At 64.9% G+C, this 230686-nt stretch carries 174 protein-coding genes, 19 pseudogenes and 1 riboswitch (2 of these 194 cut by a window edge); of the genes and pseudogenes, 108 read left to right on the forward strand and 85 right to left on the reverse strand.

Features of this window, described 5'->3' with window-relative positions; genetic code table 11:
• A protein-coding gene (gene metK, locus AADZ78_RS10770; RefSeq protein ID WP_085252081.1) for a methionine adenosyltransferase crosses the window boundary here: on the forward strand, positions 1 to 398 show its 3' portion. It extends 814 nt beyond the left edge of the window; 398 of the gene's 1212 nt are visible here — the last part of the coding sequence; its start codon lies beyond the left edge, outside the window; it ends in the stop codon at positions 396 to 398.
• Between the two features lie 16 nt (positions 399 to 414).
• On the opposite strand, the gene AADZ78_RS10775 is transcribed toward metK, so the two are convergent.
• The 4 genes and pseudogenes from AADZ78_RS10775 to AADZ78_RS10785 form a co-directional block, all read right to left on the reverse strand.
• Positions 415 to 984 (reverse strand): pyridoxamine 5'-phosphate oxidase family protein, encoded by a 570-nt coding sequence (locus AADZ78_RS10775; protein WP_085252088.1) that lies wholly within the window; start codon positions 982 to 984, stop codon positions 415 to 417.
• 591 nt (positions 985 to 1575) lie between these two features.
• A pseudogene (locus AADZ78_RS29010) lies at positions 1576 to 1677 on the reverse strand (hypothetical protein); the annotation flags it as partial.
• A gap of 74 nt (positions 1678 to 1751) precedes the next feature.
• Complete coding sequence (locus tag AADZ78_RS10780; protein WP_085252082.1) at positions 1752 to 3695, reverse strand: PE family protein; 1944 nt, start codon at positions 3693 to 3695, stop codon at positions 1752 to 1754.
• 26 nt (positions 3696 to 3721) lie between these two features.
• A complete protein-coding gene (locus AADZ78_RS10785; protein WP_420873354.1) occupies positions 3722 to 5323 on the reverse strand; it encodes a PPE family protein in 1602 nt (533 codons plus the stop codon).
• A gap of 448 nt (positions 5324 to 5771) precedes the next feature.
• Here AADZ78_RS10785 and AADZ78_RS10790 point away from each other — a divergent pair, with 448 nt between their 5' ends.
• The 4 genes and pseudogenes from AADZ78_RS10790 (at position 5772) to AADZ78_RS10805 (ending at position 10583) form a co-directional block, all read left to right on the forward strand.
• Complete coding sequence (locus AADZ78_RS10790; protein WP_204807671.1) at positions 5772 to 7265, forward strand: PE family protein; 1494 nt, start codon at positions 5772 to 5774, stop codon at positions 7263 to 7265.
• Positions 7266 to 7326: 61 nt separating this feature from the next.
• Entirely contained in the window at positions 7327 to 8229 is a 903-nt protein-coding gene (locus tag AADZ78_RS10795; protein ID WP_239655200.1) for a LysR family transcriptional regulator, read from the forward strand.
• 111 nt (positions 8230 to 8340) lie between these two features.
• A pseudogene (locus tag AADZ78_RS10800) lies at positions 8341 to 8679 on the forward strand (ATP-binding protein); the annotation flags it as partial.
• Positions 8680 to 8996: 317 nt separating this feature from the next.
• Positions 8997 to 10583 (forward strand): PE family protein, encoded by a 1587-nt coding sequence (locus AADZ78_RS10805; RefSeq protein ID WP_204803259.1) that lies wholly within the window; start codon positions 8997 to 8999, stop codon positions 10581 to 10583.
• A gap of 155 nt (positions 10584 to 10738) precedes the next feature.
• On the opposite strand, the gene AADZ78_RS10810 is transcribed toward AADZ78_RS10805, so the two are convergent.
• Both AADZ78_RS10810 and AADZ78_RS10815 read right to left on the reverse strand, forming a co-directional pair.
• A complete protein-coding gene (locus AADZ78_RS10810; RefSeq protein WP_085252741.1) occupies positions 10739 to 12223 on the reverse strand; it encodes a flavin-containing monooxygenase in 1485 nt (494 codons plus the stop codon).
• A complete protein-coding gene (locus AADZ78_RS10815; protein WP_085252740.1) occupies positions 12220 to 13614 on the reverse strand; it encodes a cytochrome P450 in 1395 nt (464 codons plus the stop codon). Before AADZ78_RS10815 ends, AADZ78_RS10810 begins: the two co-directional genes overlap by 4 nt.
• A gap of 75 nt (positions 13615 to 13689) precedes the next feature.
• Here AADZ78_RS10815 and AADZ78_RS10820 point away from each other — a divergent pair, with 75 nt between their 5' ends.
• Positions 13690 to 14724, forward strand: coding sequence for an AraC family transcriptional regulator (locus AADZ78_RS10820; RefSeq protein ID WP_085252739.1), 1035 nt, complete (start codon positions 13690 to 13692; stop codon positions 14722 to 14724).
• Between the two features lie 4 nt (positions 14725 to 14728).
• Here AADZ78_RS10820 and AADZ78_RS10825 read toward each other — a convergent pair.
• Positions 14729 to 15153: pseudogene (locus tag AADZ78_RS10825) on the reverse strand (PE family protein); the annotation flags it as partial.
• Between the two features lie 241 nt (positions 15154 to 15394).
• On the opposite strand from AADZ78_RS10825, the gene AADZ78_RS10835 reads away from it, so the two are divergent.
• Both AADZ78_RS10835 and hepT read left to right on the forward strand, forming a co-directional pair.
• On the forward strand, positions 15395 to 15775 hold the full coding sequence (locus tag AADZ78_RS10835; protein WP_085252743.1) for a nucleotidyltransferase domain-containing protein: 381 nt from the start codon (positions 15395 to 15397) through the stop codon (positions 15773 to 15775).
• On the forward strand, positions 15765 to 16202 hold the full coding sequence (gene hepT / locus AADZ78_RS10840) for a type VII toxin-antitoxin system HepT family RNase toxin (RefSeq protein ID WP_085252738.1): 438 nt from the start codon (positions 15765 to 15767) through the stop codon (positions 16200 to 16202). The genes AADZ78_RS10835 and hepT overlap by 11 nt, the downstream gene beginning before the upstream one ends.
• Here the strand turns inward: hepT and AADZ78_RS10845 are convergent.
• The 6 genes and pseudogenes from AADZ78_RS10845 to AADZ78_RS10870 all read right to left on the reverse strand — a co-directional run bounded on the left by AADZ78_RS10845 (position 16199) and on the right by AADZ78_RS10870 (position 21250).
• Positions 16199 to 16603 (reverse strand): type II toxin-antitoxin system VapC family toxin, encoded by a 405-nt coding sequence (locus tag AADZ78_RS10845; protein WP_085252742.1) that lies wholly within the window; start codon positions 16601 to 16603, stop codon positions 16199 to 16201. The genes hepT and AADZ78_RS10845 overlap by 4 nt on opposite strands.
• Positions 16600 to 16857, reverse strand: a complete 258-nt coding sequence (locus tag AADZ78_RS10850; protein ID WP_085252737.1) for a CopG family transcriptional regulator — start codon at positions 16855 to 16857, stop codon at positions 16600 to 16602. The genes AADZ78_RS10845 and AADZ78_RS10850 overlap by 4 nt, the downstream gene beginning before the upstream one ends.
• 74 nt (positions 16858 to 16931) lie before the next feature.
• Positions 16932 to 18674 (reverse strand): PE family protein, encoded by a 1743-nt coding sequence (locus tag AADZ78_RS10855; RefSeq protein ID WP_204807669.1) that lies wholly within the window; start codon positions 18672 to 18674, stop codon positions 16932 to 16934.
• A 255-nt stretch (positions 18675 to 18929) separates the two neighbouring features.
• Positions 18930 to 19131, reverse strand: a pseudogene (locus AADZ78_RS29015) (PE family protein); the annotation flags it as partial.
• 158 nt (positions 19132 to 19289) lie between these two features.
• Positions 19290 to 20258 carry an alpha/beta hydrolase gene (locus tag AADZ78_RS10865; RefSeq protein WP_085250303.1) on the reverse strand — a complete coding sequence of 323 codons (969 nt, stop codon included), beginning with the start codon at positions 20256 to 20258 and terminating at the stop codon, positions 19290 to 19292.
• Between the two features lie 26 nt (positions 20259 to 20284).
• On the reverse strand, positions 20285 to 21250 hold the full coding sequence (locus tag AADZ78_RS10870; protein ID WP_085250302.1) for an alpha/beta hydrolase: 966 nt from the start codon (positions 21248 to 21250) through the stop codon (positions 20285 to 20287).
• On the opposite strand from AADZ78_RS10870, the gene AADZ78_RS10875 reads away from it, so the two are divergent.
• Positions 21249 to 21959, forward strand: a complete 711-nt coding sequence (locus AADZ78_RS10875; protein ID WP_085250301.1) for a lysoplasmalogenase — start codon at positions 21249 to 21251, stop codon at positions 21957 to 21959. The genes AADZ78_RS10870 and AADZ78_RS10875 overlap by 2 nt on opposite strands.
• Positions 21960 to 22196: 237 nt before the next feature.
• Positions 22197 to 24140: a primosomal protein N' gene (locus tag AADZ78_RS10880; protein ID WP_085250307.1), complete on the forward strand. Its 1944-nt coding sequence runs from the start codon at positions 22197 to 22199 to the stop codon at positions 24138 to 24140.
• A gap of 281 nt (positions 24141 to 24421) precedes the next feature.
• On the opposite strand, the gene AADZ78_RS10885 is transcribed toward AADZ78_RS10880, so the two are convergent.
• On the reverse strand, positions 24422 to 25255 hold the full coding sequence (locus AADZ78_RS10885) for a class I SAM-dependent methyltransferase (protein WP_085250300.1): 834 nt from the start codon (positions 25253 to 25255) through the stop codon (positions 24422 to 24424).
• A 171-nt stretch (positions 25256 to 25426) separates the two neighbouring features.
• Here AADZ78_RS10885 and AADZ78_RS10890 point away from each other — a divergent pair, with 171 nt between their 5' ends.
• The gene (locus AADZ78_RS10890; RefSeq protein ID WP_085250299.1) at positions 25427 to 25912 is read left to right on the forward strand and encodes a MarR family transcriptional regulator; all 486 of its coding nucleotides are present in this window, start codon (positions 25427 to 25429) and stop codon (positions 25910 to 25912) included.
• Positions 25913 to 25918: 6 nt separating this feature from the next.
• Here the strand turns inward: AADZ78_RS10890 and AADZ78_RS10895 are convergent, their stop codons facing one another.
• Positions 25919 to 26743, reverse strand: coding sequence for a class I SAM-dependent methyltransferase (locus AADZ78_RS10895; protein ID WP_085250298.1), 825 nt, complete (start codon positions 26741 to 26743; stop codon positions 25919 to 25921).
• A gap of 186 nt (positions 26744 to 26929) precedes the next feature.
• Here AADZ78_RS10895 and fmt point away from each other — a divergent pair, with 186 nt between their 5' ends.
• From fmt to ribD, 4 genes are read left to right on the forward strand one after another with little or no spacing between them, the layout of a single operon-like run.
• Positions 26930 to 27862: a methionyl-tRNA formyltransferase gene (gene fmt, locus AADZ78_RS10900; RefSeq protein ID WP_085250306.1), complete on the forward strand. Its 933-nt coding sequence runs from the start codon at positions 26930 to 26932 to the stop codon at positions 27860 to 27862.
• On the forward strand, positions 27859 to 29229 hold the full coding sequence (locus tag AADZ78_RS10905) for an RsmB/NOP family class I SAM-dependent RNA methyltransferase (RefSeq protein WP_085250297.1): 1371 nt from the start codon (positions 27859 to 27861) through the stop codon (positions 29227 to 29229). Before fmt ends, AADZ78_RS10905 begins: the two co-directional genes overlap by 4 nt.
• Before the next feature lies 1 nt (position 29230).
• Complete coding sequence (gene rpe, locus AADZ78_RS10910) at positions 29231 to 29929, forward strand: ribulose-phosphate 3-epimerase (RefSeq protein ID WP_139828675.1); 699 nt, start codon at positions 29231 to 29233, stop codon at positions 29927 to 29929.
• On the forward strand, positions 29926 to 30957 hold the full coding sequence (gene ribD / locus AADZ78_RS10915; RefSeq protein ID WP_085250296.1) for a bifunctional diaminohydroxyphosphoribosylaminopyrimidine deaminase/5-amino-6-(5-phosphoribosylamino)uracil reductase RibD: 1032 nt from the start codon (positions 29926 to 29928) through the stop codon (positions 30955 to 30957). The genes rpe and ribD overlap by 4 nt, the downstream gene beginning before the upstream one ends.
• Here ribD and AADZ78_RS10920 read toward each other — a convergent pair.
• The gene (locus AADZ78_RS10920; protein ID WP_139828677.1) at positions 30938 to 32503 is read right to left on the reverse strand and encodes an MFS transporter; all 1566 of its coding nucleotides are present in this window, start codon (positions 32501 to 32503) and stop codon (positions 30938 to 30940) included. The two genes, ribD and AADZ78_RS10920, sit on opposite strands and share 20 nt — an antisense overlap.
• Before the next feature lie 5 nt (positions 32504 to 32508).
• Positions 32509 to 33210, reverse strand: coding sequence for an LppX_LprAFG lipoprotein (locus AADZ78_RS10925; RefSeq protein ID WP_085250304.1), 702 nt, complete (start codon positions 33208 to 33210; stop codon positions 32509 to 32511).
• Between the two features lie 84 nt (positions 33211 to 33294).
• Between AADZ78_RS10925 and AADZ78_RS10930 the strand changes: the two genes are divergently transcribed.
• The 12 genes from AADZ78_RS10930 to AADZ78_RS10990 all read left to right on the forward strand — a co-directional run bounded on the left by AADZ78_RS10930 (position 33295) and on the right by AADZ78_RS10990 (position 45602).
• A complete protein-coding gene (locus AADZ78_RS10930) occupies positions 33295 to 33915 on the forward strand; it encodes a riboflavin synthase (protein ID WP_085250294.1) in 621 nt (206 codons plus the stop codon).
• Between the two features lie 61 nt (positions 33916 to 33976).
• Positions 33977 to 35254: a bifunctional 3,4-dihydroxy-2-butanone-4-phosphate synthase/GTP cyclohydrolase II gene (locus tag AADZ78_RS10935; protein WP_204803246.1), complete on the forward strand. Its 1278-nt coding sequence runs from the start codon at positions 33977 to 33979 to the stop codon at positions 35252 to 35254.
• 13 nt (positions 35255 to 35267) lie between these two features.
• Positions 35268 to 35750, forward strand: coding sequence for a 6,7-dimethyl-8-ribityllumazine synthase (ribH, locus tag AADZ78_RS10940; RefSeq protein WP_085250115.1), 483 nt, complete (start codon positions 35268 to 35270; stop codon positions 35748 to 35750).
• Entirely contained in the window at positions 35747 to 36229 is a 483-nt protein-coding gene (locus AADZ78_RS10945; protein ID WP_085250104.1) for a PH domain-containing protein, read from the forward strand. Before ribH ends, AADZ78_RS10945 begins: the two co-directional genes overlap by 4 nt.
• Entirely contained in the window at positions 36210 to 36863 is a 654-nt protein-coding gene (locus AADZ78_RS10950; RefSeq protein WP_085250105.1) for a sensor domain-containing protein, read from the forward strand. The genes AADZ78_RS10945 and AADZ78_RS10950 overlap by 20 nt, the downstream gene beginning before the upstream one ends.
• A gap of 159 nt (positions 36864 to 37022) precedes the next feature.
• Complete coding sequence (locus AADZ78_RS10955) at positions 37023 to 37499, forward strand: RICIN domain-containing protein (RefSeq protein ID WP_085250106.1); 477 nt, start codon at positions 37023 to 37025, stop codon at positions 37497 to 37499.
• 38 nt (positions 37500 to 37537) lie between these two features.
• A complete protein-coding gene (locus AADZ78_RS10960; RefSeq protein WP_085250116.1) occupies positions 37538 to 38020 on the forward strand; it encodes an RICIN domain-containing protein in 483 nt (160 codons plus the stop codon).
• Between the two features lie 1060 nt (positions 38021 to 39080).
• The gene (uvrC, locus tag AADZ78_RS10970; protein ID WP_085250107.1) at positions 39081 to 41042 is read left to right on the forward strand and encodes an excinuclease ABC subunit UvrC; all 1962 of its coding nucleotides are present in this window, start codon (positions 39081 to 39083) and stop codon (positions 41040 to 41042) included.
• Positions 41039 to 41923, forward strand: a complete 885-nt coding sequence (gene rapZ / locus AADZ78_RS10975; RefSeq protein ID WP_085250108.1) for an RNase adapter RapZ — start codon at positions 41039 to 41041, stop codon at positions 41921 to 41923. The genes uvrC and rapZ overlap by 4 nt, the downstream gene beginning before the upstream one ends.
• Positions 41920 to 42948, forward strand: coding sequence for a YvcK family protein (locus AADZ78_RS10980; protein ID WP_085250109.1), 1029 nt, complete (start codon positions 41920 to 41922; stop codon positions 42946 to 42948). Before rapZ ends, AADZ78_RS10980 begins: the two co-directional genes overlap by 4 nt.
• Positions 42945 to 43922 carry a DNA-binding protein WhiA gene (gene whiA / locus AADZ78_RS10985; RefSeq protein ID WP_085250117.1) on the forward strand — a complete coding sequence of 326 codons (978 nt, stop codon included), beginning with the start codon at positions 42945 to 42947 and terminating at the stop codon, positions 43920 to 43922. The genes AADZ78_RS10980 and whiA overlap by 4 nt, the downstream gene beginning before the upstream one ends.
• Before the next feature lie 291 nt (positions 43923 to 44213).
• Positions 44214 to 45602, forward strand: a complete 1389-nt coding sequence (locus AADZ78_RS10990) for a WS/DGAT/MGAT family O-acyltransferase (protein ID WP_085250118.1) — start codon at positions 44214 to 44216, stop codon at positions 45600 to 45602.
• A gap of 28 nt (positions 45603 to 45630) precedes the next feature.
• On the opposite strand, the gene AADZ78_RS10995 is transcribed toward AADZ78_RS10990, so the two are convergent.
• From AADZ78_RS10995 to AADZ78_RS11005, 3 genes are read right to left on the reverse strand one after another with little or no spacing between them, the layout of a single operon-like run.
• Positions 45631 to 46884: an alpha/beta hydrolase gene (locus AADZ78_RS10995; protein ID WP_085250110.1), complete on the reverse strand. Its 1254-nt coding sequence runs from the start codon at positions 46882 to 46884 to the stop codon at positions 45631 to 45633.
• Positions 46881 to 48521 carry an acyl-CoA ligase FadD12 gene (fadD12, locus tag AADZ78_RS11000; protein WP_085250111.1) on the reverse strand — a complete coding sequence of 547 codons (1641 nt, stop codon included), beginning with the start codon at positions 48519 to 48521 and terminating at the stop codon, positions 46881 to 46883. The genes AADZ78_RS10995 and fadD12 overlap by 4 nt, the downstream gene beginning before the upstream one ends.
• Before the next feature lie 3 nt (positions 48522 to 48524).
• Positions 48525 to 49334, reverse strand: coding sequence for a lysophospholipid acyltransferase family protein (locus AADZ78_RS11005; protein ID WP_085250112.1), 810 nt, complete (start codon positions 49332 to 49334; stop codon positions 48525 to 48527).
• A gap of 196 nt (positions 49335 to 49530) precedes the next feature.
• On the opposite strand from AADZ78_RS11005, the gene AADZ78_RS11010 reads away from it, so the two are divergent.
• From AADZ78_RS11010 to AADZ78_RS11020, 3 genes are all read left to right on the forward strand, one after another.
• Entirely contained in the window at positions 49531 to 50763 is a 1233-nt protein-coding gene (locus tag AADZ78_RS11010; RefSeq protein ID WP_085250119.1) for a PucR family transcriptional regulator, read from the forward strand.
• Between the two features lie 859 nt (positions 50764 to 51622).
• Positions 51623 to 53371, forward strand: a complete 1749-nt coding sequence (locus AADZ78_RS11015) for a DUF3556 domain-containing protein (RefSeq protein ID WP_085250113.1) — start codon at positions 51623 to 51625, stop codon at positions 53369 to 53371.
• The gene (locus AADZ78_RS11020) at positions 53368 to 54819 is read left to right on the forward strand and encodes a phytoene desaturase family protein (protein ID WP_085250114.1); all 1452 of its coding nucleotides are present in this window, start codon (positions 53368 to 53370) and stop codon (positions 54817 to 54819) included. The genes AADZ78_RS11015 and AADZ78_RS11020 overlap by 4 nt, the downstream gene beginning before the upstream one ends.
• Here AADZ78_RS11020 and AADZ78_RS11025 read toward each other — a convergent pair.
• Entirely contained in the window at positions 54772 to 58035 is a 3264-nt protein-coding gene (locus AADZ78_RS11025; RefSeq protein ID WP_341343637.1) for a hypothetical protein, read from the reverse strand. The two genes, AADZ78_RS11020 and AADZ78_RS11025, sit on opposite strands and share 48 nt — an antisense overlap.
• Positions 58036 to 58420: 385 nt before the next feature.
• On the opposite strand from AADZ78_RS11025, the gene gap reads away from it, so the two are divergent.
• The 3 genes from gap to tpiA are packed head-to-tail and all read left to right on the forward strand — an operon-like array spanning position 58421 to position 61475.
• A complete protein-coding gene (gene gap, locus AADZ78_RS11030; RefSeq protein WP_085252167.1) occupies positions 58421 to 59440 on the forward strand; it encodes a type I glyceraldehyde-3-phosphate dehydrogenase in 1020 nt (339 codons plus the stop codon).
• A 2-nt stretch (positions 59441 to 59442) separates the two neighbouring features.
• Positions 59443 to 60693, forward strand: coding sequence for a phosphoglycerate kinase (locus tag AADZ78_RS11035; RefSeq protein WP_085252168.1), 1251 nt, complete (start codon positions 59443 to 59445; stop codon positions 60691 to 60693).
• Positions 60690 to 61475 (forward strand): triose-phosphate isomerase, encoded by a 786-nt coding sequence (gene tpiA / locus AADZ78_RS11040; protein ID WP_085252169.1) that lies wholly within the window; start codon positions 60690 to 60692, stop codon positions 61473 to 61475. The genes AADZ78_RS11035 and tpiA overlap by 4 nt, the downstream gene beginning before the upstream one ends.
• Positions 61476 to 61485: 10 nt before the next feature.
• Here tpiA and AADZ78_RS11045 read toward each other — a convergent pair whose 3' ends face one another.
• Together AADZ78_RS11045 and secG are read right to left on the reverse strand one after the other, a co-directional pair.
• Positions 61486 to 62031 carry an AAA family ATPase gene (locus AADZ78_RS11045; RefSeq protein WP_085252170.1) on the reverse strand — a complete coding sequence of 182 codons (546 nt, stop codon included), beginning with the start codon at positions 62029 to 62031 and terminating at the stop codon, positions 61486 to 61488.
• A 73-nt stretch (positions 62032 to 62104) separates the two neighbouring features.
• Complete coding sequence (gene secG / locus AADZ78_RS11050; protein WP_085252171.1) at positions 62105 to 62338, reverse strand: preprotein translocase subunit SecG; 234 nt, start codon at positions 62336 to 62338, stop codon at positions 62105 to 62107.
• Between the two features lie 69 nt (positions 62339 to 62407).
• On the opposite strand from secG, the gene ppc reads away from it, so the two are divergent.
• Positions 62408 to 65239, forward strand: coding sequence for a phosphoenolpyruvate carboxylase (ppc, locus tag AADZ78_RS11055; RefSeq protein ID WP_085252172.1), 2832 nt, complete (start codon positions 62408 to 62410; stop codon positions 65237 to 65239).
• 13 nt (positions 65240 to 65252) lie between these two features.
• On the opposite strand, the gene AADZ78_RS11060 is transcribed toward ppc, so the two are convergent.
• Positions 65253 to 66965, reverse strand: coding sequence for a PE family protein (locus tag AADZ78_RS11060; protein WP_204903422.1), 1713 nt, complete (start codon positions 66963 to 66965; stop codon positions 65253 to 65255).
• A gap of 101 nt (positions 66966 to 67066) precedes the next feature.
• On the opposite strand from AADZ78_RS11060, the pseudogene AADZ78_RS29020 reads away from it, so the two are divergent.
• Positions 67067 to 67114 (forward strand): annotated as a pseudogene (locus AADZ78_RS29020) (hypothetical protein); the annotation flags it as partial.
• Positions 67115 to 67131: 17 nt separating this feature from the next.
• Positions 67132 to 67533: pseudogene (locus AADZ78_RS11065) on the forward strand (molybdopterin oxidoreductase); the annotation flags it as partial.
• Here the strand turns inward: AADZ78_RS11065 and AADZ78_RS11070 are convergent.
• Genes AADZ78_RS11070 through tkt form a run of 6 tightly spaced genes read right to left on the reverse strand, consistent with a single transcriptional unit; the run spans position 67530 to position 74434 of the window.
• Positions 67530 to 67943 (reverse strand): ATPase, encoded by a 414-nt coding sequence (locus AADZ78_RS11070; protein WP_085252174.1) that lies wholly within the window; start codon positions 67941 to 67943, stop codon positions 67530 to 67532. The pseudogene AADZ78_RS11065 and the gene AADZ78_RS11070 sit on opposite strands and share 4 nt — an antisense overlap.
• Before the next feature lie 17 nt (positions 67944 to 67960).
• Positions 67961 to 68704, reverse strand: coding sequence for a 6-phosphogluconolactonase (pgl, locus tag AADZ78_RS11075; RefSeq protein ID WP_085252175.1), 744 nt, complete (start codon positions 68702 to 68704; stop codon positions 67961 to 67963).
• Positions 68701 to 69612: a glucose-6-phosphate dehydrogenase assembly protein OpcA gene (gene opcA / locus AADZ78_RS11080; RefSeq protein WP_085252225.1), complete on the reverse strand. Its 912-nt coding sequence runs from the start codon at positions 69610 to 69612 to the stop codon at positions 68701 to 68703. Before opcA ends, pgl begins: the two co-directional genes overlap by 4 nt.
• A complete protein-coding gene (zwf, locus tag AADZ78_RS11085) occupies positions 69612 to 71153 on the reverse strand; it encodes a glucose-6-phosphate dehydrogenase (protein ID WP_085252176.1) in 1542 nt (513 codons plus the stop codon). Before zwf ends, opcA begins: the two co-directional genes overlap by 1 nt.
• Before the next feature lie 49 nt (positions 71154 to 71202).
• The gene (tal, locus tag AADZ78_RS11090; RefSeq protein ID WP_085252177.1) at positions 71203 to 72321 is read right to left on the reverse strand and encodes a transaldolase; all 1119 of its coding nucleotides are present in this window, start codon (positions 72319 to 72321) and stop codon (positions 71203 to 71205) included.
• 16 nt (positions 72322 to 72337) lie between these two features.
• The gene (tkt, locus tag AADZ78_RS11095) at positions 72338 to 74434 is read right to left on the reverse strand and encodes a transketolase (protein ID WP_085252178.1); all 2097 of its coding nucleotides are present in this window, start codon (positions 74432 to 74434) and stop codon (positions 72338 to 72340) included.
• A gap of 275 nt (positions 74435 to 74709) precedes the next feature.
• Here tkt and AADZ78_RS11100 point away from each other — a divergent pair, with 275 nt between their 5' ends.
• Complete coding sequence (locus AADZ78_RS11100; RefSeq protein WP_085252179.1) at positions 74710 to 75639, forward strand: heme o synthase; 930 nt, start codon at positions 74710 to 74712, stop codon at positions 75637 to 75639.
• Between the two features lie 40 nt (positions 75640 to 75679).
• Here AADZ78_RS11100 and AADZ78_RS11105 read toward each other — a convergent pair whose 3' ends face one another.
• A complete protein-coding gene (locus tag AADZ78_RS11105; RefSeq protein ID WP_139828925.1) occupies positions 75680 to 76660 on the reverse strand; it encodes a quinone oxidoreductase family protein in 981 nt (326 codons plus the stop codon).
• 19 nt (positions 76661 to 76679) lie between these two features.
• Here AADZ78_RS11105 and AADZ78_RS11110 point away from each other — a divergent pair, with 19 nt between their 5' ends.
• Positions 76680 to 77402 carry a hypothetical protein gene (locus AADZ78_RS11110; RefSeq protein WP_085252181.1) on the forward strand — a complete coding sequence of 241 codons (723 nt, stop codon included), beginning with the start codon at positions 76680 to 76682 and terminating at the stop codon, positions 77400 to 77402.
• A gap of 58 nt (positions 77403 to 77460) precedes the next feature.
• On the opposite strand, the gene AADZ78_RS11115 is transcribed toward AADZ78_RS11110, so the two are convergent.
• The 5 genes from AADZ78_RS11115 to mptB all read right to left on the reverse strand — a co-directional run bounded on the left by AADZ78_RS11115 (position 77461) and on the right by mptB (position 82756).
• Positions 77461 to 78084 (reverse strand): AMP-binding protein, encoded by a 624-nt coding sequence (locus AADZ78_RS11115; protein WP_085252182.1) that lies wholly within the window; start codon positions 78082 to 78084, stop codon positions 77461 to 77463.
• 147 nt (positions 78085 to 78231) lie between these two features.
• Positions 78232 to 79212, reverse strand: a complete 981-nt coding sequence (locus AADZ78_RS11120) for a COX15/CtaA family protein (RefSeq protein ID WP_372510613.1) — start codon at positions 79210 to 79212, stop codon at positions 78232 to 78234.
• Positions 79213 to 79320: 108 nt separating this feature from the next.
• Positions 79321 to 80031 (reverse strand): ABC transporter permease, encoded by a 711-nt coding sequence (locus AADZ78_RS11125; RefSeq protein ID WP_239656432.1) that lies wholly within the window; start codon positions 80029 to 80031, stop codon positions 79321 to 79323.
• Positions 80032 to 80108: 77 nt separating this feature from the next.
• Complete coding sequence (locus AADZ78_RS11130; protein WP_085252228.1) at positions 80109 to 81017, reverse strand: ABC transporter ATP-binding protein; 909 nt, start codon at positions 81015 to 81017, stop codon at positions 80109 to 80111.
• Positions 81018 to 81043: 26 nt separating this feature from the next.
• Entirely contained in the window at positions 81044 to 82756 is a 1713-nt protein-coding gene (gene mptB / locus AADZ78_RS11135; protein WP_085252184.1) for a polyprenol phosphomannose-dependent alpha 1,6 mannosyltransferase MptB, read from the reverse strand.
• A 17-nt stretch (positions 82757 to 82773) separates the two neighbouring features.
• Here mptB and AADZ78_RS11140 point away from each other — a divergent pair, with 17 nt between their 5' ends.
• Genes AADZ78_RS11140 through AADZ78_RS11170 form a run of 7 tightly spaced genes read left to right on the forward strand, consistent with a single transcriptional unit; the run spans position 82774 to position 90182 of the window.
• Positions 82774 to 83601 (forward strand): helix-turn-helix transcriptional regulator, encoded by an 828-nt coding sequence (locus tag AADZ78_RS11140; protein WP_085252227.1) that lies wholly within the window; start codon positions 82774 to 82776, stop codon positions 83599 to 83601.
• Positions 83598 to 86123, forward strand: a complete 2526-nt coding sequence (gene sufB / locus AADZ78_RS11145) for an intein-containing Fe-S cluster assembly protein SufB (protein WP_085252185.1) — start codon at positions 83598 to 83600, stop codon at positions 86121 to 86123. The genes AADZ78_RS11140 and sufB overlap by 4 nt, the downstream gene beginning before the upstream one ends.
• Positions 86120 to 87331, forward strand: a complete 1212-nt coding sequence (sufD, locus tag AADZ78_RS11150; protein WP_085252186.1) for a Fe-S cluster assembly protein SufD — start codon at positions 86120 to 86122, stop codon at positions 87329 to 87331. The genes sufB and sufD overlap by 4 nt, the downstream gene beginning before the upstream one ends.
• Complete coding sequence (gene sufC / locus AADZ78_RS11155) at positions 87328 to 88113, forward strand: Fe-S cluster assembly ATPase SufC (protein ID WP_085252187.1); 786 nt, start codon at positions 87328 to 87330, stop codon at positions 88111 to 88113. Before sufD ends, sufC begins: the two co-directional genes overlap by 4 nt.
• Complete coding sequence (locus AADZ78_RS11160; RefSeq protein ID WP_085252188.1) at positions 88110 to 89375, forward strand: cysteine desulfurase; 1266 nt, start codon at positions 88110 to 88112, stop codon at positions 89373 to 89375. The genes sufC and AADZ78_RS11160 overlap by 4 nt, the downstream gene beginning before the upstream one ends.
• On the forward strand, positions 89372 to 89860 hold the full coding sequence (sufU, locus tag AADZ78_RS11165) for a Fe-S cluster assembly sulfur transfer protein SufU (RefSeq protein WP_085252189.1): 489 nt from the start codon (positions 89372 to 89374) through the stop codon (positions 89858 to 89860). Before AADZ78_RS11160 ends, sufU begins: the two co-directional genes overlap by 4 nt.
• The gene (locus tag AADZ78_RS11170) at positions 89835 to 90182 is read left to right on the forward strand and encodes a metal-sulfur cluster assembly factor (RefSeq protein WP_085252190.1); all 348 of its coding nucleotides are present in this window, start codon (positions 89835 to 89837) and stop codon (positions 90180 to 90182) included. The genes sufU and AADZ78_RS11170 overlap by 26 nt, the downstream gene beginning before the upstream one ends.
• A gap of 13 nt (positions 90183 to 90195) precedes the next feature.
• On the opposite strand, the gene AADZ78_RS11175 is transcribed toward AADZ78_RS11170, so the two are convergent.
• Together AADZ78_RS11175 and AADZ78_RS11180 are read right to left on the reverse strand one after the other, a co-directional pair.
• The gene (locus tag AADZ78_RS11175; protein ID WP_085252229.1) at positions 90196 to 92025 is read right to left on the reverse strand and encodes an acyl-CoA dehydrogenase; all 1830 of its coding nucleotides are present in this window, start codon (positions 92023 to 92025) and stop codon (positions 90196 to 90198) included.
• A gap of 92 nt (positions 92026 to 92117) precedes the next feature.
• Entirely contained in the window at positions 92118 to 93212 is a 1095-nt protein-coding gene (locus AADZ78_RS11180) for a PE family protein (protein WP_085252191.1), read from the reverse strand.
• 242 nt (positions 93213 to 93454) lie between these two features.
• Here AADZ78_RS11180 and AADZ78_RS11185 point away from each other — a divergent pair, with 242 nt between their 5' ends.
• The 6 genes from AADZ78_RS11185 (at position 93455) to AADZ78_RS29025 (ending at position 99021) form a co-directional block, all read left to right on the forward strand.
• Positions 93455 to 95446: a heavy metal translocating P-type ATPase gene (locus tag AADZ78_RS11185; RefSeq protein ID WP_085252192.1), complete on the forward strand. Its 1992-nt coding sequence runs from the start codon at positions 93455 to 93457 to the stop codon at positions 95444 to 95446.
• Positions 95447 to 95487: 41 nt separating this feature from the next.
• Positions 95488 to 95850, forward strand: a complete 363-nt coding sequence (locus tag AADZ78_RS11190) for a thioredoxin family protein (protein ID WP_085252193.1) — start codon at positions 95488 to 95490, stop codon at positions 95848 to 95850.
• Positions 95851 to 95893: 43 nt separating this feature from the next.
• Positions 95894 to 96247, forward strand: coding sequence for a thioredoxin (trxA, locus tag AADZ78_RS11195; protein ID WP_085252194.1), 354 nt, complete (start codon positions 95894 to 95896; stop codon positions 96245 to 96247).
• A 15-nt stretch (positions 96248 to 96262) separates the two neighbouring features.
• Complete coding sequence (locus AADZ78_RS11200; RefSeq protein ID WP_204080568.1) at positions 96263 to 97090, forward strand: enoyl-CoA hydratase; 828 nt, start codon at positions 96263 to 96265, stop codon at positions 97088 to 97090.
• Positions 97091 to 97106: 16 nt separating this feature from the next.
• Complete coding sequence (locus AADZ78_RS11205) at positions 97107 to 98735, forward strand: ABC-F family ATP-binding cassette domain-containing protein (RefSeq protein ID WP_085252196.1); 1629 nt, start codon at positions 97107 to 97109, stop codon at positions 98733 to 98735.
• A gap of 94 nt (positions 98736 to 98829) precedes the next feature.
• Positions 98830 to 99021, forward strand: a complete 192-nt coding sequence (locus tag AADZ78_RS29025) for a helix-turn-helix domain-containing protein (protein WP_085252197.1) — start codon at positions 98830 to 98832, stop codon at positions 99019 to 99021.
• Between the two features lie 6 nt (positions 99022 to 99027).
• On the opposite strand, the gene AADZ78_RS11215 is transcribed toward AADZ78_RS29025, so the two are convergent.
• Together AADZ78_RS11215 and AADZ78_RS11220 are read right to left on the reverse strand one after the other, a co-directional pair.
• The gene (locus AADZ78_RS11215) at positions 99028 to 99591 is read right to left on the reverse strand and encodes a TetR/AcrR family transcriptional regulator (protein WP_085252198.1); all 564 of its coding nucleotides are present in this window, start codon (positions 99589 to 99591) and stop codon (positions 99028 to 99030) included.
• Positions 99592 to 99612: 21 nt separating this feature from the next.
• A complete protein-coding gene (locus AADZ78_RS11220; RefSeq protein WP_085252199.1) occupies positions 99613 to 102444 on the reverse strand; it encodes an aconitate hydratase in 2832 nt (943 codons plus the stop codon).
• 251 nt (positions 102445 to 102695) lie between these two features.
• Here AADZ78_RS11220 and AADZ78_RS11225 point away from each other — a divergent pair, with 251 nt between their 5' ends.
• The 6 genes from AADZ78_RS11225 (at position 102696) to AADZ78_RS11250 (ending at position 108846) form a co-directional block, all read left to right on the forward strand.
• The gene (locus AADZ78_RS11225) at positions 102696 to 103271 is read left to right on the forward strand and encodes a DUF6676 family protein (protein ID WP_085252200.1); all 576 of its coding nucleotides are present in this window, start codon (positions 102696 to 102698) and stop codon (positions 103269 to 103271) included.
• A 228-nt stretch (positions 103272 to 103499) separates the two neighbouring features.
• Positions 103500 to 104918 carry an NlpC/P60 family peptidoglycan endopeptidase RipA gene (gene ripA, locus AADZ78_RS11230; protein WP_085252201.1) on the forward strand — a complete coding sequence of 473 codons (1419 nt, stop codon included), beginning with the start codon at positions 103500 to 103502 and terminating at the stop codon, positions 104916 to 104918.
• Positions 104919 to 104928: 10 nt separating this feature from the next.
• Entirely contained in the window at positions 104929 to 105648 is a 720-nt protein-coding gene (gene ripB, locus AADZ78_RS11235; RefSeq protein WP_085252202.1) for an NlpC/P60 family peptidoglycan endopeptidase RipB, read from the forward strand.
• 140 nt (positions 105649 to 105788) lie between these two features.
• Positions 105789 to 106892, forward strand: coding sequence for an AAA family ATPase (locus tag AADZ78_RS11240; RefSeq protein WP_085252203.1), 1104 nt, complete (start codon positions 105789 to 105791; stop codon positions 106890 to 106892).
• A complete protein-coding gene (locus tag AADZ78_RS11245; RefSeq protein ID WP_139828927.1) occupies positions 106889 to 107842 on the forward strand; it encodes a DUF58 domain-containing protein in 954 nt (317 codons plus the stop codon). The genes AADZ78_RS11240 and AADZ78_RS11245 overlap by 4 nt, the downstream gene beginning before the upstream one ends.
• A complete protein-coding gene (locus AADZ78_RS11250) occupies positions 107839 to 108846 on the forward strand; it encodes a VWA domain-containing protein (RefSeq protein ID WP_085252204.1) in 1008 nt (335 codons plus the stop codon). The genes AADZ78_RS11245 and AADZ78_RS11250 overlap by 4 nt, the downstream gene beginning before the upstream one ends.
• 14 nt (positions 108847 to 108860) lie before the next feature.
• Here the strand turns inward: AADZ78_RS11250 and AADZ78_RS11255 are convergent.
• A pseudogene (locus tag AADZ78_RS11255) lies at positions 108861 to 109759 on the reverse strand (hypothetical protein).
• A 139-nt stretch (positions 109760 to 109898) separates the two neighbouring features.
• On the opposite strand from AADZ78_RS11255, the gene fabG1 reads away from it, so the two are divergent.
• From fabG1 to AADZ78_RS11270, 3 genes are read left to right on the forward strand one after another with little or no spacing between them, the layout of a single operon-like run.
• Positions 109899 to 110654, forward strand: a complete 756-nt coding sequence (fabG1, locus tag AADZ78_RS11260; RefSeq protein WP_085252231.1) for a 3-oxoacyl-ACP reductase FabG1 — start codon at positions 109899 to 109901, stop codon at positions 110652 to 110654.
• Between the two features lie 18 nt (positions 110655 to 110672).
• Positions 110673 to 111482: an NADH-dependent enoyl-ACP reductase InhA gene (inhA, locus tag AADZ78_RS11265; RefSeq protein ID WP_085252205.1), complete on the forward strand. Its 810-nt coding sequence runs from the start codon at positions 110673 to 110675 to the stop codon at positions 111480 to 111482.
• Positions 111483 to 111488: 6 nt separating this feature from the next.
• The gene (locus AADZ78_RS11270) at positions 111489 to 112538 is read left to right on the forward strand and encodes a ferrochelatase (protein ID WP_085252206.1); all 1050 of its coding nucleotides are present in this window, start codon (positions 111489 to 111491) and stop codon (positions 112536 to 112538) included.
• On the opposite strand, the gene AADZ78_RS11275 is transcribed toward AADZ78_RS11270, so the two are convergent.
• Positions 112521 to 113429 carry a hypothetical protein gene (locus AADZ78_RS11275; RefSeq protein ID WP_085252232.1) on the reverse strand — a complete coding sequence of 303 codons (909 nt, stop codon included), beginning with the start codon at positions 113427 to 113429 and terminating at the stop codon, positions 112521 to 112523. The genes AADZ78_RS11270 and AADZ78_RS11275 overlap by 18 nt on opposite strands.
• 57 nt (positions 113430 to 113486) lie before the next feature.
• On the opposite strand from AADZ78_RS11275, the gene AADZ78_RS11280 reads away from it, so the two are divergent.
• From AADZ78_RS11280 to AADZ78_RS11290, 3 genes are read left to right on the forward strand one after another with little or no spacing between them, the layout of a single operon-like run.
• Positions 113487 to 113921, forward strand: coding sequence for an NfeD family protein (locus AADZ78_RS11280; protein WP_085252207.1), 435 nt, complete (start codon positions 113487 to 113489; stop codon positions 113919 to 113921).
• A 21-nt stretch (positions 113922 to 113942) separates the two neighbouring features.
• Complete coding sequence (locus AADZ78_RS11285; RefSeq protein WP_085252208.1) at positions 113943 to 115088, forward strand: SPFH domain-containing protein; 1146 nt, start codon at positions 113943 to 113945, stop codon at positions 115086 to 115088.
• A gap of 9 nt (positions 115089 to 115097) precedes the next feature.
• A complete protein-coding gene (locus AADZ78_RS11290; protein WP_085252209.1) occupies positions 115098 to 115460 on the forward strand; it encodes a DoxX family protein in 363 nt (120 codons plus the stop codon).
• 1 nt (position 115461) lies between these two features.
• Here the strand turns inward: AADZ78_RS11290 and AADZ78_RS11295 are convergent, their stop codons facing one another.
• Together AADZ78_RS11295 and AADZ78_RS11300 are read right to left on the reverse strand one after the other, a co-directional pair.
• Complete coding sequence (locus AADZ78_RS11295; RefSeq protein ID WP_204903421.1) at positions 115462 to 115719, reverse strand: hypothetical protein; 258 nt, start codon at positions 115717 to 115719, stop codon at positions 115462 to 115464.
• Between the two features lie 199 nt (positions 115720 to 115918).
• A complete protein-coding gene (locus AADZ78_RS11300; RefSeq protein ID WP_139828928.1) occupies positions 115919 to 116188 on the reverse strand; it encodes a hypothetical protein in 270 nt (89 codons plus the stop codon).
• Between the two features lie 77 nt (positions 116189 to 116265).
• Between AADZ78_RS11300 and AADZ78_RS11305 the strand changes: the two genes are divergently transcribed.
• Positions 116266 to 117003, forward strand: coding sequence for a response regulator transcription factor (locus tag AADZ78_RS11305; RefSeq protein WP_085252233.1), 738 nt, complete (start codon positions 116266 to 116268; stop codon positions 117001 to 117003).
• A gap of 73 nt (positions 117004 to 117076) precedes the next feature.
• Entirely contained in the window at positions 117077 to 118585 is a 1509-nt protein-coding gene (locus tag AADZ78_RS11310; RefSeq protein ID WP_085252212.1) for a HAMP domain-containing sensor histidine kinase, read from the forward strand.
• A gap of 72 nt (positions 118586 to 118657) precedes the next feature.
• On the opposite strand, the gene AADZ78_RS11315 is transcribed toward AADZ78_RS11310, so the two are convergent.
• Positions 118658 to 119431: a TVP38/TMEM64 family protein gene (locus AADZ78_RS11315; protein WP_085252213.1), complete on the reverse strand. Its 774-nt coding sequence runs from the start codon at positions 119429 to 119431 to the stop codon at positions 118658 to 118660.
• Between the two features lie 190 nt (positions 119432 to 119621).
• Here AADZ78_RS11315 and mutA point away from each other — a divergent pair, with 190 nt between their 5' ends.
• The 4 genes from mutA to AADZ78_RS11335 all read left to right on the forward strand — a co-directional run bounded on the left by mutA (position 119622) and on the right by AADZ78_RS11335 (position 126184).
• Positions 119622 to 121481, forward strand: coding sequence for a methylmalonyl-CoA mutase small subunit (gene mutA, locus AADZ78_RS11320; RefSeq protein WP_085252214.1), 1860 nt, complete (start codon positions 119622 to 119624; stop codon positions 121479 to 121481).
• Positions 121482 to 123743, forward strand: a complete 2262-nt coding sequence (gene scpA, locus AADZ78_RS11325) for a methylmalonyl-CoA mutase (RefSeq protein ID WP_085252215.1) — start codon at positions 121482 to 121484, stop codon at positions 123741 to 123743.
• A 100-nt stretch (positions 123744 to 123843) separates the two neighbouring features.
• A complete protein-coding gene (gene meaB / locus AADZ78_RS11330; RefSeq protein ID WP_085252234.1) occupies positions 123844 to 124833 on the forward strand; it encodes a methylmalonyl Co-A mutase-associated GTPase MeaB in 990 nt (329 codons plus the stop codon).
• Positions 124834 to 124897: 64 nt separating this feature from the next.
• The gene (locus AADZ78_RS11335) at positions 124898 to 126184 is read left to right on the forward strand and encodes a serine hydrolase domain-containing protein (RefSeq protein WP_085252216.1); all 1287 of its coding nucleotides are present in this window, start codon (positions 124898 to 124900) and stop codon (positions 126182 to 126184) included.
• 8 nt (positions 126185 to 126192) lie between these two features.
• Here AADZ78_RS11335 and AADZ78_RS11340 read toward each other — a convergent pair whose 3' ends face one another.
• Positions 126193 to 126405, reverse strand: a complete 213-nt coding sequence (locus AADZ78_RS11340) for a dodecin (protein WP_085252217.1) — start codon at positions 126403 to 126405, stop codon at positions 126193 to 126195.
• 213 nt (positions 126406 to 126618) lie between these two features.
• Between AADZ78_RS11340 and AADZ78_RS11345 the strand changes: the two genes are divergently transcribed.
• The 10 genes from AADZ78_RS11345 to rffA all read left to right on the forward strand — a co-directional run bounded on the left by AADZ78_RS11345 (position 126619) and on the right by rffA (position 138836).
• Positions 126619 to 128160: a glycosyltransferase family 87 protein gene (locus AADZ78_RS11345; RefSeq protein WP_085252218.1), complete on the forward strand. Its 1542-nt coding sequence runs from the start codon at positions 126619 to 126621 to the stop codon at positions 128158 to 128160.
• 86 nt (positions 128161 to 128246) lie between these two features.
• Positions 128247 to 129584, forward strand: coding sequence for a nucleotide sugar dehydrogenase (locus tag AADZ78_RS11350; RefSeq protein ID WP_085252219.1), 1338 nt, complete (start codon positions 128247 to 128249; stop codon positions 129582 to 129584).
• Complete coding sequence (locus AADZ78_RS11355; protein ID WP_085252220.1) at positions 129581 to 130600, forward strand: NAD-dependent epimerase/dehydratase family protein; 1020 nt, start codon at positions 129581 to 129583, stop codon at positions 130598 to 130600. The genes AADZ78_RS11350 and AADZ78_RS11355 overlap by 4 nt, the downstream gene beginning before the upstream one ends.
• Before the next feature lie 29 nt (positions 130601 to 130629).
• Positions 130630 to 132120, forward strand: a complete 1491-nt coding sequence (locus AADZ78_RS11360; protein ID WP_085252221.1) for a glycosyltransferase — start codon at positions 130630 to 130632, stop codon at positions 132118 to 132120.
• A 13-nt stretch (positions 132121 to 132133) separates the two neighbouring features.
• Positions 132134 to 132757, forward strand: a complete 624-nt coding sequence (locus tag AADZ78_RS11365) for a hypothetical protein (RefSeq protein ID WP_085252222.1) — start codon at positions 132134 to 132136, stop codon at positions 132755 to 132757.
• A 170-nt stretch (positions 132758 to 132927) separates the two neighbouring features.
• On the forward strand, positions 132928 to 134766 hold the full coding sequence (locus AADZ78_RS11370; protein ID WP_239656751.1) for a hypothetical protein: 1839 nt from the start codon (positions 132928 to 132930) through the stop codon (positions 134764 to 134766).
• A gap of 638 nt (positions 134767 to 135404) precedes the next feature.
• Positions 135405 to 136100, forward strand: coding sequence for a WbqC family protein (locus tag AADZ78_RS11375; RefSeq protein ID WP_085252236.1), 696 nt, complete (start codon positions 135405 to 135407; stop codon positions 136098 to 136100).
• 146 nt (positions 136101 to 136246) lie between these two features.
• Positions 136247 to 136882, forward strand: coding sequence for a class I SAM-dependent methyltransferase (locus tag AADZ78_RS11380; RefSeq protein WP_239656750.1), 636 nt, complete (start codon positions 136247 to 136249; stop codon positions 136880 to 136882).
• Complete coding sequence (locus tag AADZ78_RS11385) at positions 136879 to 137544, forward strand: acetyltransferase (protein ID WP_085252223.1); 666 nt, start codon at positions 136879 to 136881, stop codon at positions 137542 to 137544. The genes AADZ78_RS11380 and AADZ78_RS11385 overlap by 4 nt, the downstream gene beginning before the upstream one ends.
• A 128-nt stretch (positions 137545 to 137672) precedes the next feature.
• Positions 137673 to 138836 (forward strand): dTDP-4-amino-4,6-dideoxygalactose transaminase, encoded by a 1164-nt coding sequence (gene rffA / locus AADZ78_RS11390; RefSeq protein ID WP_085252224.1) that lies wholly within the window; start codon positions 137673 to 137675, stop codon positions 138834 to 138836.
• A gap of 168 nt (positions 138837 to 139004) precedes the next feature.
• On the opposite strand, the pseudogene AADZ78_RS11395 reads toward rffA, so the two are convergent.
• The 5 genes and pseudogenes from AADZ78_RS11395 to AADZ78_RS11415 form a co-directional block, all read right to left on the reverse strand.
• Positions 139005 to 139926 (reverse strand): annotated as a pseudogene (locus AADZ78_RS11395) (IS1634 family transposase); the annotation flags it as partial.
• 143 nt (positions 139927 to 140069) lie between these two features.
• Positions 140070 to 141068, reverse strand: coding sequence for a tyrosine-type recombinase/integrase (locus AADZ78_RS11400; protein ID WP_085251883.1), 999 nt, complete (start codon positions 141066 to 141068; stop codon positions 140070 to 140072).
• Positions 141065 to 142018, reverse strand: coding sequence for a tyrosine-type recombinase/integrase (locus tag AADZ78_RS11405; RefSeq protein ID WP_204080055.1), 954 nt, complete (start codon positions 142016 to 142018; stop codon positions 141065 to 141067). The genes AADZ78_RS11400 and AADZ78_RS11405 overlap by 4 nt, the downstream gene beginning before the upstream one ends.
• A complete protein-coding gene (locus AADZ78_RS11410) occupies positions 142015 to 143007 on the reverse strand; it encodes a tyrosine-type recombinase/integrase (RefSeq protein WP_085251881.1) in 993 nt (330 codons plus the stop codon). The genes AADZ78_RS11405 and AADZ78_RS11410 overlap by 4 nt, the downstream gene beginning before the upstream one ends.
• 164 nt (positions 143008 to 143171) lie before the next feature.
• Positions 143172 to 143699: pseudogene (locus AADZ78_RS11415) on the reverse strand (IS1634 family transposase); the annotation flags it as partial.
• Positions 143700 to 143811: 112 nt separating this feature from the next.
• On the opposite strand from AADZ78_RS11415, the pseudogene AADZ78_RS11420 reads away from it, so the two are divergent.
• Positions 143812 to 144468 (forward strand): annotated as a pseudogene (locus AADZ78_RS11420) (IS1634 family transposase); the annotation flags it as partial.
• 118 nt (positions 144469 to 144586) lie between these two features.
• Here the strand turns inward: AADZ78_RS11420 and AADZ78_RS11425 are convergent.
• The 3 genes from AADZ78_RS11425 to AADZ78_RS11435 are packed head-to-tail and all read right to left on the reverse strand — an operon-like array spanning position 144587 to position 147524.
• Complete coding sequence (locus tag AADZ78_RS11425; protein ID WP_085251883.1) at positions 144587 to 145585, reverse strand: tyrosine-type recombinase/integrase; 999 nt, start codon at positions 145583 to 145585, stop codon at positions 144587 to 144589.
• Positions 145582 to 146535 carry a tyrosine-type recombinase/integrase gene (locus AADZ78_RS11430; RefSeq protein ID WP_204080055.1) on the reverse strand — a complete coding sequence of 318 codons (954 nt, stop codon included), beginning with the start codon at positions 146533 to 146535 and terminating at the stop codon, positions 145582 to 145584. The genes AADZ78_RS11425 and AADZ78_RS11430 overlap by 4 nt, the downstream gene beginning before the upstream one ends.
• The gene (locus AADZ78_RS11435; RefSeq protein ID WP_085251881.1) at positions 146532 to 147524 is read right to left on the reverse strand and encodes a tyrosine-type recombinase/integrase; all 993 of its coding nucleotides are present in this window, start codon (positions 147522 to 147524) and stop codon (positions 146532 to 146534) included. Before AADZ78_RS11435 ends, AADZ78_RS11430 begins: the two co-directional genes overlap by 4 nt.
• A gap of 189 nt (positions 147525 to 147713) precedes the next feature.
• Between AADZ78_RS11435 and AADZ78_RS11440 the strand changes: the two are divergent.
• Positions 147714 to 148703 (forward strand): annotated as a pseudogene (locus AADZ78_RS11440) (IS1634 family transposase); the annotation flags it as partial.
• A gap of 21 nt (positions 148704 to 148724) precedes the next feature.
• Here the strand turns inward: AADZ78_RS11440 and AADZ78_RS11445 are convergent.
• From AADZ78_RS11445 to AADZ78_RS11470, 6 genes and pseudogenes are all read right to left on the reverse strand, one after another.
• On the reverse strand, positions 148725 to 149969 hold the full coding sequence (locus AADZ78_RS11445) for an IS701 family transposase (RefSeq protein ID WP_085251499.1): 1245 nt from the start codon (positions 149967 to 149969) through the stop codon (positions 148725 to 148727).
• Between the two features lie 143 nt (positions 149970 to 150112).
• Positions 150113 to 150424 (reverse strand): annotated as a pseudogene (locus AADZ78_RS11450) (DUF222 domain-containing protein); the annotation flags it as partial.
• A 223-nt stretch (positions 150425 to 150647) separates the two neighbouring features.
• Complete coding sequence (locus AADZ78_RS11455; RefSeq protein WP_085252284.1) at positions 150648 to 151547, reverse strand: hypothetical protein; 900 nt, start codon at positions 151545 to 151547, stop codon at positions 150648 to 150650.
• 35 nt (positions 151548 to 151582) lie between these two features.
• Complete coding sequence (locus AADZ78_RS11460; protein ID WP_085252285.1) at positions 151583 to 152404, reverse strand: phytanoyl-CoA dioxygenase family protein; 822 nt, start codon at positions 152402 to 152404, stop codon at positions 151583 to 151585.
• Positions 152405 to 152447: 43 nt separating this feature from the next.
• Positions 152448 to 153389 (reverse strand): annotated as a pseudogene (locus tag AADZ78_RS11465) (glycosyltransferase family 2 protein); the annotation flags it as partial.
• A gap of 275 nt (positions 153390 to 153664) precedes the next feature.
• A pseudogene (locus tag AADZ78_RS11470) lies at positions 153665 to 154204 on the reverse strand (hypothetical protein); the annotation flags it as partial.
• Between the two features lie 103 nt (positions 154205 to 154307).
• Between AADZ78_RS11470 and AADZ78_RS11475 the strand changes: the two are divergent.
• Positions 154308 to 155945, forward strand: coding sequence for an IS1634 family transposase (locus AADZ78_RS11475; protein WP_085248516.1), 1638 nt, complete (start codon positions 154308 to 154310; stop codon positions 155943 to 155945).
• Positions 155946 to 155965: 20 nt separating this feature from the next.
• Here AADZ78_RS11475 and AADZ78_RS11480 read toward each other — a convergent pair whose 3' ends face one another.
• The 4 genes from AADZ78_RS11480 to AADZ78_RS11495 form a co-directional block, all read right to left on the reverse strand.
• The gene (locus AADZ78_RS11480; protein WP_204903419.1) at positions 155966 to 157216 is read right to left on the reverse strand and encodes a hypothetical protein; all 1251 of its coding nucleotides are present in this window, start codon (positions 157214 to 157216) and stop codon (positions 155966 to 155968) included.
• A gap of 367 nt (positions 157217 to 157583) precedes the next feature.
• Positions 157584 to 158480 carry a class I SAM-dependent methyltransferase gene (locus tag AADZ78_RS11485; protein ID WP_139828932.1) on the reverse strand — a complete coding sequence of 299 codons (897 nt, stop codon included), beginning with the start codon at positions 158478 to 158480 and terminating at the stop codon, positions 157584 to 157586.
• Positions 158481 to 159024: 544 nt separating this feature from the next.
• Positions 159025 to 160950: a hypothetical protein gene (locus tag AADZ78_RS11490; protein ID WP_085252273.1), complete on the reverse strand. Its 1926-nt coding sequence runs from the start codon at positions 160948 to 160950 to the stop codon at positions 159025 to 159027.
• 158 nt (positions 160951 to 161108) lie between these two features.
• Positions 161109 to 161855, reverse strand: coding sequence for a TylF/MycF/NovP-related O-methyltransferase (locus tag AADZ78_RS11495; protein ID WP_085252272.1), 747 nt, complete (start codon positions 161853 to 161855; stop codon positions 161109 to 161111).
• A gap of 268 nt (positions 161856 to 162123) precedes the next feature.
• Between AADZ78_RS11495 and AADZ78_RS11500 the strand changes: the two genes are divergently transcribed.
• From AADZ78_RS11500 to AADZ78_RS11510, 3 genes are read left to right on the forward strand one after another with little or no spacing between them, the layout of a single operon-like run.
• A complete protein-coding gene (locus tag AADZ78_RS11500) occupies positions 162124 to 163209 on the forward strand; it encodes a glycosyltransferase family 2 protein (protein ID WP_204903418.1) in 1086 nt (361 codons plus the stop codon).
• A 5-nt stretch (positions 163210 to 163214) separates the two neighbouring features.
• Positions 163215 to 163718 (forward strand): GtrA family protein, encoded by a 504-nt coding sequence (locus AADZ78_RS11505; RefSeq protein ID WP_239655193.1) that lies wholly within the window; start codon positions 163215 to 163217, stop codon positions 163716 to 163718.
• The gene (locus tag AADZ78_RS11510; RefSeq protein WP_085252269.1) at positions 163715 to 164569 is read left to right on the forward strand and encodes a glycosyltransferase family 2 protein; all 855 of its coding nucleotides are present in this window, start codon (positions 163715 to 163717) and stop codon (positions 164567 to 164569) included. The genes AADZ78_RS11505 and AADZ78_RS11510 overlap by 4 nt, the downstream gene beginning before the upstream one ends.
• Positions 164570 to 164594: 25 nt before the next feature.
• Here AADZ78_RS11510 and AADZ78_RS11515 read toward each other — a convergent pair whose 3' ends face one another.
• From AADZ78_RS11515 to AADZ78_RS11535, 5 genes and pseudogenes are all read right to left on the reverse strand, one after another.
• Complete coding sequence (locus AADZ78_RS11515) at positions 164595 to 165314, reverse strand: glycosyltransferase family 2 protein (RefSeq protein ID WP_085252268.1); 720 nt, start codon at positions 165312 to 165314, stop codon at positions 164595 to 164597.
• A 6-nt stretch (positions 165315 to 165320) separates the two neighbouring features.
• On the reverse strand, positions 165321 to 166052 hold the full coding sequence (locus AADZ78_RS11520) for an FkbM family methyltransferase (protein ID WP_085252267.1): 732 nt from the start codon (positions 166050 to 166052) through the stop codon (positions 165321 to 165323).
• 1 nt (position 166053) lies between these two features.
• On the reverse strand, positions 166054 to 167022 hold the full coding sequence (locus AADZ78_RS11525) for a GDP-L-fucose synthase family protein (RefSeq protein WP_085252266.1): 969 nt from the start codon (positions 167020 to 167022) through the stop codon (positions 166054 to 166056).
• A complete protein-coding gene (gene gmd, locus AADZ78_RS11530) occupies positions 167019 to 168041 on the reverse strand; it encodes a GDP-mannose 4,6-dehydratase (RefSeq protein WP_085252265.1) in 1023 nt (340 codons plus the stop codon). Before gmd ends, AADZ78_RS11525 begins: the two co-directional genes overlap by 4 nt.
• 155 nt (positions 168042 to 168196) lie before the next feature.
• Positions 168197 to 168402 (reverse strand): annotated as a pseudogene (locus AADZ78_RS11535) (glycosyltransferase family 2 protein); the annotation flags it as partial.
• A gap of 177 nt (positions 168403 to 168579) precedes the next feature.
• Between AADZ78_RS11535 and AADZ78_RS11540 the strand changes: the two are divergent.
• Together AADZ78_RS11540 and AADZ78_RS11545 are read left to right on the forward strand one after the other, a co-directional pair.
• Positions 168580 to 169275: pseudogene (locus AADZ78_RS11540) on the forward strand (glycosyltransferase family 2 protein); the annotation flags it as partial.
• A 209-nt stretch (positions 169276 to 169484) separates the two neighbouring features.
• Positions 169485 to 170243 carry a phthiotriol/phenolphthiotriol dimycocerosates methyltransferase gene (locus AADZ78_RS11545; RefSeq protein ID WP_085252264.1) on the forward strand — a complete coding sequence of 253 codons (759 nt, stop codon included), beginning with the start codon at positions 169485 to 169487 and terminating at the stop codon, positions 170241 to 170243.
• A 111-nt stretch (positions 170244 to 170354) separates the two neighbouring features.
• Here the strand turns inward: AADZ78_RS11545 and AADZ78_RS11550 are convergent, their stop codons facing one another.
• Genes AADZ78_RS11550 through AADZ78_RS11560 form a run of 3 tightly spaced genes read right to left on the reverse strand, consistent with a single transcriptional unit; the run spans position 170355 to position 172791 of the window.
• Positions 170355 to 171146 carry an ABC transporter permease gene (locus AADZ78_RS11550; RefSeq protein ID WP_085252263.1) on the reverse strand — a complete coding sequence of 264 codons (792 nt, stop codon included), beginning with the start codon at positions 171144 to 171146 and terminating at the stop codon, positions 170355 to 170357.
• Positions 171143 to 171886, reverse strand: a complete 744-nt coding sequence (locus tag AADZ78_RS11555) for an ABC transporter permease (protein ID WP_085252262.1) — start codon at positions 171884 to 171886, stop codon at positions 171143 to 171145. Before AADZ78_RS11555 ends, AADZ78_RS11550 begins: the two co-directional genes overlap by 4 nt.
• The gene (locus AADZ78_RS11560; protein ID WP_085252282.1) at positions 171883 to 172791 is read right to left on the reverse strand and encodes an ATP-binding cassette domain-containing protein; all 909 of its coding nucleotides are present in this window, start codon (positions 172789 to 172791) and stop codon (positions 171883 to 171885) included. Before AADZ78_RS11560 ends, AADZ78_RS11555 begins: the two co-directional genes overlap by 4 nt.
• A gap of 233 nt (positions 172792 to 173024) precedes the next feature.
• Here AADZ78_RS11560 and AADZ78_RS11565 point away from each other — a divergent pair, with 233 nt between their 5' ends.
• From AADZ78_RS11565 to AADZ78_RS11580, 4 genes are all read left to right on the forward strand, one after another.
• Positions 173025 to 173687 (forward strand): class I SAM-dependent methyltransferase, encoded by a 663-nt coding sequence (locus tag AADZ78_RS11565; RefSeq protein ID WP_085252261.1) that lies wholly within the window; start codon positions 173025 to 173027, stop codon positions 173685 to 173687.
• Positions 173688 to 173693: 6 nt separating this feature from the next.
• Positions 173694 to 174929, forward strand: a complete 1236-nt coding sequence (locus AADZ78_RS11570; protein ID WP_085252260.1) for a glycosyltransferase — start codon at positions 173694 to 173696, stop codon at positions 174927 to 174929.
• 75 nt (positions 174930 to 175004) lie between these two features.
• Complete coding sequence (locus tag AADZ78_RS11575; RefSeq protein ID WP_085252281.1) at positions 175005 to 175784, forward strand: hypothetical protein; 780 nt, start codon at positions 175005 to 175007, stop codon at positions 175782 to 175784.
• Between the two features lie 450 nt (positions 175785 to 176234).
• Positions 176235 to 177989: an AMP-binding protein gene (locus AADZ78_RS11580; RefSeq protein WP_085252280.1), complete on the forward strand. Its 1755-nt coding sequence runs from the start codon at positions 176235 to 176237 to the stop codon at positions 177987 to 177989.
• Between the two features lie 45 nt (positions 177990 to 178034).
• Here AADZ78_RS11580 and AADZ78_RS11585 read toward each other — a convergent pair whose 3' ends face one another.
• The 4 genes and pseudogenes from AADZ78_RS11585 to pks2 (AADZ78_RS11600) all read right to left on the reverse strand — a co-directional run.
• Complete coding sequence (locus AADZ78_RS11585; RefSeq protein ID WP_239656747.1) at positions 178035 to 181550, reverse strand: RND family transporter; 3516 nt, start codon at positions 181548 to 181550, stop codon at positions 178035 to 178037.
• A 40-nt stretch (positions 181551 to 181590) separates the two neighbouring features.
• The gene (locus AADZ78_RS11590; RefSeq protein WP_085252259.1) at positions 181591 to 182919 is read right to left on the reverse strand and encodes a glycosyltransferase; all 1329 of its coding nucleotides are present in this window, start codon (positions 182917 to 182919) and stop codon (positions 181591 to 181593) included.
• Positions 182920 to 182977: 58 nt separating this feature from the next.
• Positions 182978 to 184156, reverse strand: a complete 1179-nt coding sequence (locus tag AADZ78_RS11595; protein WP_239655188.1) for a condensation domain-containing protein — start codon at positions 184154 to 184156, stop codon at positions 182978 to 182980.
• Between the two features lie 320 nt (positions 184157 to 184476).
• Positions 184477 to 188637, reverse strand: a pseudogene (pks2, locus tag AADZ78_RS11600) (sulfolipid-1 biosynthesis phthioceranic/hydroxyphthioceranic acid synthase); the annotation flags it as partial.
• A 561-nt stretch (positions 188638 to 189198) separates the two neighbouring features.
• On the opposite strand from pks2 (AADZ78_RS11600), the gene AADZ78_RS11605 reads away from it, so the two are divergent.
• Together AADZ78_RS11605 and AADZ78_RS11610 are read left to right on the forward strand one after the other, a co-directional pair.
• The gene (locus AADZ78_RS11605; RefSeq protein ID WP_085252255.1) at positions 189199 to 197328 is read left to right on the forward strand and encodes a type I polyketide synthase; all 8130 of its coding nucleotides are present in this window, start codon (positions 189199 to 189201) and stop codon (positions 197326 to 197328) included.
• A gap of 150 nt (positions 197329 to 197478) precedes the next feature.
• Positions 197479 to 199242 carry an IS1634 family transposase gene (locus tag AADZ78_RS11610; RefSeq protein WP_239656896.1) on the forward strand — a complete coding sequence of 588 codons (1764 nt, stop codon included), beginning with the start codon at positions 197479 to 197481 and terminating at the stop codon, positions 199240 to 199242.
• 84 nt (positions 199243 to 199326) lie between these two features.
• Here AADZ78_RS11610 and AADZ78_RS11615 read toward each other — a convergent pair whose 3' ends face one another.
• A complete protein-coding gene (locus AADZ78_RS11615) occupies positions 199327 to 200760 on the reverse strand; it encodes a condensation domain-containing protein (protein ID WP_169726373.1) in 1434 nt (477 codons plus the stop codon).
• 69 nt (positions 200761 to 200829) lie between these two features.
• Positions 200830 to 206994 carry a sulfolipid-1 biosynthesis phthioceranic/hydroxyphthioceranic acid synthase gene (gene pks2 / locus AADZ78_RS11620; RefSeq protein ID WP_239656837.1) on the reverse strand — a complete coding sequence of 2055 codons (6165 nt, stop codon included), beginning with the start codon at positions 206992 to 206994 and terminating at the stop codon, positions 200830 to 200832.
• A gap of 401 nt (positions 206995 to 207395) precedes the next feature.
• Here pks2 (AADZ78_RS11620) and AADZ78_RS11625 point away from each other — a divergent pair, with 401 nt between their 5' ends.
• Positions 207396 to 208499 (forward strand): zinc-dependent alcohol dehydrogenase, encoded by a 1104-nt coding sequence (locus AADZ78_RS11625; RefSeq protein ID WP_085252253.1) that lies wholly within the window; start codon positions 207396 to 207398, stop codon positions 208497 to 208499.
• An 8-nt stretch (positions 208500 to 208507) separates the two neighbouring features.
• Positions 208508 to 209074 (forward strand): carboxymuconolactone decarboxylase family protein, encoded by a 567-nt coding sequence (locus AADZ78_RS11630; protein WP_085252252.1) that lies wholly within the window; start codon positions 208508 to 208510, stop codon positions 209072 to 209074.
• A gap of 85 nt (positions 209075 to 209159) precedes the next feature.
• Here the strand turns inward: AADZ78_RS11630 and AADZ78_RS11635 are convergent, their stop codons facing one another.
• Complete coding sequence (locus AADZ78_RS11635; RefSeq protein ID WP_085252251.1) at positions 209160 to 209594, reverse strand: PaaI family thioesterase; 435 nt, start codon at positions 209592 to 209594, stop codon at positions 209160 to 209162.
• A gap of 59 nt (positions 209595 to 209653) precedes the next feature.
• On the opposite strand from AADZ78_RS11635, the gene AADZ78_RS11640 reads away from it, so the two are divergent.
• The 5 genes from AADZ78_RS11640 (at position 209654) to AADZ78_RS11660 (ending at position 216620) form a co-directional block, all read left to right on the forward strand.
• Positions 209654 to 210784, forward strand: a complete 1131-nt coding sequence (locus AADZ78_RS11640) for an NAD(P)H-dependent flavin oxidoreductase (RefSeq protein ID WP_085252250.1) — start codon at positions 209654 to 209656, stop codon at positions 210782 to 210784.
• Positions 210781 to 211437 carry a TetR/AcrR family transcriptional regulator gene (locus tag AADZ78_RS11645; protein WP_085252249.1) on the forward strand — a complete coding sequence of 219 codons (657 nt, stop codon included), beginning with the start codon at positions 210781 to 210783 and terminating at the stop codon, positions 211435 to 211437. Before AADZ78_RS11640 ends, AADZ78_RS11645 begins: the two co-directional genes overlap by 4 nt.
• Positions 211438 to 211542: 105 nt before the next feature.
• Positions 211543 to 211712: riboswitch (M-box (ykoK) riboswitch) on the forward strand.
• 290 nt (positions 211713 to 212002) lie between these two features.
• Positions 212003 to 212242: an Rv1535 family protein gene (locus AADZ78_RS11650; RefSeq protein ID WP_085252276.1), complete on the forward strand. Its 240-nt coding sequence runs from the start codon at positions 212003 to 212005 to the stop codon at positions 212240 to 212242.
• A gap of 299 nt (positions 212243 to 212541) precedes the next feature.
• Positions 212542 to 215697, forward strand: a complete 3156-nt coding sequence (gene ileS, locus AADZ78_RS11655; RefSeq protein WP_085252275.1) for an isoleucine--tRNA ligase — start codon at positions 212542 to 212544, stop codon at positions 215695 to 215697.
• Positions 215698 to 215753: 56 nt separating this feature from the next.
• Positions 215754 to 216620 (forward strand): DUF559 domain-containing protein, encoded by an 867-nt coding sequence (locus tag AADZ78_RS11660; RefSeq protein ID WP_085252248.1) that lies wholly within the window; start codon positions 215754 to 215756, stop codon positions 216618 to 216620.
• A gap of 183 nt (positions 216621 to 216803) precedes the next feature.
• Here the strand turns inward: AADZ78_RS11660 and AADZ78_RS11665 are convergent, their stop codons facing one another.
• Complete coding sequence (locus AADZ78_RS11665; protein ID WP_308204474.1) at positions 216804 to 217013, reverse strand: hypothetical protein; 210 nt, start codon at positions 217011 to 217013, stop codon at positions 216804 to 216806.
• A gap of 177 nt (positions 217014 to 217190) precedes the next feature.
• On the opposite strand from AADZ78_RS11665, the gene AADZ78_RS11670 reads away from it, so the two are divergent.
• Complete coding sequence (locus AADZ78_RS11670; RefSeq protein ID WP_085252247.1) at positions 217191 to 218582, forward strand: DNA polymerase IV; 1392 nt, start codon at positions 217191 to 217193, stop codon at positions 218580 to 218582.
• Here the strand turns inward: AADZ78_RS11670 and AADZ78_RS11675 are convergent.
• Entirely contained in the window at positions 218547 to 219506 is a 960-nt protein-coding gene (locus AADZ78_RS11675; protein WP_139828933.1) for an asparaginase, read from the reverse strand. The two genes, AADZ78_RS11670 and AADZ78_RS11675, sit on opposite strands and share 36 nt — an antisense overlap.
• Positions 219507 to 219548: 42 nt before the next feature.
• Here AADZ78_RS11675 and lspA point away from each other — a divergent pair, with 42 nt between their 5' ends.
• Both lspA and AADZ78_RS11685 read left to right on the forward strand, forming a co-directional pair.
• A complete protein-coding gene (lspA, locus tag AADZ78_RS11680; RefSeq protein ID WP_085252245.1) occupies positions 219549 to 220160 on the forward strand; it encodes a signal peptidase II in 612 nt (203 codons plus the stop codon).
• Positions 220160 to 221086, forward strand: coding sequence for an RluA family pseudouridine synthase (locus AADZ78_RS11685; RefSeq protein ID WP_085252244.1), 927 nt, complete (start codon positions 220160 to 220162; stop codon positions 221084 to 221086). Before lspA ends, AADZ78_RS11685 begins: the two co-directional genes overlap by 1 nt.
• A gap of 202 nt (positions 221087 to 221288) precedes the next feature.
• Here the strand turns inward: AADZ78_RS11685 and AADZ78_RS11690 are convergent.
• Together AADZ78_RS11690 and AADZ78_RS11695 are read right to left on the reverse strand one after the other, a co-directional pair.
• Positions 221289 to 221737, reverse strand: a pseudogene (locus AADZ78_RS11690) (class I SAM-dependent methyltransferase); the annotation flags it as partial.
• Positions 221738 to 221829: 92 nt separating this feature from the next.
• The gene (locus tag AADZ78_RS11695; protein WP_085252243.1) at positions 221830 to 222477 is read right to left on the reverse strand and encodes a lysozyme inhibitor LprI family protein; all 648 of its coding nucleotides are present in this window, start codon (positions 222475 to 222477) and stop codon (positions 221830 to 221832) included.
• Positions 222478 to 222822: 345 nt separating this feature from the next.
• Here AADZ78_RS11695 and AADZ78_RS11700 point away from each other — a divergent pair, with 345 nt between their 5' ends.
• A complete protein-coding gene (locus AADZ78_RS11700) occupies positions 222823 to 223839 on the forward strand; it encodes an SDR family NAD(P)-dependent oxidoreductase (protein ID WP_085252242.1) in 1017 nt (338 codons plus the stop codon).
• Between the two features lie 4 nt (positions 223840 to 223843).
• Entirely contained in the window at positions 223844 to 224647 is an 804-nt protein-coding gene (locus AADZ78_RS11705; RefSeq protein WP_085252241.1) for an SDR family NAD(P)-dependent oxidoreductase, read from the forward strand.
• Between the two features lie 36 nt (positions 224648 to 224683).
• Here AADZ78_RS11705 and AADZ78_RS11710 read toward each other — a convergent pair whose 3' ends face one another.
• Both AADZ78_RS11710 and AADZ78_RS11715 read right to left on the reverse strand, forming a co-directional pair.
• Positions 224684 to 225871, reverse strand: coding sequence for a hypothetical protein (locus tag AADZ78_RS11710; protein WP_085252240.1), 1188 nt, complete (start codon positions 225869 to 225871; stop codon positions 224684 to 224686).
• A complete protein-coding gene (locus AADZ78_RS11715) occupies positions 225868 to 226500 on the reverse strand; it encodes a hypothetical protein (protein ID WP_239656746.1) in 633 nt (210 codons plus the stop codon). The genes AADZ78_RS11710 and AADZ78_RS11715 overlap by 4 nt, the downstream gene beginning before the upstream one ends.
• A 56-nt stretch (positions 226501 to 226556) precedes the next feature.
• Between AADZ78_RS11715 and AADZ78_RS11720 the strand changes: the two genes are divergently transcribed.
• From AADZ78_RS11720 to AADZ78_RS11730, 3 genes and pseudogenes are all read left to right on the forward strand, one after another.
• Complete coding sequence (locus AADZ78_RS11720) at positions 226557 to 226988, forward strand: type II toxin-antitoxin system Rv0910 family toxin (RefSeq protein ID WP_085252239.1); 432 nt, start codon at positions 226557 to 226559, stop codon at positions 226986 to 226988.
• A gap of 68 nt (positions 226989 to 227056) precedes the next feature.
• The gene (gene dnaE / locus AADZ78_RS11725; protein ID WP_085252238.1) at positions 227057 to 230590 is read left to right on the forward strand and encodes a DNA polymerase III subunit alpha; all 3534 of its coding nucleotides are present in this window, start codon (positions 227057 to 227059) and stop codon (positions 230588 to 230590) included.
• A 46-nt stretch (positions 230591 to 230636) separates the two neighbouring features.
• Positions 230637 to 230686, forward strand: a pseudogene (locus AADZ78_RS11730) (IS5 family transposase) (it continues 878 nt past the right edge of the window).

A 230686-nucleotide genomic window follows, 5' to 3' on the forward strand; every position in this document is an offset into this window, starting at 1 on the left:
ACGGCGGCTGGGCCCGTCACGGCGGCGGCGCCTTCTCCGGCAAGGATCCGTCCAAGGTGGACCGCTCAGCGGCGTACGCGATGCGCTGGGTGGCTAAGAACGTCGTCGCAGCCGGGCTGGCGGAGCGGGTCGAGGTTCAGGTGGCATACGCCATCGGCAAAGCGGCCCCGGTCGGCCTGTTCGTCGAGACCTTCGGCACCGAGACGGAAGACCCGGTCAAGATCGAGAAGGCCATCGGTGAGGTGTTCGATCTGCGGCCCGGCGCGATCATCCGCGACCTCAACCTGCTGCAACCCATCTACGCGCAGACGGCCGCGTACGGGCATTTCGGTCGTACCGACGTCGAACTGCCCTGGGAGAAGTTGGACAAGGTCGACGACCTCAAGCGCGCCATCTAGTTTCCGGCGGCCCGCGCTAAACACTGGGCGGTAGCGGGTGGTCGGCGTCCAAGGCGGGCAGGCCGTCGATGCTTTTCCGATTCCGCTCGACCAGGCGAACGTAAGCTTCCTCGTCCGCCTTCGTGTGATACGCGTCGAGTACCGGCCGTTCGTCGACCAGCTCGTAATACGGCACCGCGTAACCGCAGGCGTCGGCAATCCGCTCGACGTCGACGACGATGGCGGCCCGGACTCCGGGATGCAGAGTCCCGAAATACGTTCTAATGCGCTCAAATTCGGCATTGTCCGGGCGCACCGCTCGTCCGGTCCCGCTCAGCCTCAAGATCCGCGAGTTACGGGTGAATGAGCAAAACATGATGGTGATCCGGCCGTTGTCGCGCAGGTGTGCGATGGTTTCGACGCCGCTGCCGAACAGATCGAGGTAGGCGACCGTATGGTCGTCCAGCACCACGAAGGTATCCCGGTATCCCTTGGGGGAGAGGTTGACTCGGCCTCCCTGGGACGGGGCGGTCGCAACGAAGAACACGGCCTGGGCCTGGATGAACTCCCGCAGCGACTCGTCGATGCGCGAAAACTGTTTCGCCATCGTCTGAGCGTATCTGTCAGTGGACGATGCCGACTCCTGATTCTGCGCGTTGAAGAGTCCCATTACCTGATTGCCCAGATTCCCGATGCCCGAGTTAAAGGTTTCCGTGACGCCCGCAGTGATCGTGTCCGCGTTGAAGAGGCCGGAGATGAACTGTCCGGAGCTATTGGCGAAGCCTGACATGTAGGCCGGGCCGATGTAGGTGGGGCCGGTCCGGCACCGGCCAACACCGAACCGGCTGCGGCGGGTCGTCAAAGGCTGCAGTACACAGTCGAACTCGACGCACCCAGCACAGAAACTTTTTGAGGTCCTCAGTCACCAGTGGTCGACGCTGTGGCCGGTCCGCCAGCGGCGAGTGCGCGACCTGCCGGCCACCTCGGCTGATCGAATACCGCACCGTGCGCGGCCCCGTCCGAAATCACCTCGGCCGCATCGAACTCACCGACATGCCAGGTGGCGGAACACGTCTGGAGTATCGCATCGCCTTCGACACCCCAGCGTGGCTACCCGGCCGCCTGCTGGCGCCGTGCTCGACACGGCCTGGCGGCACTGGAGCCTTCCGCGGCTGCGGCGCCACATAGCCCCCAGTGACTACGCCGAGAATCGGTAGTCGTCGAGAGGGAAACGTCTACTGCGCCAATAGGCTTCGACCGTGGTAGTGGGACGCAGTGGAACGTCGCCGTTCTTGTCGGCGCCAGCTCCACCCGCTGCCCGGTGGCCGCGGCTACCGGGAGGTATTCCCGCCATCATCGCGGTACTCGACGGGTTCAGCCGATCGGCCCTGCCTGGCCGGGGCTGCCGTCGTTGCCGGCCTGCCCTGGTTTTCCGGGGAGGCCCGGAGTTCCCAGGTTGACGGAGCCGCCAGAGCCACCGCTGCCGCCAGCGCCGCCGGCTCCACCGGCGCCGCCGACGCCACCGGGACCGGCCTCGCCGGCGCCGCCCGCGGCGCCGATGAGGCCTCCCGGGCCGCCGAAACCGGCGGCCCCGCCGGCCCCACCATGACCGCCGTTCGCGCCGTTCCCGCCGCTACCGCCGTGACCGCCGGCGCCGCCTTGACCGAGGTCAAGTTCGGAAGTCGCGTCGCCTCCGGCGCCACCGCTGCCGCCGATGCCTCCGCCACCGCCGGCACCGCCGGCGCCGCCGGCACCGGCATGACCGCCGCTGCCGCCCATCCCGAAGAGTCGGCCGGCTGCGCCGCCATTTCCGCCGCGGCCGCCAGGGCCGCCGTCGCCGCCGACACCCAGGGAGCTGCCGCCGTCGCCGCCGACGCCACCGCTGCCTCCGATTCCAAATGCAGCTTGGGGAGTGTCGGCGGACCCGCCAGCGCCACCGTTGCCACCGGCCCCACCTTGGGCGCCATTGCCGCCCGCGCCGCCGGTGCCGCCGGTGCCGCCGTTGCCGCCGTTGCCGATCAAAAGCCCGCCGTTGCCTCCGCGTCCGCCGTCCCCTCCGTGACCACCCGTGTCACCAGGGATGTTGCTCGTCGCGCCCTCACCACCGCCACCACCGGCACCACCGTGAGAAATGGCCAATTGTGTGGTGGCCGCGCCGCCGCTACCACCGCTACCGCCGGCGCCACCGTTGGCGCTGCCCGCAGCTCCGTCGCCCCCATCGCCCCCAATGGCTGGGGCTGCTGATTCGTCACCCATTGATAGGCCGGCACCGCCGGCACCGCCGGCGCCGCCGTTGGCGCCATCTGGGCCAGCGGCACCACCCTGGCCTCCACTGCCGCCTTGGGCTGTGGCAGAACCGTAATTAGTGTCCGTCCAACCGTCCCCGCCGGTGCCTCCGGATTGGCCGGGCGAGCCGTCGGGGCCGGCGCCGCCGTTGATGTCGATATTCGTGCCGGCTGTGCCGACTCCGCTATTGCCTATTGGTATGGGATTGGCAGCGTCAGCTCCAGCCAGGCCGGTGCCGCCGTGTCCCCCGGCACCTCCGTGGCCGATCAGCCCAGCACTGCCGCCGGTGCCACCCGAGCCGCCAGTGCCGCCGAAGAGAGTTGCCGTCCCGGCGCCGCCGTTTCCGCCGGCACCACCGTTGCCAAACAGCAACGAGCCAGGCCCGCCGGCGCCGCCTTGCCCGCCGGCGCCGCCTTGCCCGCCGGTCCCACCATGCCCGTACAACCACCCTCCGGCCCCGCCGGCGCCGCCGGCAGCACCAGCCCCACCTTGGCCACCCCTGCCACCGCTGCCGATCAGGCCCGCGGCGCCGCCAGCGCCGCCTGGTTGCCTCGCCGCGCCAGGCGCGCCGGTGCCGCCATTGCCGAACAGCAACCCGCCGGCGCGGCCGGCTTGCCCCGGTGCCGAGCCATCGGCGCCATTGCCGATCAATGGCCGGCCCAACAAGGTCAGGGCAGGCGCATTGATCGCATTTAGTAGATCCGTCTCGATGCTCTGCAGAATGGCCTCGATGCTCCGCAGAATGGAGGAATTCGTGGCTTCGGCGTCGGCATACAACCCCGCTCCGATATTCACCATCTCCACGAATTGCCTATGCACCAGCGCCGCCTGAGTGCTCAGCCTCTGATAGAACTGGGCATGCGCAGAAAACCGTGCGGCCACCGCCTCCGACACTTCGTCGGAACCCGCAGCTGCCACTGCGGTGGTGGGCGCCGCCGCCGTCGCGTTGGCTACGCTGATCGTCGAACCGATCTCGGCTAAATCAGCGGCGGTCGAAGCCAATATCTCGGGCGCTACATAGCAAAACGACATCGTCTTCCTCGGCCTTACGTGATCGGTTATGAAACTGCTCGACTGAGGTTGAACACGCCCGATATAAGGCTGCCGGTGTTGAACAAGCCCGAGTTCAAGCCGGCAAGAAGGTTGCCCACGGTGGTGCCGGGGATACTGGTGTTTCCGATTCCCGATGTTTGGCCGTCGATGGCAGTGCCGCCGGTCGCGGTGTTGAAGAAGCCTGATATATCGGTGTTCGCGAGGGCGCCACCAGTGGCCGAGTTGAAGAAGCCGGAGATTCCGGTACCGGTATTGTTGAAGCCCGAGTTGGGCCCGGTGCCGTCGGTAGTGGCCCCGATGGTGGTATTGAGGTTGCCCGAGTTCCAGAAGCCTGTGTTTGTCTCGCCCGAGTTCCCATTGCCGGTGTTGGTTTCGCCCGAGTTCCAGAGGCCCGTGTTGTAGTCCCCTGAGTTCCCGAAGCCGGTGTTTACCGACCCCGCGTTCCCAAAGCCGGTGTTGAACGAACCCGAGTTTCCGAACCCGGAGTTTCCGGCGTCGGAGTTGCCGATGCCGATGTTGCCTGTGCCAGAATTCCCGATGCCGAGGCCGTTGAGAGTTCCTGGATTAAGTGGATTGGTGCCCGTATTGAGGATGCCAACGTTGCCTTGGCCCGAGTTGAAGAAGCCGATGTTGCCGGTGCCCGAGTTGCCGATGCCGATATTGCCGCTGCCCGAGTTCAGCAGCCCAGCGAGATTAATGCCCATCTGATTGTCGCCGGTGAGCCCGATCCCGATGTTGTTGTTGCCAGTATTGCCGAAACCGAAGTTGTTATTGCCGCTGTTGCCGGCGCCGGTGTTATTGTTGCCGGTGTTTCCGCCGCCTTGGTTTCCGTCACCAGTGTTTCCTAAGCCCCAGTTGTTGTTGCCGCCGTTGCCCAACCCCACGTTATGCCCAGGATCTGAGCTGGTGAATCCGTTACCGAGGTTCCCAAAGCCGATGTTTCCGCTACCGACGTTTCCGGCGCCGAAATTCCCGTTGCCGCTGTTCCCGCTGCCAACGTTTTGGTTGCCGGCGTTTCCGCCACCGATGTTTTGGTTGCCGTTGTTTCCGTTGCCGATGTTTTCGGTGCCGGTGTTCCCGTTGCCCAAGTTGGCGCTACCCTTGTTGCCGATGCCCAAGCTGGGCAGGTTCTGCAATGCCTGTTCCAACGGCGCCAGCTGCGCGGCCGCCGCCGATGCCCCGGCGTGATAGCCGGCCATCGCGGACACATCCGCGGCCCACATCTCCTCGTAGATGCCCTCCGCGGCCGCGATTGCCGGCGCGTTGAGCCCCAACCAATTCGACCGGACCAACTGCACAAACGCGTTGCGATTAGCCGCCACCGCCAGTGGATGCACCACAGCAGCTTTCGCCGACTCGAATACACTGGCCACCGTCCGAGCCTGACCGGCCGCCCCCTGGGTTTGGGCTGATGCCGCGCTCAAGAATCCTGCATACTGGGCCGCTGCGGCGGTCATCGCCGCCGACGCCGGGCCCTGCCACGCCTGAGTCGTCAGTTGCGAAGTCAGGGCACAAAAAGACGATGCCGCCAGCCCCAATTCCGACGCCAGGCCCCCCCATGCGGCGGCTGCTTCCAGCATTGGCCCGGAACCCGCACCGGTGTACATCCGCAGAGAATTAATTTCCGGCGCAAGCGTTGCGAAATTCACCACGGTCGACCCTCCCTGTCCGTTGTACCGGCCGCGCCGATGCGGTCGGTTTCTTGCATCGCAGCGTGGTGTAAGGACGCGACGGCGTCTAGCAGAATATTTCGAATTTGCGATTGCACCGGATGAAAGTCGAGTGGACCACGGAAAGGCGGATAGCCTACCTAAGTAAATTCGTGACAGGCGGGTTTGCTCCTACTGGACGCGGACGCGGCGATGCCACATCTTGTGGCGGCTTGGCGTTAGGCCAACCGGATGCATGCCAATGCTGCGCGGTGATCTACCCGTGCGCTGAATTTGTTGCAAGAAACCCGAATGCTGACTTGCGGTTCGAAATAGAATCTCTTTCGACCCCGTATCGTCGGCCCTTGCCGTTAGGGGTCGGGTTGATCGGCAGGAGGGCACAGCGATGTCATCGATGATGGTAAGCCCGGAGTATCTGGCGACGGCGGCCGTTGATGTTGAATCGATCGGGTCGGCGTTGCGTGCGGCCAATGCGTCGGCGGCGGCGCCGATCACAAAGGTGATGGCCGCCGGTGCTGATGAGGTGTCGGTGGCCATCGCGGCGTTCTTCGCCGCCAACGCCGAGCAATATCAGGTCCTTAGCGCGCAAGCTGCGGCATTTCATGACCGGTTTGTGCAGGCAATGAGCTTTGGCGTCGGGACCTACACCGCCGCGGAGGCGGCTAACGGTGCACCATTGCAGACCCTAAGCAGCAACGTGCTGGCTGTGCTGAACGCACGTACCGAGGCGCTGTTGGGGCGACCTTTGATCGGTGACGGCGCCAACGGGACGGCCCCGGGCGAGGCGGGCAAGCCCGGTGGATTGCTGTACGGCAATGGCGGCGACGGGGCCGCTGCCACCACGACGGGAATGTCCGGTGGTGCTGGCGGCGCTGCGGGTTTGATCGGTAACGGCGGGGCCGGCGGTGCTGGAGGCAAAGGCGCAGCGGGTGGTCGCGGCGGCGCAGGCGGCTGGCTGTACGGATCGGGCGGTGCGGGCGGTGCCGGCGGCGTTGGCGCGGACACCGTTGGTGCGACAACTGGCGGCAATGGTGGGGTTGGCGGTAATGGCGGCTTGATCGGTAATGGCGGCGATGGGGGTGCCGGCGGCAACGGCGATGAAGGTGGCGGAGTTACCCAGGACGGTGGGGTCGGAGGCGCTGGAGGTGCCGGAGGCCGCGGTGGATGGCTGATCGGCAGTGGTGGCAGCGGTGGTGATGGCGGGTATGGCGGCAGCGCATCCAACAGTGGTGGGTTCACTGGATCCGCTGCGGTCGGCGGGGCGGGCGGGGCTGGCGGGCGTGGTGGGCTGCTACACGGGGACGGGGGGGCCGGCGGCGACGGCGGCGGCGGTGGGTACGGCAACCCAAGCGGGGTTGGGCCCGGCGCGGTGGGCGGGGCAGGTGGCGCTGGTGGTGATGCGGGGCTTGACGGCGACGGCGGGGCCGGCGGAGCCGGGGGGCTGGGCGGAGATGCTATGGGTATCGATGGCGACAATATCGGGGGAGCAGGCGGCGCGGGCGGGGCTGGCGGCAATGGTGGACGCTGGCAGGGCTCCGGCGGCAGCGGCGGCGCCGGGGGCAACGGCGGCAGCGGGGTCGAAATCGGTGGCGCCGGCGGCGACGCCGGCGACGGTGGTCGCGCATCGTATGGCACCGGAGGCTCCGGCGGCGGCGGCGGCAATGGCGGTCTTGGCAACACAGCGGGCGGCGCAGGTGGACGCGGCGGCGACGGCGGAAGTTCCTGGTTGATCGGTGACGGCGGAAACGGCGGAAAGGGTGGTGCCGGCGGATTCAGCTTCCCCGCTCCCGGACCAGCGGGACCCGACGGTGCCGGCGGGAGCGGTGGACTACTAGCCGGCAAGCCCGGCATGCCAGGCGCACAAAGCGATGACGGCTAGCCGCCGGAGCGGCGGTGTACCGCTTAATCGCACAATCGGTCCCAGATGAAGGTGGTGGCTTATGGTGGAGTTCTATCAACTGCAGTACTTCCAGGCGGTAGCCGAGACCGGCACGCTGCGTGATGCCGCTGAACAGTTGGCGGTCTCTCAATCATCGGTCAGCCGAGCCATCACCATGCTCGAGTCCGAGATTGGGGTTGAACTGTTCAGCTGGCGGGGCAGGGCAAAGGAGCTCAACCGCTTCGGCAAGGCGTTCCTGCGATCGGCTCTCACTGTTCAACGAAGCCTCGAAAACGCGATTGCCGACGTCCGCCAGCTCGCGGGCGTCGATGCGGGAACTGTGGCCGTTGGTTTCCTCACCTCGCTAGGTGTGACGACTATGCCCAGACTGATCCGTCGGCATCATGATCGGTTTCCCGCAGCACGTTTCGATTTGCACCGAAATCCCGGCCGGGCACTGACGCGAGATCTCGCCGTCGGTCTCATCGATGTCTGCCTCAGCTATCCGATGGCATTTGACGAGGTGCCGGGCGTGAAGTGGCATCGTCTGTTCAACCAGCCACTCGTCGCCGTCGTCGACCAAGACCACCCACTTGCCAGCCGCAAGATGATCGGTCTAGAAGAACTCGCCGGCCAACCCTTCGTGGCCTTCGACAACCGCTACACCCTGCGACGGATCTTCGACGATGCCTGTTCGCGCCATGGCATCACTCCTACCATCGCCTTTGAAGGAACCGATATGGCAATGCTGCGCGGCCTCGTCGGATCGCGCCTGGGAGTCGGCATTTTGCCGCGAGCGGCGACGCCACCTCCGGGAGTCGTCGAGATCCCCCTCGATGACGAGGAACTGGTCAGACCGATTGCAATTGGTTGGATGGCGAATAGATATTTGCCCCCGTCGGCTGCCGCGTTCCGTGACAACGCAATAGCGTCATACGGGCTGCCCGACCGAGAATCCCACTAGGAATCTCCAGATGGACCCTGCCAGACATCGCGGAACGCAAGACCAGACACTACACCCGCCCCCTGGGGCGGCCGAAAAGGTCCATGCAAGGCGGTAGCGGCTCGCTGGACCGCCGCCGGGATCGACCGCAAGCTCATCGACGAACTGGGTACCTGCCGGTACCTCGAGTTTGCGACCACCATCTTGCTCGTCGGGCCGCCGGGCACCGGAAAGACGCATCTGTCGGTTGGATTAGCAAGGGCTGCAACTCATGCCGGGTACCGGACCTACTTCACCATTGCGGCCGATCTGACCGCACGCTGTCACCGCGCCGCGATCGAGGGACGTTGGGCCACCACGATGCGCTTCTTCGCAGGGCCGACTCTGCTCGTGATCGACGAACTCGGGTACTTACCGTTGTCTGCCGAGGCGGTCTCGGCGTTGTTTCAGGTTGTCTCCCAACGCTGCTTAGTAGAAGTTTTAAAACTCGCGGTTGTACCTGTTGAAAGACGGAAGAAGCCCAGGCGAATTCTAGAGGATAGCTAAATACCCGCTTAGCGAGGCGATTAGGCATCCGTTTGATGACCGACGCTTCGTGCCGCTTCTTTGGGTAGCACTGGCGAGTCCAAGGAATTGCATGCCGATGATGCGCCGAGGCGACCAGTCAGTTTGCATGCGCCGTAAGAAACGCGAACTTTGACTTCGAACCGGAAATACTCTGTTCTTCGATCTTGATCTTGGGGCTTCGGGTGGTTGAGTGTCGGTGCAATCTAATAGGAGGCAGCGCGATGTCGTCGGTGATGGTGATACCGGATGTTTTGGCGTCGGCGGTTATCGATGTTGAGTCGATCGGGTTGGCGTTGAGTGTTGCCAATACGTCGGCGGCGGTGCCGATCACACAGGTGGCCGCTGCCGGTGCTGATGAGGTGTCGGTGGCAATCGCGGCGTTCTTTGGGACCCATGCGCAGCAGTATCGGGTTCTGAGTGCGCAGGCTTCGGCGTTTCATGAGCGGTTTGTGGAGGCGATGAGTGCTGGGGTCGGAGCCTATAGCGCGGCGGAGGCGGCTAACGGCGCAGTGTTGCAGGCGCTGGAGCGCAACGTGCTGGCTGCGCCTAATGTGTCTACTGAGGTGCTGTTGGGGCGACCGCTGATCGGTGATGGTGCCAACGGGACGGCACCGGGAGAGGCGGGCAAGCCGGGTGGGTTGCTGTATGGCAATGGGGGCAATGGGGCGGCTGGTAGCGGTGTGGGGGTGGCTGGTGGTGCTGGTGGGGCTGCGGGTTTGATCGGCAACGGTGGGGCCGGCGGTGCTGGGGGCAACGGCGCATCGGGTGGTCGCGGGGGGGCCGGCGGCTGGCTTTACGGGTCGGGTGGTGCGGGCGGCGCCGGCGGTGTTGGCGCGGACAATCTCGGTGCGACGGCTGGTGGCAGCGGTGGGGCTGGTGGTAACGGTGGGTTGATCGGCAATGGCGGGCACGGCGGTGCCGGCGGCCTGGGCGGTGATTCCGGTGATGCGGATGGTGGGGTCGGTGGGGCGGGGGGTGCCGGCGGCCGTGGTGGGTTGCTGATCGGCGGTGGTGGCAACGGTGGTAATGCCGGGGCCGGCGGCGCCGCGACTTTCCTCTCGGGGTTTGCCGGATCCGGCGGGATGGGTGGTACGGGCGGGGCCGGGGGGTGTGGTGGGCTGCTCTTTGGGGACGGTGGGGCCGGCGGTAATGGCGGTAACGGTGGAGTGGGCAACGTAAACGGCATTGGGTCCGGTGGGGCCGGGGGTGCCGGAGGTGCCGGTGGTGATGCGGGGCTTTACGGCAGCGGCGGGGCCGGCGGAGCCGGGGCTGCGGGTGGCGACGACACGAGTGCCGACGGCGGCACCGGGGGAGCCGGCGGCGTGGGAGGAGCTGGCGGCAACGGTGGACGCTGGCAGGGCGGCGGCGGGAGCGGTGGTGCCGGGGGCAACGGCGGCACCGGTTTCGATGTCGGTGGCGCCGGTGGAGCTGGCGGTGCCGGTGGTCGTGCATCGTATAGCCGCAGCGGCGCCGGTGGTAGCGGTGGTGATGGCGGGCTTGGCAATGGAGAGGGCGGTCCAGGTGGTCGCGGCGGTGGCGGGGGAAGCTCCTGGTTGATCGGTGACGGGGGGAACGGCGGGAACGGCGGTGCCGGCGGGTTCAGCTCCGACGCAGCAGGGGCGGGTGGAGACGGTGGTGGCGGGGGAAGCTCCTGGTTGATCGGTGACGGGGGGAATGGGGGGAACGGTGGTGCCGGCGGGTCTAGCTTCAGCGCACCAGGGGCAGGTGGAGACGGTGGAGCTGGCGGCACCGGTGGATTGCTACTCGGTAAGCCCGGCACCCCCGGTGCCCGAGCCGACGGTGGCTAGAAGCTCGTGAAACGGCGTTAGGTGCATGCTGTATTGGCCGACGCCCAATGCATTTAGTCGATGTGTCACATCGAAGACCACGAGGCTGATTTAGGCATGTACTGGTTGCTCGGGCACAGATGCGTACCGGCGTTGCCATCGATCCGTTCGCCGGCCTAAGCGGTGAATCGGTAATCGTCGAGAGGGAAACGCCTACTGCGCCAATAGGCTTCGACCGTAGTGGTGGGACGCAGTGGAACGTCGCCGTTCTTGTCGAAGTAGTAGCTGTTGGCCAGCCGGCAACTGTCCTGCCAGAAGACCTGACGGTAGCGCCGGCGCATCACCTCGGCGAAATAGCGGTCGTTGGCCTTCTCGGTGACCTCGATGCGGCTGGCGCCGTCGCGCCGGGCCCGCTTCAGGCAACGGACGATGTGGTGGGTTTGCGTCTCGATGAGCGCGAAGTAGGACGACCCCACATACCCATATGGGCCGAAAACGGCGAAGAAGTTGGGATAGCCGGGAATGCTGACGCCTTCGTAGGCCTGCGTTCGATGGTCGTCCCAGAACCGGCTCAAGGACCGGCCGCCGGTTCCGATGACGGGGTAAGTGAGAACCTCGTCGGTGTCGAGCACCTTGAAGCCCGTGGCCAGCACCAGCACATCCACCTCGTGGTTGGTGCCGTCGGTGGTCGCCACCGCGGTGGGTGTGATCTTGTCGATCGGCTCGGTGACCAGCCGCACGTTGTCGCGGTTGAACGTGGCCAGGTAGGTGTTGTGGAAGCCCGGCCGCTTGCAGCCCACGGCATAGCGTGGGGTGAGTTGGTCACGCACCGCCGGATCCTTGACCTGTTGGCGCAGATAGCGCCGTCCCGCCGCGGCCATCCACCGGGCCAGCGGAAACACCTTGAAGTAGTGCGCTGCGATGGGGAAGGTCGCTTCGACGAACGCTTGGCTGAGCCAGCGCTGGACGGCTTTGCCGCCCGGAATGCGCATCATCCAGCGGACCGGCGCGGGCAAAGGCATGTCGAGCTTGGGAAAGCACCAGATTGGGGTGCGCTGAAACACGGTGAGCGCAGCGACAATTGGCGCGATCTCGGGGATGACCTGGACCGCCGAGGCGCCGGTGCCGATGACGGCGACTCGCTTGCCGGTGAGGTCCTGGCTGTGATCCCAGCGCGCGGTGTGCATGGTGATGCCGTCGAAGGAGTCGACACCGTCGATGTCGGGCAGCTTTGGCACCGTCAGCACGCCGCAGGCGTTGATCACGAACCTCGCGGTGATCTCGCCGCCGGGGTCTGTTTGCAGCCGCCATAGCCGGTTTGCTTCGTCGAATTCGGCGGCAAGGACCTTGGTGCTGAGCCGGATTCGCGACCTGATGCCGTACTTGTCGACGCAGTGTTCGGCGTACTCCTTGAGCTCGCGACCTGGTGCATAGGTTCGGGTCCACTCGGAACTCTGCTCAAACGAGAACTGATAGGAAAACGACGGAATATCCACTGCAATACCGGGATAGGTGTTCCAATACCACGTGCCGCCCACTCCGTCGCCGGCTTCGATTATCAAGTAATCGTGAAAACCCGCCTGGTCGAGTTTGATTGCCGCGCCGATCCCGGAGAATCCCGCGCCGACGATCAGGATGTGGTACTCGGGCCGGTCCGTCATCGGCGCCTCCTTCCTATGAGGTGCAGTCCGTGCTTGGGACGCAGGGTAAGCGTCGCCTCGCGTTCGACGGGGTGGTCGGGCGCTACGTCAAAGGTGAAGCGCTGACTCATGATTGCGGCCATCAGAACCATTTCCATCAGGGCGAAGCTTTGCCCGATGCAGCTGCGTCGGCCACCGCCGAACGGCAGATATGCCGACCGAGGACGGGTTTTGCCGGCGACCGGGTCAACGAACCGGTCCGGATCGAATCGTTCCGGCTCGGGCCACCAGCGGGGGTCGTGGTGGATGTGGTGGATCGGAATGACGACGGTGGTGCCGCGGCGAATGTGGTGTCTGTCGATGACGTCGTCGTCGATGGCCTCCCGGGCAATAATCCACACCGAAGAAAGGTAGCGCTGCGACTCCTGTACGCACGCGGTCGTCCACGGCAGTTGGCCCAAGTCGTCGGCGGTCGGACGGCGCATCCCCAACACCTCGTCCAGCTCGGCGAGCATCCGGTCGCGGGCATCGGAGTTGACCGCCATCAGATACCAGAACCACGACATGGCGTTCGCGGTGGTTTCATGACCGGCGAGCATGAAGGTCAGCGCCTCGTCACGGACCCGCCGACGCGGCCACGATCCGCCTTCGGCGCGCAGCAACACGTTGAGTAGGTCATTGGCGTCGGTCGGGTGGGCTCTGCGCTGATCGATTACCGAGTTGACCGCGCGGTCCAGCGTCAGCGTGATTTCTTGCATCTCCCGCAACGGCGGCGGTAGGTGCACACCCGCGTAGGTGCACCAGACCAGCGCGTCGTAGACCGGCTGCGGCATCAGGCCCCAGAGTCCAAGGCGCTCCAGCTTTTCCGCACGCCGCAGTCCGCGGGTCGCCAGATCGTTCATGCTCTGGACCAACGGCCCGAAGTCCTGGCTGAACAAGGCATTGGCGACGACACGCAAGGTGGCCTCCACCATCGTCTCGTGCATGTCGAACCGCACGCCGGCCACCAGCCCGGCGGTGACATCTGCGATCGGGTCGATCATCAGGTCGACGAGCCCGTTGAGGTGGCGCCGGGCAAAGCTCGGGTTCAGTACGCCGCGATGTCTTGCCCACGAATCGCCCTCGTCGGTGAGCAGGTTGAGACCGGCCGTGGCCCGGATCGGCCCGTATTCGTCGGACTTGACGTATTTCAGCCGCGCCTGATGCAGCACATGGTCGACGTAATCGGGATGGCTGATCGAGACGAAACGCCTTCCACCACAACGAAATCGGGCGATATCGGTGCCGCGCAGCCGACCGAGGAAGCCGTCGCCGGCGTCGAACCCGATGGTGAGTGCTTCCTTTGTCATAGTCCAGGTGCTCAGCCGTCTGGCCGGTCCCCGCAGGGGCCGCCCGGCGGTCAGAGTGGCCATGCCTCCACTGTAGGGATGACGCGGGCGGTCGGTAATGAGACTATGGGACACAGACTTGGGAATTTGGGACAGCTCATGGAGCATTTGTTGCCGCAGGCCGGGCTACGTCATCCGGTGTACGCCACCCGAGCGCTGTGCGAGGTGGCCAATGAGCGCGGGGTGTCGACCGCCGATGTGCTGAGGGGCACCTCGATCGAGCCGGCGCACCTCGACGACCCCGACGCCATGGTCAGTGCGTCCGACGAGATCGTGGCCGTGCGCAGGCTGCTAACCCGGCTTCCGAACCAGCCGGGCATCGGGATCGACGTGGGCAGCCGGTTCACGCTCACCCACTTCGGGTTGTTCGGGTTTGCCGTGATGTCGTGTGCCACCCTTCGTGAATTGCTTACCATCGCGATGCGCTACTTCGCGCTGACCACCATGCAGGTCGGCATCACGTTGTTAGAAACCGCCGAAGACTGCCTGGTCGAACTGGACGCCAGCCACCTGCCCGCCGACGTGCGGGGGTTTTTCATCGAGCGCGACGTCGCCGGAATCCTGACGACGACAACAAGTTTCACGCTGCCGGTAGCGGAGAAATATGCAGACCAGGTATCGGCGGAACTGGCGATCGACGAGGAGCTACTGCGCCCACTGCTCGAACTCGTGCCGGTCCACGACGTGGCATTCGGCCGCGCGCACAACCGACTGCACTTCCCGCGGGCGATGTTCGATGAGCCGTTGCCGCAAGCGGATCGCCACACGTTGGAGATGTGCATCGCGCAGTGTGACGTGTTGATGCAGCGCAATGAGCAACGCCAGGGCATTACTGCGCTGGTACGCACCAAGCTATTCCGGGATTCGGGGCTTTTCCCGACGCTTCCCGATGTTGCCGCCGAGCTCGACATGCATCCGCGGACGCTGCGGCGCCGACTTGCCGAGGAAGGCACCTCTTTTCGGGCCTTGCTGAACGAAGCGCGCTCGGCGGTGGCCGTCGACTTGCTGCGCAATGTGGGACTGACGGTGGAGGAAGTGTCCAGGCGCCTGGGCTACACCGAAGTCTCGACGTTCTCGCACGCGTTCAAACGCTGGTACGGCGTTGCGCCCAGCGCGTATTCGCGCCGCGGGTAGGTTGCCCGTTGCCGCCATTGCCATACAGGAGCCCGCCAGGCGCGCCGGCCTGCCCTGGCGTCGTACCGTCTGCGCCGTTGCCGATCAGCGGGCGGCCCAGCAGCGCCTGGGTGAGCGCGTTGATCGCGTTGAGCAGCTGCTGCTCGACGTTGGCCGTCTCGGCGGCCGCATAGGCACCCGATGCCGAATTGAGGGACTGCACGAACTGGGCGTGCAGCGCCGCCGCTTGGGCGCTGAGTGCTTGATAAGCCTGGCCGTGGGCACCGAACAGCGCCGCAATCGCGGCCGATACCTCATCAGCGCCGGCCGCAAGTATCCCGGTGGTGGGAAGGGCTGCGGCCGCGGTGCCGCGCTGATCGTCGACCCGATACTTGCCAGGTCCGAAGCGGCTGCCGTCACAAACTCCGGCACGGCTATCACATACGACATTTCGCACCTCCGAGTACCGGTTTGCTAATGCGGGCGGAGTGTTATGGCGATCCCGGCACTCGGCGAGGCCGAATGCCGTACCCATGGGCAGTACGTACAACGATCTCCTTGCATCGCGGCCGATTCGCCCAACGAGTTCGAATGCTCTCGGGGCGAGGGGTCCCTGTCTGGTCGTCTGCGTCGCCCCGTCGCGGGTGTCGCACTGTACGGCGATTCCGCCGACGATGAGAGAATTCCGCACATGACCGACGTTGCGACGCGGACCGCCGAGGCCGTCGAGATGCTGCAGCGTCATGGCGCCGTGTTCGCTTATTTGCATGGCAGCCGAGCGACGGGTACGGCACGACAAACGTCCGATATCGATATCGCCGCGTACTTCGGCGTGCGGCCGCCGCAAGCATTCGAGCTTCTGCTGCCGTCGGGCGTCGACCTGCTGGTGCTGGATGAAGCTCCCCTCGAGATCGCCGGCCGGGTTGCGTTGCACGGGTCGCTCCTCTTCGAGACGGATCGACAGGCCCGCGTCGTTTGGGAGGCGACGACTCGCAAGATCTACCTCGATGAACTGCCACGAATCAACCGGGCCCATCGAGAGTTTGCGGACGCGGTGCGCCGTGGTCGATGAAACCCGTATTCTCCGGCTGCTGCGTGGTATTGCCGACGATTTAGCGGTTCTGCGGCGCGAATCGGCGGCCGACCAGGCGCGCCGGGCCGACCCGATCTGGTTGCGCGGCGTCAAGTACACCTTCATCACGGCAATCGAGGCCTGCATCGATATCGGGCAGCACATCTGCTCGACGCGAGGCTGGGGACCTCCGTCTGACAACGGCGACGCACTGCAGTTACTCGGGGCTCACGGGGTTCTCACCGCTGATCTCGCGGACGCCATGCGCAAGGCCGTGGGATTTCGAAACGTCCTTGTGCACGAGTACATCCAGGTTTCCGACGACATCGTCATCGGCAGACTTGGCAACCTCGAGGATCTCGAACGATTCGTTGAGCAGGTGGCTGCATTCGTTGACACTGAGTCGCCGGGACCCCAGCAGGTTTAGTCATTCTCCCGTCGTTGCGCAGCCATTGCAAACGGTGCTCGTAACCCCGCGAACATGGGGAAATGCCGCACGTTGAGGGTCGCGAGATGCAGGCCCTGGACGTCTGCGGTAGCGGCAATGAGATAGTCGCCCAGTCCGATCCTGTTGTGGCTGCGGCGATATTGGCGCATCAAGTCTCCGGCACGGCGTGCGATGATCTCGGTCGCTGGTTCCGCGCGAAAAGATGCCAGCAGGCGCCATACTTCGCGTCGCTCGACGGTCCGCATGCCGCCGATGAGTTCGGCGATCGACACCACGCTGATCGCCAGCGGTCCGTCCTTACGAGCGTCGACAAGCCAGTCGCGGGCCGCGGCGACACCCCGCAAATGCGCGATGAGTACATCTGAGTCGACCAAGATCATGAGGTAGCGCGCCACATTTGAGCAAGGTGCTCTTCGCGGCCGCCGCGGCGGCGTGCCGGCGGGTCGAGGTCGTGAAGCACACCGAATGACTCGTTGATCGCGTTGAGGTCCGCCGTGAGATCGTCGGCACCGCTGGTAAGGGCGCGGTTCAGAAGTTGGCGGATGAGTTCGGCCCGCGACACGCCTGCTTGCTCGGCCAACCTGTCGAGGCTCGCCGTCTGCTCCTCGTCAAGGTAGATGTTGGTGCGCCTCATACACCACATCATACACCAGTATTGGTGAGGTGGAGGGGCGCCGAGGGGTGCGACGTCGCGGTTTGGCTGTGATATCAGCCGGGGATGCCGTCGGTTCCGGGGTGGCCCGGCTGGCCGAACAGCGTTCCGGCGGCGCCGCCGGCGCCGCCGTCGCCGCCGGTGCCGGGGGTTCCATTGTTGCCGGCTCCACCGGTTCCGCCGGCCCCGCCGTTGCCGCCGTTGCCGAGCAGGAGGGCGGCCGCGCCGTTGCCGCCGGTCCCGCCCGTCCCGCCGGTGCCGTCCGCTCCGGCGGTGCCGCCGTTGCCACCGGTCCCGCCCGCCCCGGCATCGCCGATCAGCCCTGCAGCACCGCCGTGACCGCCGCCTCCACCGGCACCGCCGGTGCCGAACTGGGTGAGGCCGTCGCCGCCGTTGCCGCCGGCCCCGCCGCTCCCACCGGTCCCGTACAGCCGTCCGCCGGCGCCGCCGGCCCCGCCCGCGCCGCCAACCGCGCCGTTGGTGCCATCCAGCCCAGCGCTGTGCCCGCCGGCCCCGCCGGTGCCGCCGTCGCCGATCAGCCCGGCGGAGCCGCCGGCCCCGCCGTCGCCGCCGACCCCGAGCAGGCCGGTGGCGGTCCCGCCGTCGCCGCCGGCCCCGCCGTTGCCGATGAGCCATCCGCCGGTGCCGCCGGCGCCACCCGCGGCGAAGTTGGTGCCGAAAGCGCGTCCGCCCACTCCGCCGTCCCCACCGGCGCCGCCGGTGCCGATCAGCCAGGCGTTCCCGCCGGCCCCGCCGATGCCGCCCGCTCCGCCTTGCCCACCGTCGCCACCGGCGCCGCCGTTGCCGATCAGCCCGGCCGCCCCGCCGGCACCACCCGTGCCTCCGGTATCCGGCACGGCTTTGCCGCCCCCACCCCCGCTTTGCCCGCCGGTCCCGCCGGCTCCGCCGTTGCCCCACAATCCGCGGCCGTCGCCGCCCGTGCCGCCCTGCCCACCGGCCCCCTCCCGGCTTAGGCCGTTTCCGCCATGCCCGCCGAATCCGCCGGCGCCGGCGTCGCCGTGGAGCCAGCCGCCGCCGCCTCCGGCGCCGCCGGTGCCGCCGGCCCCGCCGATGCCGGTCTTGCCTCCGCCGAACCCGCCTTGTCCGCCGTTGCCGCCGGCCCCGCCGCTGCCCCACAGCCCGGCGGCACCACCGGCACCTCCGTTTCCGCCGGTGCCGCCGGGACCGGTGCCGCCGTCGGGCACACCAACACCGCCGATTCCGCCATTCCCGCCGTTGCCCCACAGCCATCCGCCGGCCCCGCCAACCCCGCCGGCCCCGCCGGTCCCACCCAGCCCGCCGGCCCCGCCGTTGCCGATCAGCCCGGCCGCCCCGCCGGCGCCACCGGCTTGACCGGGGGCGCCGGAGCCGCCGTTGCCCCCGTTGCCGTACAAGATCCCGCCGGCCCCGCCGGCCTGCCCGGTTCCCGGCGCCCCGTCGGCGCCGTTGCCAATCAACGGGCGGCCCAGCAGCGCCATGGTCGGCGCGTTGATCGTGTCCAGCAGCTGATGCTGGACGTTAGCGGCCTCGGCGCCGGCATATGCGGCTCCCGCGTCCGTGAGGGCCCGCACGAACTGCTGGTGAAACGCGGCCGCCTGGGCACTCAGTGTCTGATAGGTCTGGGCGTGGGTGCTGAACAGCGCCGCAACCGCCGCCGATACCTCGTCAGCACCAGCCGCCAGCACACTCGTGGTGGCTGTTGCGGACGCGGCGTTGGCCGCGCTGATCGTCGAACCGATGCCAGCCAGATCCGTCGCCGCTGCGCCTAGTATTTCCGGCTGTGTAAACAAAAACGACATAGCCGTCTCCGTGATCCATTGGTTATTTGGGAATGAGCGGATTGCTGTGATGGTGCGGGATAGGCGCAAGTCAAACACGCGATATCATTCGAAATGTTATAGAAAAGTTATAGGTGATCTTGACCTTGTAAAATTGTTCGACAAAGCGCGCTGACTTTAATGTCGACTTCTTTATCAATACCGCGGCGCATCGGCGGCGACGGCTACTCGCGCAGTCACCCGCCGGTGCGCCCGATGCCGACGGGATCGATCAGTCGCGTTCACTCCGGCCGCGCCGTTGCCGCCATTGCCATACAGGATCCCGCCGGGCACGCCGGCCTGCCCGGGCGCCGTTCCGTCTGCGCCGTTGCCGATCAGCGGGCGCTCGAACAATGCCTGGGAGGGTGGCGTTCACCGCGTCGAGCAGACTGTGCTCGACGTTGGGGGCCTCGGCGGCCACATAGGCGGCCGCGCCCGCAGGCCCAGCGTGTAGGGCGGTCCCGGCACCCGGCGGTGCCGAACTGCAACGTTACGTCGGCGGGTGTCGCGTGACACGCTGATTCTGTCGGTGATGAGAGAATTCGCCCATGACCGCCGTCGCGACGCGGACCGCCGATCCCGTCGAGCGAGCTTGCGCTAAGAGTGCAGCGCTTTCTTCAAAGCCATCAGCCCGCGGTTAGTCGACTCTGCCGCGGCGGGCACCACCAGCGCGAAGTTGACGTAGCCGTGGACCATGTTCGGCTCGTTGCTCAGCTCGACCGGAACCCCGGCGGCGTTGAGCAGCTCGGCGTAGCGGGCTCCGTCATCGCGCAGCGGGTCGTGTTCGGCGGTACCGATAAAGGCCGGCGGCAGGCCGGACAGGTCAATGGCGTTAGCCGGGCACAAGGTGGCGGGGAGCGCGGTGTGGTCGTCAGTGATATCGACGTTCGGTACATACCAGCTCAGGAACGCGTCGATGACATCGCGGTCCAGGATCGGTGCGTTAGCGTTTTCGGTGAAGGACGGCAGCGATAGGTCGCCCGTAACCGACGGGTACCACAGCAGCTGGAAGGCCAGCGAGGGCCCGCTGTTATCACGGGCCAGCTGCGCCATGACCGCGGCGATATTGCCGCCCGCGGAATCACCGCCGACGGCGATCCGGCTGGGATCACCGCCCAGCTCGGTGGCGTGCTCGCCGATCCAGCGCAATGCCGCCCAGCTGTCATCGATCCCGGCCGGGAACGGATGCTCGGGAGCAAGCCGGTAATCAACGGCTACCACGATCGCGTCCGCCCCGACGGCGTGCGCCCGGGCGACGTGGTCGTGAGTATCGAGGCTGCCGAGGCACCAGCCACCGCCGTGGTAGTAGACCACGATGGGCAGGCCCTGATCCGCCGGGACTGGCGGCCAGTAGATCCGCACCGCAATGTCGGTCAAGTCGCCATATCCAACGGTCCGATCCTCGATCCTCAGCTTCGCAAGCAATTCCGGAGGTACCTTCATCGCGGCGAGCCGCTCGCGGGCGACCTCCACGCCGTCGGCCGCGGTGAAGGTCAGCGGAAACGTATCGAGCAGCATCTTCAGGATGGGATCGATGCCGGGTCGGGTAGCGGTCGGCTCGGTCATGGGCATACGGTACGCAAACCTCGGATCTAACCGTGCAGCGCAACGCGCAACGCGGCTAGTCCGCGATCTAGCGCGGCCGTGGCAGCGGGCACCACACCGGCGTAACCGACGTAGCCGTGCACCATGGTCTCGGCGTTGTGCACCTCGACGGGGACACCCGCGGCGGCCAACAGCTCGCCGTACCGGATGCCGTCGTCGCGCAACGGGTCGTGACCCGCCACGCCGATGTAGGCAGGTGGCAGGTCGGCCAGGTTCTCTGCGCGGCCCGGAGCCATCGCTGCCGGCGGGTCGGATAAGTCGACTTCGCCTGCGTACCAACGGGAGAACGCGGCGATGGCCTTGGCATCAAGGATCAGCGCGGTGGCGTTCTCGGTGAACGACGGTAGCGATTCGTCCCACATCGTGGAGGGATACCACAACAGCTGGAAGGCGATCGGTGGCGCTTTCTCGTCGCGCGCTCGCTGCGCGATCACCGCGGCAATGGTAGCGCCGGCCGAATCGCCGGCGACGGCCATCCGCGCGCTGTCGGCTCCGATCTGCCGACCGTGCTCGGCCACCCATAGCGTTGCGGCCCAAGCGTCTTCGATGGCAGCGGGGTAGGGGTGTTCGGGTGCCAGCCGGTAGTCCACCGACACGACCACCGCGTCCGCGCCGACGGCATGCTGACGGCAGGAGCCGTCGTGGGTGTCGAGATCGCCCATGACAAAGCCGCCGCCGTGGAAGTAGAGCAGCACGGGTGCGACGGCCGTGCGATCGGAACTGCTTGGCGGCCAATATATCCGGATGTCCAGAGCGCCCGCCGGCCCGGTGATTGCCCGCTCCTCGACCCGCAGCTCGGGGTGCACCGCTCGGCGCGGTAGGTTCCGTAACCGCTGGCGCACCGCGTCGATTCCATCGTCGGTTGATAGCCGAAACGGAACCGCATCCAGTACCTTCAGCAGGATGGGGTCGACATCGGGTTTCTCGGCGGCGGCGTTGTCCAAACTACGCATGCAGGTACCGTACGCACCTCGTCTAGTCGCCGGCTTCTGGGTGGCCGCCGGTTGGGCAGCACTCGCCTACGGCGTCTTCCTGACCGTGATCGCTATGCGGACGCACCCCGGAACGGAGCTGACCGGGCACTGGTTCCTGCAGCCGCCGTTCAAGGCATCGATGGCTCTGCTACTGACGATCGCCGCGGTTGCGCACCCCATCGTCCGTGAGCGTCGCTGGCTGATGCCCGCGCTACTGTTCTCGGCCGCCGGTGACTGGCTGTTGGCGATCCCGTGGTGGAGCCAGTCGTTCGTTTTCGGTCTGGGCGCATTCCTGTTGGCGCACTTATGTTTTCTAGGCGCAATGCTGCCGCACGTGGCTCCGTCGCGCCCGCGTATCGCCGCCGCCGTCACGATGCTCTTGGCGTCGTTGGCAATGTTGGTTTGGTTGTGGCCGCACCTGGAGAAGCTCACGATTCCCGTGACGGTCTATATCACCGCGATCTGCGCAATGGTGTGCACCGCGCTCTTGGCGCGGCTGCCGACAATTTGGACCGCGGTCGGCGCGGTATCTTTCGCGGCGTCGGATTCGATGATCGCAATCAGTCGATTCATTCTGGGCAACGAGGTGTTGGCGGTACCGATCTGGTGGTCTTATGCCGCGGCGGAGATCCTGATTACGGCCGGATTCTTCTTCGGTCGCGAGGGCCTAGAGCCTGCCGAGAGCTGATTGTCGGCGGCTGGCGGCGTGGTGGGCTTTGACTGTGCGTTCCGGGCGACGACCGCCGGCGTGTCGTCGCCCTGGATGCGTACTCGACGCCTTAGCTGCATGTTCGAGAAAGATGTTGTGTAGCAACATGTTCTGGTCGTGGGCTTGTTGTCATCGCCGGCTGATTGGATCGCTGTGACCCGAATCAGTACCGCCAGAACGCCCATTGAGGTCGAACCGATAGCGCGCGTGCTGCCGATGCTGTCGGTGCCGCACCTGGATCGCGACTTCGACTACCTGGTATCCGCCGAGCAGTCCGACGATGCCCAGCCCGGGGTGCGGGTGCGGGTGCGGTTCCACGGTCGGCTAGTCGACGGGTTTGTGCTGGAACGCCGCAACGACACCGACCATCACGGCAAACTGGGCTGGCTCGATCGCGTCGTGTCGCGCGAACCGGTGCTCACCACCGAAATCCGACGGCTGGTCGACGCGGTGGCGGCGCGCTACGCCGGGACCCGGCCGGACGTCCTGCGCTTGGCGGTGCCCGCGCGGCACGCGAGAGTGGAGCGGGAAACCGCCCTCCCGCCGGGCACGCCCGTCGTATCCCCGGTTGACCCGTCGGGCTGGGAGGTCTACGGCCGCGGCGGACGATTCCTGGCCGCCCTGGCGCAGGCACGCGCCGCGCGGGCCGTCTGGCAGGCCCTGCCGGGCGAGCGGTGGGCCGACCGATTCGCCGAGGCCGCGGCGCAGACCGTCCGGGCGGGGCGCACCGCCCTGGCGATCGTGCCCGATCAGCGTGATCTGGACGCGCTGGGAGAGGCCGCCGTAGCCCGCATCGGCGAGCAGCACGTGGTGGCGCTGTCGGCCGGGCTGGGGCCGGCCGCACGCTACCGGCGCTGGCTGGCGGCCCTGCGGGGCCGCGCGCGGCTGGTGATCGGTACCCGCAGCGCGGTGTTCGCGCCACTGCACGACCTGGGGCTGGTCATGGTCTGGGGAGACGGTGACGACACGCTCGCCGAGCCGCGAGCACCCTATACGCACGCCCGGGAGGTGGCGATGCTGCGCGCGCATCAGGCGCGGTGTGCGGCGCTGATCGGCGGCTACTCCCGGACCGCCGAGGCGCATGCGCTGGTGCGCACCGGTTGGGCGCACGACATCGTCGCGGCCCGGCAGGTGGTGCGCGCGCACACGCCCCGCGTGGTTGCCCTCGACGACAGCGGATACGCCGACGAGCGCGACCCGGCCGCCCGCACCGCGCGGCTGCCGTCCGTCGCGCTGCAGGCGGCCCGCTCGGCGCTGAAGGCCGGCGCGCCGGTACTGGTCCAGGTGCCGCGCCGCGGATATGTGCCGTCGCTGGCCTGCGGGCGCTGCCGCGCGATCGCCCGCTGCCGGCACTGCACCGGGCCGGTGTCGCTACAAGACCGCGGGCAGCGCACCGTGTGCCGCTGGTGCGGGCGGATGGACCCGACGCCTCGGTGCGCACGCTGCGGCTCGGATGCGGTTCGTGCGGTAGTCGTGGGGGCCCGGCGCACCGCCGAAGAGCTGGGGCGCGCCTTCCCGGGTACCGCGGTGATCACCTCGGCGGGCGACACCGTCGTGCCGGATGTCGGAGCCCGGCCGGCCGTGGTGGTGGCCACCCCGGGCGCCGAACCCCGCGCGTCCGGCGGCTACGGGGCCGCGCTGCTGCTCGACACCTGGGCGCTGCTGGGTCGGCAAGATCTCCGCGCAGCCGAGGACACCCTGTCGCGCTGGATGGCCGCGGCGGCGCTGGTGCGTTCTCGCGGTGACGGCGGCGTGGTGACGGTGGTTGCCGAATCATCCATCCCGACAGTGCAATCGCTCATCCGGTGGGATCCGGTGGGACACGCCGAAGCCGAATTGGTGGCCCGAACCGAAGTGGGCCTGCCGCCCAGTGTGCACATGGCCGCGCTGGACGGCACAGCCGAGGCGGTGACGGCGCTGCTTGATCAGGCCCGGTTGCCCGATGACGCCGAACTGCTAGGCCCGGTAGAACTGCCGTCGGGTGTCCGGCGCCCGGCGGGCACCGCCGCCGGCGCGCCGGTCACCAGGATGTTGGTGCGGGTGCGCCGCGAGCAGGGCCTGGAGTTAGCCGCGAGCCTGAGGCGCGGCGTCGGGGTGCTCAGCGCGCGCCAGACACACGATCCGGTGCGGGTGCAGATCGATCCGCTGCAGATTGGTTAGGCGACGAATCGTCCGGCGGTAACGGCGGCACGGGCGGACCCGGCGGCGGATCTGCACCAGGGGTGACGGCGGTCGCGGCGGAGACCGCGGCACCGGTGGCCAAGGCGCGGAGTTTTTCGGCTACTACTACGACGGGGCCGGCACCGTCGGCGGTAGCGGACGATCCGCCGGAAACCCAGGCAGCGGCGGCGCCGGCACACCCTCCGGCAGCCTGGGCAGCGAGGGCAACGACGGCGCCTCGGGCCCGCCCGGAAAGTACGGAGGGATCAGCTAGTGGCCGGCTAGTGGTCCCCCCGCTTGCGGGCGGTGAAAATCAGGTATTGCCACTCCATTACGCCGTCGACTAAGTATTCGCTGCACAGTGCGCTGAGTTCTCCGTCGAGCTTTGCGACGAGCTCGACGTCGTCGGCGATATTGCGGTACGCGTTGATCACCGGTCCGTAGTAGTTCTTGATGTAGTCGCGGCACTCTTCGGGAACGTTGAACCGGTCGACTTTCAGCGAGTCGCGCAGGATTCGAACATCGGTGACGTGGTCGCGAAACAGGTCGGTCACGTACTCCTCGTTTCCCCACCACACCTCCTGGGGAGCTCCCACGGGCAGGGTCGGGCGATAAGGCCTGACGGCAGAAAGCAACTGGCCGATGAATCCCTCGGGCGTCCAGCTTAGGACGCTGATCTTCCCGCCTCGCCGGCAAACTCGTGCCAGCTCGTCGGCGGTGCGCTGATGACGGGCGGCGAACATCGCTCCGATAGTCGAGAGCACCGCGTCGAATTCGCAGGCGCCAAACGGTAGGGTTTCCGCGTTGGCTTCCCGCCAGCCGAGCTCCAAGCCCGCCGCCGCCGCCCGCGCCTGGGCGCGGCGTAACAGCTCCGGTGTCAGGTCACTGGCAATGACGTGGGCGCCCCCCGCGGCGGCGGGGATCGCCAGGTTGCCGGTACCGGCGGCCACGTCGAGCACGCGATCGCCAGGTCGAATACCACTGGCGGACACCAGGATTGGGCCAAGTGGGGCCAACAACTCCTCGGCATAGGTGGTGTAGTCGCCCAGTATCCACATGGCGCGAGGCGTTGCTGCGGGGGCCTGGCGCTCGCTGATCGTTGCGTCGGTAGACATTGGATCTCCTGCTCGATGAAGTGGAGCCCAATCCCGACCATGCCCGTGGGCGATTCTATACATCGGAAATAATCGATGTCTACGATTGTGGTTGTTACACTTGCTCTGCTATCGCCCGTGAAGTGCGACAACGAAGTTGACGGCCCGGGAGACCGGGGAAGGGGGCCCGCGATGCCAGCAGAAAACGCAACGGCAGCCGACGAGTCATTGGATGCGATCACCGATTCATTGCTGACAGCATCGCGGTTGCTGGTGGCGATCTCCGCTCATTCAATCGCGCTGGTCGATGAAACCATTACTATTCCGCAGTTCCGCACCCTGGTGATTTTGGCCAATCAGGGTCCGATCAACCTGGCAACGCTGGCAACGCTACTCGGTGTCCAGCCCTCGGCGACCGGCCGGATGGTCGACCGGCTGGTCAGCGCGGGGATGATCGACCGCCTGCCGCACCCGACTTCTCGTCGCGAACTGCTCGCGGCGCTGACCAAGCGTGGACGAGAAGTCGTCGCAAAGGTCACCGCGAACCGGCGCGCCGAGATCGCTCGGATAGTGGAGCAGATGCCGACGGCGGAACGCCACGGGCTGGTGCGTGCCCTCAAGGCGTTTACCGCCGCCGGCGGCGAGCCGGACGCGCACGTCTATCTAGACGAGGTGTAGCGCTGGTCACCGCTTTTCTGCGGTGACCAGCAAGTACTCCCATTCCATGACGCCGTCGGTGAGGTATTCCGCGGCGAGTTCGACCAGTTGGGCGTCGAGTTCGGCGGCCAACACGGCGTTGTCGCCGATGTTTGCGTAGGCCTCGATCGTCGGACCGTAGTTGTTCTTGAAGTAGTCGTGGACCGCCTGCGCGGTGGCGAAACGCGTGACCTCCAGCGGTGCGCGCTCAGTGGTCACAGCGGTGACGCCATCGCCGAGCAGCCCGGTGACGTAGGCCTCACGCCCCCACAGCGCCGACGGGGGCAACGCCGCCGACATGCTCGGCCGATAGGGGCGGAGGGCGGCCAGCATCCGGCCGAAGTACCCTTCCGGGGTCCAGCTGATCACGCCGATCGTCCCGCCCGGCCGGCAAACCCGGACCAGCTCGTTGGCGGCACACTGGTGGTCCGGCGCGAACATGATGCCAATCGCCGACATCGTGATATCGAATTCGCCGTCGCCAAACGGCAGGGCTTGGGCATTGGCTTCCTGGTACGTAAGCGTCAACCCCTGCTCTGCGGCCCTGGCCTTGGACCGCTCCAACAGCTCCGGCGTGAGGTCGGTCGAAACGACGGTGGCGCCGGTCTTGGCGGCAGGAAGCGAAATGTTGCCGGAGCCGGCGGCGACGTCGAGAACCCGAAGGCCCGGCCCAATGCCTGCTGCGGCGACCAGGATTGGACCGAGCGGCGCCATTACCTCTTCTGCCATCAAGGCGTAGTCGCCCAGGGCCCACATCGCGGCGTGGGTAGCTGCGAGCGTCTTGTCCTCACGGACGGGTGTGTCGATGGTCATCGGGATCTCCTGCCAAGTAGAGGGGAAGTGGCGGTGTACTTCGACGACGTCGTCGGCTTACTAAGCGTGCCCACTGCATACAGTATGCATCAGCAATAGTGTACAGCGCTTATATTTGGGCAGGCCGGGGTTGTGGTCCGTGCCACAGTTCATGTTGGTGAGGCGCGGCTTCCTAGACTTGTGCCCGTGCGCCTCGTTTTCGCCGGCACGCCCGCTCCCGCGCTACCCGCGCTGCGTCGCCTCATCGACTCGCCTCGTCACGACGTGGTCGCGGTCCTGACCCGTCCCGACGCGGCTTCCGGTCGACGGGGCAAGCCGCAGCCGTCACCGGTGGCCCGCGAGGCGCTCGATCGCCGTATTCCGCTGCTGCGACCGCCCCGGCCGAACTCCGAGCAATTCGTTGCCGAACTGTCGGAGCTGGCACCCGAGTGCTGCGCAGTGGTGGCCTACGGAGCGCTGCTCGGCGGCTCGCTGCTGGCGGTGCCCACACACGGCTGGGTCAATCTGCACTTCTCGTTGCTGCCGGCCTGGCGCGGCGCGGCGCCGGTGCAGGCCGCGATTGCAGCGGGTGACACGATCACCGGAGCGACAACGTTTCAGATCGAGCCCAGCCTGGACTCCGGACCGGTTTATGGTGTCGTCACCGAGACGATTAAGCCATCCGATACCGCGGGCGATCTGCTTGAACGACTTGCGCTTTCGGGGGCGGCGCTGCTGTCGACCACGCTGGACGGCATCGCGGACGGGACGCTCAGGCCGCGACCGCAGGCGGCCGACGGCGTTAGCCTGGCGCCCAAAGTCACCGTGGAGCAGGCCCGGATTAAGTGGGATCTACCGGCCCCGGTTGTTGACCGGCGAATTCGAGCGGTCACGCCCAACCCGGGCGCCTGGACACTGATCGGTGACTTACGGGTCAAGATCGGACCGGTCCAGCTCGATCCCGAATCGCCAGAACCCTTGCCGCCCGGAAGAATTCACGTTGAGCGTAAGAGCGTGTGGATCGGAACCGGCTCGGATCCGGTGCGGTTGGGCCAGATTCAGCCTCCCGGAAAGAAACTTATGAATGCCGTCGACTGGGCCCGTGGCGCCCGGCTCGACCCCGCCGCGCGCGCCTCATGACCCCGACACCACAACGGCCGCGCCGCAAGCGGCTCGACCCGGCACGTCGTGCGGCGTTCGACACGCTGCGGGCGGTGAGCGAGCGCGACGCGTACGCGAACCTGGTGCTGCCCGCGCTGCTGCGCGAGCGTGGGATTACCGGTCGCGACGCTGCCTTTGCCACCGAGGTAGCCTACGGCAGCTGCCGGACCCGAGGCCTCCTGGATGCGGTCATCGGTGCCGCCGCCGCTCGTCCGCCGCAGGCCATCAATCCAGCCCTGCTCGACCTGCTCCGCCTCGGCACCTATCAGCTGCTGCGCACCCGGGTCGACGCGCACGCCGCCGTATCTACCACCGTCGAACAAGCTGGAATCGAATTCGACTCGGCGCGAGCGGGTTTCGTCAACGCCGTACTGCGGAAGATCGCCGCGCGAGACGAGCGGTCCTGGTTGGACGAGCTGGCTCCCGACCCGTCGAGCGATCCGATTGGGCATGCCGCTTTCGTGCACGCCCACCCACGCTGGATCGCCCAGGCCTTCGCCGACGCGCTGGGCGCGGCGGCCGGGGAGCTGGATGCGTTACTGGCCAGCGACGACGAACGGCCGCAGGTCCATCTGGTGGCCCGCCCCGGTGAGCTCACCGCGGCGGAGCTGGCCCAAACGGTGGACGGCACCGTCGGTCGGTATTCGCCGTATGCGGTGTACCTGTCGGGCGGCGACCCCGGACAGCTGACGCCGGTGCGCGAGGGCCGTGCCCTGGTTCAGGACGAGGGCAGCCAGTTGGTGGCCCGGGCGCTGACGCTGGCGCCGGTCGACGGCGACACCGGGCTGTGGCTGGACCTGTGCGCCGGTCCCGGCGGCAAGACCGCGCTGCTGGCCGCCCTGGCAGCCGGCTCCGGAGCCCGGGTGACCGCGGTCGAGCCGTCGGCGCACCGCGCGGACCTGGTCGTGGATAACACCCGCGGGCTGGACGTGGAGGTGCTGCGGGTTGACGGGCGGCGCAGCGCTCTCGACCCGGGGTTTGACCGGGTGCTGGTCGACGCGCCCTGCACCGGGCTGGGCGCATTGCGCCGTAGGCCGGAGGCACGCTGGCGGCGTCAGCCAGCCGATGTACCGGCGCTGGCCAAGCTGCAACGCGAGCTGCTGGCTGCCGCGATCGCCCTGACCCGGCCGGGTGGGGTAGTGCTGTATGCGACCTGCTCGCCACACCTCGCCGAAACCGTCGGGGTGGTCGCCGACGCGCTGCGCCGGCACCCGGTAGCCGTGCTGGATGCCCGGCCGCTGTTCGAGCCGGTCGCCGACGGTCTTGGCGACGGTCCCTATGTGCAACTCTGGCCGCACCGGCACGGCACCGACGCCATGTTCGCCGCCGCGCTGCGCCGCCAGTAGTGTGTCGCTCATGTCTCGCAGCACGGGGGGACCGCTGATAGCGCCGTCGATATTGGCCGCCGATTTCGCCCGGCTCGCCGACGAAGCCGCGGCGGTGAAGGGTGCCGACTGGTTGCATGTCGACGTGATGGACGGCCATTTCGTGCCGAATCTGACGATCGGCCTGCCGGTGGTGGAGAGTCTGCTGGCTGCCACCCGGATCCCGATGGATTGCCATCTGATGATCGACAACCCGGACCGGTGGGCGCCGCCGTATGCCGAAGCGGGCGCCTACAACGTCACTTTCCACGCCGAGGCCACCGACAAGCCAGTCGCGGTGGCCCGCGATATTCGCGCTGCGGGTGCCAAAGCCGGGATCAGCGTGAAGCCGGGCACTCCACTGGACCCGTACCTGGAAATCCTGCCGCACTTCGACACCCTGCTCGTCATGTCGGTGGAGCCGGGTTTTGGTGGCCAAGACTTCATTCCCGAAGTTCTCAGCAAGGTACGCACGGTGCGCAAGATGGTCGATGCGGGGGAGCTGACCATCCTGGTCGAGATCGACGGCGGGATCAACGAGGACACCATCGAGCAGGCCGCCGAGGCCGGCGTCGACTGTTTTGTCGCCGGATCGGCGGTTTACGGCGCAGCCGACCCGGCCGCCGCGGTAGAGGCATTGCGGCGACAGGCCTGTGCCGTGTCACCTCATCTGCGCTCATGAACGAGCCCCAGGGACCCCAGACGGTCAAGAGCATCGAAGAGGCTATGCGCCTCGCTATCGAGCACGCCTACCAAGTCAAGGGCACCACATATCCGAACCCGCCGGTCGGGGCCGTCATCGTGGACCAAGAGGGCCGGGTCGTCGGTGTCGGCGCCACCCAGCCGGCCGGCGGCGATCACGCCGAAGTCATTGCGCTGCGCCGAGCGGGCGGTTTGGCCGCCGGCGGAATCGCGGTGGTCACCCTCGAACCGTGCAACCACTTCGGCAAGACCCCCCCGTGCGTGAACGCCCTAATCGAGGCCAGGGTCGGAACCGTGATTTACGCCGTGAGCGACCCAAACGCCATCGCGGGCGGCGGCGCGGGCCGGCTGTCGGCGGCGGGGCTGCAGGTGCGCTCGGGCGTGCTGGCGGACGCGGTGGCGGCCGGACCGCTGCGCGAGTGGCTGCACAAGCAGCGAACCGGGCTGCCGCACGTCACGTGGAAATACGCCACTAGCGTCGACGGGCGCAGCGCCGCCGCCGACGGCTCCAGCCAGTGGATCTCCAGCGAGGCCTCTCGTCTGCACCTGCATCGCCGGCGCGCCGTGGCCGACGCGATCGTCGTCGGAACCGGCACCGTTCTGGCCGACGACCCGACCTTGACCGCCCGCTTGCCCGACGGGTCGCTGGCGCCACAGCAACCGCTGCGCGTGGTGGTGGGCATGCGTGACATACCGCCGGAATCGAAGGTTCTCAACGACGATTCGCGCACCATGCTGATCCGTACCCGCGAGCCGGTCGAGGTGCTCAAGGCGCTGTCGGACCGCACCGATGTCCTGTTGGAAGGTGGCCCCACCCTCGCCGGGGCCTTCTTGCGGGCGGGCGCGATCAACCGGATCCTGGCCTATGTCGCGCCGATTCTGCTGGGCGGCCCCATCAGCGCGGTCGACGATGTGGGGGTGTCCAACGTGGCGCACGCGTTGCGTTGGCAGTTCGACGGCGTCGAACAGGTCGGTCCGGATCTGCTGCTCAGCCTGGTGGCGCGCTAGCCGCTCGGGGCGCGACGGCCTCTTCGGCGGGGACTTCCGGTTCCTCGGCGTGTTCCTTTCGGCCACTGAGCAATAGCCCGAGCAGCGCGCCCACCACGCAGATCGCCACGGTGACCCCGAAGATCCCGCCATACATCAGCGCGAACGCCTTCTGATATTGGGCGCCGATCGCGGCCGCGCGCTCAAACAGGGTGGCGTCGGGCGGAATCTGCGCCGACAACCCTGCCAGGATCTGGTTGAACCGGTACAAACCCCAGGCGCTCAGGGCGGCGACACCGATCAACATGCCGGTCATCCGTGCCACCACCACCGACGCCGAGGCGATGCCGTGCTGCGCCGCGGGGACGACCCTTAGCGTCGCCGACGACAGTGGCCCGATCACCAGTCCCAGCCCCAGACCGGCGACCAGCAGGTCGGTGTGCATCGCCGGGAGGGTGAACAATCCGAAGATGCTGTGCTGGTCGGTCGCCAGGTCTTGCCGCCATTGTGAGATCAGCCAATAACCTCCGGCGGCGATGAGCAGGCCGACGAAGGTCACCGCGCGGTCACCCACTCGGGTGGCAATCCAGCCGCCCGTCACCGCCCCGATCGGCAATGCGATGAGGAACCACAGCAGCATTCCGGCGGCTTGGACCTGGTCTTTTCCGAGCACACCCTGGCCGAATAGCTCGACGTTCACCAGCGTCACCATCAGCGCCGCGCCGGCGCAGACGGACGAGCCAAGAGCCGCCAGAAACGGCCGGAAGTGCACGCCGGCAGGTTCGATCAGCCGGGTGCGCGAGAAGCGCTCCCATACGAAGAACGCCAGGGCGACCACAACCGCCCCGATTACCAGGGGCAACCCATAGCTCGGCAGCACTTGTTTGCCGTCCGGGTTTGGGTTGTACAGGCCGATGACCGCAAGGCCCAACGCGAGGGCAAGCAGCAAACCACCGACGATGTCGACTCTTTCCGGCTCGGCGCTGCGGTCGTGCGAGGGCAGGCTGAACTGGATCATCGCCATGGCGATCAGCGTCAGTGGGACGTTGATCCAGAAGACGTCACGCCAATCGTGCAACAACCAGACGATGAAGATGCCGTACAGCGGGCCCAGCACGCTGCCGAGCTCCTGCGCCGCGCCGATACCGCCCAGCACGCCGGCGCGGTTGCGCTGTGCCCACAAATCGGCGCCCAGCGCCAGCGTGATCGGCAGTAGTGCACCGCTGGCGACGCCCTGGATGGTTCGGCCGGCGATGAGCATATGGAAATCGCCGAAATGGCCGGCCAGGGCCGTCACCACTGAGCCCACGATGAATCCGGCCAGGCTGACCTGAAGCATCAGCTTACGGCCGAACCGGTCGGAAGCCCGGCCCAGCAGTGGCATCGCGGCGATATACCCCAGCAGGTACATCGTCACGATCCAGGTGATCCGCTGCAGCTGGTTCACCGGGATACCGACGCTGTTCATGATGTCGCGCATGATGGTGACCACGACATACGTGTCGAGGGCGCCCAGCAGTACCGCGAGGCTGCCCGCGCTGATTGCGACTCGGCGTCCTGCCCGCATGCTCATCAGCTCACCTGAGGCTTCGTGACCTGGACCTGCTCACCCCAGTTCGACAGGGTCATTTGGACCGAATTGCCGGTACCGCGCTCCATCTTGGCCTGCGCCAGTTGGTGATCGCCGGCCTCTTGAATCCAGACGGTGGCCGGTACCGGCTCCGTCGCAGCAAACGGCGGGGCAATCTGATTGACCGCCTGTGCCGTCACCTTGCCGCTGATCCGGACGGTGGTCTGCCCATTGATGGTGTCGCGCCCCTCGGCCTTGGCGTCGGTGAAGTTCGCGAGCACGTTGGCTAGGCCGTTGTCCGGGCTCAGGATCTGCGAGGGGTCGTAAATATCGGCCGCCCTACCGAAATCGCTCCACTTGTTAGGGGTGAGGGTGGCGTACAGGGTGCCGTCGACTACCACGAAGTCGGCGTCGACGTCAGCCCCACCGAGGGTGAACTTGACGTTCCCCTTCGCGGCGGTGGGGTTGGTTGTGAGATCGCCACTGAGCGTCTTCATGGAAAGTCCCGGTATGGTGCCGTTCACCGTCAACACGATGTGGGCGCTCTTGACATTCTTGGTGACGTCGGTGGACTGCTTAACCAGATTCGTCGCGTCGGGCAGCGGCCCACCGCTTGGCTTCGACTCCGATGAGCAGCTGGCAACTAGAACGGTTGCAACGCTCATGGCGGCGAGCAACGGCAAGTGGCGGCGGCGGGTTTGCATATCCTGCATCGTAGAGGGTGCCTATGACGCGACCGGTGAACGACCGGGGTGCGGGTCCGCGGTAATAGCCATTAACCTGGTGCGATGTTCACCGGAATTGTCGAGGAACTCGGAGAGGTGACCGGCCGCGAAGCCCTCACCGATGCCGCGCGCCTGATCATCCGCGGTCCCACCGTTACCTCCGATGCGGGTCACGGCGATTCGATTGCGGTTAACGGCGTATGCCTGACCGTCGTCGACGTGTTGCCCGACGGCCAATTCAGCGCCGATGTGATGGCCGAGACGCTGAATCGCTCCAATTTGGGTGAACTTCGGCCTGGCAGCAGGGTGAACCTGGAACGCGCGGCTGCTGTCAATAGCCGCCTTGGTGGGCACATCGTGCAGGGGCATGTGGACGGCACCGGTGAAATCGTGGCCCGCACACCCTCCGAGCATTGGGAGGTGGTGCGGTTCGAGATGCCCACCACGGTCGCTCGTTACGTCGTCGAGAAGGGGTCGATCACGATCGACGGGATTTCGCTGACCGTTTCGGGGCTGGGTGCCGAGCCTCGGGACTGGTTCGAGGTGTCGCTGATCCCGACGACCCGGGAACTTACGACGTTGGGTGCTGCTCCGGTGGGAACGCAGGTCAACCTCGAGGTCGACGTGATTGCCAAATATGTTGAACGGCTCATGCAAGCCTCCCGAGAAGCGTCGTCGCAATAATCGCCGCGCCAGGGTGGTTCATACTGGGTGCAGTTAGCCTGTCTCACAGCAAGGTGGCACGATGACGAGGTTTGACTCCGTCGAGCGGGCGGTTGCTGACATAGCGGCCGGCAAAGCCGTCGTCGTCGTCGATGACGAGGACCGCGAAAACGAGGGTGATCTGATTTTCGCCGCGGAGAAGGCGACACCGGAGTTGGTGGCGTTCATGGTCCGCTATACGTCGGGGTATTTGTGTGTGCCGTTGGATGGCGCGGTGTGTGACCGGCTGGGTTTGTTGCCGATGTATGCGGTCAATCAGGACAAGCACGGCACCGCTTATACGGTGACCGTGGACGCTAGAAATGGTGTGGGGACTGGGATTTCGGCTTCGGATCGGGCTACCACGATGCGGTTGTTGGCCGATCCGGCCAGTGTGGCCGATGATTTCAGCCGGCCGGGTCATGTGGTTCCGTTGCGGGCCAAGGATGGTGGGGTGTTGCGCCGGCCGGGTCATACCGAGGCGGCGGTGGATTTGGCGCGGATGGCCGGGCTGCAGCCGGCGGGGGCGATCTGTGAGATCGTCAGTCAAAAAGATGAGGGTTCGATGGCCCAGACCGATGAGTTGCGGGTCTTTGCCGATGAGCATGGTCTGGCGTTGATCACCATCGCCGATTTGATTTCGTGGCGGCGCAAGCACGAAAAGCATGTCGTGCGGGTCGCCGAGGCGCGCATCCCGACGCGGCATGGGCAGTTTCGTGCGATCGGCTATGCCAGCATTTACGAGGACGTCGAGCATGTGGCGCTGGTGCGTGGGGAGATCGCTGGGCCGCACGGCGACGGCGATGACGTGTTGGTGCGGGTGCATTCGGAGTGTTTGACCGGTGATGTGTTCGGGTCGCGGCGTTGCGATTGTGGGCCGCAGTTGGATGCGGCGTTGGCGATGGTGGCCCGCGAGGGCCGCGGGGTGGTGCTGTATATGCGGGGTCATGAGGGCCGCGGGATTGGGTTGTTGCATAAGTTGCAGGCCTATCAGCTGCAGGACGCCGGAGATGACACCGTTGATGCCAACCTCAAGCTCGGGTTGCCCGCCGATGCCCGTGATTACGGGATCGGTGCCCAGATCCTGGTTGATTTGGGGGTGCGTTCGATGCGGCTGTTGACCAATAACCCGGCCAAGCGGGTGGGGCTGGACGGGTATGGCTTGCACATCATTGAGCGGGTTCCGCTGCCGGTGCGGGCCAACGCCGACAACATTCGTTATCTGATGACCAAACGTGACCGGATGGGCCATGACCTGACGGGCCTGGACGAGTTCCACGACTCGGTGGCGCTGCCGGGTGAACTCGGTGGTGCTTTGTGAGTGGTGGTGTTTTGTGAGCGGTGGCGCGGGTGTGCCGGATTTTCCGGTGCTGGATGCCGCGGGTCTGCGGGTGGCCATTGTGGCCAGCACCTGGCATACCAAGATTTGTGACGCGCTGCTCGATGGTGCGCTGAGGGTTGCCGCGGACTCGGGTGTGGATAGTCCGACGGTGGTGCGGGTGCTGGGTGCGATCGAGATTCCGGTGGTGGTGCAGGAGGTGGCCCGCAGCCATGACGCGGTGGTGGCGTTGGGCGTGGTGATCCGTGGTGAGACACCGCATTTCGACTATGTGTGTGATGCGGTGACTCAGGGGTTGACCCGGGTGTCGTTGGATACTGCCACGCCGGTGGGCAATGGGGTGTTGACCACCAACACCGAGGAGCAGGCGCTGGATCGGGCGGGGCTTTCCACGTCGGCCGAAGACAAGGGCGCCCAAGCCACCGCGGCGGCGCTGGCCACGGCTTTGACCCTGCGCGACCTGCGCGCGCAGTCGTGAACACGCCGCCCGATTGGGATGTCGAACTCCGTCCCCGTCTGACACCGATATTCGCTTACGCTGCAGCATTTCTCATCGCGGCAGTGCACGTTGCGGTGGGATTGCTGCTCAAGGTCGGGTCCAGCGGAGTGGTCTTCCAGACCGCCGATCAGGTGGCGATGGGTGTTCTGGGGCTTGTCATTGCCGGGGCTGTGTTGTTGTTCACGCGACCGCGACTACGGGTGGGTTCCTCCGGGCTTGCGGTGCGTAACCTGTTGGGCAACAAGCTAGTTCCGTGGTCTGACGTGGTTGGCGTATCGTTTCCCGGCGGTAGCCGATGGGCGCGGATCGAATTGCCCGACGACGAGTACATCCCCGTGATGGCGATTCAGGCCGTCGACAAGGAACGCGCGGTGACGGCCATGGACACCGTGCGCTCGTTGCTAGCCCGGTATCGACCGGACCTCATATCATCATCCGATGGCAGGCCTTCGGCGTAGTTGCGCGGTGGTCGCTTTGGTCGTCACGGCGGTGACGCTGGCTGCCTGCACAGCAGTGGTACCGGGCCGGGCGGTTAGGGCCGCTGGCCGGTCGCCCACGCCGATTTCGGCGCGTGACCTGCTTCTGCACGACGGCGACCGCACTCCGCTCGGACCGGCGGCCGCGATGGAGGTGGGCGGCAATTACTTCACCAGCGCCCGTCCGCCCGAATGCTCGGCGGCTCTCCTCTTTAAGGGGTCGCCGCTGCGGCCGCCCGGCTCTTCGGACTTCGCCGAGTCGGCATACCGCGTTGACGGCCCGGCGCTGTATGCCGAATCGGTTGACGTCTACAGCAATTCGTTGAACCCACACGATGTGGTCTGGACTGGATTTCGCGCGGTATCCGGCTGCCATGGCGAAGCCATCCCAGTGAGTCCGAGCGGCGCGTTCGCGCCGATGCAGCTCAGTGAGTTCGCCATACCGGAAGATGGTGTTCTGGCGTGGACGATGACCCATCCGAATTGGACCTGTAGCTACGGCTTGGCCGTCGTCCCGCAGGTGGCTCTGTTGATATCGGCCTGCGACAGCGCGCCTGGATTCCCCGTGGCCGAATGGTCGGCGAAGAGGAAAGCGCAAATCGACGCCCGAACCTGACAAAGCGATGGGAATCCATTGGCAGCGGTAGAGGGGCTCGCGCACGCTGTGGTAAAGAATTGGGTACCCGCGGCAAATTGTCTGCGGCGGTGGTGCTCTCGGCGTTGACTGTGCCGCTTCTTTGGGGGGTGAGTTGAGCCAAGAGAGGCTGCAATTGAAATGCGTGAACCGCGGTCGATGCGCGGCGTTCGGCGGGTCCTTATCCTGGTCGGCGTACTGCTAGGTGTTGCGGCGCTCAGCGCCGGTGTAGCCAGTGCCGATGGCCCGGTCCAGTTGAAAAGCCGATTGGGCGATTATTGTCTGGACGCCCCGAGTGGGAGCTGGTTCACCGCGATTGTGATCAACCCCTGCAATGGGACCGACTTCCAGCGCTGGAATCTCACCGCTGACCGCCAGCTCGAGAGCGTGGCCTTTCCCGGCGAGTGCCTGAACGTGCCGGGGGAAAGTTGGTGGGCGCACCTCCAGCCCTGTGTCGATTGGATCTCCCAGCATTGGACTGTCCAGCCCAACGGCCAGGTCGCGAGTGAACTTGGCGGCTGCCTCGCCGTTCTCGGTGGCCCGGACCCGGGGACCTGGGTGTCCACCCGCTGGTGCAACTCCGATGCACCCGACCAACAGTGGGATAGCGCTCCGTGACCGGGCTCGCTGGGGCACTTCTCGTCAGCGGAGCTGAGATGCATGGGTCGCGGTTGATCGGCGGTGTGCGCCGGGCCCTTGTCGTAGTCGGTGCGGTATTGGGCGTCGCGCTGCTAAGCGCTGGTCCGGCGAATGCCGACGACCCGGTCCAGTTGAAGAGCCGATTAGGCGATGTTTGCCTGGACGGCCCGAGTGGGAACTTCAATGCGCCGGCCGTGATCAACCCCTGCGACGGGTCGGCAACGCAGCGTTGGAATTTCAACTCCCCCGGGGAGATCGAGAGCGTGGCCTTCCCCGGCAACTGCTTGGCAGTCGACGTACTGAGCGAGTGGCCGGTGACCCTGGTGCCCTGTAACGGTGGGCTCGGCCAGCGTTGGAGTGACCAGCCCAACGGCCAGATCTCGACCGTCCTCGCTGGCTGCCTGAATGCTGGCTTCGGCGCGCCGAACCCGGGAACTGAGGTGAACCACCTCAATTGCGGCCTCGATGGACCCGGCGAGGAGTGGGATCGCATTCCGTGACCGGACCTGCCACCCGATCCCCAACGAGCGCCGTGTTTGTAGGCGCCTTTCGAGCGCCCGCTAGCCTGGATACGCGCCAGATCCCGGGGCGGGTCGTCTACATCGGCAAGGCCAGGAGCAGCAGCGGCAGTCCGGCGTAATTTAACTCTTATTGAGGTTACTGTTTGCAATGGCGGTCGACGGGTCGGGCGAATTAGCGGATGGTTGCACTGCGTGAACCGCGACGCGGAATAGCGACCTCGTGGTGTTGTTGCGTTTTTGCCGCCAGACGTTAGACGTGGCTTGGCTCAAAGTGGTGCGCACCATAGATCGGGCACATCGCACGGTCACAACAGTCACATGTGTCGCTGCGCCCGGTGGACCACCCGATGCGCCCGGCTCCTAGCGACAACCGCCTGAGCTGCGGTGTCGTTGCCACGTTGGTGGTGGCCGCGCGGGCTTCGAGGTGGCGTTGACCTGCAGAAACCGCGCTGTCGCGCTTAGGTGGGCAGCGCTGCCATAGCCTCCGACAGAGGCCAGAGTTGCAGACGTGACTACAGAGCAATACAGACAGCCACAGCAGAACCTCGCGTCAAATTTGAATCATGGTGCGCGCCACCGCCGTTCGACGTAGCCCCGATTCGCTATCTTCGTGACCAGGTGCTCCGGAGCGACCGGCCCACCAGGAAGACTCCAGCGGCGCACTCCAGGTCTGGGTTTAGTGCAGGTTTAGTGCACAATGGAACTCCACTTCGTGCCCTCCACACCAAGCAGTGATGACCCCGAACTTCAGACATCGCCATGAGGTTGTCACACCGGCGGCCAGATAGTCGAACCAGGAGTGCAGGCCGTGATCGGTGACTTGATGTCAGGCACGTTTCCTCGGACTTCGCCGAGTCGGCGTATCAGTTCGACGGTCCGGCGCTGTACGCCGAATCAGTTGACGTCTGCGGCAATTCGTTGAACCCACACGAGCTCGGTGGCTTCGTCATTACGTAGAGGGCGTCCTGGCGTGGACGATGACCCAATCTGAATTGGACCTGTAGCTACGGCTTGGCTAGCGACCACTAGCCTGGAATACGTGCCAGATCCCGCGACGTATCGCCCCGCGCCCGGGTCCATCCCGGTCGAACCCGGCGTGTATCGATTCCGCGATCCGCACGGCCGCGTCATCTACGTCGGCAAGGCCAAGAGCCTGCGCAGCAGGCTGACGTCATACTTCGCCGACGTCGCCAGCCTGCACCCACGGACCCGCCAGATGGTGACCACGGCGGCCAAGGTCGAGTGGACGGTGGTCAACACCGAGGTCGAAGCGCTGCAGCTGGAATACAACTGGATCAAGGAGTTCGACCCGCGGTTCAATGTCCGCTACCGCGACGACAAGTCTTATCCGGTGCTGGCCGTCACCCTCAACGAGGAGTTCCCCCGGCTGATGGTCTATCGCGGCCCGCGACGCAAGGGTGTCCGGTATTTCGGGCCGTACTCGCACGCGTGGGCAATCCGCGAAACGCTGGACCTGCTCACCCGGGTGTTCCCCGCGCGAACCTGCTCAGCGGGAGTCTTCAAGCGGCACAAGCAGATAGACCGCCCCTGCCTGCTCGGGTACATCGACAAATGCTCGGCGCCGTGCGTCGGTCGGGTCAGCGCCGAGCAGCATCGCCAGATCGTGACGGACTTCTGCGACTTCCTCTCCGGCAAGACCGACCGCTTCGCTCGCGAACTGGAACAGCGGATGAACGCCGCGGCCGAGGAACTCGACTTTGAGCGGGCCGCTCGGCTCCGCGACGACCTGGCCGCGCTGAAGCGGGCCATGGAAAAGCAGGCCGTGGTGCTCGGCGACGGCACTGACGCCGACGTCGTCGCCTTCGCCGACGACGAACTGGAAGCGGCGGTGCAGGTGTTCCATGTGCGCGGCGGCCGGGTTCGTGGCCAGCGTGGCTGGATTGTCGAAAAGCCTGGAGACACTGGCGATTCCGGGGCGGAGCAGTTGGTCGAGCAGTTCCTGACGCAGTTCTACGGTGAGCAGGCCGAACTCGACGGCTCCGCCGACGAATCCGTCAACCCGGTTCCGCGCGAGGTGCTGGTGCCATGCCTGCCGTCCAATGGCGACGAACTGGCCAGCTGGCTGTCCGCCCTGCGCGGATCCCGCGTCGCGCTGCGGGTACCGCGCCGCGGGGACAAGCGGGCGCTGGCCGAAACGGTGCAGCGCAACGCGAAAGAAGCACTGCAGCAACACAAGTTGAAGCGCGCCGGCGACTTCAACGCCAGATCCGCTGCACTGCAGAATATTCAGGATGCACTGGGCCTGGCCGATGCGCCACTGCGGATCGAATGCGTTGACGTCAGCCACGTACAGGGCACCGACGTGGTGGGCTCATTGGTGGTCTTCGAGGACGGCCTGCCACGCAAGTCTGACTACCGCCACTTCGGCATCCGGGACGCGGCCGGACAGGGGCAATCCAACGATGTGGCCTCCATCGCCGAGGTCACCCGGCGCCGGTTCCTACGTCACCTGCACGACCAGAACGATCCGAATCTGCTTTCTCCGGAAGGTAAATCGCGCCGGTTCGCCTACCCGCCCAACCTGTACGTGGTCGACGGCGGCGCACCGCAAGTCAACGCGGCCAGCGCCGTGCTCGAGGATCTCGGTATCACCGATGTTGCGGTGATCGGCCTGGCCAAGCGGCTGGAAGAGGTATGGGTGCCGTCGGAGCCGGATCCAATCATCATGCCGCGCAACAGCGAGGGACTCTACCTGTTGCAGCGGGTGCGCGACGAGGCGCACCGATTCGCCATCACCTACCATCGCAGCAAGCGATCCAAGCGGATGACGGCATCGGCGCTGGACTCGGTGCCGGGCTTGGGCGAGCATCGGCGCAAAGCGTTAGTCACCCATTTCGGATCGATAGCCCGCCTCAAGGAGGCCACCGTCGACCAGATCACCGCCGTCCCCGGCATCGGCGTAGCCACGGCCACGGCCGTCCTCGAGGCACTGAGACCGGACGAGCCCGCAGCGTCTGGCGGCGCGGGAGGCACGGCATGACCAACGCCGACGCCTCGGCCGGCATCGACGTCGTACTGGTCACCGGTTTATCGGGGGCCGGGCGCGGCACGGCGGCCAAAGTGCTCGAAGACCTCGGCTGGTATGTGGCCGACAATCTGCCTCCCCAGCTGATCACCCGCATGGTGGACCTCGGGTTGGCAGCCGGATCACGCATCACCCAACTGGCGGTGGTGATGGACGTGCGGTCGCGCGGATTCACCGGCGACCTCGACTCGGTGCGCACCGAACTGGCAACTCGTAACATCACCCCCCGCGTGGTGTTCATGGAGGCCTCGGACGACATGTTGGTGCGCCGATACGAACAAAACCGCCGGAGCCATCCGCTGCAGGGCGAGCAGACCCTGGCCGAGGGCATTGCCGCCGAACGCCGGATGCTGGCTCCGGTTCGCGCCACCGCCGACCTGATCATCGACACGTCGGCGCTGTCCGTACGTGGGTTAAGGGAGAGCATCGAGCGCGCATTCGGCAACAGCGGCGGCGCGACCACTAGCGTCACGGTCGAGTCGTTCGGCTTTAAGTACGGACTGCCGATGGACGCCGACATGGTGATGGACGTTCGGTTCTTGCCGAACCCGCACTGGGTGGACGAGTTGCGGCCACTGACCGGCCAACACGCCGCCGTGCGGGACTATGTGCTCGGCCAGCCGGGCGCGGCCGAATTTCTGCAGACTTACCATCAATTGCTATCCCTGGTTGTCGACGGCTATCGCCGGGAGGGAAAGCGGTATATGACGGTCGCCATCGGCTGCACAGGTGGTAAGCATCGCAGCGTCGCGATCGCGGAGGCATTGATGGGACTGCTGCGGTCGGATCTGAAACTGGCGGTTCGGGTACTACACCGAGACCTGGGTCGCGAATGACCGGCGGCATTGTTGCGCTCGGCGGCGGACATGGCCTCTACGCGACGCTGTCGGCGGCTCGCCGGCTGACACCCTACGTCACCGCTGTGGTGACCGTCGCCGACGATGGTGGCTCGTCGGGCCGGCTACGCAGCGAACTGGACGTGGTGCCGCCCGGTGATTTGCGAATGGCCTTGGCGGCGTTGGCATCCGACAGCCCGTATGGCCGGTTGTGGGCGACGATCCTGCAACACCGATTCGGCGGCAACGGCGCGCTGGCCGGACATCCGATCGGGAACCTTATCCTGGCCGGCCTTAACGAGGTGCTCGCCGACCCGGTCGCCGCCCTCGACGAGCTCGGACGCATCCTCGGCGTCAAGGGCAGGGTGCTGCCGATGTGCCCGATTGCGCTGCAGATCGAGGCCGACGTCGCCGGCCTGGAGTCTGACCCGCGAATGTTCCGGTTGATCCGCGGTCAGGTGGCGATCGCAACCACGCCGGGAAAGGTCCGACGAGTGCGGTTGATGCCCGCCGACCCGCCGGCTACTCGCCAAGCCGTCGACGCCATCATGGCCGCCGACTTGGTGGTACTGGGACCCGGGTCCTGGTTCACCAGCGTGATCCCGCATGTGCTGGTGCCGGGTCTGGCCTCAGCGTTGCGGACCACCACGGCTCGTCGTGCCTTGGTGCTCAACCTGGTGGCCGAGCCGGGGGAGACGGCCGGTTTCTCGGTGGAGCGCCATCTGCACGTGCTGGCCCAGCACGCGCCCGGGTTCACCGTGGACGAGATCATCATTGACGCCGAACGCGTGCCGAGCGATCGGGAGCGCGAGCAGCTGCGCCGGACCGCAGCACTGCTACAGGCCGAGGTCCAGTTCGCCGACGTAGCCAGACCTGGTACACCTTTACATGACCCGGGCAAGCTGGCGGCCGTGCTGGACGGGGTGCGGGCAAGTGAGAAAGGCCCGACGGCGGCTTCGACGACGGCCACAGCTGAGATACCGATCGACGATGGACGACCGAGGGGTGACGACGCGTGGCGATGACGACCGAAGTGAAGGACGAGCTGAGCCGTCTGGTAGTCAAATCGGTCAGTGCGCGGCGCGCAGAGGTCACCTCCTTGTTGAGGTTCGCGGGCGGGCTGCACATCGTGAGCGGCCGCGTGGTCGTGGAAGCCGAGGTGGATCTGGGCAGCATCGCAAGGCGGCTGCGCAAGGACATCTTCGACCTGTACGGCTACAACGCGGTGGTGCATGTCTTGTCGGCCAGCGGGATTCGCAAGAACACCCGATACGTCTTGCGGGTCGCCAACGATGGTGAGGCGCTGGCACGTCAAACCGGACTGCTCGACATGCGTGGGCGCCCCGTGCGCGGTCTGCCGGCCCAGGTCGTCGGTGGCAGCATTGGCGACGCCGAAGCGGCGTGGCGCGGTGCCTTTTTGGCACATGGGTCATTGACCGAGCCGGGACGCTCCTCGGCATTGGAGGTCAGCTGCCCCGGCCCCGAGGCCGCACTGGCGCTGGTGGGTGCCGCGCGCCGACTCGGGGTCAGCGCGAAGGCCCGCGAGGTGCGTGGCGCCGATCGGGTCGTGGTTCGTGACGGTGAGGCGATCGGCGCGTTGCTGACCCGGATGGGGGCGCAGGACACCAGGCTGGTCTGGGAAGAACGCCGGATGCGTCGTGAGGTGCGCGCCACCGCCAACAGGCTCGCCAATTTCGACGACGCCAATCTGCGCCGCTCGGCGCGAGCCGCGGTTGCCGCGGCCGCCCGGGTGGAGCGTGCGTTGGAGATACTCGGCGAAAGCGTGCCCGAACATCTGGCGTCGGCCGGCAGGCTGCGCGTCGAACACCGGCAAGCGTCCCTGGAGGAACTCGGCCGGCTTGCCGACCCGCCGATGACGAAGGACGCTGTGGCTGGACGTATTCGGCGTTTGCTGTCGATGGCCGATCGCAAGGCGAAGGTGGAGGGGATCCCCGACACTGAATCGGCGGTGACTCCCGATCTGTTGGAAGACGCCTAACGACGATGCGCGCCGAGGCGCGTTATCGAGAACACCATCTTCAGGGTCGACGCGTCGTAGCCCCGCGGCTTGTTGTGTCCCCACACAGAGCTCGCGTGGCACCCGCTCAGCAGCAGCGTGATGATTCCCAATACCGCCGAAGCAGCAAGCATTGCAGCGCGAGTTGGCGATCCGTCCGAAACGCCCGACGAAGCCTTCGGCGAAGTCCGCACACCACGACGATAGTCACACTGGCATCGATTGTTCGTGCATAACCTGGCCCGGTGGGCAGGCGAGGGCTACGGTCATGGCATGAAGCGGCTCTCGAGCGTTGATGCGGCGTTTTGGTCAGCAGAAACAGCTGGTTGGCATATGCACGTTGGTGCACTGGCGATTTGCGATCCGAGTCACGCCCCGGACTATAGCTTTCACCGACTCCGCGAACTGATCAACGAGCGGTTGTCGGAGTTGCCGCAGTTGCGCTGGCGGGTTACCGGTGCCCCGCTGGGACTCGACCGGCCGTGGTTCGTCGAGGACCAGGAACTTGACGTCGACTTTCATGTCCGTCGCATCGGCGTTCCCGCTCCCGGTGGCCGCCGCGAGCTGGAGGAGCTTGTGGGCCGGCTGATGTCCTACAAACTGGACCGTTCCCGTCCGCTATGGGAGCTATGGGTCATCGAGGGCGTCGAGGGCGGCCGTATCGCGACTCTGACCAAAATGCATCACGCCATCGTCGACGGGGTTTCTGGCGCTGGGCTGGGCGAAATCCTTTTGGACGTCACGCCGGAACCGCGACCGCCGCAAGAGGAAAAGGTGGGATCGCTGGTCGGATTCCAGCTTCCGGGCTTGGAACGGCGCGCCATCGGCGCACTCGTCAACGTCGGAATCATGACTCCGTTTCGCATCGCCAGACTGTTGGAGCAGACCGTGCGTCAGCAGATCGCCGCGTTGGGCGTCGCCAGAAAGCCGCCGCGATACTTCGAAGCACCCAAGACGAGGTTCAATGCACCTGTGTCGCCACACCGGCGGATTAGTGGTGCCCGCGTGGAGCTGGCCCGGGCCAAGGCCGTCAAGGACGCCTTCGACGTGAAGCTCAACGACGTTGTGATGGCGCTCGTGGCCGGGGCGGCCCGCGCCTATTTGCAGAAGCGCGACGAGCTGCCGGCCAAGCCGCTGATCGCGCAGATCCCGGTCTCCACCCGTACCGACGAGACGAAAGACGAAGTGGGGAACCAAATCAGCTCGATGACCGCGTCGCTTGCCACCCACATCGAAGACCCCGCCAAACGCCTGGCGGCCATTCACGAGAGCACCCAGAGCGCCAAGGAGATGGCCAAGGCGCTGTCGGCGCATCAGATCATGGGGCTGACCGAGACCACGCCGCCGGGGCTGCTACAGCTGGCCGCCCGCGCGTACACGGCCACCGGGTTGTCGCACAATCTGGCGCCCATCAACCTGGTGGTCTCCAATGTGCCCGGTCCCCCCTTCCCGCTGTACATGGCCGGCGCCAAACTGGATTCCCTGGTGCCACTCGGGCCGCCGGTCATGGACGTGGCATTGAACGTCACCTGCTTCTCGTACCAGGACTATCTGGACTTCGGATTTGTGACCACACCCGAAGTGGCCAACGACATCGACGAGATGGCCGACGCGATCGAGCCCGCACTGATCGAACTGGAGCGCGCCGCGGAATCGCTGTAGTCGCACCCGTGACGTGGGCTTAGCCGGGCTAGTCGGCGGGTGGGCGGCTCGTCACGTAGACCCAGGACAAGAACCGGGCTACGGCCTCCGCGGTTTGATGCGCCCGCGGCGATCCGAAGATGTCAAATGCGTGTTGGGCGTTGGGCAGGTCGGTGTAGGCGACGGGCGCCTTTGACACGCTTCGCAGTTCCTCGACGAACTCCTGGGCTTCGCGGACCGGAATCAGAGAGTCGTCGTGACCGTGCAACACAAAGAACGGCGGCGCATCGGCGTGTACGTGCCGGATTGGTGACGCGTCGAGGAAGATGTCGCGATGTGTGCTGAATTCCTTTTTCACGACGAACTTTTCGAGCAGCCTGACGAACTCGGGACGGCCCGCGCCGTCGGTGGAATACCAGTCATAGCGCCCGTAGATCGGCACTGCGGCGGCCACCGAGGTGTCGGCTTCTTCGAAGCCCGGCTGAAACTTGGGATCGTTGGGAGTCAGGGCTGCCAACGCGGACAGGTGGCCACCGGCGGACCCGCCGCTGATCGCGACGAAGTTCGGGTCCCCGCCGTAGGCTGCGATGTTCTCCTTGACCCAGGACAGGGCGCGCTTGACGTCGACGATGTGGTCGGGCCAGGTGTGCAGCGGTGAAACCCGATAGTTCAGCGATACGCACACCCAACCGCGCGAAACCAGGTGGCTCATCAAGGGATACGCCTGCGGACGGCGCCACCCGATCACCCACGCGCCGCCGGGTACCTGCACCAGCACCGGCGCCTTGCCGTCGCGCGGTAGGTCGCGGCGCCGCCAGATGTCGGCCAGGTTGGCGCGCCCGTGCGGACCGTAGCGCACGATGTTGGTCTTTTCGACGTAGCGCCGGCGTGCCACGGTGGTGCGCAACGGGAGATTGCGCCGGCCGACGCGTGTCGGTTGCGTTGGCAGGGCGGTCAATCGCTTGGCGTAATCGGGCCCGAGTTGCTCGCTTAGCCCCGCTTCCAGCACCGGGCCGGGCGTGGTCACACCGCGGTAGCGGATCACCGCCAGGATGGCCCAGGACGCCGCTGTCAAGCCCAGTGCCGCCTTCCCGTTACGCCCGGCGAAGTCGCCGCGGCGGGCGCGGCGCAGCGCGTCCAGCAGCGAAACGGTGAAATAGATTCCCGGCACCTCGGAAGTCGGCCAGCCGAACCAGAACACCAGCACGGTGCTGTAGCCCTTACGTGCTATCGGCCGTAATCCGTTGGCGGCGTTAATGAATTCGACCGCCGCGCGTGCGAGCGGTCTCGGACGGATTCTCATGAGCCGCTGACCCGTGATTGCAGTTCGGCGCGCAGGATCTTGCCGGTGCTGCCTCGCGGAAGTTCGTCGAGGACGGCGATTTCGCGGGGCACCTTGTAGTTGGCAAGGTTATCCCGAACGTGTTGCTTGAGCGTCTCGGGAGTGGCCGTCGCACCCGGTTCCAGTACCACGAAAGCGGCCAACCGCTGCCCGTACTGCTCGTCGTCCACGCCGATCACCGCGGCCTCCGTCACATCGGGGTGTGCGGCCAGCGTCTTCTCCACCTCAATCGGATAGACATTCTCACCTCCGGAGACGATCATCTCGTCGTCACGGCCCACCACGAATAACCGTCCGGAGGCGTCGAGGTAACCAATGTCGCCCGACGACATGAACCCGGCCTGGAAATCTTTGGTGGTGCCCGAGGTATAGCCGTCGAATTGAGTGTCGTTGCGGACATAGATGCTGCCGACCTCGCCGACGGGCACCTCGTTGAGTTCGGAGTCCAGGATGCGGATTTCGGTTCCGTCGGCGGGCTTGCCCGCGGTGTCGGGAGCGGCGCGCAGATCGGCCGGGGTGGCGGTGGCGATCATGCCCGCCTCGGTCGCGTTGTAGTTGTTGTAGATGACGTCGCCGAACTGGTCCATGAACGCGATCACGATGTCGGGTCGCATCCGTGAACCGGAGGCGGCGGCGAACCGTAATGACCGGCCGCTGTAGCGGTTTCGCACATCGTCGGGCAGTGCCATGATGCGGTCGAACATTACTGGCACCACCGCCAGGCCCGTCGCCCGGTAGCGGTCGATGAGGTCGAGCGTGGCCTCGGGGTCGAACTTGCGCCGGGTAACCACGGTGCAAGCCAGCGACGCCGCGAGCACCAATTGCGAAAAGCCCCAGGCGTGGAACATGGGCGCCACTATCACGATGGGTTCCTCGGCTCGCCACGGCGTGCGGTCCAGGATCGCCTTGAGTGTGCCAATGCCACCGCCCCCGCCAGAGTGTTTGGCGCCCTTGGGTGTTCCGGTGGTGCCAGAGGTCAGCAGGATTACTCTTCCGTTGTGGGCCCTAGGGCCCAAACGCTCGGGTTGTTGGCCGGCGTGCGCGGCGATGAGCTTCTCGACGGTGAGGTCGTGCGGGTCGTCGGCCCACGCGACAATGCGGGTGGCCGAGGGGTTGTCGGCCAACGCGCGATCCACCGTAGCGGTGAACTCTTCGTCGTAGATGACGGTGTCGACGTTTTCCCGGGCCACCACGTCCGCCAGCGCCGGGCCGGCGAACGAGGTGTTGAGCAGCAAGATGTCAGCGCCAATTCTGTTGGCCGCCAACAGTGAATCGACAAAGCCGCGGTGATTGCGGCACATGATGCCGACGACGCGTGGCGGCCCGGCCGGCAGAGTCTGCAGCGCGACGGCCAACGCGTTACTACGCGTTTCGAGCTCACGCCAAGTCAGGGGCCCCAATTCGTCGATCAAACCCGGGCGGTCCGGGCAGCGTTGCGCCGCACCGGCGAAACCCGAAGTGAAGCCCATGCCTTCGCGGCGCATGGCGGCCGCGATCCGTACGTATCGGTCCGGTCGCATGGGCGCGATCATTCGGGCGCGCCGCAAGGTGGTGATCAGGCCGAGCGCTTGGTTGATCCGAGATTCCTGAGATGCCATGGCTTAGCCCAGAACCGGGAAACGGCGTTTGGCGGCAAGCTCGTTGAGGCCCTGCTGCATCACCGACCGTACGTGTTGGTCTACTTCGTCGATGTCGGGGTCATCGCCGAATTCCTTGGCGATGTCGATCGGCTCCAGCACCCGCGTCACGATCTTAGCGGGCAGCGGCAGATTGGGCGGGATGGCGGCGCTGAACCCGAACGGAAAGCCGAACGAGAGCGGCAGAATGTCGCTGCGTAGCAGACGCTTCAGTCCGATCCGCTCCGCCAGCCAGGTGCCACGGGACAGGTAGAGCTGCGTTTCCTGTCCGCCAATGGACACCGCGGGCACGATGGGCACGCCGGCTTCGATCGCCGTGCTGACGTATCCCTTGCGGCCGTTGAAGTCGATGACGTTTTCTGACGCTGTTGGCCGGTACGCGTCATAGTCGCCGCCGGGAAAGACGATCACCACACCACCGCTTCGCAGCGCCTTGGCCGCGTTCTCGCGGTTGGCCCGGATGTAGCCGATCCGTCTGAACAGCGGCCCGGTGACGCCCATGAAGAGGATGTCGTGGCTCAGCGTGTAGACCGGTCGGTCGTAACCGAACTTCTCGTAGAAGTCGACGGTGAAGATCGGGACATCCATTGGGAACATGCCGCCGGAGTGGTTGGCGACGACAAGTGCTCCGCCCGGTGGGAAGGAATCCAGGCCATGCACCTCAGAGCGGAAGTACGTCTTCAATACCGGGCGCATTAGACCGATCATGCGCTCGGTCAAGCCCGGATCGAATTTGCCGATGTCTTCGCCGTCTGGGCTATCGGTGTCGCTCACTTCTCTCCTTTGAGGCTGGCTTGTGGCTTCCTTGCCGCATCGAGTCCCTAGATGGTAGCGACTGGGGCTTTCGCGACAGCATCGCAGCCAGGCACAGTTAAAGGGAACGCCGCAGAAGGGACGGAAAGTGGCCCAAATCGGTATTGGGGTCGAAACTGGGGTCGGCGGCGGGCCCATTTCGGTGATCACCCGACAGATGAACATGCTCCGCGACGAGTTCATCCCTGAGCTGTTCGAATTGATGAAGGCGGAGATTCGCGGGCTGAATTACGACGGCCGGATGTTGGACCTGTGGAAGGCGAGTCTCACCGAGAGCTTCGACGCCGGCGTTGCTTTCCTGCAGCGCGGAATGCCCGATGATCACGTGCCGCAGGCCCCGGTGGCAGCGTTGATCTACGCCCGCGCGGCCGCGCAACGCGATGTTCCGTTGTCAGCCTTGGTTCGAGCGCACCGGATCGGCCATGCGCGGTTCTTGGAGGTGGCGATGGGGTTCGTATCGCTACTGGAGCCCGAACAGCGAGTGCCGACGATCAGCTTCCTGGTGAACCGCGCGAACCGCTTTATCGACGTAGTGGCCGACCAGCTGACCATTGCCTACGAGCAGGAGCACGATCGCTGGGTGCGCCGCCGCGGCGGCCTGGAACAACGGTGGGTCAGCGAGGTGCTCGCCGGTGGACCGGTTGACATTGAACGGGCCGAAAAGGCGTTGCGCTATCGGTTTGATGGTGTGCATCTCGCGGCCGTGTTGTCGGTGGATGCGGCGGTAGCCGCCCGAGACATCGTCGCGGTGTTCGATCAAGTGCGCTCCGTGGTGGCAACGGAGCTGGACGCGGTGGGGCGTACGTTGATGGTGCCAACCGACGAGCGCGAGGCTCGGCTGTGGTTTTCGGTCCGGATACCCCCCAAGGAACGGCCCCTCATCCGGTCGCGCGTGCGCACGGCGGTCAAGGCGGCAGGGATCCGGGCGCACCTGGCATTTGGTCGTGCGGAAGAAGGGGTGCGCGGGTTTCGGGCATCGCTGAAACTGGCCGAACGGGTGCAGGCGGTGGCCTTTGCCGGCGGGGACCGCCCAGGCTCTCGAGTCGTTTTCTACAGCGACCTCGCGCCACTGGCGTTGATGGCCAGCGACATGGATGAGCTGCGGCGCTTCGTCGCCGATGCGTTGGGCGCTCTGAGCGTTGACGACGAGCGCAGTCAGTGGCTGCGCGAGACACTGCGGGAGTTTTTGGCCCGAAACCGCAGTTATGTTGCCACGGCCGAGGCGATGACCCTGCACCGCAACACCATTCAGTACCGGGTGGCACAGGCGATGGAACTGTGTGGACAGAGTTTCGACGACCCAGACGCTGCGTTCAAGGTGCAGATTGCGTTGGAGGTCTGCCGGTGGATGGCCCCGGGGGTGCTATCCGCGGCTAAGCTGGGGGCTTAGCTCAACCGTGGATCCCGCTGAAGCATGTTGTGTGAGGTCCATTTCTCTTCCCCCAGTGGGGTTTTCGTTTCTTACGAGGCAAAGATTGCGGCGCGAATCCGGCAGACGCCGATCTCATAAGTATCCCCGGTTACCCGCGCTATGTGATGCGACCTTGGATGAACGCGACCCGAGCGCTGGTCGCGGACAAACGACTCGTTCGGTACGTTCGTGTTGCGCGCATAAAACCGATCTTGAGTTTCGTGGCGGGCGCATATGGCACCTTCCCGGTGCGGCGCGTTACCGTTGCCCCGTCAACACCCATATCCGCAGTTGAGAGAGACGCAATGGCCCTGGCCGCTCGGCCCACTTACCGTGGCGCACGCCATCCGCACACCCGGGCGCACACGCATCGGCACAACCGAAGGTGGCACGCGGAACAGCAGCAGGCTGAGTACTTTCTGGGGCTGCTCATGCAAAGCCGTCAACAGGCCAGCCAGCGGATAGACCACTATCGCAGTGCCATCGCCGGAGCTGAAGGCCGTGGCGACGACGAACGGGTCGCTCGCTTACGATGCCAGATGCAGGCTGATGAGCAGGAACGAATGGCTGTCGATGGGTTGATCGATAGCCTGCAGCGACGATTTCCCAGGCCCGATCCTGGCGAGGTTCTTCCGATCTCTCGGAGGGCGCGGCCTGTGGTCCGATAAGGACTGCAAGGAGTCTCGCGTGACGAGGGGTCGCGCAAGGCTGCCCGTTAGGTGCATGTCATGTCGATGACCCGCGCCCGCCGAGCCAACGTCGATAGACCACCCGACTTGTCGTTCCGAATAGATTGATACCGCCAGTTGGTTTCACCTCTATCGGGAATGAGGCCGCCATGGGATTCATGTCACCCGAACTTCCGGACGTTGACCGCGGCAGGTGGCCGACCCTGCCACGCGCAACGCGATTGCGAGTCGTGACCCGACACTGGGCCGAGCACGGCTTCGGTACGCCTTATGCGGTGTATCTGCTCTACCTGACCAAGATTGTCCTATACATCGCCGCTCCGGCCGCGATTATCTCGCTGACCCCCGGCCTGGGCGGGCTGAGTCACATCGGCGACTGGTGGACGCAACCGATCGTGTACCAGAAGGTCATCATCTTCACGCTGCTGTTCGAGATCCTGGGCCTTGGCTGCGGATCCGGACCGCTGACCGGGCGGTTTATGCCGCCGATCGGGGGAGCCCTTTATTGGTTGCGGCCCAATACAATTCGACTGCCGGCGTGGCCGGACAAGATCCCGTTCACCCGCGGCGACAACCGCACCATCGTGGACGTCGCCCTCTACGCCATCGTGTTGATCGCAGGTGTGTGGGCGCTGTTGTCACCCGGACATGGCGGCCCGGTGACCGCCGCCGGCGATGTCGGGTTGATCAACCCCGTCCTGGTGATCCCGACGATCGTCGCGCTGGCGCTGTTGGGTCTGCGTGACAAGACCATCTTCCTGGCCGCCCGCGGTGAACACTATTGGCTGAAGCTGCTCGTGTTCTTCTTCCCATTCACCGATCAGGTCGCGGCCTACAAGATCATCATGCTCTGCCTGTGGTGGGGGGCGGCGACCTCCAAGCTCAACCACCATTTCCCGTACGTCGTGGCGGTGATGACGAGCAACAACGCGCTGCTGCGGGCCAGGCTGTTCAACCCGATCAAGCACCTGCTCTACCGCGACCACGTCAACGACCTACGGCCCACCTGGCTACCCAAGGTCATGGCGCACGTAGGCGGCACCACGGCGGAATTCATCGTCCCCACGATCCTGGTGTTCGTCGCCGGCGATCAACCGTGGCGGTGGTTCCTGATCGGATTCATGGTGATATTCCACCTCAACATCCTGTCCAACCTCCCGATGGGAGTCCCGTTGGAGTGGAACGTGTTCTTCATCTTCTCGCTCTTCTATCTGTTCGGGCACTACGGCGCGATCCAGGCCGCCGATCTTCGGTCACCGCTGTTGCTCGCCATGGTGATCGCCGTGGTGGCCGTTGTGATCGCGGGAAACATTTTTCCCGAGAAGATTTCGTTCCTGCCCGCTATGCGCTACTACGCCGGCAACTGGGCCACCAGCGTGTGGTGCTTCCGCGCCGGTGCCGAGGACAAGATAGAGGCCACGATCGTGAAAAGCTCTGCGCTCGTTGTCAATCAGCTGGCCAAGCTTTACGACGCGGCGACCGCCGAAGTGATGGCCGACAAGGTCGCGGCGTTCCGGGCGATGCACACCCATGGCAGGGCGCTCAACGGCCTATTGCCGCGCGCGATCGATAACGAGGCGAACTACAAGGTGCGTGAAGGAGAAATCGTTGCCGGACCCCTGGTGGGATGGAACTTCGGCGAGGGTCATCTGCACAACGAGCAACTCCTGCAAGCGGTACAGCGGCGGTGCAACTTCGGCGAGGGCGACGTCCGAGTCATCATCCTTGAAGGCCAACCGATTCACGTCCAGAAGCAGTGGTACCGCATTGTCGACGCCAAGACGGGTTTGATCGAGGCGGGTTACGTCAACGTTGAGGACATGCTGTCGCGCCAGCCATGGCCGGAGCCCGGTGACGAGTTCCCGGTCCACGTGACGACTCAGCGCGCCGCGCGGTGACGAACGCGGTCGTCGTCGGCGGCGGGCCTAACGGCTTGGCCGCGGCCATCCACCTCGCCCGTCACGGCGTCGACGTCCAGGTGCTGGAGGCCAGCGACACGATCGGCGGGGGAGCGCGTTCGGGTGAGCTAACAGTGCCCGGAGTCATCCACGACCACTGCTCGGCGTTTCACCCGCTCGGCGTCGGTTCACCATTCTGGAAGGAGATCGACCTTCAAAGCTATGGGTTGACGTGGAAGTGGCCGGACATTGACTGCGCGCATCCGCTCGACGACGGCACCGCCGGATTGCTGTTTCACTCGATTGACCAGACGGTGGGCCGCATGGGCCCCGACGGCAAACGCTGGCGCCTCGCGTTCGGCGACCTTGCCGCTGGGTTCGACGAGCTGGCCGGCGATCTGCTGCGTCCGGTGCTCAACATTCCGCGGCATCCGATCCGGTTGGCCCGGTTCGCTCCGCGGGCGGTGTTGCCGGCCACCGCGATGGCGCGGTGGTTTCGCACCGAACAGGCACGCGCACTGTTCGGCGGGGCGGCCGCACACGTCTACACCCGGCTGGACCGGCCGCTGACCGCGTCACTTGGGTTGATGGTTCTGGCCAGCGGGCATCGGCACGGCTGGCCCGTCGCCCAGGGCGGATCGGGATCGATCACCCGGGCCCTGGCGGCCGCTTTGCAGGCGCACGGCGGAATCATCACCACCGGCATCGCCGTCATGAGCCGCCGGGACCTCCCCGACGCCGACATCGTCATGCTCGACCTCAGCCCCGCCGCAGTCCTGGCGCTCTACGGCGATGTCATGCCCGCACGGATCAAGCGGTCCTATCGGCGCTACCGCCAAGGATCGTCGGCTTTCAAGGTGGACTTCGCGATCGACGGCGACATCCCGTGGACGAATCCCGACTGCGGGCGTGCGGGCACGGTTCACCTCGGCGGGACGTTTGCCGAGATCGCGGACACCGAACGTCAACGCGCACAAGGGAAGATGGTGCAGCGTCCGTTCCTGCTCGTCGGGCAGCAGTACTTGGCCGACCCGTCGCGCTCCGCGGGCAACATCAACCCGATCTGGGCGTATGCGCATGTGCCGTTCGGGTACACCGGTGACGCGACCGCGGCCGTCACCGACCAGATAGAGCGGTTCGCCCCGGGGTTCCGCGATCGCATCATCGCAACCGTCAGCAAGTCCACCGACGAGCTACAGGATTACAACGGCAACTACATCGGTGGCGACATCATCGGCGGCGCCAACGACGGGCTGCAGGTCATCTTCCGGCCGCGGGTGGCCGTCGATCCCTATGCGATCGGTGTGCCAGGGGTCTACCTCTGTTCGCAGTCGGCGCCGCCGGGGGCCGGAATCCACGGATTGTGCGGCTACCACGCCGCCGACTCAGCGCTGCGGCGGTTACCAGTCGCCGCGTCGCGCAGGGGCCGGCGGGACCGGGGCGGTTAGCGGCACAGCGCCTAGATCGCCGTCCGGTAGTGACCATCCGGGATCCACGCAAACCATGTCCTGCGGTCCCGGGACGTGGGTCGTAGTGGCGGCCGCGCCGCCCGGGCCCGGACCCAGCGGCGGGGTGGTCACCAGTTGCGACGCACCGGATGCGATGCCAGGGATTGCCTGCGCAATCGGCGGCGGCAGGATGTCGCCAAAGGGCGAGCCGGGGCCCTCCAGCGGCGGCAGGAAGCCGAACGGGGACTCCGCCGCGGCGACGGTCCCGCCGCCCGGAAGCGGCTGGTTCGGCGGCGTGACGATGGTGGTGCCGCCGGCTGCCGCGCTGGGTGGGGCCGGGAGGGTCGGCGGGGTGGCTATCGGGACGGCGGCGGCCGCCGCCGCAGGAGGTGCCGGTGGGCCGGGTGGGGTGGCTACCGGCACGCCGGCGGCCACCGCAGCCGGAGGTGCGGGTGGACCGGGTGGAGTAGCTCCCGGGACGGCGACCGCCGCCGCCGCGGGTGGTGCCGGTGGGCCGGGTGGGGTGGCGCCGGCCGCGCCGGCGGCTGCCGCGGCGGGTGAGTTCGGCGGCCCTGGCGGGGTCGCTCCGGCCGCGGCGGCCCCGCCGCCACCCCCCGCACCACCACCACCACCTGCGCCGCCAGCCCCGGCACCCGCCCCGGCGCCTGGACCGGGCAGCGTGGTGCCGGCATCGGCAACTGCGGCGGCGGGTGGGCTCGGCGGCCCGGGTGGGGTACCGAGGCCGGACGCGTCAATAAGGGGTGCGGCCGGGGCAGGCGGTCCCGGCGGGGCGGCCTCGCCGGCGGGGACGGCAGCCGGCGCACCGGGGGCGGGTGGTCCTGGCGGAGTGGGCACGCCGCCGCCGGTGGCGGCCGCGCCATGTGGCACGGGCGGAGCGGGCGGTGTTGCTTCGGCGGCCGGGACGGCGCCCGCGGCGCCGGGAACCGGCGGCGCGGGCGGGGTGGCCTCACCGGCTGGCACTGCGCCTGCGGCCCCGGGAACGGGTGGCGCGGGCGGCGTGGCTTCCGCGGCGGCGACGGTGGCGGGCGCACCGGGCACGGGTGGTGTCGGCGCTGTGGGGACGGCGCCTCCGGCCGCAGCCGGGACACCCGGAACGGCCGGCACTGGCGGGGTGGCCTCACCGGCTGGCACGGCGGCGGCGCCTCCTGGGATGGGTGGTGTCGGCGGGGTGGCTGCACCGGCTCCGCCGGTGGCGGGGACACCGCTGACCGGCGGTCCCGGCGGAGTAGCGGTGCCGACAGCGCCGGCAGCCGGGGGAGTCGCGGCGGGCGGGCCCGGGGGAGTAGCGGCGGCTACGGTCTCGGCCGCCGGAGCACCCGGGACGGGTGGAGCTGGCGGTGTGGCGCCCCCGCCTCCGACGCCGACAGGGACGGCCGGGATCGGCGGGGTCGGCGGGATCAGCCCACCGCCTGCGCCACCGATCGGAATGGGCGGAGTCGCCGGGATCGGCGGGGTGGCCGCGCCGGCCCCGGTGCCCGTGGCGGCGGCCGGGGCGGGTGGGCCCGGTGGGGTGGCTGCGCCGGCTGGGACGGCGGCGGCGCCGGGTGGGACGGGGGGTCCGGGTGGGGTGGCGGCGCCCGCGGGGGCTCCGCCGGCGGTTGGCGGCGCGGGGGGTCCGGGTGGGGTGGCTGCGCCGGCTGGGACGGCGGCGGCGCCGGGTGGGACGGGGGGTCCGGGTGGGGTGGCGGCGCCCGCGGGGGCTCCGCCGGCGGTTGGCGGCGCGGGGGGTCCGGGTGGGGTGGCTGCGCCGGCTGGGACGGCGGCGGCGCCGGGTGGGACGGGGGGTCCGGGTGGGGTGGCGGCGCCCGCGGGGGCTCCGCCGGCGGTTGGCGGCGCGGGGGGTCCGGGTGGGGTGGCTGCGCCGGCTGGGACGGCGGCGGCGCCGGGTGGGACGGGGGGTCCGGGTGGGGTGGCGGCGCCCGCGGGGGCTCCGCCGGCGGTTGGCGGCACTGGGGGCCCTGGTGGGGTGGCTTCGCCGGCTGCCGCGCCGAGCGGTGCTGCCGGGCTCGGTGGTCCTGGAGGCGTGGCAGCACCCGCGCCGCCAGCTCCCGCACCGGGCGGGGTGGGTGGCCCTGGTGGGGTTGCCTCGCCGCCTGCCGCGCCGAGGTGAGTGCTGGTCTCGGGCGATCCGGGCCCGGTGCCCCCACCTTCACCAGCACCCGGGTGGGTGGGCGGAGAGAAGCGTTCTTCGCCCGCCGCGCCGGCGGCGGTGCCGGGGCTCGGCGGTCCGGGCGGCGTAGCGACGCCGGCGGCGTCAACGATCGGGGCGCCGGGGGTGGGTGGTCCGGGTGGGGTAGCGGCGGCTGCCGGAACTCCGGCCGCTGCGGGCGGGACGGGCGGTCCCGGCGGGGTGGCGGCGCCGACGGGCACGCCCGCCGCCGCGGGCGGGATAGGTGGTGCCGGCGGCGTAGCGCCGGCGACGGGGACTCCGGCGGCCGCCGGTGGCAGGGGTGGTCCGGGTGGGGTGGCTTCGGGAACTCCGCCGCCGATCAGGGTGCCGGGGACTGGTGGTGCGGGTGGGGTAGCGCCGGCGACGGGGACTCCGGCGGCCGCCGGTGGCAGGGGTGGTCCGGGTGGGGTGGCTTCGGGAACTCCGCCGCCGATCAGGGTGCCGGGGACTGGTGGTGCGGGTGGGGTAGCGCCGGCGACGGGGACTCCGCCGGCCGCCGGTGGCAGGGGTGGTCCGGGTGGGGTGGCTTCGGGAACTCCGCCGCCGATCAGGGTGCCGGGGACCGGTGGTGCCGGAGGAGTGGCTTCGGGGGCTCCGCCGCCGATCAGGGTGCCCGGCACGCCTGCCGCCGGTGGCGTCGCGGCCCCGCCTCCGCCGCCCAACGGCAGGCTGGGAAGACCAGGCAGCCCCGGAATGAGCGCGCCGCCCGCGCCGCCGAAGGGGATAAACGGGAGCCCCGGGAACCCCGGGAGGAGGCCACCACCCCCACCGCCGGCCGGCGCGCCGGCCGCTCCCGGGGCAGACGGCGATGACAAGCCGGTAAACGCGGAGACGGCGTCGCCCACCGGCCCCGCTATCGCGGCGGGCAGCACCGAAATCGGTGCCATGGCATTCAGGCAGGGTCCGGTCGCGTTCGCCGGAGGCGCCGGGTCGGCCGCCGCCGCGGGGGCCAGCGGCTGTAGGGCCCAGAAAAGGCCCAGCGTCGCGGCGACACCGCCCGTCAAGCGCTTCGTGGCCCGCGACATGCCCTTTCCTAGCTCTTTTGACACGCGCCGAATGTAGCGTCGGACCAATGCGTTGGCTGCAGCGACGAATACGGCGTTTATTGAACCGATACCAAGGAGACACGTTCCGGTTATCGCGCGCGTTTCGTCGCTGGCAATAATGTCGTCCGCGCCCGAAATGGCGTGTGTTATGGGCGGATAAGACTGTGCTGTGCGCCACATCGCGCCCGTTTGGCCACCCGGGCCGCCGCTCGTCACATACCGTCCGGTACGGAAGGGCATCACGGATGGTTAGCACATACGTCCGTCGGTGCCCTTCATCCATCTCTGCCCAGCCCGGCAACGGATTAGTGGACTCAACTAGGCTGACGGCGAGCACTTTTTCAGGCAGACAAGGGAGAGGCAAGTGACGGTCCGAGTAGGCATCAACGGTTTTGGTCGAATCGGACGCAACTTCTACCGGGCCTTATCGGCCCAGAAGGAGCAGGGCACCGCAGATGTCGAGGTGATCGCTGTCAACGACATCACCGACAACAGCACGCTGGCGCACCTGCTCAAATTCGACTCCATCCTGGGCCGGCTGCCCCACGACGTCAGCCTCGAAGGCGAAGACACCATCGTCGTGGGAACCGACAAGATCAAGGCCCTCGCGGTCCGGGAGGGCCCCGCCGCATTGCCATGGGGGGACCTCGGCGTCGACGTCGTCGTCGAATCCACCGGGCTGTTCACCAATGCGGCTAAGGCCAAGGGTCACCTGGACGCCGGCGCCAAAAAGGTGATCATCTCCGCGCCGGCCACCGACGAGGACATCACCATCGTGCTGGGGGTCAACGACGACAAGTACGACGGCAGCCAAAACATCATCTCCAACGCATCGTGCACCACGAACTGCCTTGCGCCGCTGGCCAAAGTGCTCGACGACGAGTTCGGCATCGTCAAGGGCCTGATGACCACCATCCACGCCTACACCCAGGATCAGAACCTTCAGGACGGACCGCACAAGGATCTGCGCCGGGCTCGCGCCGCGGCGCTGAACATCGTGCCGACCTCGACCGGCGCGGCCAAGGCCATCGGCCTAGTGATGCCCCAACTGAAGGGCAAACTCGACGGTTACGCCCTGCGGGTGCCCATTCCGACCGGCTCGGTCACCGACCTGACCGCCGACCTGTCCAAATCGGCCAGCGTCGAGGAGATCAATGCGGCGTTCAAGGCGGCCGCCGAGGGCAACCTCAAAGGCATCCTGAAGTACTACGACGCGCCGATCGTCTCCACCGACATCGTCACCGACCCGCACAGCTCGATCTTCGACTCCGGCCTGACCAAAGTGATCGACGACCAGGCGAAGGTGGTGTCCTGGTACGACAACGAGTGGGGTTACTCCAACCGCCTTGTTGACCTGGTCGCGCTGGTCGGCAAGTCCCTGTAGCCGTGGGCATCCCAACCCTAAAAGACCTTCTGGCCGAAGGTGTTTCGGGTCGCGGTGTGCTGGTGCGTTCCGATCTGAATGTCCCGCTCGACGACCACGGCTCCATTACCGACCCAGGCCGAATCATCGCGTCGGTACCGACGTTGAGGGCGCTGCTCGAGGCGGGTGCCAAGGTAGTGGTCACCGCCCACCTGGGCCGTCCCAAGGATGGGCCAGACCCCAAGCTGTCGTTGGCGCCGGTCGCTGCAGCGCTGGGTGAGCAGCTGGGCCGGCACGTGCAGTTGGCCGGCGATGTCGTTGGCACCGACGCACTGGCTCGAGCCGAGGGACTCACCGACGGCGACATCCTGCTGCTGGAGAACATCCGGTTCGACAAGCGCGAGACCAGCAAGGACGACGGTGAGCGCCTCGCCCTGGCGCAGAAACTTGCTGAATTAGTCTGGCCCGGAGGCGCTTTCGTCTCCGATGGGTTTGGCGTAGTGCATCGTAAGCAAGCCTCGGTGTATGACGTCGCCACCCTCTTGCCGCACTATGCCGGCACCCTGGTGGCCGACGAAATTCGGGTGCTGGAGCAGTTGACCAGCTCTACCGATCGGCCGTATGCGGTGGTGCTTGGGGGATCGAAGGTATCTGACAAACTAGGCGTCATCGAGTCGCTGGCGACGAAGGCCGACAGCATCGTGATCGGCGGCGGCATGTGCTTTACTTTCCTTGCCGCGCAGGGCTTTTCCGTCGGCACGTCGCTGCTGGAAAACGACATGGTCGAAACCTGCCGCAGGTTGATGGAGACCTACGAGGATGTGCTGCGGCTGCCCGTCGACATCGTGGTCACCGAAAAATTCGACGCCGATTCGCCGCCACAGATCGTGGAAGCCGGCGCCATCCCGAGCGACTTGATGGGTCTGGACATCGGCCCGGGATCGATCAAAAGGTTTACCACGCTGCTGTCTAACGCGAAGACGGTGTTCTGGAATGGCCCGATGGGTGTGTTCGAATTTCCTGCGTACGCGGCGGGCACCAGAGGGGTCGCCGAGGCGATCGTCACCGCGACCGGTAAGGGCGCCTTCAGCGTCGTCGGCGGCGGCGACTCGGCTGCCGCGGTGCGCGCTCTCGACATCTCGGAAGGCGCGTTCTCGCACATCTCCACCGGCGGCGGCGCGTCGCTGGAATACCTTGAGGGCAAAACGCTTCCCGGCATCGAGGTGCTTGGCGAGCCCCAGCCCGGTCAAGATAAAGGAGGCGGACACTCGTGAGCCGCAAGCCGCTGATCGCCGGCAACTGGAAGATGAACCTCAATCACTTCGAGGCGATCGCACTGGTGCAGAAGATCGCGTTCTCATTGCCGGACAAGTACTACGACAAGGTGGACGTCACGGTCATCCCCCCGTTCACCGACCTGCGCAGCGTGCAAACCCTGGTCGACGGCGACAAACTGCGGTTGACCTATGGGGCGCAGGACTTGTCGCCACACGACTCCGGTGCCTACACCGGTGACATCAGCGGGGTCTTCCTGGCCAAGTTGGGCTGCAGCTACGTCGTCGTCGGGCACTCCGAGCGGCGCACCTACCACAGCGAGGATGACGCGCTGGTCGCCGCCAAGGCCACCGCCGCTCTCCGGAACGGCCTGACCCCGATCGTCTGCATCGGTGAGCATCTCGATGTCCGTGAGGCGGGAAATCACGTGAGCCATAACGTCGAACAGTTGCGCGGCTCGCTGGCTGGATTGTCCGCCGAACAGATTGGTGCCGTCGTCATTGCGTACGAGCCGGTCTGGGCGATCGGCACCGGGAGGGTGGCCAGCGCCGCCGACGCCCAGGAGGTGTGTGCGGCGATCCGAAAAGAGTTGGGCTCGCTGGCCTCATCGGGGATCGCCGACACGGTGCGGGTGCTCTACGGCGGCTCGGTGAACGCCAAGAACGTCGGCGACCTCGTCGCGCAGGACGACATCGACGGCGGCCTGGTCGGTGGGGCGTCGCTCGACGGGGAGCAGTTCGCGACGCTGGCGGCGATCGCCGCCGGCGGTCCATTGCCGTAACGCCACGGCGTTAGGTAATGCGGTTCGAGATCGCGTCATGGACCGCTGTGATCCGGCTGTTCAGCTCGCCAGCGGGAATGTAGACGAGCTCGTAGCCGAACGCGCGATAGCTGTACTCGTGGATCTGCTCGAACTCCAGCGCGTCCCGGAAGCCGATCCGGCGGGCTGCGGTCGGCTCGCAATACCCCAGGTTTCGGACGAAGAAGACTTGCCGTTCGTATACGCGTTCGGCGGTGATTCGCTCGAGCTCCGCCGACAGCACAGGCGAGACGGGATGGCCCAGGTAGACGGCGAGTGCGTGGGTGCAGACCGGCGACCGGTCGAAGACCACGACACCGCTGCTCGGGTTGGCTGCGCGCTGCCGCTGACGCTGCACGGTGATGACTTCGTCGATGAAGGACGAGTCAGTCCAAGGAACCGGTTCGCCAAGCGACTGGCGATGAGCGACGACGTCGGTGGCCGCTTCGCCGACGACGGAATGTCCCAGCCGCGCTAGGCCTCGCAGGATGGACGTCTTACCCGCGCCCGGTGCGCCGGTGAGGATGTATCGGTGCACCAGTCCGCGTCAGAAACCGATCAGCGAGCCGTCGACGGAGATCTTGGGCCTGGCCGGCGGGAAGTACTGCACGTCACTTGTACTTGATCAGCAACGCCATACCGACGATGGACACCAGCCAGATTCCGGTGATGAATAGCGTCAACCGGTCCAGGTTTTTCTCCACAACGGTCGACCCGGACAAGCTGGACTGCACGCCGCCACCAAACAGCGTCGACAGGCCGCCACCCTTGGCGCGGTGCAGCAGCACCAGCAATACCACCAGCACACTGGTGACCACAAGGGTGATCTGCAGGGCCAACTCCATGACCGGCAGCCTACCGAACGTCGCACCGACGACAGGCGCCGGGCGAGCGAGTCGCCAATACTGGAACCCATGGTTGAGGCTTCCGATGCCGCACTGGAACCGATCGGCGACGTCCACCGGACCCGGCTTGGTCGTGAGGCAACCGAGCCGATGCGCGCCGACATCAGGTTGCTGGGCACCATCCTCGGCGACACCGTGCGCGAACAAAATGGCGAGGAGATATTCGACCTCGTCGAGCGGGCGCGCGTAGAGGCGTTCCGGGTGCGGCGCTCAGAGATCGATCGCGCCGAGATGTCGCGGATGTTCTCTGGCATCGACATCCACCAAGCGCTACCCGTCATCCGCGCGTTCACTCACTTCGCGCTGTTGGCCAACGTGGCCGAAGACATCCACCGGGAGCGGCGCCGCCGCATTCATGTCGCCGCCGGCGAGCCGCCGCAGGACTCCAGCCTGGCCGCAACGTACGTGAAACTTGATCTGGCGCAATTGGATTCGGCCACGGTCGCGGAAGCACTGCAAGGTGCCCTGGTTTCCCCGGTCATCACCGCTCACCCCACGGAGACCCGTCGGCGCACCGTTTTCGTCACTCAGCACCGAATCACCGAGTTGATGCGGCTGCACGCCGAGGGGCACACCGAGACCGACAGCGGCCGCAGCATCGAACTCGAGTTGCGCCGTCAGGTGCTCACCCTGTGGCAAACCGCGTTGATCCGGCTCGCTCGACTGCAGATCAGCGACGAGATCGCGGTCGGGCTGCGGTTGTACCCGTCGGCGTTCTTCGAGGTGATCCCGCAGGTCAACGCGGAGGTCCGGGAAGCGTTGCGGGCCCGCTGGCCCGACGCCGATCTGCTGTCCGATCCCATCTTGCAGCCGGGTTCTTGGATCGGTGGCGACCGCGACGGAAACCCGAACGTGACCGGCGACGTGGTGCGGCTGGCCACCGGCGGCGCCGCGTTCACCGCGCTGTCGCACTACCTGGCCGAACTCGACCACCTCGAGCAGGAGTTGTCGATGTCGTCGCGTCTGCTCACCGTTACGCCCGAGCTGGCCGCACTGGCCGACGGTTGCCGTGACCAGGCCCGCGCCGACGAGCCGTACCGGCGGGCGCTACGGGTGGTCCGAGCCCGCCTCACCGCGACGGCCGTTGAAATCCTGGACCAGCAACCCCAACACCTGCTCGACCTGGGATTGCCGCGGTATGCCACGCCGGCGGAGTTGCGGGCCGATCTCGACACCATTGATGTGTCGCTGCGGACGCATGGCAGTGCGCTGTTGGCCGACGATCGCCTGGCCCTGTTGCGTGAAGGCGTGCACGTCTTCGGCTTTCACTTGTGCGGCCTGGACCTGCGGCAAAACTCGGACGTGCACGAGGAGGTGGTGGGCGAGCTGCTGGCGTGGGCGGGTGTGCACCCGGATTACCGGTCGTTGGGCGAAGACGAGCGGGTCACGTTGTTGGTTGCCGAGCTGGGCACCCGCCGTCCGCTGGTTGGTGACCGGGCGCTGGGGGTACCTCCCGCTTGCGGGGGCTTGTCCGACCTGGCGCGTAGCGAGTTGGATATCGTCGCGGCCGCCACCCATGCGGTCGAGACCTACGGGCCTGCCGCGGTGCCTAACTACGTCGTCTCGATGTGCCGTTCGGTATCAGACGTGTTGGAGGCGGCCATCCTGCTCAAGGAGGCCGGCCTGCTGGACGCCTCCGGGACCGAACCGTACTGCCCAGTGGGTATCTCGCCATTGTTCGAGACGATCGATGATCTGCACAATGGGGCGACGATCCTGCAAACGATGCTGGACCTTCCGCTCTACCGAGCCCTGGTAGTGGCCCAGGGCGGATCCCAGGAGGTGATGCTCGGCTACTCGGACTCCAACAAGGACGGCGGATATTTGGCCGCCAATTGGGCGGTCTACCGCGCCGAGCTCGCGCTGGCCGAAGCGGCCCGCAAGGCCGGAATTCGGTTGCGGCTCTTCCACGGTCGCGGCGGCACCGTCGGCCGCGGTGGCGGTCCCAGCTACCAGGCCATCCTGGCCCAGCCGCCGGGAGCGGTGAATGGCTCATTGCGGCTTACCGAGCAGGGCGAGGTGATCGCGGCCAAATACGCCGAACCCCAAATAGCCCGTCGCAATCTGGAGAGCCTGCTGGCAGCCACCCTGGAGTCGACGCTGTTGGATGTCGAGGGACTTGGTGACGCGGCCGGGCCGGCCTATGCCGTTCTCGACGAGGTGGCTGCCATGGCGCACCGGGCGTACGCCGAACTTGTCCATGAGACACCGGGTTTCGTCGAGTACTTCAAGGCCTCGACGCCGGTCAGCGAGATCGGGTCGCTGAACATTGGTAGCCGGCCGGCATCGCGGAAGCCGACCCAGTCGATCGCGGATCTGCGTGCCATCCCGTGGGTGCTGGCCTGGAGCCAGTCGCGGGTGATGCTTCCCGGCTGGTATGGCACCGGCTCGGCATTCGAGCAGTGGATCGGGGCCGGTCCCGAAAGTGAAAGCGAGAGAGTGGAAGTCCTGCACGACCTGTATCAGCGGTGGCCGTTTTTCCGTAGCGTGCTGTCGAACATGGCGCAGGTGCTGGCCAAGAGCGATCTGGGCCTGGCGGCCCGCTACTCCGAGTTGGTCGCCGATGAATCGTTGCGGCGTAGGGTGTTTGACAAGATCGTCGACGAGCATCACCGAACGATCGCCATGTACAAACGCATCACCGGTGACAACGATCTACTGGCCGACAACCCGGCGCTGGCGCGCTCGGTGTTCAACCGCTTCCCGTATCTGGAGCCCCTGAACCACCTGCAGGTGGAGTTGTTGCGCCGCTACCGCTGCGGTGAGGACAACGAATTCGTGCAGCGTGGGATTCTGCTGACAATGAATGGGCTGGCCAGCGCGCTGCGAAACAGCGGGTAGTCGGCCCGGGCGGTCATCCGTGCTTTCCTTTGGCGCCATCGGCGCCGCCGATCCCGTCCGGGACGCCGGGTCCGCCGGGTCCGCCGGTGCCACCGTCGCCGCCGAAGCCGGGGATGCCGTCTCGGCTGGGCCCGCCGTCGCCGCCGTTGCCGCCGGTGCCGCCGGGTCCGCCGGCGGCGGCGCCGCCGCCCCCGCCTGCCCCACCCGCGGCGCCGTTGCCGCCGGTGCCGCCGTTGCCGGCTTGGCCGTTGCCATTAGGGCTTTCGATAAAGCCACCCGTGCCGCCGGTGCCGCCGTTGCCGCCGGCACCGCCGGCGCCGGAGCTGCTGCCGCCGGCGCCGGATGTGCCGCCGGCGCCGCCGACCCCGCCGGTGCCGCCGTTGCCGCCATTGCCGCTGGTCTCTGTGCTGCCGCCGCCGGTGCCGCCGTTGCCGCCAGTGCCGCCGTTGCCGCCGGCGCCGGCGCTGCTGCCGCTGGTGCTGGATGGGCCCCCGGTGCCGCCGGCTCCGCCGGTGCCGCCGTCACCGCCGACGCCGCCGGTCCCTGGGGCGAAGGCGCCGTCGCCGCCTTGGCCAGCGTCGCCGCCGTTGCCGCCGTTGCCGCCGGCGCCAGAGACCTGGCCGCCGGCCCCACCCGTACCTCCGGTCCCGCCGTTGCCGCCGATGCCGCCCGCGCTGCTAACACCGTCTGAGCCGGCACCGCCGTCGCCGCCGTTCCCGCCCGTCCCGCCGATCCCGCCGGTGCCCCACTTCCCGGCAGCACCGCCGGTACCACCGCCGCCGCCGTTACCGCCAGAGCCGCCGGGCTGGGAGCCGACGGCGTCGCCGCCCTGGCCAGCGTTGCCGCCGTTGCCGCCGTTGCCGCCGGCGCCAGAGACCTGGCCGCCGGCCCCACCCGTACCTCCGGTCCCGCCGTTGCCGCCGATGCCAGAACTGTCTGCGCCGGCACCGCCGGCGCCGCCGTCCCCGCCGGTCCCGCCGGTACCCCACTTCCCGGCAGCACCGCCGGCACCACCGCTGCCGCCGTTACCGCCAGGGCCGCCGGGCTGGGGGCCGAAGCTGGTACCGCTAGCGCCGGCACCGCCGTTGCCGCCGTTGCCGCCGTTGCCGATCAGCCAGCCGCCGGCACCACCGGTGCCGCCGGCCCCACCCGCCGCCCCGGTCTCGGCCGCCGGGCTGTAGCCGGCGCCGCCGGCCCCGCCGTTGCCGAGCATCCCGGCACTGCCCCCGTTGCCGCCGTTGGGGTGGGCGGCGTCGCCGGCCCCGCCGTTCCCGCCGTTGCCCAACAGCAACCCGCCGTCCCCGCCGTTTTGGCCGGGCAGCCCGTCGGCTCCGTTGCCGACAAGCGGGCGCCCCAGCAGAATCTGCGTGGGCGCGTTGATCACCGACAGCACCTGTTGCTGGAGGGCTTGCAGTGGAGGTTCGAGGGCCTGCAGTGGCGAGGCGTTGGCCGCCTCGGCGGCCGCGTACGAGCCCGCGCTCGCGGTTAAGGCCTCCACGAACTGCTGGTGAAACCCGGCCACCTGGGCGCTGAGCGCCTGATAGTCGCGGGCGTAGCCAGAAAACAGCGACGCGATGGCCGCCGACACCTCATCGGCACCGGCGGCCAGCACACCGCTGGTCGGGGCCGCTGCGGCTCGATTGGCCGCGCTAAGCGACGAACCGATGCGCGCCACATCCGCCGCCGCCGTCGTCAACATCTCCGGGATTACGTTCACAATCGACATCGCTGCAGAGTAAGACTTGTTGCCCGTCGCAGGGGCCGGAATCGCGAAAAAAATGAATTTGGATTCAGTCAGTTGCGACGTGGCCTCACTAAACTGCGGAAATGGCGCAGACGCACATCTCGACAACGCACTGGGGTGCGTTTAGCGCGCGGGTGGACGACGGTGATATCCGACCTGGTACGAACCGAAAGAGTGCCTCGGTGGTCCACGGGCCGGGTTGTACCCGCTGCACCTGATCGCCAACCAACCTCGGACTCGGCTACACAGCCAACTCGACCACGTTCAACAATCGCGGCGCCTGCCTGGCGGGCGTTGTCGTCGACGACGGTCTTCGACCACACGTGGTGCAGCTGTCCACCGGGGCGTGGTTCGACCCGGCCGACGCGTCGGATCCGGGTTCGATGGGTGTGCACGGCAATCCCAATGCGTGAGCAACGATTCCGGCACGTCGTCCCTGGCGCACGGCAGCACCGGTCAACACTGGCTTAGCGCCGAACGTCGACTTGTTGCGCTCGAAACGCCGCAGTGGACCCAACAACTCGACGTTCGTACGAGGCGTCCGTGCTAGTGGACGGTCCGATTCCGCAACCGGTCCAGTACGCCGCGTACCGCGTGCTCGGTGACCGACAGCGGCGACATCACCGTCTCACCAACGCTCACGATGTAATCAATGCGTTCGACAATCGCCTCCACCGGCTCCACCAGCACGGTGAGCCGCTTGGCGAGATCGTCCAGGCTGTGCAGCGTGCCCTCCAGATGATCCAGGCCGCCCTCCAGGCGTTCCACCGTGGAGTTGAGGGCCGACAGTGAACTGTTGAGCTCGACCATGGTTTTGCCCAGGCCGTCGAGGACGTCTTCGACCTGCTCCACCGTCCTATCGGCGTTGAGCGCTGCCTGGGTGAGGGTCTTCATCCGGCTGCGCACGGGTGTGCTGCGCACGGGTGTGCTGCGCACGGTCTTGTCTGCCATGACGGCCATTATGACCCTGCCCGGCGTTAGTGAGGAAGCCTGGCCGCGGCGTCCTCGTCCAGCAGCCAGAGCGTGGTCTCGCGCCCGATGGCGCCGGCGGCCGGCACAGAAACCGGATCGGCGCCGCCGACGGCCTCAGCGACCGCGTCGGCCTTGCCCGCTCCGGACACCATCAGCCAGACCTCGCGGGAACGCTGAATCGCGGGCAATGTCAAGGTGATTCGTTGCGGTGGCGGTTTCGGGGAGGCGTCGACCGCGACCACCATACGGGCGGTTTCACGCACCGCGGGGGTATCCGGAAACAGCGAGTTGATGTGGCCCTCAGGCCCCATTCCCAGCAAGTGGACATCAAAATTCGGAACCCGCCCATCGGATGCGGCGTATGCGGCCAGCACCTGCTCGTACGCCAATGCCGCGGCATCCAGATCGGTGCCGAAATCCCCGTCGCTGGCGGCCATGGGGTGCACTTGACTCGCCGGGATGTCGACGTGATCCAGCAATGCCGCGCGCGCCTGTTTGTCGTTGCGCTCGTCGTCGTCTTCGGGAACGTAACGCTCGTCGCCCCAGAACAAATGGACCTTAGACCAGTCGATCTGGGCACCGCGGGTGCCGAGGTATCGCAGCAGTGCGCTGCCGTTGCCGCCGCCGGTCAGCACGATCAGCGCCTGCCCTCGCGCGCCCACCGCGGACCGGATTGTGTCGATCAGGCGGTTACCGGCGGCCTCGACCAGCGCGCCGCCGTCTGGAAAGACGGAGATCTCGATACTCACACGTACTGCACTTTCTTGATGCCTTCGAGGGCGGCGTAATAGATCTCGTCGGGGTCCAGCCGGCGCAGGTCTTCGGCCAAGCACTCGCCAGTTACCCTGCGCGCCAACGGAACCAGGGCATCCGGCTTGGCAGTGCGGCTCAAGGTGGCAGTCACCCCCTCCTGGGGCCGGCTGAGCACGATCGTCTCGCTGTTGCGCACCAGCTCGACCTTCAGGTCGCCCACCGCGCGCCGCACCGGACCGTCGATGCGGCTGGCCAGCCATCCGGCCAGGATATCGAGCGCCGGCTCGGTCTTCAGGCCGGAGATCAGCGCCGAGTCGATTGGTTCGTGCGGCGGCTGGTCGATGGCGGAGGTCAGCAGGGCACGCCAGTAGGTGATGCGGGCCCAGGCCAGGTCGGTGTCTCCAGCGGTGTATCCGGGCAGTCGGCTCTTGATGGCCGACAGCGGGTCGACACCGTTGGTGGCGTCGGTGATGCGCCGAATTGCTAACTTGCCCAACGGATCTTGGGCCGGAACCGCGGGAGCGATGTCGGGCCACCACGCCACCACCGGGATGTCGGGAAGCAGGAAGGGGATGACGACGCTGTCGGCGTGACCGGCGAGCGGTCCGGACAGCCGCAGCACGACAACCTCGCCGGCGCCCGCGTCAGCGCCCACGCGCAACTGTGCGTCCAGCCTTGGTTCGTCGGCGTACGGATTGCCCCTCATCGTGACGATGGTCCGGCTGGGATGCTCGTGGCTGGCACCGTTGGCCGCTTCGATGGATTCTTCGAGCACGGCGTCGCTGTCCGGTGCGATGATCAGGGTCAGCACCCGCCCCATGGTGACGGCGCCGATCCTTTCCCGCAGCTCGTCGAGCTTCTTGTTGACCGCGGTGGTCGTGGTGTCGGGCAAATCGACGATCATTATGGCCGCCGCCATTCCCGGCCGGTGCGGCGCAGCATTTCGAAGGCCGACTCCGGACCCCAGGTGCCCGCCTCATAGGGGTCGGGCTTGCCACTTGCTGCCCAGTTGTCCAGGACGGGATCGAGTATTTCCCAAGCCAATTCGACCTCCGCGTTGACCGGAAACAGGGACGGCTCGCCGAGTAGGACGTCGAGAATCAGCCGTTCGTAGGCCTCTGGCGAATCCTCGGCGAACGCTGAGCCGTAGGAGAAGTCCATGTTGACATCGCGAACTTCCATCGCGCTGCCGGGAACCTTGGAACCGAACCGCAGGGTCATTCCCTCGTCCGGCTGCACGCGGATGACGAGTGCGTTCGTGCCGAGCTCGTCGGTCATGGTGGCGTCGAACGGCAGATGCGGCGCGCGCTTGAAGACCAGCGCGATCTCGGTCACCCTGCGGCCCAACCGCTTTCCGGTTCGCAGGTAGAATGGCACACCGGCCCAGCGGCGGGTGTCGACCTCCAAGGTGATGGCGGCGAAAGTCTCGGTGGTGGACTCCCGGGAGAAGCCCTCCTCATCGAGCAACCCCACCACTTTCTCGCCGCCCTGCCAGCCCGCGGCGTATTGGCCGCGGCTGGTGGTCTCGTCGAGCGGCTCGGCGAGCTGTGTCGCCGACAACACCTTGATCTTCTCGGTCTGCAACGCAAAAGGGTTGAAGCTGACCGGCTCTTCCATCGCGGTCAGGGCCAGCAGTTGCATGAGATGGTTCTGGATGACGTCGCGGGCCGCGCCGATGCCGTCGTAGTAGCCGCCCCGGCCACCCAACCCGATGTCCTCGGCCATGGTGATCTGCACATGGTCGACGTAGTGCGCGTTCCAGATCGGATCCCAAAACTGATTGGCGAAGCGCAGCGCCAGGATGTTCTGCACCGTCTCTTTGCCCAGGTAGTGGTCGATGCGAAAAACCGATTCCTCCGGGAAGACCGCATTGACCGCCTTGTTCAGCTCGCGTGCGCTGTCCAGATCATGGCCGAAGGGCTTCTCGATGACTACCCGGCTCCACCGGTCGCCCTGTGGTCGGGCCAGTCCCGACTTGTGCAGCTGTGCACACACCACCGGAAAGGATTTGGGCGGGATCGCCAGGTAGAAGGCGTGGTTGCCACCAGTGCCGCGTTCGGCGTCCAGCTTTTCCAACGTCTCGGCGAGCCGGGCAAACGCCTTGTCGTCGTCGAAAGAGCCTGGCACGAAACGAAATCCCTCGGCCAGCCGATCCCAGTTTTCCTGCCGGAACGGTGTCCGGCAGTGCTCCTTGACGGCCTCGTACACCACCTTGCCGAAGTCCTGGGTGTCCCAGTCCCGGCGGGCGAACCCCACCAGGGCGAAGGTGGGCGGCAGCAGGCCGCGGTTGGCCAGGTCATAAATGGCCGGCATCACCTTCTTGCGGGCCAAATCTCCGGTGACACCGAAAATCACCATGCCGCACGAGCCGGCGATTCTGGGCAGTCGCTTGTCCAGCTTGTCCCGTAGCGGGTTTTGCCACCCGGCGGCTTTGACGGGGCTCATTTGCGCCACTCCTCCCCATCGCTGCGCTCTGCATCGTCGCCGGCGCGGCTCATTTGGTGGCGGAGTCGAGCTGCGCGTGGGTTTCCTTGAGCAGCTCGTTCCAGGACGCCTCAAATTTCTCCACGCCCTCGTTCTCGAGCACGACGAACACGTCCGGCAAGTCGATGCCGACCGCCGCCAGCTTGTCGAACACCTGCTGCGCGTCCGACGCCGCGCCGCTTACCGTATCGCCGGTGATCACACCGTGGTCGGCGACGGCGTCAATCGTCTTCTCCGGCATGGTATTCACGGTGTTCGGGGCGACCAACTCGGTGACATACAGGGTGTCGGAGTAGTCCGGATTCTTGACGCCGGTCGACGCCCACAATGGTCGCTGGACCCGGGCTCTGTCGGCCTTGAGCGCCTGGTAGCGCTCGCCGCCGTCGAAGACCTCCTGGTAGGCGGCGTAGGCCAGCCGGGCGTTAGCGACGCCGGCCAGGCCGCGCAACGCGAGCGCGTCGGCCGAGCCGATCTTTTCCAGCCGCTTGTCGATCTCGGTGTCCACTCGGGAGACGAAAAACGACGCCACCGAATGGATCTTGGACAGATCGTGGCCGGCTTCGCGGGCCTTCTCCAAGCCTGCGAGGTAGGCATCCATCACCGCGCGGTGCCGTTCGACGGAGAAGATCAGCGTGACGTTGACCGAAATCCCTTCCGCCAGAACGGCGGTGATGGCCGGCAGGCCGGCCTTGGTGGCCGGGATCTTGATGAACAGGTTGGGTCGGTCGACGATCTTCCACAGCTCGATCGCCTGCTGGATGGTCTTGTCGGTTTCGTGTGCCAGTCGCGGGTCGACCTCAATCGATACCCGGCCGTCGACACCGTCGGAAGCTTCCCACTGACGCGCCAGCACGTCGCACGCGTCGCGCACGTCGTCGGTGGTGACGGTACGGACGGTGGCGTCAACATCGGCACCCCGCTCGGCCAGTTCGGCCACCTGGGCGTCGTAGGCATGGCCCTCCGACAACGCCTTCTGGAAGATCGACGGGTTGGTGGTCACGCCGACGACGCTCTTGGTCTCAATCAGCTCCCGCAGGTTGCCCGACCGCAGCCGGTCGCGCGACAAGTCGTCCAGCCATACCGATACCCCCGCGGCGCTCAACGCGGCAAGGTTGGCGTTCTGGGTCATCTTCAATCACCTTTTCTCAGTTATCGAGTGCTTCTTCCGCGGCGGCAGCGACGGCTTCTGCTGTGAAGCCGTACTCGCGGAACAAAGTCTTGTAATCGGCGGATTCCCCGTAGTGCTCGATCGACACGATCTTCCCGGTGTCGCCGACCAGCTTGTGCCACGATTGCGCGACGCCGGCCTCGACGGCCACCCTGGCTGACACCGACGGGGGTAGCACGGCGTCGCGGTACTCGTAGGGCTGGGACTCGAACCACTCCACGCACGGCATCGACACCACTCGCGCAAGAATGTCCTTGTCCGCCAACAGCTTTTGCGCCTCGACGGCGAGCTGCACCTCGGACCCGGTGGCGATCAGAACAACGTCGGGCTCCTCTTCGTCCCCGTCGGCGTCACTCAGGATGTAACCACCTCGGGCGACCCCTTCGGCGTCAGTGCCCTCGAGTACCGGCACACCCTGGCGGGTGAGAATCAAGCCGACCGGACCGCTGCCGTTGCCGCGAGCCAGGATCGTGCGCCAGGCGTATGCCGTCTCGTTGGCGTCGGCCGGGCGCACCACTGACAAGTTGGGGATTGCGCGCAGCGCCGAAAGGTGCTCGATCGGCTGATGGGTGGGGCCATCTTCGCCGAGCCCGATCGAGTCGTGTGTCCACACGTAGATGGTGTCGATGTTCATCAGCGACGCCAGCCGCACCGCCGGGCGCATGTAGTCCGAGAATTGCAGGAACGTGCCACCGTACGCCCGGGTGGGGCCGTGCAGCACGATGCCGGACAGGATGGCGCCCATCGCGTGTTCGCGAACACCGAAATGCAGCGTGCGGCCATACCAGTGCGCGGTGTAGTCCTTGGTCGAAATCGACGGCGGCCCAAAGGAATCGACGCCCTTGATGGTGGTGTTGTTGCTGCCCGCCAGGTCGGCCGAACCACCCCACAACTCGGGCAGTTTCGGCCCGACGGCGGCCAGCACCGCACCGGAGGCCGCGCGGGTGGCCAGCGCCTTCGACCCCGCTTCCCAATGGGGCAAGTCGGCGTCCCAGCCGTCGGGTAACTTCTGCGCGAGCAGCCGGTCCAGCAGCGCCTTGCGCTCGGGCTCGCGCTGCGCCCACGCTTCGAACCCTTGTTGCCACGCCTCGTGGGCTTCCTTGCCGCGGGCCACGAGCCCACGCGTGTGGGTGATGACGTCCTCACGTACCTCGAACGTCTTGTCGGGATCGAACCCCAGGATTCTCTTGACGGCCGCGACTTCCTCGTCACCCAGGGCCGCGCCGTGCGCCTTGCCGGTGTTCATCAGGTTTGGCGCCGGATAGCCGATGATGGTGCGCAGCGAGATAAACGACGGCCGATCGGTAACGGCCTTGGCGCTGGCGATGGCCTCCTCGATGCCGACGACGTTTTCGCCGCCCTCCACCTCTTGCACGTGCCAGCCGTAGGCACGGTATCGGGCGCCGGTGTCCTCACACAGCGCGATGTCGGTGTCGTCCTCGATCGAAATCTGGTTGTGGTCGTAGAACACGATGAGGTTGCCCAGTTGCTGGACCGCCGCCAGTGACGACGCTTCGGAGGTCACCCCTTCTTCGATGTCCCCGTCGGAGGCGATGACGTAGATGTAGTGGTCGAAGGGGCTGGTGCCCGGTTCCGCGTCCGGGTCGAACAAGCCCCGTTCGTAGCGCGCTGCCATGGCCATCCCGACCGCCGACGCGAGACCCTGCCCGAGGGGCCCGGTGGTGATCTCAACGCCCTTGGTGTGCCTGAACTCCGGGTGTCCCGGGGTTTTGGAGCCCCAGGTGCGCAGCGACTCGATGTCGGACAGCTCCAGGCCGAAGCCGCCGAGATACAGCTGCAGGTAGAGGGTCAGGCTGCTGTGCCCGGCCGACAGCACGAACCGGTCGCGGCCCAGCCAACCGGTGTCGCTGGGATCATGGCGCATCGTCCGCTGAAACAGGGTGTATGCCAGCGGGGCCAGGCTCATCGCCGTTCCGGGGTGACCGTTGCCGACCTTTTGGACGGCATCGGCGGCCAGCACCCGGATGGTGTCGACCGCAGCCGAATCGATCTCGGTCCAGTCGTCAGGATGGCGCGGTTGGGTGAGCGCGGAGATCTCTTCGAGTGTGGTCACAGATTCAGTCCTCAGTTCAGTCCACAGTCCAGGGTCATCAAACTGATCAACCCCACCCTAGTGTGGGATCGCGAACGGCTGCAGGCCCAGATTTGCGGATACCCATCAGGGGCCCTGTGAAAAGTAACCTGCCGATACCCGCGCTTTGCATTCGGTGCCGGTATGCCGGAAAAATCACTGTGAATCGACCCTGCGGCGCTGCGGCTGGGGGCACGCCGTCTACCATCGTGCGTAGTAGAAGCTGCGCGCGGCTGCGATCCCCGAGGAGTTATTGCGTGAGCGTTCGCGGGCTCGTCGCGCCGAGGCGAGTAACAGGCCGGGTGACCGGGACGCTGCTGGCTTACCTGGCGCTCACCAAACCGCGGGTCATCGAGCTGCTGTTGGTGACCGCGATACCTGCCATGCTGCTCGCGCACCGGGGCACCGTTCATCCGCTGCTGATCCTCAACACGCTGGTCGGTGGGATGATGGCCGCCGGCGGGGCCAACACGCTCAACTGCGTGGCCGACGCGGATATCGACAAGGTGATGAAGCGCACGGCGCGACGGCCGCTGGCCCGCGCCGCCGTGCCGACCAGAAATGCCCTGGCCTTAGGGCTCGTGCTGAGCGGTGGCTCGTTTTTCTGGCTGTGGTGGACCACCAACCTGCTGTCGGGACTCCTCGCGGTGGCGACCATCGCGTTCTATGTGTTCGTCTACACGCTGCTGCTCAAGCGTCGGACGTCGCAGAACGTGGTGTGGGGCGGCGCGGCCGGTTGCATGCCGGTGATGATCGGCTGGTCCGCCAGCACCGGCACCATCTCCTGGCCGGCGCTGGTCATGTTCGCGATCATCTTCTTCTGGACTCCACCGCACACCTGGGCGTTGGCGATGCGGTACAAGGAGGACTACCAAGCGGCTGGCGTGCCGATGTTGCCGGCCGTGGCCACCGAGCGTCAAGTTACTAAGCAGATCCTTATCTATACCTGGCTGACCGTGGCGGCGACGCTGGTGCTCGCCCTGGCGGCCGGGTGGCTCTACGCAGCGGTGGCCCTGGTGGCCGGGGTGTGGTTCCTGGCTATGGCGAATCAGCTGTACGCCGGGGTGCGCGCTGGCGAGCCGGTCAAGCCGCTGCGGCTTTTCCTGCAATCCAACAACTACTTGGCGCTGGTCTTCTGCGCGTTGGCGATCGACTCGGCGATAGCGCTGCCGACGCTGTTCGGCTGAGGGCTGCCGCTCCGCTGTCCCCTTAACGGCTGCTCCGAATTCAAGCGGGGATGAGAACGATTGATCCGGCCGTTTTTCGGCTTTGCAGATCCTTATGGGCCTGGGCCGCGTCGGCCAGCGGATAGCGACCGCCGACTTCGCTCTTGACGGCTCCGCTGCCAAGCACGTCGAACAGTTCAGTAGCCCGCCAATTGAACTCATCGCCGGTACGGATGAAGTGGAACAGCGAGGGCCGGGTGAGATACACCGAGCCGGCGGCGTTGAGGCGCTGCGGATCGACCGGTGGGACGGGCCCGCTGGCGGCGCCGAATAGGGCCAGGGTGCCGCGAACGGCCAGGCTGGCCAGGCTGGCATCGAACGTGGTTGCGCCCACACCGTCGTACACCGCTTGCACCCCGACGCCTCCGGTTAGCTCACGGATCTTGCCGCCGAACTGGGCGGCGTCCTCAGGGTAGCGGAGCACTTCGTTGGCACCGGCGTCCTTGGACAGCCGCGCCTTTTCGTCCGTCGAGACGGTGCTGAGCACCCGCACGCCGAGGTGAGCGGCCCATTGCGTCAGGATCAACCCGACGCCGCCGGCGCCAGCGTGCACCAGCACGGTGTCGCCGGTTTGCACCGGATACACCGACTTCAGCAGGTAGTGGGCCGTCAGTCCTTTCAGCAGCACCGAGGCCGCCACTTCGGAGCTGACGCCGTCCGGCACCTTCGCCGTCAAAATTGCTGGCGCACTGGCGTATTCGGCGTATCCGCCGTTCGCTGAGGCGCTGACTACCCGATCGCCCACGTTGAAGCCGCTTTCGGCCCCCTCGCCAATCTCGGCTACTGTGCCGCATACCTCGGAGCCGATGACGAACGGCAGCGGACGTGGGTACTGCCCCGTGCGGAAGTAGGTGTCGATGAAGTTGACGCCGATGGCCTCGGCCTTGATCAGCAGCCCGCCAGGGCCGGGTTCGGGTTGCGGCCTTTCGACGTAACGCAGGACGTCTGGGCCGCCGGTTTCGCTGACTTCGATTGCGTGCACGTGGCTATCATGCCCGACCATGAAGCTCGCCCGCCCGGACGTCTTCCATCCCCGCATCGTGTTGGCGGGTTGGCCGCAGCAAATCGCCGGTGACGGCGACGATGCGGGGCTGGTGGCCGCGCTGCGCAGGCGAGGGTTGCATGCGCGGTGGTTGTCCTGGGATGACCCGGAGACCATCCGCGCCGACCTGGTGATCCTGCGCGCAACGAGGGACTACCCGGACCGGCTGAACGAGTTCTTGCGGTGGACCAGGCGCGTGCCCAGCCTGCTCAACCCGCCCGAGGCCATCGCCTGGAATGTCGACACCCGATACCTGCGTGACCTCGAGCGTGCCAACGTGCCGACGTTGTTCGGGTCGACGCCGGCTGTCGGCGGGCACGAGCACCGCGCGGCAGCCGGTAAGACGGCGCTGGTCTTTTTCGGCGGTGTGGCGTCGCACGGGTTTACCCCGGGGGCAGCGATAGATCCGGATTTCCAGCTGTGGGACTTGGGACGGGCCGCGCTCGAGGCGGCTGCCGATCAGGTAGGCATCGGCGCACCCGAATTGCTCTATGCCCGCGTCGACGTAGCCGGCGAGCCGGGCGATGCGCGAGTGGTGTGCCTGGATTTGGTTGCCCCATCGTTGGGCTGGGCCGTGCTGGACAGGGCAACGCGCGTCGCTCGACAACGCCAGTTCGTGCTGTGCGTCGAGTCGGCGCTCGAGCGACTGGGGCTCGGCCCGTTCCGGCATCGAGGGTTGTAGCAAGATCCGCCAGGGGCGAAGAACCGTTCTCGGGCCGACGCTAATTCGGATGGGGCGATTAGGTAGGCGGTTGTAGTAGTGCCGCCCAGATCTCCCACACCGAAGTGGATGCAACTGCTCGGCTGGTGTCCGACGGGAAGATGTAGGCGATGTTGTCGGGGTTGGGGTGCGGCAGTGCGTGGGCGGGGTAGGAGGTGTTGACGACGGGGTCGTCGATGTCGATGACGAGCAGGTGGTGGTCGGCGAGTCGAGTGGCCTGTGCGGTGGTGGTGATCGCGGCTGAGGGCGCGGCGTCGTCGAGCAGGGACGCCACCTGGGCATCGGGCAAAGTTGAGTCGATGGACAGGCAGACGGCCCCGACCTTCCACGCGGCCAACATCGCGATGATCGCTTGGGCTGATGCGTCAAACAGCAGGGCGATCACATCGCCGAGACCCACGCGGTGTGCCGCGAGGAGGTGGGCAAGTCGGTTGGCGGCTTCCTCGAGCTCGCGGTAGGTCCATGGGTTCCCCGCAACAGCCAGTGCGATCGCCTCGGGAGTGTGGTTGACCTGCTCGCTGAGCAACTGCGGAACCGACACCGCTGAGCTTTGCTGCGAAAGCCATACGGCCAGCTCCAACTGGGTCACTGTGAACGCCCGCTCAGCAAGCGCCCCCTGATTCTGTACAACGTTGACGCTCATCGGTGTTCCTGACTATCTCTTGATGCCATAAGCCAGTTTGTCTGCACAATCCCTGCGGTGCATATCCGCTACTCGTCGAGGGTTTGTGTCCGCCAATCGGCGGAACGGCGCGTCCCCCAACCGTTGTGCAGGGACCGAGGTGCTGAATTATGAAGCGCCGCAAGATGTCTCGGGCTCGACCCGTTCTCGCATCGACGCCCATAGTGCGGCGGTAGCCGCTGTGCATGCCGCGGCGCCGGCCACGTGCACGGCGACCAGGGCGGCGGGCACGCCGGTGAAGTACTGCGTGGTGCCGACGGCGGCCTGTGCGAAAACCAGCGCGAGCAACACGGCGAGCCGCAGCATTATCGCTCGCGCGGCATGCACCGCCAGCAGCCCGAACCCCAACCCGACCAGCAGTGCGAGGTAGGAGACCAGCAGCGAGGAATGCATGTGCGCCAGGGTGACGATCTCGATTTTCAGCCGCGGCACCGTCCGCGTCGGGCTTCGGTCGCCGGCATGCGGGCCCGCTGCGGTCACCAGCGTGCCCGTGACCAACACCGCGGCCAGGTTCAGCGCACTCAAGGCGGTAAGCATCCGCAGCGGCCTGGCTACCCGCGGCTGCACGACTCCGTCGTCGGGTTCGCCGACCTTGACGTAGAGCAACACCGACAGCCACACCATCGTCATCGATGCCAGCAGGTGGATGGCGACCGTCCACCACAGCAGCCCGGTGCGCACGGTGATGCCACCGATCACCGCCTGCACGACCGTGGATGCCGGCATCAGCCACGCATAGACCACCACCTCGCGGCGCCGGCGCGCTCGGGTGACGGCCAACACGGCCAGTACCGCGGTGATCACTACCGCGAAGGTGATCATTCGGTTGCCGAACTCGACGGCCTGGTGGATCCGCGGCACCTCGGCGACCGTAACCGGGGTAAAGCTGCCCGGAAAGCACTCTGGCCAGGTGGGGCAGCCCAGACCCGACGCGGTGACGCGGACAATCGCACCGGTGACCGCGATGCCGCCTTGGGTGAGGATGACGGCTGCGGCAATGATCCGCTGGACGCGCAGGCTGGGGTGGGGGAGCAGGTCCACCAACCTCAACAACCCTCGTTCGACGGTCACCGCCCGATCGTAAGACACGAAAAACTACGCCTTGTAGTAGGGACCGTGCGCCCAAACTGAAACCACGCACACTGGCGTCGGTGTGTCGGGTGCGTGGTGTGAGTGTCGCGACGGACCGCGCCCGTGTCAGGTGAACCGGAACCAGCGCCGCGCGGCCAGCGCGGCCACGGCGCCCCATACCACCAGGACGACGAGCCCGAACCAGTCCACCGACAGGGTCATCGCCCGCGACAGCGCTTCGGTGAGCGCGCCCGACGGGGTGAGCCGGGAAGCCCACTTGACCGCGGCCGGGATCATGGTGGTCTCGAGGGTCAAAGCGCCGAACCCGGCGAACACGAACCACATCAGGTTGGCGACCGCCAGGACGATCTCGGCGCGCAGGGTGCCGCCGAGCAGCAAGCCGAGCGCCGCAAAGCCCGCGGTGCCCAGCGCGATGACCGCCGCGCCCAACGCCAGGGCGGCCAGCGCCGGTCGCCAGCCGAGCGCAAACCCGATGGCGCCCAAGATAATTGCCTGCAAGAACACCACGGCGACCACTGCCAGCGACTTGCCGGCGATGATTCCCCAGACCGGCAGCGGGGTGGCCCCCAGCCGTTTCAGAGCCCCGTAACGACGATCGAAGGCGACCGCGATGGCCTGTCCGGTGAATGCGGTGGAAACCACCGCGAGCGCCATGATCACCGGAACGAACGTGGCGGCGCGGTGCGGGCCGAACGATCCCAGCGGCAGCAGCGTGAGTCCGGCCAGCAGCGTGATCGGGATGAACATCGTCAAGAGCAATTGCTCGCCGTTGCGCAAGAGCAGTTTCAATTCCAAATTGAACTGTGCGGCAAGCATTCTGGGCACCGTGTTGGGACGTGGATCCGGGGTGAAGGTGCCCGCGGGGAACGGTGCGCCGACCGCCTTGTCAAGAGTCACTGTCGCAACCTCCTGCCGGTGAGATCGAGGAACACGTCCTCGAGGCTGCGCTGCTCGACGCGCATATCGGTGGCCAGTACGTCGATTTGCGCACACCACGCCGTCACCGTCGCTAGCACCTGCGGGTCCACCGGGCCCTCGACCAGGTACTCGCCCGGTGTCACCTCGGTGGCCTTGTAGTCCTCCGGCAAAGCGGAGGCCAACAACGACAGGTCAAGACGCGGCGGCGCGGTGAACCGCAACTGGTCTTTCGCGCCGCTGCGCATCAACTCCGCGGGTGTGCCCGCGGCCACCGTCACTCCGTGGTCGATGATGACCAGCCGGTCGGCGAGCTCCTCTGCCTCCTTGAGCTGGTGGGTGGTCAGCACCACCGTTACGCCGTCGCGTCGCAATGCGTCGATCAACTCCCACACCAGCAGCCGCGCATGGGCGTCCATGCCTGCCGTCGGCTCGTCCAGAAACACCAGTTCGGGACGGCCGACCAGGGCACAGGCCAGCGCCAGCCGTTGCTGCTGCCCACCGGAGAGCCGGCGATACGTAGTGCGTGCGGCCTCGGTAAGGCCCAATGTGGCTAAGAGCCATTGCGGGTTAAGGGGATCGGCGGCGTAGGACGCCACCAGGTTCAGCATTTCGCCGGCGCGCGCCGCCGGATAGCCGCCGCCGCCCTGCAACATCACACCAATGCGCGTCCGCAGGCGCGCATTGTCAGCGATCGGGTCCAGGCCGAGCACCTCGATTGTCCCGGCGTCCGGGCGGACAAAGCCCTCGCACATCTCGACGGTCGTCGTCTTCCCGGCTCCGTTTGGGCCCAGTAGCGCCATCACTTCGGCGGCGTGCACGTCGAGATCGAGGGTGGAGACGGCGGTCAGCGACCCGTACCGCTTACATACCCCGCGTAGCCGCATGACGATGTCGGGGACTTTGCCGCGGCTCACGTGGAATCAGCGTAGGCGTCGGACGCGGCCTTGGGACGAGGGGTGGCCGTCCGGGTCTCCGGCGCTTCGGTTGCCGCCTCCCCATCCATGACCGCTGGCTGATTCACGTCGCCATTCTCCGGCAGCGGTCGCCATGGCAACCGCGTGTACGTCAGCGCGATGAGCACCACGACGGTGGTGGCGCTGGCCAGCGTGGCATCAACGATCTGGAACAGCGCGAAGCGGTCACCGTTGGCTGTCGGACCGAAGATGCCGACGATGAGGGTGACCATGATGGCCGCTACTCGAAATCCCGTGCGGCTGGCCCAGGTGGCCAGCGGGATGATGGCCCACAGCAGATACCAGGGCTGTACCACGGGAAACAGCAGCACAGTGATGCCGAGTGCGACCCCAAGGCCACCGATCGGGTGCAGCCGGCCGCGGAAGACGGCCAGCAACAGCCAGCAGACCATCACCGTGATGATCAGCACGCCGATGCCACGGGTCAGCGACAGCACGGCGGTGGTGTGATCGCCCAGGCGCAGCAGAATCCCTACTTGCCCGGTGCCCAGCGCCAGCAGCGTCGGCGGGGACATCCAGCTGCGCACCACATTCGCGGTGCCGAGCGTGAAGATCCAGCCGAATCCGAGCCCACTGGCCCAGCCGACGATGGCCATCACCGCCAGCGACAGCCCCGTCATGCCGCCCCCGGCCAGCAGCAGCGCCCGCAGGTTGCCCCCCCAGCGGTAGGCGAGCGCCATCGTCACAAAGCCCAGTGCCAGCAGGGAGGGCAGTTTCACCTGTGACGACAACACGATCAGGATCGAACCCCCCACCAGCATGACCACCGGTTCCCAATCCGAGCCGGGCCGCCACGATGCGGGCTTCAGGCGTTCAGCATCGATGCCGCGCAGCGCGAATTCGGCGCCGGTCAGCATCAGCCCGAGCATCAACGCCTCGTTGTGGATACCGGCGACCAGGTGCATAAACAGCAGCGGATTGGCCGGCCCTAGCCACAGCGCGCTGACTTCGGCGACCCCGCAACGCCGCGCCAGCCGCGGCGTCGCCCACACGATCAGAGCCACCCCGACCAGGACCACCAACCTGTGGCAGAGCACGGCGGCGACGATGTTCTCCCCGGTCAGCGCGGAGATTCCGCGTCCAATCCACAAGAACAACGGGCCATAGGGTGCCGGCGTCTCCCGCCACAGGCTGGGGACCGAAAGTGTGAATACGTGGCCGAGACCCAAGCCGGACGCCGGACCCACCCGGTAGGGGTCAAGTCCCTCCAGCGAGATCTGGCTCTGGGCCAGGTAGGAGTAGACGTCCTTGCTGTACATCGGCGGGGCGATCAGCAGCGGCAGCATCCACAACACCAATGTGCGGTCCAGCTCGCCACGCGACATCCGCCTTTTGCCCAACGCGAACCGCCCCAGCATCAACCAAGCCAGCGCCATCATGACCGCCCCGGTGGTGGTCATCGTCAACGACACCGTTTGGATCCGCGACGGCAGATTCAGCAACCGAACCCCAAAGGTGGGGTCCTGGACGACGGGCCGGGCCCCGGCACCCAGGGCGCCGATGGCCATCAGGACGGTTCCGGTGGCGCCAAAGAGTCGAGTGCGGGCAAGTGCGGTGAGCTCGGTGGCGTTCAGCGGCGAGCCCACCGCCGTCTCGTCACCGTGCAAGCTGGCGATCGATGAGCTCAGCGAGTGGTGGCGGGCTGCCATCAGTGCAGCCTAACGGCATGGCGCCGAACCGCTGTTGCGCTCGTCACGTGAGGGCACCCTTGCTAGACCGATTTCCGGAATTGCGTCACACTGGTGTTGTGAAAATCCGATCCGACGTGGATGCTGCCATGCCTGCAGCCGCTGCTGCGGGGACGGATGGCCACACCCGCCGCGCGGTGGTGCGCTTGTTGCTGGAATCCGGGTCGATCACCGCTGGCGAGATCGGCGACCGGCTGGGCCTGTCGGCGGCGGGCGTGCGGCGTCATCTAGATGCGCTGATCGATGCAGGTGACGCCGAATCCGTGGCCGCTGCGGCCTGGCAGCAGGTGGGACGCGGTCGGCCCGCCAAGCGTTACCGGCTGACCGCGAACGGCCGGGCCAAGCTCGACCATTCCTACGACGACCTGGCGTCCGCCGCCATGCGGCAGTTGCGGGAGATCGGCGGCGAGGAAGCGGTTCGGACGTTTGCGCGGCGGCGTATCGACTCGATCTTGGCCGGCGTCGAGGCGGCCGACGGCGCCGACGACGCCGCAGTGGAGGCGGCCGCCGAGCGGGTCGCCGGCGCGCTGACCAAAGCCGGCTATGTTGCCACCACCACCCGGGTCGGCGGGCCGATCCACGGGGTGCAGATCTGCCAGCATCACTGCCCGGTATCGCATGTCGCCGAGGAGTTCCCCGAGCTGTGCGAAACCGAGCAGCAGGCCATGGCCGAGGTTCTCGGAACCCATGTGCAAAGGCTGGCGACCATCGTCAACGGTGACTGCGCCTGCACCACCCACGTACCACTGACACCGGCGCCCAGCCCGCGTCGCGACACCACGAGCATCAAAGGAGCATCCGCATGACACTCACGCCAGAGTCCACGAAGGCTCCGGCCGAGCCGCTGACCCAGGAAGAAGCGATCGCCTCCCTGGGCAGGTACGGCTACGGCTGGGCGGACTCCGACGTCGCGGGCGCCAGCGCACAGCGCGGGCTGTCCGAGGCGGTGGTCCGTGACATCTCCGCGAAGAAGAACGAGCCCGAATGGATGCTGCAGAACCGGCTGAAGGCGCTGCGCATCTTCGAGCGCAAGCCCATGCCGAAGTGGGGTTCCAACCTTGAGGGCATCGATTTCGACAACATCAAGTACTTCGTGCGGTCTACCGAAAAGCAGGCCGCGAGTTGGGATGATTTGCCAGAGGATATTCGCAATACCTACGACAAGCTTGGAATTCCGGAAGCTGAGAAGCAAAGACTAGTTGCTGGAGTAGCCGCACAATACGAGAGCGAGGTTGTTTACCACCAGATCAGAGAGGATTTAGAGGCTCAGGGAGTCATATTCTTAGACACTGATACTGGTTTGCGGGAACATCCGGAAATCTTCAAGCAGTACTTCGGAACTGTAATTCCAGCCGGCGATAATAAGTTCTCTGCGCTGAACACAGCTGTGTGGAGTGGCGGGTCGTTTATTTACGTCCCGCCGGGCGTGCACGTCGACATCCCGCTGCAGGCCTACTTCCGAATCAACACCGAGAACATGGGGCAGTTCGAACGGACGCTGATCATCGCCGACGAAGGCGCTTACGTGCACTATGTCGAGGGCTGCCTACCCGCTGGTGAGCTCATCACGACCGCCGACGGGGACCTGCGGCCCATCGAATCGATCCGCGTCGGCGACTCTGTCACGGGCCACGACGGACGAGCGCACCGCGTCACCGCCGTGCAGGTGCGCGACCTCAACGGCGAGCTGTTCACCTTCACGCCGATGTCGCCCGCCAACAGATTCTCCGTCACGGCGGAGCATCCGTTGCTTGTCATTCCGCGTGATGAAGTGCGTGTCGCCCGCAAGGAGCGCAACGGGTGGAAGGCGGAAGTCAACAGCGCCAAGCTCCGTAGTGCCGAGCCGCGATGGATCGCGGCCACGGATGTAGCCGAGGGTGACTTCCTGATCTACCCCAAGCCGAAGCCGATCCCACACAAGACGGTGCTGCCGCTCGAGTTCGCGCGGCTCGCGGGCTACTACCTGGCCGAAGGCCACGCGTGCCTCACCAATAACTGTGAGTCGCTGATCTTCTCGTTCCACAGCGACGAGTTCGAGTACGTCGAGGACGTGCGGCAAGCATGCAAGTCGCTGTACGAGAAGTCGGGCTCGGTGTTGATCGAGGAGCACAAGCATTCGGCGCGCGTCACCGTCTACACGAAGGCGGGCTATGCCGCGATGCGCGACAACGTGGGGGTCGGATCGTCAAACAAGAAGCTGTCGGATCTGTTGATGCGCCAGGACGAGACGTTCCTGCGCGAGCTGGTCGACGCCTACGTGAATGGCGACGGCAATGTGATCCGGCGCGGGGGTGCGCTGTGGAAGCGGGTACACACCACATCACGCGTCTGGGCCTTCCAGCTACAGTCCATCCTGGCGCGGCTGGGTCACTACGCAACGGTCGAGCTGCGCAGGCCGGCAGGTCCGGTTGTGATCCAGGGCCGCAACGTGATTCGCAAGGACCTCTACCAGGTCCAGTGGACAGAAGGCGGCGGCGGCCCTAAGCAGGCCCGCGACTGCGGCGACTACTTCGCTGTCCCGATCAAGAAACGAACGGTCCGGGAGGCACACGAGCCTGTCTACAACCTGGACGTCGAGGCGCCCGACAGCTACCTCGCTTACGGATTCGCGGTACACAACTGCACTGCGCCGATCTACAAGTCGGACTCACTGCACTCGGCGGTGGTGGAGATCATCGTGAAACCGCATGCGCGCGTGCGTTACACCACCATCCAGAACTGGTCGAACAACGTCTACAACCTGGTCACCAAACGGGCCCGCGCTGAAGCCGGCGCGACGATGGAGTGGATCGACGGCAACATCGGGTCCAAGGTGACCATGAAGTACCCGGCGGTCTGGATGACCGGTGAGCACGCCAAGGGTGAGGTGCTTTCGGTGGCGTTCGCCGGCGAAGACCAGCACCAGGACACCGGCGCCAAGATGCTGCATCTGGCGCCGAACACGTCGAGCAACATCGTGTCCAAGTCGGTGGCACGCGGCGGCGGCCGCACGTCCTACCGCGGCCTGGTCCAGGTGAACAAGGGTGCGCATGGCTCTAAGTCGAGCGTGAAATGCGATGCGCTGCTGGTCGATACGATCAGCCGCAGCGACACCTACCCGTACGTCGACATCCGCGAGGACGACGTCACGATGGGCCACGAGGCCACCGTGTCGAAGGTCAGCGAGAACCAGCTGTTCTACTTGATGAGTCGCGGGCTGACCGAGGACGAGGCGATGGCGATGGTGGTGCGCGGCTTCGTCGAGCCGATCGCCAAGGAACTGCCCATGGAATACGCGCTTGAGCTCAACCGGCTGATCGAGCTGCAGATGGAGGGCGCGGTCGGATGACGGCTCAGGACCTGACCGCATCCGTCGAGGGGTCTCGGATCACCGCACTGAACAAAGGAGAGCTGTTCGCCTCCTTCGACGTCGACGCTTTCGAAGTTCCGCACGGCCGCGACGAGCTCTGGCGGTTCACCCCGCTGCGGCGGCTGCGCGGCCTGCACGACGGCTCGGCCAAGGCCACCGGGAGCGCCCAAATCACGGTCGGCGAACAACCCGGGGTGCGCGTCGAAACCGTGCGCCGCGGCGACGAGCGGCTCGGGCAGGGCGGCGTTCCAGCCGACCGGGTTGCCGCCCAGGCGTTTTCGTCGTTCAACTCGGCGACGCTGGTTACCGTCGGACGCGACACGCAGATCGCCGAGCCGGTGAACGTCGTAGTCACCGGTCCCGGCGAGGGTGCGATGGCCTACGGGCATTTACAGATCCGGGTCGACGAGCTCGGCGAGGCGGTCGTGGTGATCGATCACCGGGGGAGCGGAACCTACGCCGACAACGTCGAATTCGTCGTCGACGACGCGGCCCGGCTCACCGTCGTGTGGATCGCCGACTGGGCCGACGACATGGTGCACCTCAGCGCCCACCACGCCCGCCTCGGCAAGGACGCCGTACTGCGCCATGTCACCGTCACGCTGGGAGGCGAGCTGGTCCGAATGTCGGCCAACCTGCGGTTCGCGGCAACCGGCGGCGACGCCGAACTGCTGGGCCTATACTTCGCCGACGACGGCCAGCACCTGGAATCGCGGCTGCTGGTCGACCACGCTCACCCCAACTGCAAATCGAATGTGCTGTATAAGGGTGCGCTGCAAGGAGATCCGGACTCGTCGCTGCCCGACGCGCACACCGTCTGGATTGGCGACGTGCTGATCCGCGCCGAAGCCATCGGAACCGACACCTTCGAGGTGAACCGCAACCTGGTGCTCACCGACGGCGCGCGTGCCGACTCGGTGCCCAACTTGGAGATCGAGACCGGCGAGATCGTCGGCGCCGGACACGCCAGTGCCACCGGACGTTTCGACGACGAGCAGCTCTTCTATCTCCGCTCTCGCGGTATCCCCGAAGAGCAGGCCCGCCGGCTGGTGGTCCGCGGCTTCTTCGGGGAGATCATCTCCAAGATCGCGGTCCCCGAGATACGCGACCGCCTGACCGCAGCCATCGAACACGAACTAGCCATCACAGAATCAAAGGCAACGGAATCGAGATCACTAGCCTCATGACGACTTTGGAAGTCAAGGACCTGCACGTCAGCGTTGAGAACCCCAACGCCGCCGACACCGAACGCGAGATTCCGATCCTCAACGGCGTCGACCTGACCGTGAAATCCGGTGAGACACATGCGTTGATGGGCCCCAACGGCTCCGGCAAGTCCACGCTGTCGTATGCCATCGCCGGTCACCCGAAGTATCGGGTGACGTCGGGATCCATCACGTTGGATGGTGCCGACGTCCTAGAGATGAGCATCGACGAGCGCGCGCGTGCCGGACTGTTTCTGGCCATGCAGTACCCCGTCGAGGTGCCTGGCGTCTCGGTGTCGAACTTCCTGCGCTCGGCGGCGACCGCCATCCGCGGCGAGGCACCGAAGCTGCGGCACTGGGTCAAAGAGGTCAAGGCCGCGATGTCGGCCCTCGACATCGACCCGGCGTTCGCCGACCGCAACGTCAACGAAGGGTTTTCCGGCGGCGAGAAGAAGCGCCACGAGATCCTGCAGCTGGAGCTGCTCAAGCCCAAGATCGCCATCCTCGACGAAACCGACTCCGGTTTGGACGTTGACGCGTTGCGAGTGGTCAGCGAGGGGGTGAACCGCTACGCGCAATCCGAGCACGGCGGCATCCTGTTGATCACGCATTACACCCGCATCCTGCGCTACATCCATCCGGAGTACGTCCACGTGTTCGTCGGGGGCCGCATCGCCGAATCCGGCGGTTCAGAGCTCGCCGACGAACTCGAGCAGAACGGCTACGTACGCTTCACCCAAGCGGCCGCGGGGGCGGGACCATGACTGTCTCATTAGGCCGTCGGTCGCCACTAATAGACGTTGCGGCGATCCGCGCCGATTTCCCCATTCTCAAGCGCGTGATGCGCGGCGGAAATCAGCTGGCGTACCTGGATTCCGGTGCGACGTCGCAGCGACCGTTGCAGGTGCTCGACGCGGAGCGCGACTTTCTCGTCACGTCCAACGGCGCGGTGCACCGTGGCGCGCACCAGCTGATGGAAGAGGCGACCGACGCCTACGAGCAGGGCCGTGCGGACATCGCGGCGTTCGTCGGCGCCGACGCGGACGAGCTGGTATTCACCAAGAACGCCACGGAGTCGCTCAACTTGGTGTCATATGTGTTGGGCGACAAGCGGTTCGAGGGTGCCGTCGGACCCGGTGAGGTCATTGTCACCACCGAGCTGGAGCACCACGCCAACCTGGTCCCGTGGCAGGAGCTCGCCCGGCGTACTGGGGCCACGCTGCGCTGGTATGGCGTCACCGACGAAGGTCGTATCGATCTTGATTCGCTCGAGCTGGACGAACGCGTCAAAGTCGTTGCGTTCACCCATCACTCCAATGTGACGGGCGCCCTGGCGCCGGTAACAGAACTGGTTTCCCGAGCCAAAGCCGCTGGCGCGCTGACCGTCCTGGACGCCTGCCAGTCGGTCCCGCACCAGCCGGTCGACCTGCACGACTTGGGCGTCGACTTCGCCGCGTTCTCCGGACATAAAATGCTGGGCCCCAACGGGATCGGCGTGCTGTACGGCCGCCGTGAGCTGCTAGCACAGATGCCACCGTTCCTCACCGGTGGATCGATGATCGAGACCGTGACCATGGCAGCCAGCACCTACGCGTCGGCCCCGCAGCGATTCGAGGCAGGAACCCCGATGACCTCCCAGGTGGTCGGGTTGGCCGCCGCCGCACGCTATCTCGGCGGGATTGGCATGGACGCTGTCGAAGCACACGAACGCGAGCTCGTTGCCGCGGCCATCGAGGGCCTGTCCGGTATCGACGGCGTCCGGATCATCGGGCCCACATCAATGGAAAACCGCGGCTCGCCGGTGGCATTCGTCGTCGACGGCGTGCACGCGCACGACGTGGGGCAGGTGCTCGACGACGACGGCGTCGCCGTGCGGGTCGGGCACCACTGCGCATTGCCACTGCACCGCAGGTTCGGGCTGGCGGCCACCGCGCGCGCGTCGTTCGCGGTGTACAACACCGTAGGCGAGGTCGATCGGTTGGTCGCCGGTGTGCGACGGGCGCTGGACTTCTTTGGGAGATCCTGAATTTGCGACTCGAGCAGATCTACCAGGACGTGATCCTGGACCACTACAAGCACCCGCAGCACCGCGGGCTGCGTGAGCCATTCGGCGCGCAGGTCTTCCACGTCAACCCGATCTGCGGCGACGAGGTCACCCTGCGGGTCGCCTTGTCGGACGACGGCGAAATCGTCGCAGACGTTTCCTACGACGGCCAGGGCTGTTCGATCAGTCAGGCGTCGACCTCCGTGCTCACCGAGCAGGTGATCGGCCGGAGCGTGCCCGAGGCGTTGCAGATCATTTCGGCGTTTACTGAAATGGTGTCCTCGCGCGGCACCGTTGCGGGGGACGAGGATGTGCTGGGCGACGGGGTCGCGTTCGCCGGGGTGGCCAAGTACCCGGCTCGGGTGAAATGCGCGTTGCTCGGCTGGATGGCTTTTAAGGATGCGCTGGCTCAGGCCAGCGCTGCTGTCGAGGAGGTTACCGATGAGCGAGACGACCGCGCCGGATGAAGAATTGCTCGCCGACGTCGAGGAGGCGATGCGCGACGTCGTCGACCCGGAGCTGGGGATCAACGTCGTCGATCTGGGACTGGTCTACGGCCTCGACCTGGAAGAGGGCGACGAGGGAACCGTCGCGCTGATCGACATGACCCTGACATCTGCGGCGTGCCCGCTCACCGATGTCATTGAGGACCAGTCGCGCAGCGCGTTGGTCGGCAGCGGTCTGGTCAACGACATCCGCATCAACTGGGTCTGGAACCCGCCGTGGGGCCCGGACAAGATTACCGATGACGGGCGTGAGCAACTCCGCGCGCTCGGTTTCACCGTCTGATCGGGAAGCCCCGTCAGAACGCGTCCTCGGAGACGCGCATGATCTCGTCGTCAATGGATTCGATTACGGTGCGCACTCCGCTCAGTTTCGGCAGCATGTTTTTGGCGAAGAACGACGCGACCGCAATCTTGCCTTGGTAAAACGACTCGTCGCTCTTCGAGGGCTCATTCGCCAAAGCGGCGCGGGCGACATTGGCTTGAACCAGCAGTCGCCAGCCGATGAGCAGGTCGCCAACGGCCAGCAGGTATCGCACCGATCCGAGCCCCACCTTGTAGATGTCGGTGGAATTTTGCGCGGCGGACATCAGGTATCCGGTTAGCGCGCCGGTCATCGCCGTGAAATCGTCGAGTGCGGTTTGTAGCAACTCGGCTTGTGGCTTCAGCGATTCATCGATGTTTTCGATGGTGTGACTGATCTGAGTCAGCACATGCTGCAGTGCCTGGCCGTGGTCGCGCACGATCTTGCGGAAGAAGAAGTCCAGCGCCTGGATGGCAGTGGTGCCCTCGTACAGCGAATCGATCTTGGCGTCGCGGATGTACTGCTCAATGGGATAGTCGACCAAGAAACCCGAGCCACCCAGGGTCTGCAGCGACTCGGTCAGGATTTCGTAGGCCCGTTCCGAGCCCACCCCTTTGACGATCGGCAGCAGCAGATCGTCGACGCGGTGCGCCATATCGTGATCCGCGCCCGAAACACGTTGGGCCACATCGTCATCCTGATGTGCGGCGGCATACAGATACAGCGCCCGCAGACCCTCGGCGTAGGCTTTCTGGGTCATCAGGCTGCGACGCACGTCGGGATGACGCATGATCGTGACCCGCGGCGCGGTCTTGTCGGTCATCTGGGTCAGATCCGCACCCTGTATCCGCTCCTTGGCATAGGCCAGCGCGTTCAGATAGCCCGTGGACAGGGTGCCCGCGGACTTGACGCCGATCGTCATGCGGGCGTGCTCGATGATGGTGAACATCTGCGCGATCCCGTTGTGCACACCACCGACCAGGTAACCAACGGCCGGCACATCGGTTGCGCCGAAAGTCAATTCACACGTGGGGGAGGACTTCAGGCCCATTTTGTGCTCAAGCCCGGTGACGTAGACCCCGTTGCGCGGCCCGAGTTCTAAAGTCTCGGGGTCGAAGAGAAAGTTGGGTACGTAGAACAGACTCAAGCCCTTGGTACCCGGACCGGCGCCCTCGGGGCGGGCCAACACGAGATGGAAGATGTTCTCGCAGGTTTCGCCGACGTCTCCGCCGGAGATGAACCGCTTGACGCCCTCGATATGCCAGGTGCCATCGGGTTGTTCAATGGCCTTTGCGCGGGCCGCACCCACATCGGAGCCCGCATCGGGTTCGGTGAGCACCATGGTGGATTGCCAGCCACGCTCTATACCCTTGGCCGCCCACTGGCGCTGCTGTTCGTCGCCCTCAATGAAGAGCGCATGGGCCATCACCGGTCCCAAGAGGTAGAAGCACGCAGACGGATTGGCGCAAAAGATCATTTCGTTGACGGCCCAGGTGAGGGGCGGCGGCGCGGCCATGCCACCGATCTCTTCGGCCAGACCCAGCCGCCACCACTCCGCGTCCTTGATCGCTTGCACCGTCTTGACCAGTTCGTCCGGCACGCTGATCGAGTGAGTGGCGGGGTCGAACACCGGTGGATTGCGGTCGGCGAAGGCGAACGATTCGGCGATCGGGCCTTCGGCCAAGCGAGCGGCCTCGGACAGGATGGTGCGGGCGGTGTCGGCATCCAGATCGCTGTACCGGCCCGTACCGAGGACGGCGCCTACATCAAGAACTTCGAACAGGTTGAATTCGAGATCGCGGACGTTGGCGATGTAGTGCCCCAATTCGATTCCCTTCAACCTCGGCTGATCGGCTTTTGATCGGGAACAGTCTCGCCGAGTGGAGAAAATGTACGCAACCGTAGGTAGGGCTGCTACTACGTGCCGTTCGCGCCGTTTATGCCGAACAGCAGCCCGCGCTGGCCGCCGGTGCCGGGCGTGTTAAGAAGACCGAAGGCGTCGCCTCCGTCACCGCCGTTGCCGATCAACAGCGCATTGCCGCCGTTGCCGCCATCGCCGATCACCGTCCCGCCGTCGCCACCGGCCCCGCCGTTACCGATCAATCCGGCCTGGCCGCCGATCCCGCCGTTACTGGTCGTTCCGCCGTCGCCGCCGTCACCGCCGCTGCCGTACAGGAACCCGCCGTTGCCGCCACTCCCGCCGTTGCCGAAGGAGAGGGAATTCCCGCCCGCGCCTCCGTCGCCTAGTAACCAGGCCCGACCACCCGCAGCGCCCCCGGCGGGGCCGGCGCCGCCGACGCCGCCATTGCCGTAAAGGAATCCGCCGTTTCCGCCGACGCCGCCGACTCCCCCGGGAGCGCCGGCGCCGCCGGCGCCGCCCGCGCCGAACAACAAGGCAGAGCCACCGATGCCTCCGGAGCTGCCGATGCCGCCGACACCACCGTTGCCGTACAGCCACCCGCCAGCGCCGCCATTACCGCCGCCCGCGCCCGCTCCGCCATTGCCGCCGTTCCCGCCATTGCCGAGCAATCCGGCGGCCCCGCCGCTGCCGCCGGCCACCCCCATGGCGGATTGCGAGAAGCCGTTGCCGCCATTGCCGAACAGGATCCCGCCGGCCTGGCCGTTCGGGCTCGCCGCGGTGCCATCGGCTCCGTTACCGATAAACGGACGGTTGAACAGCGCTAGCGCGGGCGCATTGATAAAGTCCGCGATCGGCTGGAAGGCACCGAAGTTGGTGGCCTCCGCGGCGGCGTACGCCTGGGCGCCGCCGGAGAGGCTTCGCACGAAGTCGCTGTGAAACGCCGCGACCTGAGCGCTCGCCACCTGAAAACTTTGGCCGTGTGCGGCGAAGAACGCCGCGACGGCGGCCGACACCTCATCGGCGCCCGCGGCCGCCACCGCGGTCGTCTGGGCCGCCGCCGCCGAATTAGCCTCGCTAAGCATCGAACCGACGCGAGCCAAGTTCTGGGCCGCACCCGATAACAGCTCCGTATTGGCAACCACGAACGACATCCCGTACCTCCCCTGTGAAGCGTCAGCGACGGAATGAATCTTATCGTGATTCGTCAGCAATAGTTACCCATTCGTCACCCGTTTCAGGATGAGTTGCGCAAACCGGCGCGGAAATCAATTTGCGTTGTGCCAGTGACCAATTCAATCGCATACCGCAATGCAAACGAGATATTTGGCGGTCGCTGCATCCCTAGACTCGGTTCATCCTGACGCACTCCCACCCCTGTCGTGAGGCCGCCGGAATGACTTTGACCGCTTTCGAAGTGACTGCTCCAGAGGCTACTTTCGACCGCGCTCCAAGAACGATCTCCCAACCGTTGAGCTGGCGGGCCGCGCTGTGGTCAGTGGTGTCGGTGCGCTGGGCGGCGGTCGCGCTGGCGCTGTTCCTAGCTGGCCTGGCGGCGCAGGGCAGCGGCGCGCCCGAGTCGGTGTGGTGGACGCTGTATCTGGCTTGCTACCTCGCGGGTGGGTGGGGTTCGGCGTGGGCCGGCGCACAAGCGTTGCGGAACAAGGCCCTTGACGTCGACCTGCTCATGATCGTCGCCGCGATCGGCGCGGTCGCGATCGGACAGATCTTCGACGGCGCGCTACTGATCGTAATTTTCGCGACGTCTGGCGCGCTCGACGACGTTGCCACCAAACACACCGCAGACTCGGTCAAAGGGTTGTTGGACCTCGCGCCCGATTGGGCCGTGGTGATCGAAGGCGACGGCAACGAGCGCGCGGTGCCGGCCAGTGAGCTGGTGATCGGTGACCGGGTGGTGATACGACCCGGAGAGCGGATACCCGCCGATGGGGTGGTGATATCGGGCTCCTCTGACGTCGACCAATGCTCGATCACCGGCGAATCGATGCCGATGACCAAGGACAGTGGTGACGAGGTGTTTGCGGGCACCGTGAACGGATCAGGGGTGCTGCAGCTGGTGGTCACCCGTGACCCGTCACAGACCGTGGTCGCCCGCATTGTCGAACTGGTGGCCAAAGCGTCGGCGACCAAGGCCAAGACCCAGCTGTTCATCGAGAAGATCGAGCAGCGCTACTCCGTTGGCGTGGTGGCCGCCACGCTTGCTCTTGTCACCATCCCGTTGCTGATGGGCGCCCCGTTGCAGCCAACATTGTTGCGCGCCATGACTTTTATGATTGTGGCGTCGCCGTGCGCCGTGGTGCTGGCCACCATGCCGCCGCTGCTTTCGGCGATCGCCAACGCGGGCCGGCACGGGGTATTGGTCAAGTCCGCGGTGGTGGTCGAGCGCCTCGCTGACACCAGCATTGTCGCGCTGGACAAGACCGGCACGCTGACTTGCGGCATCCCGCAACTGACGACCGTGGAGCCGCTGAAGCCTGAGGCGCTCGGCGTCGCTGGATTGCTCCAATTGGCCGCTGCCGCAGAGCAATCCAGTGAACATCCGCTTGGGCGGGCCATCGTCGACGAAGCTCGCAGCCGAGGCATCGCCGTCCCAGCGGCCGAGGACTTCCGCGCTCTGCCGGGCCGGGGGGTACGTGCCACCGTGGGGCGTGATTTTGTCGAGGTCTGCAGCCCACACGGCTACCGAGGCGCGCCGGTGCCCGAACTGGCGCCGATCCTCGAGGCCGGTGCAACCGCGGCGATCGTCCTACTGAATGGTGTCGCGGTTGGCGTACTCGGACTCACCGATCAGGTTCGACCCGACGCCGCCGAGTCCGTCGCGTCGCTGACCGCGTTGACCGCGGCGCCGCCGGTGCTGTTAACCGGAGACAACGGGCGCGCGGCCCGACGGGTTGCCCAGCACGCCGGGATCACCGACGTACGCGCGGCATTGCTGCCGGAACAGAAAGTCGAAGCGGTCCGCGGTCTGCAGGCCGTTGGTCACCGGGTGCTCGTCGTCGGCGACGGCGTCAACGACGCCCCCGCGATGGCCGCGGCACGTACGTCGATGGCCATGGGCGCCGGAGCCGACCTCACCCTGCAGACCGCCGACGGTGTCACCGTGCGCGACGAACTGCACACCATCCCGACGATGATTGGGCTGGCCCGGCAGGCTCGCCGGGTCGTGACCGCCAACCTGGCCATTGCGGCTACCTTCATCACGGTCCTGGTGTTGTGGGATCTGTTTGGCCACCTGCCGCTGCCGCTTGGTGTGGCCGGCCACGAAGGATCCACGGTGCTGGTGGCCCTCAACGGCATGCGTCTGTTGACCAACCGGTCGTGGCGGGCCGCGGCCCATTCTTGTCGGGGCACGTGCGCTGAGGGCTGAAACTCGGGCGTTTCCGCAAGCCCGGACGTAGGCTCCCACCCGTGGCTACTCGGGACCTGACGGCGGCGGTTTTCAAGCAAACCATCGACGCCAACGACAACGTGCTCGTCTATTTCTGGGCACCGTTGTGCGGGCCGTGTGACTTGTTCACGCCGACCTACGCGAACTCGTCGAACAAACACTTCGACATCGTGCATGCCAAGGTCAACTACGAAACCGAGAAGGACCTGGTCGAGATGGCTAAGGTCCAGTATCTGCCGACATTGATGGCCTTCAAAAAGGGCAAGCTGGTGTTCAAGCAAGCCGGCATTGCCAATCCCGCGGTCATGGACAACCTGGTGCGGCAGCTTCGGACATACAAATTCAAGGTCGAATCTCCGGCAGGTCAGCGGGGCCTGCTGTGAATATGCGGGAACAAGAACGGCGCTGCGCGGCGTTAGGGGTGGCGTGACTACCCAAGACCTGACTGCTGCGCAGTTCAATGAAACCGTCAACGACAATGACATGGTGCTCGTCGATTTCTGGGCATCCTGGTGTGGCCCGTGTAAGGCCTTCGCGCCGACGTTCCAGGCTTCCTCGGAGAAGCACCCCGACGTTGTGTTCGCCAAGGTGGACACCGAAGCCGAGCAAGAGCTAGCCGCGGCCGCACAGATCCGGTCCATCCCCACGCTGATGGCATTCAAGAAGGGCAAGCTGTTGTTCAACCAGGCCGGAGCGCTGCCGGCAGCGGCTCTCGAGGATCTGGTCCAGCAGCTCAAGGCATACGACGTACCAGAAGATGCGGCGGCACCTGCCACCTAAGGCCATCCGTAGCGGTTGGGCTACCTTGCATGGGTGAGTTTGGTCCTTGTTGAAAACCCTCGGCCCGAGATTGCGCTGATCACCCTCAACCGGCCCGAGCGGATGAATTCGATGGCTTTCGACGTCATGGTGCCGCTCAAAGAGGCCCTCGAGAAGGTCACCTACGACAACTCCGTGCGCGTGGTTGTGCTGACCGGGGCGGGTCGAGGGTTCTCCTCGGGCGCAGATCACAAGTCTGCGGGCACCGTGCCTCACGTCGAGGATTTGACCCGCCCGACTTACGCGCTGCGTTCCATGGAGTTGCTCGACGACGTCATCTTGACGTTGCGCCGGTTGCACCAACCGGTGATCGCCGCGGTGAACGGCCCGGCGATCGGCGGTGGGCTGTGCCTGGCGCTGGCCGCAGACATCAGGGTGGCCTCGACCACCGCTTACTTTCGCGCCGCCGGCATCAACAACGGATTGACCTCCAGCGAACTGGGGCTGAGCTACCTGCTGCCCAGGGCCATCGGATCGTCGCGTGCGTTCGAGATCATGCTGACCGGTCGGGACGTCAGTGCCGAGGAAGCCGAACGGATCGGGTTGGTGTCGTGTCAGGTGCCGGAAGGCCAGCTGCTGGACACCTGCTATGCCATCGCCGCCCGGATGGCGGCGTTCTCGCGACCGGGAATTGAGTTGACCAAACGCACGCTGTGGGGTGGACTAGACGCCGCCAGCTTGGAAGGGCATATGCAGGCCGAGGGCCTGGGACAGCTTTTCGTTCGTCTGCTCACCGCCAACTTCGAAGAAGCGGTTGCCGCGCGCGCAGAGCGGCGGCCACCGGTTTTCACAGACGACAAATAGCCACCAGGGAGCAAATGTGATCACTGCCACGGACCTCGAGGTCCGCGCTGGTGCGCGCATTCTGCTCTCACCCGATGGCCCCGACCTTCGCGTGCAACCCGGTGATCGGATCGGGCTGGTCGGACGCAACGGTGCGGGCAAGACCACAACGCTGCGCATCCTGGCAGGCGAGAGCCAACCCTATGCCGGGTCGGTCGCCCGCAGCGGCGAAATCGGTTATCTGCCACAGGATCCCAAAGAGGGCGATCTCGACATCCTGGCTCGCGACCGGGTGCTGTCGGCGCGCGGACTCGACGTATTGCTCACCGATCTGGAGAAGCAGCAGGCGCTGATGGCCGAGGTGGCCGACGACGACGCGCGCGACCGCGCGATTCGTCGCTACGGGCAGCTCGAGGAGCGGTTTGTCGCGTTGGGTGGCTACGGCGCGGAAAGCGAGGCGGGCCGCATCTGCGCGAGTCTCGGGCTGCCCGAACGGGTGTTGACCCAGCAGCTGCGCACCCTGTCCGGTGGTCAGCGCCGCCGGGTGGAGCTGGCGCGCATTCTCTTCGCGGCTTCCGACACCGGTGCGGGCTCATCCACCACGCTGCTGCTCGACGAGCCGACCAATCACCTCGACGCCGATTCGCTTGGCTGGCTGCGGGATTTCCTGCGGACGCATACCGGCGGGCTGGTAATGATCAGCCACAACGTGGACCTGATCGCCGATGTCGTTAACCGAGTGTGGTTCCTAGATGCGGTGCGAGGCGAGGTCGATGTCTACAACATGGGCTGGCAGAAGTATCTCGACGCCCGTGCCACCGACGAGCAGCGGCGCCGTCGGGAACGCGCCAACGCCGAACGCAAGGCCGCCGCGCTGCGCACCCAGGCCGCCAAGCTGGGCGCCAAGGCCACCAAAGCCGTTGCGGCCCAAAACATGTTGCGTCGTGCCGATCGGATGATGGCTGCGCTCGATGCAGAGCGCGTCGCCGACAAGGTGGCCCGGATCAAATTCCCCACCCCGGCCGCGTGCGGCCGCACTCCGTTAGTGGCCAAGGGGCTGAGCAAGACGTATGGATCGCTTGAGGTATTCACCGGCGTCGATCTGGCCATCGACCGCGGCTCTCGGGTTGTCGTGCTGGGACTCAACGGTGCCGGCAAGACAACCCTGCTGCGATTGCTGGCCGGCGTCGAGCAACCCGATGCCGGCGCGTTAGAGCCGGGACACGGATTGCGGATCGGCTACTTCGCGCAGGAACACGACACCCTCGACAACGAAGACACGGTCTGGCAGAACATCCGCCACGCCGCACCCGAATCCGGTGAACAGGAGCTGCGCGGTCTGTTGGGGGCATTCATGTTCAGCGGCCCACAGCTGGACCAACCGGCGGGCACGCTGTCCGGCGGAGAGAAGACCCGTCTCGCGCTGGCCGGCCTGGTGGCGTCCACCGCCAACGTGTTGCTGCTCGACGAACCGACCAACAATCTCGACCCGGCGTCGCGTGAGCAAGTGCTCGACGCGCTGCGCAGCTATCAAGGCGCGGTGGTCCTGGTGACCCACGACCCCGGGGCCGCCGAGGCGCTGGACCCGCAGCGCGTCGTGCTGTTGCCTGACGGCACCGAGGACTATTGGTCCGACGAGTATCGGGATCTCATCGAGCTGGCCTGAGCAACCGCAAGCGTTTTCGCCCAATCCGGCCCGCTGGCGGCAGCAAGTTCTTACGCTAGGTGCTCGGGGATCGACGGCATGGGTGGAGGTAGCGATGCGGAAGTCAAAGAAGACCCGCGAGCAGTTATTGAACGAGTTGCGCAACGCCTACGAGGGTGGGGCCAGCATCCGCAATCTGGCTGCCACCACCGGCCGGTCCTACGGATCCGTCCACAGCATGCTGCGGGAGTCCGGTACCACCATGCGTAGCCGGGGCGGCCCCAATCACCGCGCCCGGTCGCGATAGGTGAATTTAGTTGCGGCGCACCGAGTTTTCCACCAGATCGAGGACCGCGGACAGCCGTTGCAGGTTTTCTCCGGACGCCAGCCGGGCCACCAATCCGTCGAGCACCAGGTCCAGGTAACACTGCAACACGTCGCCCGGGACGTCGTCGCGCACCCGGTTGGCCTCCTTCTGCCGGCGGAGGCGGTCCGTCGTCGCCGCGGCCAGTTCCGCGGAGCGCTCCGCCCAGCCGCGGCTGAACTCGGGGTCGTTGCGCAGCTTGCGCGCGATCTCCAACCGGGTGGCCAGCCAATCGAATTGGTCTGGGGCGGCCAGCATGTCGCGCATCACCTGGATGAGGCCCTCGCGGGACGCGACGTCGGCCATCCGCTCGGCGTCCTCGCGCGCCAGCGCAAAGAACAGCGCGTCCTTGTCGCGAAAGTGGTGGAAGATCGCACCGCGCGACAACCCGATCGCCTGTTCCAGACGCCGGACGGTGGCTTTGTCGTAACCGTACTCGGCGAAACAGCGGCGAGCGCCGTCGAGGATCTGACGGCGGCGAGCCGCCAGATGATCCTCGCTGACCTTGGGCACGAGCGACCGGCTTAGTTGGGGTTAGCCCGACTTGAGCATGTTGCGCAGCACATACTGCAGGATGCCGCCATTGCGGTAGTAGTCCGCCTCACCAGGGGTGTCAATGCGCACCACGGCGTCGAACTCGGTCGTGGTACCACCATCCTTGGTGGCGGTGACTTTGACCGTCTTGGGCGTCTTGCCGTCGTTGAGCGCTTCGATGCCGGTGATGTCGAACACCTCTGTGCCGTCCAGCCCTAGGTCCTTGGCCGACTTGCCTGCGGGGAATTGCAGCGGGATCACGCCCATGCCGATCAGATTGGAACGGTGGATGCGCTCGAACGACTCGGCGATCACCGCCCTGACGCCCAGCAGCAATGTGCCCTTGGCCGCCCAGTCCCGCGACGAGCCGGACCCGTATTCCTTACCGCCCAGCACAACCAGCGGAATGTTTTGTGCCGCATAGTTTTGCGCCGCATCGTAGATGAACGCCTGCGGGCCGTCGGGCTGGGTGAAGTCGCGGGTGTAACCACCGGACACGTCATCGAGCAGCATGTTGCGCAGCCGGATGTTGGCGAAGGTGCCGCGAATCATCACCTCGTGGTTGCCGCGCCGCGACCCAAAGGAGTTGTAATCCTTGCGCTGCACGCCATGTTCGTCGAGATACTGCGCCGCCGGAGTGCCCGGCTTGATGGCGCCGGCGGGGGAGATGTGGTCGGTGGTCACCGAGTCGCCGAGCAGCGCCAGCACCCGGGCCCCGGTGATGTCGGCGACCGGCTCGGGATCGGCGGACATGCCCTCGAAGTACGGCGGCTTGCGCACGTACGTCGAATTCTCGTCCCATTCGAAGGTGTTGCCGCTCGGGGTCGGCAGGTTGCGCCAGCGCTCGTCGCCCTTGAAGACGTCGGCGTAGTTCTTGGTGAACATCTCCTGGTTGATCGCCGAGGCGATGGTGTCGGAGACATCCTGCTGCGAGGGCCAGATGTCTTTGAGGTAGACGTCGTTGCCGTCTTTGTCTGTGCCGAGCGGCTGCTTGTCGAAGTCGAAGTCCATGGTCCCCGCCAGCGCGTAGGCGATCACCAGCGGCGGCGACGCCAAGTAGTTCATCTTCACGTCGGGGTTGATGCGGCCTTCGAAGTTCCGGTTGCCCGAAAGTACGGCGGCCACCGAAAGGTCGTTGTCGTTAACCGCCTTCGAGATCTCCTCGGGCAGCGGGCCGGAGTTGCCGATGCAGGTGGTGCAGCCGTAGCCGACCAGATAGAAGCCGAGCTTCTCCAGATACGGCCACAGGCCGGACCTGTCGTAGTAATCGTTGACCACCTGGGAGCCGGGCGCCATCGTCGTTTTCACCCAGGGCTTGGCGGACAGGCCCTTTTCGACGGCATTGCGGGCCAGCAGCGCTGCGCCCAACATCACCTCGGGGTTGGACGTGTTCGTGCACGACGTGATCGCGGCAATCACCACCGCGCCATGGTCGAGTACGAACTCGCCGAGTTCTGGCGCTTTCACCGGTACGGGCTTGCTAACCCGGCCGTCGGCGTTCGCCGCGGCGGAGTGCACGAGCTCGACGTCGTCGTTGGCGAACGTGAGTTGTCCTGGGTCGCTGGCCGGGAACGTTTCCTCGACCACCTCGTCCAGTTTGGAATGCTGGTCGGGCGCTGACCCGTCACCGACGTACGCGCTGATCTGCTCGCGGAACGTGGACTTGGCGTCCGACAACGCGATTCGGTCCTGCGGACGCTTCGGCCCCGCGATCGATGGCACCACGTCGGATAGGTTGAGCTCGAGGTACTCCGAGTACGCGGGCTCGTGCTTGGGGTTGTGCCACATGCCTTGCCGTTTGGCGTAGCTCTCGACCAGCGCCACCTGCGCCGCACTGCGACCGGTGAACCGCAGGTACTTGATGGTTTCGTCGTCGATCGGGAAAATCGCTGCGGTGGAACCGAATTCGGGGCTCATGTTGCCGAGGGTGGCACGGTTGGCCAGCGGCACCTCGGCCACACCCTCGCCATAGAACTCGACGAACTTGCCGACGACGCCGTGCTTGCGCAGCATCTCGGTGACGGTCAGCACGACGTCGGTAGCGGTAACACCGGGCTGAATCTCGCCGGTCAGCTTGAAGCCGACGACACGGGGGATAAGCATCGACACCGGCTGACCAAGCATGGCCGCCTCGGCCTCGATGCCACCGACGCCCCAGCCCAGGACGCCGAGACCGTTGACCATCGTGGTGTGCGAGTCGGTGCCCACACAGGTGTCGGGGTACGCCACCACTGTTCCCCGCGCGTCTGCGCGCTCCATTACCACGCTCGCCAGGTATTCGATGTTGACCTGGTGCACGATGCCGGTGCCCGGCGGCACCACCTTGAAGTCGTCGAACGCGCCCTGCCCCCAACGCAGGAACTGGTAGCGCTCACCGTTGCGCTGGTACTCGATCTCGACGTTGCGCTCGAACGCGTCGGCCCGTCCGAACAGGTCGGCGATCACCGAGTGGTCGATCACCAAGTCTGCGGGCGCCAACGGGTTGACCTTGCTCGGATTGCCACCTAGATCAGCGATGGCCTCACGCATGGTCGCCAAGTCGACGATGCACGGCACGCCGGTGAAGTCCTGCATCACGACTCGGGCGGGCGTGTATTGGATCTCGATGCTGGGCTCCGCCTTGGGATCCCAGTTCGCAATGGCCTCGATGTGATCCCTGGTGATGTTGGCGCCGTCCTCGTTGCGCAACAGGTTTTCGGCAAGGACCTTGAGGCTGTAGGGGAGTTTCTCGGTGTTGGGGACGGCGTCGAGACGGTAGATTTGGTAACTTTTTTCGCCGACCTTGAGGGTGTCACGGGCTCCGAACGAATTCGCCGAATCTTTGCTGGTCACATCAACTCCCGGGATTTAGTTCTCCCGCCGACGGGCCGTGTCGACGGTGCCAACCACTTTAACAGTACGCTTGTCCTGCATTAAGGGGCGGGTGGGATTTTGTCAGTCTTATCTACCGTGCGCGTGTGCTGCGTCCAGATTCAAGCCACGCACACCACCACCGGGATGTCGTGTGCGTGGTGTGAGTGTCGGCGAAAGGGCGCGATAGGCAGCGGGTACGGTGCTTCTAGTTCAGCGGGAGGAGCGACGCGATGTCCGGGCAGGATTCTTTCGGGCTGCCGTTACCTCAGATCATCCCGTTCCTGCCCGCTTACATCCCGCAAGACGTGGACATCACTGCGGTCAAAGCGCAAGTCGCCGCGGTCGGCGTGAGTGCGCCACCGGAGGCTGTGCCCGGGCTACTCGATGTGGTCCAGCAGGCGCGCGCCAAGGGCATCGACCTCAAGATCGTGCTGCTGGACCACAACCCGCCGAACGACACGCCGCTGCGGGATATCTCCACCGTCGTTGGGGCCGACAACCCGGACGCCACCGTGTTGACGTTGAGCCCCAACTATGTCGGCAGCTACAGCACGCATTACCCGCGCGTCACGCTGGAGGCCGGGGAGGACCATTCCAAAACCGGTAACCCGGTGCACTCGGCGCAGAACTTTTTGAATGAGTTGACAACACCCGAGTTTCCCTGGACTGCGTTGACCATTTTTTTGCTGATTGGTGTGCTCGCAGCGGCCGTCGGCACCCGGTTCCTGCAGCTGCGCAGCAGGCAGTCAGCAACATCGGATGACGCCGTGGAAGATGTCGCGGAAGAACCCGTCAAAGACGCTTAACCTGGCCATATCGCTCAATAGCTCTCGGTCTCCTGCTTCCCTCTGGCAAACCATCAAGGTAACCGTTCGGTCACATTAATTGCACGTACCGGGTGCACTTTGTGACATACGTTTCTTTAGCGTCAGATGTGACGTACGGTGCAAATGATGCTTGTGATGCCTTTGGCGCTTTCAGTGACCAACTAGCGCTGTCCGTCCAATTTTGAGCCATAGGAGAACTGAGTCCGAATGAGACGGACCCGCCGTAGCTCCGCTTCGCAAGCGGCCGCCAGATTTGCGCGGCCGGTCATTCCGTCGGTCGTCAGCGTGGCCCTGCTCCTGTGCACTCCTGGCCTGGTTCACGCGGACCCCAGCACGGACGCCATCGCGGTCCTGATCGCCGACGTCGCCAAGGCCAACCAGCGCCTGGAAGACCTGAGCGCCGCCGTTGAGATGGAACAGGAAAGCGTGAATAAGGCGCTCGTCGAGGTGGAGACCGCTCGTGAGCGCGCGGGCGAAGCCCAACGCGAACTCCAGGTCAGTCAGCAGGCGGTCAAGGACGCCAACGAGGCCATTGCCGCGGCGCAACGTCGGTTCAACACGTTTGCCGCCGCCACGTACATGAACGGTCCCTCGGACAGCTACCTGACCGCGAAGAGTCCTGAGGACATCATCGCCGCCGCGACCGCCACTCGAACTCTGACCGCCAGTTCTGCGAGCGTGATGGCCAATTTGCAGCGGGCCAGGACCGAGCAGGTGAACAAGGAATCGGCGGCACGGCTGGCCAAGCAAAAGGCGGACAAGGCCGCCGCCGACGCGACGGCCAGTCAGGACGCGGCGGTGGCGGCGCTCGCCGACACGCAGCGCAAGTTCGACCAGCAGCGTGACGAGGTCAACCGGCTGGCCGCCGAGCGCGACGAGGCGCAAGCCAAACTCCAGGCGGCCCGGCTCGTGGCGTGGTCCTCGGCTGGCGGCCAGGGCGCGCCGCCGTCGGATGGCATGTGGGATTCCGGAGCAGGGCCCGGTGGTGGCCGTCGCTGGGATGGTTGGGACCCCACGTTGCCCATGATTCCCAGCGCCAACATCCCCGGCGACCCGATCGCGGTGATCAACCAGGTGCTGGGGTATTCGGCCACGTCGGCGCAGGTCACTGCCCAAATGGGGCGTAACTTCCTGCAGCAGTTGGGCATCCTCAAACCCACCGACACCGGCATCACCAACGCCCCGACCGGTTCAACCCAAGGACGAATTCCCCGGGTCTATGGGCGGCAAGCCTCCGAATACGTGATCCGTCGCGGGATGGCCCAGATCGGGGTGCCTTACTCGTGGGGTGGGGGGAACGCCGCGGGCCCGAGCAAGGGAATCGACTCCGGGGCCAACATCGTCGGATTCGACTGTTCGGGGCTGGTCTTGTACTCATTTGCCGGGGTAGGCATCAAGCTGCCGCACTACTCGGGTTCGCAGTACAACCTGGGACGCAAGATCCCTACCTCGCAGATGCGCCGCGGCGACGTCATCTTCTACGGCCCGGGCGGCAGCCAACACGTGACGATCTACCTCGGCGACGGCCAGATGCTCGAGGCGCCCGACATCGGTTTGAAGGTCCGTGTTGCCCCGGTGCGCACCAGCGGCATGACGCCCTTTGTGGTCCGCTATATCGAGTACTAGACGAGGATCTATGCGCCACAAGCGATTTCGCCCGGCCAACCTAGCTTGGATCGCCACCTTGGTGACCGGGCTACTGATCGCTGTGGCCGCTCCAGCTGCCGCCGAGCCCGGGCAGTGGGATCCCACCTTGCCGGCAACCGTCAGTGCAGGCGCGCCGGGAGATCCGCTCGCCGTCGCCAACGCTTCGCTGCAAGCCACCGCTCAAGCCACCCAAACCACGATCGATCTGGGCCGGCAATTCCTCAGCGGACTGGGCCTCGGCCCCCCGAGCACTCCCGCCGCCGGCAGTCCCAACACCAGCCCGAGCCGGATTCCGCGGGCCAACGGCAGGCAGGCCATCGAGTACGTGATCCGCCGGGCCGGCTCCCAGATGGGGGTGCCGTACTCGTGGGGCGGCGGCACGCTGGAGGGGCCGAGCAAGGGCGTTGACTCCGGCGCGGGCACCGTCGGCTTCGACTGTTCGGGTCTGATGCGTTACGCGTTCGCCGGCGTCGGCGTCCTGATCCCGCGGTTTTCCGGCGACCAGTACAACGCCGGCAAGCACATTCCGCCCGCGCAGGCCAGGCGCGGTGACCTGATCTTTTACGGCCCAGGCGGCAGTCAGCACGTCACGATGTACCTCGGCAACGGTCAGATGCTGGAGGCGTCCGGAAGTGCCGGCAAAGTCACGATCAGCCCGGTGCGCAAGTCGGGTATGACACCGTTTGTGACCCGGATCATCGACTACTGATCCGGGTCTGATTTGCTGGGCGAGACCGGCGGCGTCGACGGAATCCGACTGGCCTGGAATAGTTGAACGCGGGCACGTCGCTGCCCGGTGACATTTGTCGTGTTGGCAGTCGTGTCCAAATGAGCTGTGGAGGGTTATTGATGACATCAGCAGGTGGCGGTTACTCGGGCCCGGGTGGGCCGGCTCACGAGGCGCCTCCAGGTGGCGCCGACGGGCTGGCCGCCGAGGTACACACGCTGGAGCGGGCCATCTTCGAGGTCAAACGGATCATCGTCGGCCAGGACCAGCTCGTGGAGCGGATGCTGGTAGGTCTGCTGTCCAAGGGTCACGTGTTGCTCGAGGGCGTGCCAGGTGTGGCGAAGACACTGGCGGTGGAGACTTTCGCACGCGTGGTCGGCGGGACGTTTGCCCGCATTCAGTTCACCCCCGACCTGGTGCCTACCGACATCATCGGTACCCGCATCTACCGGCAGGGCAGGGAGGAGTTCGACACCGAACTCGGTCCGGTGGTGGTCAACTTCCTGCTCGCCGACGAGATCAACCGGGCGCCGGCGAAGGTGCAATCGGCGCTGCTGGAAGTGATGCAGGAACGCCACGTGTCCATCGGCGGCAAGACCTTCCCGCTGCCCAATCCGTTCCTGGTGATGGCGACACAGAACCCGATTGAGCACGAGGGCGTCTACCCACTGCCCGAGGCCCAGCGCGACCGGTTCCTGTTCAAGATCAACGTCGGCTATCCGACGGCCGAGGAAGAGCGCGAGATCATCTACCGGATGGGCGTCACCCCACCGCAGGCCAAGCAGATCCTCAACACCGGCGACCTGGTGCGGCTACAGGGGATCGCGGCCAACAACTTCGTCCACCACGCGCTGGTCGACTATGTGGTCCGCGTGGTCTTCGCCACCCGCGCACCCGAGCAGCTCGGGATGAATGACGTCAAGAGCTGGATCGCGTTCGGCGCGTCCCCTCGCGCGTCGCTGGGCATCATCGCCGCCGCACGTTCGCTGGCGCTGGTGCGGGGGCGTGACTACGTGATCCCGCAGGACGTCATCGAAGTCATTCCCGATGTGCTGCGACACCGGTTGGTGCTCACCTACGATGCGCTGGCCGACGAAATCACGCCGGAGATCATCATCAACCGGGTCCTGCAGACGGTCGCCCTCCCGCAGGTGAATGCCGTTCCGCAGCAAGGCCATTCGGTCCCGCCGGTGATGCAGGCGGCGGCCGCGGCTAGCGGCCGGTGACCGAAAGCAAAGCGCCGGCGGTCGTCCACCCGCCGTCGATGCTGCGAGGCGACATCGACGACCCGAAGCTGGCGGCCGCGCTGCGCACCCTCGAGCTGACCATCAAGCAGAAGCTCGACGGTGTTTTGCACGGCGATTACCTCGGCCTGATCCCGGGGCCGGGCTCGGAGCCCGGCGAGTCCCGTCTCTACCAGCCCGGTGACGACGTCCGCCGCATGGACTGGGCGGTCACCGCCCGCACCACCCACCCGCACGTCCGGCAGATGATCGCCGACCGGGAACTGGAGACCTGGCTGGTGGTCGACATGTCGGCCAGCCTGGACTTCGGCACCGCCGTCTGTGAGAAACGAGACCTCGCGGTCGCGGCCGCGGCCGCCATCACCTTCCTCAACAGCGGGGGTGGCAACCGGCTGGGTGCGCTGATCGCAAACGGCGCGACCATGACTCGGGTGCCGGCGCGCACCGGGCGCCAGCATCAGCACACGATGTTGCGCACCATTGCGACCATGCCCAAGGCTCCGCCGGGGGTCCGCGGCGACTTGGCGGTGGCCATCGACGCGCTGCGTCGCCCGGAACGCCGTCGCGGGATGGCCGTGATCATCAGCGATTTCCTGGGCCCGATCAACTGGATGCGGCCGCTTCGCGCGATCGCGGCCCGCCACGAGGTGCTGGCCATCGAGGTGCTCGATCCCCGCGATGTCGAATTGCCCGATATCGGAGATGTGATCCTGCAAGACGCGGAATCCGGGGTGACCCGGGAGTTCACCATCGATGCGCAGCTGCAGACCGATTTCGCCAGGGCCGCCGCGGCTCACCGCGCCGACGTGGCTCGGACTATCCGCGGGTGCGGGGCACCGATACTGACGCTTCGCACCGACCGTGACTGGCTCGCAGACATCGTCCGTTTCGTCGCCTCTCGTCGACGTGGGGCCATGGCGGGGTCGCAGTGACGTTGCCGTTGCTTGGGCCGATGACGCTGTCCGGCTTCGAACACTCATGGTTCTTTCTGTTCCTTTTCGTCGTCGCCGGGCTGGCTGCGCTGTATATCGTGCTGCAGCTCGCGCGACACCGGCGGATGCTGCGTTTCGCGAACATGGAATTGCTGGAGAGCGTGGCGCCCAAGCGGCCCTCGCGCTGGCGGCACATACCGGCGATCCTGCTGGTGCTTGCGTTGGTGCTGTTCACCATCGCGATGGCCGGGCCGACGAACGATGTCCGGATTCCGCGGAATCGGGCGGTGGTGATGCTGGTGATCGACGTGTCGCAGTCGATGCGCGCCACCGATGTCGAACCCAACCGAATGGTCGCCGCGCAGGAGGCCGCTAAGCAGTTCGCCGACGAGTTGACCCCTGGTATCAACCTCGGCTTGATCGCTTACGCGGGCACCGCGACGGTGCTGGTGTCGCCGACAACCAACCGGGAAGCGACGAAAATCGCCCTCGACAAATTGCAATTCGCCGACCGCACCGCCACCGGTGAGGGCATCTTCACCGCCCTGCAGGCCATCGCCACCGTCGGTGCGGTGATCGGTGGCGGCGACACGCCGCCGCCGGCGCGCATCGTGTTGTTCTCCGACGGCAAGGAGACGATGCCGACCAACCCCGACAACCCCAAGGGCGCTTATACCGCCGCCCGCACCGCCAAGGACCAGGGCGTGCCGATCTCGACGATTTCGTTCGGCACCCCATACGGCTTCGTCGAAATCAACGGTCAGCGCCAGCCGGTGCCCGTCGACGACGAGACGATGAAAAAGGTCGCCCAACTTTCCGGTGGGAACTCCTACAACGCCGCGACCCTGGCTGAGCTGAAAGCCGTGTACTCCTCGCTGCAGCAGCAGATCGGCTACGAGACGATCAAGGGTGACGCAAGCGTGGGCTGGCTGCGGCTGGGCGCGCTGATCCTGGCATTGGCCGGCCTGGCCGCGCTGCTGATCAATCGCCGCTTACCTACGTAGCGTCTGGGGCGCCTCTATGGCCCGCGAGCGTAACCTGGCTGCGATTTCGGGTTGGGATTTTCGCAGTGCGGTTGCGGTCGCGAGGCGCGTGCTTCGCCTACCCGGCGGATGATATCGGCGGGGTGATCTTCTGCAACGACGCGAACCACGATCCAGCCGTAGTGGCGCTCCACTTTCTCAAGACGGCGGATATCCTTCCGATAGTGGTAGCGACTGGTTTGGTGCTGATCACCCTCATACTCCGCGGCAACCTTGATGTCCTCCCAGCCCATATCCAAATACGCTTCGGCCCAACCCATTCGTTGCGGATTGGGATCTGCGTCTGGGGCCGGGGAAACCCGGCCTGGATCAATAGCAGGCGCAGCCATATCTCCTTCGGGGACTGAGCCCCACCGTCGACGAGGTCGAGGGCGGCCCGGGCGGCCTTCATACCCCGGCGGCCTTTGTAGCGGTCGACCAATACCTCGACGTCGGCCATCTTCAATTCGGTCGCCTGTACGAGGGCGTCCACCGCGGCGACCGCCGCGCCCAGCGGGTATCGCCTGGTCAGGTCGAGCGCCGTGCGGGCCGGCGTGGTGACCCGCATGTCATTGACGACGGCGATCTCGTCACCCTCGATGTGTTCTTCCCAGATCTGCACTCCGGCTTCTAGCCGGCGATTGGTGTCGATGATCGCGGCGGGTTGGGCCGCGTCGATCCACTTCGAGCCGTGTAGGGCGGACGCGGAAAAACCCGCAAGGATGCCGCGGCGCCGCGAGCGCAGCCAACAAGCACGCGCGCGCAAGACCGGCGTCAGTTCGGCATCCTTCGGCACGTACACGTCTTTGTGCAGCGACATATATCGACTGCGCAGTTCGTAGGGGGTCAATAAGCCCGCGGCCAGGGCTTCGCTGCCCACAAATACGTCGTTCATGGGCGAAGTGTGCTGACCCACACCGACAGGGCGCGTCAGGGTAACCGCACTGCGAAAATCAGGATCGAGAATCGCAGCCAGGTTACGCTCGCGGCGAGCCGATTTCAGCCCGGTCGCGCGGAGGCGATAGGTTGACGTGGTGACTGACACGGCCACCGATAGTGCTCCCGACTGCGGCAAACCCCCATTCGTATCCCGTTCAGTCCTGGTCACCGGAGGAAACCGGGGGATCGGGCTGGCGATCGCGCAGCGGCTAGCCGCCGACGGCCACAAGGTGGCCGTCACCCACCGCGGATCCGGGGCACCCGAGGGACTGTTCGGCGTCGAGTGTGACGTCACCGACAACGCCGCCGTCGATCGCGCCTTCAAAGAGGTAGAAGAGCACCAGGGTCCCGTCGAGGTTTTGGTGTCCAACGCCGGCCTATCTGCGGACGCATTCCTCATGCGGATGACCGAGGAAAAGTTCGAGAAGGTCATCAACGCCAACCTCACCGGGGCGTTCCGAGTGGCCCAACGGGCGTCGCGCAGCATGCAGCGCAACAAGTTCGGCCGAATGATCTTCATCGGTTCGGTCTCCGGCAGCTGGGGCATCGGCAACCAGGCGAACTACGCGGCCTCGAAGGCCGGTGTGATCGGCATGGCCCGCTCGATCTCGCGTGAGCTGTCGAAAGTCAACGTGACCGCGAATGTGGTGGCGCCGGGGTACATCGACACCGATATGACCCGCGCGCTGGATGAGCGGATTCAGGCGGGGGCACTGGAATTCATCCCGGCGAAGCGGGTTGGCACCGTCGCCGAGGTCGCCGGGGTGGTCAGCTTCCTGGCTTCCGAGGATGCGAGTTACATCTCCGGTGCGGTCATCCCGGTCGACGGCGGCATGGGTATGGGCCACTGACACAACACAAGGACGGACATGACAGGACTGCTCGAAGGTAAACGGATCCTGGTCAGCGGGATCATCACCGACTCGTCGATCGCGTTTCATATCGCGCGGGTGGCTCAGGAGCAGGGCGCCCAGTTGGTGTTGACCGGATTCGACCGGTTGCGGTTGATCCAGCGCATCGTGGACCGGTTGCCGGAGAAGGCGCCGCTGATCGAGCTTGACGTGCAAAACGAAGAGCATCTGGCCAGCCTGGCCGGCAGGGTGACCGAGGCCATTGGTGCCGACAACAAGCTCGACGGCGTCGTGCATTCGATCGGCTTCATGCCGCAGAGCGGGATGGGCATCAACCCGTTCTTCGACGCGCCCTACGAGGACGTTTCCAAGGGCATCCACATCTCCGCGTACTCGTATGCCTCGCTGGCCAAGGCGCTGCTGCCGATAATGAACCCCGGCGGTTCCATCGTCGGCATGGACTTCGACCCGAGCCGGGCGATGCCGGCCTACAACTGGATGACGGTCGCCAAGAGCGCGCTGGAGTCGGTGAACCGGTTCGTCGCCCGTGAGGCCGGCAAGTACGGTGTGCGCTCCAATCTCGTTGCCGCCGGGCCGATCCGGACGCTGGCCATGGCCGCGATCGTCGGGGGCGCGCTCGGCGAGGAGGCGGGCGCCCAGATACAGCTGCTCGAAGAGGGCTGGGATCAGCGCGCTCCGGTCGGCTGGAACATGAAGGACCCCACGCCGGTCGCCAAGACGGTATGCGCGCTGCTCTCCGACTGGCTGCCGGCCACTACCGGTGACATCATCTTCGCCGACGGCGGCGCGCACACCCAATTGCTCTAGAACGCAATGCAATTCGACGCCGTCCTGCTGTTGTCCTTCGGCGGGCCGGAGGGACCCGAGCAGGTGCGGCCGTTTCTGGAAAACGTGACCCGGGGCCGAGGCGTGCCGCCCGAACGGCTGGATGCCGTGGCCGAGCACTACCTGCATTTCGGTGGGGTGTCACCGATCAACGGTATTAATCGCGCGCTCATAGCCCAGCTGGAAGCGGAGCAGGAACTGCCGGTGTACTTCGGCAACCGCAACTGGGAGCCCTACATCGAAGACACCGTTGTGACCATGCGAGACAACGGTATTCGTCGTGCGGCGGTATTCACCACCTCGGCGTGGAGCGGGTACTCGAGCTGCACGCAATACGTCGAGGACATTGCCCGGGCGCGCCGGGTGACCGGCCCGGACGCGCCCGAGCTGATAAAGCTTCGGCCCTATTTCGACCATCCGCTTTTTGTCGAGATGTTCGTCGAGGCCATCGCCGCGGCTTCGGCAACCGTGCCCTCCGGGCAGCGCGGGGCTGCCCGGCTGGTGTTCACCGCGCATTCGATTCCGGTGGCCGCCGACCGGCGCTGCGGCCCGAACCTCTACAGTCGCCAAGTCGCTTACGCCGCAAGGCTGGTCGCGGCCGCCGGCGGATATGGCGACTACGATCTGACATGGCAGTCACGATCGGGCCCGCCCCAAGTTCCCTGGCTGGAGCCCGACGTTGCCGACCATCTAACGGCCCTGGCAGCTGCCGGAGCGAAGGCCGTGATCGTGTGTCCCATAGGATTTGTCGCCGACCACATTGAAGTGGTGTGGGATCTGGACAATGAACTGCGATCACGGGCCGAGGCACTAGGCGTGGCGTTCGCGCGCGCCAGCACGCCCAATGCCGATCGGCGATTCGCCCGGTTGGCCGCTGACTTGATCGACGAACTCCGCTACGGCCGCGAGCCCGCCCGGGTGAGTGGCCCCGATCCGGTGCCGGGCTGTCAAGCCAGCCGCAACGGGGAGCCGTGCCGCCCGCCGCATTGTGTTGCGGCCGAAGACGGTGCCACCATCGGGCTAGTCGGTCCAGGCTGATTGCAGGATGGCGCTGACCGCTGCGATCCGCGCCGAGCGCACGACGGCGGTTAGCGGCCGCAATGCATCCGTGGCTAGCTGACTTTCCGACGACGATTGCAGGCAGGCGGAGCCGGGCAACCGGCTCAGTCCGGCGCTGACCGTAATGATCGCGTCGACGTGCGCAGCGTTCTCGAGCACCCGCAGCGCGCGCGACGGCGCGTGGTCGGGAATCCGGTGTTGCCGCGACGATTCCAGCAACTGTTCGACCAGCCCGCGTGGATTGGCGATGTCGGTGACGGCGGATCCCAACCCGATTGCGCCCAACGCATCGGCTGCCGAGCGCACCGCCGATCGCAGCGCGTACTCGGCATCACCCAGCTCGTGATGGTCGAGCACCGGAGCGCCGGGCAAGGAGTACACCATCCATGTCAGCGCAGACAATTCGGGTTGATTCGCCTCGTCGTCCGTGTCGGTATCGTCGGTAGCGTCGTAGCAGAACTCCGGCACGAGCCCAATGGCCGTCTCGGAATCGTCCGGGTTGGTGATGATCACCGCCTCGCCGGCCGCCAGCGCGTCGCTCTCGAACTGCGTTCCGGCAAAGAGCCCCCGGACATCTCCAGGGACAGGCAGTACCACGTTTATTGTCCCGCGCAATCGACACGGCGCCTCCGGTGTGGACATCGTCGGCCGGCCGACCGCAGCACGCAGAGTTTGTAGTAGCGCAACGGTGCCGACGTTGTCGACATCGGGCCACGGCAAGCCGGTGTGCCCCGCGGCGACAGCGTCATAGGCGCTCACCGATTGCGTTGGCGCCCAAAGTGATAACGCGTCCAAGACGTCGTCGGGCGCGGCCTTGCCGGCGAGCCAGGCGTTGGCCCACATCGACAGCGAAACACTGGGACACCACATGATCTCGCAGTGTAGTTGTTCGCCGCGGTTGAGGCCGATCACGCGTATCCTGTGCGCATGCCCGTCGCGCTGATCTGGCTGATCGCAGCGTTGGTGCTAGCCGGTGCGGAAGCGCTCACCGGCGACATGTTCTTGTTGATGCTGGGCGGCGGCGCGCTGGCGGCGTCGGGGACCAGCTGGCTGATGGATTGGCCGGTGTGGGCCGACGGACTGGTGTTCCTCATCGTGTCGGTGCTGTTGCTGGTGCTGGTTCGGCCCGCGCTACGACGGCGGCTGGCGCCCGGCAAGGCAGCGCCGATGGGTGTCAAGGCGCTGGAGGGTAAGAATGCGGTGGTGCTTGATCGGGTTGCCCGCGACGAAGGCCAAGTGAAGCTTGAGGGCCAGGTGTGGACGGCACGCCCGCTGAACGAAGGCGACATTTACGAGCCCGGTCAGTCGGTCACCGTCGTGCACATAGACGGGGCCACCGCGGTGGTCTTTAAAGGCGCGTAGCGGTTCGAGAAAGGAATCCCGATGGAAGGTGCGGTTGCAGGTTTGGTGTTGCTGGCCGTCCTGGTGATATTCGCCATCATCGTGGTGGCCAAGTCGGTCGCTTTGATCCCGCAGGCGGAGGCCGCGGTGATCGAGCGGTTGGGTCGGTATAGCCGAACCGTCAGTGGACAGCTGACCTTATTGGTGCCGTTCATCGACCGCATCCGGGCCCGGGTGGACCTGCGCGAGCGAGTGGTGTCGTTTCCGCCGCAGCCGGTGATCACCGAGGACAACCTGACGCTGAACATCGACACCGTCGTCTACTTCCAGGTGACGGTTCCACAGGCGGCGGTCTATGAGATCAGCAACTACATCGTGGGCGTCGAGCAGCTGACCACCACCACGCTGCGCAATGTCGTGGGCGGGATGACGCTGGAACAGACCCTGACCTCGCGCGACCAGATCAACGCGCAGTTGCGCGGCGTCCTCGACGAGGCGACCGGACGGTGGGGTCTGCGGGTGGCGCGGGTGGAGCTGCGCAGCATCGACCCGCCGCCGTCGATTCAGGCGTCGATGGAAAAGCAGATGAAGGCTGATCGGGAAAAGCGGGCGATGATCTTGACCGCCGAAGGCACGCGGGAGGCGGCGATCAAACAGGCCGAGGGCCAGAAGCAGTCGCAAATCCTGGCCGCCGAGGGCGCCAAGCAGGCCGCGATACTGGCCGCCGAGGCCGACCGGCAGTCACGGATGCTGCGCGCCCAAGGCGAACGTGCCGCGGCCTACCTGCGCGCACAGGGTGAGGCCAAGGCCATCGAAAAGACCTTCGCCGCGATCAAGGCCGGCAGGCCCACCCCGGAGATGCTGGCCTATCAGTACCTGCAGACGCTGCCGGAGATGGCACGTGGGGAAGCGAACAAGGTATGGGTGGTGCCCAGCGACTTCAATGCGGCTCTGCAGGGGTTCACCAGACTTTTGGGAAAGCCGGGCGAGGACGGGGTTTTCCGGTTCGAGCCGTCCCCGGTTGAGGATGTCCCTAAGCATGCCGCCGGCGAGGAGGACCCCGATGTCGCCGACTGGTTCTCTACCGAAACCGACCCATCGATTGCCCAAGCCGTGGCCAAGGCCGAGGCCATAGCCCGCAAACCGGTAGATGACGCGTTCGGAGGACCGCCCCAGTTACGTCACTAGGCTTTAAACATGAGTGTTCTGACTTCACCGAAAACCTACGCGGCGCTAGCCGCGTTTCAGGCCGGCGATGCGGTGGCATGCGCGATACCCTTGCCGCCCATCGAAAGGTCATTGGACACAGTGGGGCTTCCAGAGAGCCTGCGTCCGGTCCTCCCGGTGGTCAAGTCCGCCGCGGCGGTAGGACTGTTGTCGGTCAACCGGTTCCCTGCCTTGGCGCGGCTGACGACGGCGATGCTGACGCTTTACTTTGTCTTGGCCGTGGCCGCTCATATCCGTGCGAAGGATCGGCTGGTCAACGCGATTCCGGCCGCGACTTTCTTGACCACCTACGCCGTGATGACGGCGAAAGGGCCTAACACGGCTAACCGCTGAGTCAGGCGATCGTCACCGCAGCGCTCACCTCGGCGGTGTCGCCGGGGTAGTGGGCGCTGGCGTTGGCGCAGGCGCGCCAGGCGGTGGGCCAAACCAGAAGCCGGGGCCGCCCGGTGGCGCGGGCGGCTGGGGCGGCCCACCTTGCATGGGTCCGGGGAACATGCGAGGTCCCGGTGGTGGCCCCTGGTGCCACGCCATTTGCGGCCCCCGCGGCCCCAGCGGTCCCGGCGCCGGTGGAGGACCAAATGCAAAGGCCCACAGGAAGATTGACGCGCCAGCGCCGGCAACCACGCCGACGACCAAGCCGCCCAGCCCGACGCCTACGAGTGCCGATGTCGGGTAGCGGCGGCGCGGACGTTCTTGCGGGCTCGCCGGTGCGGGATTGGCGACGGAGTCTTGGTCAACATTGGTCATGCAGGTCACGGTAGGCAGCGAACTTGAAGTGGACCTGAAGAACCCTAGCGGGGCGGCAACGGCGGTACCGGCGGTGCGGTGGGCGGCGCTGGTGGGTAGCTCACCGTCGGTGTGGACGACAGCTGCGGATATGGCGGCGGCGGAAGCTCGACGCGGACCTTCAAGGTGAGGCCCGATATCACGAAGGCGACGATCGCGCCGACGGCCAGGCCCGCCACCCCAGCTCCGACCACCACGCCTGTGGAATGGCGCCGCCCGGGTGCGGCGGCCGTAGCCGGTGGCGGTGGTGGCGTGTTGGCATTGCCGAGAGTCATGTCGTTCCCCATGTCGTTGGTGGCGAGTAGTGAAGAACCTAGCGTGGCTCGGGCCGATCTCGAACGACGCGTCGACAATGGGGGCCATGTCCGATTGTTCGCGCACGCGGTCCGCCGGTGGCCGGGTCGATCAGTTCAGTGTCGGTTCACCGCGGGTCTTGGTCGTCGAGGACTCCGAGACCATCCGGGAAATGGTCAGCGAGGCGTTGGCCGACGCCGGCTACCACACCGATACCCGTTGCGACGGGGACGCATTGGAAGACGTCCTCGAAGGCCTGCGGCCGGACCTGGTAGTGCTCGACGTCATGCTGCCGGGACGCGACGGATTCACCCTGATCGACGTCATTCGCGAATGGGGCGACATCGGCATCGTGCTGATCACCGCCCGCGATGGTTTGCCGGACCGGTTGCGTGGCCTTGACGGCGGGGCCGACGATTACGTGGTCAAACCCTTCGAACTCGCCGAACTCGTGTCGCGGGTCGGCGCGGTGTTGCGCCGGCGAGGACGGTTGCCGAAGGTGGTTCAGGTGGGCGACCTGATGCTGGACGTTGATGCCGGCATGGCCGCACGCGCCGGCCACCCGCTGGACCTGACCGCGACCGAACTGCGGCTGTTGCATTTTCTCGTCGAACAGCGGGGCCGCATTGTCAACGCCGGCCAGATCCTCGACGCGGTGTGGGGCTACGACGCCTACGACCCCAACCTGGTGCAGGTGCACGTCAGCGGGTTACGGCGCAAGCTCGAGGCACACGGGCCACGGATTCTGCACACTGTTCGGGGCATCGGCTATCGACTGCAACCGCATCGGTCATGAGCGCCGCTCTCCCCCGCAAGCGGGAGGTGCCCCCACCTCATCGCTTCGCTCTGCATCGTCGCCGGCGCGGGTCATGACCGCCGACTCTGCGACTCCGACACCGTCGCTGCAGCGCCGGGTGACCTTGCTGGTGGTGGCGTTGTTGGCGGCACTGCTGGTGATGGTGGGTGTCACCATCGACGTGAGCCTGGGACTGCAGGCCCGCCGAAATCTCCACGACCGGCTGCTCGCGGCCACGTCGCGCGCGGATGCGTTGGTGGCCGCCCACACGGCGCCGGAACTGCTCGCCGCCCAGCTCAACGGCGGGAGCGTGCGCGCACTGCTGATCACCACCGACGGCGCGACCTACGGTGACCGCGGCGTCAGTCCCAACACCGAATCGGGTCCGGTGGTGCCGGCCTGGCCCGGCGATTGGCCTCCTGTTCCGCCTGGCCCGCATCCGGGACCGCCGCCTCCACCGCCCGGTGCGCCGAGACCGCCATTCGTGGCGCCTCCAGGTCTCCCGCCGCAGGCCACCGCAACCGCGGTGGTGCACCCATTGCCCGACGGTTCCCGGCTGATCCTGATCGCCGACACCACCCAGACCACGCAGGTAACGCGCCAGCTGCGTCAGCTGATGATCGGGGCCGGAATCGCGACTCTACTGGTGGCCGCGCTGCTGCTGGTCGCGGTCAGCCGGGCCGCATTGCGGCCGCTGGACCGGCTCACAACTCTGGCCAAGAACATCACGACCGGCGATCGCGGCCGTCGGCTGCGTCCCGATCGCACGGACACCGAACTTGGCCGTGCGGCAAGCGCTTTCGACGCGATGCTGGACGCACTGGAAGATTCCGAGCGACGCGCTCAGCAAGCCGCGCAGGCCGCGCAGCGCGCCGAGAATGCGACCCGGCAATTCCTTGTCGACGCCGCCCACGAGCTGCGCACCCCGATCGCCGGTATCCATGCCGCCGCCGAACAACTCGCCGCCAGCGCCGGCCAGCACCAAGCCGATCCCGAGGCGCGCGGTCAGTACCGCCGGGCGAGCCTGCTGCTGTCAGATGCGCGCCGAGCGGGACGGCTGGTCGCCGACATGCTAGATCTGAGTCGTATCGACGCCGGACTTCCGCTCGATATTCGAGACACCGACTTGGCCGCCGTCGTCGATGCCGAAGTTGAGCGAACGGTCATGCTGGCGCCGCAGGTGACGGTTGGCCGGACCGGCCTACCCCGGTTAATGGTCAACGCCGACCCCATCCGGGTCGCGCAGACCTTGTCCAACCTGCTCGACAACGCCCGCAGATACACCCCGGCGGGTGGGTCAATCACGGTCGACCTCGGCACCGGCCGCGGCGTGGCCGAGGTGACCGTCACCGACACTGGGCCGGGTGTTCCCGACGACGAGCGTTACCGCATCTTCGAGCGCCTGGTACGTCTTGACGCTGGGCGTGCCCGTGACCACGGCGGTGCCGGCCTGGGCTTGTCGATCGCGCGGGCGCTGGCTCGCGCGCACGGTGGCGAGCTGGAGTGTCTGCCGCACAACGGCGGCGCGCAGTTCCGGCTCAGCTTGCCCGTGGCGGCTGAGCCATCGAGCCCGGGTTGGTAAACGCCGAGCCTGCGCTCAGGGACGCCTTCCTGGCATCGGGCGCCTCTCAGCGCAGACTCGGCGTGCGGGCGCTTAGTGCGCGATGGCCGGCTCGGGCACCGGCTCATCTGGGTGAGCCTCGTTAACCTCGCTGCGCTGGTGCTGGCGCCGGTAGTGCCGAACCTCATAGACCAGGCCAGCGAGCCCCAGCGCGCCGGTGCATGCCGATACCAGGATGAGCAACGGGCTGCCGTTCCCGGCGAACGCATCGCCCAGGATGACCACCGCCGCGGTGCCGGGGAGCAAGCCCGCCAAGGTGGCCCAGGCGAAGGGCATGACACGTACGCCTGAGGCGCCGGCGGCGTAGTTGATCGCCGCGAACGGGACGACGGGAATTAACCGTAGCGACAAGATGGCCAGCCAGCCTCGCTCACGCAGGCGCTCGTCCAGCCGGTCGATCGCTCGGCGGCGCACCAGACGGTTCAGCTGCCAGCCGGTCGCACGCACCAGCAACAGCGCGATCACCGCGCTAGCAGTGCTGCCGACCACCGCGATGACGACGCCTACCACCGGGCCGAACAACAGCCCGGCGGCCAACGTGAACGCGGTGCGGGGGAACGGCGGGACCGTGACGACGGTATGCACGAGCAGAAACGCCAGCGGGAACCATGCGCCCAGCGACTTGGCCCAGTCGCGCAATTCCACCGCAGTGGGCACCGGAACCAGCAGCGCGACGGCTACCAGTACTGTGATTCCCACCACTGTTCCCACGATCCGCGGCAGCGACGCCTGACGCGCGGCCGCGCCGAGCGAGGTGGTGATACCGCGCACGGTTTCGGTGGTTTTGCAGATGGCAGGAGCCGTCACGTCTTCCGAGCGTACGGGGTCAACGTGAATAACTCGTTTCCCCAGGCTGGCGTTTCGTCACACTCCGGCCTCGATTGCCGCACCTGGGCGCCGATCTGGCCATCTGAATCAATTAGCCTTATTAGTTAAGTGACAATCCCGAAGCAAGCCCAAGCAACATCGCTAATTGCTGCGGAAATAGGAGCAGTCGGTGTCCATTGATGTACCCGAGCTCGCCGACCTAGAACAGGTTCGCGGGCGTTGGCGCACCGCGGTCGCCGGTGTGCTTTCCAAGAGCACCCGTAGCGATCCCGTCGAGCTCGGCGACCACCCCGAGCAGCTATTAGATACCGCGACCCCTGACGGGTTCGCCATCCGGGCGCTCTACACCGCGTTCGACGAACTGCCGGAGCCGCCGTTGCCGGGCCAGTGGCCTTATGTGCGTGGCGGCGACGCACTGCGCGACGTCAAATCCGGCTGGAAGGTGGTCGAGGCGTTCCCGGCGCCCGGTACCGCCCCGGGTGAGGCGAACGCGGCGCTGCTGAGCGCCTTGGGGGCGGGAGTCAGCGCGCTGCTGCTGCGGGTAGGGGAATCCGGCGTGGCTGTGGACCAGCTCGAGGCGCTGCTTGAAGGTGTTTACCTGGGTATGGCGCCGGTGATTCTCGACGCGGGAGCCGACTACACCGCGGCCGCTGACGCGATGCTGGCGCTGGTCGACCGGGTGGACGACGACCAGCGCGCCACGGTGTCGGTAGACCTGGGTGCCGATCCGCTGACGGCGACGTTGAGCGACCGCACCGCTGCGACGGTCGCGGACGTTGTCGCGGTCGCGAAACGCGCGGTTGGCACCCAAGGCGTGCGGGCGATCGCTGTTGACGGGCCCGCGTTCCACAACCTGGGCGCCACCGCTGCGTGGGAGCTTGGGGCCACGATCGCCGCGGCGGTGGCCTACCTGCGGATGCTCACCGAATCCGGCATCTCAGTCCGCGAGGCACTTAGCCAGATCAGCCTTAGGCTAGCCGCTGACGACGACCAGTTCATGACGCTGGCCAAGATGCGCGCCGTGCGCCAGCTGTGGGCGCGGGTCGCCGAGGTCGCGGGCGATCCGGACGGCGGCGCGGCCGTCGTGCACGCGGAGACATCGCTGCCGATGATGACCCAGCGCGACCCCTGGGTGAACATGCTGCGCTGCACGTTGGCCGCCTTCGGCGCGGGCGTCGGCGGCGCCGACACCGTGCTGGTCTACGCGTTCGACGTGTCCATCCCCGGTGGCTGGCCGGGTACGGCAACCAGCTTCGCCCGCCGGATTGCCCGCAACACCCAGCTGCTGCTCTTGGAAGAGTCACACGTCGGCCGGGTACTGGATCCCGCCGGCGGGTCGTGGTTCGTCGAGGAGCTCACCGAACAGCTGGCCCAACAGGCCTGGAGCCATTTCCAGGACATCGAGGCGCGCGGCGGATTCGTCGCCGCCCACGACTATTTGGCCGGCCAGATCGCCGAGCTGGCCGTAAGACGCGCCGACGACATCGCGCATCGCCGCATCGCGATCACCGGAGTCAATGAATTCCCAAATCTCGGCGAAACCCCACTGCCGCAGGGTGATTCACTGCGCAGAGCCGGGCACGTGGTGCGCTACGCTGCCGAGTTCGAGGCATTGCGCGATCGATCGGACGTCTACCTTGCGAAGGAGGACAAACGGCCGCAGGTGCTATTGCTGCCCCTGGGGCCATTGGCCGAAAACAACAGTCGGACCACCTTCGCGACAAACCTGTTGGCATCGGGCGGCATCGAGGCGGTCAACCCCGGAACCGTCGACGCCGAAGCTGTCGGTGAGGCCGTCACAGACGCGGGGTCACCGACGGTAGCGGTGATCTGCGGCACCGACAAGCGCTACGGGGACGAGGCCGCCGACGTTGTCCAGGCAGCCCGAAACGCCGGCATCGAGTGGGTGTACCTAGCGGGACCCGAAAAGGCGCTCGGCAACGCCCAGCACCGTCCCGACGAATATCTGACCACGAAAATCAATGCGGTTGAAACGCTTTCGAATCTGCTTACCCGGTTGGGGGCTTAGATGACGGCCACAGTTCCCGCTATTGGCAATTTCGCCCAAGTTCCGTTGCGCAGCGATCGGACCATAGCACCGCCCACCGAGGACCAGGTGCGACAGCACGTCGCCGCCGCCGCGCGAGCGCACTGGTACACCCCCGAGCAGTTGCTGTGGCACACGCCGGAAGGCATTGACGTCAAACCGGTTTACATCGCCGCCGATCGTGCCGCAGCCGAAGCTGACGGCTACCCGCTCAACAGCTTTCCCGGCGAGCCCCCGTTTGTGCGCGGACCCTATCCGACGATGTATGTCAATCAGCCGTGGACCATCCGCCAATACGCCGGATTCTCCACCGCCGCCGAGTCCAATGCGTTCTACCGCCGCAACCTGGCCGCGGGTCAAAAGGGGCTGTCGGTGGCCTTCGACTTGGCCACCCACCGCGGCTACGACTCCGACCATCCCCGCGTCCAAGGGGACGTCGGAATGGCCGGTGTGGCAATCGATTCCATCCTCGACATGCGGCAGTTGTTCGACGGAATCGACCTGTCGACGGTAAGCGTGTCGATGACGATGAACGGCGCGGTGCTGCCGATCCTGGCGCTGTATGTCGTTGCCGCCGAGGAGCAGGGAGTGCCGCCTGAGAAACTGGCCGGCACCATCCAGAACGACATCCTCAAAGAATTCATGGTCCGCAACACCTACATTTATCCGCCAAAGCCGTCGATGCGGATCATCTCCGACATCTTCGCCTACACCAGCGCCAAGATGCCGAAGTTCAACTCCATCTCGATCTCCGGATATCACATCCAAGAAGCCGGTGCCACAGCGGATTTGGAGTTGGCTTACACCCTTGCTGACGGCGTCGAATACATCAAGGCCGGTCTGGACGCCGAGTTGGACATCGACCAGTTCGCGCCCCGGCTGTCCTTTTTCTGGGGCATCGGCATGAACTTTTTCATGGAGATCGCCAAGCTTCGGGCCGGCCGGCTGCTGTGGAGCGAGCTGGTCGCCGAATTCGGAACCCAAAGCCCGAAATCCAGGTCATTGCGCACCCATTCGCAAACGTCGGGCTGGTCGCTGACCGCCCAGGACGTGTTCAACAACGTCGCCCGTACCTGCATCGAGGCGATGGCCGCGACCCAGGGGCACACGCAGTCGCTGCACACCAACGCGCTCGACGAGGCGCTTGCGCTGCCCACCGACTTCTCCGCCCGCATCGCCCGCAACACCCAGCTGGTGCTGCAACAGGAGTCGGGCACCACGCGGCCGATCGATCCCTGGGCCGGTTCCTATTACGTGGAGTGGCTGACCCATCAGCTCGCCCGGCGGGCCAGGGCCCACCTGGCCGAGGTCGCCGAGCACGGCGGCATGGCCCAGGCCATCAGCGACGGCATACCCAAGCTGCGCATCGAGGAGGCGGCCGCGCGCACCCAGGCCCGGATCGACTCGGGTCAGCAGCCGGTGGTCGGGGTCAACAAATACCAGGTCGACGAGGATCACGAGATCGAGGTACTCAAGGTCGAGAACAGCCGGGTGCGGGCCGAGCAGCTCGCCAAACTGCAAGAGCTGCGCCAAAGCCGGGACCAGTCCAAGGTCGACGCCGCGTTGGCCGAGCTGAGCCGTGCCGCCGCCGCCCACGGCCGTGCCGGTGCAGACGGACTGGGCAACAACCTGATGGCCCTGGCGATCGATGCGGCCCGCGCCAAGGCCACCGTCGGCGAGATCTCCGACGCGCTGGAGAAGGTATACGGACGTCACAAGGCGGAGATCCGTACTATCGCCGGGGTCTACCGTGACGAAGTCAAAGGAGGCGGAAACATCGCACCGCTTTCTCAAGCCACCCAACTTGCGGAGAAGTTCGCCGAGGCTGACGGTCGCCGGCCGCGCATCCTGGTAGCCAAGATGGGCCAGGATGGTCACGACCGCGGTCAGAAGGTGATCGCAACGGCCTTCGCCGACATAGGGTTCGACGTCGACGTCGGGTCGCTGTTCTCCACGCCCGAGGAGGTGGCGCGCCAGGCCGCCGACAACGACGTGCACGTGATCGGTGTTTCTTCACTGGCCGCGGGGCATCTCACGCTGGTGCCCGCGCTCCGCGACGCGCTGGCTGAGGTGGGCCGGCCCGACATCATGATCGTGGTCGGTGGCGTCATCCCACCCGGTGACTTCGACGAGCTGTACACCGCCGGGGCCGCCGCGATCTTCCCGCCCGGGACGGTGATCGCCGACGCCGCAATCGGTTTGCTGCACAAGCTCGCCGACCGGCTTGGGTACACGCTGGGCTAGTGTGCGGCCAACTTTTTCCCGCGAGCGTAACGCCACGGCGAAATTCCACGCATTTTGTCGCCGTGACGTTACGCTCGGCGCGTTCAACGAGGCGGGCGCAGTGACATCCGAAAGCAACGACACGGTTGAGCAACTGGCGGCCGCAGTGCGCAGCGGCGATCGCGCGGCACTGCCACGGGCCATCACGCTGGTGGAGTCCACCCGCGCCGACCACCGTGAGCGGGCACAGCGGCTGCTGCTGGCGTTGCTGCCGGAATCCGGGAAGGCGCATCGCGTCGGCATCACCGGCGTCCCGGGGGTGGGCAAGTCCACCGCCATCGAAGCGCTCGGCGTGTACCTCATCGAACAGGGACACCGGGTGGCGGTGTTGGCGGTCGACCCGTCGTCAACCCGTAGCGGCGGCTCGATCCTGGGTGACAAGACCCGGATGGCCCGGCTGTCAGTGCATCCGGATGCCTACATCCGACCGTCGCCAACCTCGGGCACGTTGGGCGGGGTGGCAAAGGCCACCCGGGAGACCGTTGTCCTATTGGAGGCAGCCGGTTTTGACGTGATTCTGATCGAAACCGTGGGTGTAGGTCAGTCTGAAGTCGCGGTGGCCAACATGGTCGACACCTTCGTGTTGTTGACGCTGGCGCGGACCGGTGATCAGTTGCAGGGCATCAAAAAGGGCGTGCTGGAGCTGGCCGACATCGTGGTGGTCAACAAGGCCGACGGGGAGCACCTGCGCGACGCGCGGTTGGCCGCTCGGGAGTTATCCTCGGCGATCAGACTGATCTATCCACGCGAAACACTGTGGCGGCCACCAGTTCTCACCATGAGCGCGATCCAGGGGAGCGGCCTGACCGAGCTATGGGAAACCGTCGAGCGGCATTGTCAGGTGCTGACCGACGCCGGCGAGTTCGAGGCCCGCCGGCGTGACCAGCAGGTCGACTGGACCTGGCAGATGGTACGTGACGCGGTCTTGGACCGGGTGTTGTCCAACCCTGCGGTGCGAAAGATCCGCGCCGACATCGAGGCCCAGGTGCGATCGGGGGCGTTGACCCCGGCCATGGCGGCCCAGCAAATACTGGACACGGCGTCTTCCTAACGGAAAGGTAAATTAATCTTTGTTTGCCATTCGACACGTGTGAAGTCGACGTAAATTCAACCTCGTGAAGGTTGACACCCGAGTCGATCGCCGTGCGGTCCCTCCCCACGATGCCCTTGACGCGGGTCATCGTGTGTCCGGCGCGGCGGACTCAAACTTTGCTTGCGTCGTTCGTGCCTTTGCCAAGATGTTTCCCAATCGCCGATTCGGTGGCGGGGCGCTGGCGGTATATCTCGACGGACAACCCGTCGTCGACGTGTGGACGGGCTGGTCCGACCGAGGTGGCAAAGTTCCATGGGCGCCAGATACTGCGCCGATGGTGTTTTCGGCAACCAAGGGATTGGCTTCCACCGTTATCCACCGACTGGCCGACCGAGGGCTGATCGACTACGACGCGCCCGTTGCTGAGTATTGGCGGGAGTTCGGCGCCAACGGCAAGGCGGCGCTGTCCGTTCGTGACGTGATGCGGCACCAGGCCGGGTTGTCGGGCTTGCGCGGCGCGACGCAAAGAGACTTGCTGGATCACGTCGAAATGGAGGAGCGATTGGCGGCGGCGGCTCCCGGACGCCTGCTGGGCAAACCCGCGTACCACGCGCTGACCTTCGGATGGCTGATGTCCGGGCTGGCGCGGGCGGTGACCGGCAAGGGGATGCGGATGCTGATCCGCGAGGAGCTTGCCGAGCCATTGGGCACTGACGGCCTGCACCTGGGCCGGCCGCCCGCGGAGGCGGCCACCCGGGTCGCCGAAATCATCATGCCGCAGAACATTTCCGGACATCCGTGGCTCAACTATGCGGCATACAAGGTCGCCGACCGTCTGTCCGGTGCATTCCGTTCTATGTACTTCCGTGGCGTCCTGGCGGCTGTGCGCGGCGAGATTCCGCTGCTGGACGCTGAGATGCCGGCAGCCAACGGGGTGGTGACGGCCCGCGGCCTGGCCAAAATGTACGGTGCCATCGCCAATGGCGGCGAAATTGACGGCACTCGGTTGCTCTCGCGCGGGATCGTCGCGGGGCTGACCGGCCGTCCGAGCCTGCGGATGGACCGAAACCTCCTGGTGCCGTTGTCGTTCCATCTCGGCTACCACTGCGTGCCCTTCGGCAACGTGATGCCAGGCTTTGGCCACGTCGGGATGGGCGGGTCTGTTGGCTGGGCCGACCCGGCTACCGGAATGGCCTTCGCGTACGTGCACAACCGGCTGTTGTCGCCGTTCTTGGTGGCCGATCACGTCGGGTTGGCCACCCTGGGCAACCTCATCCGGCAAGGTGTCGCGCGTGCCCGCAGACGCGGCTTCGAGCGGGTAAGCGAGTTCGGGGCGCCGTTCGCCGAGCTGGGAGCCGTGGCGGGCTAACCGCCGTACTAAGAATCTTCCAGACGGAAGCCGACTTTCATCGTCACCTGGAAGTGCCCAACGGCGCCGTCCACCAGGTGACCACGAATCGACTCCACTTCGAACCAGTCGAGGCCGCGCATGGTCTGCGCCGCACGCTCCAGACCGTTGCGGACAGCCGCGTCAACGCCCTCGGGAGAGGTTCCGACAATCTCGATCACGCGGTAGGTGTGATTACTCATCGTGTCCCCTTAGGTTCCTTTTCGGGCCAGCGGCGCTGAGGATAGCCCGCGCCGACAACCTGGTGGGGGAACTTTCGCCGGTGTTGTGGACCGCTCGTCAAGACTTTTGAATCTCGGGTCGCGAGGCACGCTATTGGGCTAAACTGCCGAGCGGCTGCGTTGGGGGCGCGCCCTGGTCCTGGCACCCACAGCTCGAGAACGGGGGAGAATTCCGTGAAGCGACCCGTAGCGGTTGTGCGGGGTGTGAAGTCGGCGATCCGACAACGCTATGTCGTGATCGTCGGCCAATCCGAGCGCAGCCTCCTGCTCGGCATCGTCCTGGTGGCCACGACAATTTCGGTGGTGACGGGATTTGTTCTCACCCAGTACTACTCGATCGACGTCCCTTCCTCGCTGATTTTTGTCCCGCATGACTGCTACCTGGATTGGGGGATGAACGTCGGCCGACACTGCTTCAGCGACTACACGATGCCGGTGACCCTCGGGTTGCGGTCCAATCCGTGGGAGCCCTACCCGGCATGGACCTCAGCCGACCACGTGCCGTTCCAGAACAACTACCCGCCCGCAGGGATGGTGCCGCACATGGCCTTTGGGTTGCTCGGTCAATGGCTGCACGCGCCGCGAATCGGGTTGCTCGGCTACCTGCTCGCGTTGTCGATGGCTGTCTTTAGTCCTGCCGCGTGGGCCTCGCGCAGTGGACACGGCTACGAGCGACTGGTCATCTTCATAGCGTGCGGCATCGCGGCCATCCCAGCATGGATGGCCATCGATCGAGGTAACTCCGTGGGGTTCGTCGTGCCGATCGCGCTGGTCTATCTGGTCGCCCTGTGCCGCGGCCGGTGGAGACTCGCCGCGATCATGATCATCCTGGCGGCGCTGGTAAAACCGCAGTTCGTGGTGTTGGCGGTCGTACTCTTCGCGGCTCGGCAATGGCGGTGGGGCGGTATCGCGGTGGCCGGTTCGGTTTTTTTCAACTTTGCCGCATATCTACTGTGGCCACACGACTTCCCGCAGACGGTCATGCAATCGATGCACGGTACCGTCGAGGCCGGCGCGTTCCAGCGACTCGTTGGGGGGATCAATGTGTCGTTCGGACGGGTGGTCCTGCTGTTCCCCGATTACATTGCGGCGAGAGCCAACGGCGGCACGATACCGGATGGCTTTCTCTTGGATCTGCGATCGCTCGTCGGGTACGTGATCCTCGTCGGTGTCGTGGCCGCGGTGATCGCTCTTGGACGCCGCATTCCCCCTGTCATGGCGGGGATCGTCGTACTGACTACGGCGTCGCTGTTCCCCGCCCTGACTCACCCCTACTATCTGGTGTTCGCGCTACCGATCGCCGCGCTGGTGGTCCGGGACCCGGACGGACCGCCCGGATCCGGAATTTTCGACCGGTACGCCACGGTCGGCGGCCGCCGCCGCGCAGTTGGAGTGTTGGTGACGATCGCCACGGCCCTGAGCATCGCCCACATGATCGTGCCGGGCTCGTCATACCATGGGAAGATCGTGGGGCAGTTGGGGCTGCCGGGAATCGAGGTCGTGACCGAACCGATGCTTTCCAGCACGCTGCTGCTGGTGCCAATCCTGTGGCTGATCGCCACCGTGGCAGTCATCGTGTCGTACCTGCGCAAGCCTGCCTGCGTACTCCCAACTGAGCCGTCTCGGGAATCCGAGGAAGCCCCGGATAGCTGGCCGCCCAAAGCCGAGTTGATCGCAGAGTTGCGAAATCCCAGGTCGTCGAGCCTTGAAGTGTGAAATGCTGTATCGCGCGGCTCCGATTGCCACCGGCGCCACCGGAAGATCGGCCCTAACAGGTAGCGGCGGAAATCGCCACTCTTTGAATGGCGATCTCTTACGGTCCAACACGCAATATCGATCTACGTAAGGAATTTGCCTTGGGTGCAAACGTGGGGGAAAACGGATCAACTGCACCATCTGAACGCATCTGCATCATCGGCGGCGCCGGCCATGTCGGCCTGCCGCTCGCCCTGGTGCTGGCCGACGTGGGTTTCAACGTCGATATCTTGGACACCAACGCCGAGGCATTGAAAACCATCATGGCCGGCCGGATGCCGTTCATCGAGAACGGCGCCGAAGACCTGCTGAAGCGCCTGTTGCCGACGGGGCGTATCTGTGCGACCACGGATTCATGGGCAGTCAGGAATGCCGACATCGTGATCTGTGTCGTTGGGACACCGGTCGACGAATACCTGACCCCGCAGGCGCACGCGTTCTTTCGCATCATCGACGAGATCAGTCCCTACTTCCACGACGAGCAGACCCTCGTTCTGCGAAGCACTGTCTACCCGGGACTGACCCAACGCGTCCACGACCTGTTCCAGGAGCGCGGCATTGGCGTTCATGTGACGTTCTGTCCGGAACGCATCGCACAAGGGCACTCAATTCGCGAGCTGCGGATGATTCCCCAAATCATCAGTGGATTCGACGACGAGGGCGTTCGGGTGGTCCGCAAGTTATTCTCGCGGATTACCAGCGAGATCATCGAGGTCGAGCCGCAGGAGGCTGAGCTGGCCAAGCTGTTCTGCAACAGCTACCGCTACATTCAGTTCGCGGTCGCCAACCAGTTTTACCTGCTCAGCCGTGAAGCGGGACTCGACTTCGATCGCGTCCACCATGCGGCGACGTACAAGAATGGCCGGGTCGACAGCATGCCGAAAGCCGGACTGGCGGCCGGGCCGTGTCTGCTGAAGGACACCATGCAGCTCGCGGCCTTCAGCAACAACAACTTTATGTTGGGCCACGCGGCCATGCTCATCAACGAAGGCCAGCCGCAGTTCATCGTCAACATGCTCAAGCGTCGGGTGAACCTGCGCGACAAGACCGTTGGCATCCTGGGCATGACATTCAAGGCCGACTGCGATGACACGCGCGACTCACTCAGCTTCAAGCTGAGGCATCTGTTGATCCTCGAAGCCAAAGAAGTGCTGCTGCACGACCCGTTCCTGGAGGGCAAGGATTACCACCCGCTCGACACCGTCGTGGAGCGGGCCGATGTGTTGGTCGTCGGTGTGCCCCACTCTGACTACCGCGATCTCCGGGTGCCGCGGGGCAAGATAGTCGAAGATGTCTGGGGCTGCCTGGATGTCAGCGAGCTTGACGAAGACGCACGCAATGGCGCGTACTTGGTGACTCTGGGGACGGGAGCAGCGGTCCAGTGAAGGTACTCGTAACCGGCAGTGCGGGATTCATCAACGGCTACGTTGTCGACGAGCTGCTTCGCGCCGGCCACGAAGTCGTCGGGATCGACAACTACTCGAAGTACGGCAAGGTCTCGAAGAGCTACGACGATCACCCGCGCTACCACTTCGTCGAGGGCGACGTCAAAGACGTTGATCTGATGTTCAAGCTGGTCGAGGGCTGCGACCAGATGGTGGCCAGTGCGGCCCGCATCGGCGGCATTACCTACTTCCACGAGTATGCCTATGACTTGCTGGCCGAAAACGAGCGCATCGCGGCGGCGCACTTCGATACTGCGATCTATGCATACAAGAAGGGCTGGCTCAAGAAGATCAACGTGATTAGTTCGTCGATGGTGTTCGAGAACGCGTCTGTGTTCCCGACGCCGGAGAAGCACATCACCGAATGCCCGCCTCCGACAAGCACTTACGGCTTCCAAAAACTGGCCTGCGAGTATTTTGCGCACGGCGCCTACGAGCAATACGGTCTTCCGTACACGATCATTCGCCCGTTCAATTGTGTGGGGACGGGCGAGCAGCGGGCGCTGGGTGGGCGCGAAATTCCAAGCGGCAACGTCAAACTCGCGATGAGCCACGTTGTGCCGGATCTGATCCAAAAGGTAGCCAAGGGCCAAGACCCGCTGCACATCCTTGGGGATGGCACTCAGGTGCGCCACTACACCTACGGCGGCGACCTGGCCAGAGGCATTCGCACCTGCATGGAGCATCCGGCCGCGCTCAACGACGACTTCAACCTCTCCACCCCTGAGGCCACCACGGTGGTGCAACTCGCCGAACTGATCTGGCGCAAGATGCGTCCCGACACACCCTTTCGCTACGAAAGCGATCCGCCGTTCGAGCACGACGTCCAGCTACGCTCCCCGGAGGTGCACAAGGCATCCGAGGTGCTCGACTACTCGGCGACCACCTCGCTGGATACCATGCTGGACGAGGTCATACCCTGGGTCGTCAATGCCGTTGCGGCGGGAACCATCTGACATGGGTCGGTGCTACCCACAACGACGCCATGCGAGGTGACCCCGACCTGAAGCAGCTCTACCGCAATCGCTTCGGACACGCGCGGGAGTCGCGATCTGCCATCTGGGGTGTACTGGTTCGCAACTTCTTCCAAGCCCGGATCAGGCGCAGCGATACGGTGGTCGATCTGGGCTGTGGGTATGGCGAATTCCTGAATCACGTGCGCGCCGCCCGCCGAATCGGCGTCGATCTGAATCCGGACAGCGCCGCCATGCTTGAGCCTGAGGTCGAGTTCCACAAGGGTCGCGCCGACGACCTCGGCTTCCTCGAGGATGGCTCGGTGGACGTCGTCTTCACCAGCAACTTGTTGGAGCATCTGCAGACCAAGGCAGAGGTTGAGCGGACCATCGCCGAGGCACGCCGGGTGCTCAAGCCGGGCGGGCAGCTTATCGCAATGGGTCCGAACATTCGATTCGTCCCAGGCGACTATTGGGACTTCTGGGACCATGCGGTGCCGATCAGTGATCGTTCACTGATCGAGCTACTGAAGTTCAATCAGTTCGACATCATGGAGTCCTACGACCGTTTCCTGCCGTACACGTCGTCGTCGCCTTGGCCGCAAGCGCCGATCTTGGTGCAGCTGTATCTGGGGTCCAAAATGGCGTGGCGGATGTTCGGCAGGCAGTTCGTGATCCGCGCCCGCAAGCCGCGATCGGAGACCGCTGACGAGCGCCTGATCAGTGTCGTCATTCCGGTGTACAACGAGGGCGAGAATATTCAAGTCTGCGTCAGGCGGCTCACGGAGGCGTTAGCGGACACACCACACGAACTGCTGGTGTGCTACGACTTCGACGAGGACACCACGCTGCCGGTACTTGCCGCCATGCCCGACAAACCGACCACCGTGCGGCTGGTCCACAACTCGCTGGGCAAAGGTGTGGCAAATGCGCTGATCGCCGGCTTCGCCTCCGCACGTGGCGACGTGGTCGTCACCAGCATGGCCGATCTGTCGGATCCTCCTTCGGCAATTCCGCTGATGGCGGCCAAGATTCGGGAAGAGGGAGCCGACGTCGTCAGCGGGTCTCGGTATATGTCCGGCGGCTCCCAGCATGGCGGACCTCGATTGAAGACCTTGATGTCACGGACCGCGGGACTCAGCCTGCACTACGTGGGTCGGCTACCGACCCACGATGCCACCACTAACTTTCGTGCATACAGCCGTCGTTTTCTCGAGGATGTCCCGGTGGAGAGCGTGCGTGGGTTCGAAGTCGGCCTGGAGCTCACGACAAAGGCGCATCTGCTGGGCTATCGCATCGACGAGGTCCCCAGCAGTTGGCATGACCGGACCGCCGGCACCAGCAAGTTCGATCTGGTCGGTTGGCTCCCTGCGTATCTGCACTGGTACGGGCTGGCCATGCGGGGCCCGATGCTACGTTGGACCGGCGGTGGGGTGGCGGCGCTAGCAGCCGCACAGCTCACGCGCCGACGTGGGCTCGGGAACCGTCGGAGTTGGGCGCGAAAGGCTATGTCGTTAAGGTGAATTGGAGCGACCGATGAGCGCGTGGCGCCCGGCGCCTGTCTTCCAGACCTATCAGGCTCTCACACCAATGCTCGATGGCCTGAATGGCAAATCACCCGCTAAGGGGCCGCAATTCGTGCTGTCCCGGTCGTCAGCGGCCTCACCCGCTACCGGCCTCGACGGCCGGCTTGGCGTGCAGGAATCGCTCAAGTATTCGCGCGCGCTGCTGTGCAACTACATCCTGAGCGGCATCGAGGACCGCTGGGCGCTCTTCACCCGCACCGGACCCCACGGCGGGCCCCTCACCAAGCTGTCGGAGATCCCTGTCCAGGAGCGTGAGGCGATCAAGGTTCCCGTCCCTTGCGGACCGGACAAAGGGGTCCTGATGGGAATCGATCTGGATCTAAGTGTGAAAGACCTGCTCTTCCAGGGAGAGGTCCTTCCGTTGACCACCCTCACGCTCGTGGTCGATGGGGTCACCTATCGCCTCATAGCCAAGAACGCAGCTGAGCCATTTCTGGTCAGCACCCCTGCTTCGGTCGCTGGCACGAACCTGCAGATCCACGCCCAAAGGATCGGCGTCGGTCGCAGCATAAACCTAGATCAGCCTTTCGCCACCGCACGACTGCGCTTCTACGAGATGCCTGTCGGGCCGTAGCCGCTGTGACTGGCCGGCGGCGGCGCGCGCCAACAGAACTGCGGCCAGCAGGTGAAAGTGGGATTGCTAGTTTGGCGGTGACTGTGGTGGCAGAGCGCTTGGAGCGCATCAGAACGTGGTCTTCGAACACGACGTGGGGCTCAACTCGTTGGCAACGGGGCCTTGCGGCCGTGGTCGCCGCATTGGTCATAGCGCCGCAGTCCTCGGTCGAGGCCAGCGTCGGTCTCGATCCATCCTGGGAAGCGGTCGTCGCGCTGGCCCCGATCCAGCACATTCCCTGGGGTCCTGGGGTGGTGTTCACCTACGGTCCCCTCGGATACCTCCAAACCACCGCCTACTACTCGTTCGGTCAGGCAGTGCTCGCCACGGTCTACCAGTTCTTCGTCGTCGCTGCGCTATTCCTTGGGATCGCCGCGGTGCTGAGGCAGCGTTGCAGATCGATGACGTCACTTATCGGTGCGTTTTTTGCCACCTGGATGGCGGCCATTCTCCAAGTGGGTCATGGAACCGCGTTGGGCATGATGTATCCCGAGTTGGTCATTCTCGCGGCGTTCACCTGGGCATCGATCCCGATCCTGCAGCAGGACCCCAAGCGGTCGACGGTCCTCATCACCTGCTGTGTGCTGGGCGCCGTCTCAGGGCTGCAACTACTGGTGAAGTTCAACACCGGCCTCACTGTCCTGGTCATCGCGCTGGTCGCGTCGTTGTTGCTTGGCTGGCGCGCTATGGGGCGGCATTGCGCCACGGTGGCCACGTTCGCGGCGTCAGCCGCTCTTGGGTGGGTCCTGACCGGCCAACGAGTGGGGAACCTGACCGCCTGGCTCACGTCCAGCAGTGAAATCCTTTCGGGTTACAACGGGTCGCAAGCATTGCCCCTCACGCGGTTGGCCGTCCCGGCGCTCGTGTTGAGCGCTGCGTGGATCACGGCGCTATTCGTGACGTTTGTGCGTGGCGTCCCGCAAATTCCGCGCAGCTTCGTGCTTCTCGTCGGCGTGCTAACCCTGATCACCTTCAAGAGCGCGTTCGGACGGTTCGACATATGGCACTTCAGCATGTTGCTGGGTGTGATCGTAGTTGCGGTGGTGCTCGCTCCGGGTCTTCCTACGCGGCGACGTGTGTGGGTGCTGGTTGCGGTCGTGTTCGTCTTCGCATTCAATGACGGGGCCCTCCTTATCGTCCGCCGGGTCGAGACTGCCGTGCAGGGGCCTGCGCAGTCGATCGACCGCCTACTCACACTCGCCGTGCCGGGACGCGTGGAGCAACGGATCGAACACGCCAAGGCGAATCAGCGTGCGACATACGTCGTCCCGGAGCGCTTCATCAAAACCATTGGCTCACAAACGGTTCACATCGACCCCGACGAGACGTCGGTCGTGTGGGCCTACGACCTCGCGTGGCGTCCGGCGCCGGTGTTCGCAACCTACTCGGCGTACACGCCGTCGCTCGATCGCCTGAACAGCGATAGGCTGGCCGAAGGACCTGAGTTTGTCCTATCGCGCGTGTCCGCCAAGTTGCCTGCGACCGGTATCGACAATCGGCTCGGCACGCAGGAGTCACCACTGTATTCGCGTGCGCTGCTGTGCAATTACACGCTCAGCGGCGTCGAGAACCACTGGGCGCTGTTCACCCGCACCCGCTCCCGCTGTGGACCGCTCATCCCACTATCGGAAGTCCATGTCGGCAACAACAATTCGGTCAGAGTCCCGGCGCCAAGCGGGTCCGACATAGCGATCCTGGCGGCGATCGATCTGGAGCCGACTGTCGTCGACCGACTCTTCGACGGCACTATCGTTCCGCTGACCACTTTCGCGGTTGTGCTCGACGGGGTCAGCTATCGCCTTGTTGCAGGAAATGCGGCCGAACCATTTCTTCTTGTCAGCCCGGCCTCGGTCGACGGCACCAACCTCGACATCCACGCGCACAATATCGGCGTCGGCCGTACCCGGTCCCTGGGTCAAGATGCCGTGCATGCTCGTGTGCGCTTCTTTGAGATGAGCGTTCGATCGTGACCGACTTGGTCGATCTGGACTTGTACTCCGGTGGGGGAGAGCGTGTCGCGACTGTCTCTGCGACGTTGCGCGACGACGCGAGTTCAGGGTTGCCGGTCCAGGGTGGCGCGGCCGAACCCGCAGAGCGGTGCCACACCGATAGCTGTAGAACACGCGGACCTCGCGGTGCGCGATCCCCGGGATCGGGGCACTGTAAGCGCTACGGTCAACCCGTCGGAACCCCCGTGACAGGCCCGCATCGGATGGTACTCTCCCCCCATCGCACTTCGGTGGGGAGACCTCGTCGCTGTGTAGGTGGGGGTGCGAAATGAGCGGTGCCTATCGATGGTGCGACGCTGGGGAGGACCAGGCATCGATCTGGTGAACGGAAAAGGAGTTGATCATCAAGACTCGACCAGAAACGGGGCGGCCGCGCGTTCTCTTTGCCAGCAACCTGACCGTTCCGGGTCCCTGTATGAGCGTGTGCAAATGTCGCGTACGGGGTGATGCGACGTCATTATGAACCGGACCTTCTGTGTCGGCGCCTATCCTGGCCGTGTCCGCGACGGTGTTGAATATCTCGCGGAATCGATTGAACTCGCTCTGGGTGGGATGTCGTGGGCGCATTATATTTCTTGTTCCAATTTGGAGATATTTCGTTGAAGAGAGTCGCGATCGTTCAATCAAACTATGTCCCCTGGCGGGGATATTTTGATCTGATCGCATTCGTCGATGAATTCATAATCTATGATGACATGCAATATACAAAGCGTGACTGGCGGAACAGAAATCGGATCAAGACGAGCCAGGGGCTGCAGTGGATAACTGTTCCTGTGCAGGTGAAAGGACGTTTCCATCAGAAGATTCGTGAAACGATGATTGACGGAACTGATTGGGCCAAAGCGCACTGGCGGTCACTAGAATTCAACTATAGTGCCGCCCCGTATTTTGCGGAAATCGCTAACTGGCTGGAGCCCATTTACATTGAAGGACAGCACGCGAATCTCTCCTCGCTCAACCGCCGTCTATTGGAGGCGATTTGCGGCTATCTCGGAATAGGTACGCGCCTGACAAATTCGTGGGACTACGAATTGGCCGAGGGCAAGACCGAGAGGCTGGCCAACCTCTGCCAACAGGCCGAGGCGACAGAATATGTCTCTGGCCCCTCAGCTCGTTCGTATGTCGATGAGCGCGTGTTCGACGAAATCGGAACCCGGGTAACTTGGTTCGATTATGACGGTTACCGCGATTATAGCCAATTGTGGGGAGGGTTCGAGCCGGCCGTGTCGATTCTGGATCTACTCTTCAACGTGGGAGCCGAGGCTCCGGACTATTTGAGATATTGCCGCCGGTGAAATTGTCCGTCGTCGCCACGCTTCATTGTTCGGCACCCCACACCGGCGGGTTGATGGGTCTTTGTCTCTCGCGTCGTCGGCGTGTCTCTAGCGAAGGTAGTGTCGAGAACCCAAGCACCGACCCCACACAATCGTGAGGCAGGTTCATGGCGGATAACACAACGACCATGCTTGGTGATGTGGCTCGTTACTACGCATCGAAACTCGAAGAACACGGGACCACCGCGCGTGGCGTCGATTGGAATGGCGAGGCCGGGCAGGCGCTGCGCTTCGACCAGCTACTGCGCATTGTCGATGCTGCAGGCCGTTTCTCGATAAACGACCTGGGCTGTGGCTACGGAGCTCTGCTGGACTACCTCGATGCGCGTGGATTCGAAGCTGACTACACCGGCATCGACGTCTCCCCCGAAATGGCACGCGCAGCCGCACTACGCTTCGAAGGCCGAGAAGACGCCGACTTCAAATGCGGCACGCGCCTAACTCAAGAGGCGGACTATAGCGTCGCGAGCGGGATATTCAATGTTCGTCTGGAACGGTCAGACGCGGAGTGGCAAGACTATATCGAGGCGACGCTCGACCTGCTGGATGCCGCGAGTCGCCGTGGCTTCTCTTTCAACTGCCTGACATCTTATTCTGACGCGTCGAAGATGCGCGACGAACTGTACTATGCTGACCCATGCGCACTATTCGATCTCTGCAAGCGTCGGTACTCTAAGAGCGTTGCACTCCTTCACGACTACGGACTGTATGAATTCACAATTCTGGTTAGGAAGGCACCATGACAAAACCGCTGGTGATTTTTGGGAGCGGCGATATCGCTCAACTTGCCCATTACTACTTCACGACGGATTCGGGTTATGAGGTCGTTGCCTTCACCGTCGACCGAGACTATGTAAGCGCGTCCGAGTTTTGTGGCGTACCATTGGTGCCCTTTGATGAGGTCGCACAGCACTATCCTCCGGAATCTCACGCAATGTTCGTGGCGCTGGCCTACGCCAAACTGAACGGAGTGCGGAGGGAAAAATATCTTGCCGCCAAGGCTCTCGGCTATGAACTCGCCAGCTATGTGAGCTCTCATGCCACCGTATTGAACGACGGGCGGATCGGAGAAAACGTCTTCTTGCTTGAAGACAACACGATTCAGCCATTCGTAACTATCGGTGACAACGTCACATTGTGGAGCGGAAATCACATCGGTCACCATTCGACGATTCGCGACCACTGTTTCCTAGCTTCTCATATCGTCGTATCCGGCGGCGTGATGATTGAGGAACAATGTTTCATTGGGGTCAATGCGACGCTGCGTGACCATATCACCATCGGTTCAAGGTGTGTGGTTGGAGCGGGTGCCCTGTTGCTCGGCGATGCTGACGCAGATGGTGTCTACATCGGATCCAAGACAGAGCGCCGTCCCGTGCCGAGCGCGGGGTTGCGAAAGATATGAAGGAATAGTGAAGGTTTGCTGAGGTAGTGGAAGAAGTCAGGGATCTGTCGGCCGCAATAAGAATTCTCGTGATTGGCCCCGATCGCCAGCCTTTGGACCCCGTTCGGTGATTTGAGAGTTGGCGCAGAATGTCGGAGTCTAGAGTTCCGTTCAATCGGCCTTACATGACCGGACGGGAGCTCACCTACATCGCCGAAGCCCACTCTTGCGGCCATCTCGCCGGCGATGGTTCCTTCACCCGACGCATCCATGGCTGGCTCGAACAGCAGACCGGTTGTCGCAAGGCGCTGCTCACCCCCTCATGCACCGCGGCGCTGGAGATGATGGCGCTGCTTCTGGAGATCGAGGCGGGGGATGAAATCATTCTGCCGTCATACACTTTCGTCTCCACGGCCAACGCCTTTGTGTTGCGCGGCGGCGTGCCAGTCTTTGTTGATATCCGACCCGACACACTCAACATTGATGAAACCCGCATCGAAGAAGCCATCACCCCGCGAACCAAAGCCATCGTCCCAGTTCACTACGCCGGCGTCGCCTGCGAAATGGACGCGATCATGGAGATCGCCACGCGCTACCACCTAGCCGTGGTCGAAGACGCAGCGCAGGGCGCCATGGCGTCGTATCGCGGGCGGGCACTCGGCAGCATCGGCGATCTCGGAGCTCTCTCATTTCACGAAACCAAGAACGTGATTTCAGGCGAAGGCGGAGCCTTGCTCGTCAACTCGGAAAACTTCGTGCTCCGGTCAGAGATCCTGAGGGAGAAGGGGACCAACCGCAGCCGCTTCCTCCGTAAAGAGGTTGACAAATACACGTGGCAGGACAAAGGCTCTTCTTATTTGCCGAGCGAATTGGTAGCGGCCTTTCTATGGGCTCAGTTCGAAGATGCCGAACGGATCACGCGCTTCAGATTGGACTTATGGGACCACTACCACGAAAGTTTCGAATCATTGGAACGGCGGGGGCTGCTACGTCGTCCGATCATCCCTGAGGGCTGCTTTCACAACGCCCACATGTACTACGTGTTGCTAGCGCCTGGTGCAGATCGGGCGGAGGTACTGGAGGCACTGGCGGGGGAAGGCATAGATGCCGTCTTTCATTACGTGCCCCTTCACGATTCGCCCGCCGGTCGTCGCTACGGCCGCGCCAATGGTGAGCTGATCGTCACCAACGACTTGTCCTGCCGGCTGATCCGTCTGCCCATGTGGGTTGGTCTTCAACAGGCGGATCAGGACCGCGTGGTCGAGGCGCTCACGCGCATCCTGACGTCACCGCGCGTGAAAGCGAGCCAGTAGGAACTCGACTTGGCTCGCTTCAGCGCGCATGTCGGGCGGATCTTGATCACGGCGCTGCGGAGTCCTCGAGTGTCGGGTCGACGGCGATGCGGGTTTGATTGTCGGCCTTGACTTTCACGATGTGGTGGCTGCTCGTATCGAGAACCCCGAGTTGGCTCAACCTAGTGTTCAAGTTTGACCGCCGATATTGGCGATGGCTTCGTGCAGATCGTCGGGTAGCGGGTCGGCGGCGGTGAGGATTTGTCGGTTGGCTTTGATCTTGACGGTGCGGTAGCGGCGTGCGGTACGCACGAATTTTTTGATGCTCCAACCGGTTTGATGCTCGATGTAGTGGCTGACGGCCATCGCGGTGACCACGATGCTCAGGTGCGCCTCGATCGATTCACGCAGGCGGTGATAGGCCGGTCGGGCTTGCAGGCTTGGACATGCGGAAGGCCTTGTCGATGTGGCAGAGCTGGTGGTAGGCGTCAATGACGAATGTTGCGGGTTGGTCGACCAAGTTGGTGGTGTATCCCTTCCAGTCGGCCAACGCGCGGGTCTTAGTCGCCAGCGTGCGGTTGACGGTCTTGGTCGCGCCCGACAGCTGGATGTAGCGGTTACGTTTGACCGGAGCGTGCCCGTCGACGGCACGTTCGGCCTTGCGGACTTGCTCGTAGATCCCAAGCAACGTTCTGCGGGCCCGGTCGTGGCGGTACTGGTAGTGGATGACCCGATTGGGGATCCCACGGGCCTTCTCGCTGCTGCTGGATGGCCAGGGCTGGGTGTGTGTCAAACCGTCGGGAATCGCCTGTTCAGGGTGGGTATCACGCCATCGGCGGACCAGATCTGGCAGCTGCGGGATACGGGTCCCCAAAATGAACGAGAGCCCGGCGGCTTGCAGGGCGATCTGGTTGGCCTCAGAAATCATGCCGGCATCGGCGACCACGGTGACATCGCTGAGGTGATGGGCGGCCTTGAAAGCGTTGATGACCGGCAACATCGTGGCGCTCTCGGCCTTGTTGCCCTCGAACGCCTGCACAGTCAGCGGGAACCCGGCCGCGTCGGTGAGCAGCCCCAGGGTGATCTGCGGTTCCAGCCTGCGTTCCTTGGAGTTATGCCGACATCGGCATAACTCCAATTATCCCGAGGCTGCGATTATGCCGAGTCCCGGGCAGCTGCGGTGGTGTTCGCGCTGTTCGGTAAGGGTTCCAGGGGCGGCTCGCGCGGCATAATCGGGCTCTCTGATGTTGGTCGTCATAGGTGTTCGAGAAAGTTGAGGAGATCGTCGGCTGGTCGGTAGCGGCCGGGGGTGGTGTTCGGCCCGGTGACGCGGTTGAGCGCACGTTCTTTGATGGTCATGTCGGCGTGCAGATAGATGTGGGTTGTGAGTGGGCTTTCGTGGCCCAGCCACAGGGCGATCACCGAAGTGTCGATGCCGGCGTGTAGCAGCGCCATCGCCGCGGTGTGGCGCAGCGTGTGTGGAGTGACGCGTTTGGCCGCGATCGATGGGCAGGTAATCGCCGCTGCGGCAGCGTGTTTGGCGACGAGACGTTGAACGGCGTCTGCCGACATCGGTGTCTTACGTTGCGTTGGAAAGGCTGGACTGCTGGCGGCAGTGCCGGCCTCTGGCAGCCAGGCCCGTAGGACGGCTGCGGTGGGCTTGGTCAGCGGTGTGCTGCGTTCCTTTCGGCCCTTTCCGGTGGTATGAACGGCTGGTCCTGGTGTCATGGTGGCGATGTCGCTGATGGTCAGCGTGGTGATCTCCGAGACGCGAAGACCGGTCGTGACGGCGGTGAGCAGCAGGGCGTGGTCGCGGCGTCCGTACCAGGTGGTGCGGTCTGGCGTGGCCAGTAGGGCCTCGGTCTCGGTGCTGGTCAGATACGACACAGTCGCGTGGTCATGGCGGCGTTGCGGGATCGCCAAGATCTGGCTGGCCGTGTCAGCGCGGTCTGGGATCAGTGGCAGCGCATAGCGGTAGAACGAGTGGATCGCGGCCAGCCGTGCGTTGCGGGTCGCGGTGCTGTTGTGGCGTTCGGTTTCAAGGTAATTCAAGAAGGCGCCGATCATCGTGGCGTCGAAGTCATCGAATGTCAGCTGCGCCGGGGATCTCTTTGTCTGGCCGGCGGCGAAGATCAGCAGAAGCTTGAAGGTGTCCCGGTAGGCCGCGACCGTTTGCGAACTGGCCTGCAGGTGACTTCGCAACCGATCGGTGAAGAACCCTTGCAGCAGCGAGCTCAGCGTCGGCGCGGTCATGGCGCCGGCTCCGTGACAGGGGCTTCGGCGTCGTTGTCGAGGCGGTCGGCGGCAAGGGCGAGCAGTTCGGGCACTGCGTGCAGATACCAGTAGGTCGAGGCGGGATCGACATGGCCGAGCCAGGTTGACAGCAGTGGCAGCCGCGCTTGAACGTCCTGACCCTCGCGGTACCAGTCGATCATTGTGGTCACGGCGAAGGTATGGCGCAGATCGTGCAGACGGACTGGCCGGTGACCCGGCGCGGTGGTCAACCCGGCGGCGGTGACGATCTCTCGGAAGGTGCCGTTGAGCCGGTCCGGGCATAGCGGTCCACGCCGGGCGTTGAGGAAAACCGTTGAGCTGGCGTGCGTGCTGGCCCCAACCCATGCTTGGCGGGCTTGCAGGTAATCAGCGATCACGGTGACGGTGCTCGGATGGATAAACACCAGCCGGGACTTGCCGAACTTCGTCTCCAGAATCTGGATCATTCCGCTAGCCAGGTTGATGTCGCTGACGGCCAGCCGGCACGCTTCGCCGGGGCGTAGCCCGGTGGCGGTCAGCAGACCGATCAATATTCGCCACGTCAACGCCTTGAACGCAGGCTCCAGAATGCTTGTCGCGGCCAGCAGTGCGCAGATGTCGTTCTGGTTGAGCACATTTGGCTGTTTTGGCCGGTAGCGCCGAGGGCGGAGTTCTTCGGCCGGGATCTGCGTGGCGGGGTCCAACGCATGCTGGTATCGGGCGAAGATCCGCACCGCATCCAACCGGCGAGCTACTAGCGCTTCACTAACCGGAACCTTCATCTGGGTTGTGGCCCATTGGATCACGAGGTCGTGGTTGACCCGGGTGGCTCCCCGTTGCTCGCAGAACGCGACGAAGCTCAGCAGCAGCTTGCTCAGGCCTTCGAGTTTGAATCCCAGCGCCCTGCGGGTGGCGAGGTAATCAGTGACGTTCTCACGCAGCGTGTTCATGACCGTGCCCCCGGCCACGGGCGCGCCAGTGCCCGGCCAGCGTCGGGGTCTGTCTTCGCTGTGATTGTCGGCCAGGGCCGGGCCAAGGGCCGCAGTGCGACGTCATCAACTTTGGCGTAAATCGCGGTCGAGCGCGCACTGCGGTGGCGCAGCACCTGACTCACCTCCGGCAGTGAGGCCCCAGAGCGCAGCATCTCCGTTGCCAGCGTGTGACGGAAACGGTGCGCGTTGATCCGCTCTAGCCCCGCGTCTTGGCACGCCGCAGCCACCAGATGCGCGATCGCTCCGGGCGATATCGGACGCCCCGCCGGCTTGACGGTGGTGAACACCGACCGCGTCGTGCATGCCGGCCTGCCATCGACTAGCCACGCCGCGATCGCCTCACCAGGTTCAGCCGGCAGAGGTAAACGCTCGACGTGGTTACCTTTGCCGACGATGGTGAGTTCTCCTGCCCGCCAGTCGATATCGTCGAGACCAAGAGCTGCGATCTCGCCTCTGCGGAGCCCGAGTCGGGCCAACAGCAGCAAGATCGCATAATCGCGCCGATCGGTGGCAGTCCAGCAGTGCCGCGCTGCGACATCCAACAGATGCTCAAGATCTGCCGCCGGCACCGCCTTGGGAAGCGACGCCAAATGCCAGGCCGCCGGAACCGGAACCGCCCCCGACAGATCCGCCGATATGCGGCCTGTGGCGTGGGCGAATCGCAGAAACGAGCGGACCGACCGCGCCATCGACTTGGCCGAATTCGTATTCCGTTCCCTGCAAAATTCGACCATGAACGCAGTGACCATGCCGGCATCCAAAAGACCCACCGAGGCCTCGGCGGACTGTGGCAATGCCTTGAGAAACTGCGCAACCTCCTTCCTGTAATTGACAACCGTTGTCGGCGCCAATCCACGCTGATGATCCAGCCAGCGCCCGTACTCGATGAGCAAATCAACTACCGGCGCGGCACGATCACCGGCATCGAAGCTGCGTGTGGGGTCCATGACTCCTCCTCCTGATGGGCAACGCAATGCACCATCAGGAAGACACACCACAACTTTTCGCGGGCCGATTATGCCGCGCGAGCCGCCCCTGGAACCCTTACCGAACAGCGCGAACACCACCGCAGCTGCCCGGGACTCGGCATAATCGCAGCCTCGGGATAATTGGAAAATCCAGACTCACGGAAGCCGTCGCCGGTATCGGTCTCGAAGTACAACGTCGAGACGTCGAAGAGCACCAGGCTGGCCGGCCCCAACCCCGCATGTGCCGCACAGGCCGCAGCCAGCGACGACCGCCATTCCTTTTGGGCATAACCACGCAGCCGGCGCTTGACCGTGGCATACGACGCGGCAGCGACCCCGACTTCGTTCAACACCCGCTCGGCGTCGATCTTGCTGCTCGGCTCGATGATCCGCGCGAGCACCAAATCACGAAACACATTGTCGCCCTGGGTAGCTGCCTCGAAACCCAAGACCCGGTACGCGACCCGCAGCGCCTGCCAGAGGTGGGTCATCTGCGAGGACGGGATCGGCAACGTGCCCGGCTCCAAGCTGCCACAGATCCCCAGATCCAGCTCCGTCTGCCCAGCGTCCAACCGCTCAGCCGCAGCTGCCTTCAAGGCCACCAACTCCACCTCGTCGTGGGCCGAACCAAGATGCTCGATCGAACGCGGACCTTTGCGCCACGACCACATCTGACTTGGGTCACTTCTGTCGATTTCCGAATCCTGCAGTGCGTTGACCTGGGGTGATGGTTGGGCTTAGTGCACATCCTAGGCACTAATTTGTGTCGGTAGGCTCGCGGGGATGGTCTGGATTCGGCGGGTGCGCACGGCCTCGGGTGCGACCGCGGTCCAGATCGCGGAATCGGTGGGCGGCCGGCGCCGGATCGTTCGTCATGTGGGCTCTGCCCGCGATGAAGCCGAGCTGGGTCTGCTCATCGAGGAGGCACGGCGGCTGTTGGCTGATGACGCCCAGGGCGAGCTGGAGCTGGGTATCACCCCGAAAGCGATCCAAGTGGAGATGGTGCCACCGCCGGCCGCAGGGCTGTTCGCCGAGGCGGCCGGCGGACCCTCGCCCCGGCAGTTGGTGGCTCGCCCGCAGGTGCTCAAGAGCTGCAGCGGGCTGCTCTACGACACCCTGGCCGGGGTGTACGCCAGCTTGGGTTTCGAAGCGGTCGGTGATGAGGTGTTCTGTGATCTGGTGATCACCCGGGTGGTGGAGCCGACCAGCCTGTTGGATGTCGATCGAGTCCTGGCCGAGCTGGGCCGCACCTCGGCATCGCTGTCGACGCGCAAACGCACCCTGCGTCGTGCATGCGCGGGTGGCTACCGCGATCAGATCGCCGCTGCATGCTTTGCCTATGTGCGCACCGCTGGCGATGTGAGCCTGGTGGCCTACGACGTCACGACCCTGTACTTCGAGGCGGACAACGAAGACGAGCTGCGCAAGGTCGGCTACTCCAATTATCCCGAGGCTGCGATTATGCCGAGTCCCGGGCAGCTGCGGTGGTGTTCGCGCTGTTCGGTAAGGGTTCCAGGGGCGGCTCGCGCGGCATAATCGGGCTCTCTGATGTTGGTCGTCATAGGTGTTCGAGAAAGTTGAGGAGATCGTCGGCTGGTCGGTAGCGGCCGGGGGTGGTGTTCGGCCCGGTGACGCGGTTGAGCGCACGTTCTTTGATGGTCATGTCGGCGTGCAGATAGATGTGGGTTGTGAGTGGGCTTTCGTGGCCCAGCCACAGGGCGATCACCGAAGTGTCGATGCCGGCGTGTAGCAGCGCCATCGCCGCGGTGTGGCGCAGCGTGTGTGGAGTGACGCGTTTGGCCGCGATCGATGGGCAGGTAATCGCCGCTGCGGCAGCGTGTTTGGCGACGAGACGTTGAACGGCGTCTGCCGACATCGGTGTCTTACGTTGCGTTGGAAAGGCTGGACTGCTGGCGGCAGTGCCGGCCTCTGGCAGCCAGGCCCGTAGGACGGCTGCGGTGGGCTTGGTCAGCGGTGTGCTGCGTTCCTTTCGGCCCTTTCCGGTGGTATGAACGGCTGGTCCTGGTGTCATGGTGGCGATGTCGCTGATGGTCAGCGTGGTGATCTCCGAGACGCGAAGACCGGTCGTGACGGCGGTGAGCAGCAGGGCGTGGTCGCGGCGTCCGTACCAGGTGGTGCGGTCTGGCGTGGCCAGTAGGGCCTCGGTCTCGGTGCTGGTCAGATACGACACAGTCGCGTGGTCATGGCGGCGTTGCGGGATCGCCAAGATCTGGCTGGCCGTGTCAGCGCGGTCTGGGATCAGTGGCAGCGCATAGCGGTAGAACGAGTGGATCGCGGCCAGCCGTGCGTTGCGGGTCGCGGTGCTGTTGTGGCGTTCGGTTTCAAGGTAATTCAAGAAGGCGCCGATCATCGTGGCGTCGAAGTCATCGAATGTCAGCTGCGCCGGGGATCTCTTTGTCTGGCCGGCGGCGAAGATCAGCAGAAGCTTGAAGGTGTCCCGGTAGGCCGCGACCGTTTGCGAACTGGCCTGCAGGTGACTTCGCAACCGATCGGTGAAGAACCCTTGCAGCAGCGAGCTCAGCGTCGGCGCGGTCATGGCGCCGGCTCCGTGACAGGGGCTTCGGCGTCGTTGTCGAGGCGGTCGGCGGCAAGGGCGAGCAGTTCGGGCACTGCGTGCAGATACCAGTAGGTCGAGGCGGGATCGACATGGCCGAGCCAGGTTGACAGCAGTGGCAGCCGCGCTTGAACGTCCTGACCCTCGCGGTACCAGTCGATCATTGTGGTCACGGCGAAGGTATGGCGCAGATCGTGCAGACGGACTGGCCGGTGACCCGGCGCGGTGGTCAACCCGGCGGCGGTGACGATCTCTCGGAAGGTGCCGTTGAGCCGGTCCGGGCATAGCGGTCCACGCCGGGCGTTGAGGAAAACCGTTGAGCTGGCGTGCGTGCTGGCCCCAACCCATGCTTGGCGGGCTTGCAGGTAATCAGCGATCACGGTGACGGTGCTCGGATGGATAAACACCAGCCGGGACTTGCCGAACTTCGTCTCCAGAATCTGGATCATTCCGCTAGCCAGGTTGATGTCGCTGACGGCCAGCCGGCACGCTTCGCCGGGGCGTAGCCCGGTGGCGGTCAGCAGACCGATCAATATTCGCCACGTCAACGCCTTGAACGCAGGCTCCAGAATGCTTGTCGCGGCCAGCAGTGCGCAGATGTCGTTCTGGTTGAGCACATTTGGCTGTTTTGGCCGGTAGCGCCGAGGGCGGAGTTCTTCGGCCGGGATCTGCGTGGCGGGGTCCAACGCATGCTGGTATCGGGCGAAGATCCGCACCGCATCCAACCGGCGAGCTACTAGCGCTTCACTAACCGGAACCTTCATCTGGGTTGTGGCCCATTGGATCACGAGGTCGTGGTTGACCCGGGTGGCTCCCCGTTGCTCGCAGAACGCGACGAAGCTCAGCAGCAGCTTGCTCAGGCCTTCGAGTTTGAATCCCAGCGCCCTGCGGGTGGCGAGGTAATCAGTGACGTTCTCACGCAGCGTGTTCATGACCGTGCCCCCGGCCACGGGCGCGCCAGTGCCCGGCCAGCGTCGGGGTCTGTCTTCGCTGTGATTGTCGGCCAGGGCCGGGCCAAGGGCCGCAGTGCGACGTCATCAACTTTGGCGTAAATCGCGGTCGAGCGCGCACTGCGGTGGCGCAGCACCTGACTCACCTCCGGCAGTGAGGCCCCAGAGCGCAGCATCTCCGTTGCCAGCGTGTGACGGAAACGGTGCGCGTTGATCCGCTCTAGCCCCGCGTCTTGGCACGCCGCAGCCACCAGATGCGCGATCGCTCCGGGCGATATCGGACGCCCCGCCGGCTTGACGGTGGTGAACACCGACCGCGTCGTGCATGCCGGCCTGCCATCGACTAGCCACGCCGCGATCGCCTCACCAGGTTCAGCCGGCAGAGGTAAACGCTCGACGTGGTTACCTTTGCCGACGATGGTGAGTTCTCCTGCCCGCCAGTCGATATCGTCGAGACCAAGAGCTGCGATCTCGCCTCTGCGGAGCCCGAGTCGGGCCAACAGCAGCAAGATCGCATAATCGCGCCGATCGGTGGCAGTCCAGCAGTGCCGCGCTGCGACATCCAACAGATGCTCAAGATCTGCCGCCGGCACCGCCTTGGGAAGCGACGCCAAATGCCAGGCCGCCGGAACCGGAACCGCCCCCGACAGATCCGCCGATATGCGGCCTGTGGCGTGGGCGAATCGCAGAAACGAGCGGACCGACCGCGCCATCGACTTGGCCGAATTCGTATTCCGTTCCCTGCAAAATTCGACCATGAACGCAGTGACCATGCCGGCATCCAAAAGACCCACCGAGGCCTCGGCGGACTGTGGCAATGCCTTGAGAAACTGCGCAACCTCCTTCCTGTAATTGACAACCGTTGTCGGCGCCAATCCACGCTGATGATCCAGCCAGCGCCCGTACTCGATGAGCAAATCAACTACCGGCGCGGCACGATCACCGGCATCGAAGCTGCGTGTGGGGTCCATGACTCCTCCTCCTGATGGGCAACGCAATGCACCATCAGGAAGACACACCACAACTTTTCGCGGGCCGATTATGCCGCGCGAGCCGCCCCTGGAACCCTTACCGAACAGCGCGAACACCACCGCAGCTGCCCGGGACTCGGCATAATCGCAGCCTCGGGATAATTGGAGTTATGCCGACATCGGCATAACTCCAAGGAACGCCGGGTTGACCCGCAGATCGTGGTGGGTCTGCTGGTCGACCGGTGCGGGTTTCCGTTGGAGATCGGCTGCTTTGAGGGCAATAAGGCCGAGACTTTGACGATCGTGCCGATCGTCAAAGCGTTCCAGCAGCGTCATGACATCACCGAGATGGTCGTCGTCGCTGATGCCGGCATGCTCTCCGCGGCGAACCTGCGCGACCTCGACGCCGCCGGGTTGCGGTTTGTCGTCGGATCGCGGGTCACCAAGGCTCCCAACGATCTGGCCTCCCACTTCCATTGGCACGGAACAGTATTCACCGATGGCCAGATCATCGACACCGTTACCCCACGCGATCAGCGCGGCACACCCGCCAAAACCAGTGACCCGAAGGTTAAGGCCGAACCCGTCTGGAACCCGGCCACCCACACCAGGTCGTGGCGGGCTGTGTGGGCGTATTCGGTCAGAAGGGCTGTGCGGGACAACAAGACGCTGAACCTGCAGGAGCACAAAGCCCGCGCGGTCGTCGCTGGCGACAAGACCGCCCGCATACCGCGATTCGTCAAAACCCGCAACGGCGCGCAAGAACTCGATACGGCGTCACTGCAGCGGGCACGACGGCTCGTCGGACTCAAAGGCTATGTCACCAACATCGAAGCCGCGCTCATGCCCGCGACCGAGGTCATTGCCAGCTATCACGACCTGTGGCGCGTCGAGCAGTCCTTCCGGATGTCGAAATCCGACCTTGCCGCCAGGCCCATGTTCGCCCGCACCCGTGATGCCATCGAGGCCCACCTGACCATCGTGTTCACCGCACTGGTCCTCAGCCGCGAAGTCCAGACCCGAACCGGGCTCCCACTGCGGCGGTTCCTGCGCACCCTCAAACCCCTGCGCTCAGCCACCGTCGACATCAACGGCGTCATCGCCACCTTCGCGCCCGCCCTGCAACCCGAGGTCAAGACCATCCTAAACAGCTTGAAAGCCCCGGACCCAAGGCACTAATACTGCAGCCGTAGATCGAGATCATTGGTGTTCGCGGCGTCGGTAGTGGGATTGTCGGGCTCGGTATTGGTGTCGTCTTCGCCATCGTGACCAGGCCAGCAGGCTTGTTAGGGTGCGGTGGGTGACGAGCAGCAGTGCGTCGAAGAGGCGTCGAAACTCGTTGACGGTCAAGGCGATCAGGCCCTCGGGGGTGGGTGCGGTATCGCGTTCGATCGCTGTGGCTACGGCCAGGAAGGCATGGGCGAGCATGGCCAGGGTGGTCCAGCGGTGCCAGGAGCGCCAGCGCCGCACCTGGTGCTGATCCAGTCCGACCAGTCCTTTGGCGGCTTGGAACGATTCCTCGATGCGCCAGCGCTGACCGGCGATGGTGACCAGGGTGCGCAGCGGAACGGGTCGGGGGCTGTAGCAGCGCAGGTAGGCATGCTCGCCGGTGGCATCGTTGCGGCGGATCAGCAAATGATGGTACCCGGTGTCGGTGTCGTCTTCGGCCAGCAACCGAAACCATGCCCAGGAGTACAGCCGTGGCCCGTGCGCGCCGGCGCCGGCGGAGTGTTTCTGCCAGGCATGTGCCGGGATCAGCGCGGGCAGCGCATCGACGCGGATCGGGCCGGCATGGGTGGGCACGCGCCGGTTGGCCGCAACCGCCATCACGTAGCCCAGTCGGTGGCCTCGAATGGCTGCGCGCAGTCGTGGGTCGGCTCCATAGACTTCGTCGCCGGCCACCCACCCCGCGGGTACTCGGGCGGCCACCGCGCGCTCGATCAGTGTTGCCGCCAGCGTTGGTTTGGTCGCGAAACCCCGCTTGTTGGCGGGGATTCCGGCATCGGCGCAGCGTTCATGGTCGTCGGCCCAGCTGCGCGGAAGGTACAGAGCCCGGTCGATCAGCGCGTGCCCACGCGGGGCCGCATACGTCAGATACACCGCCACCTGGGAGTTCTCGACGCGGCCCGCGGTACCGCTGTACTGGCGCTGCACCCCGACGCTGTGCACGCCCTTCTTGACGTCACCGGTCTCGTCGACCACCAAGATCGCACCCGGGTCACCGAACGCATCGACGACGTAATCGCGCAGATCGTCGCGGACATCGTCGGCGTCCCAGCTGGCCCGTGCCAACAGATGCTGCAACCCATCGGGGGTGGTATCACCGCGGTGCTCGGCGATCGTCCAGCAATTCTTGCGGTCCAAGCCCGAGACCATCCCGGCCATGAGTTCACCGGCACGGCGCAACGGTTCGTACCGGGCGAAACGCGGCGCGATCCGATCCAGCACCGCCGAGAACTCCGACTGCCACCGATCAGGGTCTACGCTATGAGCCGCGGCGACCGCGGCATATTGAGAAGTTGTCACAAACTCCGAACAATGCCGCGGTCACCGCGCCTACCAGCGCAGACACGCCAGCATCAGCAATCCCTATCTACGGCTGCAGTACTAAGCCGAATGACCCAACTCGGGCGCGGAAACTCCTCACGCCGGCGAGCCACGGTCGTGATCGTGTGGGCGTTCGCCGATGATTAGCCGATCTTCCAGGCCACCAACGCCGCCACCGACCGCGCACCCGTAGCGCCGCACAGCTCGTCGCGATCCAGCTCGGCCACGATCTCCACGATGCGTCCATCAATCGCGTTGCGCTGACCGGTCAACTCCGCCAACTCCTCGAACAGCACCTCAAGGCGCTGGTCAGGACGCACCGCAGCGGCGTCGGACGAGGCGGTCAAGGACATGACGTCATCATCGCAGCCGGGTACGACATGATGATGGAAGAGCACTACCGCGTAGGTCGTGACTCCGGCGTCGCATTTGGAAACAACGCGAAACAACGCGCTGCGAAGCGATCACCGCCGCGGCATGAAATTTGGATGTGTTCGAGAGAGTCGCATCATCGCCGCAGAATTATCCACATAAGAAGTGGCTGGTTCGAGCGCACTTTCAGGTAGTCGCAACCGATCAATTCTCCAGCACCGCCAAGCCAAAACCCGCGCGACCGTAGCCGTCGCCCGAATAGAGCAAAAAACGCTGTCCACCGTGGTCGAAAACGCAAGGATATTCGATCATGTCCGAGTCCCAACTGTTGGGCGAAACGTCGATGCCATCGTCTTTACCGAGTTGTCCCCAGTTCAAACCATCTTCCGAGGTGGCGCGATAAATGCGATATCGGGTACCGCGAGCGCAAAACCACATTCGGTAGAGTCCCGGATCGCGGACGACGCAGGGCCGACAGGCGGCCGTATTGTCGCATCCGCTTGTGTCGACGTGCACGCGATCCTGTTTCTCCCAGTGGACACCGTCCCTGGATTGCGCATACCTGATCACGTGGCGGATTTCGTCGGTACCCTGCCCCCAGTCCAGATTCGAGCCGTACCACATACGGTATGTCCCGTCATCATGGATTACCCAAGGGTATGAAAGCGAGAATGGATCGTAGTCGTCCAGGGCAACGACCGGGAATGCGGACCATCGCTCGAATGGTGCATCCGCTTCGCTTATCGCTAGACCGATGGTGTTCTTCCAGGGCACGGTGACAGCGAGATTCCAGCCCGTGTAGTACAGAAACCGCGTATCGCCGACACGCACAATAGACCCGATTGATACCCCGCAATCGTCAAACATCCCGCGAGCACCGGGGCGTAAAATCGGCTCCGGCGAAACCTCTAGAACCTTGCCGTCCGCGGACAGATCCACGAGTACGCAACCGATGCTGGAACGATTCTGATCATCGCGGCTGCTGAAATAGATGCGGAAAATGTCACCTTCGATCCACTCAGAAACCGGCAGCGCAGCATGAGTTCGTGACCAGTCGAGTTCGCCAGACGGAACAAAAATCCTCCCGAGCTTTCGCCAGCCCATCAATACTCGTCCAAAACTGCTTCGCGCATGGGCAACTAGCCTTGCCCCTTCCGATACAGCCGCTTATCCGGCGGCTGGTAATACTCATCCAGACTGGTCACTACGCGGGTGTACCACCCGAGGAGCTGCTGGGTTCGTGCCGGCCGCTCCAGGATCACGGTATCGCCCAGCGCACGGACGTAGTCGATCTGCTGCTTGAAAAATGAACGCGTGAACTGATGGTTAATTGCCAAGCGGTCTTTGCCAGAGGTATTCCGCCCTGCCGCATGCCAGAGCGTGGAGTCAAAAACCAGCATTGAGCCCGCCGCGCATTCGACTGGAACGGCATTGCGTGCGAGATAGGCACTGTCGGGCGCCCCCATGCGCTGATGCGTTCCTGGCACCACGAGCGTTGCGCCGGTGTCCCGTGTAAAGGGATCGATGGCGAACATGACATTGATGGAGGCTGTGTATCCCGACAATACTCTGGGAAAGTCCTGGTGAAATGCATTCTGAAAAACTTCGGGCGTGGAGACGGGGCGAAAGGACGGAAGAATAAACCCATTTTGTAGATGTAGGATCGCCGTTTCGGACAGCACGCGATCAACGACATCCAGAACTTCGGGGATTTCAAGAAAAGTAAAGAAATGAGGGTCGTACTTCATCATGAGCCGTAGAACGCCGAGTTCACCGGCCGCCGAGAGCCGCTCTTGGCCGATCTCACGTAGAATCCGTTCCTGTACGTGATACATGTGATCACGTGTCGCAGCCAGAAACGCTTCATCAAGCACACCTTCTACGACTGTGTACCCGACGCATTGAAGAGCGTCCTGCACCTGGTCGAGCGAAGAATCGATTTCGCACTTGGCGGCAGTCATAGTTCTTTGTTCACTTTTCGCTGAATGCGGCCTCGCGGGACGATGATGATGACTCCTGGGGCGAGAACTTCGCGTCGTAGGTTCGTCGGACGATCGTGTATGGGCGCTGCTTGGTTTCGATGAAGATCTTGGAAATGTAGATTCCAATCAAACCTATGCAGAAGATCGTCATCCCCCCCAACATCCAGATGGACACGATCAGGGACGCCCAGCCCGCTTGCAACGCGCGAAAGAAAATACGATCGATAATAAGATATCCCGCGGCTGAGCTGGAAACTATAAAAATCACTGCACCAAGATAGAAAATGAAGACCAGGGGTTTGTTGCTAAACGAAGTGATATTGTCAACCAGCGTCGCGACCTTGTGTCTGAACGTATATGTAGTCGTTCCTTTCCACGCCTTGTTTACGAACATGGGGACCTGGTTATAGCCAGTGATCTGCCACAGGCCGGCGATGGAAAGTTCACGCTCCTGGTGCTGGACCAAGCTGCGTACGTAGTCGGCTTTCATCAACCGGACCGTGAGGGTGTTTTCGTGAATCGGGGGGTTGCACAGCAGGGCCGAGGCGCGATAGTGGATTTTCGGGCCAAAGTTTCTCAACCAGCCGCCGGGGCGGTGCGCGTGGCGACCAAAGACAACGTCGGCGCCCGTCGATACCAGCTTTTCGTGGAATGATTCGAGGAGAGCGGGGTCTTCCTCAAGGTCTGAGTCGATCAGAAAGACGAGATCGCCCGTAGCCTGCGCCAGGCCGGTCATCATCGCCTTGTGGTGGCCGAAATTTCGCGAAAGCTCAACAACCCGGACACCGGGATCGTTGGCGAGCAACGAGACCGCCTTATCGAGTGATCCGTCCGGAGAGCCGTCATCCACGAAGATGATCTCGACGTCGTCCGTGATCTTGTCTGCCGCCGCGCGGGCTCGCCTGTGGAACTCGAGCACATATGGCTCGGACATGTACATAGTCGTTACGATCGAGAGACGCATCGCCGATCCAATCCACCAATCCACCCCGTCAAGTATCTTCCTGGGGATCATACCGAGGGCTCAGTGGCGTCGGCGGCGGTTTTGGGCTTTCGTCGAGTCCCGTCCTATGCGTTACCGTCAGCGCGGAATGGTGCCGTGAACTGGGATGATTCGACTTGGTGACGGTAGAATCATGCGCAGATCAAGGAGCCGCGATTTCTGGCGGGCAGGTCTACTTCGTGTAACCGGTCATGGGTGGTGACTGGTCTGGGTCGATCCATTACGCGCACCGCTGGTTAGTCGGGTGCCCGCGCCAGCGCGACCAAATGGATCGCGATTCCCACCAGTGGACCGCACAGCAACGCGATCGCGGTGCGCGTCTGCAGCGCCATGGGCAGCAGCAGCAACAACGCCGACGCCAGCGTCGCGCCGAGCCAGCCCAGCGAATACGCCCGGTGCAGTGCGGCCGCGACCGCGGCCGTACCGGTCAGCACCAGCATGGCGACGGCTACGGCCCCCGCCGTCAGCCCGGCCAGTAAGGCCCCGCTGGCGCGGTAGTCGGGACCGAATCCGACACGCAGCAACCAGGGGCCGGTAAGTCCTGCGGCCAGCAGTCCGACCGCGCCGATTCCGCCGATGGACACCGCCGGTGCGATCAGCGCCCGGAGCCGTTCGGTGCGCTCGTCGACGAAATGAGCGATCAGGTTGCCCTGCAGCGCACTCAGCGGGAGCAGCAGCGGCGCACGGGTCAAGGTGACCGCCAGGATGATCACTCCACCCTGTGCCCCCAGCTGGTCAGAGGTTGCCTTCAGCAACACCGGGAAGCCCATCACCTGAGTTTGGACACCTCCGATGATTTTGACGCTGCGTAGTTCCCTGACCTGGCATTTTGGCCGCGAGGGTGGGTGTTTCGGGGTACTAACCGGGTAGGTTCGTGCGGTGGCGTACGTGCGGAAGGTGCGCACTGCCTCGGGTGCGGTGGCGGTGCAGGTGGCGCACAAGGACCTTGGCCGGGTAGTGATCCTGGCGCATCTGGGTTCAGCGCATACCGATGCTGAGCTGGGCATTCTGCTCGATGCGGCCCAGCAGATGGTCCTCGATGGCCAGGCCGCCCTGGATTTCGAAGTCTCCGCCCGCGCCCAATCGGTGGCCGATGTGGCCGACTTCCGGGCGCAGTCGCTGATCGCAGAACAGCCCAAGCCCACAGCCCCCGCACCCGTGGTGCCGCCAGGTCGCACGCTGGGCACGAACTCGCGGCTGCTTTATGACGTGCTCGCCCATGTGTATGACTGGCTGGGTTTCGACGCAGTCGGCGATGTGGTGTTCCGGGATCTGGTGATCGCCCGGATCGTGGAGCCGACCAGCAAGATCGACGCGTTGCGGGTGCTGGCCGATCTCGGGGCAGCGCTGGTGTCATATAAGACGATCGACCGCCACGTCCGCAGCATCCATGCCGGTCCCGCTCGGGATGTGGTCGCCGCGAAATGCTTTGAGCACTCCCGTGATTGCGGTGGCCTGTCGCTGTTGCTCTATGACACGACCACGCTTCATTTTCAGGCCGAGCACGAAGATGAGCTGCGACGGGTCGGATATAGCAAGGACCGCCGCGTCGACCCGCAAATTGTCGTCGGACTGCTGGTGGACCGCATGGGGATGCCTTTGGAGATCGGCTGTTTCGAGGGCAACACCGCTGAGACGACCACCATCGTTCCGATCATCGGCAGCTTCGTCGAACGCCACCGCCTGGCCGGCATTCCGATGGTGGTGGCTGCTGACGCCGGGATGCTCTCTGCGACAAACCTCAAGGCCCTCGACGATTTGGAGTTGTCGTTCATCGTCGGGTCCCGGATGACCAAAGCCCCTGGAGATCTGGAGTCCTATTTCCATTGGAACGGCGATGTTTTCACCGACGGGCAGATCATCGACACCGTCACACCACGGCACGGCAACAACACTGTCAACGACTGCAACAAGCGCGCTGAACCAGTCTGGGACCCCGAAGCTCATCCGGGCGCCTGGCGGGCAGTCTGGGCGTATTCGGCCAAGCGAGCCCGCCGCGACCAGAAAACCCTGGCCGCCCAGGAAGCCCGCGCCCGGGCCATCGTCGACGGCACGAGGCAGGCCAAGGCCGCCCGATTTGTGACGGTCCGCGGCGATGACCGCACCATCGACGAGGCCAGCCTCGCCCGGGCTCAATCCCTCGTAGGTCTGAAAGGGTATGTGACAAATGTGCCGGTCACAGTGATGCCAGCCACCGAAGTCATCGCGAAGTACCACGAGCTGTGGCACGTGGAGAAGTCCTTTCGGATGTCAAAGAGCGACCTCGAAGCGCGGCCCATGTTCAACCGGATGCGCGATGCCATCGAAGCTCACCTGACCCTCGTCTTTGCCGCCCTTGCCGTCTCTCACGTCATCCAATCGCGCACCGGGGTATCCATCGCCAAAGTCGTCAAACAACTACGCCCGCTACGCAGCGCCACCATCACCATCAACGGCGCCACTCAGACCTTCCCACCAGCGATCCCCGAGGCCGAGCGCAAAATCCTCACCGACCTCGGCTTCAAACCCGGGTACTAAGCCAAATGTCCAAACTCAGGTTAGTCGGGTGCCCGCGCCAGCGCGACCAAATGGATCGCGATTCCCACCAGTGGACCGCACAGCAACGCGATCGCGGTGCGCGTCTGCAGCGCCATGGGCAGCAGCAGCAACAACGCCGACGCCAGCGTCGCGCCGAGCCAGCCCAGCGAATACGCCCGGTGCAGTGCGGCCGCGACCGCGGCCGTACCGGTCAGCACCAGCATGGCGACGGCTACGGCCCCCGCCGTCAGCCCGGCCAGTAAGGCCCCGCTGGCGCGGTAGTCGGGACCGAATCCGACACGCAGCAACCAGGGGCCGGTAAGTCCTGCGGCCAGCAGTCCGACCGCGCCGATTCCGCCGATGGACACCGCCGGTGCGATCAGCGCCCGGAGCCGTTCGGTGCGCTCGTCGACGAAATGAGCGATCAGGTTGCCCTGCAGCGCACTCAGCGGGAGCAGCAGCGGCGCACGGGTCAAGGTGACCGCCAGGATGATCACTCCACCCTGTGCCCCCAGCTGGTCAGAGGTTGCCTTCAGCAACACCGGGAAGCCCATCACCAGGATCGCGCTGGCGCCGGAGGCGGTGATCGAATGAGCGGCGCCGCGTAGGAACCTGGCGATTCCCCCGTCCGTCAATTGCCGGGTCGCGACGCGAGCCGTGGGCGAGGCCATCAGCATCAGCAGCCACGCCGTTGCTCCCGCGGCGGCAGCCGACAAGAACCCGGTCAGGCCCCATCCGAAGATAACGACCGTCGCGGCGACCGTCACCCGGATGACGGGGTCGGTCACCATAAGCGCCCCGTACTGAGTCCACCGGTTGGCGCCGGCCAGTGCGCCCAGGAGGGCCGCCTGCACGCAAAACCCAGCCAGCCCAACGCTGAGTAGCCACACGGACAGCCAGCGTGCCTCGACGAATAGCTGTCGGCTCCACAGCGGTGAGCTGGCCGCAATCACGACGGCTGCGACGACACCGATCATCCCGGCCACCCGCACTGGATGGATATGGTGGCCCGCGGCAGATTCGGTGTGGCGCGCCGAACGGATCTCTCGGGTGGTTTCCTGGAGGAGGCCGCTGGCAGCGCCCGTGGCCATACCGAGCGCCCCCCAAAACACCGCGAATACCGAAAAGCGAGCCGGGGGCAGGTCACGGGCTGCCAGATAGATGAGCGCGTAGCTGCAGATAGCCGTCACTGCGGTCGCCGCGCCGACCCGGGCGACGTTGCCCCGCGCGACTGGCCCGGTGGAAGGTCCGGTACCGCCGGCCTCAGTCATGGAGACCACACGTCGGTCGGGCAGGGTCACATCTCGGAGATCGGCTCCGTTCGGATCGACCGCGTGCGCAATTCACCGACACGCGCGTGGCGTCGTTGGCCCGGGCAGCACCGTGTTGATGTCGACTGGCCGAACATTAGGCGGTGCAAGACAACTATCGCTGCGAAGCCGTTGATGAGCGAGATCGTTACATGTCCTGCTTTGGTCGACGTCGACGATCAGCTCGCTGCAGGTCGTTCCGCCTCCGAGTACAAGTGGGCCGCAATACCAGTGTGCCGCGGTGGGTAGCGACGTCGGAGTCGCCGCCGAACAACGGACGCGAGACTCATGTGTGGGGCGACAATGGGTGTTCAGCGGGAACCTCATGTCACAACTTCTTGGTCAGCCGTACATCCATGATGGGCTGCAGCGTCGCCGGAATAGCGCCCGCCAGATGATGCAGCCGCCACCCCACCGCCTTCCGAATACCGGTCACCATCCATTTTGAGCGACGGCCGGCGAATTCCTTATCCGTCAGCGCGCGTTCCAGCATCCACACCAGCGTCGCGCGGTGGAAATACGGTGTCAACGTCGCATCCTTCGCCGCAAAGCGCGCTACCTTGGGGATCGTGATCCAGTTGAGCGAACGCCACACTCCCTCTGGATCATCCATGCGCTTGCTGCCCTCGATGCGTTTGCGCATCAACCGCCGTGTCAGCTTTTTGGTAAACAGTGTCGGGATATTGAAATGCGGTTCATATGGGAACACGTAATTCGCACACAGAAAACGGTAGCTCGCACCGGGTTTCAGTACATTCGATATGCGGGTGACCGCCTCGTCCGGCACGTCGATATGCTCCATCACATTCAGTGAAAAGGCGAAATCGAACCGGCTGTCGGAGACGAAATCCTCGGCCTTGCACGGCGCAATAGTGGGTTTTGTTTCGGCCAGTTCCAGCACGATATCGCCAAGCTGTTTGAACTTGCCGAAACCGTAGCCCGTCGGCTCAATTGCAGTGATAGCAAATCCCTCCGCCGCCAGTTGGCAACTCAGCAGGAATACCCCCCCGCCCACTTCCAGCAGTGCCGCGTCGACAGGCAGCCGTATCAGATCCTCGTTCAACCAGTCGCGTGCAAATCGCGATTCCGCCGCCATGGTATCGAACAGCGGACGCAATTCCGGTGCATGCGCGTCAAGATGCGAGCAGATGCGGGCAAGGAACCTGTCCATCTGTGCGTTCGCGCAGTTCAGGTCATTATTCAACGCAAACCCCCTGCGCAGCATCGATCGTGCCACATTCGCTGGCTGAAACGCCCCGATAGTGATGTGGGTCCCGCGTCGGCCCCAACGTTCCATTCGCCGCAAGGAATTTATGGCTGCCGATGACCGTATCGTGGCAAATCGTCGCATGGGACCAAATGACATTATTCGCAGTCAATTGCACTCCCGGCTCACCGCCCCACGCCTTCCTTTCCCAGACGATCTGTCATCAGTCATCGATCGTTGGGTCGTCCGCGCCGGCCACTGAAGTCCTGTTCGATCAGAGTGCAGGCAGCTCTCAACGATGCGATCGACTTCCCAAACGCGAACACCCGCGCCCGGATACGGGACTACCCCCGCGCAATCTTATGCAGTTCGTCAAGACATAGGGACTGATTTAACTACACCCGGTCACGAATCGCCGATTGGCAGGAATCGGCGAGTCTTATTGCGGCGTACCGACCGGTCGAACCCGCTGGCGAACAGGTCAATCACCCGCGGGAGGCGGCTTGCCGCCGCCCATGCCAGCCCGCGCCCCACACCGTGGGACGGATTGCGACAAGGGCGTTCACGATCCGCCGCCTGTTCCTGCGCGCTTCAGCAGCTGATAGTCGCCGAATGTTGCGATCGGCGCGAAGCCACTGTGCAGATAACGAACCAGTGGGGACTCCGGGATTGTGCCCAGGGTCCAGAACCGGGCCATTTCGTCGTTTTCGAGCAGGCACAGGCCCTCGATCGATCGCGTTTCTTCGATCACCCGCTGCTGGTAGGCATCAACGTTCAGCGCCCCCCAGGAGCTCGTGACGTAGTCGGTTGGCGGCTCCTGGAGCGTCCAAAGGTAGAAGCTTTGCATTTCCGGCAGCATCACGAACGATCTGCAATTTTGGTGGATCGCGGTGACGATCGCGCGGTACTTCACCGCGTCGTTGGGGCTGACGCGGACGTCCTCGGCGCCCGGCAGGCCCAGTGGGACCGCGTCCTGATAGGCCGCTCGTGCCTGGTCGAGCCCCTGCTTGAGGGTGATGGTGACGAGAGGGACTATGGCCACGGTCGCCGCGATCGCGCCGAAGGCGTAGAGGGCGCGCCGCTTCCACCCGACGTCGAGGCCAACAGCGATCCCGCGGACCCCGTTTGCGACGCAGAGCGCGCCGACCGGGGTCAGTAGGAAGGCCGACCAGGACACTTGGCTGCCCGCGACGGGGAAGGCATGCAGCGCCTGTAATACCGCCAGCGGCGGCACCAACAGCCGGGCGAACTGGGTTGCCTCGTCCTGCTTGCCGGGCGGCTGGACCAGCGCGACCCATGCGAACGAAAGCAGGCCTAGCTGGACGGCCCCGGCGGAGCTGGCGTCAACTAGCGCCTTCTCGCCGCCTCCAGAGAACGCCATATAGAGGCCGACGAGGATGCTTAGCCCCGAGACGAGCAAAGGGTCGGCCAATCTCGGGCGAGCCTCGCCGTTGCGCACGGCGTACCAGTAGCCGAGGGCGCCTACCAGGGCCAGCAGATCAAAGACGTAGGTCAAGTTGGAGAGGCGGAGCGGGTTCGAGAAGGTGCCGCCCGGAAAGCGCAGCGGCCCTAAGATGTTCCCGTCGATTAGGCCGGAGAGGCTGGTTCCGTTGGCGAGGATCGCCAGGCAGGCGGTTACGCCGACGACGAGCAGGCCGCCGCCGAGCCACCAGAGTTCTTTGGTGTCGCGACGACCGGCGTCGCGGGCTCTTAACGCGATCACGACGGCGAGTGCGGCGACGGCGACGTGGACTGCGTAGTGGCGAACCCAGGCTTCGCCCGCCTTCGAGGCCATCAGCAGCAGCGGCAGCGCCACGAAGCCGACCTCGACCACCGGCCGCAGCCAGCGACGCCGGGCAAGGACGGGATAGCTGACCACGCAAACCAGGGCCACCGCAACAAGAGCGAAAATGCCGATATTGATCTTGACAAGGATCAGGGCCATCACGGCGCCGCCGAGTAAGGCAATCGAGAATCGTGAGGAGCGATCACCGACGAAGCAGGAGATCGTCACGATCGTCACGACAAGCAGGACGGCGGTGCCGCCTGCAGACATCGGTTCCGTTGCGAGGCTGGCAAGCGCCCAGAATACGATCAGCTGGGTCGCCAGGCCGACGAGGATACTGGCGGTCATGCGCCAGGTAGAGAGCCCGATGAGCAGGCTCGAAAGCAACCAGACGACCATGGTCGCCGTGCGGCCGGTGTCGTGGTTGACCGTGACCCCAAGAGTGGCGAAGACCCCGTCCCAGAATTGGTAGTAGAAAGGGCCGTACGCGGCGATGTGATCGTAGAGCCCGCCGTGGTTGACGAACGACTTGAGGGCGATCAACAGATAGCCCTCGTCATCGTAGCTCGCCCAACCGGTGAAGATCCGGTAGCGGGCGATAGGCCAGGTGGCCGCCGTCACCGCCGCGAATGCCAAGACACCGAAGCCGAGCCGAACGCCGCACGCTCGCGACAGCCTGACCGCTTCGTCGACAACTCTCAAGGTCGGCCCCCGGCTCCGCTCGTGATTTTTGGGCCAAGGGTATAGGAGCCGCCAGCCGGATATGCCTACCGGCCAGGTTGACGCTGCCTGGGCTTTGCTGGTGGGGCTCTCGGGCCGTTGGTGTCCGGCCCGTCGAGTCCGCGTATTCCGCGGTGCAGTTATCCGGGCGGCTTGATCAGAATCGCTTGCCCGCCGGTTGCGAGCCGAAGAATTTGAAGCCCCCGCTCCTGGGCAAAACGGTCGTAACCGGTCTTCTGCTGGTAATGGCGAGGCCATCCGTAGTCGTCCATAATGACAATGCCAAAGGGTGAAATCTTCGGCCAGAAATGCCCGAGCGCAGCGATTTCCGGCGCCGTGCAATTCATGTCGAGGTGCAGATAAGCGATCTTCTCGCTGGTGACTTGTTCGAGCGTATCCGGCACGGTGCCTCGAACCAGCTGTACAAAATCCATGCCGGCGAAGTTCTTCTTGACGCGTTCAAAGCAATCGGGATAGTCCATGTAGCCGGCGTGGGACGCTTCCTCCGGCGTCAGCTGGGCGCGGTCGAACCCTTGGAAGGTGTCGAGCAGCCAGAAGCGTTTCCCCAGCCGGCCGAAGTCGGTATGGGTGATGACGGCCATTGCGGTACCGCCGTGGTCCACCCCGCACTCGACGAAGTCGCCCTCGATGGCCGACGCGTGAGTGGCGGCCCAACACAGCACGTGGATGCGCCAACGGACATTCCACCTGCCAAATGACCCGGTGGCCTTCGCGGCGGCGTAGACGCGCTTGAAGTGCTCAGTCTTGCGAAAGTCTGCGTTGGTTGTTGTGAAAAGCCCGTCCTCGTAAAAGCTGGTCCGCACCCGTCGTGCCATGAATAGGGTGTTGGCAATCGGGTGCGGCAGATTTTGGATAAAGCTTCGCATGATCTCCCCGTGGCTTGTTCACCGCTGCAGTTTCGCCGAGGTGCAAACTACCTCTCGACGATACGGGCCGGGTGTAACCGGCGGTGAGGATCCCGTCGCGCACCAGAACTGGTACTCGTGTGCTGCTCCCCGGTGCGACGCGATCACGGGCCGCAGCTACGGGCGCCGCAGCCGGGGCCGCAGCTATGGCAGCAGGGTTTTCCCAGCTCAGAAGCCCATGTCGGCTCGTGCCGGTAACTACTGCGTCAGCACTGGGTGAATTCGGCAGGTGATAATCGCGAAAGCCCCGCGCCAGGCGAACCTGAGAATTAGATTAACGACCATGACTGCGTCATGTCGCCCGGCGGTCTCGGTGGTGGCTCCTTGCTATGACGAGGAGGAAGTGCTGCCGGAGTTCCTGCGCCGGGTCGGGGTTGTATTGGATTCGTTGGGGGGAACCAGCGAGATCGTCTTGGTTGACGATGGTTCTCGTGACCTGACCTGGGAGGTCATGTCGAAGGCGGCGGCCGAGGATCCGCGGATTGTCGCGGTTCGTCTGATGCGTAACCACGGCCACCAGCTTGCGCTCACTGCGGGCCTGAGCGTGTGTCGCGGCGAGCGCGTGCTGATCATCGATGCCGATCTGCAAGATCCGCCGGAGCTCTTGCCCGACATGATGGCGTTGATGGACCAGGGCGCCGACGTCGTGTACGGTCAGCGCCGCCAGCGCGAGGGCGAGAGCTGGTTCAAGCGGGCCACCGCGAGTGTGTTCTACCGGGGCCTTAGCCGCGTGACCGAGGTGGATATCCCTTGTGACACAGGTGATTTCCGTTTGATCACACGCAATGTGCTCGACCTGCTGATGGCCATGCCCGAGCGCCACCGTTTCGTCCGCGGCATGGTTGCCTGGATCGGCGGCAAGCAGGTGCCGCTGGTCTACGACCGCAAAGCCCGGGTGGCGGGGGAAAGCAAGTACCCGTTCACCAAGATGGTGCGTTTCGCGGCTGACGCCGTCACCGGCTTTTCGGTGGCGCCGTTGAAGCTGTCGATGACGCTTGGTTGGATCATGGCGGCGGTCGGATTCTTCTTCGCAATCTACTCGAGTGTGGGCGCGGTGCTGGGACACACCGTTCCCGGGTGGAGTTCGCTGATGGCCGCGCTGGGTCTGCTCAGCGGCATGCAGTTCCTGATGCTTGGCGCCATCGGAGCGTATCTCGGGCGGTTGTACGACCAGAGCAAAGGCCGGCCGCTGTTCATGATTCGTGAAACCGTCAGTTCGGCCGAAATCGCAGTGCCGATGGTGCCGGCTCTGCCGGCTAGGGCGGTGCCCGTTGGCACCGTGCTCTCGGCGGCAGATCACCTGCCGATTAGTTGAGTGCCATGACTGTAGAGACCTACGCGGACAAAGTTCGTCCGCCAGCGGGGATGACGGGCGTTCCCGGCCCGCTATTTCGGTTGATCAGGGACCAGAGGATCGCCTTCCTCATTGTCGGTGGAATGAACACCGCATTCGGAGGGTTCTGGTTCATCCTGTTCCTATGGCTCTTTCCGCGCGGCCCCGTCGGCTACATGAGCGCATTGATGTGTGCGCACATCGGTGCTGTGCTGTGCGCCTTCGTCCTCTACCGCAGGTTCGTGTTCCGGGTAACGGGTCATGTGTTGCGCGATTTGTGCCGGTTCGAGCTGGTCAATCTCTCGACTCTGGCGTTTAATTTCGCCGTGTTGCCAGTGTTGGTGGAACTGTTCGGGTGGCCAGTGTTGGTGTCGCAGTTCGCGATTGCCGGGGTGACTGTGGTGTACAGCTGGTTTGCCCACCGGGGCTTCTCGTTTCGCCGCAGCGCCGCTGAGCTCGGCATGGCTGAGCATCAGCAAGCTCGCTTGTGACGCCGCGGGTATCGGTTGTCGTTCCGGCATACAACAGCGTTGAGTTCATCGCTGCCACAATGGAATCGATTCTCGCCCAGACCTTCAGCGATTTCGAGTTGGTGGTCTCCGATCACAGCTCCACTGATGGCACCTGGGAGACGCTACAGCAATTCACCGTAGACCCGCGGGTTCGCTTGAGCCGCTTGGCTTCTGGCGGTGGGGCTCCGGCGAACTTCAACGCCGTGACTGACCTGGCGGCCGGCGAGCTCATCAAACTGGTGTGCGGCGATGATCTGCTTTTTCCCGACAGCTTGACAGTGCAGGTGGCGGCACTGGATGCACACCCTTCGGCGGTGATGGCCGCCAGTGCCAGGGACGTCATCGACGCTGCGGGAACGCCGGTGTTGCGCAACCGCGGATTGGCGGGACTACGCGGTGAGGTCAAAGGCACCGAGGCCATCCGGCGGACCGTCCTGGCCGGCACGAACATTTTCGGCGAACCCGCCTCAGTTTTGTTCAAGCGCGATGCCCTCGTCGATGCCGGCGGTTGGGACGATCGTTTGCCCTATCTCATCGACCAGGCGACCTACTGCGCGGTGCTGCTGCGCGGCAACCTGGTAGCAGTACCACGCTCCCTTGCCGCGTTCAGGGTCAGCGAATCTCAATGGAGTGTGCAGCTGGTGCGAGCTCAAGCCGACCAAGCGATCAGCTTCGGCCGCGAATTCGCCGCAGTGCACCCCGGTTTGCTCAGCCGGCGCGATCTGCTGGTTGCCGGTATGCGGGCTCGCGCGAACGCGGTCGCCCGCCGCGCGGTGTACCTCTGGCTGGGACGGCGGATGCGGTCCGACGCAACCAGAGGCAGTCGTTGAGCCGACGGTGATCGTCCGGCGCCTATCACTTGCCCCGCGTTGGCAGCTTCCGGCGAAACAGCTCCAGCATTAACGCCCCGACGAATCTTGGTGACCGCTTCTTGAACTCCTCGTCCACGTTCGTGCTGAGGCCGCTCAGGTCGTTGTAGTTGGCCACCACGATATCCATGTACCGAGTGACCAGCGCTGGATTGGAGAAACAGCGAATGTTGAAGTCCCAGTCGGCCCACATCCGGTAGCGCAGGTTATAGGGTCCGATCGTTTCGAAAAGCTTGCGGCGGTAGAAGATTGCCTGATGACAGATGTTCTGCTCGAACAGCAGCCGGTCGACGTCGAAGACGCCGGCGTAGCGCGATGATGTCGAACGCATGATCACATCGCCGTAAACCAGATCACTGGACGTGTGGTCGCCGATGAAGCCGGCTACCCGGGCTAGGGTCTCCGGCTCGTACAAGGTGTCGTCGGCACCGATGAAGAACACCCAGGTCCCGTTGGCCATCCTGACGCCGTTGTTCATGGCGTCGTAGACGCCGTCATCGGGCCCGCTGTGCAGGACCAAACGCCCATCCAGGCTGGGTTCATAGCTCTTGGCCAGATCGAGGCTCCCGTCCGTGGAGCCCCCGTCGATCACGACTAGTTCGTAGTCGGTCCAGGTCTGGCTGGTGATGCTGTCCAGGCAGGCACGAATGGTCCCAGCCACATTGAAGGTGGGGACGATGATCGAAAACAGCGGCGTTGCAACCATTGTCGATCAATCGTCCACACGAAAGAAGGTGCCGTCGACCTGCAGCATTCGACCGTTACGCATGTCGACAAAGTTGGGTGACAGCCCGGTCAATGTGAAGTCCAAAGAATACGCGATGTCGAGCGCCTCACGAATCAGCATGCCGCCCTCGTACAACGGCAGGAAGGACAGTTCGAGTTGCATACCGGCGCAACGGTCTTTGACCGTTGCGGTGCCACCGGCGAGCACCTGTTTCTCATATCCCTGCACGTCGATCTTCAAAAAAACAACGTCCGTTGGCTGCAGGATTTCCGGCACGATCGCATCGAGACGCCGTATCGGAACCTCCTCGGTGCCAACATAATTTGCCGGGGGGAAGGCATCCTGGTGGCTTTTCAGCATCGGCAGCACGGAACTGCTTTCGCCGGCATTGCCCGCGACGTTTATCGTGATGGATCCGTCGGAATCACCAAGTGCACAGCGCCGGCACTCCCACAGCGGATCGGTCGAGGCCTTGCTCGCCAACTGGGAATACGGTCCAGCGAGGGGTTCGAACGAGACGATGCGACCCGCGTAGCCCGCGGCGCGGAGGTCGGTCGCAAACTGCCCCGAGTTTGCGCCGACATCAAGAACCACATTCACCTGTTGCGCTCGCAATTGATGGATAAAATTACGCCTAAAATCCAGCTCGGGATGGTAGCGGGATACGTCAAAACCCGTGCGACGCACTATATCACGAGCTCGGTACGACAATTTCATCTCATGTCCTTATCGCGGCGGCGTTCTCGCGATACCACGCCACGGTTGCCTCGATGCCCTCCCGCAGTGAGATCGCCGGCCGCCAGCCCGCCTCCCGCAGCACCGAGACGTCCAGCAGTTTGCGGGGCGTTCCGTCCGGTTTGGTTGAATCCCAGCGGGTTTCGCCGTCGTACCCGACCGCCGCGGCCACCATGTCGGCGATCTCACGGATGGTGTGATCCACACCGGTACCCACATTGACGTGAGTGGGCCCGTCAAAGTGCTCGAGCAGGTAAAGGCACGCACCGGCCAGATCATCGACATGTAGCAATTCGCGCCGGGGTGTTCCGGTGCCCCAGTTCGTCACCTCCGGCGCGCCATTCGCTTTGGCCTCGTCATACCTACGGATGAGGGCGGGCAGCAGATGTGAGCCAGCGGGGGAGAAGTTGTCGCCAGGTCCGTAGAGGTTGGTGGGCATGGCAGAGATCCACGGCAGGCCGTGTTGGCGCCGAACGGCCTGCACCTGAAGGATGCCGGCGATCTTGGCGATTGCGTATGCGTCGTTCGTCGGCTCCAGCGGTCCGGTGAGCAGCGCGCTTTCCGGGATGGGCTGTGGGCTGAGCTTGGGATATATACAGGACGAGCCAAGGAACAGCAGCCGCGGTACCCGCGCGGCCAGGGCCGCGTCCAACAGGTTGACCTGGATCTGTAGGTTCTCGGACAAGAAATCCGCGGGATAGGTGCTGTTTGCCAGGATGCCGCCGACTCGGGCCGCGGCGTCGATGACGACCGCAGGCCTTGTCTCGAGAACGAAGTCGAACGTCGCGGCCCGATCCGTCAGGTCGAGCTCACTGCGCGAGCGCACCAGCAGATTGCCGAACCCCTCGTCGGAAAACCTGCGGAGCAGCGCAGAGCCGACCAGCCCGCGGTGTCCGGCGATATACACCGGCGCCGAGCGGTCAAGCGGGCCGACCGAGCTGACCGCGCTCATTTCCGACCGACGACCATCGGCTTGTCGATCCATGGCTTGCCCTCGCACTCCAAGGCGGCGATGTCGGCGTCGACCATGATCCGCGCCAGCTCAGCTGTGTGTACGGAAGCCTTCCAGCCGAGCGACTCCGCGGCCTTGGTGGCATCCCCGATGAGTGAGTCCACCTCGGTGGGCCGCAGATAGCGTGGATCGAACTTGACATACTGCTGCCAGTCGAGACCGGCGTGGCCGAAAGCGGCTTGGGCGAACTCTCGCACGGTATATCCGCGCCCTGTGGCAAGGACGTAGTCCTCGGGTTCCGGGGCCTGCAGCATCCGCCACATCCCCTCGGCATATTCCGGCGCGTACCCCCAGTCACGCACGGCATCGAGGTTGCCCATATAGACGTCGGATTCGATCCCGGCTTTGATTCGGGCCACGGCGCGCGTAATCTTTCGGGTCACGAATGTCTCACCGCGCCGCGGTGATTCGTGATTAAACAAGATGCCGTTGACGGCGAACAATCCGTACGCTTCTCGATAGTTGCGTGTCGCCCAATACGAATAGACCTTGGCCGCACCATAGGGTGAACGCGGATAGAACGGCGTCAATTCGTTCTGCGGTGGCGGCGACGCCCCGTACATCTCCGACGATGACGCCTGGTAGAAGCGGCACTGCACCCTGGACAGCCGAACGGCTTCCAGCAGCCGCATGGATCCCATTCCGGTGGTGTCGCCGGTATGCACGGGTTCGTCAAAGCTGACGCGCACATGTGATTGCGCCGCAAGGTTGTACACCTCGTCCGGCTCGATGGTGCTGAGCAATGTGACCAGTCGGGTGCCATCTGTGAGATCGCCGTAGTGCAAGAACAGTCGAGCGTTCGGATCGTGGGGATCAACGTAGAGATGATCGATACGCGATGTGTTGAACGTTGAGGCTCGACGGATCAGCCCGTGGACTTCATAGCCCTTGGTCAGCAGGAATTCTGCGAGATAGGAGCCGTCCTGCCCGGTTATTCCGGTTATGAGCGCTCGCTTCACCGTCTTCCCACTTCTGTCGCACTGCCCGTGCACGTCGTCATCAGGTTGACGCGGCGCGGCAATTAACGCAACCGCTTCGGTTCTCGACTTAAGGTACAGGACTTGGCCGATGAATTTGGCGGGTTGAAGCGTCCGGGTCTGACGCCGTCAACCCAAACCGCATCGTCCTCGAAGCACCGCGCGAGGGTCTGCAGAGCGCCTGGAAGCAACCAATTATCGTCGTGGACGAACTGGATGTATTTGCCGTGCACGAGGAGTTGAGGCATCTGTTGTGACTCTGGTTGAGGACGAAGCGAGATTCGTTGCGTATCAACCGGTCTCCCGGTCGGAGCATTCTCCGCGTGAGAGCGACACTGTCGTCCCGAAGAGTTGCCGCTGTTGTTCTGCATCGGTGTGCGGCCTGATCGCGTCAATGCAAGTTGTCCGCGAGCTCCACAACGCTGTGAATCGCGTCGAGCTGCGATATTGGACCCTGCCTGCCATGAACGCGTTGCCCGAACGACCATCCGGGCGGTGGCCGCCGCTGTACCGTTGATTCGTGTCGTTACTGATCGCGGTGCCGGTGTTCGGCCAGCACGACTACACGCATGCCCTGATCGACGATTTAGACCGCGAGGGCGCGGATTACCTCATCATCGACAACCGGGGTGACTATCCCAAGATCAGCAACGAGCGAGTCATTACACCTGGCGAGAACCTGGGCTGGGCTAGGGGCAGCGACCTCGGCTTCCGCACCGCGTTCAGCGAGGGCTACACCCACGCCATGACACTCAACAACGACACCCGCCTCTCCAAGGGCTTCGTTGCGGGTCTGCTCGACCCAAGCCTTCCTGACGACGCGGGCATCGTTGGCCCGATGATCGACCAGGGATTCCCGTGTGCGATCCCCGACCAGCAACCGGAAGCCGCCAACTACGTCCCGCGACCGCAATACCGGGCAGTTCCGGCGGTGGAGGGCACCGCGCTCATGATGTCCCGGGAGTGCTGGGATGCCCTCGACGGCATGGATTTGCGAAGCTTCGGGCGTTATGGGTGGGGGATTGACCTTGACCTGGCCCTGCGTGCCCGAAACGCCGGTTTCGGCGTCTACGTCACGGAGAGGGCATATATCAACCATTTCGGCGGTAAGACGGCCAAGGCGAACTTCGGCAGTTGGCGATACGAGTGGAACGCAAACTATGCACTGGTGCGGGGGTTGGGGCGAGTGCACGGCCGCAAGTGGCGTGAGCAATTTGACGGAGCACTGATGGGCGGTGATGGTCCAACCGGATGGCGTGCCAAAGCCATGCTGACCGCGGCGATGGCCGGTGAGGCCGCCGCATTTGTCGATGCACACCGGCGCCAAAGCCGAAGCAATTCCGGGAAGCGGTAACCCGACCCGCATCGCTTTGACATACTCACCCGGTGAGTCTTCGCGCGAGAGTCAGATCCAGCCCGTTCGTCATGCGAGCCGTCGCGAAATACGGCTACCCGATCGGAACCCGGTTGATGGGCGGCGACGAAATGTTGTTCATCAACTTTGCGTACGAGGAGGATCCGCCGTTGGGAATTCCCCTGGCGGCCTCCGACGAACCCGACCGCTACTGCATTCAGCTCTATCATCAAACCGCCACGCAAGTTGATCTCAGCGGAAAGCGCGTACTGGAGGTCAGCTGCGGCCACGGCGGCGGTGCCTCATACCTGATGCGCACCTTGCAGCCCGTCGCCTACACCGGCTTGGACCTGAATCCTGCAGGAATCGCGTTCTGCCGCAAGCGGCACCAACTCCCGGGACTTGACTTTGTGCAAGGCGACGCCGAGGACCTGCCCTTCGATGACGAATCCTTCGATGCGGTAATCAATGTCGAAGCGTCCCACCACTACCCGCGCCTGCCGCGCTTCCTCAACGAAGTGGCGCGTGTGCTGCGCCCCGGTGGCGACTTTCTGTATACGGACTTTCGGGTGCCCCATTTGGTCGATGCCTGGGAGGCGGCGCTTGCCGAGGCGCCCCTGCGGCTCGTTTCGAAACGGGTCATTGACGAAGAGGTGAAGCGGGGGATGGAGAAACGATCTCCCCGGATTGAAGCTGTCATCAGTCGACGCCTACCGGGGCCCCTGCAACGCTTCGCGCGCGATCAGGCCGGCATCCCTGGGGGGAAGCTTTACGACTGGGTGCAGGCAGGAGTGTTCTCCTACCGCATCTACCACTTTGTCAAAGACTGATGGTCCGGTGACGCAATCTCGGGTGGCAAGTTCGCCCGGGATGCGCGCGTCAGTGCTATCACGCACCCCGTACTGACCGGCCGAGAAGGTCAGATCTATGGCGCGCCTACGTCACGCGCTGCACTCGGCGGCGACCCGATAGCCGCGTACCGCGAGTGGAATGAACACCGCGATCAGCGTGACCGCCCAGCCAAAAGTCAGCGCCAGTGGCAGGAGCAGCGGGCCCTCGTGGGCCAGTGCGCGCATGACTTCTATCGGCGGCGACATGGGCTGCACTCGAACCACCGGCTGGAGCCATTCCGGAAAGAGCCCGATGGGAGTGATACCAGAACTGATGAATACCAGCGAAGTAATTCCGGTCGCCACATAGGTCACGATGGCGCGACCGTTGCTGCGAACGGCCAGCGTCATCACGAGGGCGGTGAACCCGACCACCACGAGCGGCGGAATCAGTATGTACGCAAGAGCGGTATGCCAGCCGTGGGTGAAGCGCAGACCCATGGCTGCTCCGACGGCGGTGATGAAGATCGTGCCCAACAGAGCACGCGCGGCTTCGGCGGTTAGCCGTCCGGCGATCGCGCTTGCTCGGTGCACCGGCAGCACCCACATGCGACTGAGCAATCCGGACGAACGCTCCATCGGGATGCCGACGGCCCCGCCCAGGGCCCCGAACATCCCAGCCAGCACCGCGCACATCGGGACCAGCCCGTAAATGCTGTCTACTCCGGTGACCTTGTGGATCTGCTCGCCGAGCAAAGCTTTGTACACCACCAGGAGACAAACGGGAAGAATCACGGTGCTGAGCACCGTCGCAGGTTCACGCCGCCACCGAATCATGATTCGACCGGCGTGCAGCCAGCTCTGGGTTATCAGCGAACCGAGGGCGCGGGCATTCGAGGTCATTGGCTGCGCCTCTGCATCCGTAGCGTGATCCCGCCGAAGACCAACAACATGCCTAAGCACCACGCCATGGCTGCTCGCGCATGGTCGGCAGGTATGTGCCCGCTCGCCAACCCGCGCAACGTTTCGGCGGTTTGCGATACCGGCTGGTTGCGCACGAACGGCCGCATCCACTCGGGAAAGGTCTTTTCCGGTGCGACTCCCGTGGACAGCATGATCAGCATCAGTTGGGGGATTAGCAGCATTTGACTCGTCGCCTCGATACTGCCGCTGCTGGACCCCAACGCGTCAGCGCCCAGTGATACGGCCAGGCAGAGCAGCAAAGCCAGGATGACGAAGCCCAGCCCATAGAGCGGTCCGCCGGTCATCCGGAATCCGAGCGCATAGCCCGCAATCATGGTCACCGATAGGGCGATCGACGCCCGCACCAAGGTAGCCGTGATGCGAGCGCTTACCGGCGAGATTGCGGCGATCGGCATCGTCCGCAGCCGCGTACCCAGCCCGAACACTCGATCACGGCCCGCGCGGTCCGCTGTGAGCGCCGCAGCCATGATCATCGACTGAACTACCACCGCGGGCAGCAGATACTGCGGATAGGTCATGCGGCCGGTATCGATGAGGCCGTGGGTTGCGGCGGTTAACCCTGCCAAGCTCACAATCGGCACAAATATCTCGAAGATGATCCCGACATCGCGCAGCGTATTCCGCAGCGATCGTTCGGTGAGGGCGGCCAGCGCAGTCATGATTGAGTGACGGGCTCCTTGGTGAGATGCAAGAAAGCCTCATCGAGTGACGGTTTGCGCAGGGAGATATCGGCGATTTCGACGCCGATTGCCTCGAGCCGACGAAATACCTCACCCAACGTGGTCACCCCGTCTTGGGCGAGCACAGACACCGAGTTGCTGTCGGAGTCGAGGTCAATGCCGTCGAGTCCGGCTAGCGCCTCCACGACCTGCGGCAGATCCGCGGGATTGGCGGGCGTGGCCTCGCAGTAGCTGACGCCTACCTGGCGCTTGAGTTCCGTGGAGGTGCCGCTGGCGATGACCCGTCCATGGTCGAAAACAACGATGGAATCGCTCAGTGCGTCAGCCTCTTCTAGGTACTGGGTGGTGAGCAGCACGGTGACGTCCTGCGAGGCCAACGAATTGACGATGCTCCACACGTCGCGTCGGCTGCGTGGGTCCAGTCCGGTGGTGGGTTCGTCGAGGAAGAGCACTTTGGGGGTTACCACCAGCGCGCTGGCGAGGTCGACCCGTCGCCACATGCCTCCCGAGTACGTCGATACTCGTCGGTCGGCCGCTGCGACGAGGTCGAACTGCCCGATCAGCTCGTCGGCGCGGGCCTTGGCCTGTTTGCGGCTCAGTCCCCGCATTCGCCCGAACAGGACCAAATTCTCCCGGCCGGTCAGCAGCGGGTCGACCGCGGTGAACTGGCCCGTTATACCAATTTGGGATCGCACTTTGGCCGACTGACGAACGACGTCGTACCCGGCCACCACTGCGCGGCCCGAACTGGGTCGGATCAACGTGCACAGGATGTTCAAGGTGGTTGTCTTGCCAGCGCCGTTGTGGCCGAGGATGGCGCACACCGACCCTGCCGGAACCGAAAAATCCACACCACGCAGCGCGGGCGTGGTTCCCCCAAACATTTTCGTGAGGCCCTCGACCTCGACAGCAAATTGCCCCACGGAGGGAGTATTTCATGCCCGATTGCCGCACGCTGGATTATCGCGGCAATCGCGGAAATTCGGTTGGCCAGCTGCGCGGATAAGTCATCGGACGCACCGGATGCGAGGACCGCGGCCGGTTGCTCGGAATTGGGCTGCCACCAGCGACTCGACTGATAGTCTGACGACCTTCACAGCTCAGCGAACGGACCGAGATGATCGCCCTGCAACGCTTTTTCACCGAGGATCGTCGGCGACTGGAACGCCGCGCCGATTGGCGACGGGCTGCGCGGCGAGCGCAGGCCACGCTCATACCGTGGTCCCCACGGGTGCTCGGGAAGCGGCTGGAAAGTCAGGCTCAGATGCTGGGGGACCACATCAATCGAGGCGACACGGTCCTGGACGTCGGATGCGAAACAGGGCATCTCTGCAAGTACCTCGCAGACATGCATGGCGCGACCGCGACCGGCATCGACGTCCACGACGCGCGGACCATCCCGATCGACTTCAGCGTGTTCGACGGCAGATCAATCCCTTTTGAGGACAATGCCTTTGACCACGTTGTTCTGAGTTTTGTGCTGCACCACTGCAATGACCCGATGGCGTTGATCAAGGAATGCCGACGGGTGGCCCGGCGCAGCATCATTGCTTTCGAGGATCTGCCCGAAACCCGGGTTGAGAAGATGTTGACCAGGATGCACATCGGGCTCTTCAGGGTGGCGTACCGACTGGAATCTGCCGGCGATTACCGCACGGCGCTCAAGTGGCTTGATGAGCACGCCACCGAGGTGTCCGAGACGCCCCTGCCGCTGGACTGGTTCGACGTTTTGTACCGAGTACCACACGTCATGCTGATTCATAAGCTTGCGAATGACTAAAGGACGATGAAATTCGTCCTGGCAAGTTGCGGAACGCGGGGTGACGTCGAGCCATGCGCAGCGGTCGGGCTCGAGCTGCTGCGCCGAGGGCATGACGTCTTGATGGCAGCTCCGCCTGATCAGGTCGGATTCGTTGAAGGCATGGGGCTTGCAGCGGTTCCGATGGGTCCCCCTACCGGAGAGATCCCAAATGTTTTCGTCACCCCATGGACGATCAAGGATCCGGTCAAACCACTACGTGATGCGATGCAGCACGTCACGCAGCGCTGGGCCGACGTGAGTGACACCTTGCGGTCGCTGGCGGCCGGGGCCGACCTTCTCTTGACCGGCGTGTCGTACCAGGAGGCTGCGGCCAACGTCGCCGAGTACTACGGCATTCCCTTGGCGGCATGGCATCACGTCCCGATGCGGCCGAACGGCCACCTGATCTCTATCGTGCCTGCGCCGTTACTGAGATCCGCGATGAGGTTTACCGACTGGGCGCAGTGGCGCTTGATCAAGCGGGCGGAGGACGCTCAACGCGACAAACTCGGTATACCAAGGGCCAAAGCTCCCGCATCACGTCGAATGGCGCAGCGTGGATCGTTGGAGCTGCAGGCCTACGACGCACTGTGCTTTCCTGGCTTGACCGGGGAATGGACGGCGCGGCGCCCGTTTGTCGGAGCGTTGACCGCAGAGTTGCCAACCGACTTCGACGACGAGATCTTGGCGTGGATTGCCTCTGGTAGCCCGCCGATCTACTTTGGATTCGGCAGCATGCCGGTCAAGTCGCCCGCCGACATGATGCGCATGATCAGTGCGGCTTGCGACGAGCTCGGCGAGCGAGCGTTGATTTGCTCCGGAGCAACGGATTTGACGGACGTACCGGATTCCCACCGCGTCAAGGTCGTGCGTGCGGTCAGCCACGGTGCCATCTTTCCCGCGTGCCGGGCGGTGGTTCACCATGGCGGCGCCGGCACCACCGCCGCGGGTCTGCGCGCTGGAGTGCCCACCTTGATCCTGTGGGTCGCCTCCGATCAGCCCATCTGGGCGGCGGTAGTGAAGCGGCTCAAAGTCGGTAGGGCTCGCCGCTTTTCACGCACAACCGGTAAATCGCTGGTGAAGGATCTGGGCCGGATACTCACACCGCAACACGTTGAGCGGGCCCGAGAGGTCGCCGCCCAGATGACGAAAGCTGCCGCCAGCGTTGCGACAGCGGCGGATCTCTTGGAAGATGCCGGTCGTGGTAAGCGATTGCGTTGATATGCGGCGCGCATCCGTTTTGCCTGGTTTGCAATGGCGGCCCGGCGCGGTCCCGACCGATGTACCGTTGCTAACGTGTCGGTTCTGATCACCGTCCCGGTCTTCGGGCAGCATGAGTACACGCATGCCTTGGTGGGCGATCTCGAGCGTGAGGGCGCCGATTACCTGATCGTCGACAATCGCGGTGACTATCCGAAAATCTGCAAGGAACGGGTAGTCACACCTGGTGAAAACTTGGGCTGGGCGGGCGGCAGCGAACACGGGTTCCGAATTGCGTTCTCCGAAGGCTATTCCCACGCGATGACCCTCAACAATGACACCCGAATCTCGAAGGGATTCGTCGGTGGACTACTCGATCCACGGCTACCTGCCGACGCGGGAATCGTTGGGCCGATGTTCGATTACGGATTCCCCTACGCGACCGATGACCAGAAGCCCGACGCTGCCGACTACCGCCCGCGGCCGCAGTACCGCGTGGTGCCTGCCGTTGAGGGGACCGCTCTCGTGGTTTCCCGTGCCTGTTGGCAAGAAACCGGCGGCATGAACCTGGTCGATTTCAAGCAGTACGGGTGGGGGCCCGACCTTGATCTCGCTTTTCGCGCGCGAAGGGCCGGGTTCGGAGCCTATACGACAGAAATGGCCTACATCAATCACTTCGGACGCAGGACTGCCAACGCGCACTTCGGCGCCTGGCGTTACGAGTTGGGTGCAAATGTCGCCATGCTCCAGGGGCTGCGGCGATTGCACGGACTTGGTGTAGCGCTAAATATCATGCGGCAGATAGGAACACCGCATGATCGTAGGTGGCACAGACCGCTGCGGCTAGAGGACTCGACGCATCAGCTAGAGGATTGAGGGCTGGTCAGGTCGGTAAGCGCCGGTTTGACTTTGGCAATTATCGTCCTCGGTGCGGTAGCTGATCGGCAACGGCAGGTTGACGGTACCGTCGTTTGCCACGCGTCCTGTCTGCACGCCTCGTTGGCTCGCGAAGCCTGCGACAAGGGCTTGGCCGTTGCCACTATGGCTGTTCGCGCGCGTCCCAGTCCGCCAGGTCGGCGTCGTCTGTCACCGGAGGTACCCCGAGATGCCAACTCGGGCCCGTGCTCGGCATCGACGGGCACGGAGATCGTTCGACCCATCGTTCCAGCACCCCCTTAGCCAAGGGCGCGCAGTCGATTTTCCGCCGCGTACCAGGTAGGTGACTGGCGAGCTGAGGAAGAATTGGCATCGTGAACCCAACAGATATACCGTCGCACCTTGCAGTTCCCAGCCGTAAACCTCCCCGACGAAGGTAACCTGTTCTCCGTGGTCGAGTCCTCCCTACCCGCCGTGCTGCGCGAGCGCGCTAGCTTGCAGCCCAATGACACGGCATTCACATACGTTGATTACGAGCAAGATTGGGACGGCGTTCCCATTACCCTGACGTGGGCGCAGCTGTACCGGCGAATTTTGAACCTCGGGGAACACCTGAAGGCTCATGGTTCGACCGGTGATCGAGCGCTCATACTGGCGCCTCAGGGACTCGACTATATCGTTGGTTTTCTCGGTGCGCTGCAGGCGGGACTTGTCGCGATTCCCCTTTCGGTGCCCTACGGCGGTGTCCACGATGAGCGGACTGTTTCGGTTCTGGCTGACACCTCGCCAGCGGTGATACTCACGACGTCGTCCGTCGCCGACAACGTTCGGGAGGTGGTGCAGTCTGACCAAACGTCCGCCACACCCACGATCGTGGAAGTTGATCTGCTGGACCTGGATTCGCGGAAGATGCCATCGGGACCCAGATCTCGAGCCGCGAGAAATCACCAACCAGACTTTCTCTACCTGCAATACACCTCAGGATCGACCCGCACGCCGGCCGGTGTCATGGTTTCCAACAGGAACGTTTTTGCCAATTACGAGCAGATCACGAGTGACTTTTTTGTGGCCCGCGGAGGTGTTGCCCCCCCGGACCTCACTGTGGTGTCTTGGTTGCCGCTCTACCATGACATGGGTCTGCTCCTGGGGATCATTATGCCGATCCTGGCGGGCTTGCCGACGGTGCTCGCAAGCCCCGTAGGCTTTCTGCAGCGACCGGCCCGGTGGCTGCAACTTCTCGGCCAGCATGGTTGCACGATATCGGCAGGACCTAACTTCGCCTTTGAACTGGCCGTGCGCAAGACCTCGAACGAAGACATGGCCGGACTTGATCTCGGGGGAGTGCACAGCATCCTCAACGGTAGCGAACGGGTGCAGCCGGCAACACTCAAGCGATTCGCCGACCGATTCGCTCCTTTCAATTTTCGGCCAGAGGCGCTGCGGCCCTCCTATGGGATGGCAGAAGCCACGGTGTACATCGCGACCCGTGAAGTCGGTGACCCCCCGGAGATCTGCCACTTCGACAGCGAGAAATTGCCTGCCGGCACGGCGGTCCGGTGTGAAATCGGGACGGGCACACCACTAGTCAGCTACGGTGGATGCAAATCGATGCATGTTCGCATTGTGGATGCCGACACCCATCGCGAATGCCCGGAGGGGACCGTCGGTGAGATCTGGGTTCATGGCGACAATGTCGCATCCGGTTACTGGCAGAAACCCGAAGAGACACAACGAGTTTTCGCGGCGAAAATTGTTGACCCAGAGTCGGAGACGCCCGAAGGCCCGTGGTTGCGAACCGGGGATTCAGGTTTCTATTCTGACCGAGAGCTTTTTATCATCGGCAGGATCAAAGATCTCCTAATTGTCTACGGCCGCAACCATTCTCCTGACGACATCGAAGCGACCATCCAGGAGATCACTGCGGGTCGTTGCGCCGCGATCACCGTACCCGATAGGGGCATCGAGAAGCTCGTCGTGATCGTCGAGATGAAGAAGCGCGACGATCATGACGGCGATGCGGCAGACAGGCTGCGCGTCGTCAAACGTGAAGTGACATCAGCAATCTCGAAGTCTCACGGGCTCAGTGTCGCGGATCTGGTGCTGGTATCACCCGGCTCGATTCCCATCACAACCAGCGGCAAGATCAGGCGATCTCAATGTGTCGAGAGGTATCGGCAGGACGAGTTCGTCCGCTTGGACGCGTAGCGTCCTCGAGCCCAGTAGATGCAGCCAAGTCAGTTAACCTGACCGCTAGCTCACCTGGTGTTCGATCGGTGCCCTTTTTGCCAGGTCAGCGCCGTTTTTTGGCGCCATAATGACCGGGCTGTGTGGAATGACGCTGTAGCCGAACAGGGGTAGTGAATGGACGAGGGAACGGCCATCCTGCTTCTGCTGCGTCTTCTTGCCATTGCTTCTGCTCGCAGAAACCCGGTCGGAATTTGCCCATTGAAGATCGTCCGTCAGGTGTTTCCGCAGCCCATTGAGATCAAATAGCGGAAGCGCGTGTCTCGGCTCATGACGAACTGGTGGTCGGGCTGTTGCTGTCGCGGTCGATTTCGGACGAGCGGCTGGTCTCTTTTGGCTACTAGCGGACGCAGCGGCGCGGGTTCGTGGTTGAGGCGGTGAAATCCTGGGCGGGGGGCTCGGGATCAATTTTAGTTTGACCAGTCGATGAGTAATTTTCGTCCACGTTTGGCGGGCCTTTCCGCTTGCGAGAACATGGTTTCCGGAGTTGCTCAGTTTAGAAGGCCACCAGTTCTTCTGCCCAATCATCGCGGCCAAGGCCGGGACTGTAACTGTGCGGACCAGGAATGTGTCGATCACAATTCCGATCCCGATTATGAAGCCAGCTTGTTGCATCGTGCTGATACTGGCGGTGAGCAGGCCGAACATCGATGCCGCGAAGATTAGACCCGCTGAGGTAATCACGCCGCCGGTGGATCCTACGGTGCGGATGACGCCAATGCGCACACCGTGTGGCGATTCGTCACGTATTCGTGAAATGAGCAGCATATTGTAATCTGCGCCGACCGCGACGAGCAAAATGAATGAAAGTCCGGGAAGACTCCAGTGCAGTTCTTTACCTAGGAGGAACTGGAATACGAGGACACCGATGCCTAGCGCTGATAGGTACGAAAGTAATACCGACGCAATCAGGTACAGCGGGGCGACGATGGCGCGCAAGAGGATCACCAGAATCAGGAACACGATGATGATCGTCGCGATGATGATGAACTGGATGTCACTGTTGTAATAGTCACGTGTATCGCGAAGGCCCGTCGGAACCCCTGCCACCGCGATTTTGGCGTCCGCCAGCTCGGTGTTGGGTGTCGCTGAGCGTGCCGCCTTCTCAATAGCGGTGATCTGGTCCATGGCGGCTGTGGTAAACGGATTGAGCGCGCTTTGGATGAAGTATCGTGCTGCGTGGCCGTCCGGCGAGATGAAAATCTGCGCGCCCTTCTTATACTCCTCTCTGGTCGTAATCTGTTCGGGAAGATTGAAGCCCGCCATGGATGGACTCGTGGCATCACGTTTCATTTGCAGCAAGAAAGTGGACGCCTCATTCAGGCCGCTACCGATCTTCCTAGTCTGATCGACAAGTTCTTTCACGCCGCCTGCCAGTGCCCTACTGCCGTCAGCGAGGGCATTAGAGCCTTGTTGCGCTTGGCTCATGGTGGACTGCAGATTCTTAATGGTCTTCAAGGCACTGGAGGCTTGAGTCAGCGTTTGTTGGATCTTGCCCAATGTCTCGCCGATGGTTTTCGCCTGCTGAGCCGCTTGGAGATTTCGGGCCAGCGCCTTGATCGAGATAAGTGTTCCATTGTTGTCCGCCGCAACGATCGCAGCCAATCCGGCGCGCGAATTTACACAGCCGGGGTCGACATTGCAGTCTGGAGAGTTATTGAGGGCCCTCAGCATTGGGCCAGCCCATGCGGAGATGTTCTCGGCATTTGTCGTGGAGGCATTGAGGTTTTCGCCGAGAGCCTTCATCTGACCGGTGAACCGCGCCCCCTGGTCCAGGGCATTGATCGTCCGATCGCCCCCCAGCATTTGCTCCATGGCGGTCAGTGCCGCGACCGTACCGCTCAGACTGGAAACGGCACCGGTGACCTGGTCTCGAAGTTGGGCGAGGGCGTCGGCCAGTTGGTTTGCACCACCGACCAACCTGTCCAAATCGTCCCCGTGAAGCTCAATCTGGTCAGAAGCTTCATCGAGTTTGCTGCCGACTTCGCCGGCTTGCCATGACACCTTCATCTGTTCGAGTCGTTCACCGTTCGGCCGTGTCAAGCCCCGCACCATCGTGATATTAGGAGTCTGACTCACCCGAGTGGCCACTTGTTCTAGGTCGCCCAGGGCCGCCGGTGTCCGCAAATCGTGCGATGACTGAATGAACAACATCATCGGGCTCATCGCATTCATCGGGTAATGGCGATTCATGACCTCGTATCCCCGGGAGCTGTCGACGTCTTCTGGCATCGACTTGAGGTCGTCGTAGTTGTACCGGACTGCGCTGAGACACGCAGCGAGGGCGATGAGCACGACAAGACTGCCGGCCAGGTGGATGCGTGGCCGGCGCACGATACGAATTCCCGAACGCCGCCACAACAGCGTGGTGAGCTCGCGCTGAGGCTTGATCCAGCCACGTCTGCCGGCGAGCACCAGAACGGCGGGCAGGAAGGTCACAGCCGCAAGCAGCGACACCACGATGGAAATCGAAATTGCTGGGCCAACCGCGGAAAATACTTCGAGTTTGGTGAAGATCATCGCGAGGAACGTGACGGCCACGGTGGCGGCAGATGCGGCGATCACCTTACCGATCGACATCAACGCCTTCTTGACGGCCGTGTCGGAATCATCGCCGTGCCGCAGGTAATCGTGGTAGCGGCTGATCAGAAAGACGGCGTAATCCGTTCCGGCGCCCATCATGACTGCAGTCATGAATACGATGACCTGAAGGTTAGTGCCCAAGCCGAGTTCGGCCGCTCCAGACAAAACGCCCTGCGCGGTGGCTAGCGAAATCCCGATCGTAGCGAGCGGTACGAACATGGTCACCACGTTGCGGTAGATGACGATCAGGATGATCAGCACGCTGAGTACGGTGGCAATCTCGATGAAGTGGATGTCCTCCTGGCCCATCTCGGTTATGTCGGCGACGGTTGCCAGTGGCCCGCTGAGGTTGGCGGTCAACGTGGTGCCCGCGACGGTCTGTTTGACGATCGCCGCGATGCGTTTGTAGGTGGCGAGGGTAGCCGGATCGTTTTGGTCGCCCGGAACGTTGACCGGCAAGATCAAGGCTTTGCCGTCCTTGGCGACCAGAATGTTCCGCATCTCTTGGTCGTCCAGGGGGTTCTGGACCGACATTTTGTCTTGGGTGTCTTGTTTCAGCTTGTCAACGAGTTTCCGATAGACGGCCTCGTCGCCGGGCGTCAGACCCTTCTCGTCGGTCAGCACGATCATCAGGAGGGAAGTGGGCGATGCCGCTGCGGCTGGTGTGTCGCCCTTTTCGTCCTTCTTGCCATCCGGTTTCGCGCTCCACGCCTTGGCCATCTCCCTAGTGACGACCATCGTCGGGGCGTCATCAGGAAAGGGACTCGGGGGGTGTTTCCCGGCCTGGACTTGCAGCGGCGGAAATGACAGAAAAAGCACGACTGCCATCGCGATCCATGCACCGATGACGAGAAGGGGCCACCGTATGACGAAATCGCCGAGGCGGTCGTAGATTCCCCCAACCTTGGCCGTCTCACTGGAACCAGAACGGCTTGGCACGCTACAACCCTACAAGTTGGTCCCGGCCACCGCGGGACAATTACATATCGCCCTTATTTGTGATGAGAGCGTTACATTCATCAGCTGATATCTGTGCCGCGTCATCGTCGAGCAGTCGCTGTAGCTGTCCGGGCGGGCCGGGCCGACAGACTCTGCTCTCGATGAGATCAGCGGCCTTCTTCACGCTGACATTCGATGGCGTCATGCGCTCGGCGATCTCACGGGCGCGGTTTACATATTTCGGCTCGAGGATCTTCCGCAAATCTTTGAGCAGCGATTTCTTGGTGACTCCTGCGAAGCGCCGCGCCTTGCCTATCTTGAGCTTCCAGACCTGGGCCGCCCAGAGGGGCTGTTCGGCGCTGATCCAGAGAACCAACGTAGGGACGCCGGCCTTCATGCCAGCGGCGAGAGTGCCTGGGCCACCGTGGTGGACGACGGCGCGACATGCTGGGAAAACGGCGGCGTGGTTGGCATCGGGGACGATCATGACATTGTCGGGTACTTCGATGTCGGTGAAATCTGTTACGCCACCGCATATCAAGGCCCGGGCGCCCAACTCGGCACAGACTTCGCTGATCATGGCGACGGTAGCTGAGGTGCTGTCAATGCGCATACTGCCGAACCCGAAGTATATGGGCGGTGTTCCGGCGGAAATCCAGGCTGCAACTTCGTCATCCGCGGACGTCGGCAGCTCCAGCGTCAGTGCGCCAACAAAAGGACGTTGGTCGCCCCATTCTTTTTTGAGCCCCGGAAAGAAGACATCGTCGTATCCTTGGATCTCCAACGATCCACGCTGGACGATCCGCTTTGCGGAAGAAACCCTTGTCTCAGGCAATCCCAATGCGCGGCGTTGCGCATTCTCCGGGCCCTTCGTCACCCACCAATACAACGCATAAGCCATCTTCATCGCCGCACGGGAGAATGGTGGCGGAACTAAGGGAAATAGATGGCCATGCACTCGTTGTGGGAAGTACTGCAGTGCAACCATCGGAATGTCGAGGTACTCAGAAACATTGGCGGGAACTCCCGGATAGGTCTGGCCCGAGACGATGATGTCGGCATCCTGTGCCAGGGATACCAAGGTGGTCCCCATGTCAGCCCACCCGCGGGTAAGGAACTCCGCACCCGGGCGCAGAACGCCAAAAGGATTTCGGACCCGCCAGAAGCTCCGGAAGATTTCCTCCTCTAGCTGCGCGTGCGAATCAGGGCCGTAGGGAACCGCCTTGAGACCCGCCGACTCAACGAATTTGACCAGGTTTGGCGGGACCGCCATCTGCACTTCGTGCCCCCGACGCTGGAGCTCTGCACCAACTGCGGCACAAGGCTCGACGTCGCCGCGGGTGCCGTGGACGGCGAGAACAGCTTTCATTGCCGGTATCAGCTCCGTTGAATCTCGTTGCGTCGCGAACGCAGGGTTCTGCGGACCGCTATTGCGCCACCCGGACCGGGGCGATCGACAAACTACCGGCCACTACGCGTTGGAACACCGATTTCAACTGGTCAGTAAACCGCGTCACCGACTCGCGGGCGATCGGGTTGTTCGGATACGACACCATGATCGAGACTTCATCGAACAGGCGGAACACCGTCGAGTACTTATACGCCGGGCTGCGGCCGTCGGCGTATGCGGCCGCATTCACACCATCCAAAGCGGTAGCGACGATCCCAGAGAGGGGCGGAAGCCCCGCGTCCATGTAGCTCATCATCGTGAACTGGGGCCCGGGCTTCCGCAGCCATGGGGCCAGTTCCAGGACGCGGTCAAACGGTACGTCCTTGCAGCTCATATTCGCATCGAAAGATGCTTGAGCAGCGCGAGCTGTTTCCTCAAACGAGTTCGGGTCGATAGGAATGGTGAAGGGCACGATGCCGGTGAACCAGCCGACCGTCATGTACTCCGCCGGGGTCTTCCGCTTGTCGGTCGGCGTGAGTCCGTAATAGGTTAGCTCGCCGGTCATTTCGTAATGCGCTAGCGCGGCGCAGGCAAACAGTCCGCCACTAAACCGGGCATCCGCCTTCCGGCACATGGATTCGAACGTCGCCGTTTGGTCGGCGGCCAGCAACTGCTCCACGTGGATGTCCCCGCCGCATGGTATCGACTGGTCGCCCAGGGGCAGTGGAAAGTCAGGCAGAGTCCCGCCATTGGCCTCGGCGAACTCGATCCAGGTGCGCACTTCCGGAGACTCCAACGTCATGGACGCAATCGTCTCGCTTTCGCGCATGCAGAAATCCTCGTAACTTGCCGCGGGCGGCATGGTCATCGGTGCCCTGCCCTCGACCAGCGAGTTGTAGTTCATCACGATCTCTACATACAACCCAGCGATCAATATCGGGTCGCAGTGGAGGTGGTCGACGACCGCGTATAGCGCGAATCGGTCCTCGTACTGGATGATGCCGTACCTGAAGCAGTCCCATTGCAACGGGTCCGGAGTGGCCAAAACGTGGGCTTGCCATTCGGGCTGCGTCATCGGGCCGTACTCTTTGGGGACGAAATTGATGTCGCGCGGGTTCTTCAAGGTGTGCCGGACGATGTTGTCTGGATCCTTGAACTCGAACCAGCTGTGGTACGTCCCGTGTCGGCGGAAATGCGCATTGATGACATATGTCATGGCGCGGATGTCGCACCGGCCAGGTATTTCCCACGAGCCCATGATCGCCCGCGAATAGTCGAGGCCCTTGTCTCGGAACTCGACGAAACCGCGGAGATGACCTGCCTGCATTGAGCTGGGAGGCACAGAAGTCGCCGGCGCCTGCCGCGCTTTCGCGACACAACCAGGAGTCGGTTCCCACGTCAGGACTGTTCCCGAACCCGGGTCCCAGTTGTAGGCGCTTCCGACGCGCAAACCATCGTGCTCAGACCCTCCACCTACGAACACGTTTTCCTCCCTATGTCTAAGCCCTTCAGGACAAGTCATTCACGCCATCAGGATCACGTCATGCTGACGCCTTCTTTGGGTGCCATCTTGTCGACGAGGTGATCGGCCAATCCCCGGACCGTGGTGATGTCGGCGGATGTGATGCGAACGCCGGTTTGAGCTTCGATGTGCGTGCGCAACTCGAGATTGCCCAGCGAGTCGAGGCCGTATTCGGACAACGGGTGATCTGGGTCAATGTTTCGACGCAGGATCAGACCGATCTGCTCGGACAGCAGACGCCGCAACCGGCCGGCCCATTCCTCAAGCGGCAGCTCTGACAACTCAGCGCGTAGCTTGCTTGAACCAGAACGCTTATCCCCGGTGGACTTGAACATCTCGAGGAACTTGCTTCGCGACGCGAAAGATGCGATCCACGGCGTTCCGACGAGGGGGGTGTAGCCCGAGTACGCCCGGTCGTGACGTAACAGCGTCTCGAAGGCGTATGCGCCCTCGTCAGGAGCGATCGCCGCGCCACTGCTTTCCGCGAAGTCCGCGCCACGGCCGATCTCACCCCACGCTCCCCAGGCGATAGCGGTGGCAGGCAAACCTTTTGCGCGCCGCCAATGGGTAAAGGCATCCAGCCAGCTGTTGGCTGCGGCATACGCGCCTTGACCCGGTGAGCCCAGCAACGCGGCGGCCGACGAGAAGGAGCAGAACCAGTCCAGCTCCGCCGTGGCGCACGCCTCGTGCAGATTCCACGCGCCGTACACCTTGGGGGCCCAGTCGCGGTCGATCAACTCGTCGGTGATGTTGGTCAGGACAGCGTCCTCGACCACCGCGGCGCCGTGCAGCACGCCTCGCAACGGCAGTCCGGTCGCGGTTGCCATCGCCACCAATTGATGTGCAGTATCCGCCTGTGCGACGTCGCCGCACATCACCACCACATCGGACCCGATCGAACGGATGAGTTCGATTGTCTCCAAAGCCCTTAACGTCGGTTGGGAGCGGGAACTCAGCACGATCCGACCCGCGCCGGCTGCGGCCATCTTCTCGGCCAGGAAAAGTCCCAGGCCACCCAAGCCGCCGGTGATGATGTAGGAAGCGTCCCGGAGAAATGCCGGCGCCTGCTCCGGCGGCAGGACCACACTGCTACGCCCGACCCGTGGGATGTCGAGGATCAGCTTGCCGGTGTGTTCCGCGGCGCTCATGACACGGATCGCGGTTGCCGCCTCGGCAAGCGGGTAGTGCGTGGCCTCCGGCATCGGTAGCTTGCCCTCGGCGGTCAACCGGTACACCGTGCTAAGGATCTCGCTGACCTGCTGTGGGTGGCTGACTGACATGACACCCATATCCACACCCCAGAACGCGAGGTTCCGGCGGAACGGGAACAGGCCCAGCTTGGTGTCACCGTAGATGTCACGCTTGCCGATCTCGACGAAACGCCCGCCCAGTGCCAGCAACTTGAGTCCGGCGAGTTGGGCTGCTCCGAAGACGGAATTGAGCACGATGTCGACGCCGTAGCCGTCGGTGTCGCGCCGGATCTGTTCGGCGAAGTCGACTGTCCGTGAGTCATACACGTGCTCGATGCCCATGTCGCGCAACAATTGTCGACGCTGCTTACTGCCAGCCGTTGCGAAGATCTCGGCGCCGGCGGCCCGGGCAATCGCAATCGCGGCTTGCCCCACGCCGCCGGTGCCGGAGTGGATCAGCACCTTGTCGCCGGCCTTGATGCGGGCCAGGTCGTTCAGGCCGTACCACGCGGTGGCGTGCGCTGTGGTCACCGCCGCGGCCTGGGCGTCGGTCATGCCGTCCGGCAACGTCGTGGCCAGGCGCGCATCGCAGGTGACGAAGGTGGCCCAGCAGCCGAGGGGAGACATGCCTCCGACGTGGTCACCGACCTTGTGGTTGGTAACGCCCGGTCCAACCGCCGTTACCACGCCGGCAAAGTCGGTTCCCAGAGCAGGCAGGATCCCATCGAGGCTCTGATAGCGACCAAAAACGTTCAGGACGTCAGCGAAGTTGATGCTCGAAGCTGTTACCGCGACCTCGATCTGCCCGGGGCCGGGGGGCACCCGGTCGAACGCGGCGAACTCCAGCGTCTGCAGGTCACCCGGCGTGCGGATCTGCATGCGCACCCCGTCGGTTTCGTGAGCGGCGACGATGGTCTGCCGCTCCTCGGGACGCAGGGGCGAGGGGCATAGGCGGGCCGTGTACCACTCGTTGTTGCGCCACGCCGTCTCGTCTTCGTCGGTGCCGGCCAGCAGCAGCTGACGCACCACCTGCTCGGTGTCGGTCTGCTCATCGATATCGATGTGGGTGGTGTGCAGGTGCGGGTGCTCGGCGCCGATAACCCGCAGCAACCCGCGCAGTCCGCCCTGCTCCAGGTTCGGTACGTCGTCCGGCAGAACCTTTTGCGCGTCGCGCGTGACGACAAATAGCCGAGGCGCCTCGCCTTGGATCTCCGCCAGCTCCGAAGCGATACGGACCAGGTGGTGGACGTAATCACCACTGCGGCACAGAGATTCGTTATCCAGGTTGCCGTTCTGGGGTGCGGTGAGAACCACGAGTCCGGTGAAGCCACCGCGGTGGAGCTGGTCTCGCAGCAGCTCGGCCATGGCTGGGTGATCGCCGTGCGCGTGCCAGGCCAGCGTCCTGGACTCCGCTTCATGCAATTTCATGGTGTCGGTGAGGGTCGTCGCCAGCAGGTCGGCGGCTTCGGCGGTGCTAACCAATAGCCAGGCTCCGGGGTCGGTGGTGGCCACGTCGGGCAGCTGCCGTTGTTGCCATTCGACGGTCAGCAGTCGCTCACCCAACAAGCGGGCCCGCTCGCCGCTGGCCGAGACGCCGGTGCCCATCTCCAGTCCACGCACCATCAGGACCACGGCACCGTGCTTGTCCAACAAGTCGAGGTCGGCCTCGACGGCCCCGCCGGTCGCCGCGGTCACCCGCGAGTAGCAGTACCTGGCCGTGTGCACTGGTCCGTAGGCGCGTAGCTCACGGACGCCCAGCGGCAACAACAAGCCGCCGAGACTGGCGATGGCAACACTCGGGTGAGCGGCCACCGACTGGAAGCACGCGTCAAGCAGTGCCGGATGCACTCCGTAGTTGGTTTGCTGCGTGCGAATGACGCTGGGCAGCGCGATCTCGGCCAGGACCGACGTGCCGGTTTCTTCAGCGGTGTGGGCGACTGAGAGGCCCGTGAACGCCGGACCATATTGGATACCGCACAGGTCCAGTGCGTCGCGGAGATCGCCGCCTTGCACGCGACTTGGGTGCAGGGACCGCAGCGCCTCGATGTCGTGCGGCGCCGGCTGCGCCTCACCATCGGCAGCCTGCAGCACCGCGGAGGCCCGGCGCGCCGGAGCTCCATCCTCGTTGGTCTCGACCACAAACGTGAGCGCGTCGGGCACATCCGCGGTCGCGGTCAGGGTGACCTGGGTTTCGTCGTCGAGCATCAGCATCTGCTCGAAGCGAACGTCCCGCACTCCGGACGCCTCGCCGAAGACGGCGCGAGCCGCGGCCAGTGCCATCTCACAGTAGGCAGCACCCGGCAGGGTGGCCGTGCCGTGGACCTGGTGGTCGGCCAGCCACGGTAGGGCGGTGGTGCCGATCTCGGCCTGCCATACGTGGCGCTCGGGCTCCTCCGGGAGCCGCACGTGCTGACCCATCAGCGGGTGCACTGGAACGCTGGAACGCAGCGCACGCGAGCTGTGACCGTCGCGGCTCAGCATGAGCGTGCGGTGCGTCCACGCCGACAGCGGAGCGTCGACCAGGCGCCCAGAGGGGCACAGCACGGAGAAATCGACCGTGGCGCCGGTGCTGAATAGGTTTCCCACGAAGCCTCGCAGCCCAAGTGGAAGCGACTGCTCGCGCCGCATGGCGGCGAGCGCTGCCGCCGTCATATCGAGGCTTCGCGCGGTCTGGTCTACGGCGTAGGTCAGTAGCGGGTGCGGCGACAATTCGGCGAATACGCGATAGCCGTCCTCGAGCGCCGCTTGCACTGCCGCCGAGAATCGAACGGTGTGACGCAGATTGTCCACCCAGTAATTGGCGTCGCAGTACGGCTCTTCACGCGGATCGAACGAGGTTGCCGAGTAGTAAGGAATTTCGGGGGTCAAGGGCTCGATCTCGGCCAAAACGTCGTACAACTCGTCCAGAATCGGATCGACCTGTGGCGAGTGTGACGCTACATCGACGGCCACTTCGCGAGCCATCACGTCGCGATCCTCCCATGCCAAGGACCTCCGGCGGTCAACCGCAAATTCGCGTACATTGCTAGGGCCATGCTAGGCGTAGCCCAAAGGGTTCGCGCGAAAATGGCCAACTTTCAATTTGTGTCGGCTGTCACATACCAGGGTCACCTGATGGCTGGTGCTCCAGAGCGAGGTCCTGAGCTACCCCCAGGTTGTCTTCCTAGCGCGGCGTTGGGCCCGGATCGTGCTCGCTCACGCTGTAGGGGTTGCGGGTGCGAGCGGCCTGTACTCGCCTAGGCACCGGTGGGGCGAGGGCTTCATGCGGGCGTGGCCAACGTTGTGGATGCATTGGACGGCTTGCCCCCGGGTTGATCAGCTCGGTCTTGTAAGTGGCTGATAGCCGAAACCGCTTAGTTGCCGGGGACATTCAACGATCGCCAGTGCGAAGTTGTGGCTGCTGTTGACCAGCGTTATGTACCGTCCGAGCCGGAGAGGGCGCCAAAATCTCAGTCAAACTGCCAGGGCGTATCGTGCTCGCAGAAGGTGAGAATCCAGATCAAGGCTTTGGTCACGCCGGTCTAGTCGTCGCGGTATCGTCGAGCCGTGCCCGAGCCTTCCGTCCCCGCTGTGCTGCGTAGACATGCCAGTCTACGGCCTCATGAGACAGCGTTCACCTTCGTTGATTACGACGTGGACCCGGCGGGCGTTGCGGAAAGCCTGACGTGGTCGCAGCTGTATCGGCGCACGCTGAACGTCGCACAGGAGCTCAAAGCTTGCGGGTCAACCGGTGACCGCGCGGTGATATTGGCGCCGCAAGGACTTGACTACCTCGTCGCTTTTCTAGGCGCACTGCAGGCGGGTCAGATCGCGGTTCCGCTATCGGCTCCGCAGGGTGGTGCCAGCGATGAGCGGGTAAGTGCGGTCCTGGCTGACGCGTCGCCGTCAGCCATTCTCGCGACATCTCATGTCGCAGGGAACATCGCCGACTACATCAAGGCGCGGCCCCCCGAATCCCGGCCGTCAGTCATCGAGCTCGATTTGCTGGACCTGGACTCGCAGCATGGACCCGCTACCGAGCCCGATGGTCTGCCGGATATTGCGCATTTGCAATACACCTCGGGGTCGACCCGTACGCCGGCCGGAGTCGAGGTCTCGCACAGAAACATTCAGGTCAATGTCGAACAGCTCATGTCCGCCTTGTATGACCGGGGCGACGGTGGGGTTGCTCCGCCGGACACCACGGTGGTGTCGTGGGTGCCGTTCTTTCACGACATGGGTTTGGTACTGGGAATTTTCTTCCCGATTCTGGGGGGACTGCGTGCTGTGCTCACGAGCCCGGCGTCGTTCCTGCAGCGACCAGCGCGGTGGATGCAATTGCTGGCAACCAACAGTCACGCATTTTCGGCAGCGCCGAACATTGCTTTCGAATTGGCGGCGCGAAAAACAACAGACGACGACCTGGCCGGGCTTGACCTCGGGGGCGTACGCAACATCATCAACGGTGCCGAACGCGTACAACCCGCGACGCTGAGGCGCTTCGCCGAGAGATTCGCCCGTTTCAATCTTCGCCCCGAGGCGTTACGGCCCGGGTATGGGCTCGCGGAAGCCACACTGTACGTGGCGATCCGCCAAGCGGGCGAACCACCAGTAACCGTATTTTTCGAATCCGAGAAACTGACCGCCGGCCACGCGCAGCGGTGCGCAAGCGGAGACGGCACACCGCTGATCAGTTACGGAATGCCGCAGTCGCCGACCGTGCGGATCGTCGATCCCGAGACCAGTATTGAGTGTCCGGCGGGAACGACCGGTGAGATCTGGGTGCATGGCGACAACGTCGCTGCAGGCTATTGGCAGAAACCTGAAGAGACCGAACGTACCTTCGGCGCAACGCTTGTCGGTCCGTCGGCCGGCACACCCGAAGGGCCTTGGCTGAGGACCGGAGATTTGGGCTTCTTCTCCGACGGCGAGTTGTTCATCGTCGGACGTATCAAGGATCTCCTGATCGTCTACGGGCGCAACCACTCTCCCGACGACATCGAGGCGACGATCCAGGAGATCACCCGAAACCGCTGCGTGGCGATTGCGGTTCCGGATGATGACGGTGTTGAGAAGCTGGTCACCATCGTCGAACTCAAGCCCAGCGGCGACTCCGAAGAGGCCGCGACGCGGATGGGCGTCGTGAGGCGTGAAATCACCTCCGCGATATCGAAATCACACGGTCTTAGTGTGGCGGATCTCGTTCTGGTGCCCCCTCATTCGATTCCCCTCACCACAAGCGGCAAGGTCAGACGCAGGGATTGTCTGCAGCGGTATCTGCGCGATGAGTTCACCCGCATGGACGGGTTGAGTCGCCAGCCACGCCAGCGCACGGTCGATGACACCGGCGTGCGCGCCGGGGCCGACTCGGGGTCGGCCCAACGCCTGCGCACGCTCCGGCAGCAGCAACATGACCTGCTGGTGGAGGTGGTGTGCTCGCAGGTGGCAGCGGTGTTGGGCAATCCTCGCCCTAACGACATCGACCCTGAGTGCGCGTTTCAGGACCTGGGGTTTGACTCGGTGAAAGCTACCGAGTTGCTCGACCGGCTCAAGACCGTCACCGAGCTGGAATTGCCACCTACTCTGGCTTTCGACTACCCCACCCCGGATGAGCTGGCCACCCACTTGGGCCAGCGACTGAGCGGATCGGCCGCGGCGGCGCCACCGGTGGAATCGCGGGTTGCATCAGACGAGCCGGTAGCAGTGGTGGGGATGGCGTGCCGGTTCCCTGGCGGGGTGGATTCGGCGGCGGCACTGTGGGATCTGGTGGCCAGCGGCACCGACGCGCTGGGGGGGTTTCCGAACGACCGTGGCTGGAACCTGGCGGATTTGTTCGATCCCGATCCTGATGCCGTGGGCAAGACCTACACCCGCACCGGAGGATTTTTGTCGGACGCGGCCGCCTTCGACGCGGAATTCTTCGGGATCTCGCCGCGCGAGGCCCAATCCATGGATCCTCAGCAGCGGTTGCTGCTGGAGGTGTGCTGGGAAGCGTTGGAAACCGCTCAAATCGATCCCGGTAGTTTGGTGCGCTCTGCGACCGGGGTGTTCGTTGGGGCGTGGTCACAATCGTACGGCGCCGGCGGTTCTGACGGCGTGGAGGGATACGCCCTAACCGGTCTGTCCACCAGCGTGGCGTCTGGGCGTGTCGCTTATGCGTTGGGATTGCAGGGCCCGGCCATCACCGTGGACACCGCATGTTCGTCGTCGCTGGTGGCCACCCATCTGGCGGGTCAGTCCTTGAGAAACGGGGAATGCAGCCTCGCCCTTGCGGGTGGGGTCACGGTGATGACCACACCGACGGTGTTCACCGAGTTCGCCCGGCAACGCGGGTTGGCCGCTGATGGGCGGTGCAAAGCGTTCTCCGCCGCCGCCGATGGCACCGGCTGGGGTGAAGGGGCCGCGGTGTTAGTCCTGGAACGGCTCAGCGATGCCCATCTCAACAACCATCCAGTGTTGGCGGTCATTGCGGGATCGGCGATCAACCAAGACGGCGCCTCCAACGGCTTGACCGCCCCCAACGGGCCCGCTCAACAAGGCGTGATCCGACAAGCAGCCGCTAACGCCGGTATCGGGCTTGACGAGGTTGACGTCGTAGAGGCCCATGGCACCGGCACCAGCCTGGGGGATCCGATCGAAGCCGGGGCCTTGATCGCGACCTACGGTGCTACCCGGGATCCCGAATGTCCGCTGTGGCTGGGGTCCATCAAATCCAATATCGGCCATACTCAGGCCGCCGCCGGGGCCGCCGGCCTGATCAAGATGATTGAGGCGCTCAACCACGACGTCCTGCCTCCGACGCTGCATGTCGATCAGCCCAGTCCGCATATTGACTGGTCGGCCGGGGCGGTGCGGTTGCTCACCGAGGCGGCGCCCTGGCCGGTCACCGGTCGTCCCCGGACCGCCGCGGTGTCCTCGTTCGGGATCAGCGGCACCAACGCGCATTTGATCCTGCAACAGGCCCCCGCCCCGGCGGGCGGACCGGCTGACACGCGGGCCCCGGCTGAGCAAACCGATCGCGGTGTTGAGTTTGGGTTGCCGATCTGGCCGCTTTCGGCGCGCAGCCCCGCGGCATTGTGCGCGCAGGCCGACCGGTTGCACCGGCACGTGGTCTCAAATCCCGACCTGGATCTCACCGATGTGGCCTACAGTCTGGCCGCCACTCGCACTCACCACCTCCATCGGGCAGTGATCACCGCGCCGGTGGCCACCGCCGATGCGCGCGAAGACCTGCTGGCGGCCCTAGATGCCCTGCGCAGCGGCCAACCCCACCCGCAGCTGACCAAACACAGCGGTCTGGCCCACCATCGCGGTAAAACGGTGTTCGTCTTGCCCGGCCAGGGCGGCCAATACCCCGGCATGGGTCGCGAGCTCTACGAACACCATCGTGTGTTCGCCGCCACCGTAGATGACTGCGACGAGGCATTGCGCCCGATCACGGGCTGGTCGGTGCGCGAAGTCTTGTGTCAGGATCCGGGGGCCCCGGCGCTGGACCGAGTGGATGTAGTGCAGCCGGTGCTCTTCACCATGATGGTGTCGCTGGCCGAGGTGTTAGGCCACTACGGCATTGTTCCTGACGCGGTGATCGGTCACTCCCAAGGAGAGATCGCCGCTGCCTATATCGCCGGGGTGTTTTCCTTGCCTGAGGCCGCCAGGGTGGTGGCGCGGCGCAGTGCGGCGCTGAGCGCCCTGAGTGGCGCCGGTGCGATGGCGTCGGTCCTGTTGGGCGCCGACGAAGTGTATCCGCGCCTGCGATCTTGGGGTGAGGCGTTGAGCATCGCGGCGGTCAACGGCCCCTCACACACCATTATCAGCGGCGAGCCCGCCGCGCTGCAGCAGTTCACCGCGGCCTGTGACGGTGACGGTATTCAGATCCGGCAGATCGCTGTTGATTACGCCTCGCATTCTGCTCAGGTCGAACCACTGCGCGAGCGCCTGCTGGGCGAGCTTGCTGATCTGGTTCCAGCGCCCGCCCGCATCCCGCTGTATTCCACTGTGGGAGACGCATTTTCAGTCGATCCCCTTGACACCACCAAAATGGACGCCGAGTACTGGTATCGCAATCTGCGTGAGCCGGTCCGGTTTCATGACAGTGTGCTCGACCGTCTGGCCGCCGGTGAGTGCACGTTCGTGGAGTTGTCCCCACATCCGGTGTTGGCCCCAGCGATCACCGACACCTTGGCTCAGGCCGCGGGGCGGACCCAGTCGGCGGTGATCATCACGTTGCACCGGGACCGGCCCGACCAAGATAGCTTGGCTACCGCGTTCGCCCAGCTGCACAGTCACGGCCACAGTCCGTCGTGGTCGGCCCTGTATCCCCACGCCCGTACGGTCGGGTTGCCCACTTACCCCTTCGAGCATCGCCGCTACTGGCTGCACCCCACCCCCGCCGCCGAGGTCAGTGGCCCTGCCGAAGGTGCGCTGTGGAAGGCCGTTGAGGATGACGCCGTTGATGCGTTCGCGCAGGTGTTGGGGTTAAGCGAGGCCCAAGACGGGGCATCACTGGCAGCCGTGGTGCACGCCCTGCGGCGGTGGCGCAGCGACCTTGGTGTGCGGTCAGCGGCGAACAAGTTGCGCTACCGGGTCGACTGGCGAGCGATTACCCCGAATACCTTCCCACTGGCCCGTCGGCGGTGGCTGGTTTTGGCCTCCCCTGAACAAGCCGATGATGTGTGGATCGCTGGCTTGTCTGCAAGGTATGCAGAGGCTGTAGATGTGCTCACCGTCGATCCGAGCGAGCTTGACAGGAACTCGTTGTCGGCCCTTGTGAAGGCGGCTACTACACGAGCTCACTATGACGGCATTGCTTCCTTCTTGGCTACAGATGAGCGGGCGCATCGAGACTTTCCTGGGATATCAGTCGGTTTGTTTTCGACGCTTCTTGTCGCGCAAGCTCATTGCGATTCCGGTGTCGGAATACCACTGTGGGTCATCACTCAAGGTGCGGTTTCTGTATCAACAGACGATGGTCCTGCGAGTCCGAGCCAGTCCGCGGCATGGGGGCTAGGACAGTCGGTATGCCTCGAGCACCCCGATCAATGGGGCGGGTTGGTTGATCTCCCGCCGAGCGCGACACCGCGCGATATCGAGCACCTATACGGGATACTGAGTTGCACGCAATCGGAAGACCAGCTCGCGATACGGCGACACGGTGTGAGCGCGCGTCGCTTGGTCGAGGCGCCGTTGCCGTTAGAGCGTGTCGAACGAGCACGCAGCTGGAAGCCATCTGGGGCGGCTCTGGTCACTGGCGCGACAGGGCGTTTGGGTAAACACGTCATTGGCTGGCTCGCAGAAGGGGGCGCAAACCCCCTTGTCCTACTGAGCCGCAACGCCGCAGAGGATCCCCAGCTAGCCGAACTTGAAAAGGAGCTCCAGGCGCGTGGGGTGGCCACGGCGGCGTTATCGGTTGACGTGAGCGACCGGTCGGCTTTGGCGGCAGCTATTGCCAACGCTCGCAGTGCATATGGACCTCTTAAGACCGTTGTCCATGCCGCAGCAGCAATCGGATGGAACACCATATCCGACACATCCGCAGCGGAACTCGCTGACAGTTATGCCGCCAAGGCGGTTGGGGCCGACAACCTGGCGGAACTGCTCGAGGACGACCCGCCAGAAACCTTCATTTTGTTCTCCTCCGCGGCAGCGACGTGGGGCGGTGCGCACCAAGCCGCCTATGCCGCCGCCAACGCCCACATTGATGGGCTGGCCGCGCGGTTGCGTAGCAATGGATGCACGGCGGTGGCGGCGGCGTTCGGCCTGTGGGCGGACGAGACCAGCAACATGCCACCTGAGGTCCTCGACATTTTCCAGCGAATCGGAATCAACCCGATCCCGCCCACGACTGCGCTGGCCGCGCTGCAACAGGCCATCGAGGCGGGCGACACACAGGTGACCCTCGCCGATGTTTCTTGGGACCGATTTGTGCCCGCGTTCACCGTCCGCCGGTCACACCCCCTGCTGACCGAACTGATGGCGCGCTCGAACACCGGTGAAACCACCAGTACGACACTGGCCGCGAACGACTCTGGGCTTCGGGAGAAGTTGGCCGGTCAAACTGCAGAAGAGCGACTCCACACCGTGACCACGATGGTGGCCCGCGCCACCGCTACCGTATTAGCCTTCCGGGACCCGGACGCCGTCGATGCCGACCTGGCGTTTAAAGACCTCGGCATCGACTCGCTCACCGCCCTGGAACTACGCAACACCCTGAGTATCGAAACCGGGCTAACCCTGCCGGCCACCCTGGTCTTCGAACACTCCACGCCCAGCGCGCTCGCAAACCACCTGGCTGACCTGCTCACCGAGACCGCGGCGCCCGGGGTTCCGGCGGCTCAGGTCGCGACGTACGGCGGCGAGTCGGTGGACAATCTGCTCGCATACCTCGACCAAGCCGCGTTTCTCGCGACGCGAGCGGTGCACGGCGCGCTGATCCAGGTGACCTGGATATACGACCGTGGCGCCGATATTGATGGGCTACGGCGTTTTCACCGAAACCTTGGGTCCGGGTTGTTTGGACGCACGATCGAGCGGTCTCCGTTGCCCTTCGCGCGGGATCGCTGGGTATTGGCTCCGGGGTCGCGGGACATGGACGTCGCCGCAACGCCGCGGCCGCGCGTCGATGTGAGTGCGTGGGCCGACGAGCGGGCCCGTATACCCGTCGATCCGGAGTGGGGACCCGGCTGGCATCTCGGGGTGCTTCCGCTCGAGGATGGCGGGACTGCGGTGAGCCTGGTGGTTTCGCATGCCGTCGTCGACGCGATCGCTTTCGGCCAGGCGATTGCCGATGCAGCGGAGGGCAGGACGCACAAGCTGGGTTATCCGCCTGCTGGTTCCCGCCCCCGCAGACGGGCGTTGCACGAGGATTTCCGGCAAACCGTCAAGGAACTGCCCGACATTGGGCACGCGTTGGTCGCCGTCGCTCGAAGGGCCTGGCGCGACCGCAAAGAACTCAGATCAACGATCAAGGCGGCACCACCTCCTCCGAGGACGGCCAGCGAGGATCGAACAATTGAGATGCCGGCACTTACTGCATATATCGACCTGCCGGAATGGGATGCACTCGCGAAAAAGCTTGGTGCAAGCAGTCATTCGCTTGTGGCAGGAGTCGCGTGCAGACTAGCGGTAAGGGTGGGGCGGGTGAACGACGATGGAGCGGTGACGCTGCGACTCGTCGCAAACCTCCGGACCAACGGCGATGTCCGTGGCAACGCGATCACGGCTGTAGACGTCGCGGTCGACCCAACTCGCGCGTCGACAGACCTTCGTGACGTTCACCTCAAGATCACGCAAACGATCCTCGAAGCGATGGACAAGTCCGACAACGAGTGGTTGGCGCCGCTTCCACTGACACCAATGACACCCAAGCGGGTCGCCAGGAAACTGACCGGGGTGGCCGCGGGAGGCGCCACTCTTCCGGTCACTGTTTCCAATATCGGTGAGCTGCCCCCAGCCTTGAACCGGCCCGACGGCACCGACGCCGACCAAGCGCACATGAGACCCTTCGAGCCCGGTATGAAGAGAAGCACGCTCGAGGGCATGGGTGGCCAACTGTTGTTGGTTTCTGGACGAGACCGCGGCAGGATCTTCATCAGGATCTCCGCGTATCTCTTAGACCGGCAAAATACGAAAGATGAGCTGCGGGAAGCTATTTCGGATACTTTCGCCGAATTCGGTCTGATTCCAGAGATCGATTGGTAACCGGACGATGATTAGACCGAAGTTACGGCGTGATTGAACGCTGATTGTGTGTCTGGCCTGCGGCTATTACGTCGAGTGATCTGAAATTGTAGCCAAAATTGATGGTGTGTCGCGTAAGGCGTGCTTATGAATACCGTTAGTATTAGCGGTATGACACGGCAGTCCGGCGCGATGCACGTGGCCAGGATCAAGAGCAGTCATGTGGATAAAACCGGGCAGCGTCGTGACTACCAGTCGGTGTATCTGCGGCGTAGCTTCCGCGACGGCGGCAAGGTCAAACACCAGCAACTGGCCAACTTGTCCGCCCTGCCCGAGGCGGCGATCAGCGCGATCGAGGCGGTGCTGGCCGGTGCGACGATGGTGGCCGCCGGTGACGCGGTGCGCATCGAATCATCCTCACCGCACGGGCACGTCGCGGCGGTGCACACCATGGCGCGCACGTTGGGTCTGCCCGCCCTGCTGGGGCCTGCCTGCCGGGCCCGCGACCTGGCCTATGGGCTGATCGTGTCGCGGGTGCTTCGACCCGGTTCGAAACTGTCCACGCTCACCGGATGGGCCGACACCACTCTGGGGCCCGATCTGGGGATTACCGGCGCGGGCAGCGATGAGGTGTATGCGGCGATGGACTGGCTCTACGAGCGCCAAGACCACATCGAGAAGCAGTTAGCGGCACGGCATCTGGGTGCCGACGTGAACCCGTCGCGGATCGCGATGTTCGACCTGTCCTCCTCGTGGGTAACCGGTCGGTGTTGTGAGTTGGCGGCCCGCGGCTACTCTCGCGACGGCAAGAAAGGCTGCCCACAGATCGAGTACGGATTGCTCACCGACTCCGCAGGGCGCCCGGTCGCGATCCGGGTGTTTGCCGGCAACACCGCCGACCCGATCGCGTTTAGCGCCGCGGTCAGCGCGGTCAAAGACAGCTTCGGGCTGACCAACATGGTGATGGTCGGCGACCGCGGCATGATCACCTCCGCGCGCATCGCCGCCCTTAAAGACCTCGGCGGAATCGGCTGGCTGACCGCGCTGCGCGCGCCGTCCATCGCGGCCCTGGCCGCCGATGACGGGCCATTGCAGATGTCGCTGTTTGATGACCAGGACTTCGCCGAGATCACCCACCCCGACTATCCCGGCGAACGGCTGATCTGCTGCCGCAACCCCCTGCTGGCCGCCGAACGCGCCCGCAAACGCGCCGAATTGCTCACCGCCACAGAACAACTCCTGGCCCCCATCACCGCCGCCGTGGCCGCCGGGCGACTGGCCGGTGCCGACAAGATCGGCCTCAAAATCGGCAAAGTCATCGACAAATACAAGATGGCCAAACACCTGCACCTCTCCATCACCGACACCACCGTGACCATCACCCGCAAGCACACCCAGATCACCGCCGAAGCCGCCCTGGACGGCATCTACGTGCTGCGCACCAGCGTGCCCGCCACCGACCTGGCCACCGCCGCCGTAATCGGCGCCTATAAAAACCTCGCCAAAGTCGAACGCGACTTCCGCAGCCTTAAAACCGACGATTTAGACCTGCGCCCGATCCACCACCGGCTCGACGAGCGTGTCCGCGCCCACGTCCTGATCTGCATGCTCGCCGCCTACCTCACTTGGCACCTGCGTCAAGCCTTGGCACCGTTGACCTTCACCGACGAAAACCCCCCCACCCCAAACAACCCCGTCGCACCCGCGCACCGATCCGACCAAGCCGCCACCAAAGCCGCGCGCAAAACCACCGCCAACACCCAACTACCCACCCACAGCTACCAAGGACTACTCACCCACCTAGCCACCCTGACCCGCAACCAAATCCGCTTCCCCGCCACCAACACCACCGTGCCCATGCTCGCCGAGGCCACCCGCACCCAACACCAAGCCTTCCAACTCCTCAACACAACCATCCCGCTAACCCTGCAGTAGCCAAAACATCCACCCCCGAAAACATCGAACCCCCAGCTCAACTGGGGGTTCGAACGTTCTCACCGCAGCAACTTCGGATTAGACCTACGACTGCAGCTGGGCCGCGCCGCGAGACAATGTGAGCTCCCGGCCCGCCGCCACCTGCAAATACACCGATTTCATGGTTTCGAGGTACCGGGCTATGGACTCATGAGCGATCGGATTGCTCGGAAACGACGCGGTCACGGTGGTTTCCTCATGAAATTTATTGACCCACATGCAGACTCGCGCGGCGATCCGGCCGTCGTTGAAGGCTCGGGTGTTCATCCGGCCGAGCTGCGTTGCGATAACCGCGGAAAGGGGAGGTACGCCCCAGTCCAAGAACGACAACATGGGGAAACCCCCGATGGCGGGGGGTTTGCGAAGCCAGCGCGCCAATTCCAGAACCCGCTCGAACGGCACGTTAGCCAGGTGGGTGCTGGAGTCGAATGCGGTCTGGGCTCCGCGGGCGGTTGCAGCGAACGACGAGGCGACCGGCACCGCGAACGGGACGTGCCCGATAAACCAGCCGGTGGTCAGGAACTCTGCGGATGTCCTGCGCGTCCCGACGGGAGTGACGGCGTAGTAAGTCTCTGAACCGGTCAATGCGAAATCGGTCAGGGCGGCAGCGGCGAACACGCCACCGCTGAACCGGGCGCCTGCCGCAGTGCAGGCGGCTTCGAACCGCGCCGTTTGCTGCGCGTCGAGCAGCTGCAGCGAAAGCAGCTCACCCCTGGTCGACAGCGATGTGTCACCGAGGGGCAGCGGGAACGAGGGCAGCGATCCGTCGTTGGCCTCGAAGATGTCGATCCACCGGCCAATTTCCGGGGATCTTAACGTCAAGCTCGAAGTGTAAGCGCGCTCGCGCAGGCAGTAGTCGGCATAGCTGCCCGCCGGCGGAAGCGCGATGGGTCCGTCGCCGTCCATCAGCGCGTTGTACATCGCCCGGATCTCCCAGAAGACGCTGCCGATGTACATGGGGTCGACGTGCAGGTGGTCGACACTGATGCAGACGGTGAAGTGGTCATCGCGCTGGATGATCGCGAACCTGAAGCATTCCCAGTCCAGTGGGCCGGGCGTCGCCAACAGGTGGACCTGCCACTGTTTCGGGGTCATCTCGCCCCGCTCGACCGCGATCAGCTCGATATCGGCGGGATCGGTCATGGTATGCCGAACGATGCGAGTGGAGTCCGTGAACTCGAACCAACTGCGATAGGTGTCATGCCGACGAAGGTGCGCGTTGAAGACGTAAGTCAACGCTCGGATATCGCACTGGCCGGGGATGTCGAAGGCGATCACCAACAGCCGCGACATTTCGCGCCCACGGAGCTGTTGCTCGCAAAAGCTCCGCAGATGACGGGCCTGGATGTAGCTCGGCGGCACCGTGCTTGTTGGTGCTTGCCGCGCCTTCTGCAGCGACCTGGGCGAGGCGCGCCAGAGCCAGGCCGAACCTGGGGCCGGAACCCAGTCACTGACCGTTCCGAGACCCAGATGGCCCATGACGACCAAATTCGCTCCTCGGAGTCAGTGCGGCGGCATCTCAGGGTATTTCGTGACGGCGGTGGATCCTCACATTGACGCCGGAGTGTCTTGCGCCAGCGTGAGCATTTCGCACAGCTGGTCTGCCAGATCTCGCACCGTGGTGATGTCGGTGGAGCTGAGCCGGATTCCGGTGTCGGTCTCCAGCCGGGTGCGCAGCTCGAGGTTTCCGAGGGAATCGAGGCCGTAGTCCGACAGCGGCCGGTCCGGGTCGACGGTGCGCCGCAGGATCTGGCTGATCTGTTCGGACACCAAACTCCTTAGTTGGCTGGGCCATTCGTCGGCGGGACGCTGCAACAACCCGGCGCGGAACGCGGCGGTGCTGTTGGCGTGCCGCCCGTTCGACCCGGCGGCACTGAATATTTCGCCGAACGGGGATCGTTCGGTCAGCGCGTCCAGCCATGGTGAGCCTGTCGTCGGGGTGTAGCCGGCGTAGCAACGGGTGTGGCGCAGCAGCGCTGCGAACGCGTAGGCACCTTCGTCGGGGGCGATCATCGTGGTGTTCCCACCGTCGGCCAGGCCTGCGCCGCGGCCGATCTCGGCCCAGGCGCCCCAGGCGATCGTGGTGGCCGGCCGGCGCTGTGCCCGCCGCCAGTGGGTGAAGCCGTCCAGCCAGCTGTTGGCCGCAGCGTAGGCGCCCTGTCCCGGCGAACCCAATAGCGCGGCCGCGGAAGAAAACGTGCAGAACCAGTCCAGCGGCGCAGCTAAGGTGGCATGGTGCAGATGCCAAGCGCCGTGCACCTTCGGCGCCCAGTCCCGTTCCAGCAGTTCGTCGGTGATGTTGGTCAACGTCGCGTCCTCGACCACCGCGGCCGCGTGCAGCACGCCACGCAAGGGAATTCCGGTGGCGGTCGCCGCGGCGACCAGCCGGTCGGCGGTGCCTGCTACGGCGATATCGCCGCATTCCACTACCACGTCGGCGCCGGTCGCTCGGACGAATTTGATTGTTTCCAAGGCTTTTTGGTTCGGTACCGACCGTGAGTTGAGGACGATGCGGCCGGCGCCGGCGGCGGCCATCTGTTCGGCGAGGAATAGTCCTAGACCGCCGAGGCCGCCGGTGACGATGTAGGAACCGTCGGGGCGGAAGGCCGGAACCTGTTCGGGGGGCACCACCGCGGTGCTGCAGGCCGTGCGGGGAATGTCGAGAATGAGCTTGCCGAAGTGGGTCGCGGCGCTCATGGCCCGAATCGCGCTGGCCGCATTGTCGAGTGGGTAGTGGGTGCAAGGCGGGCAGGGCAGGGCGCCATCTGCCGTGCGCCGGTACACCTCACTCAGCAACGCCCGCACCCGCTGTGGATGGGTGACGGACATTAGCGCCAGGTCGACGGCATGCAGTGAGAGGTTGCGGCGGAACGCGAAAAGACCCAGTTTTGCGTCGCGGTAGATGTCGCGCTTTCCGATTTCCACGAAGCGGCCACCGAAGGCCAGCAAGTCAATTCCGGCGCGCTGGGCGGCGCCGGTCAGTGAGTTGAGCACGATGTCGACGCCGTAACCGTCGGTGTCACAACGGATCTGCTCGGCGAAATCGGTGTTGCGTGAGTCGTAGATGTGCTCAATGCCCATGGCGCGCAGCGTCTCTCGACGTTGCTGGCTGCCGGCGGTGGCGAAGATGTCGGCGCCGAAGCTACGCGCGATGGCGATCGCAGCCTGGCCCACGCCGCCGGTGCCGGAGTGGATCAGCACCTTGTCGCCGGATCCGATTCGAGCCAACTCGTGCAGGCCGTACCAGGCGGTGGCTGATGCGGTGGTGATAGCAGCGGCCTGGCCATCGGTGAGGTCGGACGGCAGCGTCACGGCCAACGTGGCGTCACAAGTGACGAATGTGCTCCAACATCCGCTCGGCGAGATGCCGCCGACACGGTCACCGACCTGATGGTCGGTCACGTCGGAGCCGACGGCGGTCACTACTCCCGCGAAATCCAAGCCGAGCTGGGGCTGCTGCCCGTCGTATGCAGGGTAGCGGCCGAACGCGGCCAGCACGTCGGCGAAGTTGACGCTGGCGGCGTTGACCGCGACCTCGATCTGGCCCGGGCCCGGCGCTTGCCGTTCGACCTTGACCGCCTCGATCGTCTGCAGGTCACCGGGCGTCCGGACCCGCAACCTGATGCCGCCGCGCCGGTGGTCGACCACCGTGCTCACCCGCTCGTCGGGACGCAGCGGGGCCGGGCACAGCCGTGCGGTCATCCACTCGTCGTTGCGCCAGGCGGTCTCATCCTCGGCCGAACCTGAAAGCAACTGCTGTGCAATGCTTTCCGTACTGGTTCGCGAGTCGACGTCGATATGGGTGGTGCGCAGGTACGGGTGCTCGGCGCCGATGGCCCGCAGCAGCCCGCGCACCCCGGCGTGCGCGAGGTTGACCTGGTCGTCGGCAACCACGGCCTGGGCGTTACGGGTCACCACGTAGAGCCTGGGTGCCTCGCCGCGCACCTCAGGCAGTTCACGGGCGATGTGAATCAGGTCGCGGACACAATCGCTGCTTCGCGGGTCGGTGCCGGTGGTTGCGGCGAGCACGACCACGCTGGTGAACCCCGCGAGTCGGATCGGCGCCCTGGTCTGACGCCAGCCCATGCTGCTGGCTTCCCCGCCGCGCCGCCGCAGCGCCTCGGCCAACCCGGTCACCAATGGATCGTCGGAAAGGCTTATAAGCAGCCATCTTCCGGGACCAGCGGTGGTCTCCGGAAGCTCGCGGGCCTGCCATTCGATGCCCAACAGCCGCTCCCCGAGCAAGCGGTCACGGTCGGCGCTTTCGGAGAATCCGGTACCCATCAGCAGGCCGCGCGCCTCCAGCAGCACCTTCCCGCGCTCGTCCAGCACGTCGATGTCGGCCTCGACATTGCTGCCGCAGGCGGTCACCCTGGTGTAGCAGTAGCGGGCGGTCCTTGTTGTCGCGTAGGACCGCAGGCGGCGCACGCTGAGCGGCAGCAACAGGCCGCCGTTGCCGACGCCGCGGACGGCGGGATGGGCCGCGACGGACTGCCAGCAGGCGTCCAGCAGTGCCGGGTGGGTCACGTATCCGGCCTGCTGGTTGCGGATCGACCTGGGCAGCCCGATCTCGGCCAGCACGGTGCTGACCGTGCCGTGGGCAACCCACGCGGCGACCAAGCCCGTGAATGCGGGACCAAATTGGACGCCCCTCTCGTCGAACCACTTTCGCAACTGTGCCCCGTCTAGGCGGCGCGGATGGGCACTCAGCAGCGCGTCGATGTCAAGGGCAAGCGGTAGATCAGCGTCGGTTGGGTGCAGGATGGCGGCGGCTCGGCGCACCTGTTCTCCGGTATGGACGACGAAGGCAGCGGCGCCGGAAGGTGCCACGGCTGCGGTGGCGCCGACCGGCGTCTCGTCGTCCAACAGCAGCATGTCTTCGAAGCGCAGATCGCGGACCTCGGACCGCTCGCCGAGCACGGTTGCGGCCGCGGCTAACGCCATTTCGCAATACGCCGCGCCCGGGAGGGCAGCCACGCGGTTGATCTGGTGATCAGCCGACCACGGCAGCATCACCGTGCCGACATCGCCCTGCCAGGCATGCCGCTCCGGCTCTTCCATCAGTTGGAGATGGACGCCCAGAAGTGGATGCGCGGCAACGGTATTGACGTTCCGGACGGGCTTTTCCGGGACAAGCAACAAGGGCCGGTTGGTCCACACCGGCAGCGGGGCGTCCACCAGGCGTCCATCGGGATACAGCGCGGCGAAATCCACAGCGGCCCCCGCGTTGTGCAGCTCGCCCAGAAAAACTTTCAGACCGTGCGGGGCCGGCTGTTCGCGGCGCATTGCCGGGATCGCGGCCGCCGGCATGTCCAGGGCACCGGCGGTCTGCTCGATGGCGCGGGTCAGCAGCGGATGCGGCGACAATTCGCCGAACACCCGGTGCCCATCCTCGAGCGCGGCTTTGACCGCGGCGGAGAACCGCACCGTGTGACGCAGGTTGTCCACCCAGTAGCGGGCATCGCACGGCGGGCGATCACGCGGATCGAACAGCGTCGCCGAATAATACGGAATGCGCGGAATTTGCGGCGTCAAGCCGGCCAGCAACTCGGACAGCTCGTCGAGAATGGGATCGACCTGCGGGGTGTGCGATGCGACGTCGACGGCGACCACGCGGGCCAAGACGTCGCATTCCTCCCACGCCGTGATCAGTTGGCGCACTCTTTCCGTCGCGCCGCCGATCACGGCGGAGTGCGGTGATGCGACGACGGCGATTGCCACGTCCTTGATGCCGCGTCGGGCCAGCTCTTCGCGAACCTGCTGCGCGGGCAGTTCGATCGCTGCCATCGCGCCGCCGCCGGCCAGCCGGGTGCACAGGCGAGAGCGCCGGCAAATCACCCGGATACCGTCGTGCAGTGACAGGGCGCCCGCGACGACGGCCGCCGCCACTTCCCCGAGGGAGTGCCCGATCACCGCACCCGGGCGCACGCCAAGGGATTCCATCGTGGCCGCTAGCGCGACCTGCATAGTGAACAGGGTCGGCTGCACCCGGTCGATGCCGGTCACGGTGTGGGGTGCGGTGAGGGCTTCGGTCACCGAGAAGCCGGCCTCTCGAGCGATCAGCGGTTCGGCCGCCGCCACGGTGGCCGCGAACGTCGGCTCGGTGCAAAGTAGGTCGGCACCCATAGCCGCCCATTGCGAGCCTTGCCCGGAGAACACCCACACCGGCCCGCGGTCGTCGAGACCGGCCGCGGTCTGCAGCGGCCCGTCGCCACGGGCGAACTCGCGCAGCTGGTCGACGAGCTCGAGCTTGCTGCTGGCTATGAGCGCGGTGCGCACCGGTCGGTGGGCGCGCCGGCGCGCCAAGGTATAGGCGAGATCCGCAGGGGCCACGTCGTGGCACTCGGTCCAGTCCGCGAGCCGAATCGCCGTGTGCCGCAACGACTCGGCTGATGTGGCCGACAAGAGAAACAGCCCCGTCGTCGCGGGGACAACCTCCGGCTTGCGCGCAATCTCGGGTGCCTGTTCGAGGATGGCGTGCGCGTTGGTCCCCGACATTCCGTACGACGACACCGCGGCCCGCCGCGGCGTCGCGATGCCGCCGTCAGGCCAAGGCGTAATACGCTGCGGCACAAACAGTCCGGTATCGATCGCGGCGAGCTCGTCGGGCAGCCGGGTGAAATGGGCCATCGGCGGCACCACGCCGTGGTGTAGCGACAGAACCGCTTTGATGATGCCGACCACGCCGGCAGCCGCCTCGGTGTGGCCGATATTGCTCTTGGCCGAGCCGAGTGCGCAAGACCGGCCGTTGGTGCCGTAAACCGTTGTGAGACTGCTGAACTCGATCGGATCACCCACCGGGGTGCCGGTGCCGTGCGCTTCGATCATTCCGATCGTGTCGGGCTGGACGCCCGCGGCCGCCAACGCCGCGCGATAAGCCGCGACCTGGGCGTCCAACGACGGGGCCGTGATGGTGTCGGTGCGACCGTCCTGAGTCATTGCGGTGCCGCGCAGGACGGCCAGGATCCGGTCGCCGTCTCGCAGCGCCTCGGGGAGTCGCTTCAACAACACCATGGCGCAGGCCTCGGACCGGACGAAACCGTCGGCGGCGACATCGAACGTTCGGCAGCGTCCGGTGGGGGACAGCATGCCCAGCCCGGAGGCCGACGCATACATCTGCGGTTCGAGCATCACCATGCAGCCGCCGGCGAGGGCCAGGTCGCTCTCGTGTTCGTGCAGGCTGCGGCACGCCAGGTGCACCGCAACAAGGCTCGACGAACACGCGGTGTCCACGGTGAGAGATGGACCGCGCAGCCCCAGGGCATACGACACCCGCCCGGACGCCATGCTCAGCGCGGTGCCGGTGAACCCATAGGCATCGCCCAGGGCGCCCGCCGCGTTGGTGACGTGAGCGTAGTCGTCGTGGCACATGCCGACGAACACGCCGGTCAGCGAGTCGGCGCGGGAGCTGGGTGTCAGACCGGCATGCTCCACGGCCTCCCACGAAACTTGCATGAGCAGTCGGTGCTGCGGGTCGATCGCCGTGGCTTCTCGCTCGCCGATGCCGAAGAACTCCGGATCGAATCCGGCGACGTCGCTCAGGAAGCCGCCCCAGCGCGACACCGAACGGCCGGGAACGCCCGGCTCGGGGTCGTAGTAGTCGTCGGCGTCCCAGCGGTCGGCCGGAACCTCGGTGATCAGGTCATCGCCGCGCAGCAGCGCGTCCCACCACGAGTTGGCGGAATCGATGCCGCCGGGCAAGCGGCATGCCATGCCGATGATGGCCACCGGAGTGACTTGCTGCCGATCCACCGTCGCCTCACCTCATTCCTTCCCGGGCTGGACGTCATCCTTCCTGCTCAGCGTCATCCGATCGGGGATCAACGCGCCGACGTTTTGGCTGTGGTCCGCCGACGCGACCGGTCGACTTCAGCAATACAGCCCACGGAGGTCGTGCGCCGGGAGGTAATGTGCGAAACCGTCCCGCACTGATTCCGACGACGTCGGCGACCGTTGCCACGACGAAAGTCGTGAATCCGCTAGTTGGGACGGTAAGGCTCCGGCAGTCGTCGGGGTGCATTTTGGATTTGCCTTGTGCCACAGGTAGAAAGGGCTGGCATCGTGACCCAAGCCGGGCGGCCGGCTCGAGTTCAGCCGCTTGGACGCTTAACGCTATGTCGGACGGCGTGGTGGCCCGGGCATTAGTGCTGGTGGCCCCGCGCAACCTGGTCGTCCGGGAGTACGCGCTTCCCGATATCGGTGCGGACGGCGCACTGGTGCGGGTCGAGGCCTGCGGGCTGTGCGGGACCGATCACGAGCAGTACACCGGCGAGCTTTCTGGCGGCTTTGCGTTCGTACCAGGCCACGAGACGGTCGGGACGATTGAGGTGATCGGACCACAGGCGGAGGCGCGGTGGGGCGTCTCGGCGGGCGATCGGGTAGCCGTCGAGGTCTTCCAGTCCTGTCGTCAATGCGCAAACTGTCTGGCCGGCGAGTACCGGCGCTGCATAAAGCACGGATTGGCCGACATGTACGGCTTCATTCCGGTCGACCGTGAGCCCGGACTGTGGGGTGGCTACGCCGAGTACCAGTACCTGGCGCCCGATTCGATGGTGTTGCCGGTTTCCGGCGACCTCAGCCCCGAAGTGGCCACCTTATTCAATCCGCTGGGCGCCGGAATACGTTGGGGGGTAACGGTTCCCGGTACCAAACCGGGCGACGTCGTAGCGGTGCTGGGCCCGGGTATCCGGGGGCTGTGCGCCGCCGCGGCGGCAAGAGAGGCAGGCGCCGGGTTCGTGATGGTTACCGGCGTGGGCCCCCGTGACGCCGAGCGGTTAGCGCTCGCCTCCCGGTTCGGTGTCGACCTGGCCGTCGACGTTGCCGTTGACGATCCGGTCGCCGCACTCGCACAGCACACCGGTGGGCTTGCTGACGTCGTGCTCGATGTCACCGCGAAGGCGCCGGCTGCGTTCGCGCAGGCGGTCGCGCTGGCTCGTCCTGCTGGGACGGTCGTTGTCGCCGGCACCCGAGGTTTCGGCAGCGGCGCGCCCGGATTCTCACCCGACGTGGTCGTGGTCAAGGAGCTGCGCGTGATGGGCGCCCTCGGCGTCGATGCCACCGCATACCGGGCCGCGCTTGATCTGTTGGTGGCCGGTCGCTACCCCTTCGACAGTCTGCCCCGCCGCTGCGCGCGCCTCGAAGATGCTGAGGACCTGCTGGCTACCATGGCCGGAGAACGCGACGGCCTTCCCCCAGTACACGGAGTGCTTACACCATGACCTCACCCATGAAGTCAACCCGGGTACCTCTGTTGCCGGTCGACGAGGCCAAGGCCGCTGCCGATGAAGCCGGCGTGCCCGATTACATGGCCGAGCTGTCCATCTTCCAGGTACTGCTGAATCATCCGCGACTGGCGCGGACCTTCAACGACCTGCTCGCCACCATGCTGTGGCACGGTGCCCTGGAGCCACGGCTGCGCGAATTGGTGATCATGCGGATCGGCTGGCTCACCGCGTGCGACTACGAGTGGACCCAGCACTGGCGCGTCGCATCCGGACTTGGCGTGTCGGCCGACGACCTACTCGGCGTGCGGGATTGGCAGGACCACGACGGCTTCGGGCCGACCGAGCGCGCCGTCCTCGCGGCCACCGACGACGTGGTGCGCGACGGCGCCGTGAGTGCGCAGAGCTGGGCGGCTTGTGAGCGCGAATTGCAGGGCGATACAACGGTTCTCATCGAACTCGTTACGGCGATTGGCTCGTGGCGGATGGTCTCCTCGATCCTGCAGAGCCTGAAAGTCCCGTTGGAAGAAGGGGTGTCCAGCTGGCCACCGGACGGCGTCTCGCCCAGGTGATCTCGCCGAACGTGCGGCCACGGCGAGATTTCACGAGATTTTTCGCGCTGAGTGCGCGCTGGGCGAGGCCGCAAGGCGATGCGGTTCACACGATCCGGTAGGTCTGCACGGCATGGGCGACGATGTTGCCCTCGGGATCGGTAGCGCTGATCTCGGTGAAGATGAGTTCCTTGCGCCGCCGGGCAGTGCGGGCATGACACAGCAGGTCGCTGCGCTTGGCCGCGCCGGTGTACTGGATGCTCATCGCCACGGTCGAGGCCCGTACGCCCTTGTCGAAGTCGTGGTTCGACCATGCGGCTGCGGCACCGGCGGTGTCCATCACCGACGCGATCACCCCGCCATGAAAGTAGATGCCGTCATTGGTGAGGTCTTCTCGGAACGGAAGCCGGATCGTCACGTCGTCGGGTTCGTAGCGTTCGAACACGACACCGAGCCCGCCAATGAATGGCGTGCTCCGCATTAGGTCGCGCACCGCCTGGCGACGCTCGTGCTGCTGCTCGGCGGTCAACGGCTGGGCCATAGCGGGTAGGCTACCGTATTCGATTGACATATCAATCAATAGCTCTTAGCGTCGGCGAAATGCGAACAAGAGTCGCCGAAATGCTCGGTGTGGAGTTCCCGATCTGCGCTTTCAGCCACTGCCGCGATGTCGTGGCCGCAGTGACCAACGCCGGCGGTTTCGGGGTGCTGGGTGCCGTCGCGCACAGTCCCAAGCGGCTGGATAGCGAGCTGAGCTGGATCGAGGAGCAAACCGGCGGCAAGCCGTATGGGGTCGACCTGCTGTTGCCGCCCCGCTACATTGGCGCCGAGCAAGGGGGGATCGACTCGGCGCAAGCCCGCAACCTGTTACCGGAAGAGCACCGCGCCTTCGTCGAGGATCTGCTGGTCCGATACGGGATCACTCAACCTGCCGAGCAGGAGCGCGCACCGTTGTCCGGTGGCGGACTGAACATCGCACCGAAGGGCTACGAGCCGCTGCTGGAAGTGGCCTTTGCCCACGACATCCGGTTGATCGCCAGCGCGCTCGGCCCGCCGCCGAGCGATCTTGTCCAGCGGGCTCACGACCACAACGTGGTGGTGGCCGCCCTGGCCGGCACCACGGAACACGCGCGGCGGCACACCGCGGCGGGCGTGGACCTCATCGTCGCGCAGGGCACCGAAGCCGGGGGGCACACCGGCGAGGTGGCGACCATGGTTCTGGTTCCCGAGGTGGTGGATGCGGTTTCGCCGACGCCCGTGTTGGCGGCCGGCGGGATCGCCCGCGGCCGCCAGATCGCTGCGGCGCTGGCCCTGGGGGCCGAAGGCGTGTGGTGCGGCTCGGTGTGGTTGACCACCGAAGAAGCCGAGACGCCTCCGGTGGTTAAGGACAAATTCCTGGCAGCGAGCTCGTCGGACACGGTGCGGTCGCGATCGATGACGGGCAAGCCCGCGCGGATGCTGCGCACGGCCTGGACCGACGAGTGGGACCGGCCCGACACTCCCAACCCGCTTGGCATGCCGTTGCAGAACGCGCTGATCAATGAGCCACAGCTGCGTATCAACCAGGCGGCTGGCCAGCCGGGCGCCAAGGCTCGTGAGCTTGCGACCTACTTCGTCGGTCAGGTCGTCGGTTCGCTCAACCGGGTGCGGCCGACGCGTTCGGTGGTGCTCGAAATGGTCGAAGAGTTCATCGACACCATCGGCCAGCTCGAGACCCTCGTTGACAGGTGACCAGGACCAGTACCCGGCGGCGCCGGGCGATCAGCGACGAGGAGAAGACACAACGCCGTGAGGAGATCATGGCGGCGGCCAAAAAAGTCTTCGCCGGCAAGGGTTTTCACGCCACCACCATCGCCGACATCGCCAAGCAGGCGGGCCTGGCATACGGGTTGGTCTACTGGTACTTCGACTCCAAGGACGATTTGTTCCATGCGTTGATGGCCTCCGAGGAAGAGGCCTTGCGTACGCATCTCAGCGCGACGTTGTCGTCATTCACCGGCGAAGCAGCGGCGCCGCGGACCTCCTTTCACGCGCCCTTAAAAGCCGGCGTGCAGGCAACCTTCGAGTTCTTCGAAGCCGACAAGGCAACCGTCAAACTGCTGTTCCGTGACGCTTATGCGTTGGGCGATCGATTCGAAAAGCATCTCGGCGGGATTTATGAGCGATTCATCGATGACATCGAAACCGTCATCGTCGCTGCTCAGGAGCGTGGCGAGGTAGTGTCGGCGCCACCTCGAATGATCGCGTACACGGTGGCGGCACTGGTGGGCCAACTGGCGCATCGGCGGCTTAGCACCGACGACGACGTCACCGCAGCTCAGGTCGCGGATTTCGTCGTTTCACTGGTACTTGACGGGCTGCGCCCGCGCACAAGTGGCAGCTGAGCCCTGGCCAATGGCTGTCAACCCGCATCGTGGAAGCGTAAAGATTCGAACATGCGGCCCGGATGATGTTGACCGAGTCGGATAGGTCGTGCATGATCGGTCAGGCAAGCACCTCGTTAGGTGAGGCGGCTACACGAACATAGGCCACTGACCCCGAACGTCGAAAGACGCCCCGGGTCAGGACAGCTCTTCCCGGCTTAAGGGTTGAGCCCAGGTGGCTTCCGGTTTACCGGACACGTCGTGTGGTGCCAAAGCTCTGACGAGTGGGGTGCGGGTTTCCGACAGTGGTCGGTTTTTCCTTCCCCCTTTGTGCACCTAGATCGTGCGGTACCCGCACGCGTCGTGACCGTGAGGAGGTGAGGGACGAATGAGTTCCGGTGATAGTCCGGACCGATATCCGGGCTGTGTTTCGTCCCGATCCGGCCTTCGGCGCGACGTTGTCGACTGAGTCGTCAAACCCAGACATCACGCGCCTTGTAGAGCGGAATCGCTACGGGACGGGACCAGGTCAATTCAGGTCAGTGTCCACATGTTCCACGTTTGATTTTCCGTCCGGGAGGCGATGATGACCGCAGCTCTGTACGACGAAGTAGTAACCGTAGCGCCCGCGCGACAGCTGCACGTGGTGCGCGACGTCCCGACTCAGGCTCCCGCGCCCAAGAAGGCGGCGCGGCAGAACGACACCCGGCCGTTCGGCGCCGGCGGCGACCCACTGGTCGAGGGGGCCGCTCGCTTGCTGAGTGTTCCGCTGCGGCACATGTACGCCGCGCTGTGGCGTGTCGGGCTTCTCGAGATCCAAGCCTGAGTCCAATGGCTAGTGTGCATTCTGGGCTCCAAGGGGCTACCCGACCGCAGGCGTAGCCCGCGGCCAGGTAGCCCCTTGGAGCGCTTCAGTAGAATCGGCCTATCGGCATCGATCCGGCTATCACCGGGGAGCCTTCGGAAGAACAGCCAGCCTGGCCCAGTAGAGCCGAACGGGTGGGCCCGTCACAGCCTGAAGTTGAGCGGTCACGCGAGAGTGTGGCAAGCGGGGTGGTACCGCGGCGGTTGCGCACCAGCGCATCGTCGTCCCCGGGCCTGACCTGGCACAGGGAGACGACGCACTTGACCGAGAACGCTGACCCCAGGGCGTATCCGAAGCTGGGCGGCGGGGCCCCCGACTTCCCGGCGCTCGAGCTTGGGGTGCTCGATTACTGGACTCGCGACGACACCTTCCGCGCCAGCATCGCCCGCCGGGACGGCGCGCCGGAGTACGTGTTTTACGACGGCCCGCCGTTCGCCAACGGTTTGCCGCACTACGGGCACCTGCTGACCGGCTACGTCAAGGACATCGTGCCGCGGTACCGCACCATGCGCGGTTACAAAGTGGAGCGCCGCTTCGGCTGGGACACCCACGGGCTGCCCGCCGAGCTCGAAGTCGAGCGCGAGCTTGGGATCACCGACAAATCCCAGATCGACGCCATGGGCATCGCCGCCTTCAACGATGCCTGCCGCGCATCCGTATTGCGCTACACCGACGAATGGCAGGCGTATGTCACTCGGCAAGCTCGCTGGGTCGACTTCGACAACGACTACAAGACGCTCGACATCAGCTACATGGAGTCGGTGCTCTGGGCGTTCCAGCAACTGTGGGACAAGGGCTTGGCATATGAGGGCTACCGAGTATTGCCGTACTGCTGGCGCGACGAGACCCCGCTGTCCAATCACGAATTGCGAATGGACGACGACATCTACCAAAGCCGCCAAGACCCCGCCATCACAGTCGGCTTCACGGTGGCAGGTGGTCCCTTGGCTGGTGCCTACCTATTGGTGTGGACGACGACGCCGTGGACGCTGCCGTCGAACCTTGCGGTGGCTGTTCATCCGGAGGTGACCTACGTGCAGGTCAGGGTCGGCGATCGGCGTTTCGTGCTGGCCGCCGAACGGCTGGCCGCCTACGCACGCGAGCTCGGTGAGGAGCCCGAGGTGTTGGGCACTTACCGGGGGGCCGATCTTTTGGGCACTCCATACCTGCCGCCGTTTGCGTTCTTTATGGACTCGCCCAACGCTTTTCGCGTCCTTGGCGCCGACTTCGTCACCACCGAGGACGGTACCGGGATGGTGCACATGGCACCGGCTTACGGTGAGGACGACATGGCAACGACCGATCCGGTCGGCATTGTGCCGGTCACACCTGTCGATTCCAAAGGCCGCTTTGACGCCACCGTTCCGGACTACCAGGGCCAGCACGTCTTCGATGCCAACCCGCAGATCATCCGCGACCTGAAGAACCAGAGCGGTCCGGCGGCGGCGAACGGCGCGGTGCTGCTGCGTCACGAGACCTATGAACACCCCTACCCGCACTGCTGGCGATGCCGAAACCCATTGATCTACCGGGCGGTGTCGTCGTGGTTCGTCAGGGTGACCGACTTCCGGGACCGCATGGTGGAGCTGAACCAACAGATCACCTGGTATCCCGAACACGTCAAAGACGGCCAGTTCGGCAAGTGGCTGCAGGGCGCCCGCGATTGGTCCATCTCACGAAACCGTTACTGGGGCACGCCGATTCCAGTGTGGAAGTCCGACGACCCGGCCTATCCACGCATGGACGTTTATGGCAGCCTCGATGAGCTGGAACGCGACTTCGGCGTGCGGCCGACCAACCTGCACCGGCCCTACATCGACGAGCTCACCCGTCCCAACCCCGACGACCCCACTGGCGGTAGCACGATGCGGCGCATTCCCGATGTGCTCGACGTGTGGTTCGACTCGGGGTCCATGCCGTATGCCCAGGTGCACTACCCATTCGAGAGCGAGGACTGGTTCCAGGGGCATTATCCCGGTGACTTCATCGTGGAGTACATCGGGCAGACCCGAGGCTGGTTCTACACCCTGCACGTGCTGGCCACCGCGCTGTTCGACCGTCCGGCATTCAAAACCTGTGTGGCGCACGGGATCGTGCTGGGCTCGGACGGCCAGAAGATGAGCAAGTCGCTGCGCAACTACCCGGATGTGAACGAAGTGTTCGATCGCGATGGGTCCGATGCCATGCGGTGGTTCCTGATGGCCTCGCCGATCCTGCGCGGCGGCAATCTGATCGTCACCGAACAGGGCATCCGCGAGGGGGTACGGCAGGTGCTGCTGCCGTTGTGGAACGCCTACAGCTTCCTGGCGTTGTACGCACCGAAAGTCGGTGCCTGGCGTGCGGACTCGTCGCATGTCCTGGACCGCTACATCGTAGCTAAGCTGGCCGGGCTGCGCGACGATCTGACCCATTCGATGGAGGTCTGCGATATCTCGGGGGCGTGCGAACAGCTGCGCCAGTTCGCCGAGGCGTTGACGAATTGGTATGTGCGACGGTCGCGTTCACGGTTCTGGGAGGAAGATGTCGATGCGATCGATACCCTGCATACCGTCTTGGAGGTGACCGCGAGGCTGGCTGCTCCATTGCTTCCGCTGACCACTGAAATGATCTGGCGTGGTCTCACCGGACAGCGTTCGGTTCATCTGACAGACTGGCCGCAGACCGACGAGCTGCCCACTGATGCCGAGTTGGTGGCCGCAATGGACCAGGTCCGTGAGGTGTGCTCCGCCGCATCCTCGCTGCGCAAGGCCAAGAAGCTGCGGGTACGCTTGCCGTTGCCGAAACTCACTGTGGCAGTGGAAGACCCGCAACGATTGAAGCCATTCGCCGACCTGATCGGTGACGAACTCAACGTCAAGCAGGTCGAACTGACCGACGCGATCGACGCCTACGGTCGGTTCGAGCTCACCGTCAACGCCCGGGTGGCGGGGCCGCGTCTCGGTAAGGATGTGCAGGCCGCGATCAAGGCGGTCAAGGCCGGCGACGGCGTCGTCAACCCGGACGGCACGTTGACGGCGGGTCATGTGGTGCTGCAGCCCGATGAGTACAGCTCCCGGCTGGTGGCCGCCGACCCGGAGTTCACCGCGGCGCTTCCCGGCGGCACCGGGCTCGTCGTCCTGGACGGCACGGTGACTGAAGAATTGGAGGCCGAGGGCTGGGCAAAGGACCGCATCCGCGAACTACAGGAGTTGCGCAAGACGACCGGCCTGGACGTGTCCGACCGCATCCGTGTGGTGATCTCGGTGCCCGCGGAACGCGAAGCCTGGGCGCGGACCCACCAAGGGCTCATCGCGCGGGAGATACTCGCTACTAGCTTCCAGTTCGCCGAGCCAGGACCGGCCGCCGTCGCGATCGGCGACGGTGTCCGGGTGAGCATGAGCCGCGAAAGTGCATTCCACGACGCGTTTCCCGGGTAGACGTGTCGATGGCCGCACTTTCGCGGAATGTCGGAGGGTCGTGGCAGTCTGCGGCCATGGGGCGGAGCACGCCATTTCTCGGCACCGAGGCGGTGTATGCGGGCACATTTACCGAACGCGAGCTGCGCCGGTCCTGCACACGGATCTATCGCAATGTCTACCAACGACGTGACAGCGGGCTCACCGCACGCGATCGGGCGGTCGCCGCCTGGCTATGGTCGGGAAAGCAGGCGGTGGTCGCCGGCAATTCCGCGGCTGCACTACTCGGGGCGCAATGGGTCGATCCGCACAAGCCTGCCGAACTCATAAGCGATCGTAAACGTCCGCCAGCGTTGATCATCACTCGCAACGAAGCGTTGCTGACCGGCGAAACCACCGCGGTCGACGGCGTGCCAGTTACCTCGCCTGCCCGCACCGTGTTCGACTTGGGGCGCCGACCGGGGCTGTTGACCGCCGTCATCGCTATTGATTCGTTGACAAGATCTACCGGGCTCAACGTCGACGATGTTGAACCGCTGATGTACGCCCACCGCGGCGCTCGAGGTATGAAGCAGTTGCGACGGGTGCTCCCCCTAGTCGACGCCGGTGCGGAATCGCCGCAGGAGACGCGGACCAGACTCGCGATCATTGCCGCGGGATTACCCAAACCGCAGACCCAGATCGTGGTGCAAAACGACTGGGGTGGGGTGCTGGCTCGCGTCGATATGGGTTGGGAGGTGTGGCGCGTCGGCGTCGAATACGACGGCGCGCAACACTGGACCGACCCGCGCATCCGTGCCAAAGATATCGACCGCACCGCTGAACTGGAGCGTCGGGGCTGGCGCATAATCCGAGTCAGTGCCGAGCTGCTGCGTAATCGGCCAGATATCGTCCTAGCGCGGATCCGCGACGCGCTACGGTCGGCGGGCTGCCCGCTCGTCTAGCAGCCGCGAAAGTGCCACTGGCAACACATTTCCCGAATAGACGCTTCGGTGGTTGCACTTTCGCGGCTAAGCGGGTTTGAGTGCGCGCCAGCGTTGCCTGCCGGCACCGACTTTTTCCGGCGGGACCGGGTTGCAGGTATCGCGCAAATGCAGGATTCGGAACATCAGCGACGGCACGCCGCTCTAAGCAAACACGCCGCCGGGCTTGAGCACGGAAGGCGCAAACAGCCGATCCAGATCGTGGGGGATGCAGCATCGCGACACCCCCGAGGTGAACTGGCAGGCAATCCTGTCGGTGCCGTCGCCGTTGATGATGCGCCCGGTCGTACCGGCGCTGCAGCCGCTGCGCCATCGCGGCATCGATCTCGACGTGAGCCTCTTGTCCACCAGCACTCGCAGACTCCGTCCCGGTCCGATCTCAAGGGTGTTGTCGCCCAGTTCCAGCGAGCGCCCAACGGCTTTCCACTTCCTTGGCCCAGCGATTCGAGCTACAGCACAACCTGACACAGATTCATCGCCATGTGTCCTGACGCTAGCCCAATAGCATCAGCAATTGTGGAGTCCCGTTGGGTGCTGCACCTGGACATGGATGCGTTTTTCGCCTCTGTCGAACAACTCACCCGGCCGACCCTGCGTGGGCGGCCGGTACTGGTCGGCGGGTTGGGTGGCCGTGGCGTGGTGGCCGGTGCCAGCTACGAAGCGCGGGTGTTCGGTGCCCGATCGGCCATGCCGATGCATCAGGCCCGCCGCCTGATCGGCGTGACGGCAGTGGTGCTGCCACCGCGCGGGGTTGTGTACGGGGTGGCCAGCCGCCGGGTCTTCGATACCGTGCGCGCCATGGTGCCTGTCGTCGAGCAGCTGTCTTACGACGAGGCCTTCGGCGAACCTCCCCAACTTGCCGGAGCGTCGGCCGAGGACGTCGAGGTGTTCTGCGAAGGCTTGCGACGACGGGTGCGCGACGAGACGGGCCTGGTCGCCTCGGTCGGCGCGGGCTCGGGTAAGCAGATCGCCAAGATCGCGTCGGGCCTGGCCAAACCCGACGGCATTCGGATCGTGCGGCGCGCCGAAGAAGAATTCCTGCTCAGCGGGCTGCCGGTGCGACGGCTGTGGGGCATTGGCCCGGTCGCGGAAGAGAAGCTGCACCGTCTCGGCATCGAGACGATCGGGCAGCTGGCCGCGCTGACCGACGCCGAGGCGGCCAACATCCTGGGTGCGACGGTTGGACCCGCGCTGCACCGGCTGGCCCGCGGCATCGACGATCGTCCCGTGGCGGAGGGCGGTAGAGCCAAGCAGATCAGCGCCGAGTCCACCTTCGCGGTCGATCTGACCAGCCTGGATCAGCTGCACGACGCGATCGACCCGATAGCCGAGCACGCCCACCAGCGCCTGCTGCGCGACGGTCGCGGTGCGCGAACCGTCACCGTCAAGTTGAAGAAGTCCGACATGAGCACGCTGACCCGCTCCGCGACGCTGCCCTACGCCACGACCGAGGCCGGTGCGCTGATTGCGGTGGCCCGACGGCTGCTGCTCGATCCTCGCCAGATCGGGCCCATTCGCCTTCTGGGCGTTGGGTTTTCGGGTCTGAGCGACGTGCGCCAGGAGTCGTTGTTCCCGGACCTGGACACGTTGCCGGAGACATCGGAGGAAGCCCATCAGGATTTCGACACTCTGCGAGCCGCGCTGTTAACCGGCTCGGACACCGCGGCGTGGCGGGTCGGCGACGACGTGGCGCATCGCGAATTCGGGCACGGCTGGGTGCAGGGGGCCGGCCACGGCGTGGTCACCATCCGGTTCGAGACTCGCGGTTCGGGCCCTGGCCCGGCCCGAACATTCCCCATCGACACCCTCGACATCACCAGCGCTAACCCGGTCGACAGCCTGGACTGGCCGGACTATGTCGGTGAACTGCGAGTTGAGGAGTCGAGCTCAGCCCCAGCGGTCGATGACCTCGGCGACCGGTAGTTGGGCCGCCAGCGCCGCCATCAGCAGGACCCGGGCTTGCGGCGGTGCTAGCCGTGGCACCATCACCGCGCCGGCTTCCACCAGGTCATGCCCGGGACCGTAACTCGCACCGACCCGCCCACCGGGTACTCGGGTGGACACCGCGACCGTGACCCCGTCGCGGCAATGCCGGCGCACGCCGTCGACCACCGCGGCCCCGGCATTGCCGGAGCCCAGGGCTTCCAGCACCACGGCTCGCGCACCCGCTGCTACGCAGGCGTCCAGCGCAACCGCGTCACTTCCCAGGTATGCGGCGACAATGTCGACTCGCGGCGCCGCGGCGGCGCTGACGTCGCCAAGGTACGGCCGGGTCTTGGTGCGCGTCAGTCGCACGCCGGCGTCGACGGTTCCCACCAGCTCGCCGACGAAGCCGCTCAGGTCGTCGGTAGCGACCTTCCGCATGCCCAACGGCTGCAACACCCGGCCCGCGAAAGAGACCAGCACACCGAGGTCGCGGGCGTCCGGGCTGGCCGCCAGCGCCAGTGCGTCGCGTAGATTGGCCGGACCGTCGGCGTCGGGCGCGTCGGCGCTGCGCATGGCGCCGGTGAGCACCACCGGGACATTGCCCGTATAGGTGAGGTCGAGCCACAGCGCGCTCTCTTCCATGGTGTCCGTGCCGTGCAGGACGACCACGCCTTCGGCGTCATCATCGATGGCAGCCCGCATCGCTGCACGGATCCGGTCCCAGGCGGCGGGTGTCAGCTGTGAGCTGTCGAGTGCCATCAAATCGATCACGTCGACATCGAAGCTCGATGTCAGTTGCGCACCGCTGTGGGTGGGGCGGCGCACCCCGTCGGCGCCAGTGCTCGTCGATATCGTTCCTCCGGTGGTGATGACGGTGAGCCGGCCCATGAGGGGATCATCTCGCATGTGTGGCACGCCTATCCGCGTGCGGGGACCACATTGCCTCTGGGGGATGATGGGGGAGTGCCTGACGAACCAACCGGATCGGCTGATCCACTGACCTCGGCGGAGGGGACCGGGGATGCCGCGGAACCCGAAGCTCCCGCGCCGCCCCGGCGGCTGCGTCTGCTGTTGTCGGTCGCGGCGGTCGTGCTGGTACTCGACATCGTGACGAAGGTGCTTGCCGTCAAACTGCTGCCCCCGGGACAGCCGGTGTCGATCATCGGCGACACGGTGACCTGGACTTTGGTGCGCAATTCGGGGGCCGCGTTCTCGATGGCGACCGGCTACACCTGGGTGTTGACACTGATTGCGACGGGTGTGGTGGTGGGCATCTTCTGGATGGGGCGGCGGCTGGTGTCGCCTTGGTGGGCGCTGGGCCTCGGGATGATCCTCGGCGGCGCGATGGGCAACCTGGTAGACCGCTTCTTTCGCGCGCCCGGGCCGTTGCGCGGTCATGTCGTGGATTTCTTGTCGGTCGGCTGGTGGCCGGTGTTCAACGTCGCCGATCCGTCGGTGGTTGGCGGCGCGATCCTGCTGGTCGTCTTGTCGATTTTCGGCTTTGACTTTGACACCGTGGGCCGGCGAAAAGCCGAAAGGGCCACTCTAGGCCGGCATAAGGCCGACCAGCGCTGATGACCCACCGCTCGATGCCCGTTCCGGAGGGATTGGCGGGCATGCGTGTTGACGCCGGGCTGGCCCGTCTGCTGGGCCTGTCCCGGACCGCGGCGGCGGCGCTCGCCGAGGAGGGCGGCGTCGAACTGGACGGGGTGCAGGCGGGGAAGTCCGATCGCCTGACACCGGGTGGCTGGCTGCAGGTGCGGTTGCCCGAGGCGCCGCCACCGCTGGAGAACACGCCCGTCGACATCGAGGGCATGACGATCCTGTATTCCGACGACGACATCGTCGCGGTCGACAAACCGGCCGCGGTGGCGGCGCATGCGTCGGTGGGCTGGACCGGGCCCACGGTGCTCGGTGGTCTCGCTGCGGCCGGTTACCGGATCACCACGTCTGGTGTGCACGAGCGGCAGGGCATCGTGCATCGCCTGGACGTGGGCACCTCCGGGGTGATGGTGGTGGCGCTCTCCGAGCGCGCCTACACGGTGCTCAAGCGGGCCTTCAAGCAGCGCTCGGTCGACAAGCGTTATCACGCGCTGGTGCAAGGACATCCGGATCCATCCAGCGGAACGATCGACGCGCCGATTGGCCGGCACCCCGGCGGTGAATGGAAGTTCGCGGTCACCAAGAACGGTCGGCACAGTCTCACCCACTACGACACCCTGGAAGCCTTCGTCGCCGCCAGCCTGCTCGACGTGCATCTGGAAACCGGTCGCACCCACCAGATCCGGGTGCACTTCGCCGCGCTGCACCATCCATGCTGCGGCGACCTGGTGTACGGAGCCGACCCGAGGCTTGCGAAAAGGCTTGGGCTCCAACGGCAATGGCTGCACGCGCGGTCGCTGGCATTCGCGCATCCGGCCGACGGCCGGCGTGTGGAGATCGTCAGCCCGTACCCGCCCGATCTGCAGCACGCGCTGGACGTGTTACGCGACGAGGGGTGACGAACAGACGTAAAAGGCCCCAAAACACCAGTGTTTTGGGGCCTTTTACGTCTGTTCGTCACGCGCAACCGCTCGGCTCGAAGCCGCTCCATGCGCATGTCCACGATCTCCAACCCGGCGGCTTGGGCCTGGACGCGCTGGGCAGCCGGTTCAAGCCGGCACCATAGTTGCGGCTGGGGTCCGATCACGTGCGTCAGCAGCTCGGACACTGTAGCCGGTCCGGGGTGCTGCGCGAAGTAGGTGCCACCAGGGCGCAGCAGCCGGGCAATCTCGGTCCACCACACGGTGATCGGGTGTCGGCTGGTGATCAGGTCGAACGACTCGTCGGCAAACGGCAGCGGAGGCTCGTCGCGCGTCGCGACAACCACTACTCCACGCGGATGCAATCGCTTGGCGCCGGCGCCGCGTTGGGCGGCCACGATTCGGTGGCTACCATCGTCGGCGGGAACTTCTCCGCACCCGCCAGCACCTCCCCATCACCGGTGTGGATGTCCAACGCGGCCGACGCAGTGGCCAACCGTTGGCTCATCAGCCGTTGGTAGCCCCACGATGTTCGTTCTTCGGTCCACGGCCGTCGAGCCAGGAGAAATCCCAGCACTCCACGGGCGCCGCCAGTGCCTCCGCGACCAGACACTCGAATGAGCGACGCATGACCTGCATTCTCACCCGGACGCGTTGCGGCAGGAGGGGTTTTCGGTGCGGAGGTTCACCGACGTCGGGCGCGGGCGCCTCGATTTGACCGTTCAGGATGTTTGGCAGACGAACGTGGCGCCTTGGGATACGCCACTGAAATCGAGCCGCACCTCACCCTGGTGCTCCCAGTACTCAATGCCCTGGCGGCCGTATCGGGCGCCACTGCCTGAGGGTTGGACGAACAAGATGTACTGGTTGCCTTTCCAGTTCACCACCGCCGCCTTCGGGTCGAACTGGTTGTAGAACCGCGCCGTTAGCGGGCCACTGTCGGCCGGACACCGGTAGGTGATGAGCGGGGGAGTCACGGTGGCGGGATCGGCGATGGCCAACTGGACCAGCCGGGTCTGGTAGGCCTCCAGCACGCAGGTGGGCATGTCGGCGTTCTGCGCACACTGGTCGCGGGTTGGCGCCCAGCTGTTTTGGGCCGCTGTCAGTGCGGCTTTGTCCGCGCCTGGGCGATCCAGCGCCCGCTGGTAGGCGGTCTGGAGTCGGTGGTCGAGGTCGGCCAGTTTCGCGTCGGTGCACGCCAACTGCTGGGCCGCATTTGCCGGTTTGGCGCAGTCGAGCGTCGACCCCGCGGCGGGTGCGGTTGCCGAGGGACTCGTCGTTTCGGGAGGCGAACTGGGCGCCGGAGGCGTCGTTTGAGAGCTACAGGCGCTCAGAACCAGGGCAGCCACGATGGCGGCGATCAGTCTCATATCTGGTGAGTACCGGCTGTTGGGTGGATGCGGGGCGCGACACGCCTACAAACGCGAAAATTCGTCGGCGGCCGGCTGCGCGACGAGATCAAGAACGAGATCAAGAATCTGTGACCGTCTCGGCGAGGGGACTCCTGCTGCAGTCAGTCGCCCAAGCGTCCAGCCACCAGGGTGAAGTGGTTGGGGCGCGATCACGCTCGGATTACCTGACGTGACAAGACGATTGCTCCGCTACCATGCGCACTCCAATCGCTGGCGCCGCCCCTCTGCATCGGTTTGTTGGCGGATGCCCTAGGTTGGCCACATGGCCTGTGTCACATTCCCCGCCATCAGGAGCAAGAATCGATGAATCTCGGTGACCTGACGAACCTCGTCGAAAAGCCGTTTGCTGCAGTGTCCAACATCATCAACACCCCCAATTCGGCTGGGCGATATCGACCGTTCTACTTCAGGAACCTGCTCGATGTGGTGCAGGGCCGCAAGCTCAGCGACGCCGTCGAGGGCAAGATCACCCTCATCACTGGGGGGTCGTCGGGCATCGGAGAGGCGGCGGCGAAGAAGATCGCCGAAGCGGGCGGCACAGTGGTGCTGGTCGCCCGAACTCTGGAAAACCTGGAGAAGGTCGCCGGTGAAATTCGCGACGATGGCGGGGCCGCTCACGTCTACCCGTGCGACCTGTCCGATATGGACGCCATTGCCGCGATGGCCGACAAGGTGCTTGCCGATCTCGGCGGTGTCGACATCCTGATCAACAACGCGGGGCGGTCAATTCGGCGGTCGTTGGAGCTGTCCTACGAACGGATCCACGACTACCAGCGGACGATGCAGCTGAACTACCTCGGCGCGGTCCAGCTCATCCTCAAGTTCATCCCGGGAATGCGGGAACGCGGCTTCGGGCAGATCATCAATGTCTCCTCGGTCGGTGTGCAGACGCGCGCGCCGCGTTTCGGTGCCTACATCGCCAGCAAGGCGGCGCTGGACAGCCTGTGCGACGCGCTGCAAGCCGAGACGATCAGCGAGAACGTCCGCTTCACCACCGTGCACATGGCGCTGGTCCGTACCCCGATGATCAGTCCGACGACGATGTACGAAAAGTTCCCCGCGCTGACGCCGGAGCAGGCGGCCGGAGTGATCACCGACGCGATTGTGCACCGGCCCCGGCGGGCCAGCTCGCCGTTCGGACAGTTGGCTGCGGTGGCCGACGCCGTCAACCCCGCGGTGATGGACCGGGTACGTAACCGCGCATTCGGAATGTTCAAAGATTCTGCCGCCGCCCAGGGTGGCCAATCCGCAACGGACACAACGGATCTCGATAAACGAAGCGAAACGTTTGTGCGGGCGACCCGAGGGATACATTGGTGATGTCATGAGTCTTCCGAAGCCAGGCAAAGAGACCACCGTCGTCATTACCGGCGCCTCCTCCGGCATCGGTGTCGAACTTGCTCGCGGCTTGGCCGGCCGCGGTTTCCCCCTGATGCTGGTCGCCCGGCGCCGGGAACGCCTCGACGAGCTGGCCGATCAGGTGCGCGAGGAACACAACGTTGAGGTCGAGGTCTTGCCGCTGGATCTGGCCGACACGCAATCTCGGGCCCAGCTCGCCGATCGCTTGCGTAGCGATCCGATCGGAGGTCTGTGCAACAGCGCGGGCTTCGGGACTAGCGGGCGGTTCTACGAGTTGGCGCCCGAACGCGAAAGTGAACAAGTCACGCTCAATGCGCTGGCGTTGATGGAGCTGACTCGTGCGGCCCTGCCCGGGATGGTTGAGCGGGGCGCGGGCGCGGTGCTCAACATCGCATCGATCGCCGGTTTCCAGCCAATTCCCTACATGGCGGTGTATTCAGCCAGCAAGGCATTTGTGCTGACGTTTTCCGAGGCCGTTCACGAAGAACTGCACGGAACCGGTGTGTCGGTCACCGCCCTGTGCCCGGGCCCGGTGCCCACCGAGTGGGCTGAGATCGCCAGTGCCGAGCGGTTCAGCATCCCCATCGCCCAAGTCTCCCCGCATGACGTCGCGGAAGCCGCGATCGCTGGGATGCTTGCCGGCAAACGCAGTGTGGTGCCCGGGGTGGTGCCCAAGTTCGTGAGCACCAGCGGCAGATACATACCGCGCAGTCTGCTATTGCCCGGGATTCGCATCGGCAACAAACTGCGTGGCGGCCCCGGTCGCTGACGGGGAGCGGCGGAGCCGGCTCGCATCAATCTCGTATCAATATCGACGCCACGGGTGGTCGGCCAGCATCGTGGTGACCATCTGAACGACCTCAGCATTCGCGCTGTCGTCGTGTTGGCCGAGTTGCTCGATTGCCGTCGCAATCCGCTGTAGCAGAGCGCCGTAGGCGCTGGCAGCGGCGCTGGCGTAACTGTCGGCGGCCTCGATCTGCCACTGCACGGTGTAGTGCGAGGACAGGCTGTGCAATTCCTCGGCGAGATCGGCAGCCTGCACCCGCACCGTACGCACCAGGCTGCGCACGAGTTCGGTATCGATCGGACGCCGCGATTCGACATCGTCACCGGCGTCTTCAATGAGGCCGGCTTCCAGCACGTAATCAATCTGGCGCACCACAGAAACCGCATGCTCAATGCGCCCCGTATGGGCACTCACGCCCAGCGGTGGGACGGGAATGGTCAATAGTTGCGATGATTCGTCTGCAATCTCGGCTGCCGCTGCCGCACGGATCTGTTCGACCTCGGCTTCGGCGGTTTGGCGTGCGGCCACAATCTCGGCGTCAGCGTGCCCGCGCGCCGCGGCAACCTCGGCCGCGGCGTCGGCACGGACCCGTTCGAGCTCGTCGCGCAGCTGTTCGAAGGCTTGTCGCGCGGTCGCTCGTTCGGCCGTGCGTTCTTCCGTCCGCTGCCGGGCTCGCGCCTCGGCGGCTTTGAATTGTTCACCAACAGCGGCGACCTCGGCCGCAGCATCGGCACGGACCCGTTCGAGTTCGGTGCGCATTTGTTCGATGGCCTGCTGCGCGGCCGCCCGCTCGGCGGACCGTTCCGCGTCCTTGCGCGCGGCCTGCGCCTGTATCTGGCGAACGCGCTCACGCGCTGCCGTGGCGTCGCGCGCCGATTGTTCGGCTTCAGCCCGCGCCAACGACGCGGCCGCTTCAGCGTCCTTCTTATCCTGCAGGGCCTGGCGTGCGTGGCCCTCGGCGATGACCCGCAAGTGGTCCGCCTCGACCAGCCGCATCATCGCCGACGGGCGCTTCCGTGCCGGCCCAAGGCGGGCACGGTGTTCGACGAGATCCCGTTCAGTCATCGTTGCCACCGCGAGCAGCTCCACGGGGGGCGTGCTTCCGAACCGCTGTGCAGCGGCGACCGCAACCGCGGCGGCGCGTTTGGTGAGTGCGGCCCACGCCGTGGGGTCGAGGTCCTCGATGTGTTGCCGTGTGGTTGTCATCGGCGCCAACGCCTTCCGCCATCGGCTGAGCCGGCGTTGTGTGGTTCATTGGCCGCAGGTGGCGCAGTAGGTGTAGGCACCTGCTGCCGCGATTGGTTGTCCATCTTTGCGGTCGCGTGCGAACCGGCCGCGGCAAGGTCGGCTAGCGAACCGGATTGCTGTGCCAGTACCAACGAAAGTTGGTTGAGGTACACCGTCACGGACCTGGCCAGCGTTTCGTCGCCGAGCTGTTCGGCGTCGTGGAGCAGCCCTCGCAGCAGTTCCAGGGCCAGTTCCGGACCGAGTCCAAGGGTGGCGTTTTCGCTGGCTGCCGGTTCCACCCCCGCGGTTTCCACCACCCACACCAGCCGCTGCCAGCATCGTTGCACTGCCGCGGCGCGTCGCTCATCTTCGCGAATTTCCTGATGGTGGCGTTCTTGCTGGTCGAGCTGCGTCTGGTGCCGCTTCGATGCCCGGCGCGCGGCGAACATCGCGATGAGGGCAAGGATTACGGCCGCGGCCAGGGCTGCGGCGCCGCCGAAACCCGCTGACGTTAAGAACTCTCGTGCGGGCGGTAACGGCGGCATGCCTAGCACACCGTGGGGACGCGGAAGTCCGTCCGCAACAAGACGTAGGCCGGGCACGCTCATGGCTCGGACCGTACCTGGGGAAGTGTTGGTTGAAAAAGCGGGGCTAGGCTGGGCCGATGGCTTCCGTTGAGATGACCTCCGACATGCCGATAAGCCCACAAAAGATGTGGGACCACGTTTCGGATCTGTCGACGCTGGGCGACTGGCTGGTGATTCACGAGGGGTGGCGCGGCGAGCTGCCCGACGAGCTGACCGAAGGCACTCAGATTGTGGGTGTGGCACGTTCCAAAGGTTTACGAAACAGGGTGACGTGGACTATCACGAAGTGGGACCCGCCGCACGAGGTCGCGATGTCGGGAGCCGGCAAAGGCGGAGCAAAGTATGGCGTCACCCTCACGGTAACGCCCAGCAAAGACGGGTCCACGCTCGGTCTGCGCCTCGAGCTGGGCGGGCGTGCGTTGTTCGGTCCGGTGGGTTCCGCGGCCGCTCGCGCCGTCAAAGGAGACGTAGAAAAGTCGCTGCAACACTTCGTAGAGCTGTACGGGTAGCGGCCTCAAAGACACACTTTGCGACACGCCCGAAACACGTCAGTGCTCGGTCATAGACTGGCGTCCCTATGAACCAGTCGTCCTTCGTGCACCTGCACAACCACACCGAGTATTCGATGCTGGACGGTGCCGCGAAGATCACCCCAATGCTCGCCGAGGTGGAGCGGCTGGGAATGCCCGCGATCGGGATGACCGACCACGGAAACATGTTCGGCGCCAGCGAGTTTTACAACTCGGTGACCAAGGCCGGGATCAAGCCGATCATCGGGGTCGAGGCGTACATTGCGCCCGGCTCTCGCTTTGACACCCGGCGCATTTCCTGGGGTGACCCCAGCCAGAAGGCCGACGACGTCTCGGGCAGCGGCTCCTACACCCACCTGACGATGATGGCCGAGAACGCCGCCGGCCTGCGCAACCTGTTCAAACTGTCCTCGCTGGCTTCCTTCGAGGGCCAGCTGAGCAAGTGGTCGCGCATGGATGCCGAGCTCATCGCCGAACACGCCGAGGGCATCATCATCACGACCGGCTGCCCCTCCGGCGAGGTGCAGACCCGCCTGCGCCTGGGCCAGGATCGTGAGGCGCTGCAGGCGGCCGCCAAGTGGCGCGAGATCGTCGGGCCCGACAACTACTTCCTGGAGCTGATGGACCACGGGCTGACGATCGAACGCCGGGTTCGTGAGGGCCTGCTCGAGATCGGCAGAAAGCTCGATATTCCGCCTCTTGCCACCAATGACTGCCACTACGTGACCCGCGACGCCGCCCACAACCATGAGGCTTTGTTGTGTGTCCAGACCGGCAAGACGCTGTCGGATCCCAACCGGTTCAAGTTCGACGGCGATGGTTATTACCTGAAGTCGGCCGCCGAGATGCGTCAGCTCTGGGACGACGAGGTTCCCGGCGCGTGCGACTCGACGTTGTTGATCGCCGAACGCGTGCAGTCCTATGCAGATGTATGGACACCGCGCGACCGGATGCCCATCTTTCCGGTGCCCGAGGGACACGATCAGGCGTCCTGGCTACGCCACGAGGTGGACGCCGGCCTGAACCGCCGATTTGCCGCGGGTCCGCCGGAGAGCTACGTCACGCGCGCGGCTTACGAAATTGACGTCATCTGCGCCAAGGGATTCCCGTCCTACTTCCTGATCGTTGCCGACCTGATCAACTACGCACGCTCGGTGGGCATTCGGGTCGGCCCGGGCCGCGGTTCGGCCGCGGGCTCGCTGGTCGCATACGCCCTGGGCATCACCGACATCGACCCGATTCCGCACGGTCTGCTGTTCGAGCGCTTCCTGAACCCCGAGCGCACATCGATGCCCGACATCGATATTGACTTCGACGACCGTCGTCGCGGCGAGATGGTGCGCTACGCCGCCGACAAGTGGGGCCACGACCGGGTTGCCCAGGTGATCACCTTCGGCACCATTAAAACCAAAGCGGCGCTGAAAGATTCGGCGCGCATCCACTACGGCCAGCCCGGCTTCGCGATCGCCGACCGGATCACCAAGGCGCTGCCGCCGCCGATCATGGCCAAAGACATTCCGCTCGCCGGGATCACCGACCCCAGCCACGAGCGGTACAAGGAAGCCGCCGAGGTGCGCAGCCTCATCGAAACCGACCCGGATGTGCGCACCATCTACCAGACCGCGCGCGGCCTCGAGGGTCTGATCCGCAACGCAGGCGTGCACGCGTGCGCGGTGATCATGAGCAGTGAACCGCTGACCGAGGCCATCCCACTGTGGAAGCGGCCGCAGGACGGTGCCATCATCACCGGCTGGGATTACCCGTCGTGCGAGGCCATCGGCCTGCTGAAGATGGACTTCCTGGGGCTGCGCAACCTGACGATCATCGGCGACGCCATCGAAAACATCAAGGCCAACAAGGGAGTTGACCTCGACCTGGAATCGGTGCCGCTCGACGACAAGCCCACCTACGAGCTCTTGGGCCGCGGCGACACCCTTGGCGTGTTCCAGCTCGACGGCGGGCCGATGCGCGACCTGCTGCGTCGCATGCAACCGACCGGCTTCGAAGACGTCGTCGCCGTCATCGCGTTGTACCGGCCCGGCCCGATGGGCATGAACGCCCACAACGACTACGCCGACCGCAAGAACAACCGGCAGGCCATCAAACCGATTCACCCCGAACTCGAAGAACCACTGCGTGAAATCCTCGCCGAGACCTACGGCCTCATCGTCTATCAAGAGCAGATCATGCGCATCGCGCAGAAGGTGGCCAGCTACTCGCTTGCCCGAGCCGACATTCTGCGCAAGGCCATGGGCAAAAAGAAGCGCGAGGTTCTGGAGAAAGAGTTTGAGGGCTTCTCCGACGGGATGAAGGCGAACGGATTCTCGGCTGGCGCGATCAAGGCGCTGTGGGACACCATCCTGCCGTTCGCCGACTACGCGTTCAACAAGTCACACGCCGCCGGCTACGGCATGGTTTCCTATTGGACCGCCTACCTGAAGGCCAACTATCCCGCCGAATACATGGCCGGATTGTTGACGTCGGTGGGTGACGACAAGGACAAGGCCGCCGTCTATCTGGCCGACTGCCGCAAGCTCGGCATCACGGTGTTGCCGCCGGACGTCAACGAGTCCGGCCTGAACTTCGCGTCGGTGGGCGACGACATTCGCTACGGGTTGGGCGCGGTACGCAACGTCGGCGCCAACGTGGTCGGTTCGTTGATCAAAACTCGCAACGACAAGGGCAAGTTCACCGACTTCTCGGACTACCTGAACAAGATCGACATCTCGGCATGCAACAAGAAGGTCACCGAGTCGCTGATCAAGGCGGGCGCGTTCGACACGCTGGGACACGCTCGCAAGGGCCTTTTCCTGGTGCACACCGACGCGGTGGATTCGGTGCTGGGCACCAAGAAGGCCGAGGCGATGGGGCAGTTCGATCTGTTCGGCGGCAGCGATGCCGGCGCCGATGCGGTATTCACCATCAAGGTGCCCGACGACGAGTGGGAAGACAAGCACAAGCTGGCCCTGGAGCGGGAGATGCTGGGCCTGTACGTGTCGGGGCATCCGCTCAACGGCGTCGCTCACCTGCTTTCCGCCCAGGTCGACACGGCGATCCCGGCGATCTTGGACGGCGATGTGTCCAACGAGGCCCAGGTCCGCGTGGGCGGCATTCTGGCCGCCGTGAACCGGCGTGTCAACAAGAACGGAATGCCCTGGGCGTCGGCGCAATTGGAGGATCTCACCGGCGGCATTGAAGTGATGTTCTTCCCGCACACCTACTCCACCTACGGTGCCGACATCGCCGACGATGCGGTGGTGCTGATCAACGCCAAGGTGGCGGTGCGCGACGACCGGGTGGCTTTGATCGCCAACGAACTTGTGGTGCCCGACTTTTCCAATGCGCAAGCGGATCGACCGCTGGCCGTCAGCCTGCCCACCCGACAGTGCACGTTCGACAAGGTGAGTGCGCTCAAGCAGGTGCTGGCGCGCCACCCCGGTACCTCGCAGGTTCATCTGCGGCTCATCAGCGGGGACCGGATCACCACGCTGGAGCTGGATCAGTCGCTGCGGGTGACGCCCTCGCCGGCGTTAATGGGCGACCTCAAAGAATTGCTCGGTCCGGGGTGCTTGGGCGGCTAGGGCGTGTCTCCCGAATATTTGCGTCCTGACTGGTGAGGATTGTCCAGTGACGCGAATGGGTGTGATTTCAGATGAGTTCTGGGCGGTGGTCGAGCC

Origin of the sequence: Mycobacterium riyadhense, from assembly GCF_963853645.1 — a bacterium.
Lineage (GTDB): Bacteria > Actinomycetota > Actinomycetes > Mycobacteriales > Mycobacteriaceae > Mycobacterium > Mycobacterium riyadhense.

Excerpts from the sequence above, each read along its gene's own strand:
- AADZ78_RS10775 (WP_085252088.1), bottom strand. The coding sequence starts at position 984 with ATGGCGAAACAGTTTTCGCGCATCGACGAGTCGCTGCGGGAGTTCATC.
- AADZ78_RS10780 (WP_085252082.1), bottom strand. The coding sequence starts at position 3,695 with ATGTCGTTTTGCTATGTAGCGCCCGAGATATTGGCTTCGACCGCCGCT.
- AADZ78_RS10785 (WP_420873354.1), bottom strand. The coding sequence starts at position 5,323 with ATGTACACCGGTGCGGGTTCCGGGCCAATGCTGGAAGCAGCCGCCGCA.
- AADZ78_RS10790 (WP_204807671.1), top strand. The coding sequence starts at position 5,772 with ATGTCATCGATGATGGTAAGCCCGGAGTATCTGGCGACGGCGGCCGTT.
- AADZ78_RS10795 (WP_239655200.1), top strand. The coding sequence starts at position 7,327 with ATGGTGGAGTTCTATCAACTGCAGTACTTCCAGGCGGTAGCCGAGACC.
- AADZ78_RS10805 (WP_204803259.1), top strand. The coding sequence starts at position 8,997 with ATGTCGTCGGTGATGGTGATACCGGATGTTTTGGCGTCGGCGGTTATC.
- AADZ78_RS10810 (WP_085252741.1), bottom strand. The coding sequence starts at position 12,223 with ATGACGGACCGGCCCGAGTACCACATCCTGATCGTCGGCGCGGGATTC.
- AADZ78_RS10815 (WP_085252740.1), bottom strand. The coding sequence starts at position 13,614 with ATGGCCACTCTGACCGCCGGGCGGCCCCTGCGGGGACCGGCCAGACGG.
- AADZ78_RS10820 (WP_085252739.1), top strand. The coding sequence starts at position 13,690 with ATGGAGCATTTGTTGCCGCAGGCCGGGCTACGTCATCCGGTGTACGCC.
- AADZ78_RS10835 (WP_085252743.1), top strand. The coding sequence starts at position 15,395 with ATGACCGACGTTGCGACGCGGACCGCCGAGGCCGTCGAGATGCTGCAG.
- AADZ78_RS10845 (WP_085252742.1), bottom strand. The coding sequence starts at position 16,603 with ATGATCTTGGTCGACTCAGATGTACTCATCGCGCATTTGCGGGGTGTC.
- AADZ78_RS10850 (WP_085252737.1), bottom strand. The coding sequence starts at position 16,857 with ATGAGGCGCACCAACATCTACCTTGACGAGGAGCAGACGGCGAGCCTC.
- AADZ78_RS10855 (WP_204807669.1), bottom strand. The coding sequence starts at position 18,674 with ATGTCGTTTTTGTTTACACAGCCGGAAATACTAGGCGCAGCGGCGACG.
- AADZ78_RS10865 (WP_085250303.1), bottom strand. The coding sequence starts at position 20,258 with ATGACCGAGCCGACCGCTACCCGACCCGGCATCGATCCCATCCTGAAG.
- AADZ78_RS10875 (WP_085250301.1), top strand. The coding sequence starts at position 21,249 with ATGCAGGTACCGTACGCACCTCGTCTAGTCGCCGGCTTCTGGGTGGCC.
- AADZ78_RS10870 (WP_085250302.1), bottom strand. The coding sequence starts at position 21,250 with ATGCGTAGTTTGGACAACGCCGCCGCCGAGAAACCCGATGTCGACCCC.
- AADZ78_RS10880 (WP_085250307.1), top strand. The coding sequence starts at position 22,197 with ATGCTGTCGGTGCCGCACCTGGATCGCGACTTCGACTACCTGGTATCC.
- AADZ78_RS10885 (WP_085250300.1), bottom strand. The coding sequence starts at position 25,255 with ATGTCTACCGACGCAACGATCAGCGAGCGCCAGGCCCCCGCAGCAACG.
- AADZ78_RS10890 (WP_085250299.1), top strand. The coding sequence starts at position 25,427 with ATGCCAGCAGAAAACGCAACGGCAGCCGACGAGTCATTGGATGCGATC.
- AADZ78_RS10895 (WP_085250298.1), bottom strand. The coding sequence starts at position 26,743 with ATGACCATCGACACACCCGTCCGTGAGGACAAGACGCTCGCAGCTACC.
- AADZ78_RS10905 (WP_085250297.1), top strand. The coding sequence starts at position 27,859 with ATGACCCCGACACCACAACGGCCGCGCCGCAAGCGGCTCGACCCGGCA.
- ribD (WP_085250296.1), top strand. The coding sequence starts at position 29,926 with ATGAACGAGCCCCAGGGACCCCAGACGGTCAAGAGCATCGAAGAGGCT.
- AADZ78_RS10920 (WP_139828677.1), bottom strand. The coding sequence starts at position 32,503 with ATGCGGGCAGGACGCCGAGTCGCAATCAGCGCGGGCAGCCTCGCGGTA.
- AADZ78_RS10925 (WP_085250304.1), bottom strand. The coding sequence starts at position 33,210 with ATGCAAACCCGCCGCCGCCACTTGCCGTTGCTCGCCGCCATGAGCGTT.
- AADZ78_RS10930 (WP_085250294.1), top strand. The coding sequence starts at position 33,295 with ATGTTCACCGGAATTGTCGAGGAACTCGGAGAGGTGACCGGCCGCGAA.
- AADZ78_RS10935 (WP_204803246.1), top strand. The coding sequence starts at position 33,977 with ATGACGAGGTTTGACTCCGTCGAGCGGGCGGTTGCTGACATAGCGGCC.
- AADZ78_RS10950 (WP_085250105.1), top strand. The coding sequence starts at position 36,210 with ATGGCAGGCCTTCGGCGTAGTTGCGCGGTGGTCGCTTTGGTCGTCACG.
- AADZ78_RS10955 (WP_085250106.1), top strand. The coding sequence starts at position 37,023 with ATGCGTGAACCGCGGTCGATGCGCGGCGTTCGGCGGGTCCTTATCCTG.
- AADZ78_RS10960 (WP_085250116.1), top strand. The coding sequence starts at position 37,538 with ATGCATGGGTCGCGGTTGATCGGCGGTGTGCGCCGGGCCCTTGTCGTA.
- rapZ (WP_085250108.1), top strand. The coding sequence starts at position 41,039 with ATGACCAACGCCGACGCCTCGGCCGGCATCGACGTCGTACTGGTCACC.
- AADZ78_RS10980 (WP_085250109.1), top strand. The coding sequence starts at position 41,920 with ATGACCGGCGGCATTGTTGCGCTCGGCGGCGGACATGGCCTCTACGCG.
- whiA (WP_085250117.1), top strand. The coding sequence starts at position 42,945 with ATGACGACCGAAGTGAAGGACGAGCTGAGCCGTCTGGTAGTCAAATCG.
- AADZ78_RS10990 (WP_085250118.1), top strand. The coding sequence starts at position 44,214 with ATGAAGCGGCTCTCGAGCGTTGATGCGGCGTTTTGGTCAGCAGAAACA.
- AADZ78_RS10995 (WP_085250110.1), bottom strand. The coding sequence starts at position 46,884 with ATGAGAATCCGTCCGAGACCGCTCGCACGCGCGGCGGTCGAATTCATT.
- fadD12 (WP_085250111.1), bottom strand. The coding sequence starts at position 48,521 with ATGGCATCTCAGGAATCTCGGATCAACCAAGCGCTCGGCCTGATCACC.
- AADZ78_RS11010 (WP_085250119.1), top strand. The coding sequence starts at position 49,531 with ATGAACATGCTCCGCGACGAGTTCATCCCTGAGCTGTTCGAATTGATG.
- AADZ78_RS11015 (WP_085250113.1), top strand. The coding sequence starts at position 51,623 with ATGGGATTCATGTCACCCGAACTTCCGGACGTTGACCGCGGCAGGTGG.
- AADZ78_RS11025 (WP_341343637.1), bottom strand. The coding sequence starts at position 58,035 with ATGTCGCGGGCCACGAAGCGCTTGACGGGCGGTGTCGCCGCGACGCTG.
- secG (WP_085252171.1), bottom strand. The coding sequence starts at position 62,338 with ATGGAGTTGGCCCTGCAGATCACCCTTGTGGTCACCAGTGTGCTGGTG.
- ppc (WP_085252172.1), top strand. The coding sequence starts at position 62,408 with ATGGTTGAGGCTTCCGATGCCGCACTGGAACCGATCGGCGACGTCCAC.
- AADZ78_RS11060 (WP_204903422.1), bottom strand. The coding sequence starts at position 66,965 with ATGTCGATTGTGAACGTAATCCCGGAGATGTTGACGACGGCGGCGGCG.
- AADZ78_RS11070 (WP_085252174.1), bottom strand. The coding sequence starts at position 67,943 with ATGGCCGTCATGGCAGACAAGACCGTGCGCAGCACACCCGTGCGCAGC.
- opcA (WP_085252225.1), bottom strand. The coding sequence starts at position 69,612 with ATGATCGTCGATTTGCCCGACACCACGACCACCGCGGTCAACAAGAAG.
- zwf (WP_085252176.1), bottom strand. The coding sequence starts at position 71,153 with ATGAGCCCCGTCAAAGCCGCCGGGTGGCAAAACCCGCTACGGGACAAG.
- tal (WP_085252177.1), bottom strand. The coding sequence starts at position 72,321 with ATGACCCAGAACGCCAACCTTGCCGCGTTGAGCGCCGCGGGGGTATCG.
- AADZ78_RS11110 (WP_085252181.1), top strand. The coding sequence starts at position 76,680 with ATGAAGCTCGCCCGCCCGGACGTCTTCCATCCCCGCATCGTGTTGGCG.
- AADZ78_RS11115 (WP_085252182.1), bottom strand. The coding sequence starts at position 78,084 with ATGAGCGTCAACGTTGTACAGAATCAGGGGGCGCTTGCTGAGCGGGCG.
- AADZ78_RS11125 (WP_239656432.1), bottom strand. The coding sequence starts at position 80,031 with ATGCTTGCCGCACAGTTCAATTTGGAATTGAAACTGCTCTTGCGCAAC.
- AADZ78_RS11130 (WP_085252228.1), bottom strand. The coding sequence starts at position 81,017 with ATGCGGCTACGCGGGGTATGTAAGCGGTACGGGTCGCTGACCGCCGTC.
- mptB (WP_085252184.1), bottom strand. The coding sequence starts at position 82,756 with ATGGCAGCCCGCCACCACTCGCTGAGCTCATCGATCGCCAGCTTGCAC.
- AADZ78_RS11140 (WP_085252227.1), top strand. The coding sequence starts at position 82,774 with ATGGCGCCGAACCGCTGTTGCGCTCGTCACGTGAGGGCACCCTTGCTA.
- sufB (WP_085252185.1), top strand. The coding sequence starts at position 83,598 with ATGACACTCACGCCAGAGTCCACGAAGGCTCCGGCCGAGCCGCTGACC.
- sufD (WP_085252186.1), top strand. The coding sequence starts at position 86,120 with ATGACGGCTCAGGACCTGACCGCATCCGTCGAGGGGTCTCGGATCACC.
- sufC (WP_085252187.1), top strand. The coding sequence starts at position 87,328 with ATGACGACTTTGGAAGTCAAGGACCTGCACGTCAGCGTTGAGAACCCC.
- AADZ78_RS11160 (WP_085252188.1), top strand. The coding sequence starts at position 88,110 with ATGACTGTCTCATTAGGCCGTCGGTCGCCACTAATAGACGTTGCGGCG.
- AADZ78_RS11170 (WP_085252190.1), top strand. The coding sequence starts at position 89,835 with ATGAGCGAGACGACCGCGCCGGATGAAGAATTGCTCGCCGACGTCGAG.
- AADZ78_RS11180 (WP_085252191.1), bottom strand. The coding sequence starts at position 93,212 with ATGTCGTTCGTGGTTGCCAATACGGAGCTGTTATCGGGTGCGGCCCAG.
- AADZ78_RS11185 (WP_085252192.1), top strand. The coding sequence starts at position 93,455 with ATGACTTTGACCGCTTTCGAAGTGACTGCTCCAGAGGCTACTTTCGAC.
- AADZ78_RS29025 (WP_085252197.1), top strand. The coding sequence starts at position 98,830 with ATGCGGAAGTCAAAGAAGACCCGCGAGCAGTTATTGAACGAGTTGCGC.
- AADZ78_RS11225 (WP_085252200.1), top strand. The coding sequence starts at position 102,696 with ATGTCCGGGCAGGATTCTTTCGGGCTGCCGTTACCTCAGATCATCCCG.
- ripA (WP_085252201.1), top strand. The coding sequence starts at position 103,500 with ATGAGACGGACCCGCCGTAGCTCCGCTTCGCAAGCGGCCGCCAGATTT.
- ripB (WP_085252202.1), top strand. The coding sequence starts at position 104,929 with ATGCGCCACAAGCGATTTCGCCCGGCCAACCTAGCTTGGATCGCCACC.
- AADZ78_RS11240 (WP_085252203.1), top strand. The coding sequence starts at position 105,789 with ATGACATCAGCAGGTGGCGGTTACTCGGGCCCGGGTGGGCCGGCTCAC.
- inhA (WP_085252205.1), top strand. The coding sequence starts at position 110,673 with ATGACAGGACTGCTCGAAGGTAAACGGATCCTGGTCAGCGGGATCATC.
- AADZ78_RS11270 (WP_085252206.1), top strand. The coding sequence starts at position 111,489 with ATGCAATTCGACGCCGTCCTGCTGTTGTCCTTCGGCGGGCCGGAGGGA.
- AADZ78_RS11275 (WP_085252232.1), bottom strand. The coding sequence starts at position 113,429 with ATGTGGTGTCCCAGTGTTTCGCTGTCGATGTGGGCCAACGCCTGGCTC.
- AADZ78_RS11280 (WP_085252207.1), top strand. The coding sequence starts at position 113,487 with ATGCCCGTCGCGCTGATCTGGCTGATCGCAGCGTTGGTGCTAGCCGGT.
- AADZ78_RS11285 (WP_085252208.1), top strand. The coding sequence starts at position 113,943 with ATGGAAGGTGCGGTTGCAGGTTTGGTGTTGCTGGCCGTCCTGGTGATA.
- AADZ78_RS11290 (WP_085252209.1), top strand. The coding sequence starts at position 115,098 with ATGAGTGTTCTGACTTCACCGAAAACCTACGCGGCGCTAGCCGCGTTT.
- AADZ78_RS11300 (WP_139828928.1), bottom strand. The coding sequence starts at position 116,188 with ATGACTCTCGGCAATGCCAACACGCCACCACCGCCACCGGCTACGGCC.
- AADZ78_RS11305 (WP_085252233.1), top strand. The coding sequence starts at position 116,266 with ATGGGGGCCATGTCCGATTGTTCGCGCACGCGGTCCGCCGGTGGCCGG.
- AADZ78_RS11310 (WP_085252212.1), top strand. The coding sequence starts at position 117,077 with ATGACCGCCGACTCTGCGACTCCGACACCGTCGCTGCAGCGCCGGGTG.
- scpA (WP_085252215.1), top strand. The coding sequence starts at position 121,482 with ATGACGGCCACAGTTCCCGCTATTGGCAATTTCGCCCAAGTTCCGTTG.
- AADZ78_RS11340 (WP_085252217.1), bottom strand. The coding sequence starts at position 126,405 with ATGAGTAATCACACCTACCGCGTGATCGAGATTGTCGGAACCTCTCCC.
- AADZ78_RS11350 (WP_085252219.1), top strand. The coding sequence starts at position 128,247 with ATGGCGATCTCTTACGGTCCAACACGCAATATCGATCTACGTAAGGAA.
- AADZ78_RS11360 (WP_085252221.1), top strand. The coding sequence starts at position 130,630 with ATGCGAGGTGACCCCGACCTGAAGCAGCTCTACCGCAATCGCTTCGGA.
- AADZ78_RS11365 (WP_085252222.1), top strand. The coding sequence starts at position 132,134 with ATGAGCGCGTGGCGCCCGGCGCCTGTCTTCCAGACCTATCAGGCTCTC.
- AADZ78_RS11380 (WP_239656750.1), top strand. The coding sequence starts at position 136,247 with ATGGCGGATAACACAACGACCATGCTTGGTGATGTGGCTCGTTACTAC.
- AADZ78_RS11385 (WP_085252223.1), top strand. The coding sequence starts at position 136,879 with ATGACAAAACCGCTGGTGATTTTTGGGAGCGGCGATATCGCTCAACTT.
- rffA (WP_085252224.1), top strand. The coding sequence starts at position 137,673 with ATGTCGGAGTCTAGAGTTCCGTTCAATCGGCCTTACATGACCGGACGG.
- AADZ78_RS11400 (WP_085251883.1), bottom strand. The coding sequence starts at position 141,068 with ATGACCGCGCCGACGCTGAGCTCGCTGCTGCAAGGGTTCTTCACCGAT.
- AADZ78_RS11405 (WP_204080055.1), bottom strand. The coding sequence starts at position 142,018 with ATGAACACGCTGCGTGAGAACGTCACTGATTACCTCGCCACCCGCAGG.
- AADZ78_RS11410 (WP_085251881.1), bottom strand. The coding sequence starts at position 143,007 with ATGGACCCCACACGCAGCTTCGATGCCGGTGATCGTGCCGCGCCGGTA.
- AADZ78_RS11425 (WP_085251883.1), bottom strand. The coding sequence starts at position 145,585 with ATGACCGCGCCGACGCTGAGCTCGCTGCTGCAAGGGTTCTTCACCGAT.
- AADZ78_RS11430 (WP_204080055.1), bottom strand. The coding sequence starts at position 146,535 with ATGAACACGCTGCGTGAGAACGTCACTGATTACCTCGCCACCCGCAGG.
- AADZ78_RS11435 (WP_085251881.1), bottom strand. The coding sequence starts at position 147,524 with ATGGACCCCACACGCAGCTTCGATGCCGGTGATCGTGCCGCGCCGGTA.
- AADZ78_RS11455 (WP_085252284.1), bottom strand. The coding sequence starts at position 151,547 with ATGGGCTGGCGAAAGCTCGGGAGGATTTTTGTTCCGTCTGGCGAACTC.
- AADZ78_RS11460 (WP_085252285.1), bottom strand. The coding sequence starts at position 152,404 with ATGACTGCCGCCAAGTGCGAAATCGATTCTTCGCTCGACCAGGTGCAG.
- AADZ78_RS11480 (WP_204903419.1), bottom strand. The coding sequence starts at position 157,216 with ATGACTGAGGCCGGCGGTACCGGACCTTCCACCGGGCCAGTCGCGCGG.
- AADZ78_RS11485 (WP_139828932.1), bottom strand. The coding sequence starts at position 158,480 with ATGCTGCGCAGGGGGTTTGCGTTGAATAATGACCTGAACTGCGCGAAC.
- AADZ78_RS11495 (WP_085252272.1), bottom strand. The coding sequence starts at position 161,855 with ATGCGAAGCTTTATCCAAAATCTGCCGCACCCGATTGCCAACACCCTA.
- AADZ78_RS11505 (WP_239655193.1), top strand. The coding sequence starts at position 163,215 with ATGACTGTAGAGACCTACGCGGACAAAGTTCGTCCGCCAGCGGGGATG.
- AADZ78_RS11515 (WP_085252268.1), bottom strand. The coding sequence starts at position 165,314 with ATGGTTGCAACGCCGCTGTTTTCGATCATCGTCCCCACCTTCAATGTG.
- AADZ78_RS11520 (WP_085252267.1), bottom strand. The coding sequence starts at position 166,052 with ATGAAATTGTCGTACCGAGCTCGTGATATAGTGCGTCGCACGGGTTTT.
- AADZ78_RS11525 (WP_085252266.1), bottom strand. The coding sequence starts at position 167,022 with ATGAGCGCGGTCAGCTCGGTCGGCCCGCTTGACCGCTCGGCGCCGGTG.
- AADZ78_RS11545 (WP_085252264.1), top strand. The coding sequence starts at position 169,485 with ATGCGAGCCGTCGCGAAATACGGCTACCCGATCGGAACCCGGTTGATG.
- AADZ78_RS11550 (WP_085252263.1), bottom strand. The coding sequence starts at position 171,146 with ATGACCTCGAATGCCCGCGCCCTCGGTTCGCTGATAACCCAGAGCTGG.
- AADZ78_RS11555 (WP_085252262.1), bottom strand. The coding sequence starts at position 171,886 with ATGACTGCGCTGGCCGCCCTCACCGAACGATCGCTGCGGAATACGCTG.
- AADZ78_RS11560 (WP_085252282.1), bottom strand. The coding sequence starts at position 172,791 with ATGTTTGGGGGAACCACGCCCGCGCTGCGTGGTGTGGATTTTTCGGTT.
- AADZ78_RS11565 (WP_085252261.1), top strand. The coding sequence starts at position 173,025 with ATGATCGCCCTGCAACGCTTTTTCACCGAGGATCGTCGGCGACTGGAA.
- AADZ78_RS11570 (WP_085252260.1), top strand. The coding sequence starts at position 173,694 with ATGAAATTCGTCCTGGCAAGTTGCGGAACGCGGGGTGACGTCGAGCCA.
- AADZ78_RS11590 (WP_085252259.1), bottom strand. The coding sequence starts at position 182,919 with ATGAAAGCTGTTCTCGCCGTCCACGGCACCCGCGGCGACGTCGAGCCT.
- AADZ78_RS11595 (WP_239655188.1), bottom strand. The coding sequence starts at position 184,156 with ATGACATATGTCATCAATGCGCATTTCCGCCGACACGGGACGTACCAC.
- AADZ78_RS11610 (WP_239656896.1), top strand. The coding sequence starts at position 197,479 with ATGACACGGCAGTCCGGCGCGATGCACGTGGCCAGGATCAAGAGCAGT.
- AADZ78_RS11615 (WP_169726373.1), bottom strand. The coding sequence starts at position 200,760 with ATGGGCCATCTGGGTCTCGGAACGGTCAGTGACTGGGTTCCGGCCCCA.
- pks2 (WP_239656837.1), bottom strand. The coding sequence starts at position 206,994 with ATGGCATGCCGCTTGCCCGGCGGCATCGATTCCGCCAACTCGTGGTGG.
- AADZ78_RS11625 (WP_085252253.1), top strand. The coding sequence starts at position 207,396 with ATGTCGGACGGCGTGGTGGCCCGGGCATTAGTGCTGGTGGCCCCGCGC.
- AADZ78_RS11630 (WP_085252252.1), top strand. The coding sequence starts at position 208,508 with ATGAAGTCAACCCGGGTACCTCTGTTGCCGGTCGACGAGGCCAAGGCC.
- AADZ78_RS11635 (WP_085252251.1), bottom strand. The coding sequence starts at position 209,594 with ATGGCCCAGCCGTTGACCGCCGAGCAGCAGCACGAGCGTCGCCAGGCG.
- AADZ78_RS11640 (WP_085252250.1), top strand. The coding sequence starts at position 209,654 with ATGCGAACAAGAGTCGCCGAAATGCTCGGTGTGGAGTTCCCGATCTGC.
- AADZ78_RS11650 (WP_085252276.1), top strand. The coding sequence starts at position 212,003 with ATGACCGCAGCTCTGTACGACGAAGTAGTAACCGTAGCGCCCGCGCGA.
- AADZ78_RS11660 (WP_085252248.1), top strand. The coding sequence starts at position 215,754 with ATGGGGCGGAGCACGCCATTTCTCGGCACCGAGGCGGTGTATGCGGGC.
- AADZ78_RS11685 (WP_085252244.1), top strand. The coding sequence starts at position 220,160 with ATGACCCACCGCTCGATGCCCGTTCCGGAGGGATTGGCGGGCATGCGT.
- AADZ78_RS11695 (WP_085252243.1), bottom strand. The coding sequence starts at position 222,477 with ATGAGACTGATCGCCGCCATCGTGGCTGCCCTGGTTCTGAGCGCCTGT.
- AADZ78_RS11700 (WP_085252242.1), top strand. The coding sequence starts at position 222,823 with ATGAATCTCGGTGACCTGACGAACCTCGTCGAAAAGCCGTTTGCTGCA.
- AADZ78_RS11705 (WP_085252241.1), top strand. The coding sequence starts at position 223,844 with ATGAGTCTTCCGAAGCCAGGCAAAGAGACCACCGTCGTCATTACCGGC.
- AADZ78_RS11710 (WP_085252240.1), bottom strand. The coding sequence starts at position 225,871 with ATGACAACCACACGGCAACACATCGAGGACCTCGACCCCACGGCGTGG.
- AADZ78_RS11715 (WP_239656746.1), bottom strand. The coding sequence starts at position 226,500 with ATGAGCGTGCCCGGCCTACGTCTTGTTGCGGACGGACTTCCGCGTCCC.
- AADZ78_RS11720 (WP_085252239.1), top strand. The coding sequence starts at position 226,557 with ATGGCTTCCGTTGAGATGACCTCCGACATGCCGATAAGCCCACAAAAG.
- dnaE (WP_085252238.1), top strand. The coding sequence starts at position 227,057 with ATGAACCAGTCGTCCTTCGTGCACCTGCACAACCACACCGAGTATTCG.